Here is a 183,781-nt window from a genome sequence, read left to right on the forward strand (position 1 = left end):
TTTATCAACCCAGGCCACTTTACCGGTAGCATCGGTAACCAGTACCTGGTTGTTTGTACCAGCAGCGATCTTGGTAGTCGTTACATTGGCATCTTTTATTTTTAAAGTGGTAACCGCATCGTTCGCCAGTTTGGCTTCTACAATGCCCAGGTCTTTTACCTTGAAAGGATCGGCTGTGGTACCAGTACCTTCTATGGTAGTTAAATCAGCTACAGAAGCAGCAAGGGCAGTTTTATCAACCCAGGCCACTTTACCGGTAGCATCGGTAACCAGTACCTGGTTGTTTACACCAGCAGCGATCTTTGCTGTGGTTATAGCGTTATTTTTTATCGTTGCACTAACATCAGTAAGTGTAGCACCTGTTCCTCCGGTAATATCCAAATCACTAGAAGTAAGGTTCTTACCTGTTACAGCACCTGCAGGTAATGCCCCATAGCTAACCGCACCTGTGGCATCGGCCTGGGCAACACGACCCGCAGTACCCACACCAGCAGATAATTTCGAAGCGATTACACTACCGTCGGCTAGTTTTGCACTGGTAACAGCGTTATCGGCCAGTTTAGCGGTTACAATACCAAGATCTTTTACCTTGAAAGGATCAGCAGTTGTTCCAGACCCTTCCAATGTAGTTCCATCAATTACAGTGGCTGAAAGCGCTGTTTTATCTACCCACGCCACTTTGCCGGTAGGATCCGTTACCAGTACTTGGTTATTCGCTCCCGAGGCTAATTGCGTAGTATTTAATTTCCCTCCTAAATTGGACAGATCCAGTTTGCTCTCATCTACATCAATGGTCATCGCTTTTAGCGCTGCCCCGGCATTATTGGTCAGTTTGATTTTATTGCTCGCGGCCGAAACATCGGAACCAGTAATAGCACTCACAGGAACAGATAATGTTTGGCTTTTGCCAGTAGCATCTGTATAAGTAAATTGGTTGGTTGTTGCGTCATATTTTACAACTGAGGTTGCATTGCCGGCAACTTGTTGAAGTACATTTTTAACATTCGGATTATTAGCTATATCCTGAAAATTATTCTTTACATCGCCCACTACATCAATGTCTACTTTTGTACCTGCTTCATTGGTATAGGTGTAAACTGAAGTGGTTGGATTTTTTGTAAGCGTAGTTATGGTTTGCGCTCCTGTAACCTGACTTAAATCAATATTTTGCGTATTGCCCTGGGCGTCTTTATAAGTAAAAGTTTTATTGGTTGCATCGTAATTTACGTTGCCGCCACTTTGATTGATCAGTTGCGTAAATGCTGCCTTTACCGCATTATCTGCCAGAATATTTTGGATGTTGCTTTTTACACTTGCAGGCACATTAACAACGGTAACTGTTTTATCCTCACTGGTGTAAGTGTAGGTTCCGTCTCCATTATCTTTTAAAACCGTAACTGTTTCGGGGGCCGAACTACCTCCATTTCCGGCATACATGGCATAAGGAACACTTAACAATTGCGCTGTTCCTGCTAAATTAAAGTTAATCCCATTATTAGGATCTACCTCTACCTTTATATATTTAGAGCCATTTTGCCAGGTTACCCCGGCAATAGTCCCTGTAACGCTCGTAGCACCTGGGCTTCCAATAGCGATGTTATACAAACCGAGTGCATTAGTGATTACATTTCGAACTTCCGAATATTGTACCGTACCATCTGATGATCCGTTTAGGATACTAATTCTTAATGATATATTTTTGTTCGCTAACGGCGTTCCATTTGAATTCCTTGCCGCTCCCTGATAATTGAATTGTTGAGGAGCCTGACCATAGGATTTTAGCGTAAATCCAGTGATTAAAATGATAAATACCAAGAGTAGTTGTCTCTTTTTCATATCGATTTGGTAAGTTAGTTATGGTATAAAAGCGTATTATAAATGGTAATAGGTTTTCTATTCAAGTAAGCTGCTTATTTCTAAAACCTTATGATAACATCACAGGAAAGTCGATGAATTTCATAACACAGCGGTTGTTATTCCATTTCATTTTTAATCCAGTTTCTCTTCATTCACATCTGATATTTCTATTTAATAAATTCGCAATCACTATTTTAAAATGATTTAAGATGTATAAAATAATATCAGTTATTTATCGTTGATACATAGGGTAAGTCAAAACTAAAGAAAGTATCTTTCCACAGAAATGAAGAATAGCCGAATAGGCACAAACGCTCGGTGGGTAAGGCATTTTTGTCTATGAATAAAAAATGACCAAATATTTTATTCTTCTGATCCTGATGCGTTTTAAATATCTTTTGTAATTGTAAACAGTCAGGCAGCATTTGATTGGCCTATTAAGCATTACGCAAAATTGCGTTAATGGTTTGAACCGTTAAATTTCCTTCACCAAAATAAAAATCAGGATAATAAAACCATTATTGACAGACTGTAAAAAGTTGCCTGATGTTAATATCTGAAATCATTTTATAAGTGGAAATCGTTATTATCGTTTTGCTGATAAGGGCATAATGTGAGCGTTTGGATTATAAATTCAAACATTTTGATTTGTTGCTAACTAAACAAATACGCTCAATGTGGAACAAATTGGGATAGACCAAATAAAAAAAGGCCTTTAGCATAACTAAAGACCTTTAAATGTACCCCGGAAGGGACTCGAACCCCTGACCCTCGGTTTAGAAAACCGACGCTCTATCCAGCTGAGCTACCGAGGCTCATTTTTTAATGAGCTGCAAATATAGAAGTTCTATTTAATATGTAAAAATATATTTTAAACTATTTAGAGGCTGCTTTTGGCATTTCAAATAAGTATTTAAGAACGAAGCAATTAAAATTAGTTTTACGGAAAATAATTCATAAAAAAAATGATATTTCGACTCCCATTCTTCACTTTTAAGTATCAATTAGGCACAAAAAACGCATAAATTTAGCTTAAGCGTCTTCGCCGTTCCAGATATCATCATCGGCATGGCTGATTTCATCATGACTGGCAGTTGTACTTTTTAACTCATCATGGTGATAATTTCTTTCAGGATTTTCTGGCAATGCATTGTCATGTTCTAACGGTGCTTTCCTTAAATGTTCAGGCTTTTTAACCTCTGGTAAATCATCGTGTATAACAGAAGGCGTTAAGATCTTCTTTTGGGGATAATTGCTATTTTCCATAATTTCAAGAGGGCTCAAATTTTAAGCCATAAATCAAAGGTAGGTTAAAATTATGGCTTAAACGGTTTAAAATGGAATGTTGTAGTAGAATTTAAGTAGAGAAAAAACCTTCGACTACGCTTAGAACAACAAAATGAGGGAGGAATTGCAATTAGATTTCCCGTATTTCTGTGAATCTGTGGCTAAAAAATGTGCACAAGTAAACAGCTGTGTTTATCTGTGCGCATCTGTGGTAAATTTACGCTAGAAAGATCCTGAAACAAGTTCAGAATGACGACACTACGATCCTTCGACTACGCTCAGGATGACAATACGATTGGAGTTATGTAGCTTGGATTTAACTACAGAGATCACTAAGACAAGGCACAAAGAGAACCAGAGAAACTTAGACTTGTAATGAGACATGAGATAAATTCTCCGTGTTTCTGTGAATCCGTGGCAAAAAAAGATACGCACAAATAAACAATTGTGTTTATCTGTGCGCATCTGTGGTGTCCTTCGACTACGCTCAGGGTGACAAAACGAGTGGGGAAGGAACGCAAATATGTTCCTCCAGGAACTGTGTTTAGTAATTACCAGTTACTCCGATTTCTAAACCTCTTAATTCGGCTAAACCGCGTAACCTGCCAATGGCCGAATAACCCGGATTAGTTACTTTCGCCAAATCATCAAGCATCTGATGACCATGATCTGGACGGAATGGAATCGATTTATCGCGTAAAGCGTTCTCTTCAGTCAAGGCTTTCATGATTTCGTACATATTTACGTCGCCACCCAAATGATCAGCTTCGTAGAAACTGCCATCTTCATCTTTTTTTACATTACGTAAGTGTGCAAAATAAACGCGCTCTTTAACTGCATTAAAGATCTCTAAGGCATTATTGTCCATACCTGCACCAAGTGAACCCGTACAGAAACAAATGCCGTTAAAAGCCTGGTCTACTTCTTTAATAATGTAGTTGAAATCTTCCAGAGTACTTGCAATTCGGGGTAAACCCAAAATGGCATAAGGAGGATCATCAGGGTGGATGGTCATTTTAATGCCTTCTTCAGTACATACTTCAGCAATTGAAGACAGAAAATACTTTAAGTTTTCTTTCAGGCCCTGTGTACCAATGGCTTTGTATTCGTTAATACTGGCACGTAAGGTTTCCAGTTCGATTTCTTTTTCGTTCGGGATGCCCATCAGCACATTGATACGCAGATCAACCAGATCCTGCTCAGATAAAGTAGCATGTTTATCTTTTGCTCTTTGTAAAATCGATTCAGCATAATCAGCTTCTGCACCTTCCCTTTTAAGAATATAGATATCAAAAATGGCCAGATCAATCCAGTTAAAATAAAGGGCTTTTGATCCGTCTGTCATTTCGAGATCCAGTTGCGTACGTGTCCAGTCGAGTACCGGCATAAAATTATAGCATACAATCTTAATTCCACAGGCCGACAGGTTACGCAAAGAGGTTTTATAATTCTCGATATATTGATCAACATCTGCCCTACGTGTTTTAATTGCCTCGTGTACAGGCACACTCTCCACAACAGACCAGGTTAATCCTGATGCCTCAATAATGGCTTTTCTTTGTTTAATATCTTCCAAAGGCCAAACTTCGCCATGCGGAATATGGTGCAAAGCGGTTACAATACCTGTAGCACCGGCCTGTTTAACATCTTGTAGGCTCACCGGATCGTTTGGCCCATACCAACGCCAGGTTTGTTCTAACTTCTTCATAAATATGATTACACTGATTTATATGATTACACTGATTGAGTTGCACAAAGTAATTTCTGGTTATACCCCGGAAAATGCAGTAAATCCACCATCTACTTTAATATTTTCGCCGTTTACAAATTTAGAGGCATCGCTTAGCAAATATACCAATGCACCGATTAACTCTTCAGGAGCGCCGAAACGTTTAAATGGTGTTTTATAAATAATGGCCTGCCCTCTTGCGGTTAAGCTACCATCTGCATTGGTGAGCAAAGCCCTGTTTTGGTTGGTGATAAAAAAGCCTGGAACAATTGAGTTGATCCTGATTTTATCCTGATAGCGGTTTGCCAGCTCTACCGACATCCATTTGGTATAACAATCTATTGAAGTTTTAGCCAATGAATAACCCAATACGCGGGTAATGGCCTGGTTAGCCGAAACCGATGAAATATTCACGATACTTCCTCCATTTTTCGCGATTTCTTTACCAAAAATCTGCGTAGGCAAAATAGTTCCAAATAAATTGAGGTCAAATGCCTGTTTCAGGGCTGGAATATTAAGGTCAAAAATGTCACTTCCAGGCTGGATAACGGCTTCAGCCACATTTCCACCTGCTGCGTTCACCAGGGCATCTATACGGCCAAATTCTTTGATAATGGTTTCGTTGGCAGTAAGCAGATTCTGCTCATCCAATACATCAGCAATAATATAAATGGCTTTTCCGCCCGCATTGGTTACATCAGCAACCCTTTGCTTTGCAGCCTCTTCATTTCTTCCTATCACAACGATTACAGCACCAGCGGCACATAATCCATTTACAAAAGCCTCACCTAAAACACCTGTAGCACCGGTTACTACTACAACTTTATCTTTTAGCGAAAACAGGCCCTCTATTTCTTTTATCATTTTGTTTAGTTTCTTTTTGGGTTATTCTACTACTAATGTGGTTATAGAGTGTGGCAAACTGGTTGTTGTTGCAGCCTCACCCTTAATCCATAAACTATATTTTAATTTATCGTCTGATTGATTCATCACCACTACCACCAATTTGCCATCGGTATTTAAGAAGGCTGTTGATTGCAGTTTATCGCGACTAGATGCAGCACCAATCCTCTTTGCACCCGGACGGATGAATTTTGAGAAATGGCCCATGTAGTAATAAGCATTGGTATAAACCAGTTTATCGTTTTTGGTATCGGCATGTACCGGGGCAAAACAGAAATTGCCTACGTGGTTTGGTCCGCCTTTTTCATCTAAAAGAATGTTCCAATCAGTCCAGGCTGCTGTTCCGGCGTTAAAATCGTTGATCATTGAATCACCATAACGCTCGCCCAAAGTCCAGTCGTCTAATTTATTTACATCGTATTTTTCTTTACAACCTTCGGTAAAGATCAGGGCTTTATCCGGATAAGCTTCGTGTGTTTGTTTTACGTTACCAAACTGCATACCGCTACCGGTCCATGTTTCGTACCAGTGGAAACCAATACCCCAAACATATTTGGCTGCATCTTTATCATTTAAGATGGTGCTTGCCCTCTGGAAAATCTGATCGCGGTTATGATCCCAGGCAATCAGTTTTTTGGAGGCCAGGCCTGATTTCTGTAAAGTTGGGCCTAAGAAATTTTTGATAAAATCTCGCTCTTCTTCAGCAGTAAAAACGCAAGATTCCCATTTTTGCTTCGCCATAGGTTCGTTCTGCACGGTTAAACCCCAGATCGGAATACCCATGGCCTCGTAAGTTTTGATAAATTTCACATAGTGATTTGCCCAGCTCTGACGGAAGGCAGGCAATAAATGACCGCCCTGAACCAAGCTGTTATTATCTTTCATCCATGCCGGTGGCGACCAAGGGCTCACAAACAAAGGCAGTTTTCCACCTGAAGCGGCAATGGCCTGTTTGATCAAAGGAATTTTAAATTCCTGATCGTGCGCTACGCTAAATGTTTTAAGGTCTTTATCGTTATCCTGAACATAGGTGTAACTTCCGCTCGAGAAATCGCAGCTTGCAATATTGGTACGGGCTAAAGTGTAACCAATACCTTTATCGGGACTGTAGTAAGCAGTTAAAAGTTCCTGCTGGTTCTTTTTAGAAAGTTTTGCAAAGGTCTCGGCAGAAGCATCGGTTAAAGCACCACCTATACCCACCAAAGTTTGATATTTAATGGTCGGATCTACAAAAATACAAGGCTCTGTTTCAAAAGGTTGTTTATTCTCAACGAAATTTAAGGTTTCGGTTTTGCTGATGCGATAGTCTGATTTTTCTGCGGTAGTGTAAACCGTTACTTTTTTATTGGCAATGGTATAGGCTTGTACGGGTTTAGCCGCTTTTTTGTTCTGTGCAGCTGCAGTAAATGCAGTTGCCAGAACCAATAGGATACTCAGATTTTGTTTCATTACAATGTATTTATTTAATTTCGTCACCTAAGTGGCGTTTTGCTATTAACAGCGGCCCAATTTCCGAATAAATCAATCATTTGCGCCATAAAATTTCAAATTTAACAGATCAAATTTTACCTGTTTTTAGATCCTCCTGCATAACCTTTTATCAATTAAGGAAATACGGCGTTCGCGATCTGAAATTTTTATTTTTTGCTTCTCAACAAAGCTTCCAGGTAATAATAATCTGCATAATTGATTGGCACGTCAATCTCCGATTTAGCCGGACGGTGCCCAGTGCTATGCTCTAAGATAAAACCATAATTTGCACCTAATTTACTTGTGTATTTTGTACTTAAAGAATATAAAATTTTATCGGCAGCTGCTTTATATTTTTTACTGTTAGCGGTGCTGTATTTTGCCAATTCGTAAAGTGCAGAGGCAGTAATGGAAGCGGCAGAGGCATCACGGGAAACATCCGGAATTTTAGGATCGTTATAATCCCAATACGGAATACCATCAGCTGGGGTTATTTTACTGTTTAAAATAAAACCGGCAACACCATCAGCCTGAGCTAAATATGCTTTATTTTTGGTTTCGCGGTAACACATGGTATAACCATATAAGGCCCAGGCCTGTCCGCGTGCCCAGGCTGATTCGTTCGCATAACCCTGTGCAGTCACTTTCTGACGTACATTACCAGTCAAAGTATCATAATCGATCACATGATAAGAGCTAAAATCAGGTCTGAAATGGTTTTTCATGGTTGTATTGGCATGTTTTACCGCAATTTTATAAAAAGATGAATCACCGGTTAGTTTTGTGGCTTCAAATAACAATTCTAGGTTCATCATATTGTCGATAATTACCGGATATTTCCATTTATCACCGTTATGGTCCCACGATTTGATTACGCCTGCAGTTGCATTAAACCTGGTAGACAATGATTTTGCCGCCTGGATAATTACCGCTTTATAAGCCGGATCGTTGGTTAAACGGTACCCATTACCGAACGGGCAATAGATCATGAATCCCAGATCGTGTGTTCCTTTGTTAAATTGTTCCTTTTTGATGTCTTCTGTATATTTTTTCGCCAGCTCCAGCCATTTTTTATCTTTCGTATATTGATAGAAATACCAGAGTTCTGCCGGGAAGAATCCACTGGTCCAATCTTTGGAGATCACCATTTTAAACTGGCCGTTTTCCACCGTACGCGGAGAAACCAGATTTGGTTTAATTTTTCTGGCCGAATCTACATTTTTGATCAATACATCAGTTTGTTTGGCGGCCGATGCAAAGGCCTTTGCTACATTTACTTGCTGTGCTTTTACAACACTGAAAGACAACATGCTTAATGCCGTTATGGTTAGTTTTATGTTCATGTTATAACCAGATTAATGGGTTACGGATAGGTAAATTTCTAATAACTTCTTCTACTTGTGGTTTGTGGTCTAATTTTGCCCAGGTTTGGTACCAGTTTGCCTGCTGATATTCTACTGCACCAAACAATAAAAAAGGCTGTGCAACCGGCCAGTTGTCCCAGTACATTACATCGGGCTGTAAAGTCCATTTGCTTTTATCAGCAATAAACGGATACAAATAATTAATTCCTTTTTTGATTGATTTGCCATCTGCAGTTTCAAAGTTCCAAAGGTTATCTTTTGGGGTAGATAAAATCTGGCAGAGCATTGTCATCGCATCGAGGTTAAAGATCGAATAACCATAAGGTTTGGTTCTTGCCATTTCCAAAGGGAAACTGCCCTCAGCGCCCATTTGATTTGGTAGCAGGATGGTTTTATAAGTGGTACGCAGAGAATCGAGCATATTTTCGTCGCCACAAAGTTTGGCAAACGAAGCCACCTGCATGGCCCAGCATGTTGCATGGTTATTTTTAACGGTTTTCTCCTGAATACCTGGTTTACTGGTATTTAACCATAAAGTATAATCGGCGAACCATTTTTTAACGCCTTTTGCAGTATTAGGATCGAAAGCTTTGGCTTTTTGCATCACAAAAGCACCCTGGGCTACTTCCATCAGGTGAATCGTATCGATAATGCCATAGTTACGACCAGTAAACTTTCCTTTTACCGCCTGTGCAAAAAGCAGGTTGGGGTTCATCAGTGTTTCTGAATTGATAAACCAGGCTTGAAAATGTTTAACTGCTTCTTTAACATATTTTTCATCGCCGGTAATTTTATAGGCAGAAGCTAAAGCACCGATAATCTTACTGAAACGCACCATCGCTTTACGGTGATCTAAAAAGTTATCGGGATTGGTTAATCCATCTCTATTGATGTAAGGCCCGTCAGGGTTTTGCGGATCGGGCCAGAAGTAATCTGCTTCTGAGAAGAAATCGTGTTTTCCACCCGCGCTTCTTGGCGAAGATGAAGCGGTAACAGTGATCGGTTTTTGTTGCATGGCCCAGGCAGCTTCGGCCAAAATCTGTTTTTTTAGCAGCGCTTCCGCCTGCTTTTTTAAACCGGTTCCTTTCGGATCGGATTTGAGGGATGCAAAGGCTATCCCTGTAAAACAGAGCAGCACTAATAGTGCACAGGAGATGATTTTTTTCATTGGTTATATATTCGGTCTAGATGTTATAATGTTGTAAAAACTGTTTTCAAACCATCAGCACTCACTGATACTGCGCTTTGCCCCTTATTTAATTTTACTTTGATAATTGCTCTGCCATTGTAAGCCTGTACTTTTCGAGAACCAGATGAAGTTCCCTGATTATCAATCAATTTACCATCACCAGTTAAACCAAAAGTTATCCAGTTAATGGCATCTAAACATTGTATACCTTTATCATCAAAAAGCTTTACTTCAACGGTGGCCACATCATCCTGCTGATCAATTTTCTTCAGTTCCAATTTAGCAGGCCTGGTCCATTTTTCGGTCTGGTAAGTAAATTTAATTTCGTCGGTTACGGTTTCTTTTCCTTTTTTAGCGATTACTTTAACGGTGTTTTCGCCTTTTACAAAAGGAAGGTTCCAGCGCAGGCCAGCCGCAGGGTAATCCTGACTGTTGCGTTTTTTGGTACCGAAACTTTTACCGTTTAGGAAAATTTCTGCTTCTGTACAGTTCGAGTATACTTTAACCATTTTCTCTTCGCCTTCGTCGCCCCAACGTATTGGCCAGGTATGTCCGTAAATATGGGCCATCGGTTTTTCGGTCCAGTATGATTGGAAAACGTAATAAGCTTCCTTTTTGGTAAAATCGCGTTCTACCACGCCTTTCTGGTTCATGTAAGGCACCGGGTTATCAGGACGAACCGGGGTGGAAAAATCTTTAAAAGGCCAATATGCTGTTCCACTTAACCAGGGCATGGTTTCCTGTTCTTTTAAGTGCCAGTCGATTAAATTGGTGATGTATGACTCACTCCAGTCGCCATCTTTCGAAATTCTTGCGGCACCACCATACAATGAGGCATCACCTGCCCTTTCATCGGCACTGCCACCTGTTTTGATTTTACTTAAAGCTTTATCAGGGTTTTCGGAATGGCGTAGTGCATGACTGTCTCCTCCCCATTCCACATGTAAAAAGCGTTTAACCTTGGCAAACTCATCTTCTGACGCTTTTTTATAATCGGTGTAGGCACCACGATACCAACCCGCCCAGATGGAGGGCGAATACACATCTACAATATCGCTACAGAAATCGCAACGGCGGATGGCAGTGTAACGCGATTTATCGAGCTGGTGCGAAAGATCATTCAGTTCTTTCATGAAAGCCCTGATTTTTTCCTTATCAAATTCAGGGAAATCGCCGGGCCAATCGTTTTCGTTGCCCATGCCCCAAATGATAATAGCAGGATGGTTATAATGCTGCTCTACCATATTGGTTAGCATTCTTTTGGCCTGTTGTTTGTAAATATCACCACCTAAACCACCACGGCACCATGGAATTTCTTCCCATACCAAAATACCCAAACTATCGCAAAGGTTTAAAACAATACGAGATTGCTGATAATGGCCCAAACGGATAAAATTAACACCCATATCTTTCATCATCTGCATTTCCTGGCGGATCATACCTTCAGTCATAGCCGCTGCTACACCTGCATGGTCTTCGTGGCGATGTGTACCCCGTAGCAATAAACGTTTTCCGTTGAGGTTAAAAGGTCCTTTTTCTACAAATTCGATATTACGGAAACCAATTTTTTCTTCTCCTTTGTAATTTCCTGTCGAGGCAATTACTTCATACTGCAAAGTATATTGAACAGGCTTATCTGTTGACCATAATTTAGGTTTCTTTACTTCCAGCGACCATAAATCGATATCACCGGTTAAATTATTAAATCTTTTCTCTGTTTTAGCAACAGTTTTACCTGCAGCATCAACCAATTTTAACTGAATAACGGCTTCGTTAATGTTCGAAGGATTATATAAACGTGTTTTAACGCTTAATTTACCCATTTTACCCTGCGCATCTAATTCGGCTTTGGCAAATAGCTTATCAACTGAGAGCGAAGGTGTATAAACCAAATTGAGGTAACGGTAAATACCTCCGTAAATATTAAAATCTGAAAGATCGGAAGGGATCATTTCGAGATCTCTTGAGTTATCGGTCCTTACCGAAACCGGAACTTTACCTTTAAACTGTTTTTGATAGACATCCGTTTTTTTGAAAGCAGCTACGGCATCGGTAATATCAACCGTCCATTCATCGTAACCGCCTACATGTGTACCTACCTTGGTGGTGTATACGTAAACTTCAGTTTTTTGTCCGGCACCTTCGAAATGCAAAATGGTTCTTCCACCCTGGTAAGAATTTTCGATGCTAAGCTGCGTACGGTACCAGGCTGGCCCCTGATAATAGTTTATATCAGGATCAACGGCATCTTCTGCATTTACACAATGCGGCAAACTTACTTTCTGCCAAAGGGGTACCGCTTCCGGGTTGCCCACACCAACAGGGCGAACGGCTTCCCAGATTCCACCCAAATCCTGTTTTAAAAACTCCCAATTGTTATTTAAACGAACCGATTGCTGCGCAAACAATAAATGACTGGATAACAGCGAAATAAATAAAAAAAAGTACCTGAATAATTTTAACATGCATCTTGAAATTAAACTTTTAAACGCAATTTTTTCTTTTCTAAAAAGTGTACGATCCCGATGACCAAAAAGGCGATAAAAAAGGACCTGATGATGCCACCTATGCCTGAACTCAGGAAATGCGGAAAGCGAAAATGAACTAAATGAAAAAGAGAATATAATAAATAAGGAATGAGGTAACAGGTTAAAGTACTGGTTCCGGCAGGTTTTAGGAGTTTAAACCAATCTTTTTTCTGCTTTACATCAACAAGGTAAATCAATAATCCGAAAATGATAATGGTAATGCCCATGCATACGAATATCCAGGCCGGTGTGGCATAAATTTTAGAAATTCCACCTGCATAAGGCCTGATAAACATGCCAAAAGCAAAGGATAACAAACTATAGAAACTGATGAGTATCCAAAAATCGAGGTATTTTTTACTCCCGATTAGTTTTTTATACATCGAAGTGATCAACGCCCCGCCTAACATTAAGATAATGGAAGAAGCATCGCCAATGATCCATAGTCGGTGGTTAAAAACACCTGTATGTGTAGTAATGTTGATGGCAGCAAATGACACAAAGGCAAGCATGAGTACAAAAATATTTCCTTTGGAAAAAAGATACACAAAAGCAGAAATGAGATAAGCCCAGCCGATAATGCCCAAAATACCCCACCAATGTGGCTTCAAACCATCTGGATGCGCTACCGAACCACCTTTATAAAGCAGGGCCAATACCGCAATCAATATTATACCAAGGCCGATAAATCCATTCTTTTTTACTTTGGAAAGCGTTGAGGGATAATCTAACCATATCAGGAAAAAGCTAATGGTAATTAAAATAGTATAAACTGAATAGGACAATAAAGCAGAATGCCCATCGTAATTTTCTAAATTAACATGAAAAAAGCCCATTACAATCAAAGCCAATGCCCTTAAGGCAATGTAACCTGAAATAGAAAGCAGGCCTGCTCCCTTATTCTTTCTGCCTTGGATGGCATAAGGCAGTGAAAGCCCCACAATAAATAAAAATGCCGGAAAAATCAGGTCAGAAAAACCCATCCAATCCGCATCTGCAGGTGCATGTTCTATCCATTCTGGGATATGTTTTACACTGGCCACATCGTTTACAAAGATCATCAGAAACATGGTGATGGCTCTTAAAACGTCAATCGATAAAATACGGAGCGGCAGTTGATTCATTATTTTAAGGATTAATAAATTTTTCTAAGCTGAACGGCATTTAAAACAGGTTTACCCTGGATGGCATTAAAATCAATCGAAATCCCTTTCCCATTTTGTACAGTAACCCTGGTTGTTTTCTTTACGGCCGTGGTATAACCAAAATCCCCCGCTAAATTTAGTTTTGGTAAAAATGCTGTTCCGTTGATGGAAACATCGAAAATACGCTGCTCTTCTACCTCTTTTTTATGGTTGTTATCTAAGTTATAAGCCAAAGCTTCTTTAGTTTCACCACCAACCAGCTCGGCAAAATATAGGGCCAGCTCGTATTCACCATCGGGAACATCGAATTTAAATTGTTTGATGCCTACCTGCTGGGTCTGAAAAACCGGGTCATTATCGGTGCTTAGAATATTCTTGTCGCTGCCATAAGTAATGCGGTTATTGGTTCCTTTGTAAGGATCGCCACCTATCCAACCCCATGCACCGGCTTTATAAGGCTGATCGGGCATCCAAAGCTGATGCTCTTTTTCGTCGATATAAAATCGTTTGGAACCTAATAGGATATTGATGTTTTTAAATGGAATATTGGTATCGTTAAATTTGAATGGCTGTAATTGGAAATTGATATCGGCCTGATCATTCTGATCTCCGGACACCACGCGCAATTGATTTTTTCCATTAATAAAGGGTACCTGCCAATCAATAATATGATCAACGGCATCTTTTACACCCAAACTCTTACCATTCAAAAAAAGTTCAGCAGATTTTTGGTTTGTAGCCACCTGAAGAGGCTGCGTACTGGTTAAAGCACCAGAATCTGCCGTGCCTGTTCGATCTTTCCATTGTGCGGAAGTAATTTTAAGATAGGGTTTCTTCAATAAATAAGCCTGGTAAAGAAAATAAGTATCTTTTGGCTCGCGACCAATGGTTAATAAACCTTTATTATTGATGTGCGGCATGGTTTCCTCACGGGTTTCGGAGTTGAAATCGGCTAAATTCCAGGCTTCACCACCGGCTACAAAAGGCCTGCTTAACATGGCATTTAAATAAACCTGGTTAAATTTGATGCCATATTCTACACTTTTATCAAAACGGATAGGCGAAAAAGAACGGATCCTTGGATCGGCGTCGGCACCATACTCGGTAACCATGAAAGGTATATTGGGCAATTCTTTGTGGTGACGGTCTAAAAATTTAGCAAAATCTTCCGGAACACCTGAGTACCAGCCAGAGTATAAATTCCAGCCTACAATCATCGGGATTTTGGTTAACCCCACCTTGTTATAAATATCCCAGGCACCGTGGTTAACCAAAAGGGTATATCTGGATGGATCCAGTTTACGCGTTAAACTATCCAGTTTTTGGGCAAGTTCGCGCACATGATCAAAATAAACCTGCTGGCGGGGTTTATCGTTGGAGAATTTTAAACGCAATAAAATCTCGTTCATATAAGCCCAGATGATGATGCTTGGGTGATTGAAATTCTGTTTGATCATTTCCGTCTGCATGTTCAAACAGTTGTTGGTAAAGGCTTCCGTTTCGGTAATGGTGTTTACCACCGGAATTTCTACTGAGGCCAAAATGCCCAAACGGTCGCAGGCTTCTAAAATCTGCGGATCCTGCGGATAATGCGCTACCCTTAAAAAGTTGCCGCCAATGGCTTTAAGCAGTTCAATATCTCTGATCTGCAAGGCATCGGGTGTAGCATTACCCCTGTTTTCGTAATCCTGGTGACGGCTTGCACCAATTATTTTTACCGGTTTATCGTTTAAGAAAAATCCCTTCTCGGCATCAAATTTAAACCAGCGAAAACCCAAGGAATTGGAAACCTGATCGATAACAGCTTTGGTTTTGGCATCGATAATTTTGGTGACAACCCTATATAAGTAAGGATTTTCCGGCGACCATAATTCAGGTTTCTGAACCGATTTAATATCCTGAATCACCACCATATTGCTACCTTTATTGATGTTTATGGCAGTAGTTTGATTGGTAACCGTATTACCTTTGTCATCGAAAATAGTGGTTACAACTTGTACTTTTTGGTTAACTGCCGAAGCGTTATCAATCGAACTTTTAACCTGTACACTGGCCGTTGAAGCCGAAACTTGCGGTGTAGCAATGAAAACACCACTGCTTCCGTTTTCTTTTTGCGAAAAATGAACAGGATTGGTAATTAACAGAGTTACGTTTCTGTATAAACCGCCAAAAAAAGTAAAATCGGCTGTTAAAGGAGGAATATCTTCGTTGAAGCGGTTATTGGCCCTTACTTCAATTACATCATCTTTATAGTTTAAATAGGAAGAGATGGGTACAATAAAACGGGTGTAACTACCAATATGTTTGGCTGCAGATTTACCATTAACCAATACTTCAGCTTCCTGCGCCACACCGTTAAAAACCAAAAAGATATCTTTTCCTTTTGCAGTTTCATCAAGCTTTAATTTACGTTTATAAACGCCCAAACCACGGTAATAACCAGACGCATCATCTAAAACATCTTTATCATTCCAGGTATGTGGGATATTTACTTTTTCTACCGGTCCGTTTTCTTTGTTAAATTCCCATTGATCGTTCAGGCTGATGGTTCTTCGGCCTGGATCCTGGGCAAAGCTGGTTAAGCCTGTAGCAGCTGCAATAAGTAGTAATAAAAGTGATTTCGCTTTTAACATTCGTTTAGTTTTTTTCTCAGGTTATTTGGTTCGTGTTGCCACGGTATGCTTTTTGACCACAAAGGCACGAAGGCACTAAGTTTCCATGGTCTGTGTCCCCACAGACCGTTTACATTTTTTATATTCCATTTGGTTTTTTTATCACAAAGCTCCTCCGTGTTTCTGTGTCTCCGTGGCTAACCATTTTTTGCCACGGATGCGCGGAGGACACGGAAAATTATGCTATCCATCGCCATGGTTCGTGTTGCCACGCACCGTTTGTTTCTATAACTCCTCCTTGTTTCTGTTAAGAATAGTCGTCATGCTGTTCCGAATCTTCGGGATCAGCATCTTTCTTGCTATAAAGACCCTGATCCCGATGTTAAATCGGGACAGGGTGACGATCGCCTCAAGGCCTACTTTCTAATTCAACAACGTAAAATCCTTTTCCAGTTTAATGTTATTCGAGGCCGTTCCGATCATTAATTTAAAATCACCTGCTTCTGCACCCCATTTAAGCTGTTGGTTATAAAAAGAAAGTTTCTCTTTATCGATATTGAATGTGATGGTTTTGCTCTCCCCTGCTTTCAGCATTACTTTCTGAAAATCTTTCAGTTCTTTAACCGGACGTACTACCGATGCAAACTTATCCTGCAGGTATAATTGAACTACTTCTTCGCCAGCATACTTACCGGTATTTTTTAAAGTAAAACTTACCGTAATTTTTTCGTCCGGTTTGATCTGTGTTTTACTCACCGCTAAATCGGTATAATCGAAAGTGGTATAACTCAAACCATAACCAAATGCAAATTTCGGACTGTTCGGCATATCTATGTAAGCAGAACGGTAACGGGTGTCTTTATCATTTTTAGCCGGACGACCAGTGCTTAAATAATTGTAATACAAAGGAATTTGTCCTTCGTCACGAGGAAATGTCATAGGTAATTTACCAGATGGGTTATAATCGCCATAAAGTACATTGGCCATGGCATTGCCAGCCTCGCTGCCCAACCACCAGGTGTACATAATTGCAGGAATGTTATCGGCTGTCCAGTTAAATATTAAAGGACGGCCAGCCATTACCAACACCACAACGGGTTTGCCGGTAGCCTGAATGGCTTTGATTAAATCTTCCTGTACACCAGGGATATGGATATTTGCCCTGCTTTTTGCTTCACCGCTCATATCTAAAGTTTCGCCAACTGCCATGACCACCACATCAGCCTGTTTGGCTACTGCTACCGCTTCGGCAAAACCCGTTTTTGAAGAATCTGCTACTTCACAACCTTTAGCATATAGCAATTCGGTTTGGTTGCCTGCTTTATTTTTTAAACCCTGGTACAAGGAAACCAGGTTATCTTTATCCCACGAAATAGACCAGAAACCTTGCATATCTTTCTCTGATTTTCCCAAAGGACCAATCACAGCGATCTTTTTCAGGTTTTTGGATAGTGGTAAAATTTCTTTCTCGTTTTTCAACAACACAATACTTTTCTCGGCCATTTTCAAAGCAGCCTTTCTATTTTCAGGAGAATTCAATTCTTTTTCCTGACGACTTTCGTTGCTGAAACGGTATGGATCATCAAATAAACCCAGTTCGAATTTCTTGCGTAAAACCCTTCTTACGGCATCATCAATTAATGCCAAAGGCACTTTTTTATCGGCAACCAGTTTAGCAAGGCTTGGCAGATAACTTCTGCTTTCCATATCCATATCGCTACCTGCTTTTATGGCCAGTTCTGCAGCCTGCTCTTTATCTTTGGCATAACCATGGGCAATCATCTCGCCTATCGATCCCCAATCGCTCACCACAAAACCCTGGTATTTCCATTGTCCTTTTAAAATATCGCGTTGCAGGTAACTGTTGCCTGTTGCAGGGATGCCATTTAAAGTGTTAAAAGAATTCATAAAAGTGGCTGCACCGGCGTCAACTGCGGCTTTAAACGGCGGAAGGTAAGTTTCCCACAGAGTATGTTCGCTCATATCCACCGCATTATAATCTCTCCCTGCAATGGCAGCACCATAAGCGGCGAAGTGTTTTGCGCAGGCCATAATCGCATCGAGATTGCCTAAACCTTTACCCTGAAAACCTTTTACACGGGCAAAAGCAATTTTAGAACCTAAATAAGTATCTTCTCCGGCACCTTCCATTACCCTGCCCCAACGTGGATCGCGTGCAATATCAACCATGGGTGCAAATGTCCAGTGTACACCAGAAGCAGCGGTTTCCCTTGCAGCTACCCTGGCACCATTTTCTATTTCAGCTAAATCCCAGCTGGCCGCTTCGGCCAAAGGAATGGGAAAAGTAACGCGGTAACCATGAATCACATCCAAACCAAAAATCAAGGGAATTTTCATCCGCGATTGCATGGCTACTTCCTGCACTTCGCGGGTTTCTTTGGCGCCACGCACGTTAAGCATAGAACCCAATTTACCATCGCGGATATCTTTTAACTTATTCGGGTTATTGGTAATCGGTCCGGTTGCATCGCGATCGCCTGTATATTGGTTTAACTGGCCGATTTTTTCGTCTAAAGTCATCAGTTTTAAAACCGAATCGATTTTCTTTTCGATTTTTTTATCCTGCGCTGAAGTGGAAAGGGATATCCCTAAAATTAAGGCTAATGGTAAGTATCTTCTCATATTTGATTCATGCTATTTAACACCATCTAAAATCCCCTGATAAGCTGCTTTTCGCTGATACTGCGCATCAAATGGCAATGGCCAATCGGGACGGTTATAATTGGAAGGAATCCAGCTATCGGCATCGGTTACATTCCATTGGGTAATGCCATATTGCTGACTTTTTGGAATGGCATTATAGGCCTTTACAATGGTTTTATATTTTGCGGCCTGCTGCTCGCCCAGTGCGCTTGTATAAGTCATAGACTGTACATTATCAGGGTTAAGAGAGATATCAATTTCAGAAATATGGATTTTTAAACCTGTTGCCGCAGCAGTAGTAATGGCGGCAGTTAAATTAGCATCGGTTTGGGTTACGCGGGTATGCATCTGGATGCCGATTCCATCAATCGGAATACCTTTATTTTTTAAGCTCGTAACCAGGTTTAAAATGGCGGTTCGCTTGGTCGGGCCAAATTCGTGACCATAATCATTGTAAAAAAGCAAAGCATTCGGATCAGCTTCATGCGCGTACTGAAATGCCCTGCCAATATAATCGGCACCTAATTTTTGCAACCAGATGCTTGGTCGCATGGTGCCATCTTCGTTAACGGCTTCATTTACCACATCCCAGGAAGTTACTTTACCTTTAAAATGACCTACTACGGTTTGGATATGGGTTTTTAATAGATTTTCCCAATCTGCGGTAGTACCCTGAAAATTATTCACCCAATCGGGTAATGATTTATACCAGTTTAAGGTATGTCCGTGAACTCTTTTTCCATTGGCTACGGCAAAATCAACCAGGTAATCGGCATCGCTCCAGGTATAGGTATCCTTTGAAGGATGTACGGATGCAAATTTCATGGCATTTTCTGCCGTAACACTATTAAATTCTTTAATAACCAGATTGCGGTAGTTAGTATTGCTTTTTAAAAGACTTACATTAAGTGCAGCTCCCATAGGGAAAGGCATACTTTTTAATGTAATTTCTTCTGCCAACTGTGTTGGTGTTACCATTCCGGGATCGATACTGGTACTTTTGTACTTGGCACAGGAGATGGTTAACAGCGATATCGAAATCATGATTTTCGAAGCGAAACTAATTTTCTTTAATCTGTTCATAATTTATTTGTATTTGACCTGCATTTGGTCGTAAAAATCTTTCAGCACAAAAAAGGCCTTCTTTTTCTTGCCTGTTTCGCTGATCAGACCTTTACGGTTCCAGAAATTCTGATAAATAGGGTGTTGTCTGCGTGGTGACCTGAAATCGGTTAAGATCCAGGGCGTCATTCCGCGTAAAGCACCAATTTTACTTAATAAGGTTATCTGATTCTTGTATAGGGCTTCCTGATATTCTTCACTCCAACGGGTATTTTCATCGGCATGGAAACCACCCAGTGCATCGCCACCAAACTCGGTAATTACCACTGGTTTTTTATACTTGATATCGAAATTATATTTGGTGATTTCAGATGGATTACCGCCCCAATACCAACCCGCATACTCATTAAAACTTACCAGGTCTATTTTTTCGCCTAATGGATCATTTAAAATAATGTTATTTCCATCGCGGTGCACCTCTAAAGCCGCAGCCACCAAACGGGTATCATCCAAAGAACGGGCAGTTTCGGCAAGGTTACTCATGAAACTTAAACGGGCATCACTTAATGGTGTTTCGTTACCTATTGACCATACAATTACACTCGCCCTGTTTTTATCGCGTACAATTAAATCAGTGAGTTGTTGCTTGGCATTGGCGTAGGTTGCAGGATTTGTCCAGCTGATGGTCCAGTAAACCGGAACTTCTGCCCAAACCAATAATCCCATTTCGTCGGCCAGACGGATCATTTCTTCGTTATGCGGATAATGTGCCAGGCGAACATAATTACAGTTCATATCTTTCGCCCATTGCAGCATCATGCGCATATCGCCTTCTGAACGTAAACGGCCCGCTAGAAGCGGATTTTCATCGTGTAGTGATATTCCCCTTAAAAAAACAGATTTACCGTTTAATAAAATGCTATCTCCTTCTACCTGAATGGTGCGGAAACCAATTTTATCACTAATATTTTCTTTATCTGTTTTAATGTTTACAGCGTAAAGTTTTGGCGTTTCAGGCGACCATAAATTCAAATTGTTCCAGGTAAATTCGTCGGCAATTTTGCCTTCAGCATCTGTTTTATATTTCTTTTCCAGTTTCAGTTCAGGGATAGATAAAGTAATCTCCTGCCCTGCCGTGGCATCTGCAAGTTTTACTGAGAAACTTAACAGATTTTTATTTCCTTTAACCAACTGAATTTTATAATCGTTGATGAAATGTTCAGGAAATTCCGCTAAAAAAACATCACGGGTAATACCTCCATAATTCCACCAATCGGTATTTACTGTAGGGATTTCATCCTGTTTGCGGATATTATCAACTTTAAGTACGATTGAATTTTCGCCAGCCTTTAGGTTATTGGTTACATCGAACTGGAAAGGTGTAAAACCACCTTTGTGTACACCCAGCTTTTTGCCGTTAAGGTAAACATGTGCTTCGTAATTTACGGCACCGAAGTACACGAAATACCTTTTCCCTTTTTCGGGTTTTGCATCAAACTTTCTACGTAGCCAAACATTGCCTTCATAAAGTTCTAATTTTTCTGATTGTGAGTTCCAGTCGCCGGGAACATTCATTTGCGGAGAATGATCGAAATCGTACTCAATCAGTTCTGATTTATCTTTTTGAATCTTATCATCAAAATAACCACCTGTTCCGGTTTTCGATTGATCGAATGGATCGTGGCGGTAATCGTAATAGCCGTTTTCGTAAGGATCTATAATATAGTTCCACTTACCGTTCAGGCTCTGAATTTTGCGGGCCTGGATATTCTGTATAGCAGTAACCTGACCGTAACTGATTGAAGAAAGGAGCGAAAAGCAGATTAAAAATACGCTATAGGTTGTTTTCAGCATAACTTAAGTTTTAATATTAATTAATTGATCGTTTTCAAAACTAACAATTAATTAACGGACGGTGTTTCCACCGCCCGCCTAAATTTGAGCAAAATCTAGTTTTTTATTGATATCCGGGATTTTGTCCCAAACTTGGTGCTTTGTTTAATTCTGACTGTGAAATTGGATACAGGTAATTTCTTGCCGCAAATACCCTGTTTTCTACCGTAAACGGTGTATAAGTAAAAGTAGTTGCAGATAATGGGGTAATTTTCATACCTGTAACCGGTTTATTAAAAGTAATTTCTCCTTCTTTCCATCTGCGTACATCATAAAAGCGGTGCTCTTCGAAACACAACTCTACCCTACGCTCACTATGGATTCTTTTACGTAATTCGTCTTTTGTTGGAGCTACATAACCGTTACCAGCAGCACTGGTGGTTTGCAATGCGGGCATGGCTACACCTGTTCTGTTACGGATCATGTTTAAAACCCTTAAAACTTCTGTCTGCCCGGCTACACCCTGCACTTCGTTTACGGCTTCTGCATAATTTAAAAGTATTTCTGCATACCTGAACAAGATCCATGGGCGACGGATATTTGTTGCTGTACCTGTCCAAACGGCACTTTCACTCAAATATTTACGCATGTAATAACCCGTTTTAGTGGCATTAACATTAAGTCCTAAACCATCTTTACCACCCACAAAAGTTTCTACAGGTTTACCTTTAAAATTGTTGGCGGCAACAATAGGCTGTATCGAAGCAGTATTGAACATCACGGTAAAACCTAACCTTGGATCGCGGTTTGCATAAGGATTTGTTGCTACATAACCTGAACTGGCATCGGTGATTGGCCTTCCCGTTGTTTTCATTTCAAAAGCATCAACCATTTCCTGAGTTGGATTGGTACGGCCGGTAGCACCATCATAACTGATAGGCGCATTGGTGCTTTCGATAGAATTGGTATTAAGTGTTTGAGTAGCAAAAATAACTTCTGTGTTATAGGCTGCACCTGATACATTCCACAACCAAATGTTAGGATAAGAAGTGTAAATATTGTGCTTACCAGTATCCATTAGTCTTTTAGCTGCATCAAGGGCAGCCTGCCATTTGGTAACATCGTTGGTTGGGTTATATTGAGGACTGGCTGCATATAACAACATTCGCGATTTAAGTGCCATGGCCGAAGTTTGTGTAGCCCTACCGCGGTTGGTGGTATTCCACTCCGATGGCGAAAGCGGTAACCTGGTTATAGCTGCTTCACAATCTGCCGAAATCTGTGCCACACACTGATCGAAAGTATTTCTGGGTACATCAAGTTTGTCGTTAATGGTTAAGGTTTTGGTTACAATAGCAAAGCTACCATAACGTTTAAGCAGTTCGAATTCGAAAAATGCCCTTAAAAAATAAGCCTGACCTTTTAAACGCTCTATTTGCGAGGCATAAGTCTGATTTTCGGCTACGTTGGCGGGCAAAACTTCATCAATTGGAACAATTGCCGCGGCATCGATCTTTTCGAGAAACATATTGGCTTTTCTGATGCCTACATACATATCTACATAAACATCGTCAAAGGTTCTAACCGGACTCCAGGTACCATTGTTTAGTGTAGAAATTGATGCATTTACGTTCGAGTTTACCGCTTCGTCAGTTCCAGATGCCAGTAGTGCGCCATCGCCTAAATTATATCGGTCAGAAACCACAGAATATACGTTGTTCAGAAAATTCCTTGCATAATCAGGATTTGCCCATAACTGTGCTTCAGTAATATCGTTGGTCCCGCTAAAAGATCCATCCTGAAGAAAGTCATCTTTTTTACATCCAGCTACCTGTAAGGTTACAAAGGCAAGGATCAGATAAAATATATTTTTTTTCATCTTTTTTTTATTTATTTCAACGGTGATGAAGCTATCATGATTTTAAGCATATCTTAAAAGTTGTAAAATCATGATGGTTTCATTGTCTTATCTTTTAAAATTTCAAGTTCAACCCAAGTGAATAAATTTTCATATAAGGATATGAAGCATTGTATCCCGATTCGGGCAATTCCGGATCGATAGGTAAATCGCCAAGTTTATCAAACGTTAACAGGTTTAGTCCACCTACATAAAAACGCAGCTGTGAAATTTTTAACCTTTTGATAAATGCCGGAGAGAATGAGTAACCTAGTTCAACATTTTTTAGCCTGATGTAATCGCCGGAGCGGATCCAGAAATCAGAATTGGCTGTGTTGTTACCCCTATCGGTTAATAATAATCTTGGATAAGGAGCACTTGTATTAGTTGGTGTCCACCTGTCTACACTAAACTGGCTTAAATAACCGTTATTGGCATTACCTGAGTTAACCAGGTTCTGAATGGTAATAGAACGGCCGCTTGTACCCTGGAACAAGAAATTCAGGTCGAAATTTTTAACGGATACTGAAGCACCAAAACCAAAAAATGCTTTAGGTACAAAGTTGAAATCGGTTCTAACCCTATCCAGGTCGTTAATTAAACCATCACCATTCTGATCAACATATCTGATATCGCCAGGTTTTACCGATCCTGACAACATTTGTTTTGGCGCAGCATCGATCTCAGCCTGTGATTGGAAGATTCCGTTAGAAATTAACATGGTAGAAATATAACCAGCACCAGTAGTTGCAGTTGCTGCAGGCGAAATTACACTCGAAATTGGGTGCCCCAATTGTTTTTGATAAGATGGTAAACCAGCTCCTTCGTTTATGGCAAGGATTTTACTTACATTATAGGTAAAGTTCCCGAAAACGTTCAGGTTGACTTCACCTATTTTTTTGTTATAGTTGATACCTGTTTCAAAACCCCTGTATTCAGCTTCTCCTTCGTTCACATAAATTAAACTCTGACCGAGTAAACTTGGCAATAAAGAAGCCGTGGTTAAATCTTTCCTGTCTTCGTAAAAATAATCGGCACTGATTGATAATGATTGTTTAAACAATTTGGCATCGAAACCGAGACTGGTTTTATAGGCTTTTTCCCAGGTTAAGTCGGGATTTGCCAAAGCCAGCTGTCCGGTTCCGCTCACCCCTGTAAAAGCAGTCCCAAAATTATAACCGGTTGTACTTCTGCTGTAGAAATCGTTAAAGGCAAATCTTCTGGCCGAGCCAATGGCATCGTTACCCACTAAACCATAAGATCCCCTGATTTTTAACAGGTCTAAGAAATTGCCGGATCCTTTCATGAAATTCTCATCAGAGATAATCCACCCGGCAGATGCAGCAGGGAAAAAACCATATCTTTTGCCCGGTGCAAAATTCTCTGAGCCTGAATAATTAGCCGTTACGTCAACAAAATAACGTTGAATAAAATTGTACGACAGGCGGTTAGACCAACCTTCTCTTCGAACATCCAAACTTCCGAAAGAAGATAAATTTGCCCTCGAAACCCTTGTTGAGAATTTAATATCGTGTTTACCGAAAGTACGATTGTAATCAAGACCAGCCCAAAACTCACTTTTTTTAACGTTACCAGAAAAGGCATTTCCCTGATAGTTTACTTTGCTTGCTGTACCAAATGGCGAATAAGTACCATCTGCATTAAGCACTGCGGTTGCATAAGTTTCAGCAAAACCTGAGCGGTATAAACCTGCAATATCGTAAGCATAAAAAACCTCGCCAGATAACCCTTTTAAAATGCCGTCCATTTTTTGGCGGGCACTGATGGTTGCAATCATGTTCCGCATTAAATCGGTACTAGCACCTCTTGATTGCATCATCGCCAATGGATTGCTTTGCTGATAAACGGACGTTCCACCATACGATCCGTTAGGATTTAAGATAGGGAAAGCATTAGCAGGGGTAGAATATACCGCAGTTAAAAAAGCTCCTGTACCTGCATTTGGGAAAGTTAGCGTGGTAATCCTGCCGCCGATATCTAAAGCTACATCTAAATTTTTATTTACATGCAGATCTAAATTGGTACGGAGGTTATAACGGCTAAAATCGGTATTGGCATCATAAGTTTCACTATTGCCACCTTTATAAAAACCGCCTTGCTGGTAAGCACTTAATACGGTATAATACTTTATAAAAGCATTACCGCCTGTAACAGAAGCTACATAACGTTGTGTAGGCGCCACTTTTTTGGTAAAATCCCTTACAAAATTGTTGTTTGGGTATTTTATCGGGTCGGAACCAGTTTGATAAGCCTGTAAAGCTTCCGGGCCATACACTGCTGTACCACCACTGTTAACGGATGCTTCATTATAAAGTGTAGCATAAGAGTAAGCATCTAAAGGCGCTGTAATCTGCAAAGGAGCCTGTAAACCGGCCTGTGCATCGAAACTTACTTTGGTAGAAGTTGCACTGCCACGGCGTGTTTTTACATAAATTACACCATTACCACCATACATACCATACCAGGCTAGTGTTGCAGCATCTTTTAATACACTTACGCTTTCAATTTCATTTAAATCCATCGAGGTGAAGTCTCTTTCAATACCATCTACCAGCACCAATGGTTCCTGATTGCTGTTATAAGATGAGCGTCCCCTAACTAAAAAACTCGATGCATCGTAGCCAGGTTGTTGTGAGCCACTTGGATATACAGCCAAACCTGCAAGCCTACCTGTAAAAACATTGGTTAATGAAGATGATGGGATCTGAGGCAGATTTTCTGCCCTGATGGTACTAATGGTTGCGGTAACTTCTCTTCTTTTTCTAACTCCAAAAGGAATATATACCAAATCATCATCTCCGGCATCGACCAAAGATTTGATTAAAACCACATCAGCTTTACTTACCTCTGATGCTGGTTTTAATATGGTTCCATAGCCCACAAATTTAAATACAATTACGTCGCTACTTGTTGCATCTATTGAAAAGGAACCATCTGTGCCCGTAGAAACAGCTTTATTGGTTTTATCCTCCTGAATGGAAATGGCTACACCAGGTAGCGGTTTCTTGTCCTGATCTACAACTTTCCCGGTTATGGTCAATTTTTCATCAGGTTTTTGCCCATAAACATTCAGCATTCCTGCCATCATGAATAAGAGACATATAATATATTTTGATTTTATAAATTTCATTTTGAAAATCTTTTAGCGTTATATGATTAAATCAACTATTCCCAGCCCGGATTTTGGGTTAAAGCCCCTTTACTTTTGTAAATTTCGGCTCTGGGGATTGGGTAAAGATTTTGCGCCTCTGTCCAGCTTTTTTGAAAGGTTGGGCCAAGCACTATCGGGCTATAGGTAAAACTGCCATTGCTGTTTTTTACCACATCCATACCTTTCATCGGAACAGCGATGGTTTGTGCACCGATCTTCCAGCGCATAATATCGTACCAACGGTGATCTTCAAAAGCCAACTCTATAGCGCGTTCATGTCTGATCGCTATGCGCATTTCATCCTGTGTCATATTTGCTTTCAAACCAAAAAGACCCGTACCTTCCTGAATTCCAGCACGCTTACGCAGGTCAGTAAGAACTTTATAAACTGTAGCGTCTCCAACAGTGTAGTTTGCTTCATTCTGTGCTTCTGCATAATTCAGCAATATTTCGCCATAACGGAAATAGAGGTAGTTTAGTAAAGTTGTACTTCCGCCAACAGTCCTGTACACTTCTGGCCAGTATTTTTTGCAATAGTAACGCGTTGCAGTATAAGTAATGGTTGTACTGTAATCTTTACCATATAATGTTTTACCATTAGCATCTGTGGTGGTCCACATTTCGATTTTTCTACCCTGCCAGGCTAAATCGTTATAAATAATGTTATTATAAAAACGTGGCTCACGGTTTAAATAAGGCTTTTGCGGATCGTAACCAGAAGTAGGATCGGTTATGGCTTTACCGTTGGCCATTTCGTACATATCTACGTGGTTTTGAGTAGGATTCATTTGTCCCTGAGCACCACCGGAACCAGGCGACATCGAAAAATCCTGCATCATCTCTCCAGCTAAAGGTGTAGGGCCTTTAATCCGCATCATGATATATTCTGGTGAGTTTGGAAGATTTAACAAATCGCCATAAGTGGCTTGTAGCGAATACGCTTGTTTAGCCAAACCATCAACGCCTTTCATTACTTCGGCAGCAGCAGTAGCAGCAGCCTGCCATTTGGTTTTATCGTTATTTGGATTATTTAACGGACTTGCAGCATACAATAATACGCGTGCTTTTAATGCCAGCGTAGCACCAAGTGTTGGGCGGCCGTAATTAGAAGCACCATAATCCGTATCAGTGCCCAGTTTGGTAAGTGCAACTTCAATATCTTTTAGGATAAAATCAGTTACCTGGGCAAAAGAACTCCTTGGGATACTGTTCATATCATCAGTTACCGCATACACCTTATCTATAATGGGTACGCCACCAAACCTTTTGGTTAGCTCGAAATAAGATAATGCACGCAGGAAGCGCATTTCGCCTTCTACACGTTTGGCATCAAAAATTGGAACGGAAGCATTTGGAGATGGAGGTACCTCTCCTATCCTGGCCAGCATTTTATTTTCTACAGCAATGCCTGCGTACATCAATTTCCATACGCCATAAATATCGTTTAGCGATGGTCCGTTAGAATGATCATGGTATAAACCTCTGTTCAAAGAAGTTACCGAACCTTCCGAGTTTCCTGAAACGGCCTCATCAGAAGCCTGAGCGGTACAGCCCCGGTGATCGTTAAAACGCACATATTTGGTAATGACATAGTTGTAAGCATTATCGGCAAATCTTGCGGCCAATGCGGGATCTGCAAAAATATCATCCTCACTAATGGCAACTCCCGGCGTACGTTCTAAATAATCTTTTTTACAAGAAAAAGAGATGAGCGTTAATAAAAGAATTGCTGTAAATATTTTATAATTTTTCATTTGCTTATATTTTTTTTTAGCGGCGATGAAGCGATCATGAGCATATTAATTACTGTTTGAGAGCGGCATGCTCATGATGGTTTCATTTTTTCTTAGAATTGAACGTTTAAACCAAAATTGTAAACCTTTGATGTTGGATAAATCGATTGCAATGGAAAAGCAGTATTAATGGTGTTTACATTTTCAGGATCTGTATAAAATTTATACTTCGTCCAGGTGTAAAGATTCTGCCCCTGTACAAAAACCCTCACGTTGCTTAACTTTAATGCTGTGGCCCACTCTTTAGGTAAGTTCCACGCAAATTCTACGTTTCTGATTTTTAAATAAGAAGAATTTTGCAAAGTGAAATCGTTTAAAGCATAGTTTAAAGATGCTGTTCCTCTTGCATGTATCACCGGCCAGGTTGCGGTTGATGCAGTTGCAGGTGTCCACGAATCGAGCATAAAAGGATACATTTGCTGCCCATTGTTCTGTTCGTTCAAAATAACATTCGAGCTTACGTTTCCAACGCCCTGAAATAATACAGAAAACGAAAATCCTTTGTACAAAATACGTGGGCTAGCACTATACACATACTCAGGCGTATTGGTATGGCCAATAGCTTGCTGATCTAAACTGGTAATAATCCCATCGCCATCTAAATCTTTAAATTTTAAATCTCCGGGAATTGGTGAATAACCCTGTAATTTTGGAGAAGCGGCAATATCGGCTGCCGATTGGAAGAAACCATCTGTTACATATCCAAAAAACTGGCCAACACTGGTTCCCTTTCTTACCAATGATGGAGGTAAACCATCTGGTTCATCATTTTCTACAATCCTGTTTTTAGCATAACTTAACTGGGCGTTTAAACCAAGTGTTACACTTCCAACCTGTTTCTGGTAATCAAGTTCAACCTCGTAACCTTTGTTGTAAACAATACCTTTGTTGAAATTCGGATAGGTATGTCCATAAAGGGCAGAACCACTTAAAGATGGTGTTAAGATATCTCTTCTGGTTTCGTCGAATAAATCAACCGTTACTCTTAAGTTATCTTTAAATAAACGGGCTTCAAAACCAATGTTACGTTTAGTACCTGTCTCCCATGTTACTATCGGGTTTCCAAGATCGTTTCCGGTTGCACCAAAAAACTGTGGATCCCTGATCAGAATGGTTGGATAATTGGTAATGGAATTTGGATTTCCGAATGGCGCTACCTGACCACCCGCTGTAGTAGTGGTATAAGTAGAATAACTGGTTAAGAACAAGAAACGGCTATCCGAAATCCTGTCGTTACCTACTAAACCATAACTACCCCTGATTTTTAAATAAGATAGAATATCATTCTTTTTCCAAAAAGGCTCATTAGTTAAAGTCCAGCCCGCTGATATAGCCGGGAAGAAGCCATAACGCAAACCCTGGGCAAAATTTTCTGATCCGTTGTAAGAAGCATTAAACTCTGCGAAATAACGTTCGTTATAATTATAGGCCACACGGCTGGCAATACCTTGTGATGCTTTTGGAGGCGCGGTAAATGCCGTAGTACCAGTTGATTTGATTAATTGCCTTGTACCCAGTAATAAGGCACTAACATTGTGTTTTCCAAAATCGCGGTTATAATCAAAGCCCGCTTGTAGATTCATATTGGTACTGCCTTCAGTTACACCGCCATCTTGTACGGCACCTAAAGGCTCATCACGGTTACGCGTATCAGTTGATAAAGTTGCTTCGCCAGTAGCCGGATTATACACATAAGCAGCCCAGTTGGCATTTCTTCTTTCGGTATTGTTATAATAAGAATCGTAACCAAATACTGTTTTAAAGCCTAATCCTTTAGTAATGAAACCTAATTTATAATTCAGGTTAAATGTACTTTCAATGGTGTTATTATCATCGTTACGTGTTCCAAAACGTGTTAAAACCGCATAAGGATTCCAGATATTGGTACCCACATTCGGGTTGGCCGTTATCCTCCCGTCAGGTAAAGTAACCGGATAGGCATAAGCCGGAACCTGCAGAATACGCGAAATCATCCCTTCAATCGTATCGTAAGAAAATGCAGAAGAAGACCTTAAACCTGCAGGCTGATAACGATCAGCAAAACGCCCGCCTAGTTTAATCCCAACAGTAAAGTCTTTGTTAAGGGTTAAATCTACGTTCGAACGGAAATTATAACGGTTATAATTTGGTACGGTATTAATTCCGTAAGGTGAGTCGAACTTCTTGAAAATCCCGTCCTGAAAAGCATAACCAGCCGAAACAAAGTATTTGGCAATTTTAGTTCCGCCATTGATATTGATATTATGCTGTGTTTGTGAATAATATTTTTTGGTTAAATAATCAAACCATTGCACATCAGGATAACCAATCGGGTCTGATTTGTCCCTGAATTTCTGTATCTCCGCGTCAGTAAAAAATGCAGGTTTACCATCGTTTAGGTAAGATTGATTTAACAAAGTGGCACTTTCCAAAGCCGGAAGTCCAATGGCCAAACCAGTATAGGTTTGTAGTGCATAATTACCTGTGTAAGTTACTTTTGGCGCACCAATTTTTCCTTGTTTTGTGGTAATCACAATGATACCGTTAGCGCCGCGGATACCATAAATGGCCGTAGAAGCCGCATCTTTTAACACGGTAATGGTTTCAATTTCGCTGGCATCCACATCTGAGAAACTCGGACGTTCAACCCCATCAACCACTACAATTGCAGCGTTATTGGCACCATAGGTGGCCACTCCCCTAACTTTTAACTGGGCACCATCTGCCCCCGGCTGGCCACTCGTTTGAACAGCCAATAAACCCGGTAAACGACCTATTAAACTATTGGTTGGGTTTGGCGTGGGCGATTTCATGATCTCTTCAGAGTTGATCTGTGCAATGGCTCCTGTTAAGGTAGATTTTTTCTGTGCGCCATAACCAACCACTACAACTTCATCCAGCCCCTGAGAGTTATCTTCGAGCAGGATGGTTAAGCTGCTTTTGCTATTTACAGCAACCTCTTTGTTAATGTATCCAATATAAGTAAAGGTTAATGTTGCATTTTCTGCTGCCTTAATTGAAAATTTACCGTCATTATCGGTTACTGCGCCTGTTGTAGTACCTTTAACCCTTACACTTACACCCGGCAAGGTAATTCCTTTACTATCTTTTACCGTACCCGTTACTGTTCCCTGCGCAAAAGCAGTAAAGGAAGAACTGATCAGAAAAAGAAAAGTTAAGATATAAAGCATTTTATTCCATTGAATTTTCTCAAATCCAATGCAGGTAAAAGTCTTCTTCAAATTGTAAAGTCTATCCATAATTGTTATAAAAAATTAAGTCTATTCGGTTAAAATTTAATGTTTAGTTAATAGTCAGACAGGTAGATTTACGTGGGTAAATCCATTAAGTCTATTCAAAATGTGTATATCATATTGCCTTTCAGGAATCAGATCGGCGTGGTAGAGGAAGACAGCGGTTAATTTAAGCTAGGCATCCTGAGGATTGTAAGATTTTGTCTTAAAAGCGTAACATTTTGGAGGCAAAGCGAAATTCGTTCCTCCAGCTAATCCTGATACTCCGGTATAAGCCCTTTTTAAACTGAAGCAAGTGTGAGATGATTTCATCATGTTTATTTGGTTAGTTTGTGTTAGTGGTAACGAATTTAGAAAAGCTTAAAAGATAAAAGTGTTTTTAAATAGCCTAAAACGCTATAAAATCCACTGAAACTACATTTCAAACGTTTGAAATAATTAGATTTTTTTTCTTATCTATGCATAGAGATTGGAAAAGATGACGAACAATACCCCTGTTACACTAAAGTTCTTGGCTGAAAAGTTAAAGATGTCAGTATCAACAGTATCAAAAGCCCTTAATAACTACCCCACCATTAACGAGTACACTAAGAAACGTGTACAGGAAATGGCTAGCGATCTGCATTTTACACCAAATAAATCGGCCATTAACTTAAAAGAAAAAAAGTCGCGGATTATCGGTATTATCTTACCCAACCTTTTAGATCACTTCTTTACACGCAGCATTTATGGTGTAGAACAATTTGCTACACAGAATGGATATAATGTGATCATCAGTCAATCGCACGACGATTTAGAAAAAGAGATTCAATCGGCAAACATGTTGTTAAGGAGCCGTGTTGATGGTTTAATTGTAGCCATCTCAAAAAATACGCAGGATTTTGCCCACCTGGATCAGTTCGAAAATATGGGCATCCCGGTAGTTTATTATACCCGAAACCCGAGTTTCAATTTAAGTTGCCATAAAGTATTGGGCAATACTTTTCAGGGTTGCTATCAGGCTACCAAATTTTTGATTGACAGAGGTCATAAAAAGATCGCCTACCTTGGCGGACCGAAAATGATCAACTTTACGCACGACCGTTTCAATGGTTATATCAATGCATTAAAAGATAATCAGCTACCTTTTTCAGCCGAACTGGTAGCTTATACCGATTTTGATAAAGAAAACACAATTTCAGCAATCAAGAATCTTTTTGCCAATCCGGAAAATATGCCTACCGCCCTTGTGGCCTTTAAAGAGCCTATTTTATTTGATGCGATAAAATATCTGAGATCAATCAATCATCCTAAATTTAACGAAATCGAATGTATCGGTTTTGGCAATACTTCATTTATCAGCTATCTCGATTCGCCGCCTATAGCTTCGATAGAAGAAAATCCTGAATCAGTAGGCGAAAACGCAATAAAGCTATTGCTTCAGCTGATCAATAAAGAAATCGACATCCAGAACTACCAAAAAGTAATGGTAGATTGTAAGTTGATTGTGCACGGGTAAATGCGCGTAGCGTATAGCGGCTGGCGTGTAGCGTTTTAACCTACCTTATTAAAATCTGCGGAAAACCATTTGCACCAAACCTTAATCTTTCTTAACTCCTTAATGATAACAAAACCTTATTATAATTATTCAGCATTAAGAAGTTAAGGTAGTTAAGAAATTGTTGAGAAAACCTTAATCTTTCTTAACTCCTTAATGGTGACAAAAAACTTATTATAATTATTCAGCATTAAGAAGTTAAGGTAGTTAAGAAATTGTTGAGAAAACCTTAATCTTTCTTAACTCCTTAATGGTAACAAAACCTTAGTATAATTATTCAGCATTAAGAAGTTAAGGTAATTAAGAAATTGTTGAGAAAACCTTAATCTTTCTTAACTCCTTAATGATAACAAAACCTTAGTATAATTATCCAGCATTAAGAAGTTAAGGTAGTTAAGAAAATCAAAAAAGCATATCACCTAACTTCCTAATAAGGAAAATTTATTCTTCAATTGATTGCGATGATTTTCATTATAAACAAATGCTGCTACAATTAATAAACCGGCAACACCTTCAAAAGCCACAACCACTTGCGTGCCGAAAAGATGCGCCAGATACCCCATTAATAAACTTCCGATCGGCAATACCCCCTGATAAGCCATGATATAATAGCTTAAAGTCCTCCCCCTCATTACATCATCAGCGTGCGTTTGCAGATAAGTATTGATAGATGAAGTTTGCGCCATTAAACCCAAAGCCGCTAATCCGGTACAGATTAAAGCCAATATTAATGATGGAGATATCGCCAGCGCCACTACTGATATGGCCAATAAAATCCCCGACATCATCACGATTTTCTGTAAGTTTTGGCCAGCTTTTAAAGTGGCCATATAAATGGCTCCAAAAAATGCGCCAAATCCGGCCGCACTTTCGAACCAGCCAAAAGTAGTGGCATTTCCGTTAAATATATCTTTCGCAAATACAGGAAGCAAAGTGGTAAATGGAATGACCAATAAACTCGAAGCAGCCATCATCAACACCATAGAGGCCAGATCTGGAGATGATTTCAAATAATCATAACCCTTTTTAAGATCAATCCAGATATTTTCTTTAGATTTTTGATGTTCAGTCAGTTTTAATTTCATCATCACCATACAGCCCAGTACCGCGATAAAACTTATAAAGTTGATCAGAAAACAGATATCCTCGCCCAGGGTACTCAAAATTACCCCTGCCAGCGCGGGTCCAATCAACCTCGCCGCATTAAACATCGAAGAGTTAAGTGCAATGGCATTTGGTAAATCTTCTTTATCATCAATCAAATTTACCATTAGCGATTGTCGCGCCGTTACATCAAAAGCGTTTACCAGTCCCTGTACCAGCGAAAGCGCTGCAATCCAGAACATATCGTACACTTTAAACCAGATCATTAAAGCCAGGGCACCCGCCTGAAGCATCAGGATGATTTGGGTAATCACCAAAATTTTATACTTGTTATGCCTGTCAACATAGCTCCCCGCATAGGGAGCGAGCACCAATGAAGGGATTAAACTTAAAAATGTAATCAGCCCCAACAAAAATGCCGAACCTGTTAAACGATAAACCAACCAACTGATGGCCACGCGCTGCATCCATGTACCAATTAATGAAATGGCCTGACCTGTAAAAAATAACCTGTAATTATAATGCCTTAGCGAACGAAAAATACTCATGTTTAAAATAGTAAAGTAACTTTACAAAAATAGAAAAATTTATCATAACCTTAAAATCAAAAAAGCCTACTTTTATCAGTTTAAAATCATAAATTAAAGATTTTATAAAATCAAGATCAGTTATGATTAAAAATAAAAGCTTATATTTGTAAAGTTTATTTACCATTAATATGCCTACTCAAACACAAGAGATTGCAGCCAGATTAAGAAGCACGGTTACCCGGCTAACCCGACAGTTGCGCAGACAGAACGTAAGTTCGGAGTTTAGCAATGCCGAGTTGTTAACCATGTCGCTGCTCGAACAACACGGTAAAATGTTATCGACAGAGCTTGCTGATATGGAAAGGGTATCTAAACAGGCGATTTCGCAGATCATCAACCGTTTATTTGATGCAAAATGCGTGGAGCGCTTTCCGAGTGAAGAAGATAAACGGAAAATATTTATCGGTTTAACCAAACTGGGCGAAAAACACATCATTGCCAGCAGAAAAATCAAAGAAGAGTGGCTGGCACAAACATTGGAAAAAATATTTTCGTCAGAAGAGATTAACCTGATACAGGCTTTCCTCCCACTCCTATCGCGCCTGGTAGAGCACAACGGCACAAGAATATAGTTTTACTTTTTCATTCACCAAATAAGCCTTATCTTGCAGAAGAATATGGCATTATATTTTACATCAATAAATTCGGGGAGTAACGGCAACTGTTACTATGTGGGGAACGATAATGAGGCCGTTTTGGTTGATGTTGGCCTAACCTGCAAAGAAGTAGAAAAGCGCATGGAGCGCCTGGGCTTATCGGTAAACAAGCTTAAAGCAATTTTTATCTCTCACGAACACAGCGACCACATTAAAGGCTTAGCTGTTTTTGCAAAAAAACATAAACTTCCGGTTTACATCAGTACACCTACCTTAAAAAGCAGCCGGCTTTTACTCGATTCAAATAACACCTTTCCATTAAATCATTTACAAAATATCCAGATCGGAAATTTAAAAATCTCCGCATTTTCTAAATTTCATGATGCAGCTGATCCTTACAGTTTCACCATAGAATGTAATGATGTGAGGGTTGGGGTATTTACCGATATTGGCGCAGTGTGCGACCGCTTGATTATGCATTTTAAGAACTGCCACGCAGCTTTTTTAGAGGCAAACTACGATACTGAGATGTTACAGAATGGCCGTTATCCTTATTTCTTAAAACGAAGAATTATGGGCGGTCATGGTCACTTAAGCAATACACAGGCTTTGGAGCTTTTCATAAACCATAAACCTGAATACATGAGCCACTTGTTATTGAGCCATTTATCGAAAGACAATAACGATCCGGAGTTGGTTGAAAGTTTATTTAAAAGCGTTGCGGGTGATACTTTTGTAAAAGTAGCTTCCAGATATGAAGAAACCGAACTTTATTATGTGGGTGGCAATCAAAATACAACAGTTTCCTATACATTTGATCCAAGCCTTTATCAGCCTGAACAGCTTAACCTGTTTTAACATCGCAAAGTCAAAAATAAACTGCTTTTTTGTTACAAAACCCTATATTTTGAGTGTTTTATGCCTATTCAACCTAAAAGGCAAATAGTCTGATCTAAAAAATTAAAATAATTTCAATTTTCCGAAAACATTTTATTTATACAGCGGTTATATATACACTTCATAAATAGTTTGTTTGGTTTAATTGGGGCTTATGGATTTAAGCCCCTTTCTCTTGCCCAAAATTTTCCAATTCTTTAATATATAATGCATAAAAAAAGGCAAAATGGCTTAAACCACTTTACCTTTTAATTATTTGAAGAAGCGAAAGATTATTCCATCTTACATATTCCCTTTTACCTCACTCTAAAGGTTTTTAACAATCACTTCGTCTGTAGGTTTTGTTTTAGAACGGAAACGGTGTACCAACTCTCCTTTTTCGTTAATCAGGAATTTCTCGAAATTCCATTTAATATCACCCTGCTCTTCTGTATTGGTTTGCGAGGTAAGATATTTAAACAATGGACTGATGTCGTCTCCTTTAACACTACTTTTTTCTGCAAGCAAAAACGAAACATTGTATTTTCCTGTACAAAATTCTTTAATCTCTGCATTGGTGGAAAACTCTTGTCCGCCAAAGTTACCTGCCGGAAAACCGATCAACACTACCTTGTTGCCATATTGTTTCTGCAGTTTTTCTAAATCTTCGTATTGAGGTGTAAAACCGCATTTAGAAGCCGTGTTAACAATTAAGATTTTTTTGCCTTTAAATTTAGAAAGTTTGATTTCTTTACCATCAATGGTTTTAAAGCTGAAATCGTAAACATTTTTTGGTGGCGATACCAATAAGTTTAATAGGATTAGAATTGTGCTGATCATCGTTGTTTTTATTTTTATATACGAATATAGGTACAAATCGGTTGCTTTGATGTAATGTGGCTGTAAATTATGTGATGGATGATGTAAAAGGTAAGATGTAGTTAACCCAACCTTTGTTTCTAAACCTGATATAGCGGGAAGCCCACAGCGCAGCGAGGACTTAAAGCTGTAGCAGGACTGCTGGCCGCCACTAAACAGAACCTTTCATTTTCAAAAACAATATATTTAAGGAATACAAAATCTGATTCTGCTGAAAACCATTTAAAATATTCGGCTGGAGATTAAAACCTGATTAAAATCACCTTAGAAACCAATATATTTTACCAACATTTAATAAAAAATTTGTATTAAATTCTCTTCAGGTTTGGATTTATGCTTTAATTATAGCTTTATTTGCACAAAAACGTATTTCATGGCCAAAAATTTATTAATCGTCGAGTCACCCGCAAAAGCTAAAACTATAGAAGGATACCTGGGAAAAGATTTCCTGGTGAAATCTAGCTATGGCCATATCAGGGATTTAGTGAAAGGCGATATGGCGATTGATATTAAAAATAATTTTGCCCAAACCTACGAGGTACCCGCCGACAAGAAGAACGTGGTTGCCGAACTGAAAAAACTAGCTAAAGAAGCCGAGATGGTATGGCTAGCATCCGATGAGGACCGTGAGGGAGAAGCCATTTCGTGGCATTTATTCGAAACTTTAGGCCTGAAAGTAGAGAAAACAAAACGCATTGTATTTCATGAAATCACCAAACCTGCTATTTTAAAAGCAATCGATAGTCCACGTGGAATTGATTACAACCTGGTAAACGCGCAACAGGCACGCCGGGTATTGGATAGATTGGTGGGGTTCGAACTTTCTCCTGTTTTATGGAAAAAAGTAAAACCATCACTTTCTGCAGGACGTGTACAATCTGTTGCAGTACGTTTAATTGTAGATAGAGAAAGAGAAGTTTTAAACTTTAATGCAGCCGCTGCCTATAAAATTACCGCACAATTTTCAACAGGTAAAGGAAAAGAAATGGTTAAGGCAGAATTGCCGCAACGTTTTGAAAGCGAAGCGGATGCCGAAAAATATCTTCAGGATTGTATAAATGCCAAATTCGATATTACAAGCTTGGAAACGCGTCCTGCAAAACGTAATCCTGCTGCTCCTTTTACCACTTCTACCCTGCAACAGGAAGCTTCCAGAAAATTAGGTTTTTCGGTAGCCAGAACCATGCAGGTGGCACAAAGACTGTACGAAGCGGGTAAAATTACCTACATGAGAACAGACTCTGTAAACTTATCGGAAACGGCTTTAAATGCTGCTGCTGCAGAGATTAAATCTGCTTACGGAGATAAATACCACCAACACCGCGTTTATAAAACCAAATCAGCTGGTGCACAAGAGGCTCACGAAGCCATCCGCCCTACTTATTTCGACAGACATACTGTAGATGGGGACATTTCGGAGAAACGTTTGTACGATTTGATCTGGAAACGTGCTATCGCCTCGCAGATGAGCGAAGCTTTGTTTGAAAAAACTACGGCTCAGATTACTGCTTCAACCCGAAAAGAGCATTTGGTGGCTGAAGGTGAAGTATTAAAATTCGATGGTTTCTTAAAAGTTTATCTAGAATCGACTGACGATGAAGAAACTGAAGAAAAAGAAGGTGGTGCCATCTTGCCTCCTTTAGCCAAAGGACAAGAACTATTTTTAAAAGAAATGCAGGCGACTGAACGTTACTCACGTCCGCCGGCAAGATATACAGAGGCCAGTTTGGTTAAAAAACTAGAAGAACTAGGCATTGGCCGTCCATCTACTTATGCACCGACCATTTCTACGGTACAAAACCGTGGTTATGTGGTAAAAGAAGACAGAGATGGTAAGCAACGTAGATTTACTTCTATCGTTTTAGCCGACGGACAGGTAAAAAAAGAAATCAAATCGGAAATTACCGGGGCAGAAAAATCGAAACTCTTCCCTACCGATATTGGTGAGGTGGTAAACGATTTCTTAGTGGAACATTTTAAAGGTATCGTCGATTTTAACTTTACCGCTAAAGTGGAAAAGGAATTTGACGAAATTGCGCAAGGTTTGCAAGAGTGGACTAAAATGCTGCACTCTTTCTATAATCCCTTCCACAGCGAAGTAGAAACCACTTTAGAAACCGCTGAACGTGCCACAGGTGAGCGTTTATTAGGCTTAGACCCTGCAACGGGCAAAAATGTATACACCAAAGTGGGTAAATTTGGACCATTGGTACAGATTGGCGAGCTTGACGAAGAAGAAAAGCCACGTTATGCAAGTTTAATGCGCAACCAATCTGTAGCTACGATTACTTTAGATGATGCATTGGAATTATTTAAACTTCCTTTCCAATTACCTGATTTTGAAGGCAAAGAGGTGATGATCGGTGTAGGCCGTTTCGGACCTTATGTAAAATGGGGCGAAAGTTTTATCTCACTTCCTAAAAATGAGGAACCTTTATCGGTAACTTATGATAGAGCGGTTGAAATTATCAAACAGAAAATGGATGATGATGCGCCAATTGCACATTACGAAGGTTTAGGAGTAACAAAAGGCAAAGGTCGTTTCGGTCCTTTTATTAAATGGAATGATCTGTTCATCAATATACCTGCAAAAGGATATGATTTCGACAATTTATCACAGGAAGATATCAATACTTTAATCAGCAAGAAAGTAGAAAAAGAAGCCAACCGCTTTATTAAAACCTGGGATGCTGAAAAAATTTCCATCGAAAATGGCCGCTGGGGACCGTTTATCCGTTTTGGTAAATTAATGCTTAAATTGAGATACAACGAGGCTACCAAACAGAAATATACTCCAGAAGAACTGGTTGATATTGATTTGGAAATAGTAAAGAAAATGATTGTAGAACAGGTACCAAACGCTTTCGAAACGAAGAAAAAGGCTCCTGCAAAGAAAAAAGCAGCTCCCGCTAAAAAGGCAGTAGCGAAGAAGAAATAAATGAGTAGCGTCACTCTGAATTTATTTCAGAGTCTTTATCGAAAGATGCTAAAACAAGTTCAGCATGACGATAAATAGTGGATATGAAATCAGATTTACCAGAAAATACAGTTGAAGATATTGCAATGGCCGTGGTACTAATGGGCGAAACACCAGAAGTTACGAGCTGGACGGTTTACCTTGTTAATTTAAAAAATGAGCCAATCACCAACGTATTGATCAGCTCAAAAGGTTATGGTGAAAAAGATGGCAAGCCGGTAAAAACTTCTGTGTTAAGGCATTTTATTGGAGATATGGAGGGGAATTCTTTTTCAGGAGTAGAAGCTATTGATCCTGAAGTTTTTGGTTTAACCAACGAATACTGGCTCAGTTATTATATTGGCAGCACCATTTACGACAAAAAGTTTATTTTTCTGCCTGAAAGCATCATCGATTCTAATTTGATCAAAATTCCGTTGGTGAATAGACCGGGGGTGATGATTAAATAGTCTGCAGTCTTAAGTCCTAAGTCCAGAGTCTTAGACTACCGACTTAGGACTCAAGACTAGGGACTCAACTAAGGCACCTTAACCGCTTGTCTTCCAATTAATTTCCAGCCTGATTTTTCTTTACTCCAGATTAAAAGGATATAAAGTTTCACATTTCCTGGAACATTTTTATCATTCGTTTTGGCATTCAGAGTATGTCTAACCAAGGCCGTTTTATTTTGAATAATAACCGATTGATCAGTTAAATTAATATCGACGAAATCAGATTCACCAGAAAGTAAGGAGTGCAGAAATTCTTGTTTCGTTTGGATCTTTCCGCTCGAATGACCATAACTCAAATTATTCAGCACAATTTTATCTAACGCTGAACTATCAGGTGTAACCATAAGTTTGGTTAATTTGGTAACAGCAGCTTCTACTTCAGCTTTCTGCGCAAAACAAAAATTGCTAGAAATTAATAAACATGAAAAAATTAAGAGTTTCCTGATCATATCTGGTTGTATTGGGTTGATCTTGTAAACTTATCCAAATCCATGCAAATGAACAAACCATTTGGTTTAATTTTCAACATTATTTCTTTTAACGTCGATTTTAGTTAATTTTCAGAAAGAATATGGGTTTTTCGGATTAATCAGATCAATTACGGCATAGCAATTGCTCCAACCGCAACATTATATTCTCATTTATCTTAACGAATTCATCCTATGGAGCAACCATCTACCTACCAATCTTCCTCAAAAAAGAAATTTATTTTTATCGGATTGCTTGCTGTTTCTATAGCAGCAATTGTGTTTATCTTTTTTAACCGGAAGAAGAAAAATCATGAAGAAAACCAGGCTTACGCTAAATATATAGAAGCGTATACTTCCGGAACCATTTCGAAAAAGAGTTTTATCCGCGTCCACCTGGCCAATGCTGCTACCGGCATGCAGGATTTAGGCAAAGCAGATTCACGCGAACTTTTCGACTTCTCCCCTTCCATTTCAGGAAAAACCTATTGGATAGATCCGCAAACGGTAGAATTCAGGCCCGATGAAAACCTAAAACCTGGCAAAAATTACGAAGCTACTTTCAAATTATCAGAAGTTTCTGCAACCGAAAAAGGCCTGGAAGATTTCGACTTTGAATTTAAAGTGATTACCCCAGGCATCATGCTTTCGCAAAACGGATTGGTTTCGCAAAACAATACTTCCCTTGAATATATGAAACTTACGGGTGAAGTAGCTACCGCCGATGTTGAAGAAACTAGTAAAATTGAAAAAACGCTTTCACTGGATTTTGACCAGAAATTAAAAATCAAATGGCAGCACGATCCTGCTAAAAATAGTTCAAAATTCACCATCGATAGCATTAAAAAAACGGGGAACGACCAAAATCTAAAATTAGAGTGGGATGGTGATGCCATAGATGCCGATCAGAAAGGTGAAGTGGAAGTCCGCGTTCCTTCGATAAATAAATTCGAGATACTGGATATGAAAGCCATACAGGGAGAAGAAGATTATGCTTTGGTGCAATTTTCAGAACCGATTGGTGTGGGCCAGGATTTAACCGGTATGATCACCCTGGGTAACCTAAGTGATGTAAGATATACCATTGATGCCAGTCAGGTTAAAGTTTATGCCCCTGAAGAATTAAAAGGTAATTATACCTTAAGTGTAAATGCAGGGGTCGAAAATATCAATGCTAAAACGCTAACCACTGGTAAAGTAGCCAATCTTGTTTTTGAAGATAAATTACCGTCGGTTACCATTGCAGGCGCAGGGACCATTTTACCCAATTCAGGAAAACTGGTTTTACCTTTCGAAGCGATTAATTTAAAAGCGGTTGATGTAACGGTAATCAAAATTTATGAAAATAATATTCCTCAGTTCTTCCAGACCAACAGCTATAAAGATGGTAACGAACTGCGCAGGGTGGCAAAACCTATTTTACAGAAAACCGTTCGCTTAGATGAAGATAAAGCACTTAACCTCCATAAAAAGAACCGCTTTACACTCGATCTGGATAAAATGATCCGTACCGAACCTGGTGCGATGTACCGTGTTACCATTGCTTTCAGACAGGAATATAACGCGTACAATTGCAAAACCGGAGTGGAAAAAGGCGATGGCAACGATGAAGAAAGCGAATATGGGGACTATGAAGGCTATGGCGAAAAGATTGATGAAGACGACGATTTCTGGCAGCGATATAACAACTATTACCCATCAAATTACAGGTGGAATGATAAGGACAATCCTTGTACTCCTTCGTTCTACACCAACCAACGTTGGGCCAGCCGAAACTTAATTGCTTCGAATATTGGTTTAGTGGCCAAAAGAGGAAATGATAATTCCATGCTGATTATTGCAACGGATTTATTGACTGCCAAACCATTAAGCGGGGTAAATCTGGAGTTAATGGATTATCAGAAACAGATTATCTTCACGACCAAAACCGATGGTGATGGTTTTGCAAAATTTGATTTAAAACGTCAACCTTTCCTATTGATTGCTAAAAACGGTTCAGAAAGAGGATATTTAAAACTGGATGATGGAAGCTCTCTCCCTTTAAGTCGTTTTGATGTGGGTGGCGATGTAGTACAAAGTGGCCTGAAAGGTTTTATTTATGGCGAACGCGGTGTTTGGCGCCCTGGTGATAGTTTATTTGTTTCTTTCGTTCTGGAAGATAAACTTAAAAAGCTACCAGCCAATTATCCCGTAACCATGGAGTTTTACAATCCAAAAGGTCAGCTATATAAGCGATTAATCAATGGTAAACCTACCAATGGATTTTATACTTTCAAAACCGCTACTGAAAGTACTGCGCCTACCGGTAACTGGATGGCAAAAGTTAAAGCAGGCGGTGCAACATTTACGAAAACTTTAAAAATTGAAACGGTAATGCCTAACCGTTTAAAAATTGATTTCAACATTGGTAATAAGTCGTACTTGAGTTCAGGAACATCGGCCGCTACCCTATCGGCCAAATGGCTGTTTGGTGCGGTTGCTCAAAACTTAAAAGCAAAGGTTGATGTGAATTTAAACACCACCGAAACCAAGTTTAAAGGTTTTGAAGGTTTCAGTTTTGATAACCCGACCGTAAATTTCGAATCACAGGTTAAAACCATTTTTGAAGGTACCTTAAACCAGAATGGTACAGCGCAGATCAATACGAATTTGAATGAAAACAATACTGCTCCAGGTGTATTAAGGGCAAATTTCACGACAAAAGTTTTCGAACCGGGAGGCAGTTTCAGTATCGATAATTTCAGTATTCCGTATCATGTATATAGCAGCTATTTAGGCATACGTGCTGAAAAAGGTGATCGTTTAAGTGGTATGCTGGTTACCGGGAAAGAGCATAAAATTGAAATTGTTAATGTAAACACCGATGGAAAATTATTGAGCGGCACAAAAACCATTACAGTAGAATTATATAAAACCCAATGGCGTTGGTGGTGGGAACAGGATGATCAGTACACTTACGCCAATTTTACCCAAAATCAGTTCAATAAACTGGTAGAAAGCCATCAGGTAAACTTATTTAATGGCAAAGGAAGCTGGAATTTACGTGTTGATGAACCAGAATGGGGACGTTACCTGATTTTGGTGCGAGATGTAAACGGCGGCCATGTTACCGGAAAATCAGTTTATGTAGATTGGCCAGGATGGGCACAACGTGAGCAAGGCAGCAATCCAACCGAAGCTTCTATGCTTTCTTTCACAGCCAATAAAGAGAAGTTTACCGTTGGAGAAGACATTACCTTAACCATCCCAACGGGTAAAAATGGCAGGGCGTTAATCTCCATTGAAAATGGAAGTCGCGTATTAAAAACTTTCTGGGTAGATACCAAAGCCGGACAAACGCAATTTAAGTTTAAGGCGGAGAAAGATATGGCACCGAACGTTTTTGCCAATATCACCTTATTACAACCTCACGCACAAACGGTGAACGATTTACCGATCAGGATGTATGGTGCCATTCCACTTTCGGTAGAAGATCCGCAAACGATCCTTAAACCGACCATTAAAATGGCGGATAAAATTAAGCCAGAAACGGAAAACACAATAACCGTTGGCGAACAAAACGGCAAAGCGATGACTTATACCATTGCTTTGGTTGACGAAGGTTTATTGGATTTAACCCGTTATAAAACACCAGATCCACATGGCGCATTTTATGCCCGCGAAGGTTTGGGCGTTAAAACATGGGATTTATTTGATTATGTTTTAGGTGCCTGGGGTGGAAACCTTGAACGTATTTTAAGTATTGGTGGTGATGGCAGCATCAATAAAAACCTCAATCCGGCAAAAGCAAACCGCTTTCAGGCAGTAGTTAAATTTATGGGGCCATTTACCATTGGTAAAGGCGAAAGCAAAACACATAAGTTTAAATTGCCTCAATATATTGGTGCAGTGAGGGCTATGGTCGTTGCCGGACAGGATGCAGCTTATGGTTTTGCAGAAAAATCGGTTCAGGTTAAAAAACCGTTAATGGTGCTGGCTACCCTGCCAAGGGTTATTGGTCCGGGAGAAAGTTTTACATTACCTGTAACTGTTTTTGCCACAGAGAACAACCTTAAAAATGTATCCGTACAGCTTCAGGCCAGCAATTTAATTGTTCAGGGTACTAATAAACAGCAGCTTTACTATAAACAAACGGGCGAGCAGATGACTTCTTTTGAGGTTAAAGCACCAAATAACGTAGGTATTGCCAAAGTAAAAGTAATTGCGCAGAGTGGAGCTGAAAAAACAGTTTACGATGTAGAAATGGATATCCGAAATCCAAATCCTTATGTAACCAATGTGGTTTCGGCAACAGTACAGCCACATACCAAATGGGCAGTAAATTATTTGCCGATCGGAATGACAGGCACCAATTCCGGATCATTGGAAGTTTCTTCTATTCCGGCAATTAACCTGGGTAAACGATTGGCTTATCTGATCCAATATCCTCATGGTTGTATTGAACAGACTACCTCAGGCATTTTCCCTCAACTGTTCCTGGATAGATTGAGTCCGTTAAATGAACGGCAGAAGGCCGCAACGGAGAAAAACATCAAAGCAGGTATAAACAGGATCAAAGGTTTCCAAACTACCGAAGGGGGCTTATCTTACTGGCCTGGTGAAGGTACTGCTGATGAATGGGGAAGTAATTATGCCGGTCATTTCTTAGTGGAAGCTCAAAATGCTGGTTATACCCTACCAGTTGGCCTATTGGATGAATTATTACGTTATCAAAAATCAAAAGCAGCAAACTGGGCACCAAACAGCAATAATTTTTATGGTGGCGATTTATCACAAGCCTACCGTTTATACATGCTCGCATTGGCTAAAAAACCAGAAATGGCGGCAATGAACCGGTTAAAAGCTTTTGAATATTTATCTGTTGCCGCAAAATGGCGGTTGGCAGCAGCATACAAACTTGCAGGACAAAATGATGTGGCTCAAAACATGATCAGAGGATTGGATACTTCTATTCAGGCTTACAAACAACTGGGTGGCACTTACGGGTCTGAAGTTCGCGATCAAGCCATGATTTTAGAAACCCTTACCCTACTTGGTCAGAAAGCAAAAGCAGCCAGTTTATTGCAACCTTTAGCGGCTAAGCTAGGCGAAAATACATGGTACAGTACACAAACTACGGCTTACAGCTTGTTAGCTATTGCAAAATTCTGCGGTTCTAACCAGTCGGCCAATAAATTGCAGTACCAATATGTATTGGATGGAAAAACCGCTCCTGTAAGCTCGAACCAGTACATTAACAGTACACCAGTAACTTTTAAAGGCAGCACCGCTTCAGTTACCAATAATGGCAATAACGTATTATTTGTCCGTTTGGTTTTAGAAGGACAGCCTGTTGCAGGTCAGAACAACTTCTTACCTAACCGATCTGAGGTTTTGGATATGAATGTGGTTTACAAACGATTAAACGGTAAAGTTTTAGATCCAGGCACTTTGAAACAAGGCACTGATTTTTACGCAGAGGTAACGGTAAAAAATCCTGGCCGTATGGGTTATTATGAACAAATGGCACTAACGCAGATTTTTCCTTCTGGATGGGAAATCATCAATACCCGCGTTAACGATAACCAAAGTATTCTGGCCTCATCTCCATTTACTTATCAGGATATAAGAGACGACCGTGTTTTCACTTACTTTAACGTAAGAGAAGGCGAAAGTCTGGTTTATAAAGTGTTGCTTAATGCTTCTTATTTGGGTAAATATTATTTATCAGCTGTGCAATGCGAAGCGATGTATAATAATGATATTTCGGCAACAGAGGCTGGTAAGTGGGTGCAGGTGGTGAAGTAAGAGGATTGATATAAATTGCTTATGGTTCGTGGAGACACGAACCATGGCGCTAAAATAAAATATCGTCCGACTCAATAGCCTCGGTTCGTGTCTCCACGAACCGAAACTAAAAAAAACAGCGATAGTCAAAGCTTACATCTCAACTCACCGAAATCTAATAACAATGGATAAATTATTTGTAGGTAGAAGAAAGAGCTACATTGAAATCGGACAAATTTACTTTTGGACAGCAACCATAAACAAATGGCAAAAATTATTAGAGAAGGATGAATTTAAGAATATCATTTTGAACTCGTTTAAGCATCTAAGTAAATTAAACAAGCTTGATATTTTTGGTTTTGTCATTATGCCAAATCATATACATACGATTTGGCGGATTAACAAATTAAATGGCAAAGAAACTGTCCAAGGTTCATTTTTAAAATATACAGCACACGAATTCAAAAAATTATTAAGTCCAAATGAGCTTGTTAATTATTATACAAATTCCATTAATAAAAATTATGAATTTTGGCAGAGAGATTCGTTAGCGATACATTTATACACTCCAGAAGTTGCTTATCAAAAGTTAGATTACTTACACAACAATCCATGTACGGAACACTGGCAATTAGCGACGGATCCTGAAGATTATTTATATTCGTCAGCTTCCTTTTATGAAAAGAATGAAACTAATCATTCGTTTTTAAAGGATTTAAGATTAGAACTTTAAAGTAAAAATGGTTCGTGGAGACACGAACCATGGCGATAAGAACGAGGGTAAACTTAAATACTTTTTACCCTCATAAAAATTACGAGTGTAAATTTTACGCTCAAGCCTCGGTTCGTGTCTCCACGAACCGAAATTAGAGATCCTGAAGATTATTTATATTCGTCAGCATCTTTTTACGATAAGAATGAAACTGATTATTCGTTTTTAAAGGATTTAAGATTAGAATTAAAGTAAAAATGGTTCGTGGAGACACGAACCATGGCGATAAGGTAAATTATTTTAACATAGTTAAATTTCAATACTTCAATAAATAGCCTCGGTTCGTGTCTCCACGAACCGAAATCTGATAAAATAACAAAATAAATTTCTATCATAAAAATCTACATGAACAAAATCCCAAAAGCATTTCTCATTTCCGATCTTTTCTGTTTTGCCTTGCTTTTGGCATTTCTTTTCGCATTACCTGCAAAACTTTTCAAAACACCAACTTCATATGTTGTTGAAGCCAGCAATGGTAATTTACTGAGTGCTGCCATTGCCAGCGATGGACAATGGCGCTTCCCGGTGGCCGATAGTGTTCCTGTAAAATTTAAGGATTGTATTATCGCTTTCGAAGACAAACGGTTTTACAACCACTTCGGTGTAGATATTTTGGCCATGAGCAGGGCCATGCGTCAAAACTGGCGGGCTAAAAGCGTGGTAAGCGGTGGAAGTACCTTAACCATGCAGGTAATCCGCCTCTCCCGAAAGCAAGATCGAACCGTTTGGCAAAAGCTTCTGGAAGTAATTTTAGCCTTACGCTTAGAGCTCAAATATTCGAAAACAGAAATTTTAGGTTTATATGCCGCTAATGCTCCTTTTGGAAGCAATGTTGTTGGTTTAGAAGCAGCCAGCTGGCGCTATTATGGCCGCGATGCCAAAACACTTTCGTGGGGTGAAATGGCTACCCTCGCGGTTCTTCCCAATAGTCCATCTTTGGTTCACCCTGGTAAAAATTCGACCAGATTGATAAAAAAAAGAAATGATTTATTGGATAAACTTGCTCAGCTCAAATACATCGATCAGGCTACCGCAAATTTATCAAAACTAGAGCCTGTTCCGGGTAAACCCATGCCCCTACCTCAAAATGCGCCACATTTATTAAACCGTTTTAAAGCAGAAAGAGCAAGCCTAAATATCTCCTCAACAAGGATTACTTCTACACTGGACGAAAATATTCAGTTAAAAGTAAACACGATATTAAAGCGGTACAACAACCGCTATCGGGCCAACGACATCAATAACATTTCTGCGTTGGTGCTTGATGCCAGAACCGGCCATGTAGTAAGTTACGTAGGCAATATCTATCAACCAGAAAATGCTGACCTGCAGAGTCACGTGGATATGATTAAAGCACCACGTAGCCCGGGTAGTACCTTAAAACCCATCCTTTACGCCAGCATGATGAATGATGGTTTTATATTGCCACATACGTTAATCCCTGATATTCCAACTCAAATAGCTGGTTATTCGCCACAAAATTACGATCTGGGTTACGATGGTGCTATTGCCGCAGATAAAGCACTGAGCCGCTCGCTAAACATCCCAGCGGTAAAAATGTTGCAGCAATACAAGTATGAACGTTTTTACGATAAGCTTAAGAAATTAGGAATTGGTACTTTAAATCAGCCTGCAGATCATTATGGCTTGTCGTTAATTTTAGGTGGTAGCGAAGTAACCATGTGGGATTTGGCCAATACCTACATGGGCATGGTAAGAACGTTGAATCATTTTAATACTTATAAAGGTTTATACAATCCTGAAGATTATGAACCGGCTACCTATTTCAATACTGAAAGTAGGAATGATAAAGATTACCAACGCAATTCATTTTTAGATCACGGTTCTATCTGGGCAACTTTTAATGCCATGGAAGAGGTAATGCGACCTGGTGATGAAGGTTTATGGGAGCAGTTTTCGTCATCACAGAGAGTAGCCTGGAAAACTGGTACCAGTTTTGGTTTCCGCGATGCCTGGGCAGTGGGTTTAACACCAAATTATGTAGTATGTGTTTGGGTAGGCAATGCCGATGGTGAAGGGAGACCAGGTTTAGTAGGTATTGAGGCTGCCGCTCCGGTTTTATTTGATATTTTTAGGTTATTGCCCAACGGAAAATGGTTTGAAACGCCCACCACCAAACTCAAAAAACTTAAAATCTGCAAACAGAGCGGTTATAAAGCTGGAGAATATTGTACAAATGTAGTAGAAGAACTGGTTCCTGTTTCAGGAGAAAAAACGGTGGTTTGCCCCTATCATAAATTGGTTCATTTGGATAAAACAGGCATTTACAGGGTAACCGATCAATGCGAGAGTGTAACCAATATGCAACACAAAAGCTGGTTTATTTTGCCACCAGCAATGGAATATTATTACAAAATAAAAAACAGCGATTATAAAAACCTCCCTCCTTTTAAAGAAGGTTGTAATCCTTCAGGCGGTAACAGCGTAATGGAGGTAATTTATCCTAAAAATAATGCTATAGTCTACATTCCATTAGAATTAGATGGTACAAGAGGCAAAATTGTAATTAACGCGGCACACCGAAATTCAAGTTCAAAAATTTACTGGCATATCGATAATGAATATGTGGCCACAACCACGAATTTTCACCAATTGGCCATTAGTCCACCGCCGGGCAAACATACTTTAACACTCGTGGATGAAAATGGAGAACGGTTGGTACAGGTTTTTACAGTTTTGGATAAGGAAAAAAAGGCGGAAGGTGGAGGGTGATCAGGTTGAAGGTTCAGGTAATGATTTATATTTTTCTTTGCTCTACTGCCTTGTATTTCATAAACCTGATAAAGTGGAAATCCTTTTTAATTTGCAACGACCATAAATACACTGTCATGCTGAGGTACAGCCTGTCCCGACTTTCGGGAAAGCATCTGTAACCGACACGCTCCCTCCGTATTCAATGCACTGACTGTACCTGATTAAAAAGATTGGAACGATAGCAGGACTTCAGTAACCGATTAACACAGAACCCTGCTTTTCAAAAAAACAACAAACTATATTTCCGTCCTCGTAACTACCAACTTACGCTCAATAGTACCGTAAACAATCAAATACTGCGCAATCATGTAGCTAGCCATAATCAGCGCACCGCCCTGCGGAATAGGCTGAGCAAATTTATTCACAGCTAAAACACTGTCAGACAGCAAGAAAAACAAGGAACCATAAAGAATAAGTTTAAAGCTAAAAATATTCACTTTCCCGTAACGGTTAACAGCCATAAGTGCCATCACACAGATAATGATGGCATACATTAAAACCGGAAATTGCATGATCCCAAGATGCGGCTGTAAGTAGAAAAACAAACCTGAACAAAAAATAGCAAAAGCTCCTACTGCCCACAGAAAATATGGCGTTTTATGGCTTGGGTTGGATTTATGATCAAGCGTAAAGGCCCTAATATAAAAGATATGGCAAACTAGAAAAGCGACCAATCCGAAGATAAAAAAACTTGTCCTGCCGTTTTGCAACATCAGTAATATATCTCCTGCCCATGCAAAAATTAACCCTGTAAAAATCCTTTTATGGAAACGGCCTTTCAAGTTTGTACCCACATAAAGCCATACCAAAAGTACCATCACAATTAACGGCTTAGAAAAGGTACGCAAGCCGGTACTATTGGTATATTCAGCATAAAGTTGAATTACAAATACCAGAAAAAAAATAAATGAAAATAACTTAGTCTTCATTGGGATTAGGATTTGCCTTTTGCAAATTAAAGAACCAAATTACGGATATTAACTGGATAGCCACAAAAATTACTTGATATCCTACACTGAATTTAAAAATCAGCACCAGCAAAATACCAAATATTAACCTGAAATATTCGAACTTAATTTGCCATGCTTTCTGCTCTAATAAAGCACCACAGGTAATTAAAGTGAACATAATAAAAAAAGATCCTGATATTAATGGCATCGTTTCCATTTTATGATAAGAAAACAATATGGCAGAGCCTGCGGCCAATGCCACTAAAAATTGTATAAGCACATAACCGGTTAACTTAGCTTGATAGGCCGGATTGTATTTTTGATAAGTGATGGGATTGATCTCAGGTGCAGATTGAAATCCACCTAAATGTGAAGGAAACCAGCCCGGAGGTTTTAAGAAAACTTTAATTTTATCACTTATTTTGGGAGATTGTTTAGCCGTTTTAACCAGGTCGCCCCAATAATGCAGATTTGCCCAAACAGGGTTCCAGCTGGCCAAAGGTTTGGTAATACCATAATAAACTTCTTCTTCCTCTTTTTGAAAAGTCCCGAAAATACGGTCCCAGATAATTAAGGTGCCAGCATGGTTTTTATCAATATATTTAGGATTAGAGCCGTGGTGTACCCGGTGGTGCGATGGTGTATTTAATATATATTCCAAAAAACCCATGTTTTTAATTGCCCTGGTATGGATCCAGAACTGATACAGCGTATTAAAAGAACTCAGGGTTAAAAACATTATCGGATCGAAACCAACAAAAGCCAACGGCAGGTAAAATACCCAGCTAAACCAGCCCTGAAACCAGCTCTGTCGCAAAGCGACAGTTAAGTTATATTCTTCCGATTGGTGATGCACAATATGCGCTGCCCATAAAGCATTTACCTGATGACTCATCCGGTGGAACCAGTAGTAGAAAAAATCGACGCCGATAAATAGCAGCATCCAGATCCAGATGTTTTTTGGCAATTCAAAAAGGCGCCAATGCTCAAAAATATATTTATAACCAAAAAATAATGCCGTTTTCATAAAAATACCGGTAAGCTGCTGCCCTATTCCCTGACTTAAATTGGCAATACTATCGTTAAGCCGGTAGTAATTTAGTTTTTTATAAAAATTATAGACTAATTCTATCCCAATCAGGATAAAAAACACTGGCACAGATAACGCAATGTAATCCACTTTCATACGGGCATAAAATATTTGGCTAGTTATATTTATCTTACAATTTAGGGAATATCAATGTGAAGATAAAATCTTGTTCATGTAAAATTTATGCGTGTTTGGTATTTGTTATTGATTTCTGTCAAATTCACCTTAACTTTGGATTGCTAAAACGAGGTTGGAACTATTGACATTTTCGTTTTATTCATCCCAACAATATGAAAAAATTATCTCTCCTTTTGTTCTTATTGGCTACTGCATTTTGTGCAAAAAGCCAAACTTTGGTATTGGCCAAAGATGCAGCCCAATATGTAGGTAAAAATGTAACCATCTGCGATTCGGTTTACAGCACAAAGGGATTGGAAAAATTAACTTTGATTAATTTAGGTGGTGCTTATCCAAAAGAACTCATTACTGTAGTAATTAATAAAGAAGATGAAAGCAAATTTCCATCCGAGCCCTCTAGCATGTTTATGGGAAACAAGATCTGTGTAACTGGGATTGTAACCGAATTTAAAGGCAAAAGGCAGATTGTTGTTACTGATCCAAAACAGATTGTGGTAAAGTAATTAGCCATCATACCGATTTATTTTTGAGGATTTTACAACCTCTATATAAAGTAATAGCTCACTTCATACAACAAGTGCCTTTTCGTTTAATTATGGTGCGTTGTGGCATGATCGTTATATGGGCTTCTGCTCCATAAAAAAAAATGCGTTTGAAACCAAAAAAAGATTGGCAATCCATAGGAAAATTCAACCTAAGCTCCTCCTCTTTCAAAGGAGGTAGGCTTCGGCTGGAGCGTTAATACTAAGCTATTATTTATGGAATAAATGTAGAGTGGTGTGCTTCTTCAGTCGGCAGGAAATTAATCCTGCCAACCTCGTAAGCATAGATATCCTTATTATCTGGTTCGAATATTCAAAATCATTTTAACATATCATAACGGTTTATACATATAGGCTTATTTCCTTGATGAATCGTTTTATTTCCTTGATGAATTTTTCTCACCCCTGTGGTTTTTGTTATACACCAACTTCATTTCTTTACCAATTTAGGTTTATGCAGGTCGATCAATTCTTTAAAAAACTGAAAATTTTATTTCAATTGGCATAAAATCCATAGTTTTGGTTTTCTGATCTGCATATGTATACCCTTTTGAAACGAAATACCTTAATTTTTATACTCGCCATACTGATTGTATCCTTTGCGACTTTGAGTTTTTTTATTGCCCAGCACCCTATCCTTGATTTTGATATTAAAACTTCGCTGTTTATTCAGCAATTTCATGCCGACTGGTTAGATAAGGTAATGCTGGCCATTAGCTTTTTTGGCGAACTGCCTTATTCGCTACTTTCTGTTGTGGTAGTCGCAGCCATTTTTTACTGGCAGAAATATAAACGCGAGGGTATATTTATTTCAACCGTTTTGTTATCAGGACTGATTATTTTGGGTATAAAAAATGTAATTAACCGCCCGAGGCCTACTGCATTTTATGTTCGCCTGGTTGAAGTTAACCGTTTCCAGAGTTATCCCAGTGGGCATGTATTATCCTATACCCTATTTTTCGGTTTTTTGATTATCCTGATGAACAATCTGAAAGATATACCAAAACTGACTAAAAACATTGTTACTTACCTATCCGCATTTCTGATCATTACCATTGCCCCATCAAGAATCTATTTAGGAGCGCATTGGTTTACAGATACGGTTGGAGGATTTTTGCTCGGCCTGATCTGCCTTTTTCCGCTATGTTATTTCTATTTTAAAAAAAAGCAGGTTAATCCTTAAAGCCTGCATCAGGTTTTTCTTTTTTCCTGATTCTGCTTAAGGTTTCGATACGTATGCCAAGATAACTGGCTAAAAACTTTAATGGTACCCTGAATTTTATTTTTGGGTGGCCATTTTTAAATTGCCTGTAACGTGCTTCGGCAGAAGGAATCCTCGATAAAATAGAGCGCTCTTGCGACATGTGATAATGTATGGCTAAAAGTTTTCTGGCCAAAATATTGGTTTCAGGAAATTGCGCATACATCTCATCAATAAGGTGGTATGGAAGTATAAGCAGCTCCGAATCTTCTAACGCCTGGAACTGCTCCTGATAGGTAGGTTTAAGTGATCCAGGGTTCCGGATGCTACCTACCAGGTGATTTTCATCAATTAACCAGGAGGTAATATCTTTCCCTTCATCCGTAATGAACCCACGCACCAAACCCTTAATAATAAAAAATAAACAATCGCCATGCAATTCATTAAAACAAGGTAAAATATTGTTTTTACGCACTGAGATCCTGAATGTTTCGGCTTTTGCGCGCTCGACTATTTCTTCGCGCAGCGGCTGCAAGTCATTCAGATATTTAATAAGCGGTTCACTCTCATGCCTGGCAGCATCCATAACATTTATCGCGGTTTTTAAAACAATGCAAGCTATTACATGTATCGCGGATTTCCAAATACCCAAACGGTTGCAACAGACAAAAAATTACAATGGTAAGGATTTATTTATTAACATGTTTTTTATGTAAGATCAGTTAAGGGATAATTTAAATGTTAAATTTCGGATTGATGACCCTATTTTAACTTAATCATAAAAAAATCTGATAATTTTGCCGCCATGATAATCCCTAAACCCAAAGCTTTTCTCTTCGATCTAAATGGCACCATGATTAACGACATGGCTTTTCATAATCAGGCATGGCATAATATCCTGACACAGGATTTAGGTGCAAGCATCAGTTTCGATGCGGTTAAAAAACAAATGTACGGTAAAAATCAGGACCTTTTAGAACGTGTTTTTGGTGTAGGCCATTTTTCTCAGGAACAGATTGATCAGATTTCCATTGAAAAAGAACACCGGTACCAGGCCGCATATAAAAAGCATTTAACGCTCATTGCCGGATTAGGTGAATTTATGGAAAAGGCAAAACAATTGGGTATTCAAATGGCTATTGGGTCGGCAGCAATTCCATTCAATATAAATTTTGTGCTCGATAATTTAAATATCCGTTCATACTTTAAAACGATAGTAAGTGCCGAAGATGTGGTAAACAGCAAGCCTGATCCCGAAACTTTTACCAAAGGAGCTCAAATTTTAGGTGTTGATGCCAGCGAATGTATTGTTTTTGAAGATGCACCAAAAGGTGTTGAAGCGGCACAAAATGCCGGGATGAAATGTGTAGCGCTCACCACCATGCATACCAAAGAAGAGTTTTCGGCCTATAATAACATTATTGCTTTTATAGAAGATTATACCGATCCGGTTTTACAGAATCTTTTCTAAACAGATACGGCCTGTGTTTCCACAGACCGTATACTATGTTATCATGATTGAGATGTAGGGATTACCAAAACAATTATTTGGTAAATTTATAGATTGAACTTGTTTTATATACTTGTCCGGGTTTTAATACTGTTGAAGGAAATGCAGGTTGATTTGGAGAATCCGGAAAATGTTGGGTTTCCATTGCAATTGCTGTTCTGAAATCATCTTTCGCACCCGATTTAAAGGTATTTTTACTTTGCATAAAGTTACCGCTATAAAATTGCAAACCAGGCTCTTGCGTGTAGATATCCATTACAACTCCTGATTTATCTCCTTTAACGGTAGCCGCATGAAACATACCCATCGCTTTAGTCTTATTGAGAACGTAATTATGGTCGTAACCTTTCCCGAAGGTTAACTGCTCGTTTTTTTCGTTTATGCGTGCACCAATTGCTGTTGCTTTATTAAAATCGAAAGGCGTTCCTGCTACTTTTTCAATTTTTCCTGTTGGGATCAGAGTCGAATCAACCGGAGTATATCCATCAGCATAAATTTGCACCTCATGGTTTAAAATGGTTCCACTTCCATCTCCATTCAGGTTAAAAAATGCATGGTTGGTTAAGTTTACCACGGTAGTTTTATCTGTTTTGGCCTCATAATCCATTTTTAATTCATTATCATCGGTTAAAGTATAAGTTACCTTAACATCTAAATTGCCAGGAAAATTTTCATCTCCATCTTTTGATAAATAATGTAATACTAAAGTATTTTCGGCGGGTTGTGTGGCATCCCAAACCACATATTGATAACCTTTTTTGCCACCATGAAGTGTATTTTGCCCGTTATTGGTAAATAAAGAATAGGTTTTACCCTCAAGCGTAAATTTTCCTTTAGCAATGCGATTGCCATAACGCCCAATGGTTGCACCAAAGTATGGCTCTGTTGATTTTTCGTAATCGCTTACGCTTTTAAAACCTACCACCACATCAACCAGTTTTCCATCTTTGTTTGGCACCAATAAGCTCACTAAACGTCCACCGTAATTGGTAAAAACTGCTTCCGCATTATTCTTGTTTTTTAATGTGTACAAAGCAGTTTGTTTACCATCAATTTCTTTTTTAAAAGAATCGGGAACGAGTTTAACAACAGCTGCAGAGTCGCTTTTTAAACTATCTGTAGAGGAAGATTTTTTGGTTTCAGATTGGCAGGATGCGAATCCGATTGCAGCCAGAACGCCCAGGCCCGCTAATGATTTTAATTTCATAAAATGGAATACTTGGTTTAGATTTTTTTATTTTTTTAAATATAACGATATCACTTAATATTACAAATAAAACGATTTAGATGAATGTACAGACGGATAGTAAAGAATAATTTACTTTAAGAACTACCAATGATACGATTTGCAGAAATGGTGATAACAAAATGTAGAAATTTATAAAGAGAGAATTAGTCTGCTCAAAGGATGATGTCATTAACTTAAAGTGAAAAGATCTTCACATGCTAATATTAACAAATTCTCTTATAAATATCGTCCTCTCGACCGAAGCAATGCGAAGTGGAGAGATCTTTGGACTATCGGGTCAATTGGGGATCTTAAAGCCTATGCATTAAGATTCCCGCCTGCGCGGGAAAGACGATCGCCCTAATGTAATCTGTCAAGTGTATCCTGTCAAAAGACAAGTGATTTTTGTTTTCGACTATAAAATTCTTCCACTAATTGTCCAGACTCATTAGGGAAGCTCAGATGAACAAAATGCCGGTGCATTTTAAACAATGCTCGTAAAATAGCTAAACCAAAACTGGTCTATAATTTTATGGTAAAATTACTTAAAATCCGGTAAAACTGAGTATTATTGCGTGCAATCAAATCCCAAATATGAATCAAAATATTTCAGCAGAACGTTACGATAAAATGTTATACCGCCGTTGTGGCAAGAGCGGAATTAAATTGCCGGCTATTTCATTAGGTTTGTGGCATAATTTCGGGCATGTAAACGTTCTCGAGAACAGCAAAAACTTAATTTATACCGCATTTAATAACGGAATTACCCACTTCGATTTAGCCAACAACTATGGCCCCCCTCCGGGTTCTGCAGAGGAAGTTTTCGGTAAAATTCTTCATGAAAATTTTAAAAGCTACCGCGATGAAATGATTATTTCGAGCAAGGCCGGATATACCATGTGGGATGGCCCATACGGCGATTGGGGATCAAAAAAATACCTGGCATCGAGTTTGGATCAAAGTTTAAAACGTATGAAACTGGATTATGTTGATATTTTTTATCACCACCGTCCTGATCCCGAAACCCCGCTAGAAGAAACCATGGGCGCCTTAAGCTTATTGGTTCAGCAAGGAAAAGCTTTGTATGTAGGCATATCCAACTATCAGGCTGAAGATGCGGCAAAGGCCATTAAAATTTTAAAAGATAACGGTACGCCATGTTTAATCCACCAGCCCAAATATTCGATGTTTGAGCGTTGGGTAGAAGGTGGTTTACTTGATGTTTTAGAAAACAATGGTGTAGGCTGTATTCCTTTTTCTCCTCTGGCGCAAGGACTACTTACAGATAAATATTTACATGGTATCCCGGCCGACTCGCGGGTGGCTACCAGTGGTGTTTTCTTAAAAGAGAGCAATATTACTCCGGAGAAAATAGAAGTAATCGGCAAATTAAATGAGGTGGCAAAATCACGTGGGCAAAAATTGGCACATATGGCTTTATCATGGATTTTAAAGGATAATCGCATTACCACTGTATTGATAGGTGCCAGTAAACCAGAACAAATTACAGATTCAATTAAAGCTTTAGATAACATCACATTTAGTGAAGCTGAAATCAAATTGATTGATGAAATTTTAGGTTAAAATTCCCAAATAGTCGTCATCCCGACTGGAGCGTCGCGCAATGGAGAGATCTTTGAACTTTGTTAAAGATTTCTCCACTGCGTTGGAGATGACGATTTTATTCGTTTGTACTTTTCAAAACCAAATCAATTAAAAACCGTTTAAGAAATGAATCCTTTACGTTTCTTAATCTATGGCAAGAGCCAACAATTCTATTTACAGCGCATTAGCGGCCAATTTATTAATTGCAGTAACTAAATTTATTGCAGGGGCGTTTACCAATAGCTCATCAATGATTGCCGAAGGCATCCACTCTACTGTTGATACCAGCAACCAACTTTTATTACTTTATGGATTAAAAAGAAGTGTGAAACCGCCTGACAAATCACGGCCTTTTGGTTATGGTAAAGAGTTGTATTTCTGGTCGTTCATTGTATCCATCATGATTTTTGGTTTAGGTGGTGTAGTGTCTATTTCGCAAGGGATTGCACATATCCGTCACCCTGAAGTTTTGGGCGATCCAACATGGAATTACGTGGTATTGGGTTTATCTTTCCTATTCGAAGGTGCCTCCTTAATTATCGCGATGAAGGAGTTTAATAAAACCCGTAAAGGACTGCCCTGGTGGAAAGCCATTATCAAAAGCAAAGATCCATCTGGCTTTTTAGTGTTGTTTGAGGATGGCGCTGCTGTTTTAGGATTATTGATCGTTTTTATATTTATGGTGCTCAGCCATAACTTAAATCTTCCGTTTTTAGATGGGTTGGCTTCCGTTTTGGTGGGTACGCTTTTGATTTTTGTTTCATTTATACTGGCAAGAGAAAGCCGTAGCCTGTTAATGGGGGAAGGTTTAACTTCAGAAACACAACAGAAGATTAAGGAACTTGCAGAAAATGATCAGGATGTGATTACAGTAACGAGCATTTTATCTCAATATCAATCTCCAAAAGAAGTATTACTGGTGCTTATCCTAACATTTAAAGCAGAATTAAATACCACTGATTTAACCAATGCGATTGACAGGCTGAGGGATAAAATAAAATCTGAATATAATGTGATCAAGTTCGTGATTATCCAGCCACAATCTGCTGATATAGCGGAGAATGATTTCAGTAAGGATATTTACCTGGAATAATCTTGTTTTTACCGCACAGATAGACGCAAAGAGAACGCAGTTTATATTAAAAAAGTGATCCTTATTTTGAGGGAGATAAATAAGCATATAAATCTTCAAAAATTAGTGCTATTAACAACACATTATCTACAGATTTTAAAATCAACACTTTTACTACGAATAAGGGATCTTAAAGCTTATGGCATTAAGATCCCCAATAGAGTTGCGAATGACAATTATTCTATTTCTTAATAATCTTCGGACCTCTGACATCCGACTTTGGACATATTTCCCTAAATTACCTGTAATACAATCTTTCCTCTTGTATGCCCTTGCTCGCTTTCGGTTTGCGCTTGTTTTGCACTGGTAAAAGGTAAAACTTTTTCTATAACAGGTTTAACTTTACCTGAATCGATCAAAGTAGCAATTTCAGCAAGTTGACCGGGAATTGATTGTGCGGTAAAACCAATGAGATGAAGTTTTTTCGCCTTTGCTTCTGCTACAAATTCAGGCATTAAGGTAGTAATTACCCTGCCCCCTGCTTTTAATATATTTAACGATTTGAATTGTGTTTCTCCTCCAATGGTATCCAAAACCAAATCAACATCACTTAAAACGGTCTCAAAATCTTCCATTTTATAGTCAATTACTTCATCAGCGCCCAAGCGTTTCAAAAAATCAATATTAGCGCTTGATGCTGTACCGATTACATGGGCTCCTTTCCATTTTGCAAATTGTACGGCATAGGTTCCCACGCCACCTGCCGCTGCATGAATCAATACCTTTTGGCCGGTTTTTAACAAACCATGATCGAACAGAGCTTGCCATGCCGTTAAACCTGCCAGAGGTACAGCGGCAGCTTCGGTATGCCCAATGCTTGTGGGTTTAATGCTAATGATGTTGGCCTTTACCACAATATATTCTGCATAAGCACCGTTTTTTGTTGGATCGGGTCTACCATAAACTTCATCTCCCTTTCTAAAAGAGCTTACTTTTTCACCTAAATCTTCTATGTTACCAGAAACATCCCAACCCAGGGTTAATGGTAATTTTGCTGGAAATTTCTCTTTCCGTTGTCCTTCTCTAATTTTCCAGTCCACCGGATTTACACTGGTTGCATGCACTTTAATCAATACTTCATCTGGTGCTGGCTGGGGAACCGGAATTTCATCTATAGATAAAACTTCTGGTCCGCCAAACTCGTGGATTCTAACTGCTTTCATATCGGATATTGTTTATTTGATGTATACTGTTTTGATATTCACAAATTCGTGGATACCGAACATACCTAATTCCCGGCCATAGCCAGATTGATTGATACCGCCAAAAGGCAATGCGGGATCTGATTTAACCCCCTCATTTACAAAACAAGAGCCTGCTGCAAGTTTATTTCGGGCGATATCTTCAGCCAATGCCGCATTTTCGGTAAAAACGGCCGCACCCAATCCAAAATTGGTATCATTGGCAATGCGGATGGCATCGTTAGTATCTTTTGCTGTTATAATCGCAGCTACAGGCCCGAATATCTCCTCATCATAAGCCAATACGCCTTTTTTCACATCAGTTAATATAGTGGGTTGGTAATAAGCATGTTTACCTTCCATAGCTGGAATTTCGCCGCCCAGGATACATTTAGCACCTTGTTCGATACTCTTCAAAACCTGCTGATGCAATTCATCGCGAAGGTCTGCCCTTGCCATTGGTCCTAAATCGGTATCATCCTGCAAGGGATCACCAGTTTTTTTACTTTCCATTTCAGCCGTAAAAAGTCCGGTAAATTTATCTTCTACAGTTTTCACCACAATAAACCGTTTCGCGGCAATACAACTTTGTCCATTGTTGATTAACCTGGCCTCCGCACATATTTTTGCGGCCTTCTCTAAATCGGCATCTTCCAAAATCAAATAAGGATCGCTTCCGCCAAGTTCCAAAACTGTTTTTTTAATCAATTTACCTGCTTGTTCGGCTACTTTTTTACCTGCTTCAGTGCTTCCGGTAAGGGTTACGGCTTTGATATAAGAATTTTCGATTACTTTAGAAATGGCTTTACTGCTGCAGATCAGCGTTTTAAAAACATTAGCTGGAAAGCCAGCGTCTTCAATTACTTTTTCTATTTCGATGGCACAGCCTGTAACACCCGATGAATGTTTTAAAACGCCGCAATTACCCGCCATTAAAGCCGGAGCCAAAAAACGGAATACTTGCCAAAATGGAAAATTCCATGGCATGATGGCCAACACTACGCCAATAGGCTGAAAGCTCACATAACTCTTGGACGCACTTGTTTTTATGGTTTGATCAGCTAAAAATTCAGCACCGTTTTTAGCATAGTATTCGCAAACGGAAGCACATTTAAGGATTTCAGCAACTCCGGCTTTTAAGGGTTTACCCATTTCTAAAGCCATGAGTTCGGCCAGTTGATCTTTACGCTCGGTTAAAAGTTTCGAAACCTTCAGCAACAGCTTCGAGCGGCTTTGAAAATCAGTTTCCCTGTAACTTAACCATGCCTGATGTACCCGATCAATTTTCTGATTAATCAGTTCTTCAGTATCTTCCTGATAGTTTTTTATGATTGCCCCGTTTACAGGGTTTATAGATGAAATGCTCATTTAACATTAACAAATGAGCATTTAAGATTGTGTTTTTTATTTGAATATTAATCAAGCTAAGAAACAAGAGGAATATCAAAATAAAAAATAGAACCTACGCCATACTTGCTTTCTACCCATATTTTACCGTTATGGCGGTTAATAATTTCTGCACTAAGGTATAAACCGATGCCAAAGCCTGAAATGCTTTTGGTTTGTTGATTTTCTACCCGGTAAAAGCGATCAAAGAGCCTTTCTACATCATGTTGCTGAATGCCAATTCCGCTATCGGCTACACGTACATTTACTTTGTTTCCAACGATTTCAGATTCAACCCAAATGGTACTGCCCTGTGCCGAATATTTTATTGCATTACTGATCAAATTTGAAATAACCGACGACATTTTTTCTCTATCGGCATTCACCATTTTAGGTTCCCTCTCGATAAAATTAATATGATAAGATGAATCAATCAAACGGGCATCTTCCACAACATCACAGATGAGTTTATCCAGGTCAAAATCAGTCCTGAACAGTTGAATCTTTCCCGATTCAAGGCGTGATACATTTAAGAACGAACCGATCATGGTGGTCATCTTGCGGATCTGCTTTTGAACCTTATCAAGTGTGGTGATTAAAAAGCTATCTGTTAAAGGCTTATTTTGCATCAGTTGGACGTAAGCACTGATGGAGGTAAGTGGCGTTTTTAACTCATGACTTACCATACTAATGAAATCATGTTTCTGCTGGTCTTCTTTTATACTGATCATTAACTGCTCCTCATCCAGCGCCTCACGCTGCAATTCAGTTTCTTTAATGATTTTTCGGGCGAGAACCATATCGCTAACATCGCTTGCGGTGTGTAAGATACAATATGGCAAGCCCGATTCATCTTTTATGGCCTTATATTCGTAACTATAATAAGCAGTTTGTAGCTTCCCATCTTTCATAGTTTCGGCCGGAACAGCATCTCCCTTATCAGTAATTCCGGTTAACAGCACATTTTTAAGCATATTGATAAATGGCTGTCCTTTTAGTTCTGGCACTGCTTCTTCTAAAGGTTTTCCGATAATAGACCGGTCTTTGCCCCAAAAGGCTATCATGGCGTCGTTGGCCATTTCAATCACAATATCTTCCGAGGTATAAATGGCCGTTGCATCTTTTGATAAAGCAAGTACATTTAACAGTTGATCGCTACTTAAAACTCTGGAAGAATGACGGCCCATGTATATTTGAAAATTAAAATGCTTATCGTGATTACCCTTTGTAATATTTCAGGTATATAACATACAAGTAGCCGTCGTAAATGTTTGGGAGGTTTATTAAATGTTATCCGTCTTTTCCATTTTTTCGCGTATTTTTTGTTTCAGTACTCCGGCTGCCTGGGTGTAGCCTCCTTCTGCCCCGTCAACAAAATGAATGTGGTCATCTTCCAGATCCCTTACATAACACGACATAACCGATTGACCACTTACATATAGTGCATATAAAATTTCATGCTTGTACTCTAATGCATCCAATGCTTTTTGCAAAGCTAAACGCTGTTGCGCTGTTCCTGTAATTACGGTATTGATGCGGCCGTCTATCACCAGGGTATCAGACATGGCCACGAGCTGTTTAAGATAATTTTTTCCACTCTCCGTCCGGAAATAGATATATCCATAGATGTTAATGAACCAGGATTTGATGAGTTCAAAAAACTTAATCTTCCCTAAACGGTGTTTCATTTCTTTGCCAAGGCTGTTAAAACTTGTCCTGAAAATCAGTTTAGAAACCGAAATCGGCTGGCGTTTTTCGGGTGTGCCATAAATCTGATCGAGTTGACGGATCACCCTGCTGAACACTTCGGCCTGCTGTTGACAGTTTTGGGCAATTACAATCAGGGTTACAATTTCTTCGCTATTCTCTGGTGGTTCGATCTTATCCCAACGGCATTGCATGCCGCTTAAATCTATTTCGTCGTTAGTGGTATCGTGACCTGATAACAGGTAATCATCCCCTTTGATCATTTTTTCGGCATAAGCCAAACCATCGCCTAAAACAACCGGAATTGAAAATGTTTCAGAGCTGCTAAACCTGCTGATCCGCAGGCTATGGTTGTGGGCATAAATCTCCTCAACCGGTATAATGCCTACCCTCAAATCGAGATTGAAATTTTCGCGGGTATTAGCTTTGTATTTCAACAGCGATTTCATCACCTCATCTACAATACCCGGAGGAATGATAAACGTTGCTCCATCTCCTCCAAAGAAAAAGGGCACAGTTATATTGGCCTTAAATGCGATATTAAGCACAGCCACAATACTGCCAGTAGCAATAAGGTTAACGTTCTCGTGCAAACCAGCATTAACGGCAGCTGTAGAACTTTTAATGTCGGTGATAATCACATGCCAATCTGCGGGTATTTCTTTAAATAACTTATTTTTAACCAATAACTGATATAAAGGAATTTTATTTACAGGCAGGTTAGCATAGAAATGATCTTGGTTATCTGGCATAATTATACTTGGAACATCCTAATATACGTATTCGAAGATAATATGTATTTCAAAAGCGCTAATCGATTCATGGGGGGGGGTTGTATTTTACATGGTTGGTGCCTGTTCGTATATCGTCCATTGCTGCTCCCTGGTCTTTGTTTTCTTTGCCAGGATAATGGCTGAATTGGTTGTTCCTTTTTTATCTTCTGGTGTGATATAAAGATCGGTCCCTTTAAGTTTAATGAGGTATATATCTTTTCCAACAGGTTCAAATTCGTATTGCTGGTTGGTACTACCCAAAGTTAAAGGTTGTTCTTCTAAGGCTACATCAGCAGGTTTAGGCTGAAAAGTTTTTCCTGTAAAAAGATTTTTTAACTGATATGCACTTCCCTCAACAGCGATAAAATTCCAGGTCATACATTTCCAATTCTGCGGATCGTAAGCTACCAAAGGTGTTCCATTTTTACCACTGGCATCTTTAACACGCAATAGCATGCCTGTAAGCACATTTTTAATGGCATAATTTCCTTTTATGGCTTGAGCAAAAACAGCCTGATTAACGAACAATACAAAACCAAGTGCGATAAGATAGTTTCTCATCACACTAATATAACGAATTTGTTAACCAGGAAAAGAATTAAAGAATAATCAGTATGGTACCCGATTTGAGCAATTTAAAGTAATAATGACATTCGCCATAACGGTTCACTTTTTCAATTTCACAAACTTTACCTGATTTACCATATTCATCAGCTAATAAGTCGCCAATTTTAATGCTGTCTAAAAGATTCACATTAATAGACGCTCTTTTGATTAGTGTAGCGCTTTTTTCCATGAGATTGCGGTTTATTGTATCTACGCAATCAAAAACATTTTGGTTTTGTAGTATCATAAATTACTTATAATTAAGTAACAAATATACACAAATGTAGTTTTAATTAGCAATACATTAGTTCATAAACCCGTTTCATATATAAAGCTTCATCAATTTTTATAAAAAACTCGTACCATTCTTCTCTGGTAAATACCAAACTGATATCAGGAAATGGAGTAGATAAAATCACCACTTGTCTTCCATCCGGTCTGTTTTCCAGATAATCGTCAAAATCGAGTTTTTTGGTGGCCACATAAAAAGCATCAAATTGCTCAAAAGAAAAGTTCATCAGCACGCCTGAACGCCATATATTTAAAACTTTGCAATTATTACACTGAGCAATAGTGATGTTTGCATTTTGAGCAAGAACTGTTGTTTTACACATGAGACTGAATTTTATAATCAATTATAGTTTTAGCAAATATCATATTATTTAGAATAATTCCAAATAATAAAATCGATTATATAAAAGTCCATAAAAAAAATGCCCCCATTTTAATGGAGGCATTTAGTATTATTCTGCGTCATAAATAACAACTTTATCAAAATAGACCCTGAATTCGTCTAAGAAAGCTTTATGCAATGGGTGAACCTGATAAACATCATGTGCAGCCAGATCTTCAAAAAATAAAATCAGGCTAAAAGTATAAGTTGTATCTACTACAGCACGCTCAATCGGTGCCGGTACGCCAATATGAAAAGTTTTTACAACTTCGATGTTTTCTAATGTTTGTAAGCTATTGCGGAAAGCATTTTTTTGCTCTTCGGTGGTATCGGCTTTAAGCCAGAATAAAACGTGGTGTGCGATCATTTTTTAATTTTTTTCAAATATAATGAAAGCGGGAAAAGATCATTCATCTTTATCCAAAAACACTCTTGGCTTTATTGATGGCTTTTTTTAAGTCTATCCCCTTGCCCAATACCCCTTTAAACAGATCGCCTTCAACTTTTAAACGTTCTATAGCATTAAAAATATTAAAGTCTTTCATCTTTAAGCCGGGTTTTACTTCATCCCAATGCAAAGGCATGGAAACAGTCGCGCCTGTTTTCGGCCTTAAAGAGTAAGGTCCGGCGATGGTTGCACCTGGCCTGTTCTGTAAAAAATCGAGGTACATTTTCCCTTTTCTGGCGGCTACCATTCGTTCTAAAGATGTATAATCCGGGATCTGTTTGTGTACCAGGTTTACAATGATTTTAGCGAACATCTGGCTCTGATCGTAATCGTATTTAGCGTTTAAAGGAATATAAATATGCATACCTGTTGAGCCTGATGTTTTACAATAACTGGGCACATCAATGGCGTCCAATACCTTTTTGGTTTCAAGAGCCGCTTCAACTACCTGATCGAAAGAGTGTTTATCCGGATCGAGGTCGATTACACAATAATCAGGGTTATCGGGGTGCTGCACACGGCTAAACCATGGATTCATTTCTATACAGCCTAAGCTGGCCATCCACAATAAGGAAGCTTCATTGGTACCCACCAGGTATTCCTTTTTCTCGCCCTCGCCATTTTCATAAGGAAAAGTTTCAACCCATTCGGGTGCCTTTCCTTTCACATCTTTCTGGTAAAAACTTGGTCCGTGGATACCCCCCGGAAAACGGTTAAGCGATTGCGGCCGGTCTTTAAGATAAGGCAAAATATATTCAGCAACCTGGTAATAATAATTAAACATGTCCCTTTTGGTTACTTTATCTTCGGGCCAATACACTTTGCTCAAATTGGTAAATTTCAGTTCATGTCCTTTTATTTTTCTTACCTGCGTTTCATCTTTTGGGTTTAATAAAGTTTTGGGTTCTTTTCCTTTGGGTGGTTTTATGGCATGGGCATGCTCCTCTTTTTCTTTAACTTCATCCACAATTTTTTGAGTAGGTTTTTCCTCTTCGCGGACGACCGATTTCGCTTTTTTATCCTCCCGCATGCCCTGAAAGGATGGATGGCGAAAAACGCCATCTTCGGTTACCTCGGTAAAAGCTACTTCGCATACCAACTCTGGTTTTAACCAGGTAGCTTTTGCCTTTGGCGGATTTGGCCTGAAACGCGAAGGTTTATTTACATCAGGAATACTTTCGAAGGGGCTTTTATCTACAATAATCGGTTTAAATTGCTCCATCATTGTTTTTTGCAGTTTATCCGAAAACCCCGTACCAACCTTACCTACATATTGCAATTTTCCTTTTTCATATACCCCCAATAGGAGCGAACTGAATGATTTTGACGTGTCGGCATTTTTGGTAAAACCGGCTATCACCACTTCCTGACGTTTGTGTACTTTAATTTTCAACCATTCTTTCGATCTTCTGTCGGGAGCATAAGTACTATCTGTTTTCTTTGCTATAATACCTTCTAATCCCATTCTTTGGGCAGCATCAAAAAAATCGACACCACTGGCTTTGAAAACTTTTCCTAAACGAACACGATCATCGTCGTTTGGCAGTACATCATTTAAAATGGCCTGACGTTCATCAAGCGGAAGTTCCATCAGGTTTTTGCCTTCATACCAAAGGATATCGAAAACATAAAAAACAAGTTCACCATCTGCCTCGCTTCTCCAGTTTTGTAATGAGCCAAAATTAGATATCCCTTTATCATTCAAAACTAAAATCTCACCATCTAAAACAACATTGATTTTCCATTCGTTGAGCAAATCGTAAATGGGGTAAAACTTTTCGTTAAATGATTTATTGTTCCGCGAAAAGAGCTCTACTTTTCCTTTATTGATAAAAGCCAAAGCACGGTACCCATCCCATTTTACCTCGTATTGCCAGTTTGGATCATCAAAAGGCTCATCAACCAGGGTTGCGAGCATAGGCTTGATATTTTTAGGAATGGCCGATTTTGGTGCTTTTTTTAAGATGGCTTTTACATCTATCGTTTTGTTATCGCCTACAGGTTTTGTTTCTTTCTTAACCTTTGGTTCAGTATTTTTTTTTTCGGGCTTTATTTTTTGCTCTTTTCCTTCTTTCCAAACTTTATCGGGTATTTTTTCCATCTTTTCAATGGTTTTTCCAGAAAGCACGGATTTATCTTCCTTAGTAATATCTTTTGTTGAGGCGTAATCATCTTTATGTTTGATCAGCAACCAGCCATTTTCGCCCATACCATGTGTTTTAACAAGGGCAAATTCGCCATGCAGTTTTTCTCCGTTCAGTTTAATTTTTAAAGAACCTTCTTTTAGCTGATGCAACAGGTGTTTTTCCTGTGCCTTTTTACCTTTAATGACTTCAATCGGCTCATAAGTACCTTCATCCCACACAATTACCGTTCCGCCGCCATATTCTCCTTTAGGTATAATCCCTTCAAAATCCTTATAATCGTAGGGATGATCTTCTACCATCATGGCCAAACGTTTGGTTTTCGGATCGGTAGACGGGCCTTTAGGTACGGCCCAGCTTTTTAAAACACCTTCCATTTCAAGTCTGAAATCATAGTGCAGGCGTGACGCATCATGCTTTTGGATTACAAAATGTAACTTGTTCCGATCGCGGCTTTTACCTGATTTAGGTTCTGCCGTTTTTGAGAAATCGCGCTTGGCAACATATTTTTCCAGACTCATAATTGATATTTTACTTTTTTAAAAAATCTTCTACTTTGTGGGCCGATGTACCAACGGTTTGCACTGCAGCCTTTAGTTTATCTTTACTCACGCCAAATTTGTTAGACCAATAATCCAGCTCATAACCCTCGTTAATGTTGATCCTACCGCGATCAGCACTTCCGCTTTTTTGTTTATCGTCCATAATATTTTTGATTAGATTGCTATAAAACAGCCTGATAACAAAAAAGGTTTTAACATCCATTTTTATAAACGGACATCAAAACCTTAAAAAAATAAAAATTTAAACTTAATCTATTAGCGCAGTAACCATTTCTGGTTCTGTTTCTTCTGCATAGGCGAACCTACTTTTTGTAGCATTATAAATAATCCTTAGCCAAACCAGGAAATAGGGGAAACTGATGATCGCAAGCGATAGAGGATGCGATTTGGCAAAGGCCGGAAATAACAGTAAGGGAAAATTACATGTGATAAAAAGCAAAACAGGCAACAATACCCTTTTCATGGCTTTATTATTTTCTTTTACATACCATATCCCTACTCCTACAACAGAGATAATAAAAGTACAATCTTCGGCACCTGTGCTAAATAATACCGGAAACAACAGCACTGAAGATAAAATCATCAGCTGAAATTTTTGTTTCTCAAAGTTAACTAGACGCTTAAAAGGTAGCATAAATACTAGAGAGCCAAGCGCAAGAAAAAGAAAATTAGGTATTTCGGGCTCATCTAAAAGCTGCCTGAAAAAACCCATAATAGAAATATCAATCCCCTCGCCCAAAACGTTGAGCATATTTTTTCCAACAAGCGAGTTTTTCCAATCCACATAACTATGCGCAACAAAATCAGGTGAGGCAAACAACATGGGCAATAAAAATATAATTAGCGACCACATGATTAACCATAATATAAACTGAGGCTTTTTCTTTGCGAAAAAGAAAAATACAAGACCAACAATACCATAAAGTTTGATAAATGTGCCGAGTACAATACACAGCGCAGACCATATTCCTTTATCCTTATTAAGAAGCGTATAACTTAATATCATTAAGGCACCTGCTCCAGCATTAAACTGTTGGTTAAGCATCGATTCTATCAAACATGGAATGGCAATATATCCGATAACTACTTTTTTCTCTTCGCTTAAGGGCAGGGTTTGGATGGCTTTAAAAAGTAAAAAACAACTGAATAAATTCCATAATAGCAAGCCCACCCAATTGTGAAGCAGGGCAAATGGAGCGATTAATACACTAAAAACCGGCCCGTAATGATTGGTATCGTCATGGTAAGCTGGGTAATGGGTATACAACGACCTTTCGTGGAGGAGATTTCTAAACGTATTTTCAAAAATGAGGTAATTGTTGTACCGATGCGTTACCCACGAATCGATTACAAAAATCAGGGTAATCAACACCCAGAGGAATAATACAAAACGATTATCCTGATAAAACTTTCGGCGCGGGGATAGACTCGGAGCACCGGTTAGAGAATGATTTAGCATTGTAAAAAATATATTACATTACAATAATAAATAGGCTCTACCAGAAAAGCAAATGTTTTGTAAAGAAAATGTTACTCTTTTTAGAAATAAATAATCCGCTAAAAACAGACAGATCAAAATTTGATTTGACAGCTTTTTAGCCCTAAAAAACATAATTATTCGATGAGGTTTTAATCATCAGCAAATAATGTTCAATTATCTGAGAATTTACTGACAAAACTGCAAAACCAAAAAGGATTTATTGATGTTTCTTGAATATTACTAACCAAAAAATTCATAAAATGGAATATCAACTAAATTCGATGAATGCGAGGAAAGAATTTATCGAAATCGCAGACGAACAAGACCGTAATTACTGGGCTGCACGATTGGGCGTTACAGCTGAAAAACTGAAATCTGTTGTTAAAGCTATTCAAAGCATGGAATTTTCTATTCTGAAAGAATACTTAATGATGGAAAAAATTAAATCCGGAAGTACCTATCAACGGTTTGTGAATCAATAATCAGGAACATGGACTACAAAATTAATAAAAACGAAAAACCGGCAGCAGTTGATCAACCCATTACTGATTGTACACATTTAATTGATTTACCACCAGTTAAAAGTGTTTTTGACCAAAAGGTAAAAGGAAATAGTATAAATCATCCAAAAGCAGGTATTAGAACCCTAACTGCTTTCTTCCATAAGAATGGCCTGGCAAATTTGCTATAATTTTATTTAAAAAATGATTGGTATAAACTGTTGATTGCTGCCCGGCTAAAGTCGGGGAAACCATCAGTGTAAGTAGCATTTATGCCATTGGTAATGATCACAAATCCAAATTTTTCTTTCGGATTAAAGAACATGGTACTGTATAAACCATAGGCAGAACCAGTATGACCTTTTAGCTTAACGCCTGGGATAAAGTTATCGGCCGTTCTAATGGCAAAGCCATAACCTTCTTCATCGGTTAAAGCTGTTTGCATTTGTTTGGCACTCTTTTTACTGATAATCTTTACACCATTTGCGGTGCCATAATTCATGTGCATGATCATGTATTTAGCAAGATCAGTTGCGGAGATTTTCATCCCTCCTGTTGGTGAAAAAACCGGGGTGGTATAACCCATTACATAATTGGCTATCTCTGCCCTGCGTGGTGCATATGCCGTTGGTGAAGGTGTATAAGATTTTGTATCGGGATGATATTCGTATAGCTTTACAAAACGCGTGCTATCTAAAGAATCCACACAATAACCTGCATAAAGTCCTAGAGGTTTAAGCACATGGTTTTTCACATAATTATCAAAGCGCTCACCCGATTTTTTCTCTATTATGGTGCCGATCAGGTTAAAATTGAGGTTACAATAGTCAAATTTGCTTCCCGGTAAATAATCGTTGTAACATTTTGCCCAATCTGGGTTTTTATCCGGATTAATCACATCCAAATTTAAATAGCCTTGCGAATCGTTTAAACTGGAGGTATGAGATAAGGCCATTTTTAAGGTAATTTTCTGATCGGGAAATTTTGGATTCCTGATTTTAAAACCCACCAGGTCACCGAAATCATCATCGAGAGAAATTTTACCTGCTTCTACCAGTTGCATGATGGATGTTGCCGAAAAAGATTTCGAAATAGATGCGATCCTAAAAATGTCCTGATCGCTTAAAGCCTGTTTATTTTCAAGATCTTTCAATCCAAATGAATGGGTATAAATAATCTTGCCCTGCTTTACTACAGCTACCGAAGCACCAACAGCACTATATTTTTCCATTACAGTTTTAAAATCTGCTTCAGCCTTTACATTCTGGGCATTTGACTGTTGCGTTATTCCTACAAGTAAAAAGAGTGCAAAAAGATGCTTAAGGCAAGATATTTTCATGAGTTATAGGGCTAAGCACTAAAGATAGGTGATGAGGCCAAACAAAGTTAACACGTAGTAAAAAATTTACTTCGCGTCGTTTACTTCAAGCCAATGACCATCAGGATCTTTGAAATAAATCTGTTTTACGCCATCAACGCGGAGCGTAATGCCTTTTTCTTTGCCCGCCCAATCTTCAAAACTGATGTTTTTTGCATTGAGTTTTTTAACAAAATCGTCAACAGATGGAACACTAAAACATAAATGTCCGTTTTTATCAAAAGTTTCATTGCCTTTTGCTCCCTGAATCAAATGTAATTGTCCGGCAGCTCCTAAAGTAAACCAGGTGTGGCGATTATCTTTAAAAGGCTCTGGAATGATATTCAGGTTAAAAACACTTTCGTAAAAAGTAGTGGCTGTGTTTAAATCGGCTACATAAACAGCAATGTGGTTTAAAACAGCAGGTACATTTTCGGATTTATTCTGCGCCATGGCTTTTTGAAAAATGAAAGAAAATAAAATGATGGTAGTTAGGGAGACTTTTTTCATGCTTAAATATCATACAAAATTTTCAATAAATGATAAAATATAAGATTTAACTATGGCTATGAGAAGCTAAGTGAATTTCATCATTGCGTGGCACTTGCAGTGCCGATTTTCAAGGAAATAATCTTAACGGCCCCGCTTGTAGCGATCGTTGTAAGATTACTTCGTCGGCTAAAAAAGCCTTCTCGCAATGACGATTCCTCGCTGCCTATCAATCCGTTGCTCTCTCCTGTATAAAACAAAAGTCTTAGCGAGACGCTAAGACCAGGAAAGAGATCTAAACAGATTTCTCGACTGCGTTGCACTCCGATCGAAATAACGATCGCGGGGAATTTTCCGTGTTCTCCGTGCATCCGTGGCAAAAATTAATTGCAGTAAAAACAAAGGTCTTAGCGAGATGCTAAGACCAGGAAAGTTTAACTATGGCTATAAGAAGCTAAGTAAATTTCATCATTGCGTGGCACAGCAAGTGCCGATTTTCAAGGAAATAATCTTAACGGGCCCGCTTGTAGCGATCGTTGTAAGATTGCTTCGTCGGCTAAAAAAAGCCTTCTCGCAATGACGATTTCTCGCTGCCTGTCAATCCGTAGCTCTCTCCTGTATAAAACAAAAGTCTTAGCGAGACGCTAAGACCAGTAAAGGCGCTAAGTCTAAAAATCACAAGAAAGATCGTCATTGCGAGGAGGAACGACGAAGCAATCTTTGATGCATGAAGTTTTTACTATAAAGATTGCTTCGTCGGCTAAAAAAGCCTTCTCGCAATGACGATTTCTCGCGGTTTATCTTTCTGCTGAAAATGATGATCGCGGCGAATTTTCCATTCTTATCGCGCTAAACTTTCAAATTCTTCTTCAGTTAATTCGATTTCTGCCGCTTTTAAGTTTTCCTTTAAATGCTCTACAGATTTTGTGCCAGGGATTAAAAGGATATTCGATGATCTCTTTAACAACCAGGCCAAAGCAATCTGTGCGGTTGTAGCTTTATGTGTTTCGGCAATGGCTTTAATTTTATCTTCCAGTTTATGAGGACCAGAAGCCAAAGGAAACCAGGGGATAAAAGCCAGTCCCTGTTCTGCAGTAAAATCTAAAACACGCTCCCACTGTCTGTTGCTAAGGTTATATAAATTTTGAACAGAAACAACCGGCAAAATATCCTGCACCTGCTTAATCTGATCAATGGTCACTTCTGATAAGCCTACGTGTTTTATTTTACCTTCTTTTACTGCCTCTGCCACAGGCGCAAGGGTTTTGGCTACATCAACATTTGGATCAATGCGGTGAAGCTGCCATAAATCGATTGAATCTACTTTTAAACGCTGCAAACTTCCTTCAATATCCTGTCTGATTTTTTCAGGAGTGCCATTAGGTATCCAATTGTTTGGGCCTGGTCTGTCAAAACCGCCTTTAGTAGCGATAAAAAGATTCTTTTGAAAAGGCGATAAAGCATCTGCAATAAGTGTTTCGTTAAACTTTGGCCCGTAAGCCTCTGCAGTATCAATAAAATTAACGCCATTTGCAACTGCTTCCCTCAAAACGGTTATGGCATTTTCGCGATCTTCTACTTCGCCAAAAACGCCATTACCAGTTAATTGCATTGCGCCATAGCCTAAACGATTAACTTCTAATTCGCCAAATTTAAATGTTGTTTTTCCCATTTTTTTCAGATATGATGATAAATAATACGATAAAGATAACCGCAGGCAGATGGCATTGTTTTTAAAATGAATTTTATGATAAATAAATGAACAAGAAATAAAAAAGGCTGCCCCAAGTGGAGCAGCCTAATTGAATATAAGGATAATATGACTTAAAAGGTATTGTAATATTTAAAGGATTTGGATGTTTATTAATTCCATCCGCCACCAAGGGCGTGATAAATATCTACCACAGCATTTAACTGTTGCTTTTTGGTCTCGATAAGTTCTAACTTCGACTGTAATGCATCGCGTTGGGTCATCAATACCTCAAAATAATCAGCTCTTGCCGATTTAAACAAATCGTTCGAAATATCAATCGACTGTGTAAGTGCGGCAACTTGTTTCGCTTTCAGATCGTAACTTTTTTGCAGATTGCTGATTTTCGACATTTGATTGGCTACCTCAATGTAACCGTTTAAAATGGTCTTTTCGTAATCAAAAACGGCCTGCAACTGTTTGGCATTTGCCGTTAAATATTCTGCTTTTATAGCATTTCTATTGATCAGCGGTCCGGCTAAATCTCCTGCTAAAGAGTAAATCAAAGATTCCGGCGTTCTTAACAGATAAGAAGGATTAAATGCCTGGTAACCGATGGTTGCAGAAATGCCCAAAGATGGGTAAAACTGTGCTTTGGCCACTTTAACATCTAATTTAGCTGCTGCCAGTTCGAATTCGGCCTGTTTAATGTCCGGACGATTAGCCAATAATTGTGATGGCAATCCTGTTTGTACGGTTGGAGGTACCAGATCGGTAAAATTAGATTTATCTCTGATAATCGGCTGAGGATAACGGCCTAACAGGAAATTAATTTTATTCTCTGTTTCGGTAATGTTCTGCTGAATATCAAACTCTAAACTTTTTGAGCTTAATACCTCTGCCTCAAATTTGCGCACAGCAAGTTCATTAACCCTTGAAGCCTGTTTTTGGATTTTCATCAGCTCCAGGGCGTTGCTCTGCAGCTCGATGTTCTTTTTCACAGTCTCTAACTGATTATCGGCAGCTAATAATTCATAATATGAATTGGCCACTTCGGCAATTAAATTGGTAATGACAAAATTCTTACCCTCAACCGTTGATAGATAGTGGCTAATGGCTGCTTTTTTAGAGTTGCGCAGTTTATGCCAGATATCAGCTTCCCAATTGGCCTGTAAGCCAAAATGATAATCAGGTAATACTTCAGGCACTTCTTTACCAGGTGTAATTTCTGTTGAGGCATCGCCGGCACCCGAACTGGTGTAACGGCCCACTTTATCAAATCCAGCACCAACACCATAGGTTACGTTTGGTAAAAGTTCTCCTTTTCTGGCCTTGATTTCGTTTTTGGCAATTTCGATATCCTGAAGCGTGATATTTAACTCCTGGTTATTTTTAAGTGCAGTATCAATCAGGTTTACCAGGTTTGGATCGGTAAAAAAGTTACGCCACTTAATATTGGCTGTGTTTACCGTATCCTGCGAGCCGTTAAAGGCTGCAGGTACGTTTTTATTTTCGGAGCGTTGGGCCACTTCTGGCAATTTACAGGCGGTATATGCAGCGCATATTAACACCAATCCAATGCTTTTATAAATATTTTGCTTAAACATTGTTTTCAATTTCTTCAGTTAATGGATGTTCTTCTTCAATCTTAATCAGCTTGTGTTTTGCTGCAATTGTTCCGAATATATAATACAACCCTGGGATAACAATTACCCCGAAAATGGTACCGAAAAGCATACCGCCTGCAGCAGCCGATCCGATGGTACGGTTACCAATTTTACCTGGTCCACTTGCAATCATTAAAGGGATCAAACCTGCAATAAAGGCAAAAGAGGTCATTAAAATCGGACGGAAACGCACGCCAGCACCTTCCATGGCTGCCTTAAATACCGTTGCTCCTTGTGCATGCCGCTGCGTGGCAAACTCCACAATCAGTACGGCGTTTTTACCGAGTAAGCCGATAAGCATCACCATGGCTACCTGCGCATAAATGTTGTTTTCTAATCCTAATAATTTAAGGAACAGGAATGCTCCAAAAATACCCGCTGGTAAAGAAAGAATTACCGAAAGTGGTAAAATGAAACTTTCATACTGTGCTGCCAAAACCAGGTACACGAAACCTAAACAGATCAAAAAGATGTAAATCGCCTCGTTGCCTCTTGATACCTCATCTTTTGAGATACCTGCCCAATCGATACCAAATCCCCTCGGCAAGGTTTTCTTTGCCACTTCAGTAATGGCTTTAATGGCCTCACCTGAGCTATAACCAGGAGCCGATTGTCCGCTGATCTCCGAAGCATTGTACATATTGTGACGGGTAATCTCCGATAAACCATAAACTTTACGCATTTTGATAAAAGCCGAGAAAGGCACCATCTCATCGCGGTCGTTTTTAACTGATAGCTTTAAGATATCTTCAGGTAAAGCCCTGTACTGAGGCAATGCCTGTACGATAACTTTATACTGGCGATCGTATTTAATAAAACTGGTTTCGTAGTTACTACCCACAAAAGTTGACAGGGTATTCATCGCATTATCAATACTCACGCCTTTTTGTTGCGCAATGTCATTGTCAACATCCAGCATATATTGAGGAAAACTCGCACTGTAGAAAGTAAATACCGATGAAAGCTCTTTACGTTTGTTTAACTCGCGTACAAAATCGTTAGCAACAGTTTCCATTTTTTTGTAGTCACCGCTACCTGCTTTATCCAATAAACGAAGTTCGAAACCGCCCGCTGCACCATAACCCGGAACTGCTGGTGGCTGGAAAAACTCGATGGTTGCACCAGGGATAGATTTTGATTTTTCTTCAAGTTCTTCAATAATCTCAGCTGCCGAATGTTTACGCTCGCTCCAATCTTTCAGGTTAATTAAACAGGTACCCGAGTTAGATCCTGTACCTTCGGTTAGGATTTCATATCCTGCCAATGATGAAACTGACTTCACACCATCAATGTCTTCACACATTTTTTGCAGTTTCTCTGCAATCTGGTCAGTACGTTCTAAAGTAGATCCCGGAGGGGTTTGGATAATGGCATAAACCATTCCCTGGTCTTCGTTAGGAATAAAACCTGAAGGTACACTCCCACTTAATCCCCAAACACCCAAACAAAAAGCGATTAATACCCCAAAAGTTAATATTTTGCGGCTTACCACTTTGCTTAATACCAATTCATATTTACCAGAAAGTTTGTTAAAACCATTATTAAAACCATCTAAGAAACGGTCGATCATGGTTTTCTTTTTGGCTGAACCGTGATTGTTCTTCAACATAATGGCACACAACGCCGGCGTAAGTGTTAAAGCCACAATACCCGAAAGGATAATTGCTGTTGCCATGGTAATGGAGAACTGACGGTAGAAAATACCCACCGGACCCGACATAAATGCTACCGGAATAAATACCGATGCCATTAAAAAGGTAATGGCAATAATTGCTCCACCGATCTCTTTCATGGCCTGTTGTGTAGCCTTTAACACCGAAAGATGCCTGTCGTGCTCCATCTTGGCGTGCACCGCCTCAATTACCACAATCGCATCATCTACCACTACCCCAATGGCCAATACTAAAGCAAATAAAGTAATTAAGTTGAGTGTGATGCCGAAGAACTGCATAAACACAAAGGTTCCGATTAGGGATACTGGTACGGCAATGGCTGGAATAAGGGTTGAACGCCAGTCACCAAGAAACAAGAATACCACTAAACCCACCAGGATAAAAGCTTCTACTAAAGTGTGGATTACTTTTTCAATTGATGCATCCAGGAATTTAGAAACGTCGTAACTGATTTCGTAATCTAAACCTTTTGGGAATGATGCCGATTTAATCTCAGCCATCTTGGCTTTAACATCTTTAATTACCTGACTGGCGTTACTGCCGTAAGATTGTTTCAAAACAATCGCAGCAGATGCTTTTCCGTTTAAGGTAGAGTACAAGTTATAAGCAGAAGCACTAAAATCGACATCAGCGATATCTTTTAAGCGAAGCAATTCTCCATTGGGTGTTGCCCTAACCACGATATTTTCATATCCCTCTTTGGTATTAAAACGACCTGAATACTTTAACACATATTCAAAAGCCTGCGAACGTTTACCCGAGCTCTCTCCTGTTTTACCCGGAGAGGCTTCTAAACTTTGCTCATCAAGCGATTTCATTACTTCATCAACAGAGATTTTATACGCCTGCATACGATCCGGTTTAAGCCAGATACGCATGGCGTAATCCCTGTCTCCCAAAATATCTGCAAAACCTACCCCATCAACCCTCTTCAACTCTGAAAGTAAGTTGATATCAGCATAGTTGTACAGGAAGTTCTGGTTCATTTTAGGGTCTTTACTGTACAAGTTGATGTACATCAACATGTTAGATTCCTCGCGTGTGATTTTTACACCCTCACGAACCACTAAAGGAGGAAGTTTATTGGTAACTGCGGCTACGCGGTTCTGTACGTTAAGCGAAGCCTGATTGGGATCAGTACCCAGGTTAAATACCACCTGGATTGACGCCTCACCATCGTTACCGGCATCAGAAGCAATGTATTTCATTCCCGGTACACCGTTAAGTGCACGCTCAAGCGGAATAACCACCGATTTAATTAATAACTCGTTGTTCGCCCCAGGATACTCTGCCGTAATATTTACTTTAGGCGGAGAAATGGAAGGGAATTGTGTAACTGGCAGGTAGCTGATGGCCAGCACCCCAAGAAACACAATAATAAGCGATATTACGATAGAAAGGACGGGCCTTTGTATGAATTTACTAAACATAAAATAAGTATGGAGGGGTTTAGATTATTCTGTTTTCAATCTCAATTGTTTCATCACGTCCTGAGGCTGCTGGAATTTGAAGGCGATTTTATCATCGTCTTTAACCTTCTGCACGCCTTCAAGTAAGATCTTATCTTCTACGGTGATGCCGTCGCCGATAATGTATAAATCCGGCAGTTCGCCTGCAATGGTGATGGCCCTTGAGTGTACTTTATTGTTTTTATCGATTACGAAAACATAAGTTTTATCCTGAATATCGTAAGTTGCTTTCTGTGGAATAACAATGGCATTTTTCAATGGAACAACCATCTGGATTTTACCGGTTTCACCGTTTCTAAGCAAATTATCTGAGTTATTGAATCTTGCCCTGAAAGCAATGTTTCCGGTTTCGTTATCAAATTCACTTTCAATTACCTCCACTTTACCTTTCGATTTTAGCAGTTCGTTATTGGCCAGTAATAAACTAACTTCTTGTTGTCCTTTTGCTTTTGCAGCACTCTGATAGTTTAAATACTCTGGTTCTGATACATTGAAGTATGCAAAAACCTGACTGTTATCTGAAAGGCTGGTTAACAAAGCGCCTTCATCAACCAAACTACCCAATTTTAAAGGGATACGATCGATGGTGCCATCAAACGGTGCCCTGATTTCGGTATTGGATAAGTGGAACTTTGCCAGTGAGGTTTCAGCATTTGCAGATTGCAGTTTTGCTTTGGCCATCGCCAGCTCATTTTTAGAAACGATGTTTTTATCAGATAGTAATTTGGTGTTTTCCAGTTCAATTTGTGCCGATTTGGTTTCCGCCTCTGCTTTTAACAACTCAGACTGAGCTGCTTTTGGCATAATTTTAAACAAAAGCTGACCTGCTTTTACATGCTGGCCTTCATCTACATAAATATTTTGGAGATAGCCCTTTTCCTGGGCCCTGACTTCGATATTCCGAACAGATTTAATCTGCGAAACATATTCCTTGGTAAACGAAGTATCCATTCTTAGCGGCGTGGTTACCGCATAAGTAGCTACTTCTTCTTTTTCTTCTTTTTTCGAGGTACAACCCGTTACGTAAAGTAAAGTACACAAGCCTAAGCATATGAGAACTCTTTTCATTTTTTTTCGTTGAATGGTTTTAATCTGATTTATTTTTTTCTCTAACTAGTTTCGCTGAGGGGCCTTTTTTTTGATAAAAGCAATCTGCAACCGCAGTGCGGAGACGAATTGATTTCAATAAATGATGGTTACTCAACGATTTAATTCGATAGCGAAATAAATACAGATTTATGAAGTTTAAATGAAGTTGAAATTCATGTTTCCATTCTGAAAATCGTGGTTTAGCGCTTAAACGGGCGATTTATAAAGACAAACAGCGTATTTCGGGTACTTTTTTAACTTATGTAGCGATTAATGACCTCTTTTAGATGAAGAAATAGGAATTTTATCGCAAAAAATACTTGTTTTTACTGTATTTGAATATTTCCATAATAATGAATGAAAAAAGATTTATGACTATTCAACTACAGATTTAATTTATGATGAGTTTGTTTTGGGGTACGCGCTGGTTTGAAAACCATCGCTATGAAGTCAATTCTTCCGACTGGGATTATTAGAGATAAAGAGGATTAATAGTAAGTTTCGTCAGTCTGAGCATAGTCGAAGACCTTTGAAGCAAATATTTGCTTGTCGATAGATTAAATAATTCATCCTATACAACCGATAAAATTGTAGTTTTTCTTTGCGCTGGTTTGAAAACCAGCGCAAACGACGAGAACTTTATGGAATCCCGCCTATAAAACCATCGTATCATAAAACCTGATACCGATCCATGAAAAAAGTTTCTTCTGCTTTAATTTCCATGTTTATTGCCTTTTTGGCTTTGGGCTGCAACTCTACAGATAACACGAAACAATGGGATGATGCACACCTCGACCCGGGATTACCTAAAAAAGTCATTTACGGTGAGATGAACACGAGAGAGGAAATTTATTCTTTTTTCGAGAAACCAGATGGATCTAAACGGACCAGCGATGTAGCCTATTTCCGTTACGGCAAACACGAAAAGCAAGATGCTGCTTTTGCAAAACTGAACAACTGCCGCGCCTACTATTATTCAAAATCGGATACTTTGTCGATCAGGATTGGCATAAGCGATGGCTTTACAGGACAAGGATTAAATATCAGATACAAAAATAAAAAGTTTAATGCCGCTGCATATCAATTTACAGATGTAATTATTGAAGGAGAAACTAAACCATTGCAAAAAGTAATCCATCAGAAACTAATACTAAATAAATTAAATTATAAGGTTGGAGATAGTTTGTTTGGAAGAATTGAACTGAAATCTATTGAAATCAATGATCAGGGCGATACCGTTTTAAACGTGGCTAATGGAAATTTCAGGACCAAGGTAAAGAGAATGATTATTGAGGAATAATTTTTTAAAAGTTGTTTGATTAAGTATTTTAAAATTATGCGCCCGGAAATATTCCATTGATTATATTCGTTAAAGAAAATTACACATCATAAATGCCTTTTTTATCACAGATATTGTTACACCGGATAGCTGACGGAGGTTATACCTCTCAGATTCCCAGCCTGCGCGAAGGATTACAACTGAATTTAAAAAGCAACGTAACGTTTTTTGTGGGCGAAAATGGTTCAGGCAAATCCACTCTACTCGAAGGGATAGCAGAAAGGTGTGGTTTCAGCCTCAAAGGTGGTAACCGCAACCATAACCTCAATGTCGGTCATCGTTTCGAGGGTTACGAATCGCCATTAACCCAGCTCATACAACTATCATGGACACCAGGGAGGATAAACGACGGTTTCTTTATGCGGGCCGAAAACTTTTTCAACTTTGCCAGCTATATTGATGAACTGGCCCTGGAAGATAACCGCATTTTAGATGCCTACGGTGGTCGTTCGCTACACGAGCAATCGCACGGAGAATCTTTTCTATCGCTCTTTAATAACCAGTTCGAATCAGGAATTTACATCCTTGATGAGCCTGAAGCAGCCTTATCGCCAGCAAGAATTTTAGCTTTTATATCCGTAATTAATCAATTAGAACAAAGCGGCCGGGCACAGTTCATCATTGCCACCCACTCCCCCATACTCATCTGCTATCCGGGAGCCAGCATTTATCAGTTTGATGAATATGGTATCTCAGAAATTGATTACGAGGATACAGAGCACTTTACCCTCACCAAATCCTTTTTAGACAATCCGCAGCTTTATCTCCGGCATTTAACAAATGGTTAATAGGTTGATTGCAAATTAAATTTAAGAAAAATTAAAAAATAACAGACTGTAAATAAGTAGTTTAATAAAAAAAATAGTTTTTATTAACCGTATCATTGTACACCACTATCACCAAGCCTTACCTTTGCAAAAAAAACACCATAATGAACAGTACCCAATCAAAAGCGCTCGAACTTGTTGTAGGCATCATTAAAGATACCATTAGCGATATTAAAATTGAAAACACTTCTGCAAATACCGTTACATTAAAAGACGGTAATGCCTCAATGCAATTAACGCAACAGGCGGGTGAAAGCGAAGATAAGGAAACAGTTGTGATCTTAGATCCAAAAGACATTATTTACAGTGAAGACCTTCTTCCGGAACTAAATGACCTCACATCAGTTACGGTGATCATAAACGGCTTAGATATAGAAACACACCTGGTTTTTCAGGCGGTGAGAGATTGTTTTGACCAGATCAGCAACAGCTACGAATTTTTAAAAACCTTTGAAAAAGATGTGATCAGAATAAAGAGCGGATTTAAGTTTGGAAGCAGCGCTTTTGTACTGAATGTACTGAATGAAAAAGACGAAATTTTTGTAAGCGCAGAATTTGCTGCTTCGTTTGACGCAGCTGTTAGAAAAACAGTAGAAACTGACGTAATTAAAGTACAAAAAGCCATTAATAAAATGGTTAAAGAAGATGGAAATCTAGGTTAGTCTGGTGCACAAAATATTTAAATAACCTCATGAAAAAAGCATGGGGTTATTTAAATACTCTTTACGCTCCAACAATTTTAGGTTATCAAAACCTATAAAACCCTTTTTTATAAGAGAGACGAGATAAATATCTTGTGCACATAGGTGTTTGCGCGTAAAAATTATCCCGGTATCTTTTTCAATATGCAACCTTATCCTAGTTCTCAGCGTCACAACCTTATGAAAAAAGTCTTAGTTACCTTCTCAATCGTTTTATTATATATTTCTTTACTTAATGCTCAAACACCCACACAGACTATTGATAGTGCAAAGATTTTCCTCAACAAAAGCCTCGAAACCATCCAGTTAAATGCAATTAACCGTGACTCGGTAGATTGGCCAGACTTAAAGAAAAATGTATTTGAAAAAGCAGCTAAGGCAAAAACCTATAAGGAAGCTGCAAAGGTTTTTCCTTATATTTTTGAGCAAATTGGGGATCATCATGGTGCACTCAAATTAGGAAAAGATACTTATTACTGGAATACCAGCGAACCTTATCTGAATGAGACTGTAAAACAGGCAGTAAAAGTCCATACCAAAGTAAGTATGCAATTATTGAAAGGCAACATAGGCTACATTTTACTGCCTGGCAATAGTGATTTTTCAGGTCAGCAGATTGATACAGATGCAAAAGAAATTAGAGCAGCAATTAATGCACTTAATGAAAAAAAAATAAAAGGATGGATACTCGACCTCCGTGTGAACACCGGAGGCAGCATGTACCAAATGCTGGCCGGCCTTGCGCCTCTACTTGGTGATGGAAAAATTGGAAGTTTTATTAATCAGCATCAAAAAAATGATGGCAACTGGATTTTAAGAAAAGGAAATATTTACCTTGACAGTACGCAGGTTGCAAAACTGATTGATCAGTCCCCATCTTTTAACAGCAAACTGCCACTTGCGGTACTGATCAGCGGAATGACCGCGAGTTCGGGCGAGGTTACAGCCATCAGCACCATTGGCCGTAAAAAAACAATACTTATAGGAGAACATAGTGCAGGTTACACTACCGCAAATGAGGGTTTTAAAATAAACAGATATGCCGGCCTCAACCTCGCTGTTGATTATGACGCAGACCGTAACGGAAAAATTTATAAAAACTTCCTCACTCCCACGATTTCCATTCAGGGTGGTGACAATTTCAATGATATTTATCTGGATAAAAAAGTAATAAGTGCTGTAGACTGGATTAATAAGCAGCGTTAGTTAATACCCATTATAACCCTAACATTGGGAATGTTGGCATAAGGAATAGTTAATGGATAAGATTTTTTTATTTTTTTTAAAAAAATCGAAAACCCCTTTTAGGAATACTTCGTATATGCGGGATAAACCATCCTAAATTCTCATTACGAATGTCTCAATTTTCAGCATATAACAATATACTCCCCCTTATAAAATACTTTGAGCAGTTTCATCCATTATCTAAAGGGTTCATTGCCGACCACGTGTTGCATTGCAGACAATTACAGGTAAAAAAGAATAAATTTATCCTCTCTCCCATTGATCATAACGCTTCGCTTTATTTTGTAACAAGCGGTTTGGTAAGGGGATTTATTAAGGATAATGATAAAGATATTACCACGAGGTTCAGTTTTGAAAATGAAACCATTGGAGCCATTCATCATCCTGATCATACTTCCCATCACTCTGTTGAGTACCTCCAGGCGCTGGAAGACACAGAACTGATCTGTATTCCCTTCGCCCTTATTGATTCGGTTTACTCGCTCTATCCGGAAGCCAATGTGATTGGAAGAAAGATATTGGCCTTACAATATTATGCAGCATCCGAGCGGTCTATTTTGGCCAGAATCACTAATGCAGCCAGTCGTTACAAACGGTTTGCCAGTACTAAATCTATAGCGGTTGACAGAATTCCATTACGCCACCTGGCGAGTTACCTGGGTATGCGAAGCGAAACCCTAAGTAGAATAAGAACACTTGAAATAAAGCCGTTATCAAATAAATAGGTGGTTCTTATTTCAATCTTATATGCAAAGTAAAAAATCACCGTAAAAATCAGGAATTTCGCTTTTGCAAATAGCCTTTGCCACTTTTAAGATGGTGTAATCTGCTTTAATAACAGACCTTGTACAGCTCTTTTTCCAATAAGCAGACGCTGGCTGTAACTTTACATTTACTTAACTTTTGGTTATAGCGTTACCTACTGTAGGATTAAACATATCATGCTATTTTCTGTATGAATGAGTGTACGCAAACGTTTGTTTAATATCAGGCAGAAATATTCATTTTCACCTCCAAAACCCCGATAACCGTTGCTATAACACAATATAACAAGCAGTTACACAACATCATAACCTTTATGTTACCCAAATAAGCACTGAAATTATCTCCCTGTAAATATTCTCTTTACAATAGGGCCTGCCGTAACACCGATAATACTATTTTCTTAACCTACTTTAACTTTTTCTTAATGTCGGCTTTATCTGGCAAAATGAAATTTGCCACAACTAATTCATTAACAGATAAGACCAAACATGAAAAAAATCTTTACCATTTTGTCCTTATTGTTTGCTGTGATTTCCCTGCACGCGCAGGTCACAACGGGTAATTTATCCGGAACAATAAAAGATTCGAAAACCACTCTTCCCGGAGTGACGATTAAAGCCACACACTTACCTTCAGGTACCAGTTACGTGGTGAGCACCAATGATGAGGGGCGCTTTACTATCTCTAATATGCGCCCTGGTGGACCTTACAAAGTAGTGGTTACTTATGTGGGAATGGACCCGAAAACCATTGATAATATTACTCTTCCATTGGGCGATACTTACATCTTAAACCTGAATATGGCTTCAGGAGGAAAAGATCTGAGTGAAGTAAACATCAAAGGAGCTGCTAAAAATTCGGCTCTTAATGCGAGCAGAACCGGTACATCAACTAGCTTAGGCAAAAAAGAGATCAATGCGCTTCCAACTTTGAGCAGAAGTTTAAGCGACCTGACCAGAATGGCCCCACAAGCTAATGGTGCAGCCATTGGCGGAGGCAACTCACGCCAGAATAATGTTACGGTAGATGGTGCCGATTTTAACAACAACTTCGGCATCGGGAACAACCTTCCCGGAAATGGAAACCCGGTTTCTATTGATGCATTGGAAGAAATATCAGTAAACGTTACCCCTTATGATGTAAAACAAACGGGTTTTATTGGCGCCTCTATTAATGCGGTGACCCGTTCTGGTACAAACGAATTTTCGGGTTCAGCTTATACCTATTTCAGAAACCAGAACCAGATCGGTAAGAAAGTAAGCAACTACCCCGAACTGGCCGACCCAACAGACCAAACCTATAAAACTTTTGGCGCCAGAATTGGTGGACCGATCATTAAAAATAAATTGTTCTTCTTCTTAAACGCCGAAAGGGAAAATGAAGTAAGGCCTGGTCAAACACGTTTAGCTGCAACTCCCGAAGCACCTTATGGTTCAGGTATCCCTAACGTGGTACGCCCAACGGTTACCGAATTAGATGAGATCAGCAATTATTTAAAAACAACTTACGGATACGATCCGGGGATTTACCAGGGTTATCCTTCTGAAACAGAAAGAACAAATTTATTGGGAAGATTAGACTGGAACATTAACCAGAATAACCACTTCAACATTCGTGGTAGTTATGTTAAAACCAAATCACCATCGTTTGTAAGTACCTCCAGAAGTCCACTGGGTGCATTTCCGGGTGGAGGATCGAGAACGGGTAATACCGCATTGGCCTTTAAAAACTCAAACTACTACCAGGAAAGTAATTTATATTCGATTACTGCTGAGTTGAACAGTAAAGTATTTAACCGTTTTGCCAATACCTTACGTTTATCGTACACCAACCAGAACGATCCAAGAAGTTCAGATAGTCAGGTTTTTCCTTTAGTTGATATCTTAAAAGCAGATGGGAATTCGGCACCTACACCATTTACCACATTTGGTTATGAGCCTTTCACTTACGGAAACTTAAGAGATGTACAGGTATATTCGTTAAACGATTACGTTACCTGGGCGGTAGGCAAACATAATATTACTGCAGGTTTACAGGGCGATTATAGCATCACTAAAAATGGTTTCCAACGTTTCGGAACCAGTTATTATACTTTTAACTCCTGGGATGACTTTAAAAACGGCGCCAAGCCGATTGAGTTTGCCCAAACCTATTCACTGTCACCAAATTACGAACAGGCCTTCCCTACTTACAAATTCTGGCAGTTTTCGGGTTATGTGCAGGATGAAATTTCGGTTACAGAACGTTTAAGGGTTACTGGTGGTATCCGTGCGGAATTGGGAACCTATCCTAAAATCCTCAAAGAACACCCGTTGGTATCGGCATTGACCTTTCATGATGGTGAACGTTTAAATACAGGAAACCTGCCAAAATCAAGAATATCGCTTTCGCCACGTATTGGGTTTAACTGGGACGTTACAGGCGACCGATCGTTACAGGTAAGAGGTGGTGCAGGTTTATTTGTGGGCCGTATTCCGAATGTATGGATTGTTGCCCAGGCCGGAGATGCCGGAATGCTGCAAATCACTGAAACTTATTCAGGACAGAACAATACTCCTGGCCCGTTTAACCCCAATATTGGCGCCTACCGCCCAACAACGGTGCCAGTTGCTGGAACGGTATTGCCGAACCCGATTACGGTAATGGACAAAAACTTAAAAATGCCAGCTGCGTTTAAAACCAGCTTAGCTGTTGATGTGAAACTTCCGTATGGCATTGTTGGTTCTGTTGAAGGAATTTTTAACAGAGACATCAGAACCATTCTTTTCCGTAATGCAAACCTGGTTGATCCTAAACCATTAAATGTTGCCGGATATCCTGATAACAGGCTGATTTATCCAAATGCGGCAACTGATAAATTTATCAATCCGATTTTAAACGGACAAGCTGTTCCAAATGGTACAGTAATCTCTGGAAACGGTGCCAGACAGCCTGATGCATTTAACGTAATTGTGCTTGGAAATGCGAATAAAGGATATTATTATTCCCTTACAGGTACATTGAGTAAACGTTTTGATAATGGTTTTGGTGCTACAGTTTCGTACATCAGAAGTTCGGCAAAAAGTTTATACGAAGGTAGCGGCGATCAAACCCTTTCTGCATGGCAGGCCACAAGCAGTGTAAACGGCGCAAACAACCCAACTTTAGGTTATTCAGGTTTTGTATCTCCTGACCGTATTATTGCTTCTATCTATTACCGTAAAGAATTTATCAAACACCTGGGCACACAGTTCACCCTGGTTTATGACGGATCAAACGGACGTACCTCTTATACTTACTCTACTGATATTAACAGAGATGGTGTAAATGGCGACTTAATTTATGTACCAAAAGATGCTTCAGAAATTAACTTTGTGGCTTTAACTGTTGGAACGGGTGCTGACATGGTAACTTACACACCAAAACAGCAAAGCGATCTGTTTTTCCGTTACATTGATCAGGATAAATACCTGCGTGGCAGAAAAGGACAATATGCGGAGCGTAATGCGGTTATCACACCATTTAATGGTCAGTGGGATTTTAAATTCTTACAGGATATTTTCACCAATGTAGGTGGCAAACGTAATACCATTCAGTTCAGTATCGATATCAAGAACTTTGGAAACCTGTTGAACAAAAACTGGGGCATGCAGACCAATTTTGGCACAACCTCTATTCTTGTACCTACAAACGTAGCTGCCTTAACACCAGGTGGAACAACTAAACCAACCTTCAGAATCCAAACGGACAGGAATTTTCCTATCGTAAATGGCAACAAAGATGTAGTGGGTTATGCTTCTACTTACGAGATGCAGTTCGGTTTCCGTTACCTTTTTAATTAATTCTATTTTAAATCAAGGCTGTATCATAAGTTATTGCTATTCGAATCTGTCACATTGAGCCTGTCGAAATGCTTTAAATATGTTTAAGTAGGTCCTTCGACGGGCTCAGGATGACAAATTTATTTATGATACAGCCTATATTATTTTATGCGATGTTAAAAAAACTACTATTCCCAACTCTACTGGTAACCATCAGTTTTGCATTAATCTCCTGGGGTGTAATCGGTCACCGGGCCATTGGTAAGATTGCTGAAAACCACCTGAGCAAAAAAGCAAAAAAAGCAGTTCAGGATATTTTAGGCAGCGAGAGCCTTGCAATGGTGAGTACCTACCCTGATGAAGTGAGGTCTTATTCGCAATATGCCTATACCGCACCCTGGCACTACGTAAACCTGCCTGAAGGTTTAAATTATGACGATTTCAATGCTCAACTGAAATCAATGGAAAAACCAAATATTTATAAAGCGCTTTTGCAATGTATAAGTGACTTAAAAGATGCTTCAAAAACGAAAGAAGAACATATTTTTGCGCTAAAATTCCTGGTTCACCTGGTTGGCGACATCCACCAGCCCATGCATACCGGCCATTCAGAAGATTCGGGCGGTAATGGCATCAAGGTAAAACTAATGCGTAAAGAAAGTAATCTTCATGGCCTTTGGGACAGTGGATTGATTGATTATGCTGGTTTGAGCTACCGTGAACTGGCTGCAGATTGTGATGTAGCAGAAAAAAATGAAGCAAAAACATGGGAAAAAGATGATGTGGCAAAATGGGCTTTCGAATCGTACGAAATCAGCAAACAACTTTATGCAGAAGCAGCTAAAAACCCTGAATTTGATTATAGTTATTACCCTGCACATGCCGATATCGTTAAAAAACGCCTTGCACAGGCAGGTATCCGTTTAGCCGGGATCCTCAATGAAATTTATAAATAAATACAAAATGAAAAAAATCAATTATAGCTTCTGTTTTTTGGTTACCGCTTTATTTTTATGTGTAGAAAGTCAGGTAAACGCGCAAACAGATACCATTCAACATGTTGCACAGGGACGAAAAAACGATGCGGCTCAGATCAAAAAACCTTATGTCATTTTGATTTCAGCAGATGGTTTCCGTTACGATTATGCAGCGCGTTACAAAGCAAGTCACTTGCTCGAACTGAGCCAAAATGGTGTACAAGCCGCATCTATGATTCCAAGTTATCCTTCGGTTACCTTTCCTAATCACTATACTTTAGTAACCGGGATGTACCCTTCGCACCATGGCCTGGTAAATAATAGCTTTTTAGATGAGAAAGCAGGTGAAAGATACTCGATGGGTGCAAAAGCAAAAGTAAGAGATGGAAAATGGTATGGTGGCACTCCATTATGGGTACTTGCCGAACAGCAGCACATGATTGCTGCAAGTATGTTCTGGGTAGGATCTGAAGCCGAAATAAAAGGCCTGCGCCCCACTTATTATTACGATTATACCGAACAGATTACGGTTGATAAAAGAATCAGCATTGTTAAAAACTGGTTAAGTTTACCAGAAGAAAAAAGACCCCACCTGATTACTTTTTACCTATCGGAGCCTGATCATGCCGGACATAGCTTTGGTCCGGATGCCCCGGAGACAGAGAAAGCCGTTAAAATGGTCGATTCTGTGATTTACGAATTAACGAAAGCCATAGAACCGCTTCATCTTCCTGTAAACTATGTATTTGTTTCTGATCATGGAATGACTGCTGTAGACCGCGAGCATCCGATTGCTACACCAAAGGAGATTGATACTGCTAAATACATCATCGCCGCATCGGGCACATTGATGGATGTTCACGCTAAAAATAAAGCAGATATACAGCCACTATATGATCAATTAAAAAGCAATGAAAAAGATTATAAGGTGTACCTGAAAAGCAATATGCCCGAGCATTTCCATTACAGTGCAACAGACGATCGTATGAACCGGATTGGTGATATTTTGTTGGTGCCCGAATGGCCAAAAGTATTCTCTAGCCGCAAACCGGGTATTGGTCATCATGGTTTCGATCCTTCGGTAGTAAAAGATATGCATGCTACCTTTTTAGCCTGGGGACCTGCCTTTAAAAAACAGGTAAAAATTCCTTCTTTTGAAAATGTAAATGTATATCCATTGGTTGCAAATATTCTTGGCTTAAGTTATCAGGAGCCAATTGATGGAAAGTTAGAAGTATTAAAACCTATTTTAAAATAACGACGATGAAAAGATTATTATTAGCCTTTGTTGCCTTACTGAGTTTTAGTTCGGTATATAGTCAGCAATACGCACTAAAATTTAAAACCCTGGGGGAGTTTCAAAAATTTATGCAATGGACGCCGTCGCGTTATCCGCTCATTAGCTGTCACCGTGGCGGTCCGGTTGCCGGCTTTCCTGAAAATGCCATCGAAACCTTTGCCAACAGTGTAAAGTTTCACCCCACCATTATTGAATGTGATGCAGCCTTAACCAAAGATTCGGCATTGGTGATGATGCACGATGACCGTTTGGAGCGAACATCAAACGGTACAGGTCCAATTGGAGAGAAAACATTAGCCGAATTAAAAAATGTTCTTCTTAAAGATAATGCGGGTACAGTTACGGCTTTCCATATCCCAACCCTTGATGAGGTTTTAAAATGGGGAAAGGATAAGGTCATCTTTACTTTAGATGTAAAAAGAGGCGTTCCCTACAAAAAAATGATCGAAACGGTAAGACGGAATAAAGCTGAAGCTTATAGCATCATCATTACCTATAGTGCCACACAAGCGGCCGAAGTGTACCGCCTAGCCCCTGATCTGATGATATCTGCTTCAATCAGAACCATTGCAGACCTGGAAAGACTTAATCAAATGGGAATTCCCAACAACCGCATTGTAGCATTTGTGGGCACTTCTGCACCAGAAAAAACGGTGTACGATTACCTGCACAGTAAAGGCATCTGGTGTATATTGGGTACCATGGGCAACCTTGATAAAAGTGCTAAAGCTAATGGAGATAGCGTTTATTCGAATCTGGTTGAAAACGGTGCAGATATTTTATCGAGCGACAGGAGCATGGAAAGTGCCAATGAACTGCTTAAATATGCCAAAGAACAAGGGTTATCAACCAAATATCTTGCTCCGTTAAAAAAATAATTTTTTTTTTATAAAACAAAGTAGAAGTTAGCTGGTTTATACTGCACACCTACTTATTTAAAACATGATCTGCTGCTTTGGTTAGTTGCCAGGTCAAAAAAAGGTTATCATCCAAGATGGTAACCTTTCCTATTTTATTGAGAACTATGAGAATAAATATCCGGGCTATAAAAAAACGAATAAATACGTTTTTTTTATGCTAATGGATTTAAAAATGATAAAAGCCCTAAATTCGCCAAAAACTATCCTTAATGAAAACTTCTTTTTTTAACCGCCCCATAGCGGGATTTATCCTTTCGATAATTTTTACGATTGCTACTTCCGCCCTATCTTATTTTTCGGTAGAAAAGTTCTATAATAGTGAAAGATGGGTAGACCATACCAATACGGTACGTGGAAAACTCGAACTGATTATTTCATCAATGAAAGATGCAGAAACCGGTCAGCGTGGATACTTACTTACAGGAAACGAAAAATTTCTGGAACCTTACAACGGCGCAGAAAATGTGACCCGCGCAGCATTTGATACCGTTAAATACCTCACTAAAGATAACGGTGCACAGCAAAACGAGTTTAAAGGGTTAAAAGAAATGATAGACTCCAAATACGATCTTTTGGAGAACACCATCAGCCAGAAACGCTCAGGTGGAACCATTAGTCAGGACATACTTCTAATGGGAAAATCGTATATGGACAGAGCCAGAACTATTATTACCAGGATGGAAAGCCGGGAAGAAATATTACTTTCCACCCGATTATCAACCCTTAACCTGTATGGCACAATCTCATTGGTTTCGATCATCATTGCTTTTCTGGTTTCGCTGGCCAGCACCGTTTATTTTTACAGGCGCACCATAAGAGATTTTGAAGACAGGATCCGTTTAGAAGAACAGGTAAAACAGGAAACATTAACTATGGAGAAAAAAATTGCCACACTGAAAAATCTTTCAGAAAAAATAGGAAACGGAGAATATGGTATCCAGATTAATCCGGAAGACTTAAAACAAATATGATAACCTGTAGCATTAGTTGGTTTAATGTCGTTTTACTAATAAATTGAAACGCTTAAAACCATGAAAAAACTAATCGTACTTTTTTTAGCCATCAGTTTCTTTTCCTGCAAAAAAGAAGAAGTTTATGGTCCATTTAATCTTAAAAACGGACAGGAAGTGGAGCTTCTTGTCGATCACCGGTATGGTTCTGATAAAGACCTATTGCTAAAATTACCAGAAAAAGAACTCGCAGGAGCATCGATTACAGGTTTTGATCAAAGAGAGATCGGTTATACATACCACGTTAAGGCGAAGTTTCATCATGATGATAATCCGCCGCAGGATGCTTCCTCCTACTCTTTTATTTTCACCAAAATTGTGAGTAAGGAACAATATAAGGGAACCGAATCTTTTGATATTCAACTCATCACCTCCTATGTTCCAGGTGGCCCGGTGATCAGGCTGAGCAAAACCGGAAATGATTATTATTTTATTCCTGATAAGCTTCAGTTAACTTATGCAAACAGCACTGTTCAAAGTCAGCTCGAAGAAATTTATCAAAATGCTTTAGAAGTGCGGGCCAACTGGCAAAAAGGGCAGCTTCCGAAATGGAAGGCCATTAAAGCCACGGTAACACACGATCCACAGAAATTTGGCAAAGCTTACCTGTTACAACAGATACAGTTTATCCCATAAAACATAAGGTATTTCACCTATAAAAAAACTTTAGGACGAATAACGATTAAACCCTGTCAGGTAATTCAGGTCAATATGGCTATGATCAAAAAAAATAGTTCCACGGTATTTAAATTCTTTTTCCTACTCTTTATATTCATTTATATACCGGTTTTAACAGTACTCGCCCAGTCCCCGTCTGAAATTAAACGCATGCAATGGACTGTCGGAGACACACAACGGGAGGCCATGGCATATATTCCGGCCACCGCAAAAACAAAAGCAAGTCCGCTTATTTTTGTTTTTCATGGTCATGGAGGAACAATGGAAAATGCTTACCAAAGCCATCGTTTTGAAAAGCTATGGCCCGAAGCCATTATTGTATACCCGCAGGGATTAAATACACCCGGGCAGCTTACCGATCCACAGGGTAAATTACCCGGATGGCAAAAGGAAAACGGCGATATGAATAACCGTGACCTGAATTTCTTTGATCAAATGCTGAAAACATTTCAGGCAGATTATAAAATAGACGATAAACGCATTTATGCTACCGGGCATTCGAATGGAGGTGGATTTACCTACCTGCTTTGGGCTACCCGGGCTGATGTATTTGCAGCTTTTGCGCCTTCATCGGCAGTGAGCAGAAAAGCGGCTGGCCAGCTTAAACCAAAACCGGCCATGCACATTATGGGCGAACAAGACCCTTTAGTAAAACCTGAATGGCAAAAGCTGATGTACAATATGATATTGAAGTTAAACAGTTGCGATCCGCAAGGAAAACCATATGGGGAATATGCCACATATTATCCTTCAAAAAGTGGAAATCCTGTTGTTTTATACATTCATCCAGGTGGTCATGTTTACCCAACAGAAGCCGACGAGGTGGTGGTTAAGTTTTTTAAGGCTATCGAAAAGCGGTAATATGGTGTTATAAATTTATTTAACCGTTGTCCAGCCATCAGCATCTGGTTTAGGCTTTGGATTAGCTTTAGGCTTATTTGCCAACTGCTGGGCCCTGGCAACCTGCAAACTCGCTAATTCTGCTTCTTCATTTGTAATTCTGGCAGCATGCTTTATATACTCAGGATCAGTTTTATCCTTAAATGTAGCCTGTTCTGCTTTTCTGGAGGCAATAGAAGTTTGTAATTTGGCAATATCATCAAGAACTTCGCTATTGCTGTTTCTTGCAATTACATCAATCACCTCATTTCTAACCGCTTGCATACTTCCATCTACTTTATCTCCGTGTGCACTGCTTTTTATTCTTAAATTCCGTTGCACAATACCTTCAAATGAAGATTGATGAACTCCTGCAATATTTTTAGCTAACTGAACCGGGTGATTTTCAATTTGATGGGCTGTGCTCATTGCCTTCGCTCCCATTATATCGGCCTCATCTTCCAATCCCTTGTCATCATTTACATTTACGGTACCTTTTAGTTGTAAAGTAGGTTTTACCTTTCCCTGTTTTTGCTGTACTACGTGCCAGGCTTCGTGAGGTAAATGTTTTTCCTGCCCCGCCGCAATGTGAATATCCGTTCCCTGCGCATAAGCGTGGGCCTGTAGTTGTGCCGGCTGATTTGAATTGTAGTGTACATTTACATCGTCCATCGATAAACCGGAAAGATTTTCTATACCGTTTTTCAGGTTATCGGGCAATCCGGTACCCGTTCCTTTTTTCTGAACAGGATGCGCCTGCTGCTGAACATAGTCATCAGCTCCAATTTGCAATTTCCGTTGTGCAATTGCCTGAGGCCGTTTATCATCGAGCTTAAAAGCTACTTCCTTGCTGTTTTGTTTAGGTAGATTGCGGTCAACAGCTTCATTTGTACGTTCGTGAGCCTTATGCTTATAGGTATTCATCTTTGGGCTTAGTTAGTAATGAAGACGGTTTTGTTTTCTTTTTTAAATTCCCTTATAATCCCCGCCAGCAGCTCTTGCTGGTTTACCACGGTATCGTTTCTACTAATGGCCGATAAGGCACAATAGCGCAATACATTAATAATTGCTCCACCTGCCATTTGATATTCTTCAGCAATGGCTTCCAGGTTGATACTTTCCTCAAGCTTGCAAACACCTGAAAAAGCTTTCTGCCAAAGTTGGTAACGTTCATGAACAGACGGCATGGTAAAGTGAATAGCAGATTGGAACCTACGCGAAAAAGCCTCATCCATATTGGCCTTGAGGTTGGTGGCCAGGATTACCACACCAGGAAAATCTTCAATCCGTTGTAAAAGATAAGCCGTTTGCTGGTTGGCATGCCTGTCGTTAGCCGAATCGGCCTGGGTACGCTTTCCGAACAGGGCATCAGCTTCATCAAAAAACAGGATCCAATTCTGATGCTGCGCCACATCAAATATTTTCGATAGGTTCTTTTCAGTTTCTCCGATATATTTGGAAACGATCATGGACAGATCGATTTTATATACTTCACGCCCGGTTGTTTTACCGATTAAAGTAGCCATTAAGGTTTTACCAGTACCAGGAGGACCATAAAATAATGCCCTGTAACCTGGTTTCAGTTTTTTGGCTAATCCCCAATCCTCCATCAGGGTATGGCCATGTGCTAACCAGGCAGTAATTTCATTAATCTGTGTAAGCACCAAATGATCGAGTACTACATCTTCCCACTCCATTGCCGTACTGATTTTTTGAGCGGGAAACGAAGCACTGTTTTCAGCCATCAGTTTCTTTCCGGTGAGGAAATAATTAAACCAGCTTCTGCTTAAACTCAGCTGCCCGCTTAACCACGGCAAATGACTTTCTGTTTCGGCAAGGATGAGCACATCTTCCTTATAAAGAGTATTTTCTTTTCCGAGCAGCTCCATGAGCTGATAGCGCATTTCCGGATGCTTTACCGTAACTAAAAAACAAAGGGTTTCGCCAGTAGGTAAAAAACCATTATAATCTTTAGTGGTTAATCCTCCAAATTCGGTAAAACCCCGGTCGTGCATTTGATTTTTGGTAAAAAAAACATCCAGTATTTCGGGGCGCAGGTGTGGTGCCATGCTAAGTGCAATGGCTAATCTTGCGTAAATATCCAGGTTCCATTTTTCAACCATATCGGCATAAGGGCTATCACTATGTGAAAGATCGGGCAAAGGAATATCTGTCCAGTCTTTTTCGTGCCCCTCTTGCAAAAAATAAGTGGCCATACATTGGGCAATAACCGCTTCTAACCAATCAAGTTCTTGTCTAAGTACCGTTAAAGCAATGTTATTCTCCATATTGGTTAAATAATTTTTCTACATCATCGAGGTTTGCATCGGCCCATTTAAAATAAAGCAGTGCGGTATTCGGGTTCAGTTCGTTTGGAGCAAGGAGATCGAGTATATTACCCTGTGAATAGGCACCCTGATCATTAACATAGTGATGATCGTAATGAAAATCGTATTCGTAAAAGCCCAATGCCCATTCGTTGTATCCACGCCATTGGGCAATAAGATCTGAAACTAAAGTTTCGACCTTTTCTTCTCTTACTACCAGTTTTTTAGCTTTATAAAAAGAGGGTTTCCGTCTTTCTTCGCGGTGATAAAACTCAATATCTTTAGATTGAATGGTCTTTGAAGAATGATGACCAAAGAGATCAACCAAACCGAAATTTTCTTCGTCTGTTGCAATTTCGAGTTCGGCTAAATTCCCACCTGAAACAGCCAGTGTCCAATCGGTGGTTGTGGCAACTTCGGTAACCACATAAACTTCCCTGAACGAATAATAAGTTTGTGTGAGCCTGATAATTAAGGCTTGCTGGATATCATTCCAGTTGAGCATCCGGGTCGATTCAGGCTCATTGGCCTTGAAAATGAAACTGCCTTTTTCAGCAAAAGCAAGAATCTGTTTACTGAACTCAAATTCACCAGCTAAAGGGGCACGACCGCTCCCACGACCTGAGTAGGGTTTGGTTACGCCATCGCTAGAGCTCCAACCTGTAGGATTTAGCTTATTATTATAGCCAATTTCTATATCCTGGAGTTCGATAACCTTATTGCGAAAAATGTTTCCAAGTACGATCATTTGCCCATTTCTGATCTGGAAAAAATCGCCTGGTAAAACAGCCTGGCCCAATGGCGCTACAGGTATAAAGCCGCTGCTACGCCTATAAAAATTCTGGTAAAAATTCCTGTACACATTTTCCATATCGGATTAACGGATATATAATCCACCGTTTCAGTATAGAAGAAACGGTGGATCAGCATTTAAATTTAATAAATTAAGAAGCTAAAGCTGCCGCATTGGCTGCCGCCAAACCAGATTGAAGCGATTTAAGTTTAACCTGTGCCGTATTGAGGGTCGCTTTTGCCATATTTAATTGTTTAGCAGTGGTAAAATTAGCTTTTTCTGCTAAAGTATGATTCTTTTTGGCATCGGCATAAGCCTGATAAAAAAGTTGCTGAAGAGAAGCTGGCCCATCAGCGTTAGCATATCCGGTAAGCAGCCCGGTAAAGCCTACAGACTGCGTGTACTCTAACCCTATTGTTGTTTCGGCTTCCATTTCGGTAGCCTGCGCCACAAAGGCACTTTGTAAAGCCACCAGGGTTAAGGCCACTGCATTGTTGGCATCTGCGCCTGCAGTAGTAATCATGCTCACCAGTTCATCGGAAATTAATGGATTTAGCGCCTTTTTCCTTACAATCAGGTTCGCCAGTTTATTAATTACTTCTGCACTGTAAATCAGTTTTCCAATTACCGTATTTATTTTTGCTGTCAGAAATTTGGTCTGTACATTGGCCTCAATCATTTCGTTAAAAGCAATTTTAGAGTTGCTTTCGAGGTCGGCAGCACTTTGCACCAGCTGATCAATCAGGATTTTGTTGTTATAGGCCTGTGTTTTATTGTTGGTGGCAGTAGCTAAAAAGCCTTGTAAATCATTAGATTTTGTGGTTAATGCATTAACAATAGACTGATATTGTGCTACATTGCCCTGCGCATCTAATATCTGAATGTTTAAAGCATCGAGTTCGTTTTTTTTACGCTCGGTAACCCCGTATTTCCTATAGCGTTCGAGAATTGGGGCAGTTATATTTTTTGCTGATGTTGGCGTTTTCATGATGTTAATAATTTAATGATCCGTTAATACTTGAAATATTCTGTTTTATCCATTTCAGACAGGGCATTTACAAAATCGCTTTCATTTTCTGCCGCTGCTGTTGAATAAGAAAGCACTACAGGCAAGTATTGGTCGCCCTCAATTAACCTGTTACCAAAATTATCAGTGGCATCAGGGCCAATAAAAGTAATCCATGCCGCTGTATTAGCCGTTGTTTTATCCTTATCTTTTCTTGCTACGATATAACTGTCTGCATACACCTGTTCGGCTATAGGCAAGTTAAACAGGAAGCCCGGTTTGGCAACTGTTTCTTCCGCTATAGACTGTGTCATTTTATCTTTCTGTGCCGTTAGTGTATGGAATTGTTTCACATTGGCATCATGGCTTTTTTGCAGCTCCTTTAACTGCGCAGTAAGTGTTTTTTGGTTTGTAGCCAACAATTTTTGTTTTTCTGCATCCTCATCGCTAACAGGCGCATCTTTTTTAGCAGTAGCCGTAAATTGTTCATTCAGCTCGTTCAGTTCGGTTTCTAATAAGCCAATTTTAAGTTCGTTGGTATAATTCTCTTCTTCCAAACCGGCAATTACCGGATCGAGTGCAATGGTAATATCTTCCAGTAACGGAAGCTCACTTTTAACCAAAAAGTTAAGCGATTCGACGGTGAGCAGGCGATCGGAAGCATTTGCACTGGCCGGTAAAAACATACAACGGTATTCTACTTTCCGATTTGGGTTTTCATCCATTTCGAAAGTCATTACATGTGTAAAATCAACAGTAGCATGATCATCAGCATTACCAATTGAGTTTTTAAGCTGGTCGTTCTTAACCGCTAATGCAAGGCGACGTTCGTTATCGGTCAGTTTTTTATCGTCGTAAGCCACAACCTTAATCGTTTTGCCAGTTACAGGCTGTAGTGCGGTAGTTAGGGTAAATACCTGAGATGGTGCCGACAAATAATCGTCGTAACAATTGGTTTTTCTTTTGTAATCGTCCGTAAAAATAGCCATTACAAATACCACATAATTTTCGCCCAGCTCAATTGGCTTATTGTCTGAATCAGTTACAGGTGGTTTATCCCCGTCCTTAATGTTATAATATACATCAACCGTTTGGCTTACAGGTGAAGTGCTTACCGGATCTACAGTGATGATTTCGCTATTGCCCAATAACAGGATATTTTCTGCGTTGGAAATGGAAAAAGTTTGTTTTTGGGCATCTTTAACCACCATGATGTAATACTTTTCTACCGGGTACATCGGGTTTTCATCCGTCTTATCACTTGGAAACGGACTTTCAATCAGGTCAAAATTTACCGTAAAACTAAGCGGGTTATCAGTACTGGTTTCTACGTTCAGGTTCAGGTTTAATTCCTTGTTGGTAAGCGCGTAGGCAGATTTAGTAGCATTGTAAGAAATATTGATCATTTCTAATGCACCTTCATCCATTTTTTCGGTCGACCGTACAGCAGCCATTGCATTGCTATCTGTTACAATATTCTGGGTTGCTGTATTAAAATCGGCGGTTGTAATTTTCAGCACCGAGCTCATCAGGCCGTTAGTGGCTTTGGCCATATCGAGCACAGTCGATGCAGAAACTTCAGCAGTAAGTGTAGAAGCTTCCATGGCCGTTTGAGAAGTTACTTCTGCATCATAAGCCGTTTCATTTATTAACTTACTGGCCTCTTTTGCCAGCATATAAATACTGCTGTCAAAATCTGCGGCATTTAAAATGCTGTAGATACTGCCCATATCGCCAGCCAGGCGAACAATTGCATTGGTTGCAATCTGCACATTGGATGCAGACACCGCGATATTAGTTGTAGATTGTTTAACAAACTGATTGGCCTGTGTAGCCGTACCTAAAAGATTTACCAGAACGTTATTATCCTTAATGGCCTGGTTTTGTGTGGCCGTTTTAGATTTGTATGCACCTGTTGCTGCAGCGAGGTTCTGTTCTGCAGCAATGGTGGCACCCTCTGCATGGTAAAGGGTAAACATCGCAGCATTTACCTGCGAATTAAGGTCTTGTTCTTCAATATCCAGACTCTGCAAAGAGTTTACGATAGCTGAATGTAGGTTTTCATTGTAAGAATTCATAATTTCTATCTTAGTTCGTTAAATTGATTTAATGTTTAATGTAGGTTCAAAAGCATTAGCTACTATCCAGATGGTAAACCGGGTAATCTGCGTTTATTCTTTTCATATTAATAAGGCCAGTTTACTTGAAGAGGTTTGTCCATCCATGGATATTTGATAATTGAGAATGAAAACGGAGACCTGTGAATTAAAAGATCGTATGGCCGTTTATCTACCGTTAGCTCCCAGCGCTCCTCTCTGTCGGTAAGCAGTCCATCCCTTACCAACCAATTGCCTCTAAAACCATCTACTGAAGAGTTGCCAATGGCTGGCCAATAGCCAATTACAGCTTTTATTAGTCCTTCTATGAGTTGTTTGTTTTCTGCTGAAATGCTGATCCCCTCAATTACCGGTTGTGCCAACGGTATGCCGCACAAGATTTTATTGAGCGGCAAAAACGATTCTTCCGTATGTTCTTGTCCGGTTACGATGTATTGCAGGTAATGCGCAGCCTGTAGCTGGCTTTCTTCATTAATAAATTTACGGTCATGTGTAAGGCCTAGTCGCCCAAAAAGTATGGCGATGTAACTGTTAATGATCACCAACCCGGCATTTCTGACACTTATTCCTCCTTTTAAATTATCGGCTTTTTCTTTCATCATAATGGGTTTAACGAGTTTTACAGGTTTTATTTTAGTATTTTCAATATTGGGCTCAGTAGTAGAACAGTCCTGAGCAATCAGCGATTCAAGCGCCAATTGCAATAGTGGTAGTAGTGCGGGTTTATGCGCATCCATATGGCTTATAAATACTGCTTTGGGAATCGCTCTCTTACCGCACAACTCCCAGATCAGTTCGTTCCAGATGTTTTCAACAGCAATTAACTTCCAGTTGCCCGAAATCCAGGCTCTGGTTACTTTTTTGAACAGGATAAACTGCATTTCACTGCCAGTTATACCGCTAAATGAAATGGTGCCCAATACGCGGTAAAACCGACCTAAAACAACAAATATAGCTTGGCGGTTGGGGTGTAAACGGCCCATGATAACCAGTAATTCATCAAAACCAACTGCTTTTTGAAGCCAAAGCCACTGGTGATCGGTTATAATCTCCTTTTTTACAAATTCAAGTAATTTTTTAGGTTCCCGGTGCATTTCAGCCAACCAGATTTCGTTGGGTTCAGATTGATTCACCTGGGGCATTTCCTGCAAAGTAGTCCAGCTTACTCTTTGGGGTAGCCCGAATTCGGATAAGTTTTTACCACTTATTGATAACGGAAGCATCGGGATTAAACTTTCTGCATCAGGTGTTGCCATCAGGGCTTCTTTAAGGGCTTTTGGATAAAGCCTAGCATAATTATCAAGTATATTTTTTAAGGTTTCGAAGCTTTTCCGGTCTTTAATACCTGCCTTTACCTGTAAGTGGCATAGGGCGATAAGCTGTTCGAGATGTTTTTTAAATTGCAGCACCGGCATCCTCGAAATTTCTAACTTAAAAACAGCTGTTAATAGGTGGTAAAGCGAGGTGTGGCGCAATGTTTTTAACGTAGCGGGCACTTCTGCAACCAATAACTGATCTAACAGGACCATGGCAGACAGCTGTTTATTCTTTGCCAAAACCGCAATCAAAACCTGAAGAAAGGCCGTTTCCGTAAAGGATGCATTCTCCTGACGGAGGATAAACATTAAACCTTCATACCATAACTGGTTGCGTTCGGTTTGCTGCTTTGTGCTGCCCATTAACCGGTTTAAGAAAATGATGCTTTCCGTTAAAATTACTGGTTTACTATATTTGAAAGCCGTAAAAACGACTTTTAAGCTGTGACTGGATAAATCGTTGATTAAAGGCAACCAAAAATCACTTTTACGCCCGAAAGAACTGATGAGTGTTCTAAAACGCACAGCATCTTCTTTGGCTAAAGCGCTAACGAGATCATTAAATATTGCGGATTTTCCGGCAGTATGCCTAAAGTTTTGATCATGAAAAAGGGTCTCTAATAAGTACCAATGATTGGTATCTTCAATTACCTGTCTGGCCTTATTATTTTGCCTTGTCTTGTTTTCTTTCGACAGGAGTTGCAGGGTAAGGATAAAATCAGGTTGCAGGCTTAAACTCCTGGTTAGCTTTGCCACGGCCAATTCTATCAGTTCGAACAGCTGATCGTACTGCATGTTATAATGCGCAGCCATTTGCACAATGCTGCTTTTCATAAACTGGATCCGGTTAAATACCGTTCCGCGTTCGGTTAAGAGGTAATTAAGCACCCAAAACCATACATTTTTCTTAAAATCTGTAGTACTTGCAGCCTGAACCACGGTTTTTTTCTGCTGAATTTTAGTCAGTTCGTTCGAAAACAAAATGATTTGCCCACCAACATTGGGCTCTATAGCCTCGATGATTTTGATCATATTTGGTTCATTAAGCTGCCAGGCCATCCGCCGCCTTACCTGCTCCGAACTAAAGCCCGATTCTTTTAACATATCCACCAGTTCTTCCCTGTTCTGTTGCAGCTGCAGGGCCAAAATCTGGTTTACAGAACCATCGGCAGCCTGGTAGTTCCATGGCAGCGCACCATTCCATAAAAAATACCGGATTAGCTGTACATGTGATCTTTTTTCATCCAGAATTTCGATTTGCTTGCCCCGCTGATGTGCATAAAGAATCATTTCTACCAGTTTTTCATTCAGCTGCTGTCGAATTTTAACGGGAAGTTCGGTTTCTAACTGATCGAAATTGATTACGCCTAAATCAAGTTCGAGCGACTGGATTTTCCAGGTTTGTCCTGGCGGGCAAAATTTATCTAAAACAGCTGCCATTTCTTGCTGCAGGTGAAAACCGCTCCAATTGCTTAACCGCTCCTCGAGCACTACCCCCTGTGCTTTGTTATCAAACACGGTATCCCATGTAAGCCTCGAAATCAGGTTATGGCTATTCTGAGGCATCTGCTTGGGTATAAATTAAGTTAATTACTTTCATCAGGCTAGCGGCATTGGCAGCTATACTTTTATTTAAAGGATTTGCAGGATAAATCAGGCCATTGTGCCAATCGGCATAAGCGATAATCAATATTTCCAGTAAGCTAGTATTTAAAAGCAGGCAACGGTAAGAAACATGAACAGGCATTGTTTCCGCTAAAAACAGGCTTAAGCGCTCCTGAAATGCTTCGGAATTCATTTGTGGAATAAATGACGGAAAGATCAAAATTACCTGCTCCATGTCTGCGGGAACAGAAACATAGGGTGAAAGCAATCCGGTTTCGATTAGCAGCAAGCCTTTACGTTCCAAAATCATCCACATGGCCAGCTTTAATGCCATTGCTGATGCAGTTTCATAGAAATGATTTTCCATAAAACCGCAATAAAGCGGCTTTAAGCCAAAAAGAAGGCTTAATTTCAGCTCTATGGCAGAATAATGCACAAAATCGATGGTATCGAGTGCTTCCATCCGATCAGTCGCGGCAGAGTTAAAGATAAAATCATTCGTATAACCGTCCATCACCCGGATATTAAAATCTTTAGGAACATCAGTAAAATGATCAGCTACTTTTTTAGCGCTGGTGTAATTGTAGGCCTTTACCCTGAAATAAGTAAGTAATCCTAAGTTTTGCAGGTAGAGACTTTTAAAAATCACCTGATCTTTTAAACTTTCTCCGGCGTAATAAGAACCACTGATGATGGTATTGATCAACAGCGGTGATTCGCCATGTCGGGCCAGCAAATGATCCAACATGTTGTTCCTTCTTAGCAGATTAGTGGCGTCATCTTCCACCATATCCATTAAGCCTTTAATGTAAGGGTTGTAGGGATCTTTCTGATAGGCCAACCAGCTCGAGTATTCCATTTCCTGCTCACTTTCTGCAGCAATGCTAAAATTATAGAGCTCATTATCTTTTAGCAGTGGCCTGATGTGTGGCACCGAATAAAGCGACTGATAAAAATAAGTTGGCGAAAAAACAAGATAAGGCACCGGATATTCGGACGGAATTTCTTCCAAACGATTCTTTGTATTATAAAAAAATGCCTGATCGGAAGGTGTTCCGCTTTGGGCATTTTTAAAGGAAAACAGGGTACCTACATTGGCCAATTGCGAAAACTGGTTAGCCAAAACCTGATCGAAAAGTGTTAAGTAGCCCTTAAGCTGTCTCGATTGAGCTACCTGAAAATCAGTGGCATTATCAACCGTAGTATCTGCGCCTACGGCATAAATTTCGGGAAAAGTATTTTGAATCGAATAATAAGAATTGATATCCCTGAAACGTCCGCCAGGCAGCGTAATCGTCAGGTTTGGTATTGCTCCAAAAACCGGACCCGGACCGGGCGTTTGCGGGCTGCTACTAACAGCTAACATGAGCAAATTTGTTGCGCTAAATAATCTCCGGCCTTTACAATAAATCTCCAGGCCATTATCTAATGAGGTGGACCAGTTGATACCTAACAAATGATTACTTACGGTATGGATTTCCTGTGTTAAAGGTTGCTGATCGAAGTTTAAGCCACTCACAGCAATTATACCCGGCACATTCAGGATCAGTTGCTGCAATTCAATCAGTTGCAGCCGGTCTTTCTTTTCACCAAGTGCTGCAGCAGGAATCCAGCCGTGTTGCAACAGAGGTCCGTTAAAAATCTCATCGGTGGGTACGTCATCCGTTTCTTTCGAATCGTAACCCAGGGGTACCACTTTTGGAAATATGGCCTGCTGTACACGCTGCTGCAATTCAGCTAATATTTTTTTCAGTTGTGTTTCGTCAGCAATTTCTATTTTGCCTGCCACAGTATAAAAATCATCAATTAAACAAAGCGGTGGCAGAAACATTTCGCCTAAATTTCTCCATTTATTGAGGTAAATGAAGGCTGCATTGCATAACTCTTCCTTTTCAACTGCTGTATTTAACTGAAGATAAACCTGATAAGCATAGTTACTGCCAGAAACAGGAACAATTAAAGCGTTAGTTACCCCGCTTACGCCATCAATAAGGCATTTACGGTAATCGGTGATGGTAACTGGTGAAGTAGTTAAAATTTCTTCGGGCAGGTAAAACTGATCCTTTACTTCAAGCTTTCCATTGGAATCGGTTAAAATATCCGCAACCGGAAAATCGTTGCAATAACCCAGTTCGGTAAGGGCATAACATACCTGCTCGAGGATGGTTACCCCTGGATCAACATTGTTAAGGTTGGTCCATTCGTGCCCGCTGTGTAACTGGATGTAGGCAAGCCCCTCAGCCTTAAGCGCAGCATAATCCTGATTGAGTGGCAGGGGCTGATCGATGATAAAGTTCTGCTCGCTCATACCGCTAAAGATTTAAGGCTAATCTGATGAACCAGGTTAGAAATAACCAAGGCCGATTTTTCAATCGGGCCAACACTGGTTTGCAAACTCGCAGTTACTGGTGTTGCGTTAAGTTCGGGCTGGTACATCCAGGTTTTAAAAGCCACACTTTCTACCGCAGCCACACCACTCAAAGTTTTAATAAAGGCAGCCACCTGTACATCGGTAATCTCCTGATAAATTTCTACCTGCGCACTGGTACTTTTAATCCACGGGGAAAGGTAAATATTCAAAGCATGGGTTAAAGTTTGTTGGACAGCCGAAAACTCATATCCCTGCTGAACAGTAATTACCGCATAAACGGTTATAGCCTGAAAATCGGGATTAGATACTTTTACCACCGAAAAAGCTGATGTTTTTTGCTTTAAGTAGCGCTGCAATTTTTCTTCTTCACTCACACTTACCATTGGAAGAAACGCATGAGGTGTCATCCAGCTATCCACCGCCTGTACTACATAAATATTGGTACACTTTAACACCGGATCATAAATTACCGCGGCGTCATAAATGTCGTTAAATTCCTGTTTAATCAGCCGTATATAATCTGATGCGGATGTGGCCCTGTCTTTTGTTTTAATCCGGTTGCTCACCCTCCAGTTCATGGTTATGGCATTTTCGGCCACTTTACCGCCAAAAGAAGGAAATGGCTGCTGCACCGCACTGATTTTCGGCAGGGGACTTTTTGTTTTGCTAATCGTATTTGCCGCTATGGCAGGAACGTTAACCGCATCGTTTGGGGCAGTATCTAAACGCTGTACACTGATGCCATTTGTACTTAATAAAACGGTGGCGGCTACGTGACTAATATCGTTGGCTACAATAACAATCCAATAACATTTTGGAGGCATGAGCACACTTGTTAAAGTAATATTGGCCGGTATATTTAAGGTTACAATACCCGATGAAGTGAGGTTATCGGTTCCGTCGGTGAGTATTGTAAGTGGTGCCCAGCCTTCAGTACCGAGATAATAATAGCTAACCTCGGCTGCCACAGGATTATCCATCACATATTTCCGCGCCAATTCGAAATAAATGTTAAAACTACTAGCCGGGATTAAATGATCAACAGCGAGGTATAAATAACCATCGCAGTTGTATGAAGCATATAGGGGAATACCTGACTGATTGTTTGTGGCATCTCCTATGGTATATTTTTGAACTGGCGGTTGATTCAGGTTATCATACACCACATAACTGGCAAAAGGGGTATATAAAAAAGCCTGAAACGGGTAATCCTCAATCGTTGCGGCATCCTTGTTTTCACTGTTAAATACATACTCAACACCAGCAGTGTAGGTGGCGCTAAAGCTTTTTAATTTTGGTGTAAAAGGCAATTGTGCAGCAGCAACAAAGGCCACATTTTCATTATTGTACAGAATTTGTGAGTTATAAATTGCAACAGCCGACACTACATTGGGGTACACAGCCGGACCAAAGCCATAATCTGGCCCTTTAAGGTCCATTTTTATGAAACCGCCGGTACTGGTTTCTGTAAATTTCATGGGTTGGTTTTGCAGGTCAGGGTTGCAGGCGGAAAGTGGAATACTGGTAGAAGCATATTCACTCAAAGTATTCATTTCGCCATTATCCGTCACAAAAAGCAGGCTTGTAGCCTCTTCTGCAGCCGTCTGATCTGAAACAGTAGTTGAGGCCGCAACAGGTGTTACCGTATTATCAGTTGGTGTTTTAGCCGGAGGCAAAGTATTAAACGTCACCAATTTCCAATTCTTTTCTTCCAGCACCTGAAAACCCACTACAAAACATTTGTTATTATAAGGTTCGGTTAGTTCCGGAAATGGCACCGGATCAGCTTGTTTCTTTCCAAATATTTTTTCACATAACGAAGGCTTAGCTGTTGCAGCTATATTGAGCTTTTTACCGAGGTAAAGGTTATAAGCCTGATAATAATATGAAAAATCGGGTGGTAATGCAGACCAGTTTAAGGCTATTTTTAAGGAACCAACCGGCTTGCTAAAAATTTCATCACTCCCGATAATAAAATTACTGCCATAAGCCGGTGTTGGGCCAAACAACGGAAAAGCTACCTTGGAACTCAGCGCACCGTAATCGTTATAAAGCTGAAAGGTTTCCATGCCGGTTACGTTCACTTCTATTTTCAGGCTCTGCAATATGGGTGGTGCCACGGTTGCAGATGTAACCTGATTAAACACCAGCTTAAACATTGGCCAGGCACTTACCACACCATCCGGATTGATCAGAAAACGTTCGATAGCCGGATCGGTACTTTGCAGTACAATCGTAATGATAATGGGCTGTGCAGGGTCCGTTTCATCCAACTGAAAATCAGCACTTACCTCAAACCAATCTTTTAATGTACTGAGGTAACATTTTGCGCTACGCAGCATATTCAGATCTGGTGTTCCGGTGTAAGTTAGAGATAGTTTTAGCTGCCTTGTACCTTCTCTTAGCAATAAAATAGGCGAAGCAAATGCAATGCCCAGTGCCTGTTGTATGCCCGGATTGGGTTGATGATTGCCCAAAGTATCCCATGATAAAACTGCTCCTGCAGTATCCTTTTGCACCATACCGGGATTAGCTATTTTTTGTAACTGAAGATATGAAAGTTGGTTTGGCGCTGGTGCCCTTGATAAGGTATAAGCCAAAGGGATCGCTGCCGGATTTAAAATTACATCATCCGTACTGGCAAATACTATGGGATTTTTTTGTGCATCGGTACCGGCATCAAACAAGGTACCTTTTGGTAAATTAACAACAGCCGTTTCGATGGCCAAACTAGCCGTTAAATAAGACCGGTCTGTTGTTGCTTTACGTTCGGTTTGTTTTAAAATATCGCGATAATAAAACCTTAAGTGTTTATCGCTGATCTGGTTAAGCTGGGTTTGCTGTACCTTTAAAAGATGAATAAAGGTGCGCAGTAAAGTGGTATCAGGAAAACTGCCTTTTAACTTCGACAAACGATCGTACTCAATATTGGCCTGCTTAACAATTACCTGTAAAAAATTAAACAGCGCATCGCCAATATGGGTTACTGCCTTAAAAATGGCCGCTATCGCATTATCTTTTAGAAATGGTAATAAACCCATCAATTTCCAGTAAGGGCCTTTAAATACTCCTTCTCTCCAGATCCGGTATTCGTAAGTATCTAATTTCCAGATAACGGAGGGATTAGTCGGAATTAAGCCCACCAGCATGGCACTGCCAAATAATTCTTGCCGCAAATCAATAATGGCCTGTAGGGAATCGGCGAAGGTAGCCCTGATCTGTTCTGCTACATAAGTTTTAAGTGGATAATTGGCTGCCGACTGTTGCATGTAATGCATCCAGTTTTGAATCTTGATGAAGATAAAGGTTACCTGATCGAAAAGCTGGTTAAAAGTAGTAGCTAAATCATTTTGTTGTTCTAATTTATGGCAGGTATGCAGGTAAAGGTTGTATAATTTAGTAAAATTGGTGCCGGCGATAGTGGCCATTAAAAAAACAGGGTCTTTTAAAATAAAAGGTTCCCAGTTTCCGTGTACCGCATTGTCCTGATCGTAAAAATTAATCAGCGTAGCAAATTCAGACAGAAAGCGGAGCCAATCCTGTTCCGTCCGTCCATCAATTAATGAAGCGCCCGGTTGCAGGGCTTCAGTAACTGAATTTAATATGCTATTCGCGTTAACTAATTTCATTTTTTAAATTAAATTGGTTCCCTCGTTAATGTAAAACGGGAAAACATAATTGTGCCGGGTATTGGTCTGGTTGTACATGTAGGTAAGCAAAATCTCTACTACACCTCCCCTAACATCCCTGAATTGTACATCTACATCGGTTACCGTAATGCGGGGTTCGTTGTACATTAAGGCATAAGTAATGGCTTCCTTTATTTCCCCTTTCAGGGTTTCGTCCATTTTTTTAAAAAGAAACTGTTGCAGGCCACCGCCAAAGCCACCTTCCATACAGCGTTCGCCGTTTCGGGTTTGCAGGATGATATCAATCGATTCGTTGATGTTTTCTTCGTAAGCACTCAGGTTCAGCTGGTGGTTCCCGACCGAAAAAGTAACCGGAAAGGCCCATCCCGACCCCAGAAAATGATGGTCTGCTTTATTTGTCTCTTTCGTCATCTCATTAACCGCCTATCATTACGTTAAATGCGCCGAGCATAATTGTTCCGCCATGCGCGGTTGGATCGCCCATTCTGGCTGCCGGCATTCCGCCGATCATTACCGTTGCCGAACCTTTTATGATGCTATCAGGCGGACCTACACAAACCAGCATATCACCTACCCTGGCGGCTGGTAATTTGCCAATCAATACGGTAGGTTCGCCCGGCCCTGTAATCGGCCCGCCAACATGTGGTATAGGCACAGGTGCCGGAGTTACCATTGGACATTCGTGAAAATCTGTTAATCTGGCTGCTGGTGGCATATTTATCTGTTTTAAAATTAATTAATCATAATCATTGCACTTTTCAGGCTCAGTTCCATCCCGCTTTTAATTTCTGTGGTCATTGATCCTTCTGCCGAAAACTGGCTGTCGGCTACCTGTTTAATGTTCATGCCGCTTAACGCAACATCGCCTGTTGGTGCCTTTACAGTTACTCCCTGTGCACCAGCGATATTTACTTTCTGATTTGCTTGTATATTAATATCTGTAGCACTTTTGATAGTAATCCCGTCCGCTGACATGACAATGCTATTGTTATGTTCATCCTGAATGGTAATTTTTTTATCCTGATCGCTAAAAATCATCGTGTTTTTATCCGGCGTAGCAATGGTTAACACCTTATTTTCATCATCAAACTCGATATTGATGTTCGATTTGGAAACAATTGCCTTTATGGAGTTTTTCTCATTGGGAATAAGGTCTTTGTAAGGCTTATTTTTCGGACTGCTATACATGCTGCCCAATATCACGGGACTACGTGGATCTTCGTTTAGAAAGCCCAGTACCACTTCATCACCCACTTCGGGCAGAAAAAATGCACCTGCACCACTGGTTGAATAAAAATTGGCCAGTCTTGCCCAAATGCCCTGACCGCTTTGATCAAATAGAGGTACATCTACTAAAATGCGGTATTGCGAATCGGGATCGTCGTACATTTTTTTAACGGTTCCATTAAATAAACCCCTAACACCAGGCAACATGCCAGAGGCTGGAGGTGCCATTACATCAGGCTCTTCGATAAACCATTGAGGCGAAAGGCCTACTGAAACTTCGGTAACCCAGTTTCCTTCAGATAGGTCGTGGATAACACCAGAAATGAGATAATTGCCATTAAACCTGCCGCCCAGTCCATTTAAGGTCATAAATTTACCCGGATCAACCAGGTTAGTGCCCTGGAATTTAGCTTCTCCCTGGATTTTGGCATACTCACTTTTTAGCATCTGCGCTTTGGCCCAGTTGTTAAGCTCTTCTGTTTCCATCGGTGCGGTGGTTTGGAGGGCATATTCAGGCAGGCCAACTACTTCAGCTAATGTTTTAGAGGAGATATTTCCTGGTCCGGCATAATTGTTTGGTGCTTCAGCACTGGCTACCTGCTGTTGTTTATAGTCCCAGGTACTTGATTTTACACTTTCTAACTGGGTTACGGCATTCATATCTGCCCTGAATTCCATTAATCCGCTACCATAACCTATGGTTATTACCGGATTAGGATTTGCACCAGGTGCTTTAACGGCGACTGTACCGTTAAGTGTGGTGACAACCAGGCCATTCATTTCTGCCAGCGAAAGCATAAAATCCCAATCACTTACATAAAACTGTACCTGCTCGGGCCAAATGGTAGTGGTTCCGCTTACATCAGGCGTTAAGGAAGAATAACTGCTGATGATGGAACTGATTACATCACTATCCTTTTTTTGCGCAAAGGTGAGGCTCTTTCTGCCCACGGTCATTTTTATCGCTTCATCTCTGCATTCTACTTCGAGGGCTGAGCCGATAAGGTCATTAATCAGGATGGATTGACGGGTAATAATACCTTTAAAGATTACCGTGTTGGATGAATCGTAACCGGCTTCGATACTGATGACGTTACCGGGTACAAAAACAGAAGAAGAACTGGCCTCAAATGTTCCGGTATTTGCTTCACCATCCAAAATGGTGATTATTGCGGTAGAAACGCGGTTTATTCTTTTTTCTACCCGTACCGAAAGCACATTTACTTCTCCAGGAACGGTATTACCTGCAACTTTAACGGTATAGGTGGCTAAACTGCCACTAGGGATATTGGATGATGATGCCATTATATTTTTGGGATGATGGGCGGAAAAATCAGTTTTTCTACCCCTTTTAAGTTTCTAAATTTATTAAGGCCATTGTAGCGGGCTACCTGAATGTAATATTTTTCATTATTCCATACCTTTTCGCACAATTCGGGCAATGTTTCTCCTTCTATCACGGTAACCAGATGACTGATATCAGGCGATTCGTCCTGATCCTGTATTTTTACCGTTTGTGGAGCAATATATTGTCCAAAACCCAGTGAAATTTTGGCCCTCAAGGGGCTTCCATCGGGCCGGAACAAGGTATAAGAGATATCAAATGAATTTAATACCCCGTTAAAAACGAGGTCTTTACCCCATTGCACCTTAACAAAATTGGGGCGGTGAATGGTTCCATTATAGGTAAAAATAATGTTTTCTAAAGTGCTGATCTCTTTCGCCATATCAACCCGTTTAGGGTCAACAATTCCGGTACAATCAATCACCACATCAAAGTTCAGTTTATCGCTTGGCGTACTTTTGTAACGTTGCGATGGTGAACTGGAATCGGGTGCCTGTTGCTGGTTATATTCAATGCTCCGCTGCCATTTAATCGACTCGGGATTGAGCATCATCAGGTACGGCGGACCGGGAAAACGTTTGGTAAACTGTTCATCCGTATAACCGGTAATTTTCATTGGTTCCAGACTTCCCATAGCTAACGAGCATTATTACTTCTTTTGGTCCTTTCAGTGATCATTTTTTTGCATTCAGCCAGCAATTGTTTCTTCAATTGCTTAACATCTTCTGCACTGATTCCAGCATGCTGGTTTGCTTCGCTTGTTGATATCTGCGTTTTAATGATAAGTTCTCTTATTTCTACAGGCATAATGATTAATCAAATAGGTTTGAAGTGTAAGTCCCGTTATCCGTAATCTCGAAGTAGGTATAAGCCAGCTCGATAGACTCGATTACAAGGGCATTTTCCTGCGATTTTAAATCAGATACCGAATACTTTATCGGATAGGCTTTGTGGAAAGTCCACATTACCAGCATATCTCCGTTGGCATCCAACAGGCTAACCGAAATGTCGTTGGTTTGAATGGTAATGCCAAGCCCGCCATCCATGCTGCTCACACACCAATCAACAAGGCCCGACTCTTCCGGAACAAGCGCTCTTTTAAGCACCAGGTTTTGGCTCGATGAAGTAGTGGGGAGCCGGTATTTAAACCGGTTTTCCCCACCCGAAACCACTTCTTCTATACCTAACTCCTTAGAAATCCCTGATACCTCCTGAAAGGCTGCATTCTCCCCTTTTAAGGAAACCATGAAATAAAACCCTACCGGATAAGTATTACTTGCCATTCGTGATGGTTAACTGTTCGTGCGCAATTTCCAATGTGTCAATCGCTACTTCATTTCCTTCTGATTTTAAGTCGGTACTGCTGATTTTGGTTGGCCATGCATTATCTAATTGCCATTGCATGGTTACATTACCTGCTTCATCGAGCAGTTTAATCAGCACTGTACGCCTTTTAATCAGGTTCATTTTAATTTCCGCATGCCAATCCCAGAAAACGTTATCGTTAACAAAAATTCCACGTTTCATGGTTACGTTACCGTATTTTACCAAACCTGGCATTTTCTCTGTAGAAAAAAGCGGACTATTGCTTTTGCGGTATTCGATTACCTGATTTTCGACATCCATTCCGGATACTTCCTGAAATCCAACGCCCTTTAATTCGGTACCAAGATCTACCTCAAACCTAAATTTCGGTAAGGGCCATGTTGCGCCTTGTGCGCTTCCATCATCTGCCATAATATTATCTTTTTAAATTAAATGTATAAATCTGTTAACTAGAAACCGGCATTTCCTGTTGGAAAGTAAGTACAATAAACTCTGCAGGGCGTACCACGGCAACACGAACGGTTACGTTCATAAATCCGTTCAGGATATCATCAGCGGTCATGGTGGTACCTAAACCACAATCTACCGAAAAGGCATCTGCAGCGGTTGCACCCATCAGCCCACCTTCTTTCCAAATGGTGTTCAGGAAACTGCTGATCATTGCTTTAACCGCTTCCCAGGTATTTTTTACATTAGGTTGGAAAACGTAAGAATGTGCAGCCAGTTTACAGGATTGTTCGATCATAATCATGGTTCTTCTTACCGAAATGTACCTCCAGTCCTGACTGTTACCATCCAATGTTCTGGCGCCCCATACCAAAATACCGATGCCGTTAAAAAAGCGGATGGCATTGATGGATTTACCTGAAACAGGATCGATGTTAAGGCTGCCCTGCTGACTTTCTGATAAATTGATGGGTAAAGATACCGCGGTAGTAATGGAAGTATTGGCCGGAGCCTGCCATACACCTTCCTGGTTATCAATAGTGGTCATTACACCTGCCATGCCTGCGCTTGCCGGAAGAATATTGGCCAGTGCAAGTACATTTTTAATTATGGTGGCATATACCTTACTCGCATTGATTAATGCATTATTGTATTGTGTTACCGTTAGGGGTGTTCCCGGAGGATTTTCAATATTATGGAGGATGGTTGCTGCCGTTGGGTTGGGGTTTGATGGTGGATTTAACAGTGGTTCTAGCAGTTTAACATCGCCGCCAAAAAGATTGGTGTAGTTGATATCGGTGCTTTCCATAATGGTGGTACCAATAAAAGGATAATAAGCAGCGCCATAGCTTAAGCCCTGCTCACCTGTATGCTCCCTGAAAGTGTCAATATCGGCAGAATAAGTTACAGGATCGGGATTTCGGCCGCCAATGATGTCGAAAACAGATACCGCGGTTTGCATGTCCTGGCTTTGCGCCAGCATGCTTTCCATCAGGGTACCATTATCATCTACCGATAACAAAGTGGCCTCCGGACAGATGTACATGGTAGGTTCCTGCTCGTTAAGTAAAAGTTGAAGACCACTTTGAAGCTGTGATAAGGAAACATTCGGATTAATAATCTGCTGTCCTACACCCATCGGCTGCGCAGATGCAGGGCCATAAGTACCTACAGATACGATATACGCTTCGCCACCCCCATTTTGATAAAACAGTTCAATACTGTTATACATGTAATAAATGGTATTGGGATCAGGCAAAATGGAATAATATGCACCATTAATGATCATATAATCACGATCAGTAGGTTCGCTTTTTTGCTGCACCAAATAATATTCGGGACTATATTGTACCGCCGGACTTGCTGGTGGTGCCGGGTTAGGGTAGCAATAGATAGACTGAAACTCGGCAAATGACGTAATTTTATACGGCACATTGGTATACGATTTACCATTGTATTCGGCCTGGGGCGTGTAGCCTATAAATGCCGGAACCGCAGTAGCCACCGTGACTACGCTGTTGGGAAAGGCATTTTGCTCATTGATGTAAACACCGGGAGACTTAATGTTTGATGCAATCATAACTTATTTTTAGCGGTTATTGGTTTATAAATAAACATACATGGGTGAAGAAAGCTGTTGAGCGGCATTATCCGTTACCTTACCTATCCATTCAGGTATGGGTGTTGGCAGGCCCTTAATAATGATTTGTGGCTGCACAAGCTTATTATCGGTCGATGCCGGACAGTTGATCAGATCGAATTTGTGTATGGGTACCTCGCTTAATGGAATGAGTTTGCTGCCCGAAGAGAACAACAACGCATTTTGCCCCGTTTCCATTACTACATTTTCCGGCCCTTCAAAAACAACGGGCTCTTTTCCTGAAATGGCAAGATTATCCAGTGGCAACGCATTTCTATTGATGATAAAGTATTGCCATTGCGTTGCCCTTGCCATAAATTTAATTTCGAAACCGGCAGTCCCCATATCCTTATTAAATTCTAAAATATCAGCAAAACGAAGGGTTACTTTGCCTAAGCAGTTCGTACCCGGATTACCGGAGAGCTGCTGGTTGAGCTGTACATTTTGATCATCTACAGTCGTATTGCTGCTATCGTATAAAAGCTGGCCTACCCAATCAGGTGGCAGTTCGGTAAAAAAGTTAAAGTCGGGGTTATTGGTTCTGATTTCAAAACAAAAAGCATCCTGCCCGGTAACTTGTTTTATATAGGTTAACAGCTCTTGTAAAGGTTGGGTAGTATTTCCATACAAACCAATACCATTAACCTGCCTCTTGATAAGAAGACGGAACCTTTTCATCAATTGTTCGGTAGCACTATCGGCATTAAACTCCAGGCAGCGGCAAATGCTTTTCTGGAAATAACTGTGGTACACATCCAGCTGAAAGAGGCGTTGATATTTTTCGATCATTGTGTTACCTGATTATCCATTACCGAAACTGCCCCTACAAATCCATCTGCTTCGAATCCCTGAATGGTGATTAACCTCATCTTGTAAATAACAGAGGGCTGGTATTTTGCGCCCATGGCCGACCACAAATTATTCATTTCCTGATAATTGAGTTTCTCTATATCAAACTCCAGTTTACTTAATCCTTTTGGAATGGAAGAAGAAGTATTTACGGATAACGAAGTATTGACCTGAAAAAAGAGGATCACTGCATTCAGAAATTTAAGAGTTTCGCTATAATCATCAAAGTTGGCGCTTATCAAAACATCCAGGTTAAACCTTTCAGCAGGATTTACATTTACATAACTCCCGTTACTAAGCTGATGGTTGCGCACATTAAAGGCCTTAGTGGTTTCCTTTTCAACATTGATCAGCGAAACAACGATTTTATTCTGGTTTGCTGCAGGTACACTCCCGTTACTTTCGATCAGCGTATTCTTGATCACTTTTGATTCATCTAAAGCAAAGCGGTTCCTTAGAAATTGATCCAGGGTATCGCACGTAAATTGGAGCGCCTCGTTAATCATACTAGTATCTTTGATTAAATCAGTTTGTTTGTGATGGATGATTGTATCGGGATGATTATATAAAATTAGACATCCTGTATCAAATAACAGCAGAATACTAATATACTTTTCATATACATTTTATCTAATCTGAAAATAACGCGTAGACAAATCGTAGACGGGGAAATATAAGAGTATCGTCATTGCTGACGACGTATCTATTGGAATCGGTCAATGGTAGCAAAGGAATGACAAAAGGAGCTAATAAACTCAGGCCATACTCAACTTATGCTGATCTACTGCCCTTAGGTGTGCAGCAAGATCCTGGTCTCTCGCCAGCGACATTTTCTTTTTAAGCCTGTACTTGTGTGTGCGGACGCTTTCCTGATTAATACCCAGTAAGTTTCTGATATCATCATTACTCATATTCATTTTAAGGTAACAGCAATATTTAAGGTCGATTGATGTTAATGTGGGGTAAGCTTTGGTAAGTTGTAATAAAAACCCAGGATTAATTTCTTCGAAATACAGTTTAAAATCATCCCAGAGTTTATAATCGTTCGCAGATATTTTAATCGTGTTAACGATAGAAATCAGTTCTGTTCTGGTTCGGTCATCTACATTTGGATAAAGCTCGCCGATGCGCTCTTTTATTTTTAAAAGCACATCTACTTTCTGATCAAGTTCCATTACATAACGGCTGAGGTTCCGGTTATGATCGGCAGCAGCAATGGCTGTATCAGCAAAACCTAACGCTCTTGGGGGTGCTGGCTGCTCTTTTTTCATCAGCAAAATGGAATTAACCCTCGAACTCAGGTAAGAAGCCTGATGGAGGTACTCCAGCTGACAGCTAAATACAATGTGATTGACAGGCCAGTTTAAGGTTTCATTTTCACCTCTTCTCGTTACACATAATATAGGAATTAATGGCTGTACGGTTAATGCCCCGATTTCGTTGAGCACATATTGGTTATTGGAGAAGGATAAAATAAGCAGATCTGGTTTCATTGAGCCCAGTATACCTGCTAAACCCGTGGCCATGGTTGCTGAAACAATATGATAGGTAAAAGTTATGGATTGCTTTAATTTATCCAGCAAAATTAAAAAACTGGCTGTATCGTCGTATCCTACAACTATTACTTTCTCTTTTAACATGTTATTGTTTGGTTGATTATGAAACCAGCACACTTTCACCTTCACAACTTCTGGTTGTATCAAATATCAGCAAAAGAAATAAAGGATAGGGACGTATTTTCACCCTTTACAAAAAGGTGAAATACGCAGACGTCTGCTAAAATATGATAACCTATACAAAACCAAATCATAATTTTAGTTAATTTTGGTGTAATCAATCTACATCACTATCCCTGTACTATGAAAATTAAATTTATCTTTTGCCTCTTTCTTTTCCCGCTATTTGTACTTGCACAAAATGTACAGGAACCTACTGATACACCAAAAGAGTGGTCTGCCCCTTATGCCCCATTCCGCATTGTTGGTAACGTATATTATGTTGGCACTTACGATCTTGCCTGTTACCTCATTACCACTTCAAAAGGAAATATATTAATTAATACCGGACTGAGTTCATCAGCAGAACAGATCAAAAAAAATGTAAATCTTTTGGGCTTTAACTTCAAGGATATCAAAATCCTGCTTACCACACAGGCACATTACGATCACCTGGGTGCCATGGCAGAAATTAAAAAACTTACCGGAGCAAAAATGATGGTTGATGAAAAAGATGCAACAGTGATGAAAGATGGTGGAAAATCTGATTACGCACTGGGTAATGGAAAAACAACCTACGCACCTATTATACCGGATCGTTTGTTAAAAGATGGGGATCAGATCCAATTGGGAAATACCAATATTGTAATGTTTCACCATCCAGGGCACACTAAAGGTTCATGCAGTTTTATGCTTAAAACCAAAGATGAAAAACGATCATATTCGGTACTGATTGCGAATATGCCAAGTATAGTTACCGAGAAAAAGTTTTCCGAAATACCGGCCTATCCTGAAATTGAAAAGGATTATGCCTACACTTTAAATTCGCTTAAAAAATTATCATTCGATATCTGGCTATCTTCACATGCAAGTCAGTTTGGCCTGCATGAGAAACACAAGCCTGGCGACAAATATAATCCTGCCGCATTTTTCGATCGTAAAGGATATGACAAGGCATTAAACAGCCTTCAGCTTGAATTTGACAAGAAGATTGGTAAGAAGTAATTAGCTATTGCGCTACTTTTTAAATTGACTTTATGAAGTTTACAGAAATAAAGCCCTGTGCAGCATTAGCTCCCTTTATCCATGCTTATTGGGAACTGAAAGGAGATGAAAATGATGCGCAATGGGAACGGAACTTTCCTGATGGGTGCCCTGGACTGGTTATCAACCTGGGCGAAACCTGTAAAACAGACAATGGATCGATTTCTATGAACTATGGTAAAACCTATGCCGTTGGTGCGATGACTTCGTTTAACGACAGTTTTATTGAAAAAGGTACGCATTTAATGGGTGTATGCTTAAAACCAGCCGCTTTTTCAAGCTTTTACCATTATGCACCTCAAAACGAACTGATAAACAGCACCATTGAGTTTGATAAGCCTATTTCGTTTGAAACAGAAAAGATGATTGAAAATCCCATTGCTTATCTCAATCATTTTTACACCAACAGGATCGGGAATATGGATATGCAGTTCCAATCTGTTTTAACTGATATCCAACAATCAAATGGGCAAGCCAGTATTTATGAAGTTGCCAAGCGAAACTACACCACCATCAGGCAATTGGAACGTAAATTTAAAACATATATTGGCATTACGCCGAAAGAATATTCAAACATCATCCGTTTCCAGCATGCGCTGGCAATTATTCAAAATCCTGGCCAAGAGCGAAGTTTATTAGAAATTGCTTTTGAATGCGGCTTTTATGACCATTCGCACCTCAGCAACGAAATAAAAAGAAACACCGGACTTGCTCCATCTCAGCTTTGATTTTGTCGCATTTTTCCAAAGTACAGTCAAAAAACTGTCTGTAATTTTGCTCAAAAGAAAATCTATATGAAAAAAGTAATTTTAAACCTGGCCGTTACGCTCGATGGGTTTATCGAGGGGCCAAATGGGGAAATTGATTGGTGTATCATGGACGATGACATGAATTTTGATGCTTTTATCGAAAGCATAGATACCATGTTTTATGGAAGAGTAAGTTACGATGCCTGGGGAAATTTTCAGCCCGAAGAAAATACGCCAACTGCTGAAAAATCGATGTGGAAAGCAATCCACGCCAAAAATAAATTTATTTTTTCAAGTCAGGATAGGCAAAGTGAAAAGGCTGCTTTCATCACTTCCGATATAGCAGACAAAGTAGCAGCAATTAAAAAACAGGGCGGTAAAGATATCTGGCTCTACGGAGGTGCAAAACTCATTAAAACATTTATCGACCTGGGGCTTATCGATATTTACAAAATATCTGTCCATCCTACCGTTTTGGGAGAAGGGAAACCTTTATTTGAAGATTTAAAAGGACGTATTGGACTAAAGTTAACAGGAACCAGGGTTTTCAGATCTGGAGTAGTAGAGCTTACTTACGAAGCCGAAAAAACTAGTGTTCAATAGAAAAATCTGGCATAAGACTAACGAGCATATTTGCGTTTATTCAGGCGTTCATTGGCATAACATTAACGCCTGAATAAAACTAAAGTAATCAGTAATATACTCAACAGGATGATAAAAAGTACCATCTTACTTGGAAATCCATCTCCGCCGTCCTCATCTTCTTTTTTATCCTGGGCCATTAAAATTCTTTTCTCGGTTTTCATTAGTATCAAACCTGTATGACTAAGCCTGAAGGAAAAGGATTAAAAAAGACAGAATTAAATCTGTTGCAAAATATCAACTTAAATCTTCATCTATTCTATAATTACAAAATGATAAGGCAATTTTCAGGCAAATAACAAGTTATTGTTTAAGTCTTAGGCGCTTCCTATTAGAATTTTGATCTATTTCCCAAATTCAAGGATTCTAAATGTGCCAGAAACTCTTTTTGGGCGTTGAGCAGCAGCAGTACTTTTTTCGAATGTTGCTGTTGGAAGAAAAATATGATGGGTGAGCAGATCAAGCGCAATCGTTCTGGCGCCAGGTTCTGATTTAATGTTTTCCTGAACCACGAACTTATCAGCCGAAACTTCTTTAACCACTGTAATGGTTCCCTCGCCATTTGAGCTATAAGCCATTTTAATTACAGGATCGAAAACTACACCATCTGCTCCATCTCCTATCGGTAACGTAGTAATCTGCTTTCCTGTTTTCGCATCAAGAATAATCAGCACCTTATTTGCACATACTGTAAAGAGCCTTGAAGTATTACGATCAATAGCAAGGCCAGAGGGCTCTTCGCCACCTTTCAATTTGTACCTGGAAAGCACTTTACTGGTGCTGATATCGAAACACACAATTTCACCCGTATCTTCTATATTAACGTAAATCTTGCCGTTTCCGTCAGAAACACCCGCTTCGGGTTTTCCTCCCAGCGGAATTGTTGATACCACCTTATCTGTTGTTGGATCAATTATGCTGGCGTCATTACTTTTTCCATTAAAAACAATTACTTTTTTTGAAAAATCATCATAAAAAGCCGCATCAGGATTTTGGCCTACTTTTACAGTCGCTGTTATCTTAAAATTTTTCAAATCGAATACCGTACAGGTACCCAATTTGCCATTGGTGGTATAACCTTTGCCAAACGGAGTGGCTATTACAATTCCATGAACCCCAAGTGTATTGGGAATCACCCCTACCGAATCACCGTTTGTTTTATTCAGGATATTCACCTGGTTGCCATGTGATATATACAGGTTATTATTCGCCTGATCTATGGTGAGGTAATCCCAACCGCCATCGCTCTTGATTTTATGCGTGGCCAATAGATGCATACCTGGCTTTTGCTGTGCAGAAGCAGATATAATAATGCCCAATAGCAAGGCTGCACTTAAAAATTTCTTTTTCATTTTGTTTTTTGTTGAGCTGGTTATGATATAATTAAGGATCGCTTATCAAACATGCAATGATTTATCCCCTTCTTCTTTGCTGGTATAAAAGCTTCTGAGCAGACTTGGCAACGCAATTAGCAACAGCGGTAATGCTACAATAAACCCACCGATCACCGCAATGGCCAATGGTTGATGCAATTGCGCACCTGCCCCTATACCAAGGGCTAATGGCATTAAGGCGATGATTGCACCCAATGCCGTCATTAGTTTTGGTCTTAGCCTCGTTGAAATGGCAAAGGTGATTGCGTCGTCTACATTTTTTTCCTGCAGGGATTCTTTAAATTGTAAAAAGGTAAATACGGCGTTTTCTCCGATTATCCCCACAATCATGATCAGGCCCGTATAACTGCCCACATTTAAAGGCGTACCTGTTAACAGTAGAGCGAGGTAACTCCCTGAAATGCCCAATACTGAAATCAACAGGATTAAAAACGCCACCTTAAAATCTCTGAAAAGGAAAAGAATTACACTAAATACCAATAAACTTGAGGCAATTAAAATGGTAAGCAGTTCGGCAAAAGACTGCTGTTGTTCTTTGTAGGCCCCTCCATATTCGATATGGTAGCCCGATGGCAGGTTAACTTTTCGATTAACCACCGACCGGATATCCTTCATCACGCTTCCCAGATCCCGGTTGTCTAACCTTGCCGTAATAGCCCCAATGGTTTGTAAGTTCTCCCTATCTACTTCAGCATTACCCGATTGAAGATCCACTTTAGCCAGGTTCTGAATCGGAACCGCCATTCCGTTAGGTAGAAAAATTTTAAGCGCTGAGATATCTGATACACCAAAATTCTTGTTTCCGGGATAAACCATCCTGATGGGAGAAAGCTGCTGTTTATCGTAAAGATCACCGATTACATTGCCCTGCATGGCCGTTTGTACCTGCGACTGAAAGGAAAGCGGCGTAATTCCATATTGCGCGAGCATGGCAAAGTTGGGCTGAATATTTACTGTTGGTCCTGACAGGATAATGCCATCAAATACATCGGCTGTTCCACTTACCTTCGAAACCAGACCGGCAACTTGTTTAGACAATACCTGCAGTTTCTGCTGGTCGTTTCCAAAAATTTTCACCTCAATGGGCTGTGTTGAGCTCATCAGATCGCCCAGCATATCGCCAATTACCTGACCAAAATCGACAATCAATGCAGGCTGGGTATGTTCAATATGACTCCTGATTTCAGAAATCACCTCTTCGGTACTCTTTTTATGATTAGGCTTCAGCTGGATCAGGTAATCTCCGGTATTGGGTTCAGTGATAAAGAATCCCATCTGCGTACCTGTTCTCCTCGAATAAGCCTGTACATCCGGAATTTTAACAATTTCTTTCTCCACCTCTCTTAATATCCGATCGGTTTCCTCCAATGAGGTTCCCGGAGGAGATGCATAATCCAGTACAATACTGCCCTCGTCCATTTCGGGCAAAAACCCGGTTTGCAGCCTTGGGAATACCAAAACGATTGACGCAATGAGCACCAGGATAAAAACATAAGAAATGTATGGTCTTTTAATAAAAAAACGTACCCAGTTCTGCGATTTTATTTCATGAACGATTACCTGTTTTCCAGATGCATTGCCGTGCGCATTTTTCGTTAGTAACAGGTAAATTATTGGTAAACCGATCCACGTTACAAAAAACGAACATACCAATGTAATGATCATGGTATTGGTCATTACCTGAAAATAAGATCCTGCCACACCCGTCATCAGCACAAATGGAATAAAAATCACAATCGTACTGATGGATGAGCCCAGCATGGCTGGAAAAAGATAACTGATGGCCTTGCTGATTAAAGGAGCCGTTGGCTTGTCAGGATGCTCTTCGTGTGTACGGTGGATCTGTTCAACTACTACAATCGCATCGTCGATTATCAGTCCGATGGCAGCTGCAATGGCACCCAGTGTCATGATGTTTAGCGAATATCCAATAAAATAAAGCACAATAACGGTTAAACAGAGCGTAACCGGAATCGTAATCAGTATGGTTGCACTGGCCTTTAGCGATCGTAAAAAAATAATGGCAACAATGATGGCCAATGCAAGTCCGATCAATAAACTATCGCGTACGCTTTTAACCGATTCGTTAACGAAATCGGCCTGTACATAGTAGGGTTTAATGCTCACTCCTGCCGGAAGAATATGTTTCAGTTCAGTAACCTTTGCAGCTATTTCGGCAGAAAGATCAACCAGATTTGCATTTGGCTGTTTAATTACGGCAATCAGTATTCCATCTTTTCCGTTGGCATTAATGCGGGTATATTCTACACTCTGCTGGATATTCACCTTTGCCACATCAACTATCCGTACTGTCCGGTTCCCTTTTCTGGTGAGTACCAGTTCTTCCAGGTCGTTTTTGGTCTTTACTGTAGCATCAGTTACCGAGAGGTAAAGAAAATTGTTGTCGGACAGGTAACCGTTCGATTTTATAAAATTGGTCTGTGAAAGTGCAGCCGAAATCTGATCTGGGGAAATACCAAGCGACTGCATCTTCTGCACATCGAGTTCCAGCCAGTATTCTTTGGTTTTACCTCCAATTACGCGGATTTCCGAAACGCCATCAACCTGTGATAAAAAAGGTTTTACAGTATAAGTGGCTATTTTTTTAAGTTCGGCAGGAGAATAATTATGACTTTCCAGACTATATCCGCTAACAGGAAGTATAGAAGGATTCATTTTTTCTACCGAGATGTTTACCCCTGCAGGCAGCGAAGCCGAAATTTTGGCAATCTGCGATTCGATCCGCTGTTGACTCAGATCGATATCTGCTCCAGGATTCATATAAGCAGAAAGCTCGCAGCTACCGCGGCTGGTGGTACTTCTTACCAATTGCAGATCGGGCACCTGTTTTACCGCATTCTCCAGGGGGCGGGTAACGGTAACCACCATCTTATCAACCGGCTGAAGTTCTGCTTCGGCAATGATCTTGATCTTCGGAAAAGTAATCTCTGGAAAAAGACCCGTTTTAAGCTGGGTGAACGAGTATACACCGCCAATTAAGATGATGACCAGAACCGCTAAAATGGGATTTTTATGTGAAATAAAGAATCTATTCATGGCTATTGCTGTATTTTTACCCTGGCCGTATCGGCAATACCATAATTTCCGGTTTTGATGATGCGGTCGGTTGTTGAAAACCTGGGTTCGATTACTTCAACCAAAGAACTGCTTTCTATTCCCTTTTTCACCTTCACTTTGATAGCAGTCGAATCGTTGATCATTTTCATCACCCAAAATTCATCTTCCGTTTCATTTGATAAAACGGCCGATTTAGGCAGTACCTGCGCCTGCGCATGACTAAGCTTGGTTAGCCTCACCCTGGCGATAAGTCCCTGTGGAATATCTTTTCCTGTGGGTACCTTGATGATATAACGTTGGGTTTGGGCAAGCGAATCAACCGATGGCATAGTACCTGAAACCGATCCGGCCAGCCTGGTTCCATCGGGTAAAAGTATATCTAATGATTTGTTCTGCGCGATGATCTGATTTAGTTCGTAAGGGAGATCGAGCAGAAAAACCAGGCTGTTGCGGTTACTGATGGTGGCCAGGGCCTCCCCATCCTGAACATAATCACCATTCTGGTGGTTCACTTGTATAATGGTGCCCGCCTGACCTGAACGGATATTGGAAACACCTGAAAATTTAAAACCGGGATCAAGTTTATTTACCGTATTACCTATAGAACGGGCCTCTTTTGTAATCAGGGTAAAAAGCAATTGTCCGTTTCCTACCTGTTGACCGGTTTTTGCATTCACCCGCTCTACATAACCATTGATATTGGCCTTTACAAAGCTTTTTTCCAGATAGGCTGAAACGGCCGATAGTTCTACATATTCGGAAAGTGAACTGTCTTTTGGATTGGTTATCTGCACAGGGGTAACTGGTGAGGGCGTGTCTTCCACTGCTGTAGAATCTGCACTGCTGCATGCCGACAGGCAGGAAATTATGGCCATGGCACCGAAGGTTAACTTTAAATATTTTTGCATGGTTATCTGTTCCAGTAATTAAATTGGTTGATCAGTTTTAGTCGGTTGATATTGGTCTGCCTCAACAGGTTTTGCGCAGAGAGGTAATTGTTGATGGCAATAATAAAATCAGACACCCTTAAGTCGCCTGTATGAAGCAATTTGCTGTCTACATCGATAAGTCCTTTACTAAAGCGGATTTGCTCATTTATCTTACCAAAAAGCGCATCGGTCTGCGTAATCTGCTGGCGGATGAGGTTGATCTGCTGGGTTTGTTGGCGGATAAAAAAATCACGATAACCCGCAATTGTATTCGATGAAAGGCTCAGTTTATCGTATTGCATTTTTCGTTGGTGGCCATCGTATATCGGCACCGAAAAGGTAAAACCTATACTGGCACCAAAATTTTTATAAGGCTGAAGCACCAGCGATGAATTATAACCGCCATTGGCATAAATACCAAGTTTTGGTTTATAGTTAAGGTCGATGCTGTTTTTGAGGTTGGTGTTTTTTAAACTATCCAGTTCGAAACGTCTGGTAAAAAAACTTTTGTTGCCAGAAAACACCTCACTTTGCAGTTTGGGTTCGGCAAGGGTAGCCTGAGTAGTATCGGCTACACCAGCAAGATAATTGAGTGTTGCGTAGTCGTTTTTAAACTGAAGTTCTGCCTGTTTTAAATTGAGCTGCTGTTGCTGAAGGGTAACCAGAAAGGTCAGGTATTCTGATTGTTTATAGATATTGCTCCGTGTGAGGGTTTTTAACAGTTTTTCTTCTTTATCTAAAAGCGTAACCACTTCACGGTTAAAATCAACCTGTTGCTGACTGGCAAATGCAGTAATATATTGGTCAATAATCGATCTGTTAAGGTCAAAAAACGAAAGCTGGCCTGCATACTTTACCGAATCGCTCTGAATCTTGATGCCTTCAAGCTGGTTGTTGATTCTTTTTTTGTTCAACAGGTCGTAATTTACATTCAACATTGCATCCAGGGCCTGTCCGTTGGTAAGCACCTCGTCGTAACCATAGCTACGTATAACCGGTGCGTATAAACCTGTACTCGTCCCTGTTACCTGTGGTTTTGCGGTTGCCCTAACAATCAGACTATCAATTCCGGCCGTTCTGCGCTGGTTTTCAAAATCTTTAAGTACGGGACTTGATGATTTAGCCTGTCCCAAATAATAATCCAGGTTTTTTACCGGCGCTTGTGCCTTAACCATGGTACCCGAAACAATCAGTAAAACGGTAGCGAGCAGTTTATAGATCTTGTTCATCTTATTGTTTTAATCTTTTCAGATTTGAATTTCAATTATTACACAGGCTAAGTTAATATCGAATTATGAAGTAATTCTGTAGTTATCTTTTGTGAGATTGTATTTAAGGAAATAGCAGTAATATAAAATACGAATGCAATAAAATAAAGCCCAAAAGTTCATGTTGTCGTTTTAAAGCAACTAAAACCTCCCCGAAAGCATCAGTCCGGCACTTCCAGGCTGATGGAAAGGCATCAAAGTAAAATTACCTTCTTTTTTTGTCGTAAACAGGCTTTTCATATAGGGATAAATCAGGTAAGCGATTTTGGTAGAAGCAATTCCGAAACCTGCACCTGCTACCACGTCGCTAAACCAGTGTTTGTTATTGTACATCCTAAGTGTACCAGTAGCAGTGGCCACAAAATACCCTGCATAACCAATCCATGGATTTACATCCTTATATTCCTGATGGAGAAATTCTGCCGCCATAAAGGCTGAGGCTGTATGCCCTGAGGGAAAAGAATTGGTACCCGAATCATCAGGTCTCTCCCTGCCTACGCCCTGTTTTACAAAATGGGTAGAAACACCCATAATTGCGGCAGATGTTACATACAACATAGAGGCATCAAAAAGGTTGTGTTTTCCTTTAATACCGGAAAGATTGAGTGCATAAACAGCTGCTGCCGGAGCTAGCTGGAGATAATCGTCAACATGGGCTGCAAAAAGCGGATGGTCTTCCTGTAGTTCATCTTTGGTACTCACATCAAGCTGTTTGAGCGCCCCATGATCATAAACCGCGGCAAAACCATAACCCATTAGTACCACAGGTGCAATAAAGGTAAGTGGTCTGAATTTGGCCTTTGGCATAATATTTCCGGCGTACCATCTCGTAGTGGAATCTGCTGAAGCGACTAAAGTAGAATCAATAACCTGGGCGGAACAAAAAGATATGGTAGTGATAAAAAATATGGAGGATAAGAATAATCTACGCATGACCTTAAGTTTTAATTTGATTCAAAACTATCATGCAATTATGGAGGAATTCTGTAGTTATCTGCCTTAACCTAAATAAATTGAAAAAACATGGATGTTTTCGATATGGCTGTATTCAATACCGAATCCGTAGAGGTTACAGATCTGTTTGCTGATGGCCAGCCCCAGTCCCATTCCTTCTGATTCTGTAGATTTTGAAAAACGGTCGAACATCCGGTTTTGGATATTTAGATTTTTTCCGGTATTGGAAACGGCAAGTTTCTCTGCCGTTAATTCGATCATGATCTTTCCACCGCTTATATTGTGCCTCACCGCATTACTAACGAGGTTGTTCAAAAGGATATCAGCGAGGTAACGGCTCATGGTTACTTTTCGTTCCGATAGCTTTACCTCTACATTTAATCCATCGCGCTCAAAAAGTTCATGAAACTGACGGATTTTTGCTTCGATCAGTTCTTTTAAATCTACTTCCTGAGTATCCGAAATCAGGTTATTTTCGATCTTGGCCAACAGTAAAAGCGACTGGTGCAATCTCGAAAGCCTGCCCGTGGCCTGGTAAATATCTTCCAATAAAGCGCCCTGCTGCTCTGTAAAAGATTCGGTCTGCAGGAGTGAATCGAGTTTAGAATTGATTATGGCCAGCGGCGTCATCATTTCATGCGAAGCATTATCGGTAAAACTTTTAAGTTCTTTATAATCCTGTTTCACCTTTTCGGCCATTGCATTTACCGATATATTGAGTTCGTTAAATTCATCTATCCTGGTGGGTTCTTCCTTAATGTTATCCATCCGGGTTACCTCAAAAGCCTTCATCCTGTTAAGAACCACATAAAATGGTTTCCATAACCTGTTCAGTACAAATCGGTTGATTAATAATAACAAAACCAGAAGCAATACAGTTATACCTAAAGTTATCATTAAGATAATCCTGACCAGATCTTCCGATTCTACACGCGATTTTGTGATGGTAACAATTACAGTCTTACCATTGAGATCAACTGTAGTTACCAGGCTTCTTCCTGGTTCCTGTTCTTTCTCTTTGGGGTTTAAATATGTAGTATAGATAAATTCGCGTACATCAGTAATATCGCCCTTTGGCTCACGATAGGAAACCTGCTGATCGAGATAGGTTGCCGGCAACGGCAGTTTTTTGTAGGTTTGGGTATATTGCCTGATCTCGTTTTCTTCAACTGCAAGGTCTTTATCAAGCTTATTGGTCAGAATGAGGTGGATCACCAGGTAATAGATAATTCCAGTAATGATCAGCACGATGATGGAGGTGATGATATTTACCCTGTTATAACGGCTGGAGAGTTTCATTGGCTGCTAAATTTATAGCCAATACCGTAAACAGAACGCAGATAGTCTTTGGAACCGGCCTCGCTAAGCTTTTTCTTTAGGTTTTTAACGTGCGTATAAATAAAGTCAAAATCATCAGATAAGTCCATTTCATCGCCCCAAAGATGCTCAGCCATGGCGTTTTTGGTTACCACTTTATTTTTATTGGACAGGAAATAGATCAATAAGTCGAATTCTTTTTTAGTCAGTAAAACGGGCTGCTCGTTTACGGTGATTTTCATTGCGGCAACATCAACCTTGATCTCATTAAAGGTAATTACATTATTTCCATCAAAATTCTTTCTTCTCACAATTGCGCTTACCCTTGCTTTAAGTTCAGAAAGATGGAAAGGTTTTACCAGATAATCATCAGCACCAAGATCAAGTCCGGCCAAACGGTCATCCAGTGAATGCCTGGCCGAAATAATCAATACGCCGTCTTTTTTATTGGCACTTTTTAGCTGGGTCAACAATTCAAGACCTTCTCCATCCGGCAATCCAAGGTCTAGCAGAATGCAGTCGTAATGATACAGTGCTATTTTTTCGGATGCCGAGGCAAAATCACCTGCAAGTTCACAGATATTGCCCTCACCGGTAAAATAATCAAGAATACTATCAGAAAGTGCCTGTTCATCCTCAATGACCAAAATTTTCATGGTGTAAATTATTAAATTATGCGGGCTTTTTAAAGTAAAGTTTACAAGCGTTGGATGCGCAGATCCATATTTTTAAAAAATGTGTATTAGCCGATACGGTTAATCAGTTTTTCAATGTTCAGCATTTTCTTTTCCTGCAATGTTTTTTTACCATATGAAGTAAAGTACTCGTGCCGCCTGAGCATTTCCAGATTTAGTATATTCCAGGCCATATCGGTATAAACTAGTCCAAGGTTTTCTTCCCACTCGGCTTTTAGTCTATCAGCATAGTCCTGATAGTCGTTTAAAGAAAAGTGGTAAAAATCTGCATCACAAATCACCATTTCGAGTTCGTTTTTGGGATTTTGCGGAAAACGTGTAGCCATAATGCATCCGCGCACCAATTCGATCCTTTCCTGATTAAGACCGTTTGCTAAAAGGAAATCTGCCGCAATAGCTGCACTGGCTTCCTCATGCCCGATGTATTTTTCTGTATAGCCCAGATCATGCAAAAACGCAGCTAGCAGCACAACCAAACGGTCTGTCTCTGATAGACCAACCTGACGGCTGATCGATTCTGCACCATCTACCACCAGTAAGGTATGCTCAAGATTATGGAAATACATTTTTTGAGAAAGCCGGTTCTTCAGTCGCTCTTCAGCAAAATATTTTACCCTGGTTAATAAGTTTTCTACCGCCCCATCCATTTGGATCAAAGTTTATCTGGTACAATAATAAAGCTCAATTCTGGAGAGAATCTGTAGTGGTTGGGAAAACCAACCGTCAGGAACAAGATCTTTAGCGTTCAAAGATATTTCAAAAGGTAGATGAAATAAAACCTTATCAGTACTGAATTAGAAATTTACCGGATTAAAGTCAGGCTGCCATTGATCATTCCACAAGATGTGCCCAAATTGATCATGTAATAATAGGTTGCAGGTGGTAAAAGCTCCCCTCCAACTTTTCCATCAAACGGAGAGGTATAACCTTTTGACTCGAAAACTTTTTTTCCATAGCGGTTAAATACTGATATCAGGGCTTGTGGATAGTTTTCTATTCCTTTAATCACCCAAAAATCGTTTACGCCATCATCATTTGGTGTAAAGGAGTTAATAACATTTACTGCACTTAATCCAACACTGACCTTTATTTCCTTACGCTCACTTTCGCACTCTCCTCTCATTTGTGACACATAAAAACTCTTATTTCCACTCACCTCTACAAAAAACTGACCGTTTACCTTTTCCTGTATATGCGATCCTGAAAGTTCAGTATCATAAAGCCGAAATGATGTACCCTCCCCTTTAGCCTCAATCAAGGCTTTCCCGGGACCGCATAACCGGGTGTCTTTTGTTATGGGAGAAGCTAGAATAGAAACATCATTACCAACGGTATAAACCGAAGACATTGCTAAACAGCCATTCGCATCCTTTACCATGAGCTGGTATCGTCCAGAACGTACATCGGTCAATGATATGCCCTCACCTTTTACCTGCCCATCCTCATCCAACCATTTATATTCAAATGGAGCTATCCCACCTGTCCTATCCAGTCCTTTAATGCTTCCTTTCCCTAAACTACACTCATCATTAACAATCGTTCCATTGTCATACAGTTCAATCGATTTTACTCGTCCAATGGTGTAAGGCAAATAAAAACGCTCGCACCCAAGGTCATCTATAATATACAGGTTGTACGTACCTTCTGACAGATTTTCGATATTCTCAATATTTCCGATAGTTACCTTATCCGCATTTTCCCATCTATAGCCCAGTGGTTTTTGCGCAGTGAAGATCACTGAGATCTTGCCGTTGTTTAAGCCACAACTTGCATCTTTTAAGATTTTAGTGGATGCAAAATTGGCAGTTGATGATTGTAATGTGACCTTATGCACCGCACTCAGCTTACTGCAAAACATATTAGCAGCTTTTAAGTAGTAATCGCCCGGACCAACATTCACCAGATCCAATTCATTGGAAACAACATTACCATTCCCATCCAACCACTCAAAGCGGGTGGCCCCGGTTACTTTCATCCCACTAATTTTTCCATTGTTATTTTTGCATTGGCTTTCTGCAATGGATAATCCAATTTCATCGATGATAATACCATTCTCCTCTATAACTTCGATGGCATCAGAATATACAGGCCCGCAACCTCCTGCATCTGTTATTTGAAGTGTATATTTTCCGGCAACTACATTAGAAAGATCCTTTTGATTTCCAACAACCTCGTTTTTCTCATTTTTCCATTGATAAACGATATTCCCGGTTCCTGAAATTCCGATATTGGTTATACTTCCAGTAGCCTGATTGCATTTGCTTGGCAATTTAACTAAAGCTGTGACATCAATATTCGGAGATCCGGCAGACTTCAGGGTTACCGGTCCGTAGGTGGTACTACATTTTGGAGAACTCGCCTTCAGTGTATAACTTCCCGCTGGCAGGTCCCTCACATCACGTGTATTGCCAACTTCAACTCCATTACTATTCGTCCAGGAATAAGTTAAAATAGCACCGTCCTCTGTGCTGGCAAAAAAATTTGTCAAGCTTCCATCTGAGCGTCCGCAAGTTGGCTGCTTAATTACCGCATAGTTTGCAAATACTACCGGACTCAAGTTCCTGATTGTAAAATAATTGGACTCAGTAGGGCAAAACTCTCCAACGATTAATTTATATCTACCAGGAACAGCATTTTTAAGTTCGAGTTCTCTTGATACGACGTCGCCTTTTTCATTTATCCATTTAAATTTATCAGTATTACGAATCTCCACGCCTGAAATCTTTCCTGTATTTGAACAATCTACATCTGTGATCTTCAATGCAGCGGTATTGATCTGGGGCGTGGAAAAATCTGAAGACTGATTGCCTACATGTGCATTAACCAGTATATTTCGAGCATAAACCGTGGCAAAGTTAAATTGCCATTCTCCACTTGTTGTGGCATTAGTAGTCCCTAAATAAGTTTCCGGAGAACAACTGGTACAATCATCGCTAAGGTAAACATCCACAATTGCTGAGGGCGAACTCTTTCCCTTAATGTGCCCCGAAGTAGTTTCCATAACTTCTACGTAAGGGATCTTGGTTTGTCCATAGTTATATATTTTGCCAGACATACATCTAAACGAATTTCTGATAATCTTAATCTTTTCACTGGCATATCCATTAAAGATACCCCCACTATAACCTACAATATTGCCAAGGCCTGGATCTGTATCACCGAAAACAATTTCCGCATTAGTGCTCTCGGCAGAAAGTGCACATCCAATCTTATTTCCCAATTCAATCTTGCCACTGCGATCAATATTGAACCAGTTATGCCAAATTCTGATTGATCCATCTAAATTTTTAAACTCTAAAGCTCCACTACCTGAAGAATGGGAAAACAGATTATCTGACACTTTAAGGTTTATTTTGCTTTTCGATGATCCCTGATTATCGTAAGTTGATGCAATCCTGAAATAGGTTTCATTAAGCCACCACTCGGTGGTTAATCCATCTTTATAAACAGCTATGTTGTTACTATTGATATCAACATTAAAAAGTTTTGTCCTGTCAGTAAAGCGAAAGACAAATGTATCAAAGATCACATTACCCTTTTCCGGACCGCCTAGCTCAATGTTGTTTACATCCTCAAACACAACAGCTTCCGTAGAAACGAGTTTATTCTCATAGGGACTTACCCCAAAATAACTATCTGCGATTTTTAGACCATCACACTTAGTTATTGCTACAGCGCCCCAATATCCTCTATAACCGTTAAATACATTTCCTTTTCCCTTATCTCCTATGATGATATTCTTAGCATTAATAATATCGATTGCTCTCTTTACATCACCTGGATAGCTAAGATTCGGCTGGGTAGTATCTAAAAAATAGATGCCATACAATTCTATCTGCTCCACATCTTTAGCTGCAAACAATAAAATATCTGGCTTATCGAATGTTCTAAGCGTTTTAATAATGATGCGGGCATTGCTCATTCCTATCCGGTCACCGGGCTGGCTCGTTCCATCGATCACAATTTTCGAACTCAGCATTGGCAGACTCGAAGCGATCAATATTGTTCTATCTTCCTCAGTATTGCCTGGGAGGTTAAAATAAATATAATCAACTTCAGTGGCACCATTAGCATTAGCCTGAACAATAGCTTCCCTCAGTGTACCCATACCGCTATCCCCCTTATCTGTAACAAGAAAGACCGAGCCAAAAGCTGAAGAGCAAAAAAAAGATAAGGCAATGAATAAAAAAATCGAGCGCATAGAGGCCATAAAACTAACAAAAATCCATTATTAAAAGAATTGAGGATTAGCTTTTCACTATAATTTAATCTCCAAAAACAGCACATAAAAAAATACAATAAATAATCAATATCATATCGATTTCCTTATTGCTATCGCTCTATACACCTAATTTGTTTTGTACCTTCTTAATCACCCAGATCTTTTTGAGCCGATCAATCACTTTAAGTATTTGTGATGAGTATCAGCAGTTATTCTTGTACAAGGAACCAAACCCCAGGCATAAAGCCACCCAGTTAGCGGTTTTATGCTCAAAGGTAGTATATCAATCAGGAAGCATTAAAGGCTCTTGTACCCATTTAAATCCTTTTCCATCATTTTTTACATGCCCTAAACCCGGCCATGGAAGGTGATAAGAAAACACCTTTGATCTCGATGCTGCAAGTTCAGCCAGTACCTTAACCCTCGATTTGATGGCAAGGTCGAAATCGGTATCACCATCAAATCCCCATTCGGGATGTTCCACAACAAGTATTGCCGAATGCACCAGATCGGCGATATGAAAGAGTGTTTCCTGCCCGGAAAATACCTGCGTAACAAAATGGCCAGGTATATGGCCAGGTGTTAGCTTTATTTTAATACAGTCGAGGATTTCCTGGCCATCTTCCAAAAGATGGAGCTGAGACTTTAGGGCTTTAATATTTTTCTGTGCCACTAGTAGGAAAAAATGCCATTTTAATACCTTTTTAGGTACAGTTTTGCTGTGGATGAGGAATAAATAAGGATTCTTCTTCATCCCTAAAATCCATTTATTTATACTATTCATAATGCTGTACAGTGTTTACAGCCTGGTTAGCTTCCGTTAGTATATCAATATTATTCTACTCCAGATATATTGTTTCCTACAATTGTATCATCCTTAATTAGCTTTAAAAAGACAAATTAAGACCAAACATTATTTAAATTAATAAATACAATACATACTTACATGTATTACATTTTTAGTAATTTAACAAAAATGAATTACAGATGATGAGTTAGAGAATCGGGCCATTACAAAACCCGACACATGGCTAATCAAATTCATGAAGATCAATTATTAACTAAACTAAACATCATGAACAAGTACAGAAAAAATAAATCGCCCTAGATTTTAGCAATCACCTCTATAAAATCAGTTAATTTTTCTAACCAAATAATTAAATCAACTATGAACATTACTTTACCAAAAAGCAATTGGGCTGTTTTATCCAACAAACAGAAATTGCATTCTTTGCAAAAACTCATGATGATAAGTTGCTGCATGCTGCTGCTCAGCACATCAGCTTTTGCACAAAGCGTAGTTAAGGGCGTTGTACTCGACAATGAAAAGATACCAATGGCCGGTGTAACCATTCAGGTAAAACCAGGCACTACCAAAGCACAGACTGATGCTGAAGGCAAATATTCCATTACCGTTCCAACAGGTGGCACCCAGCTTGTTTTCAGCTTTGTTGGAATGGAAACACAAACTGTTAGCATCAATAACCAAGCTACAATCAATATCACCATGGCCTCCTTAAATAACCTGGACGCAGTGGTGGTTATCGGCTATGCTTCGGTAAGGAAAAGCGATTTAACCGGCGCCGCGACAACTGTTTCGGCGAAAGATTTTAACAAAGGGCCTTTAAATGCCCCTGATCAATTAATCCAGGGTAAAGTTGCCGGCGTACAGATGATCAACAACAGCGGTCAGCCGGGAGGCGCTTCTACAGTGCGCATAAGGGGTAACTCTGCCATAACAGGCACCGGACAGCCGCTTTATGTGGTGGATGGTGTTGCCCTGGATGGAAGATCGGCCAGGCCATCAACCAATGCTGGTGTTGGAGGCTTAACTGCCAGTGCGGGTACAGGTACCACACCTGATGGAAACCCTTTAAACTTTATCAACCCTGCCGATATTGAATCGATGGAAATCCTTAAAGATGCATCGGCAACAGCAATTTACGGTTCACGTGCAGCCTATGGCGTGGTTTTAATTACCACAAAAAGAGGAAAATCAGGTGAAACTAAAATTGATGTAAACGCATCAGCAGGTGTTGGCAGTATTGCCAGAAAAGTGGATGTGCTAACGGGTGATGAATATCGGGCAGCCCTCAAAAAATATAACCTCACCGCTGGTGATTTTGGCACCAGTGTTAATGCCCTGGATGAAGTACTTCGTACGGCTTACAACCAGAATTATTCGGTAGGGATTAGTGGAGGTAATAACGGTAATACTTTTAGAGCATCGCTTGCCTATCAAAACCAACAAGGAATTATTAAAGCATCCGACTTTAAAAAATACAGTGCAGGCTTTAATGGCAATTTTAAATTTTTAGAAAGCAAAAAACTGGGTTTAGATGTAAATATGATCAGCAACCAGTATTTAGAAAACATTGCCCCAATTACCACCGATGCTGGTTTTACAGGCAGTTTAATCAGTCAGGCATTATCCTGGAATCCTACCCAGTCTTTTTATAATCCCGATGGTAGTTTATTTATCGATTATGGTTCTACCACCATCAATCCATTGGCTGCTTTAGCTGCAAATAGCGATAAGGCAAAGGTTTCTACCATTTTAGGAAGTGTATCCCCATATTATAAAATTACGCCATGGCTGGAGTACAGGATGCTGGCCAGCGTGAATTACAGTACCGGTATCAGAAGGTCTTCTACCAGAAGTACCTTAAATCTTCAGGGCATTCAACCTGATGGGGCTTTTAAAGGTGGTTTTGCCAGTTATTCAAATACCGAACTGGTTACACAACAGTTTACCAATACCTTAAATTTCAATAAAGAAATTGCAAGTAAACTGAATTTAAATGCCGTTATCGGTTATGAATATTCTAACTTCATCAGTAAAGGTGCCATTAATACAGCAACCGGCTTTGGAGATATTGCGGTAGATTATACCGATGCATTTGAAGCCACCCTACCGGTTAACCGTACTTTTGTAACCAGTAACGACCCCACAACGGAGTTGCAGTCTTATTTTGCAAGGGCAATTTTTAATTACGATAGTAAATATATCTTAACAGCTACTTTCAGGGCCGATGGTTCAACTAAGTTTGGAGCCAATAATAAATATGGTTATTTCCCTTCTTTTGCTGCTGCCTGGGATGTTAAAAAGGAAAGTTTTTTAAGTGATGCGCAATGGCTTAACCAGTTAAAATTAAGATTGGGCTATGGCAAAACCGGCAACCAGGATTTCCCATCGGGATCTTCTCAACAGCGTTTTGTAATCAGAGGGGTTGATGGTTTAGTGGGCATCAATAACGCCAACCCAGATTTAAAATGGCAGGAAGATAAACAAACCAACATTGGTATTGATTTTGGTTTCTTAAACAATAAGCTAACAGGGTCTATTGATTACTTTAATAAAGTTACCTCAGATTTATTGTTTCCACAGAGTGCATTCTCACCTGCTGCGCCCAATGGTGTAATTACCTGGTATAATTTAGATGGAGAAGTGCAGAACAAAGGGCTGGAAATTAGCCTGAATGCCAATATTATAGATAATGACAAGCTATCCTGGTCTTTGGGTGGTAACGTTACTTTTATTAAAAATACGGTTAAAAACCTTACCGGATTAATCAGAACAGGATCATTAAGCGGCCAGGGACTAAGCGGGGTAAATTTAGAGGTGATCAAAAATGGCCTGCCATTATTCGCCATGGTAACCAGACAATACAATGGTTTAGATGCAAGCGGATTTTCTACCTATACAGATGATGGTTTCACCAAATATTACCTCGGAAATCCGAATCCTAAAGCAATTATGGGTTTAAGTACCAACCTGAGGTACAAAAAATTCTCATTAACAGCCAATTTCAATGGCTCATTCGGTCAGAGCATTTACAACAATACGGCAAATTCGGTTTTAGCCATTTCAAATCTGGGTACGAGGAATATTTCTTCAGCACTCGTTAATTCGGGTATCCAGGAATCATTGGCCAACCCCATTGCGGCATCATCAAGGTATATCGAGAAAGGAGATTACGTAAAATTGGCCAATGCCACCATTAATTACAACATTGGTAATGTCGGTAAAGCCGTCAAATCACTCAATATCTATGTTAATGGTCAGAATCTGTTCGTCATCACCAATTATACTGGTTTCGATCCGGAGGTAAATGTAAATAAAAGCATCAATGGCGTACCATCAGCAGGCATAGATTATACGGCCTATCCTACTGTCAGAACTTTCAATTTTGGTGTTAATTTTTCACTTTAATTTTCAAATATAATCACATGAAAAATAAATATATCATCAGCTTCGTAGCCGCCACCCTTGCGCTATCAGGCTGTACCAAACTAGATGAAAACTTAAATGGCCAGGTGAGTTCAGGTGCGCTGGGATCAAATGACGTTCCCGGACTAATTACAGCAAGTTATACCGCCATGAGGGGCCCTTACCAGGCGCCGTGGAACTGGTCTGCCCTGCAGGAAGTAACCTCTGATGAAGTAATTGTACCTACACGTGCCGGCGATTGGGATGATAACGGGGCCTGGCGTGCCCTTCATTTGCATAAATGGGCAGCAGATGATGCCAGGATTTCGGATGTATTCAGAGATTTAAACAGTATTAGCTACGTAAGCACAAATGTATTGGGTTTTAATCCTACGCCTGCTCAGGCCGCAACTGCACGTTTCATCAGGGCATTTTCAGAATTTTCGGTTTTGGATGGCTGGGGCCAGGTACCCTACCGCGACCCTGGAGAAGGTGTAACCAAACCATCGAGGGTTAGAAATGCAGCCGATGAAATTGCTTATTTAGTTAATGAGTTAACCGCCATTATTCCGCTGTTGCCAAATGGTCCGGCGAATGAAGCCAATAAAAATGCAGCCCGAACGCTGCTCATGAAGATTTACCTCAATAAAGGTGCGATTTTAAACCGTGCGGCACCAACTTTCGATCAGGCAGATATGGCTAAAGTAATTTCTCTTGCGGATGAAATTGCAACTGGCGGATACACGCTTACGGCTAATTATTTCGATAATTTCGCCCCTTCAAACAATACACTTTCTACAGAAAATATTTTCACCTCGCAAAACTCTGCTGGTGTAACAGGCAGCGATTTAGACGGAATGTGGAAGTGTACCCTTCATTATAACCAAAACCCCAATGGTTACAATGGTTTTTCTACATTATCTAACTTCTACAATAAATTTGAGGCCACTGATACCAGAAGAGGAGGAAATTATACAGGGCAAACCAACATCTCCGGAATCAGGGTAGGTTTTTTAATTGGTCAGCAGTTCGATCAGAAAGGGGTTGCACTGAAAGACAGAAAAGGAAACCCGTTAGCCTTTACCCCTGAAGTGAGCATCATCGAACGTGATCCTAACCACCTGGAAGTTGCGGGCATAAGGGTAGTTAAATATCCCATCGATTATGCCAATACCGGATCAAAAAAACCAGATAACGATTGGGTTTATTACCGCTATGCCGACGTATTGTTAATGAAAGCCGAAGCACTGTTAAGAACCTCTCAACCAGCGTCTGCATTAACTTTGGTTAACCAGATCAGAACAACAAGGGGTGCTTCAGCCTTTACCAGCTTAACTTTAGACAATCTGCTTGATGAACGGGGAAGAGAACTTTACTGGGAAAGCTTTAGGAGACAGGATTTGATCCGCTTTGGGAAATTTCTTGCGGCCTGGCAGGAAAAACCCGCCAGTGAGGCAAAATACCTGGTATTCCCGATTCCTGATAACCAGCTTGGAAATCCGAACCTTGTTCAGAACCCAGGTTATTAAAATTTATTTTTTCATTACAAGATTATCATCAAAATAGATTTGTCATCATGAGCCTGTCGAAGGACTGTTTAAAATATATTAAAACGCTTCGACAGGCTCAATGTACCCATTCTAATCAAAATTAACATTATGATAAAATCTCGGTGTGCCCCACCACACCATCAAAAAGATTATCTTTAATAAAAAATCATTATTTCTTCCCCTGAATAATTGGTTTTTAGATTCTTGAAAGCATTCATCCTTTAGATATAGCGATTGTAAGATTTAACAAAATTTAAAGTTAAAAAAACAAACAATTTGCACACTTTTACGTATAGGTTAGGATATTAAGCTATTGCACATCGGGTTAACTCAAAAGCAAGAAAAAATAGCCTATAAAACATTGATCAAATAGATGAAAACAGGAACCCAAAAACAATGGCAACAGAGAAAGATTTAAATGCCAATCAAAACGAACTGAAGCCAGTTGGGCGTTTTGCAGCCTGGTTTATTACCCTTTATGATGTTTTTAAATTCATGGGCAGGTTTTTTAAAGAAGCCTTCCTCCCACCTTACGAACTTAAAGAACTGGTGCGGCAATGTTACGAAATTGGTTATCGGTCTGCCCTATTAATTTCCACAACAGGTTTTATTACTGGCCTGGTATTTACAAAACAGTCGAGACCATCGCTTTCTGAGTTCGGTGCAACATCCTGGCTTCCCTCACTGGTGGGAATAGCCTTGTTGCGAACTTTGGCTCCCTTACTTACCGGTCTCATTGCCGCCGGAAAAGTGGGTTCGAGTATAGGCGCAGAACTGGGTTCAATGAAAGTTAGTGAGCAGATTGATGCAATGGAAGTTTCGGCCACCAACCCTTTCAAATTTCTGGTGAGTACCCGGGTACTGGCGGCTACGATCACCATGCCTATTCTTACTTTTTACACCGCTATGGTTGGCATGCTGGGCGCATTGCTCAATGTTTCGGTAAACGAGGGAACAAGTGCCACTACCTTTTTTCAAAGTTCGCTGGAAAGCATTACTTATCTGGATATTATTGCTTCTACCGTAAAGGCCATACTTTTTGGCTTCACCATTGCTATTGTAGGCTGTTATCAGGGCTACAATTCATCTAAGGGCACCGAAGGTGTAGGTAAAGCCGCTAACTCTTCAGTGGTAATTGCCATGTTCCTCATTTTTGTGGAAGAAGTAGTATGTGTACAGATATTTAGTTTGTTTAATACCTAAGCCGTCGGTTATGAGAGAAAAACAATTTACAGACGAAAGTGTCGAAAAAGTGATTGAGATTAAAGGGCTTAACAAGGCTTTTGGAAATTACACCGTTCTTGAAAATGCTTCCCTTGACTTATATAAAGGAGAAAACCTGGTGGTTTTAGGCAAATCCGGAACGGGTAAATCGGTACTGATCAAAATTATTATTGGCTTGCTCAAACCAGATTCGGGGCTGGTGCGTGTACTCAATCAGGTTGTAGATGAAATTTCATATGAAGCACTTCTTGCACTCCGGTTAAGGGTTGGATTTTCGTTCCAGAACAGTGCGCTGTATGATAGTATGACAGTGAGGGAGAACTTGGAATTTCCTTTGGTGCGTAACCGGAAAGATTTAACCAAGCAGGAAGTAAAGTCATCAGTTGAAGAAATGCTGGATGCTGTTGGTCTTTCTCAAACCATTAATCAAATGCCTTCAGAACTTTCGGGCGGACAGCGGAAACGGATAGGCATAGCCAGAACTTTAATTTTAAGGCCCGAAATTATGCTTTATGATGAGCCAACTGCCGGACTTGACCCAATTACCTCACGTGAAATCAATAAACTCATTAACGATGTACAGGAACGTTACCATACCAGTGCAATTATCATCACCCACGATCTTACCTGCGCCAAAGAAGTAGGTAACAGGGTTGCCATGCTGATTGAACGGAATTTTGATAGAAAAGGCACCTTCGAGCAGGTTTTTAATTCGGGTGATAAGCAGGCACAACCATTTTTCGATTACAATTTTATACAATAACCATGAATGAAAACAGAAAAAAAATAACAGTAGGTATTTTCATTGCCATAGGTATCCTGATTTTCGTATTGGGCATATTTACACTGGGCAGCCAAAAGAAAACATTTGTTAAAAGTTTTACACTAAGCGTGGTATTTAACGATATCCAGGGTTTAAAAAAGGGCAATAATGTATGGTTTTCTGGTGTAAAAATTGGTACCATCAAGAAAATTGATTTTTTTGGCACTTCACAGGTAAAAGTATTGCTCAGTATAGAGGAAGATGTGCATAAATACATCCATAAAGATGCAGGCGCAAGCATTGGTGCTGATGGATTGATTGGAAATAAGATTGTGGTAATTACCGGCGGCAATCCGAAATTTCCTTTCGTGGAAGATGGAGACATGCTAAAAGTGAATACTTCACTTTCTACCGACGACATTATGAAAACTTTGCAGGTAAATAATAAAAACCTGGTTGATGTTACCGGTGACTTTAAGATACTGGCCAGAAACCTGATTGACGGAAAAGGTGCTGCTGGTGCTTTATTATCCGATCAGGAGCTTGCTATCAACTTTAAATCGATGGTGGCAAACTTAAACCGTACATCCATTTCTACAGCACAAAGTGCCGAGCTACTCGGCCGTTTTGGAAAAACACTGAATACTAAAAACGGATTGATGGATAAAATGCTTACCGATACAGCTGTATTTAAGAAGCTGGAGCGATCTGCTGCTACCTTACAAAAATCTGTAGAGTCGGCTTCGAGCCTGGCCGCTAACCTGGATGCTGCATCGGCAAAATTGAAAACTTCAGACAATGCTGCCGGACTGCTATTAAACGACCAGAAAACAGCAGAACAGGTGAGAGCAATTATGTTAAATCTGGAAAAAAGCAGCAAAAAACTAGACGAAGACCTAGAAGCTGTACAAAGCAATTTCCTATTGCGTGGTTTTTTCAAAAAGCGGGCAAAAGATTCATTGGCATTAAAAAAACAACAATAGTTTGTTTTAACTTAAAGGCCTGCTTAGCTCATGAAACAAAGCGCTAAGCAGGGCTTCAAAACATAATATTAAAACAGATTAAGCCGTTATCAGTTATAATGAATATACCAATGGGGTATTTATTTCACGCGTTCACTATCAATCATTTCAACCTGTTTACCCATCTTTTTTTCTATTACCCCAAAATGGTGTAATTCATCCGGACTAACCAGAGAGATGGCCTCTCCTACGCTTCCGGCACGTCCGGTTCTACCAATGCGATGAATATAATCTTTCGGCGATCTTGGTAATTCATAATTAATTACAAATGGAAGTTGATTAATATCAATTCCTCTCCCCATTAAATCTGTGGCAACCAATATCCTGAGTTTTCCTGATTTAAAAAGATACAAAGCTTCGTTCCTCGCACCCTGACTTTTTTTGCTGTGGATAGCTTTTGCATCGAAGTTATTTTTACGCAGTTTGTTTACAATAGCATCGGCAGTATGAACCGACGAGGCAAATATCAATACTTGCTGCATTTCATGATGATTGATCAGATAACGTAAAAAAGGCCCCTTTTTTTCATCCGAAACGATATAAGCCACCTGATTAATCTGTTCAATAGAATCCTCCTGAGTCTCAATTTTGATCACCAGTGGATCATGCAGCAAAACCTGATGAATCGCCTGAAGATCTGCATTCAAAGTAGCTGATAATAATATGTTCTGACGTTTTTCAGGTAAAAGGGAAATGATTTTATCCACTTCTTCTTTAAACCCCAGGTTAAGCATCTTGTCGGCCTCATCAAGCACTAAAGTCTCAATAAGAGATAAATACACTGCATTTGAATCTACCAGCTCTAATAGCCTGCCCGGAGTGGCAATAAGTACATTTACCCCTTGCAGGGCCGTCATTTGTGGATTAATGGAAACACCACCATATACCGCTAATGTTTTAACAGGTATAGAAAGCCCGAGGCTAAAAGTCCGGAAAACATCTTTAACCTGCTCTGCAAGTTCGCGGGTAGGTACCAAAACCAATACATTAACATGCCGGTTTTTAAGCTTAGGTGCTTTTTGCACGTTCATTAACAAAGGCAAAACATAGCTGGCTGTTTTTCCAGAGCCTGTTTTAGCAATGCCCAAAATATCTTTATTATTTAATATCGCCGGTATGGCCGTTTGTTGAATTGGTGTAGGTTCAGTAAAATTCTGATCTGATAATACTTTTAATAAATCCGGTGATAAACCCAGGGCGGTGAATGACATATTATATTTTTTGCTAAAAATAAACAAAAATCATCACTAACTGGATTCTACCTGGTATGCTATTCGCATGGAACAATATAAAATGCAATTAAATTACAACTTAAATAAAATTGTTAAATATGCTTATTACCAGCAGTTAACGGATTTTAAACCAAAAACTGCAAACTAATCGCTTTCGGCAACTGTTATAATTATTTATGCTTTAATCTATTTTATTATGAACAACCACCAGATCATTTACAGTAATCTTCAAGAATTATCCATTAGTAATTATACACTCACCGCAGGTGAGGCAGATATCACCGGCTGGCCGGTAAAGAGCGGCGAAAACCGCATTGGCAAAGTGCATGACTTACTTTTCGATCCAGAAGCAAATACGGTACGTTACGCAATCGTTGCCCTGGATGAAGGCACCACAACGGTAGAAGATAAAAAAATACTTATCCCTATCGGTCTTGTTGATCTTGACACCAGCGAAAAAGAAATCCTGACTTCTGATTTTCACCAGGAGCAGCTGGAGGCAATGCCCAGATACATTATCGGCGAGGTAACTCCAGAAATGGAAGACCACATCAGGATGGTTATTGGCAGTCCTGCCGCATTGAAACTAGAAGAAGAAACAGTAGAAATAGACAGGCAAAACTTCTACCATCACCACCATTTCGATAAGAACATTTTTCCGCAGGGCCGCAATGATAGCTAATGCATCATTCGTTTCTCCATAACTAAAAATCAGGTAAAAAATGGACCGAAATGTCATGCGATGAAAACAAAAAAAAACCTCTAATCATTTGATTTAGAGGTTTTTTTGTTTATAAATTTCAAATTTAACCTCAAGCTACCGCTCAGGAAGAATAGAAAATCAACTATTGGCACAAACCTTCACTCCTTCCAGCCAGGTTTCCAGTACATTGATATTACGCATCTTCATGCTATAATCTTGCCTGCTACAACTGTTTTTTCGGCTCTTCCTCAAGAAGTGTGTGATCTACCGAAACGGCATATGATGCGATCCAGGCGAGGATCTGTTCCATGATCCTGATGATCAGCTCCAGCTTGGTAACAGCCGTGACCCCGGGAACCAGGATTTTGCCGGTTTTAAACACCGGTGGTGGCAATGGTTGTGGCAAAATAAGCCCCTGAACTGCCGGGTTGCCCTGTTGCGCAGGTATTCCGGAATACAGGCTTACATGTTGAAGGAACAACTGAGTAATGTAATCTTTCATTGTCTTGGGCGGAGTATTGATCAAACCCGATGATTCATCCCAATGTTGAAGGCTGCCTGGCAAGGATCCATTCTGTATCCTGGTATAGGTTGCCTCTGATGTGGCCCCTCTTTTGACCACGAGGCCTTGAAGGGTATTAAGTGTGCCCCTTGTTAGGATATTAGGCGATCGCCCATAAATCTCCGCGATCTGTTGCAGGTCTGATTGGTGCCAGGCATGTGGCACAACATCCAGTACATTCCAATGCATTGTATTCCAGCTCTGGTAATCACCTGTTTGCGCAGTCCAGCCTTCCGGTAGTGGCGGAAAAGTACTATTGAATAGGCTCGCAAACGTACTTTCCCCTGGGGTGGGGCCTGCTGTAGGGTAAACAAGGGATACACCAAAGGCATCGAGTTGTTTTTTCTGTTTTAAATAAAGGGCAAGTGTAGGTGAGAGAGCACCAGCAAGGCTATGTCCACAAAACACGATCGCCGTATCCGCCGCGGGTTGCAGCCCTGCAATAAACTGTTCGAGGCTGGTATTGGGCGAAGCTGCAGTACCAGAACTGATGAGTCCGAGCAATATGCTTATACCGGTCGCTGTTCCGTTGGAGATGTAGGGATCAGTTCCATTATAAGCCGATGGTGAGAAAAAAGCTGGATCATAATTTGTCCAGTTTACCACTTCGGCCACCGAAAAATCTTCGGTCTCCCAGTCATAGAGTGAGGCCGGGTTGGTCGCTGCCACCGCCACAACGTAAGTCGGCAATGTGGGACCGCCAGGAAAGGCTACTGCATCGCACTGCGCAACAAACAATGCATTGTCGGCAACACCTGTTGGCTTTCCTTTCTGATCGGTTTCTTCAATCAGTGCAGGGCCCCATACCAGCTGCCAGTTGCCTAGTATTGGGGTTACCGATGGATCTGCCACCGAAGGACCTGTTTGCCCCATCACTGTAACAGGTGGAACATTATTTAAATAAAAAGAAAGGTCGTACTGCAGCTGCTGTTGCAATTCACTGCCAGTGCCGTTGTAGCCACCGGCACGGTTAGCCATGCAGGCCAGGCCAAATACCTGCTGATAAGCGTCAAAAGATGGATTTGCCATAAGTTTAATGGATTAATAGGGTTGAAAAATAGGTTGATTTTATCACAGTACGCCATAAGCGCAAGCTTATCTCCTGTTGAATGATATGATGGACGGCCGTCTGCCATATTGATTTTGATCGGAGCATAAACTGATGCGTTGAGAGCGTAATAATTAAGATAAATTTACAAATTATAGGAATATTTAAAAATACTTAATACTACAAAATTTAAAATACTTAAAATTCAGTATCGTCATTATACTACTACAAATCTTATGTAACGGTTACCCATCCGATTGTATATCCAAAAGGTTGGATTCAAGGCTCTCTATCAACTTGTTTCTTCGTTGGGAGGCAACATTCTCATCATCAATTACCATGGTGGATATTTCGGCAAAAGTTTCGTTGAAATACGCAGATAAGGAAAATAACAGCATACTATTGGTTTGGAACGGATTTGGCATCAATGAGGACGGCAATCTGTATACAGGGCTGATCAGACCGGTTACTCCAGGCATGATTGGTACCCCGCTGGATTACAATATCTCCCACCTTTAATTTCGTCTCTTCATCATCCAATACCAGGTAAATTTCTCCCGATGCAATGATGATATAGTCCAGGGTATCCGTTTGATGCATTAACGGGTGCGGAGTTCCCGGCTGAGCGACTATGCCCAACTGATCATCTGGCGGAATGCTGACGTACCTGAAATAAGTTCCACGAGTAGGCGTAATGGGAAATGCTGTATTTTCAATATCAAGTTCTTTATCAAGAGCGGCCGGCGAAGAATCTGTAGCCCATATATCAGAAATGATAAGTCCTGGAAAATGCTCTGATACGTTTTTTGCTTCAGCATCAGAGCTGATTACTGATCTTCCCTCTTTTTCTCCGGTAACTACCCTTCTCGGAATGGTATTGAATGTATTCATGGCTTTATAATTATTTTCTGAGCAAATCTCGCAAACACATTTTTTATATTTGCCCACACTAACTCCAAGGTTAGTGCACCTAAACCATCCTCAACCATGGAAAAAACAAGGAACACCCAATGCATTAAGGAGCTGATGAACCTTAGAGATAGTTTTGATGCGCTAAACGGCAAATGGAAGCTACCAGTGCTACAATATCTTTTTAACAGGCAAGATGAGCTTAACGGCTTTAGGAAGATCGCACAGGGCATTGAGGGGATTTCGGATAAGATGCTTGCCAAGGAGCTTCGGGAACTCGAAGAAAACAACCTGATCCAGAAACTTTGCTGTGAAGTTTCTCACTCAAGTATACGTTATCAAATTTCCGAACACGGAAAAACGACCATCCCGCTCATACGCACATTGGTAGAATGGGGAAGAATGCACCGGGAAGTAGCAACAAATATCATCAAGAAACCCAGTTGAATTCTCCTTCTAAGATTAGATTTCATATTTATACGAGTGTCTGCGCTTTCAATTTAACCTGGTGTTTCAGCTGGAATTTCAGAAGATATCTGCTAAAAAGTGAACTTCAATAACAGTGGCAGATTTATGGAAAAATAAATAACCTGGCATCACTTAAGAAATATCCCATACCGATAAACATCTTGTCAAGAACAATATGAATAAACGAACACTACTTTTAATATCAATCTTTTTCACCCAATGTACGACCAGGCATGCTGAACAATGGCAAAAAATCACTATTGATCCTAAACTTCCCAGATACGCAGCCTTTTCTTCGATGAAGAAACAGATAGAAGCATTCTTTAATCCACTTCCAGATACTATTCCAAAGGCCAGTAATGATGTAACATTTTTTGCAGGCAACTACCAAAACAAAAAGGACACCGCTGGCACCAAAAATAACCATTGTGAAGCCTATTACAAAGATTCAGATACGCTATTTATCCGCATCGGAAAAGACGGTATTTTAGGTGGAAATGGCTTCACCATCAGCTGTAAAAACGAAAATTTCAATACCAAGGGATACCTCTATTCAGACATGGTCTATATGGGTAAGGTTAATCAGCCACAACACTGGGTAATCTACCAAAAGCTAACCTTAGATAAAAAGAGTTACAGAGTTGGTGACAGCTTGTACGGAAAAATTGATTTTAAGGCCATGGAAAGAAACGAAATTGGCGATACAATCCTCTATAAAGGAAATGGAAATTTCAGAGTAAAAGTTGAAAAACTTATCATGGTAGAACCACTTAATATGTAAATATCATTTAAACAGAGAGAATTGGCAAATGAAAAAAAAATCATTTTTGAATGGTTAAAAATTTAAACATTCGATGAGAAACCAATGGTCGAAAAAGATTGTGCGTGCGCAATAGGACTGCAATTTCTCGATATCATCTAATAGGATGTCAGATATGCCTTAAAATGACAAAACCCCTTAAATAATTAATTTAAGGGGTTTGTAATGGATTTTTAATCCTTGTTTCGTCGGGATGGCAGGATTCGAACCTACGACCTCCTGCTCCCAAAGCAGGCGCGATACCGGGCTACGCTACATCCCGAACTTGGTATCGATCTTTTTTTTATCCTGTTTTAAAAGTGGATAAACTTTTGTCGGGATGGCAGGATTCGAACCTACGACCTCCTGCTCCCAAAGCAGGCGCGATACCGGGCTACGCTACATCCCGAACTTGGTATCTCCTTTTTATTCCCTATTTCTAGGGGCTGCAAAGTAACGGTTTTAAAATGACATTTTCATTTTTTTTATTACTTTTTTTTTCTGGGCGGAGAGGGCGGGATTCGAACCCGCGGTACCGTTACCAGTACGACAGTTTAGCAAACTGTTCCTTTCGGCCACTCAGGCACCTCTCCTTTTCAACCTCTATTTTCCGTCCTACCGACGTTGTTTTGAGGTCTGCAAATATAGTAAAACAAGTTATTCTGCAAAAAAAAATTATGATAATTGTTGATAATCTATGCGAACATGATAGATACTCATCAGCATCGTCTTGAATATCAATTTGATAGTTTCAATATCTTTTAACGTTAAATCGCAATCATCAAGCTGATTTTGTTCCAATTTGTAGTTAATTATACGTTCAACCAGGTCATTTATGTTCTGCGCATCGGGATTTTTCAGACTTCTTGAGGCAGCTTCTACCGAATCTGCCAACATTAACACACCAGTTTCTTTGCTAAAAGGTATCGGTCCGGGGTAGCGGAAAATGTTTTCGTCGACAAATTTTTCCGGAGAATTTTTCAAAAAAGACTGATAAAAATAATCCACCCTGGTATTTCCATGGTGCGTTCTGATAAAATCGATAATGGCCTCGGGAATCTGGTTTTTTCTTAAAATCTCAATTCCCTTATGCACATGCTGAATAATAATCTGTGCACTTTGCTCATAAGGCAATTTATCGTGCGGACTTACAGCCGTATTCTGATTTTCGATAAAATATTGCGGATTATCAACCTTACCGATATCATGATACAATGCCCCTGCCCTAACCAATACCGAATTACCGCCTATTTTAAAAATAGCAGCCTCGGCAAGGTTAGCTACCTGTAGCGAGTGCTGAAACGTTCCAGGCGCTTTAAAAGCAAGCTCCCTTAACAATTTATTATTGGTATTGGTGAGCTCAATTAGCGCCACATCTGAAGTGATGCCAAAAATACGCTCGAACAGGTAAATTAACGGATAGGCCAAAAGTGACAATAAGACGCTAAAAATAAAAGGAATAAAATTGATCCATTCAATTTCGCGGAAAGATCCTTCACGCAGCAAAGCAATCCCCACAAAAGAAACAAAGTAGGCCAACAATATAAATAAGGCCGAAACCAGAAACCTTTCGCGCTTAACAAAGTTTTTGATGCTGAATATGGCTACCATACCTGCAGTAACCTGATAAAACACAAATTCAAAACTATTGGCCACAAAGAAGCCGGCAATCAAAATCACCAGCATATGGAGATAAAGCGCCAAACGCGTATCGAATAAAATCCTGATGATAATGGGTACCACACAAAACGGAATGTAATACAAACTTGGGATTTCCATTTTAATGGCCCAGGTTAAGGCCAGCAACATCCCGGTGGTTACAATCAGGATTAAAGAAAGCTGGCGGTTATCAGCAAAAATATCTTTCCTGAAAAGAAAAAGGAACGACATTAATATGGTGAGAATAAAACCCACCAGTACCACCTGCCCTAAATAAACTAATGCCCTGCTGCCAATGGTTTTGGTCTGCGCATCGTAGGTGGCCTTATACGATTCGAGTTTTTGATAAATTTCTTCATCAATCACATCATTTTTGGCCACAATCAGCTCCCCCTTTTGCACCATCCCCTTAGTGGTCGAAATATTATTAATGGTATTATCCTGTATCGTTTGCGTTAATCGTTCATCGAATACAATATTTGGCGTAATATGATCAATAGCCAGATTGGCTACCAAATCGCCCATTACCGGGTTGGGAGCCTTAAAATTATCTTTAAAAAAGTTTAGTGCTGTTTCGGCCGTAAAAACATCCTGTGTATTTTTTTCCTGCGCCACATTATTTTCGAGCAGAGAAAAATCGTAATTTTTTCCGCCTGCCTGATGCTTTACATTTAATCCGATAATTCCTTTCTGATAAATACTCTGAAGTAAACGGTAAGCAGCAGCCTTATAAGCTTCCTTTTCCTTTTCATCAAGCTGCTTCGATTTCCACTTGATATCAAATTCGTTACCAAATTCATCCAATGCTGTAGCGGTAATCCCCCGGTCAAACTGGTAAACCGGCAAAATATCTTTTAATGCATTCTTTTTATCAGCACTTACCTGCGGGTTTGTTTTTAAAATAGCAAAACTAAAAGGAGAAATCAGATCCTTATTTTTCCAAACGGCATTTTTTTCAAATTCATACCTAAATCTGGGTTGTTTCGGCAGGAATAGCGTAATAATGAAAACGGTAAATATCATCATTACATACTTCAGGTTTGATGAATATTTCCGGTAAAGGATTTTATGGGAATTTCTCTTGATTTTGGCCAAAACGATATAATTATTGTATTGTCAAAAATAACATTTTTATCTAATATACATTTCAGGGATTTTGTTTGCAATTACCAGATTTTATATTTTACTTTATGATATCAAATTAATATCAATTATGTATCAGGAAAAAATCATCAGCCCACCATCTGGGTATTTAACATTCGCCATAAGCATTGCATTGCTGGCTGCATCTATTTTCTGTTTTGTTACAGAAATCTTTCTCTGGGGAGGAATTTTATTGGCTGTGGATATATTTTTAATCTTCCCGGGTTTTTTAATCATCAACCCCAACCAATCGATGGTGCTAACTTTATTCGGAAAATATATCGGTACAGTAAAAGCTGATGGTTTTTTCTGGGTAAACCCATTAACCGCTAAAAGAAGGTTATCCTTAAAAGCAAATAACCTAAACGGACAACAGTTAAAGGTTAACGATAAATTAGGGAACCCGATTGAGATTGCCGCTGTTGTGGTTTGGAAAGTAAACGAAACCGCCAAGGCTGTTTTCTCGGTCGAAAATTACATGCAATATGTAAATATCCAGAGCGAAGCCGCTGTAAGGCATTTAGCCAATATTTTTCCATACGACCATGCTGAGGGCGAAGAAACCAGCATTACTTTAAAGGATGGAGCAGATAAAGTAAGCGAATTATTGGAAAACGAACTGAACGAGCGTTTATCGAGAGCGGGGATTGAAGTTTTAGAAGCCCGGATTTCGCATTTGGCTTATGCGCCCGAAATTGCCAGTGCCATGTTACAGCGCCAGCAGGCCACAGCCGTAATTGCCGCCCGTAAATTAATTGTTGAAGGTGCAGTTGGCATGGTAGAAATGGCTTTAGAGAAATTATCGCAAAAAGGAATTGTTGAGCTGGATGAAGAACGCAAGGCAGCCATGGTAAGCAATTTATTGGTAGTGCTTTGTGGCGATCGCCATGTACAACCTGTGGTAAATACGGGTACTTTATATAATTAAGATATGGAGTTTGAGGAGAAACAGGGCTTAAAAATATGGTGGTTATACCTCGTAACCGGGGTAAGCATATTCCCAACATTGGCTATACTGATCTTCGATAAAGGCGGATTAAGTTTAGCGGAGTTGCAAAAAATGTACTTTACACCTTTATTGGCTGTATTTCTACCTTTTTTAATCATTTTTGTAGTACAGCAGAATAAGTTAACACTAAAAATAAATGCCGAAGGCTTATCTTATCGGTATTTCCCCTTCCATTTTAAGCCAAGTTATTTTCATTGGATGAGCATAGAAAAAGCTTACATCAGAAAATTCGATGCATTTTCTGAATATGGTGGTTATGGCGTTAAAACCCGGTTATGGTTTAAACATAAAGATAAAGCCTACATTTTAAACGATAAAAACAGGGGATTACAACCGAGTTTAAAAATGGCAAAAAACTTCTGTTCAGTTCAAATAAAATAGAAGACCTGGAAATGTTCCTCATTAATTTAAAAACGAGGTATAATATACAAGCAATACAATAAGAATGGCGGAGAAAGATAAAAAAGCTTTTGTATTAAGAATTAGTCCTGCTTTATTAAAAGAAGTGGAAATTTGGGCTGCAGATGAGTTTCGGAGTACCAACGGGCAGATTGAGTTTTTGCTTACCCAGGCCATAAAATCGAGAAAAAAAGGTAAAGCGAAGGAGGAATAAAACTGCAATTGTGAATTGCAAACTGAAAATAATATGGGCGTTCCCCAAGGGGCGGGCTTTGCAGGGCTGCGCTTCGCTCCGGTACCGATGAAGAATCGGTACTGAACCCTTACAATCCCTAACGCAAAACCCACAGGTGTAGATTAACCTTTTTAAACCTATAAGGTTTTTGAAACCTTATAGGTTTGTGCAATTATTTTTATTCCCGAAGGCTACAGGCTTTAATCCACAAACCTGATAGAACGGATGCCGATTTTTTCTATCGGCAGAAGGGATAGCAGGGCTAACCTTCAGCCATTAACACGGAACCATTCATTTTCAAAAAAATATTGACCACCTAAGCCACCTTAGCACATCTAAGTTGTATGCACAGCCAAAAACCATTCAAAACTTATTATGATCAAACATGCTAAAATCGTTTTTTATACGTTATTTTTAAATCTCACAGGTTTTGGAAACCTACAAGGTTTAACTAACTTAGCGGCCTAACCAAAAATTCATAAAAATTTTGCACATGAAAGAAGTTGTAATTGTATCAGCTGTAAGAACCCCTATTGGAAGTTTTGGAGGCTCATTAGCCCAATTTTCTGCTACTCAGCTTGGTGGTTTCGCCATTAAGGCCGCCATCGAAAAAGCCGGTTTAAAACCAGAACAGATCCAGGAAGTGTATATGGGCAATGTTTTATCGGCCAATTTAGGTCAGGCACCTGCAACACAAGCTGCAAAAGCCGCTGGCTTACCTGATTTACCTGCAACCACCATTAATAAAGTATGTGCATCGGGTACAAAAGCCATTATGCTTGCTGCTCAAAGTATTGCCAATGGCGATAACGATATTATTGTGGCCGGAGGTATGGAAAGTATGAGCAATGTACCTTATTACCTTGATAAAGCAAGAAACGGTTACCGTTTAGGACACGGACAACTAACCGACGGACTTGTAAAAGATGGCCTTTGGGATGTATATAACGACTACCACATGGGCTCTGCAGCCGAACTTTGCGCTACCGAATGTAACATCAGTCGCGAGGCACAGGATAATTTCGCTATTGAATCTTATAAAAGGGCACAGGCTGCACAAACATCGGGCAAATTTGCCAGCGAAATCATAGCAGTAGAAGTGAAAGACCGTAAAGGTGAAATTACCCTGGTTGATACCGACGATGAACCAACTGCGGTTAAATTTGATAAAATACCCTCGTTAAAACCCGTTTTCAAAAAAGATGGAACGGTAACCGCGGCAAATGCTTCTACTTTAAATGATGGCGCAGCAGCTTTGGTTTTAATGAGCGCCGATAAAGCAAAAGAATTGGGTTTAAAACCACTAGCCAAAATTTTAGGCTATGCTGATGCGCAACAAGCACCCGAATGGTTTACTACCGCACCATCTAAAGCAATCCCGCTGGCTTTACATAAAGCCAATATCGATATTAAACAAGTTGATTTTTTCGAAATCAACGAAGCGTTTTCTGTAGTTTCATTAGCCAATAACCAATTATTAGATTTGAATGAGCAGCAGGTAAACGTTAATGGTGGGGCAGTTTCTTTAGGTCACCCGCTTGGTGCATCAGGTGCGAGAATTGTAGTTACCTTGCTTTCCGTATTGGCGCAAAACGACGGAAAAATCGGCGTTGCGGGCATCTGTAATGGTGGTGGTGGTGCGAGTGCATTAGTGATCGAAAAATTATAATCTTTTGGTGCTACAGCGTATTTGATCAGACATGAAATACATCAGATTCCATATTTTTTTAATGCTGGGCCTCTGCAACTTTAACCTAAAAGCGCAGCAGGTTTCCAATAAATTAGCTATTTTTCAGGATACGCTGATCAAAATATCGGCAAACGCTGTTGCTGCGCAAAACGATGCTAAAAAAATGGAGGCCAATAGCAAATTTGTAAAAACCCTGGTAGAGGCGCTAAAAACGCCAAATTCCTTTTCATTCCCTTTCGATTCGCTAAAAAACATATCGGTAATTAAATCGCCAGATCAGGCATTCAGGATTTTGAGCTGGTATATTCAGCAGGAAGATGGCACTTACCGTTATTATGGTGCCATCCAGATGAATACCAAAAGTGGTCCGTTAAAGCTGTTTCCCTTAATCGATCAAACCGAAAACCTGAACGATCCTAATGTGATCACCAATAACCAGAAATGGTTTGGTGCAAGGTACTATGAGATTCTTCCGGTAACAAGTGGCAACCGACTGCCCTACTACGTGCTTTTAGGCTGGAAAGGCAATACGCAGGTAACCACTAAAAAGGTGATCGAAATCCTTTCGTTTGATAAAGAAAACCTCGTTTTTGGTGCGCCCGTTTTTGATGGAAAAGAACTAAAAGGAAAGAACAGGGTAATATTCGAATATGCTAAATCTAATGCAATGACATTGAAAACGGATGTGAAGGCGGGTATGATTGTATTCGATCACCTGGCATCTTTTGATCCTGAAATAAAAGACAGGTTTGAATATTATGGATCGGACGGTACTTTTGACGGATTTAAAATCATTGGCGGGAAATTGAAACTTCAGGAAGAGGTAACACTCAATAACGATCCGAACGCGAGCGATGAGCTTTATGCCGATCCAAAGAAAAATGTAAAACCCATCAGAAAGTTCTGATTTAACAGACCTTAACAAATCATTTACCTGCTACATGGCCTAAAAATTTGCCAGAATGGCCTTCACTCGCTATATTGCGCCCTAAAAACTTTACCTAAATGCCCATAATAAACCAAACTAAACATCCTAAAGGCTTAAAATTCCTTTTTTTATCAGAAATGTGGGAACGTTTTGGTTACTATTTAATGATCGGCATCTTTACGCTTTATTTAAAGGATGTAAAAGCAGGTTTTGCCATGACTGAAGCAGAATCGGCCGATTTATACGGAACATTTATCGCTTTAGTATTTTTAACACCTTTTTTAGGCGGATTATTAGCGGACAGATACCTTGGTTACGCCAAATCGATCATTATTGGCGGACTGATGATGGGCGTAGGCTATTGTTTAATGGGCGTACACAATTTACCGATGCTTTACCTGGCCATGACCCTTGTTATTTTGGGAAATGGTTTCTTTAAACCCAATATTTCTACTTTATTGGGTAATATTTATTCAACACCTGAGTACCAGGCGAAAAAAGACGACGGTTATAATATTTTCTATATGGGCATTAATGTGGGTGCCTTTATCTGCAATTTTTTTGGTGCTGCCCTATATATTATGCTAGGCTGGGAATATGCATTTCTTGCCGCTGGTGTGGGCATGTTTATAGGCGTAGTAGTATTTATTACCGGGCTTAAACATTACCGGGCTTTCGATATTAAAAAAGGAATGGTTGATGGTGATATGTCTTTCCTTAAAATCTGTTTGCTTATCCTCCTACCCTCTATTATTGCAGGTGTTATTGGTTGGGTATTGCCAACCAAATTAATCGGTCACCCTTTGGTAGGCTCTACCAGTACCGACGCCTTTATATTTGCCTGTTTTCCCGTTATTTATTTCTATAGCACCTTATTTTTTAAAGCCAGTAAAGAAGAAAAACGGCCTATTGCAGCATTGTTAACCATTTTTGTGGTCGTAATATTATTTTGGGCCGTATTTAAACAAAATGGCACCGCTTTAACTACCTGGGCCGATCGCTATACCGACCGTAGCCTCACCAATACCACTGCAAAAAACACCTTCTCAAACTTAAGTCTATCACAAAATTTAATCTACAAAAAAGACAGCGTGGCACTTTACGATCATGCTTTTCGTTTGCAAAAAGTAGATGGTGTGGTTCAGAAAGAATACAATTATCCTGTTTATTTTAAAAATGTACCCGCTGCCGAACTGCCTGCAGCAGGTGGCGGTGTTGAGTTATGGGCCACAAATTTAAGCCAGTCCATTAATCCGGCATGGGTTATTCTTTTAACTCCGCTGGTTGTTGCCTTTTTTACCTGGCTGCGCAGCAGAGGCAAAGAACCAAGTACGGCCAGTAAAATCATATTCGGCATATTCATATCCGCCATTTCTGTTCTGGTGATGATCACAGCAGTCTACATCGGTAAAAATGGATCTGAAAAAGTTTCGGTGCTCTGGCTAATGGGTACTTATGGCATCATCACCATTGGCGAACTGTTTTTAAGTCCGATGGGTTTATCACTGGTATCAAAACTTAGCCCGGTAAGGATAACCTCTTTAATGATGGGCGGCTGGTTTGTTTCTACCTCCATCGGCAATAAACTTTCGGGTGTACTGGCTACCCTTTGGGATACTTACGAAGACAAATCCAATTTCTTTTGGGTAAACTTCTCACTTTTAATGGCTTCGGCTATAATTGGCCTTGTGTTATTAAAGTGGTTAAATAACATCATGAAAGCATACGGCATTAAATAAAATTTATCACATTCAACAACAAACAAACTAAAATACTGAATATGACATCAATACCAAATCAATCTAAAGGTCATCCGAAGGGGTTATACGTGTTATTTGCCACAGAAATGTGGGAGCGTTTTAATTACTACGGCATGCGGGCAATCCTTGTCTTGTTTATGACAAAAGCCTTGTTATTTGATAAAGCCTTCGCCTCCAACCTTTATGGCAGTTATACCGGCTTGGTTTACTTAACACCTTTAATTGGTGGTTATATTGCCGATCGTTACTGGGGAAATAAAAAATCGATTATTACCGGTGGATTGATGATGGCCCTTGGTGAGTTTGTACTTTTCTTCTGCGCCGCTTTCCACAATACCAATGCACAGCTTTCTACTTTTCTGTTTTTTACGGGATTAGGCTTAATGATTGCAGGAAATGGTTTTTTTAAGCCAAATATTTCTTCACTGGTGGGTCAGTTATATCCAAAAGGCGACAAAAGAAGTGATGCTGCTTATACCATTTTTTATATGGGTATAAATGTAGGCGGAGCATTAGGACCGATTGTTTGTGGTTTTTTAGGTGAAAATGTAGATTTTAAATGGGCATTTTTTGCTGGCGGTGTGGCCATGCTTCTAGGTGTTTTGGTACAAATTCTTTTTCAGAAAAAGTATGTAGTAGCACCTGATGGTAAAGAATTGGGACTCGTGCCAGCGGGTACGCCAAAGGCAGCTTTAAATCCATTGGTTATTGGCGTAGGTTTAGCCGCTTTTTCGGCATTAATGATTGGTTTATTTTATATCGATGCTAAAGTATTCAGCTTTTTAACTTACCTGTTGGTGGCATCGGTATTATTCATAGCATTTGTTATTTTCTCTGATAAATCATTGGGTAACATTGAAAAACAGCGTATTGGTGTTATTTTTATTGTTGCCTTTTTCGTGATCTTTTTCTGGAGTGCTTTTGAACAGGCCGGTGCTTCCTTAACTTTCTTCGCAGCAGAACAAACGCAAAGAGATTTAGGCTTCATCACTGTACCGGCAAGTGTTTTCGCCTCGTTAAACTCTATTTTTGTTGTATCATTCGCACCGATATTTGCCTGGTTATGGATTAAACTTGGTAAAAATGAGCCTGCATCTCCTACTAAAATGGCATTGGGTTTATTTTTACTTGCATTAGGTTATTTGTGGATTGCTTTTGGTGTTAAAGATGTATCATCATCAGTTAAAGTAAGTATGATGTGGTTAATCGGTATGTATGCCCTTCATACCTGCGGCGAACTTTGCCTATCTCCTATCGGTTTATCTTTGGTAAATAAACTGGCGCCTTTAAAATTTGGTTCGCTGTTAATGGCCGTTTGGTTTTTAGCAAATGCCGCAGCCAATAAATTCGCCGGAATTTTAAGTAGTTTATATCCTCCGGGAACGGCAGAAATTAAGCAGGCAGCTGATGCTGGAATTAATTTGCAGCCAATTTTATCAAAAACAGTTGTTCCAAATGCTCAGGAACTAGCTAAGTTAAAAGATTTAAAAATTCCTTTCGAATATCAATCAATATTGGGCTTTCAGATTAATTCGTTATACGAGTTTTTCATGATGTTTGTGGTAATGGCCGGTATTGCATCTTTAATATTATTTGCAATTACCAAAAAACTACAAAAAATGATGCACCAGGATATTTTAGATTAATTTAAAACACAATAACATAGAAAGCCCGGCTCCGATCGGGCTTTTAATTTTTAAACCTATTTTAATGGAAAAAACAGTTTCAATAGAAGAGATCCAGAATTTTGAGGGAAAATATCCTAAACAACTCTGGCATCTGTCGTTGGTAGAAATGTGGGAACGTTTCTGTTTTTATGGCATGCGTGGTGTATTGGCCTTTTTTATGGTAGAACAGCTGGGTTTGAGTGACCAGAAATCGAACCTGCAATATGGTGCAATACAGGCTTTTGTGTACGCATTTACCTTTATTGGCGGTATTTTTGCCGATAAGATTCTTGGGTTTAGGAAATCGCTATTTTGGGGTGGTTCGTTAATGATTATCGGCAATCTTGTTTTGGCATTTTCACCTCACGATCTCTTTTATATAGGTATAACCTTATCCATTATCGGTACGGGTTTTTTCAAACCCAACGTATCCTCAATGGTTGGCGAACTTTACCATGAAAAAGATAACAGAAGGGATGCAGGATACGGCCTTTTTTACGCCGGTATTAATGTAGGTGGCTTATTGGGCGGTGCCATGTGTATTTATTTAGGTAAATATTATAACTGGCATTTATGTTTCTTATCGGCAGCCCTGGTAATGATGTTTGGTTTGGGCACCTTTATTTTTACTAAAAAACACTTAGGCCCCATCGGAAATTCGCCATTGCTGCATCTTAAAAAATCAAAACAGCAACTATCAGAAATAGCTGTTTATGCAGGTTCTATAGTATGTATTCCATTGATTTATATTATGGTAAAAAACACTGCATTTACCGATTATTTCATGTACACCATCGGTATTATTGCCATGGTTTATTTCCTTTACGAAACGTTTAGCATAAAAGATAAAACAGCACAATATAAATTGTTGGCGGCCTTTGTATTTATCTTCTGTTATTTCATATTTATGGCTATATCCGAGCAGAGTGGTGGTTCACTGTCGCTGTTTGCAAAAGATAACCTCGATCACAAAATCCTATTCTTTAATATGGATCCCAATGTGGTTAATAATAGCGCGAATTCTTTCTTTGTGATTGTTTTTAGTCCAATTGTAGGTATTTTATGGTTAGGCCTTTACAAACGTAAAATTGAACCAAATACAGTAGTAAAATTCGGAATCGGTTTCCTTTTACTGGCAATAAGTTTTTATGTTTTTTATGCCACCAGGTTTTTTGCCAATGCGCAGGGCATTAGTTCGCTAAATGTATTTACGTTTGCTTATTTGTTGTTAACGCTTGGCGAGCTTTGCTTAGGTCCGATAGGGATGTCGATTATTACGAAACTATCGCCAAAGAAAATGTTCGGTATGATGATGGGACTTTGGTTTTTATCAAGTGCTTTCGGGCAGCTGGCTGCCGGTAAACTAGGTGCAGAAATGTCGAGCATTGATCATGCCTCTTTAACCACCAAATTAATGGCCTACACCGAAGGTTATAAAGCCCTGGCCTTATACTCTTTAATTGCAGGTTTGGCATTGATTATTTTTTCGCAGCTGGTAAGGCGTTTGATGCAGGAGGTGAGGTAAAAGTTAAATTAAGCAAAAGTTGTCATCCTGAGCTTGTCGAGGGAAACAAGCAAAAGTCTTCGACAGGCTCCAGACTGACAAATATTCGAATAAACAACATATTCAATATCATTTGAAAACGAAAGGACAGTGGTTCTTGGCATCTTTAGTCCCGCCATTCGCTATAGTTCCGATGAAAAATCGGAAGCTGCCGCTGCTGTCGGGTTTAGGTACAATGGTCAAGTACATTAAAGCCTAATTTTGCGCAGATCTAAATGTTATTCGGGATTTGCAATCCCGTCTTAGGAAAATCAGATTATAAATCTAGAGAACAAAAGGTCCGGATTACAAATTCGGACCAACAAAAGAAAATTCATGATGATTTCATATTAAATCTTTACTTTCGCCTTTTGAAAGCAAATTGCAACTTATAAATACAAAAGCAACAGCTTACCTTATTAAAAAAACCACAACAAACGTGTCAGATAGTTTAGTCATCATTCCCACCTACAACGAGAAGGAAAATATCGAAAAGATCATTAGAAAGGTTTTTTCTTTAACCCAGCCTTTTCATGTTTTAATTATTGATGATGGTTCTCCGGACGGAACTGCCGAAATTGTAAAATCTTTACAGGCTGAATACGATGGTCATTTATTTATAGAAGAGCGCGCTGGCAAACAAGGATTAGGTACAGCATATATTTATGGCTTTAAATGGGCCTTACAAAGAGAATATGCTTATATTTTTGAAATGGATGCCGATTTCTCTCATAACCCTGATGATTTAACCCGTTTACGCGAAGCTTGTGTAAATGGTGCAGATGTGGCCATAGGTTCGCGCTATGTAAAAGGTGTAAATGTGGTAAACTGGCCAATGGGCAGGGTTTTAATGTCGTACTTTGCTTCAATGTATGTCCGCTTTATTACAAGGATAAATATTCAGGATGCTACTGCTGGTTTTAAATGTTACCGCAGAATTGTCTTAGAAACCATTCCGCTTAACAAAATTAAATTTGTAGGCTACGCCTTTCAGATCGAAATGAAATTTACCGCCATTAAATTCGGGTTTAAAGTAGTTGAGGTTCCAATCATCTTTACAGACAGAACTGAAGGAACTTCTAAAATGAGTACCAAAATTTTTAGAGAAGCCTTTTTAGGGGTTATTCAAATGAAAATGAATAGCTGGTTTAGGAGTTATAAAAGAGAATCTGGAGTCGGAAGTCCGAAGTCGTAGTTTTCAGTCCGGAGTCTTCAGTAGTGTGTCCTAAGTCCATGGCTTATAGCTAACGATTAATAGTTTGATTCTATAGATTTCTTATCGGCAAATAATATTAGCCTATAGGTTAAGCAATTGGGCTATGAAACATTAAATACCTCACCATCAACCAAGACTCAAGACTTGCCCTGCGATTCCCTTATCATTGCCCCAAAATCCTGTCCCTTATCCATTGCTTTTACGGTCATCACAATTCTTTTGGTACGGGTGGGTTCTGTTTTCGCCTGGTTAATCCAGTTGATATAATAGTTTTGATGCGATTTAGGTTGTTTTAAAAAGTTCCGGATCAAATGTTCCTCTTCTGAAAGGCAGATTTCGAGGTCCTCAGGCATTTCTATCTTAAAATCTTTATCTTCTTCCAAAGATAGTTCTACAGTTGATCCGGCTTCTTTTTTTAGTTTTTTACGGAGTTCGCCCTTTAAGGCAATAATAAAATCGCCCTCTCCCATTGGGATGGTTGCCAATCCGCTTACTTCAAGCTGGTCTATTTTTCCTTTTACCCTGAAACTCTTTTTACAACCGGGTTTAACTTCATTGGCCAAAGCGGCGGGGATAAATACATAACTCCATCCGGTTTTTTCGCCCATGGTTTCGAAACGCTCTATTTCTGCCTTAAAGTGGATCATGGTTTAAATATAAAAATTATGTTTTAACTCGTAAACGATAAAATTGTTAGGCTATTGATTCTTTTTATAGAGCAGTTGTACATCTCGACTGAAACAACGCGAAACGATGAGATCTATAAATAGACAGAATCTATAGTGCGGCCGTCATTCCCGCGCAGGCGGGAATCTTAAAGCGCATGTTTATAGTTACCGTTGTAAGATTGCTTCGTCGGCTGAAAAAGCCTTCTCAGCAATGACGATGAAATGATTTAAATCGCTACCGGGTTCATCTGGATATCCAACTTGGCAAACTTTAACACCTCAATACTCTGGAAGCCGAAATCTTCTACTACTTTTCCTAAAATGAGGTAACATCCTTTTCCTTTAAAAGGATACATCGGTGTGGTGTTGGGAAAATGGGTGGTATCAAAGAAATCGCCATTCGCATCTAAAAAAGTACCGAACCACATTTTGGTATTTTTAATGGTATGTACCGTTTTTTCGCACACATAATTGCCCACCATCCTCACCGTTTTGCCTAAATGTTTGTGCAGATCGGCTGTCATGACATCGCCGCGATAAGGTGTTTTTAAAAAATCGAACATTTTATAATTAAGCGGATACCCCAGTAATTCCAGTTCAGTATAGGCATTTTCCAGTTCCGAATCCATCAATGCAGGCAGTTCATAGGTTTTGTAACTCAGCTTAAAGAGCTCAGCATGATTTACTTTTTTTTGCTTAAAGCCGAGGTAATTGTGCACATCCCAAAGCAGGGTTTTCCGATCTTTTCCGGTAAAGCGCAATGCCCCCAAGCGGATTAAGAGAATGGCCTGTTCGAGGGAAATGCAGGTGCGCTTCACAAAATCTTCGAGATCGAGATATGGGCCGTTCGCTTTACGTTCATGAGGAATAGTTTTAATGTTTTTTTCTTCCAAACCCTGAATACCGATAAAACCCAGGTGGGCATCTTCGCCTGTTATGGTTACCACCTCATCACTTTTGTTAATACAGGGCAAGTGCACCCTCGCTCCTGTTTTTTGCAGTTCGTGCACATATACCCAACGACTATAAAAACCACCATAATTATTGAGCACGGCGACCATAAACTCCATGGGGTAATACGTTTTGAGATACAAACTTTGGTAACTTTCTACTGCGAAGGAAGCGGAGTGTGCTTTAGAGAAACTATAACCTGCAAAGGATGAAATCTGCCGCCACACCTCATTTATCAATTCCTCTGAGTGACCTTCATTCCTGGCCGAAACTTTAAACTTATTTACCAGTTCATCAAAGGCGAGTTTAGACCGGTATTTACCACTCATGGCTTTACGGAGAATATCGGCATCAGCCAGGTCTAAGCCTGCAAAATAATGACAAACCTTAATCACATCTTCCTGATAAACCATTACGCCATAGGTTTCGCTAAGCCGCTCTTTCATCACTTCACAGAGGTACACCACTTTTTCGGGCGCGTGGTAACGTTCGATGTAGGATTTCATCATACCCGAACTGGCCACACCCGGGCGGATAATGGAACTGGCGGCCACAAGGGTAAGATAATTATCACATTTTAGCTTTTTAAGCAATTGCCGCATGGCAGGCGATTCGATATAAAAACATCCAATAGGCTGTCCTTGTTTAAGGATATCATTTAGCTTATGATCTTTTTTAAAGGCTGGAAAATCATGAATATCAATATCCTTTCCTTTATTTTTTTTGATCAATTGCACGGCCTCACGAATGTGTCCAATACCGCGCTGACTTAATATATCGAATTTTTCGTAACCTATGGCTTCGGCTTCGTACATGTCCCATTGTACCGTTGGAAAACCTTTTGGCGGCATATCCAATGCGGTATAATAGGTAATTGGCTCTTGTGAAATCAAAATCCCTCCGGCATGGATGGAACGCTGGTTGGGCATCCCCTTCATATATTGGTACACGGCCAATAGTTTTTGATAGGTGGTATTAAGCAAGTTTTCGCGCTCTTTGGTGGGATCGGTAAAACTATCTATTTCTTCTTTAGGCAAACCCATTACCTTACCGATTTCCCTGATGATGGCACGATCTTTAAAAGTACTCATGGTACCCAAAAAAGCAACATGCCATTTGGGATAACGTTCAAAAATATAACGCTGTATCACTTCTCTTTCATCCCATGAAAAATCGATGTCAAAATCTGGCGGACTGGTTCTTTTTTCATGCAGAAAACGTTCGAAATAGAGATCGAGATCGATCGGATCTACATCGGTAATGCGCAAACAATAAGCCACAATGCTGTTCGCACCCGAACCACGGCCCACGTGATAAAATCCACGTTTATTCATCGCATAATCTACAATATCATAGGTAATGAGGAAATAAGCACAGAAATTTTTAAGCTCAATAATCCGCAGTTCTTTCTCCAAACGTTCGATGGCAATAGTATTATTTTCGCCATAACGGTCCTTAAGCCCTTTTTCGGCCAGCCCGCGGAGCATTTTTCTATCACCCTCGAAATCATTGGTGTAAAAAAACTTATTTTTTGAAGAAGGTACAGGCGCATCTTCGAAATAAACACTTAAATCGCAGCTATTGATCAGTTTTTGCGTGTTCTGAACAATAAAGGGATACTGTTCAAACTGCTGCGTAAGTTCAGCTTCGGGGATCAGAAATTCATCCGGATCGCATTTTTGCTCCTCAGGTACTTTACTTAAAAGGGTATTGAGCTCAATGGCTCTGAAATACTCGTGCAGCCGGTAAGTAATTTTATCGCCCACGGTAACGGGATGCCACACCAGCAGTTTTTCTTTCTGTTTTAAAACCGGGTGTTTATACAAAAAATTGAGCTGTTTGCCACGGATGCCTACATATTCGTTTGCTTTTAATGTTCGGTTAAAAGTTTTATGAAAGGGATAAATGATGTACACATTTTCCATTTGGGGCGGAACTTCTGGCAATGGAATGTTGTAAATGTTGTGGTGACTTAAAAATTCATTTAGTTCGCGCATGCCTTCTTTATTTCTGGCAATCCCCACATACAACAATTTATTATCGATGCGAAATTCGATCCCGGCAACAGGTTTAATCTGGTAAGGAATATTACCCCTGTGTATTTCGTCGGCTTCTTTGGCAATGCCTTGTTTGTAGCATTCGCGGATAAATTCTACCGCCCCGGTTGAGTTGTTGATATCGGTAAGCACCATTTGGTGGATCCCTAAATGCCGCGCAGTAGCAATCAGCTGATCAATGCTCTGTGTAGCATATTTCAGGCTGTAAGAAGAATGAATATTCAAAAACATAACTATTCGTAAGATTTTGTGCCTGTTACTCCTTTTTCGCTCATAAAACTTCTGATTTTCGAACGTTTTTTTACTTCCGGCTCTTCTTCTTCGGTATTTTCGATCAATACTTTCTTTTTGCGTGGATTATACTTGATTATTTTACCCATTTCATCGCGGGGTGGCTGGGTAACAATACAGGCTTTTACCACTGCTTCGGTGCCAAAATTATTGCGTACTTTATCCATGGCCTGGTAAAGGCTATATTCTTCTTCGGCAATATTATATAAACCGATTTGTTCGTAACCACTTACCAGGTGCGAAAGTTTTACGCCTACGAGGCGCAGCAACATCCGCTTTGAATATACTTTCTCGAACAGGTTATGTGCTTTGCTGATCAAAAAGGAATCGAGCGAGGTATAAGGAATCCGCTCTTGCTGGGTAACGGTTTCGAAATTGGTATAACGTACAGTTACAGTGATGCAGGCGGTCAGTTTTTTTTGGTTGCGGAGCTGAAAGGTTAAACCGGTAACCATGCCAGTAATGATGGCCTTTAATTTGGCCATATCCATGGTATCGCTTTCGAAAGTAGCTTGTGTACCGATCGATTTTCTTTCGCGGTAAGGCACTACGGGTGCCAGGTCGATTCCGTTTGCTTTTTGCCATAGGCTCAATCCATGCTGCCCCAGTATTTTAAACATGAGTTGTTGGGGAATCTGCGTGAGGGTAAGGATTTCGCGGACGCCCATTTCGCTCAGTTTTTTATAGGTAGCATGACCAATACCCGGAATTTTATGAATGGCAAGCGGATCGAGAAAAGGCCGCAGCTCGGGATAGGTAACCTGTAACTCACCGCCCGGCTTGGATTCGTTGGTGGCAATTTTGGCAACTGTTTTGTTAATGGAAAGACCAAAAGAAATGGGCAGTCCCATCTCTCTGATAATGGTTTGCCGGAGTTCTGAAGCAAATTTCATGCAGCCAAAAAAACGATCCATACCAGTCATATCGATATAATGTTCGTCGATGCTGGCTTTTTCGAACAATGGCACTTTATCGGCAATGATTTCGGTAATCTCGTGTGATGCCTTGGAATACTCTTCCATGTCGCCCTTCAAAAATATCGCCTGTGGGCAGAGCAGTTTTGCGGTGCGGCCGGGCATTGCCGAATGTATGCCATATTTACGGGCTTCGTAACTGCAGGAGGCTACCACGCCACGATCGCCGCCACCACCGATGATCACGGGTTTACCTGTTAATCTGGGATTTTTTCTAATTTCTACCGACACAAAAAATGCATCTTGATCCATGTGAATAATCTGCCTTTCTTTTTCCATTTCTGTACAATTGGGATGATTGAAAACAAAAATACTAATATTTTTAGTTTTAAAATATAAATAAAGATAGCTTTTTCTAACAAAATACTAACAATTTTAGTTTTTAATTTGTATTATGATTAAGTGAAAAACCTCATTTCTGACCATTAAGAAGTTAAGGACATTAAGCAGAGCCGTCATTCCCGCGCAGGAGGGAATCTTAAAGCTTATTGCATTAAGATTCCCAATCAGGTTGGGAATGACGAAACGCGGTGTATATGTGGCAAAACAATATAAGTCAGTGGGTTAACGAACATGGAGTGGAGGCATTGAAAATAGCGTAGTGGTGCTTGTGGACACGAACCACGGAAATTAGGATAGTTTAACCATATAAGGCATTTAAGGACATGTAAGTTTATTTTATCTACTGAATTATTATTCCATCATCCATTTTACATTTCCCATCATTTCTGACCATTAAGAAGTTAAGGACATTAAGCAGAGCCGTCATTCCCGCGCAAGCGGGAATCTTAAAGCTTATTGCATTAAGATTCCCAATCAGGTTGGGAATGACGAAACGCGGTGTATATGTGGCAAAACAATATAAGTCAGCGGGTTAACGAACATGGAGTGGAGGCATTGAAAATAACGTAGTGGTGCGTGAGGACACGAACCACGAAAAGATAGTTTAACCATATAAGGCATTTAAGGACATGTAAGTTTTTTTATCTACTGAATTATTATTCCATCATCCATTTTACATTTCCCATCATTTCTGACCATTAAGAAGTTAAGGACATTAAGTAGAATCGCCTTTCTCGCAAAGTCGGGAATCTTAAAGCTTATTGCATTAAGATTCCCAATCAGGTTGGGAATGACGAAACGCGGTGTATATGTGGCAAAACAATATAAGTCAGTGGGTTAACGAACATGGAGTGGAGGCATTGAAAATAGCGTAGTGGTGCGTGAGGACACGAACCAAGGAATTGTGATTATTGAATACGGTCTTCGACTACGCTCAGACTGACAACTCATGGTAATCTATGCTATTTCTCTGTGATTTATCTTTGTGGCCTCTGTGGTTAAACCTTTTTGAGTATGGAAGGGCAATCATGGAAAGTAAGATATTCCGTGTTTCTGTGCATCCGTGGCAAAAGAATATAAATCGTTGGATTACAACTATGGTGTAGAAGTATTGAAAATAACGCTGTGGTGCGTGGGGACACGAACCACGGATGAAACAAAAAATGCCTCCAATTTTCATCGAAGGCATGTACTAAAAAATTAAATATATTATTTCCTTATCTGTATTTATTGTTTTACGATTTTAAACTCGGTACGTCTGTTCAGCTGGTGTTCTTCGTCGGTACACTCCACTCCATTGGCACATTTGTTTAACAACTGTGTTTCTCCGTAACCTTTAGCGGTAATTCGGTTTTTATCGATCCCTCTGGAGATGATGTACTGCACGGCAGATTCGGCCCTTTTTTGCGATAAGTTTAAGTTGTAATTATCCTTACCCCTGCTATCGGTATGCGAACCTAATTCGATCCAGATGGTTGGGTTATCTTTCATGATTTTAACCAGCTTATCCAGTTCAACCGCAGCATCCGGACGGATATTCCACTTATCGAAATCGTAGTAAATGTTTTCTAACCTGATGGCTTTATCAATCACCACACCTTCCAGATACAGGTTTTGGGTAAGTACACTTGAAGTGGTTAAACCAATAGTTGCCAGGTTTTCTACGTCAGACCTATAGTCTGTTTTTTCTGCTGAAACATTATATTCAGTTTCTTTGGCCAAATTAAACTTATAGCCACCGTTATCGTCGGTTTCAGTTTTTAAGATCGATCCGTTTACCTTTGCTAAAGTTACCAATGCACCTGCAATCGGTTGATTGCTGTTTTTATCAAAAACCCGACCTTCTAATTTAAAGGCCAGGATCATTTTCTGATCGATGGTGTAAATATCATCGCTACCTAAACCACCATCACGGTTGGACGAAAGGTAAACGATCCCGCCTTTTTCGTTCAGGCTAAAACCGAAATCATCCTGTGGAGAGTTAAAAGGATAACCCATATTTTCGACCTTACCAATGCCACCGCCTTCTCTTAAAGCCTGATAAACATCTAGTCCGCCCATACCTACCCTGCCATCGCTGGAGAAATAGAAGTTATCTTTTTCATCAAAAACCGGACTACGGTCGTTACCTTCTGTATTTACTTCTTTCAGGTTAATCGGTTTGCCCCATTCGCCTGCATCGGTTTTTAAACATACATAAATATCGGTACCGCCCAATCCGCCGGGCATGTTCGAAGCGAAGTAAAGGCTGTTTCCATCTTTGGTAATAAAAGGATCACCAACGGAATAGTCGTTTACATTATTATAGGCGAATGAAACCGGCTCGCTCCATTTACCATCAGCATCTTTGGAGCTGCTGTAAATTTCTACATTTACAGTACTCGGCTTGTTTTTTATTTTTTCTAACTCGTTAGAAATACGGGTTAACGTAAAATACATGGTTTTACCATCGCCGGTGAAGCTTGCCGAACCTACGTGATACCTTGTTCCTGCTTTGATTGGAAACAATTGAAGGCTATCTTTTGGTGAAGCTTTAATATATAGTTTTAAATACCCGTTACCTGTCCACCCGTACACTTGCTTATCAGGTTCTTTCGATCCGTCGAAGCGTAGGAAAGGCCTGCTTTCTTCTGATTCCAACCCTTTGGCCGATCTATCGGAAGTAAATACTACCCCGCCCTGATAATTAACGGCACCCCAATCAGACTGGGCACTATTTAAGGCAACCTGGTTGATCAGTTCGATTTTCTTCGGATTTTTGATCCATTTTAAGGCCGAATCGCAGGAAGCAATCCAAACAGCCTGTTGCTTTTCGGATACATCTTTCTTTTTATCGATGTAATTTAAATACTGAAGTTTGGCTTCACTGTATTTCGAATTGTTCTGCAGGGCTTTGGCATAACCCAAAATGTTTTCGGGTTTGCTATCGGGCATTTTAGCGGCAATGCCATACCAGCTTTCTGCCTGTTTGTAGTTGTAAACAAGCGCATACGAACTGGCTAAACGCTCTGCTACGTGTAAAGATTTTTTCTTTTTATAGGCCTGTTCGTATAAATCAATTGCTTTGCTATAATTAAACAGCTCATACTGCTTATCGGCATCTTTAAGTACATATTGCGCTTTTGCCGAAAAATTGAAGGCAAATAAACAATATGCAGAAATGCAGGTACCTATTAAAATTTTCTTCATTATGTTGTTTGGATAATTTAGTCAAAAATACTTAAATACTTGGTTAAAACACCCTTGGAGTTGCCAACCTGATGTTTGGTTTAATAAATGAATAAGATAGAGAAATCTCATGCGTTCCGCCGCTGTAACCCTGCAAAGGACCAACGGAAAAATCATAACCATAACCGATCCTGATTTTCTCTGAAGGAAAAATCTGTATGGCGGCAACGGCTGAGTTGCGGGGAGTAAGGTCTTTTTGAAGATAACTTTTGTCATACAGTTTTACGCCTGTACGATATGAACCGCCCACCCAAAGAAAATCTTTGATCAATAAGAATGCATTTACATCTAAACTGGTCGGGCCGCCACGGTCGTCTTTTAACAGAAATGAAGGTTTGATCTGAAAATCTTCATTAAGCGGAAACAATGCACCAGCAGTTAAATAATAGTGCGGTTTTGGCTGTGGGATAAAGGCATAACGGTCGATATTGATGTAAGTGGCAATCAGGTTATCTACCGAGAAACCAGCATAATATTTATCGTTGGCGAAGTACACTCCTGCCCTGGCATCGGGCACAATGGTACTCTGTACACCTACAGGCTGGTTGGGCTCCGGGTTGTTTGGGTTCAGCATCGATCCGTCGATCCCCAACTGCACCATTCCTACTCCAAGGCCTAAAGCTAACCTCGAGCTACCATCATCATTCATCCTGATGCGGTAAGCATAATTGCCATAAACGCTCAAGTTGGTCTGTGCACCCAGTTTATCACTGGCCACCTGAAGCGCAAGTCCAACGTTACCGCTGTTTGCAATGGCATCGATGGCAAGCGACATGCTTCTCGGTGCTCCGGTAATGCCCGTCCACTGGCTACGGTAAAAGCTATGCACATTTAGCACTTCTTTATAACCCGCATAGGCCGGATTAATGTAGATCCCGTTAAACATGTACTGACTGTACTGGGCATCCTGTTGTGCAGATACCGGTCGCGAAAGCAACAAAAACGAACCTGCTATTAACCATATTAATTTCTTCATTATCTTAACATCTTAAAGTTCAGCCTGATTTTAAAAACCGGGCTGAACTAAGTCTTATTCTATTTTTTAAACGCTCTGATCAAAGTGATGTAACCTTTATATACTTCGAACTCATCGCTGTTTGCTTTTTTAACACGTAACAAGTAGTAGTAAGTACCTTCGTTCAATCCCTCGCCTGTCCAGTTGTTTTGATAACCTTTGGCGTGGAACACTTCATTACCCCATCTGTTTACGATCTGCAGTTCGTTGGCCTGGTATTGGTTAAGGCCAATGATCTCGAAGGCATCGTTAATACCATCGCCGTTCGGCGTAAACAGGTTAGGAATGGTGATGCCTGTGAAGCTAGCGGTTAAAGTTACAGCCGCTACATTGGTGTAATATCCGTAAGCATCTTTTACGCGGTAGCTAAACACATCTTCACCTACATAACCCGGATCTGGTGTGTAAGTTACCGTGCCATCAGCATTTACTTTTACAGTACCATGTGCAGGCTGTTTGATAATCTCAACCGTTAATTTATCGAAGGTTGAGTTACCCGGATCATCATTTGCCAGTATATTAATTACTACTGGTGCATTGGCTACAGTTTGTCCTTTATCATCAACAGCAATTGGCGATTTAGGGAAAGTAGTAACCGTTGGCGTATTGTTTGTTTCTGCTGTTCCTGAAACATCCGTTACGTTTGCACCACCCAATGTTTTCGCATTTACGGTTGCGGTATTGGTTACCGTACCTAAATCCTTATCGGCCTGGGTTAAGGTATACACTTCAACATCGGTTGTGGTTGCACCCGGAGCAAGTCCGCCCGCAACTGTAATCACTTTGTTGTTTAAGCCCAGTTTGGCATCAGTTAAGGTAATGGTGTTTAAAGTAACAGTTCCTGTATTCTTAATGGTGAACGTATAGGTTACTTTATTGCCATTAAATACTGATGTTTTAACCAATGCTATCGATCCGGCGTTAGGCACCAATGTTACTGTTGGTGTATTGTTATTCTCAGCTGTACCAGAGATATCGCTAACCGAAACATTGGCTGGTGTTTGACCAGTAATTGTTGCACTATTGGTTACACTGCCTGCATCTTTATCGGCCTGGGTTAATTGATAAACATAACTATCGGTTACCGTTGCACCCGGAGCCAATGTGCCTGGAATTACCCTGTTCAGGTTAAGTTTGGCATCAACCAGGGTAATGATGTGCAAGGTTACGTTACCTGTGTTTTTAACACTAAAGTTATACGTAATGCTATTTCCATCAGCACTTAATGTACCTGTTTTAACCAGGGTAATGGTAGATGCCGGAGCGATTACCGTTATGGTTGCATCATCAACAGCAGGAGTAGTCGGATCGTCCGATTTCGGTTTGATTAATGTTGCACCACCTGGTGTTTGTGCAGTTGCGGAAGCCTGGTTAGTAAACGAACCTGCATTCACCTCAGTTAAAGTAACCGTGTGTTTAGCCGTTACGGTTACACTTGCACCTGGCAACAAGCTTACTATGCCTGCCGGAGTGATTGACCCTGCATCTGCACCAGCATCAGTTACCGCAACATTTGTTAAGGTTACGTTACCTGTGTTGGTTACTATAATGTTGTAATTGATCACATCTCCAACTTTGCTTACGCTGTTGGTGGCTACTTTGGTTAAGCTCATTGATGCATTTGCAGCGATTGATGTAACTGTTGCATCATTAGGAGCGGTAGTGTTCGGATCGTCAGAAACTTTAGTCACATCGTTTCCTTGCGGATCTTTCGCGGTTGCACTGGCCTGATTGGTTACACTACCATTGTTAACATCTGCCTGGCTAAGTACATGTGTTGCGGTTAATGTTACCGCTGCACCTGGTGCAAGTGTTGCAATTGGCGAACCACTTACGGTTGCATTGGCATCGGTTACCACAATGTTGGTTAAAGTTACATTCCCAGTATTGGTTACCGTTAAGTTGTAATTTAAAGTACCGCCAACAGCTGTTGGAATTGTACCAGAAGCTACTTTAGCAAAGGTAAATGATGGCGATGGTGTTAATGAAGTAACCGTTGCATCATTTGGTGCCGTTGTTGCAGGGTTATCAGAAACTTTGGTCACGTTGTTACCACTTGGATCTTTAGCCGTTGCACTGGCCTGATTGGTTACACTGCCTGCATTAACATCAGCCTGGGTTAAGGTATGCGTAGCGGTAACTGTTACAGATGCGCCCGGAGCAAGTGTTGCTATTGGCGATCCGCTTACCGTTGCATTTGCATCTGTTACCACAATATTGGTTAAGGTTACATTACCCGTGTTGGTTACAATTAAATTGTAATTTAATACCCCACCAGCTGTTGTTGGTACTGTGCCTGTAACCACCTTGGTAAACGTAAATGATGGCGATGGTGCCAATGGCGTTATCGTTGCATCATTTGGTGTTGTTGTTGCAGGGTTATCAGAAACTTTGGTCACATTGTTACCGCTTGGATCTTTAGCCGTTGCATTGGCCTGGTTAGTTACACTGCCTGCATTAACATCTGCCTGGGTTAAGGTATGCGTAGCGGTAACTGTTACAGATGTGCCAGGAGCAAGTGTTGCTATTGGCGATCCGCTTACCGTTGCATTTGCATCTGTTACCACAATGTTTGTTAAGGTTACATTACCGGTATTGGTTACAATCAAATTGTAATTTAATACACCACCAGCTGTTGTTGGTACTGTGCCTGTAACCACTTTGGTAAACGTAAATGCCGGCGATGGTGTTAACGAAGTAACCGTTGGGGTATCGTTTGTTTTATCAGTACCTGAAACATCGCTTATTGTATTTCCTGTATTTGTTTTAGCACTTAATGTAGCAGAGTTGGTTACCGAACCAGCATCTTTATCTGCCTGGGTTAAGGTATATACTTCTGTATCGGTTAAGCTCTGACCAACTGCCAATGGTCCGGCTATTGTTTTATTTAAGCCTAGTTTAGCATCGGTTAATACAATGGTATTTAAATCAGTAGTGCCGGTATTGAATATGGTAAACGTATAGGTAATGCTGTTTCCATCAGTAGAAATTGCCCCTGTTTTCACTAAGGCTATTCCACCTTTTAACACCGGTGTACTCACGGTTGCCGAATTGTTTGCCTGATCAGGATCGTTGGTACCAGTTGCCGAAGCTATAGTTACCTGATTAGTTAACGTTCCGGTAAAAGTTGCATTTACGTTTCCATTTACCACAAGTGTTACCGATTGACCTGCAGTTAAGTTTGCAGCTAAAGTAAATGTACCTGCGGTTGCATTATATGTACCACCAGTTGCTGTATAAGTTACATTTTCCAATCCTGCCGGAAGGTTTTCCGTTACACCAATTGCTTTTCCAGCCAGAACCGTTGCTGGTCCGTTGTTGGTAATCGTAATGGTATAGCTGATGGTTCCGTTATTTTCTACCGAAGTTTTATTGGCAACTTTAGTTACCGACAGATCAGTAATCCAGTTAGGAATAACCACGGTTACGATAGCCGTTGATGATTGTGCCGGATCTAACTTATCAGTAATTTTATACTGTAAAGTGTAGGTTCCGGGCAATGTACCCGCAGCTACATTAACACTTCCATCTGCCGGATTAATATTAATGTTTGCATTACTGGTTGATAGCTGCGTAATGGTTACACCAGCAACCGCTGCCGCAGTACCGTTATTATAGGTATCGTTGGTTAAAATATTAGCCACAGCTACCCCACCTGTAAATCCATTTGCAGTTCCGCTGTCGTCATTTGCCAAAATGATACCAGAAGTTACCGTAATGGTTACGCTGGTGGTTTTGGTTTGACCAGGGTTCAACTTATCTTCAATCTGATAAGTAACTGTATAGGTTCCTACCGGGGTGTTTGGCGCTACGATCACTTTTCCTGTAGTTACATCAAGTGTAACATTCGGATTAGAGGTAGATACTTGTGTTAAGTTAACATTGGCCAATGTAGCCGGGTTACCATTATAGGTATCGTTAGCCAATACGTTTTCTACCGCTGCACCACCTGTAACTGCGTTTGCAGTACCAGAATCGCTGGTTGCAATTAGCTCAGGTGCTGTTACAATAATGGTTACTGTTGCATCTACAAACTCACCAGGGTTTAATTTATCCTCAATTCTGTAAACCAGGGTATAAGTACCGGCAGGAGTATTTGGAGCCACTTTAACAGTACCTGTAGTTACTTCTAAAGTAACATTGGTATTTGAAGTTGATACCTGCGTTAAGGTTACCTGTGCAAGTGTTGCCGGTGCCCCGTTGTAAGTATCGTTGGCTAATACGTTGCCTACTGCAGTACCACCTGTTAAACCGTTAATTGTACCGGTGTTTGCATTGGCAACAATTGCCGGTGCAGTTACCTCAATGGTTACAGTTGCCTGTTTAGTTTGACCAGGATTTAATTTATCCTCAATCTGATAAACCACAGTATAGGTTCCTGCAGGAGTATTCGGTGCAACGTTAACCTTCCCTGTTGCCGGATCTAAGGTTACATTCGCATTCGTGGTTGATACCTGTGTTAAGCTGACGTTAGCTAAAGTAGCTGAACCGCCGTTGTAAGTATCGTTGGCCAGTACATTGTTTACGGCCGTGCCACCACTGTAACCATTTGCCGTTCCAGAATCAGCATTAGCAGCCAATGCTGGTGCAGCAACCGTTACGGTTATACTTGCAGTTACGGTTTTACCAGGGTTCAATTTATCCTCAATCTGGTAAACCACGGTATATGTTCCGGCTGGTGTGTTCAGAAGTACATTTACAGCTCCGGTTGCCGGATCTAAAGTAACGTTTCCATTTGTAGTTGATACCTGTGTTAAGGTAACATCGGCTAAAGTAGCCGGATTACCATTATAGGTATCGTTAGCCAATACATTGGTTACCACTACTCCACCGGTAACGCCATTTACGGTTCCGTTATCGGCATTTGCAACCATCACTGGTGCCGTTACAATTACCACTGCATTTGCAGTTTTAGTTAAACCGGGATTTAAGATATCCTCAATCTGATAAACCACTGTATAAGTTCCGGCTGGTGTATTTGGCGCCACATTTACAGCACCCGTTGCCGGATCTAGTGTTACATTGGCATTATCTGTTGAAACCTGCGTTAATTTAACATTCGCAGCGGTTGCAGCATTACCATTAAACGTATCGTTCGCCAATACATTTGTTATGGCTGTACCCCCTGTTAAACCGTTTGCCGATCCATTGTCGCCATTTGCAACCATTGCCGGTGCGGTTACGGTAACCGTAGCTACTGCAGTTTTGGTTGATCCCGGATTTAACAGGTCTTCGATGGTATAGGTTACCGTATAGGTTCCGGCTTTTGTACCTGAAGCTACATTTACGGTACCCGTTGTAACATCTAAGGTAACATTCGGATTATCGGTTGATACTTGCGCCAGCTTAACATTTGTTAAGGTTGCAGCAGCACCATTGTAAGTATCGTTTGCCAATACATTAGCGATGGCAGCTCCACCTGTAAAACCATTTGCTGAGCCAATATCGTTATTGGCCACCATCACAGGGGCACTAACCGTAACAGTTACCGTTCCGGTTTGGAACGAACCTGGGTTCAGTTTATCCTCGATTCGATACTCAACAGTATAAGTACCTGCTTTTGTATTTGGAGCTACATTTATTGCTCCGGTTGCTGGATCTAAAGTAACATTCGGATCAGTAGTTGATAACTGACTTAGGTTTACATTAGCCAGGGTTGCTGGCGAACCATTGTATGAATCGTTTGCCAATACATTTGGAACAGCCGTACCTCCGGTAAATCCGTTTGCCGAACCTGCATCACTGTTGGCCACCATTACAGGGGCATCTACCACAACGGTAGCAGTAGCCTGTTTGGTTAAACCCGGGTTAAGTTTATCTTCAATCTCGTAAACCACATGATAAGTTCCTGCTTTGGCACCAGCCAAAACATTTACCAGACCAGTAGCCGGATCTAAGTTTATAAAGGCAGCGTAATCAGATGAAATCTGTTTCAGGTTAACCGTGTTTAAAGTTGCAGTTGCGCCATTGTAGCTATCGTTAGCCAGCACGTTTGCAATTGCATTTCCTCCTGTTACACCATTTACCTGCCCGTTATCTGCATTTGCAATTATTGCCGGTGCGGTTACTGTAATGGTAGCAATCGCAGTTTTGACTGACCCAGGGTTTAAGCGGTCTTCAATGGTATAGGTTACCGTGTAAGTTCCGGCTTTAGTACCTGGGGCTACATTTACGGTACCGGTTGTAACATCTAAGGTAACATTTGGATTATCAGTTGATACTTGCGCTAATTTAACATTTGTCAAGGTTGCAACAGCACCATTGTAAGTATCGTTTGCCAATACATTAGCGATGGCAGCTCCACCTGTAAAACCATTTGCTGAGCCAATATCGTTATTGGCCACCAGTGCAGGGGCACTAACCGTAACAGTTACCGTTCCGGTTTGGAATGCGCCTGGATTCAGTTTATCCTCGATTCGATACTCAACAGTATAAGTACCCGCTTTTGTATTTGGAGCTACATTTATTGCTCCGGTTGCTGGATCTAAGGTTACATTCGGATCAGTAGTTGATAACTGACTTAGGTTTACATTAGCCAGGATTGCTGGCGAACCATTGTACGAATCGTTTGCCAGTACATTTGGAACAGCCAAGCCTCCGGTAAATCCGTTTGCCGAACCTGCATCACTGTTGGCCACCATTACAGGGGCATCTACCACAACGGTAGCAGTAGCTTGTTTGGTTAAACCTGGGTTAAGCTTATCTTCAATCTCGTAAACCACATGATAAGTTCCTGCTTTGGTACCTGCCAAAACATTTACCTGACCAGTAGCCGGATCTAAGTTTACAAAAGCAGCATAATCAGATGAAATCTGTTTCAGGTTAACCGTAGTTAAAGTCGCAGTTGCGCCATTGTAGCTATCGTTAGCCAGAACGTTTGCAATTGCATTACCTCCTGTTACACCATTTACCTGCCCGTTATCTGCATTTGCAATTATTGCCGGTGCGGTTACTGTAACAGTAACTGTTGCCTGTTTTACTTCTATAGTATTAACACGATCGGTAATGGTATAAACCACTTTGTAAACGCCTGCCGGAGTACCTGGCTGAACATAAACCTGACCGTTACCTACATTTAATTTCACATTTTGATTATCTGTAGATATTTCAGTTAAATATACACCAGCCAATGTAGCAGGTGCGTTATTGAATAAATCGTTTGTTAATACATTTGAAACGGCTACACCACCTTCAAAACCATTTTCGGTGCCATTATCATCAACCGCCAGCATTGGTGCAGCAGTTACCGTGATGGTTACAGTAGCCTGAGCAGTTTTGCCAGGATTTAATTTGTCTTCGATCTGGTAAACCAAAGTATAGGTAGCTTCTGGCGTTCCAGCGGCTACGTTCACTTTTCCTGTAGCAACATCTAAGGTTACGCCTGGGTTCGATGTAGAAACCTGAGTTAAAGTAACATTTGCCAATGTTGCGGTATTGCCATCATAGGTATCGTTCGCCAATACATCAGCAACTGCTGTTCCGCCTGATATTCCATTAATCGCTGCTGCATCATTTGTGGCAACAATTGCCGGTGCACCAACCGTAATGGTTACCGAACCTTGTTTGGTTTGACCAGGATTTAACTTGTCCTCGATCTGGTAAACCAAAGTATAAGTTCCTGCAGGCGTATTCGGAGCAACGTTAACTGCACCGGTAGTCACATCTAGTGATATACCTGGATTAGTAGTCGAAACCTGGGTTAAAGTTACATTGGTTAAAGTTGCAGGGCTTACACCGTTATAGGTATCGTTTGTCAATACATTTGGTACAGCAACACCTCCGGTAAAACCATTGGCTGTTCCGGTATCGCCATTTGCAGTCATTACAGGCGCATTAACCGTAACAGTCACACTTGCCTGTTTGGTTTGACCAGGATTTAATTTGTCCTCAATCTGGTAAACTACAGTATAAGTTCCTGCCAGTGTATTTGGTGCTACGTTAACTTTTCCGGTTGTCGGGTCTAAAGTAACGTTTGCATTTGTTGTAGAAATCTGTGTTAAAGTAATATTGCTTAATGTTGCCTGACTACCATTGTACATATCGTTAGCCAATACGTTGTTTACAGCAGTTCCACCTGTGAAACCGTTGGCCGTTCCGGCATCAGCATTTGCAACCAATGCAATCGGATCAACAGTTACAGTAACGTTAGCCGTAGTTTTCAAACCAGGATTCAATTTATCCTCAATCTGGTAAACCACAGTATAAGTTCCTGCCGGTGTATTGGCAGCAACATTTACCACTCCGGTAGCCGGATCTAACATTACATTCGTATTTGTGGTAGAAACCTGTGTTAAAGTAACATTAGTTAAAGTTGCCGGAGCACCGTTATAAGTATCGTTCGATAATACATTCGATACGGCTACTCCACCTGTGTAACCATTGGCCGAACCAGCATCATTTGTGGCAACAATTGCCGGTGCACCAACCGTAATGGTTACCGAACCTTGTTTGGTTTGACCAGGATTTAATTTATCCTCGATCTGGTAAACCAAAGTATAAGTTCCTGCAGGCGTATTCGGAGCAACATTAACTGCACCAGTAGTCACATCTAGTGATACACCTGGGTTAGTAGTCGAAACCTGGGTTAAAGTTACATTGGTTAAAGTTGCAGGGCTTACGCCGTTATAAGTATCATTTGTCAGCACATTGGGTACAGCAACACCTCCGGTAAAACCATTGGCTGTTCCGGTATCACCATTTGCGGTCATTACAGGCGCATTAACCGTAATGGTAACACTTGCCTGTTTGGTTTGACCAGGATTTAATTTGTCCTCAATCTGATAAACTACAGTGTAGGTACCGGCAGGAGTATTTGGCGCTACATTAACTTTTCCGGTAATTGGATCTAAAGTAACGTTTGCGTTTGTTGTAGAAATCTGTGTTAAAGTAACATTGTTTAATGTTGCCTGACCACCATTATACATATCGTTAGCCAATACGTTGTTTACAGCAGTTCCACCAGTGAAACCGTTGGCCGTTCCGGCATCAGCATTTGCAACCAGTGCAATCGGATCAACAGTTACAGTAACGTTAGCCGTAGTTTTCAAACCAGGGTTTAATTTATCCTCAATCTGGTAAACCACGGTATAAGTTCCAGCCGGTGTATTGGCAGCAACATTTACTGCTCCGTTTGCCGGATCTAAAGTTACATTCACATTCGTGGTAGAAACCTGTGTTAAAATAACATTGGTTAAAGTTGCCTGAGCACCGTTATAAGTATCGTTCGATAATACATTCGATACGGCTAACCCACCAGTATAACCATTGGCCGAGCCAGCATCATTTGTGGCAACAATTGCCGGCGCAGCAACCGTAATGGTTACCGAAGCCTGTTTAGTTTGACCAGGATTTAATTTATCCTCAATCTGATAAACTACCATATAAGTACCTGCAGGTGTATTTGGAGCAACATTAACTGCACCACTAGTTACATCCAGGGTAACATTTGCATTGGTAGTAGAAACCTGAGTTAAGGTTACATTGGTCAGGGTTGCCGGGTCACCGTTATAACTATCATTTGATAGTACATTCGGTACAGCAACACCTCCGGTAAAGCCATTGGCCGAACCTGTATCGTTATTTGCTGTTAATACAGGTGCATTAACCGTCACAATTACATTGGCCGTTGTTTTCTGACCAGGGTTTAATTTATCTTCAATCTGATAATTAAGGGTATAAGTACCCGCTGGGGTATTGGCTGCTACATTAACTTTTCCGGTTGTTGGATCTAAAGTAACGTTTGCATTCGTTGTTGAAACCTGCGTTAAGGTAACATTGGTTAAGGTGGCCGGAGCACCATTGTAGGTATCATTTACCAATACATTCGGTACAGCCACACCACCAACATAACCATTTACAGAACCATTATCTGCATTTGCTACAATTGCCGGGGCTGTAACAGTAACCGATACCGTTGCATCTGAAGTTAAGGTTGGATTTACTTTATCAGTAATGCGATACACTAAAGTATAAGTTCCTGCCGCTGTATTTGCTGCAACATTAACCGCACCAGTAGCCGTATTTAAGGTTACTTTAGCATCTGAAGTAGAAATAAGTGAAAGATTAACCTCATTAAGTGTTGCAGTTGTTCCATTGTAAGTATCGTTTACCAGCACATTGTTAACGGCTGTTCCACCTACAAAACCATTAATTGAGCCCGAATCGTTTACAGCCAGAATACCAGGTGCGTTCACAGTAACTGTTACGTTAGCTGTTTTGGTTTGACCAGGATTTAATTTATCCTCGATCTGGTAAACTACCGTGTAAGTACCAGCTGGTGTATTCGGTGCCACATTAACTTCACCCGTAGCTACATTTAAGGTAACTTTTGGATCAGTAGTAGAAACCTGTGTTAAATTTACATTTGTAAGGGTAGTCGGGTTTCCATTATAGGTATCATTCGCTAAAACATTAGGGACGGCTACCCCGCCTGTGAAGCCATTGGCCGAGCCGTTATCGGCTGTGGCCACAAGCGCAGGTGCACCAACTGTGATGGTTACTGTTGCCGTTGTTTTTTGGCCGGGATTTAATTTATCTTCAATCTGGTATACCAATGTATAAGTGCCCTCAGGGGTATTGGCCGCAACGTTTACCTGCCCGGTAGCCGGATTTAAGGTAACATTGGCATTTGTTGTTGAAACCTGGGTTAAGGTTATATTGGTTAAAGTTACCGGAGCACCATTATAGGTATCGTTCGCTAAAACATTAGGAACGGCTACACCACCTGTAAAACCATTTGCAGTACCAAGATCGGCATTTGCAGTCATTTGGGGCGCCGTAACAGTAACCACCGCATTTGCGGTTTTAACCTGAGCCGGATTTACTTTATCCAGTATCTGATAAACTACGGTATAAGTTCCTGCAGCTGTGTTTGCAGCAACATTTACTTTTCCGGTAGCAGGATCTAAAGTTACATTCGCATTTGTGGTTGAAACCTGCGATAAGGTAACCTGGGCTAAAGTAGCCGGATTACCATTATAAGTATCGTTGGCCAATACATCTGCAATTGCCAAACCACCAGTAAAACCATTTGCCGTACCTGCATCATCATTAGCTACCAGTGCCGGCGCATCTACCGTGATGGTAACTGTTGCCGTTTTGGTAGAACCTGGATTCAGTTTATCAGCAATCTGATAAGTTAAGGTATAAGTACCGCTCGGCGTATTCGGATCAACATTTACTTTTCCGGTGG

128 protein-coding genes, 4 tRNA genes and 1 pseudogene are annotated in these 183,781 nt (G+C 40.0%); 47 read left to right on the plus strand and 86 right to left on the minus strand.

The window, feature by feature from the left end; genetic code table 11:
- The 19 genes and pseudogenes from U859_RS31420 to U859_RS32120 all read right to left on the minus strand — a co-directional run.
- A pseudogene (locus tag U859_RS31420) lies at window positions 1–1,836 on the minus strand (hypothetical protein); the annotation flags it as partial.
- 762 nt (window positions 1,837–2,598) lie between these two features.
- Window positions 2,599–2,672 (minus strand) — tRNA-Arg (locus tag U859_RS0128540).
- Window positions 2,673–2,889: 217 nt separating this feature from the next.
- Window positions 2,890–3,123 carry a hypothetical protein gene (locus U859_RS0128545; RefSeq protein WP_025146625.1) on the minus strand — a complete coding sequence of 78 codons (234 nt, stop codon included), beginning with the start codon at window positions 3,121–3,123 and terminating at the stop codon, window positions 2,890–2,892.
- A gap of 565 nt (window positions 3,124–3,688) precedes the next feature.
- On the minus strand, window positions 3,689–4,852 hold the full coding sequence (gene uxuA / locus U859_RS0128550) for a mannonate dehydratase (RefSeq protein WP_025146626.1): 1,164 nt from the start codon (window positions 4,850–4,852) through the stop codon (window positions 3,689–3,691).
- A 60-nt stretch (window positions 4,853–4,912) separates the two neighbouring features.
- On the minus strand, window positions 4,913–5,737 hold the full coding sequence (locus tag U859_RS0128555; RefSeq protein WP_029986263.1) for an SDR family oxidoreductase: 825 nt from the start codon (window positions 5,735–5,737) through the stop codon (window positions 4,913–4,915).
- A gap of 21 nt (window positions 5,738–5,758) precedes the next feature.
- On the minus strand, window positions 5,759–7,225 hold the full coding sequence (locus U859_RS0128560) for a glycoside hydrolase family 30 protein (RefSeq protein ID WP_025146628.1): 1,467 nt from the start codon (window positions 7,223–7,225) through the stop codon (window positions 5,759–5,761).
- 188 nt (window positions 7,226–7,413) lie between these two features.
- Window positions 7,414–8,589, minus strand: coding sequence for a glycoside hydrolase family 88 protein (locus tag U859_RS0128565; protein WP_025146629.1), 1,176 nt, complete (start codon window positions 8,587–8,589; stop codon window positions 7,414–7,416).
- Window position 8,590: 1 nt separating this feature from the next.
- A complete protein-coding gene (locus U859_RS0128570) occupies window positions 8,591–9,778 on the minus strand; it encodes an alginate lyase family protein (protein WP_025146630.1) in 1,188 nt (395 codons plus the stop codon).
- A gap of 23 nt (window positions 9,779–9,801) precedes the next feature.
- Entirely contained in the window at window positions 9,802–12,264 is a 2,463-nt protein-coding gene (locus U859_RS0128575) for a glycoside hydrolase family 2 TIM barrel-domain containing protein (RefSeq protein WP_025146631.1), read from the minus strand.
- An 11-nt stretch (window positions 12,265–12,275) separates the two neighbouring features.
- Window positions 12,276–13,451 (minus strand): heparan-alpha-glucosaminide N-acetyltransferase domain-containing protein, encoded by a 1,176-nt coding sequence (locus U859_RS0128580; RefSeq protein WP_025146632.1) that lies wholly within the window; start codon window positions 13,449–13,451, stop codon window positions 12,276–12,278.
- A gap of 11 nt (window positions 13,452–13,462) precedes the next feature.
- On the minus strand, window positions 13,463–16,105 hold the full coding sequence (locus U859_RS0128585) for a glycoside hydrolase family 2 TIM barrel-domain containing protein (RefSeq protein WP_025146633.1): 2,643 nt from the start codon (window positions 16,103–16,105) through the stop codon (window positions 13,463–13,465).
- Window positions 16,106–16,507: 402 nt separating this feature from the next.
- On the minus strand, window positions 16,508–18,727 hold the full coding sequence (gene bglX, locus U859_RS0128590; RefSeq protein ID WP_025146634.1) for a beta-glucosidase BglX: 2,220 nt from the start codon (window positions 18,725–18,727) through the stop codon (window positions 16,508–16,510).
- Between the two features lie 12 nt (window positions 18,728–18,739).
- On the minus strand, window positions 18,740–19,831 hold the full coding sequence (locus tag U859_RS0128595) for an endo-1,4-beta-xylanase (RefSeq protein ID WP_025146635.1): 1,092 nt from the start codon (window positions 19,829–19,831) through the stop codon (window positions 18,740–18,742).
- Window positions 19,832–19,834: 3 nt separating this feature from the next.
- Window positions 19,835–21,664 carry a glycoside hydrolase family 2 protein gene (locus U859_RS0128600; RefSeq protein WP_025146636.1) on the minus strand — a complete coding sequence of 610 codons (1,830 nt, stop codon included), beginning with the start codon at window positions 21,662–21,664 and terminating at the stop codon, window positions 19,835–19,837.
- A gap of 103 nt (window positions 21,665–21,767) precedes the next feature.
- Window positions 21,768–23,522: a RagB/SusD family nutrient uptake outer membrane protein gene (locus U859_RS0128605; protein ID WP_025146637.1), complete on the minus strand. Its 1,755-nt coding sequence runs from the start codon at window positions 23,520–23,522 to the stop codon at window positions 21,768–21,770.
- Between the two features lie 94 nt (window positions 23,523–23,616).
- The gene (locus tag U859_RS0128610; protein WP_084153179.1) at window positions 23,617–26,691 is read right to left on the minus strand and encodes a SusC/RagA family TonB-linked outer membrane protein; all 3,075 of its coding nucleotides are present in this window, start codon (window positions 26,689–26,691) and stop codon (window positions 23,617–23,619) included.
- Between the two features lie 35 nt (window positions 26,692–26,726).
- Window positions 26,727–28,466, minus strand: coding sequence for a RagB/SusD family nutrient uptake outer membrane protein (locus tag U859_RS0128615; RefSeq protein ID WP_025146639.1), 1,740 nt, complete (start codon window positions 28,464–28,466; stop codon window positions 26,727–26,729).
- 92 nt (window positions 28,467–28,558) lie between these two features.
- A complete protein-coding gene (locus U859_RS0128620) occupies window positions 28,559–31,744 on the minus strand; it encodes a SusC/RagA family TonB-linked outer membrane protein (protein ID WP_029986267.1) in 3,186 nt (1,061 codons plus the stop codon).
- Between the two features lie 168 nt (window positions 31,745–31,912).
- On the minus strand, window positions 31,913–32,053 hold the full coding sequence (locus tag U859_RS32120; protein WP_162800080.1) for a hypothetical protein: 141 nt from the start codon (window positions 32,051–32,053) through the stop codon (window positions 31,913–31,915).
- Between the two features lie 163 nt (window positions 32,054–32,216).
- Between U859_RS32120 and U859_RS0128625 the strand changes: the two genes are divergently transcribed.
- Entirely contained in the window at window positions 32,217–33,236 is a 1,020-nt protein-coding gene (locus tag U859_RS0128625) for a LacI family DNA-binding transcriptional regulator (RefSeq protein WP_025146641.1), read from the plus strand.
- Between the two features lie 458 nt (window positions 33,237–33,694).
- On the opposite strand, the gene U859_RS0128630 is transcribed toward U859_RS0128625, so the two are convergent.
- On the minus strand, window positions 33,695–34,927 hold the full coding sequence (locus tag U859_RS0128630; protein WP_025146642.1) for an MFS transporter: 1,233 nt from the start codon (window positions 34,925–34,927) through the stop codon (window positions 33,695–33,697).
- Window positions 34,928–35,097: 170 nt separating this feature from the next.
- On the opposite strand from U859_RS0128630, the gene U859_RS0128640 reads away from it, so the two are divergent.
- Both U859_RS0128640 and U859_RS0128645 read left to right on the plus strand, forming a co-directional pair.
- A complete protein-coding gene (locus U859_RS0128640) occupies window positions 35,098–35,541 on the plus strand; it encodes a MarR family winged helix-turn-helix transcriptional regulator (protein WP_025146644.1) in 444 nt (147 codons plus the stop codon).
- Between the two features lie 45 nt (window positions 35,542–35,586).
- Window positions 35,587–36,423, plus strand: a complete 837-nt coding sequence (locus U859_RS0128645; RefSeq protein WP_025146645.1) for an MBL fold metallo-hydrolase — start codon at window positions 35,587–35,589, stop codon at window positions 36,421–36,423.
- Between the two features lie 345 nt (window positions 36,424–36,768).
- Here the strand turns inward: U859_RS0128645 and U859_RS0128650 are convergent, their stop codons facing one another.
- Window positions 36,769–37,281: a glutathione peroxidase gene (locus U859_RS0128650; protein WP_025146646.1), complete on the minus strand. Its 513-nt coding sequence runs from the start codon at window positions 37,279–37,281 to the stop codon at window positions 36,769–36,771.
- A gap of 412 nt (window positions 37,282–37,693) precedes the next feature.
- On the opposite strand from U859_RS0128650, the gene topA reads away from it, so the two are divergent.
- Both topA and U859_RS0128660 read left to right on the plus strand, forming a co-directional pair.
- Complete coding sequence (gene topA / locus U859_RS0128655) at window positions 37,694–40,258, plus strand: type I DNA topoisomerase (RefSeq protein WP_025146647.1); 2,565 nt, start codon at window positions 37,694–37,696, stop codon at window positions 40,256–40,258.
- Between the two features lie 83 nt (window positions 40,259–40,341).
- The gene (locus U859_RS0128660) at window positions 40,342–40,746 is read left to right on the plus strand and encodes a hypothetical protein (protein ID WP_025146648.1); all 405 of its coding nucleotides are present in this window, start codon (window positions 40,342–40,344) and stop codon (window positions 40,744–40,746) included.
- 68 nt (window positions 40,747–40,814) lie between these two features.
- Here U859_RS0128660 and U859_RS0128665 read toward each other — a convergent pair whose 3' ends face one another.
- On the minus strand, window positions 40,815–41,237 hold the full coding sequence (locus tag U859_RS0128665) for a nuclear transport factor 2 family protein (protein WP_025146649.1): 423 nt from the start codon (window positions 41,235–41,237) through the stop codon (window positions 40,815–40,817).
- Between the two features lie 213 nt (window positions 41,238–41,450).
- Here U859_RS0128665 and U859_RS0128670 point away from each other — a divergent pair, with 213 nt between their 5' ends.
- From U859_RS0128670 to pbpC, 3 genes are all read left to right on the plus strand, one after another.
- The gene (locus tag U859_RS0128670; protein WP_025146650.1) at window positions 41,451–47,042 is read left to right on the plus strand and encodes an alpha-2-macroglobulin family protein; all 5,592 of its coding nucleotides are present in this window, start codon (window positions 41,451–41,453) and stop codon (window positions 47,040–47,042) included.
- Window positions 47,043–47,205: 163 nt separating this feature from the next.
- A complete protein-coding gene (locus tag U859_RS0128675) occupies window positions 47,206–47,754 on the plus strand; it encodes a transposase (protein WP_205314451.1) in 549 nt (182 codons plus the stop codon).
- A gap of 384 nt (window positions 47,755–48,138) precedes the next feature.
- Window positions 48,139–50,526, plus strand: coding sequence for a penicillin-binding protein 1C (pbpC, locus tag U859_RS0128680; protein WP_025146652.1), 2,388 nt, complete (start codon window positions 48,139–48,141; stop codon window positions 50,524–50,526).
- Between the two features lie 278 nt (window positions 50,527–50,804).
- On the opposite strand, the gene U859_RS0128685 is transcribed toward pbpC, so the two are convergent.
- The gene (locus U859_RS0128685; protein WP_240183116.1) at window positions 50,805–51,416 is read right to left on the minus strand and encodes a lysoplasmalogenase; all 612 of its coding nucleotides are present in this window, start codon (window positions 51,414–51,416) and stop codon (window positions 50,805–50,807) included.
- A gap of 70 nt (window positions 51,417–51,486) precedes the next feature.
- Window positions 51,487–52,704: a sterol desaturase family protein gene (locus tag U859_RS0128690; protein WP_025146654.1), complete on the minus strand. Its 1,218-nt coding sequence runs from the start codon at window positions 52,702–52,704 to the stop codon at window positions 51,487–51,489.
- 194 nt (window positions 52,705–52,898) lie between these two features.
- On the opposite strand from U859_RS0128690, the gene U859_RS0128695 reads away from it, so the two are divergent.
- Window positions 52,899–53,249, plus strand: coding sequence for a hypothetical protein (locus U859_RS0128695; RefSeq protein ID WP_025146655.1), 351 nt, complete (start codon window positions 52,899–52,901; stop codon window positions 53,247–53,249).
- A gap of 589 nt (window positions 53,250–53,838) precedes the next feature.
- Window positions 53,839–54,471 carry a phosphatase PAP2 family protein gene (locus tag U859_RS0128700; RefSeq protein ID WP_162800081.1) on the plus strand — a complete coding sequence of 211 codons (633 nt, stop codon included), beginning with the start codon at window positions 53,839–53,841 and terminating at the stop codon, window positions 54,469–54,471.
- Here U859_RS0128700 and U859_RS0128705 read toward each other — a convergent pair.
- Window positions 54,461–55,075: a Crp/Fnr family transcriptional regulator gene (locus tag U859_RS0128705; protein WP_025146657.1), complete on the minus strand. Its 615-nt coding sequence runs from the start codon at window positions 55,073–55,075 to the stop codon at window positions 54,461–54,463. The genes U859_RS0128700 and U859_RS0128705 overlap by 11 nt on opposite strands.
- Before the next feature lie 219 nt (window positions 55,076–55,294).
- Here U859_RS0128705 and U859_RS0128710 point away from each other — a divergent pair, with 219 nt between their 5' ends.
- The gene (locus U859_RS0128710; RefSeq protein WP_029986269.1) at window positions 55,295–55,960 is read left to right on the plus strand and encodes an HAD family hydrolase; all 666 of its coding nucleotides are present in this window, start codon (window positions 55,295–55,297) and stop codon (window positions 55,958–55,960) included.
- Window positions 55,961–56,033: 73 nt separating this feature from the next.
- Here the strand turns inward: U859_RS0128710 and U859_RS0128715 are convergent, their stop codons facing one another.
- Entirely contained in the window at window positions 56,034–57,206 is a 1,173-nt protein-coding gene (locus U859_RS0128715) for an aldose epimerase family protein (RefSeq protein WP_025146659.1), read from the minus strand.
- A gap of 615 nt (window positions 57,207–57,821) precedes the next feature.
- On the opposite strand from U859_RS0128715, the gene mgrA reads away from it, so the two are divergent.
- Window positions 57,822–58,811, plus strand: coding sequence for an L-glyceraldehyde 3-phosphate reductase (mgrA, locus tag U859_RS0128720; protein WP_025146660.1), 990 nt, complete (start codon window positions 57,822–57,824; stop codon window positions 58,809–58,811).
- Window positions 58,812–58,983: 172 nt separating this feature from the next.
- On the plus strand, window positions 58,984–59,925 hold the full coding sequence (locus U859_RS0128725; protein WP_025146661.1) for a cation diffusion facilitator family transporter: 942 nt from the start codon (window positions 58,984–58,986) through the stop codon (window positions 59,923–59,925).
- 272 nt (window positions 59,926–60,197) lie between these two features.
- Here U859_RS0128725 and U859_RS0128730 read toward each other — a convergent pair whose 3' ends face one another.
- From U859_RS0128730 to U859_RS0128780, 11 genes are all read right to left on the minus strand, one after another.
- A complete protein-coding gene (locus tag U859_RS0128730) occupies window positions 60,198–61,127 on the minus strand; it encodes an NADP-dependent oxidoreductase (protein WP_025146662.1) in 930 nt (309 codons plus the stop codon).
- A 12-nt stretch (window positions 61,128–61,139) separates the two neighbouring features.
- Window positions 61,140–62,513, minus strand: a complete 1,374-nt coding sequence (locus U859_RS0128735) for an NAD-dependent succinate-semialdehyde dehydrogenase (protein ID WP_025146663.1) — start codon at window positions 62,511–62,513, stop codon at window positions 61,140–61,142.
- 56 nt (window positions 62,514–62,569) lie between these two features.
- Entirely contained in the window at window positions 62,570–63,718 is a 1,149-nt protein-coding gene (locus tag U859_RS31425; protein ID WP_025146664.1) for a sensor histidine kinase, read from the minus strand.
- Window positions 63,719–63,814: 96 nt separating this feature from the next.
- The gene (locus U859_RS0128745) at window positions 63,815–64,990 is read right to left on the minus strand and encodes a DUF3095 domain-containing protein (protein ID WP_025146665.1); all 1,176 of its coding nucleotides are present in this window, start codon (window positions 64,988–64,990) and stop codon (window positions 63,815–63,817) included.
- An 87-nt stretch (window positions 64,991–65,077) separates the two neighbouring features.
- Window positions 65,078–65,572 (minus strand): RICIN domain-containing protein, encoded by a 495-nt coding sequence (locus U859_RS0128750; RefSeq protein ID WP_025146666.1) that lies wholly within the window; start codon window positions 65,570–65,572, stop codon window positions 65,078–65,080.
- A gap of 37 nt (window positions 65,573–65,609) precedes the next feature.
- The gene (locus U859_RS0128755; protein WP_162800082.1) at window positions 65,610–65,807 is read right to left on the minus strand and encodes a hypothetical protein; all 198 of its coding nucleotides are present in this window, start codon (window positions 65,805–65,807) and stop codon (window positions 65,610–65,612) included.
- A 103-nt stretch (window positions 65,808–65,910) separates the two neighbouring features.
- Window positions 65,911–66,231 carry a hypothetical protein gene (locus U859_RS0128760; protein WP_025146668.1) on the minus strand — a complete coding sequence of 107 codons (321 nt, stop codon included), beginning with the start codon at window positions 66,229–66,231 and terminating at the stop codon, window positions 65,911–65,913.
- Window positions 66,232–66,360: 129 nt separating this feature from the next.
- Window positions 66,361–66,657, minus strand: a complete 297-nt coding sequence (locus U859_RS0128765; RefSeq protein WP_025146669.1) for a Dabb family protein — start codon at window positions 66,655–66,657, stop codon at window positions 66,361–66,363.
- 49 nt (window positions 66,658–66,706) lie between these two features.
- A complete protein-coding gene (gene ligD / locus U859_RS0128770) occupies window positions 66,707–69,403 on the minus strand; it encodes a DNA ligase D (protein ID WP_025146670.1) in 2,697 nt (898 codons plus the stop codon).
- Between the two features lie 10 nt (window positions 69,404–69,413).
- Window positions 69,414–69,587, minus strand: a complete 174-nt coding sequence (locus U859_RS30750) for a DUF3606 domain-containing protein (protein WP_205314452.1) — start codon at window positions 69,585–69,587, stop codon at window positions 69,414–69,416.
- 105 nt (window positions 69,588–69,692) lie between these two features.
- Entirely contained in the window at window positions 69,693–70,904 is a 1,212-nt protein-coding gene (locus U859_RS0128780; protein ID WP_025146671.1) for a glycosyltransferase family 87 protein, read from the minus strand.
- 281 nt (window positions 70,905–71,185) lie between these two features.
- Between U859_RS0128780 and U859_RS0128785 the strand changes: the two genes are divergently transcribed.
- Both U859_RS0128785 and U859_RS0128790 read left to right on the plus strand, forming a co-directional pair.
- Complete coding sequence (locus tag U859_RS0128785; RefSeq protein ID WP_025146672.1) at window positions 71,186–71,407, plus strand: DUF3606 domain-containing protein; 222 nt, start codon at window positions 71,186–71,188, stop codon at window positions 71,405–71,407.
- 8 nt (window positions 71,408–71,415) lie between these two features.
- The gene (locus U859_RS0128790; protein WP_025146673.1) at window positions 71,416–71,616 is read left to right on the plus strand and encodes a hypothetical protein; all 201 of its coding nucleotides are present in this window, start codon (window positions 71,416–71,418) and stop codon (window positions 71,614–71,616) included.
- Between the two features lie 2 nt (window positions 71,617–71,618).
- Here the strand turns inward: U859_RS0128790 and U859_RS0128795 are convergent, their stop codons facing one another.
- From U859_RS0128795 to U859_RS0128830, 6 genes are all read right to left on the minus strand, one after another.
- Window positions 71,619–72,764 carry a serine hydrolase domain-containing protein gene (locus tag U859_RS0128795; protein WP_029986273.1) on the minus strand — a complete coding sequence of 382 codons (1,146 nt, stop codon included), beginning with the start codon at window positions 72,762–72,764 and terminating at the stop codon, window positions 71,619–71,621.
- A 66-nt stretch (window positions 72,765–72,830) separates the two neighbouring features.
- Window positions 72,831–73,292 (minus strand): VOC family protein, encoded by a 462-nt coding sequence (locus U859_RS0128800; RefSeq protein ID WP_025146675.1) that lies wholly within the window; start codon window positions 73,290–73,292, stop codon window positions 72,831–72,833.
- A gap of 820 nt (window positions 73,293–74,112) precedes the next feature.
- Complete coding sequence (locus U859_RS0128815) at window positions 74,113–74,943, minus strand: aldo/keto reductase (RefSeq protein ID WP_025146677.1); 831 nt, start codon at window positions 74,941–74,943, stop codon at window positions 74,113–74,115.
- Window positions 74,944–75,134: 191 nt separating this feature from the next.
- The gene (locus U859_RS0128820; RefSeq protein ID WP_025146678.1) at window positions 75,135–76,568 is read right to left on the minus strand and encodes a TolC family protein; all 1,434 of its coding nucleotides are present in this window, start codon (window positions 76,566–76,568) and stop codon (window positions 75,135–75,137) included.
- On the minus strand, window positions 76,561–79,731 hold the full coding sequence (locus tag U859_RS0128825; protein ID WP_025146679.1) for an efflux RND transporter permease subunit: 3,171 nt from the start codon (window positions 79,729–79,731) through the stop codon (window positions 76,561–76,563). The genes U859_RS0128820 and U859_RS0128825 overlap by 8 nt, the downstream gene beginning before the upstream one ends.
- Window positions 79,732–79,755: 24 nt before the next feature.
- Window positions 79,756–80,838 (minus strand): efflux RND transporter periplasmic adaptor subunit, encoded by a 1,083-nt coding sequence (locus U859_RS0128830; protein ID WP_025146680.1) that lies wholly within the window; start codon window positions 80,836–80,838, stop codon window positions 79,756–79,758.
- Between the two features lie 712 nt (window positions 80,839–81,550).
- Here U859_RS0128830 and U859_RS0128835 point away from each other — a divergent pair.
- From U859_RS0128835 to U859_RS0128895, 12 genes are all read left to right on the plus strand, one after another.
- Entirely contained in the window at window positions 81,551–82,159 is a 609-nt protein-coding gene (locus U859_RS0128835; RefSeq protein WP_029986275.1) for a hypothetical protein, read from the plus strand.
- A 92-nt stretch (window positions 82,160–82,251) separates the two neighbouring features.
- Window positions 82,252–82,986: an AAA family ATPase gene (locus tag U859_RS0128840; RefSeq protein ID WP_025146682.1), complete on the plus strand. Its 735-nt coding sequence runs from the start codon at window positions 82,252–82,254 to the stop codon at window positions 82,984–82,986.
- Window positions 82,987–83,129: 143 nt separating this feature from the next.
- A complete protein-coding gene (locus tag U859_RS0128845; RefSeq protein WP_025146683.1) occupies window positions 83,130–83,687 on the plus strand; it encodes a hypothetical protein in 558 nt (185 codons plus the stop codon).
- Between the two features lie 219 nt (window positions 83,688–83,906).
- Entirely contained in the window at window positions 83,907–84,932 is a 1,026-nt protein-coding gene (locus tag U859_RS31430; protein ID WP_162800083.1) for a S41 family peptidase, read from the plus strand.
- Between the two features lie 149 nt (window positions 84,933–85,081).
- Window positions 85,082–85,696: a Crp/Fnr family transcriptional regulator gene (locus U859_RS0128855; protein ID WP_025146685.1), complete on the plus strand. Its 615-nt coding sequence runs from the start codon at window positions 85,082–85,084 to the stop codon at window positions 85,694–85,696.
- A gap of 528 nt (window positions 85,697–86,224) precedes the next feature.
- Window positions 86,225–89,557, plus strand: a complete 3,333-nt coding sequence (locus U859_RS0128860) for a TonB-dependent receptor (protein ID WP_025146686.1) — start codon at window positions 86,225–86,227, stop codon at window positions 89,555–89,557.
- Between the two features lie 125 nt (window positions 89,558–89,682).
- Complete coding sequence (locus U859_RS0128865; protein WP_162800084.1) at window positions 89,683–90,492, plus strand: S1/P1 nuclease; 810 nt, start codon at window positions 89,683–89,685, stop codon at window positions 90,490–90,492.
- 7 nt (window positions 90,493–90,499) lie between these two features.
- Window positions 90,500–91,771, plus strand: a complete 1,272-nt coding sequence (locus U859_RS0128870; RefSeq protein WP_025146688.1) for an ectonucleotide pyrophosphatase/phosphodiesterase — start codon at window positions 90,500–90,502, stop codon at window positions 91,769–91,771.
- Between the two features lie 5 nt (window positions 91,772–91,776).
- The gene (locus U859_RS0128875; RefSeq protein WP_025146689.1) at window positions 91,777–92,691 is read left to right on the plus strand and encodes a glycerophosphodiester phosphodiesterase family protein; all 915 of its coding nucleotides are present in this window, start codon (window positions 91,777–91,779) and stop codon (window positions 92,689–92,691) included.
- A 251-nt stretch (window positions 92,692–92,942) separates the two neighbouring features.
- The gene (locus U859_RS0128885; RefSeq protein ID WP_025146691.1) at window positions 92,943–93,704 is read left to right on the plus strand and encodes a CHASE3 domain-containing protein; all 762 of its coding nucleotides are present in this window, start codon (window positions 92,943–92,945) and stop codon (window positions 93,702–93,704) included.
- A 60-nt stretch (window positions 93,705–93,764) separates the two neighbouring features.
- On the plus strand, window positions 93,765–94,379 hold the full coding sequence (locus U859_RS0128890) for a hypothetical protein (RefSeq protein ID WP_025146692.1): 615 nt from the start codon (window positions 93,765–93,767) through the stop codon (window positions 94,377–94,379).
- Between the two features lie 192 nt (window positions 94,380–94,571).
- On the plus strand, window positions 94,572–95,282 hold the full coding sequence (locus U859_RS0128895; RefSeq protein WP_025146693.1) for an alpha/beta hydrolase family esterase: 711 nt from the start codon (window positions 94,572–94,574) through the stop codon (window positions 95,280–95,282).
- Window positions 95,283–95,297: 15 nt separating this feature from the next.
- Here the strand turns inward: U859_RS0128895 and U859_RS31765 are convergent, their stop codons facing one another.
- The 19 genes from U859_RS31765 to U859_RS0128990 form a co-directional block, all read right to left on the minus strand.
- A complete protein-coding gene (locus U859_RS31765; protein ID WP_025146694.1) occupies window positions 95,298–96,224 on the minus strand; it encodes a DUF4157 domain-containing protein in 927 nt (308 codons plus the stop codon).
- An 8-nt stretch (window positions 96,225–96,232) separates the two neighbouring features.
- Window positions 96,233–97,588, minus strand: a complete 1,356-nt coding sequence (locus tag U859_RS0128905; RefSeq protein WP_025146695.1) for an ATP-binding protein — start codon at window positions 97,586–97,588, stop codon at window positions 96,233–96,235.
- On the minus strand, window positions 97,578–98,498 hold the full coding sequence (locus U859_RS0128910; protein WP_025146696.1) for a hypothetical protein: 921 nt from the start codon (window positions 98,496–98,498) through the stop codon (window positions 97,578–97,580). The genes U859_RS0128905 and U859_RS0128910 overlap by 11 nt, the downstream gene beginning before the upstream one ends.
- A 73-nt stretch (window positions 98,499–98,571) precedes the next feature.
- The gene (locus U859_RS0128915) at window positions 98,572–99,408 is read right to left on the minus strand and encodes a hypothetical protein (RefSeq protein WP_025146697.1); all 837 of its coding nucleotides are present in this window, start codon (window positions 99,406–99,408) and stop codon (window positions 98,572–98,574) included.
- Between the two features lie 23 nt (window positions 99,409–99,431).
- Window positions 99,432–101,504, minus strand: coding sequence for a hypothetical protein (locus U859_RS0128920; protein ID WP_025146698.1), 2,073 nt, complete (start codon window positions 101,502–101,504; stop codon window positions 99,432–99,434).
- A 107-nt stretch (window positions 101,505–101,611) separates the two neighbouring features.
- A complete protein-coding gene (locus tag U859_RS0128925) occupies window positions 101,612–104,425 on the minus strand; it encodes a contractile injection system tape measure protein (protein ID WP_025146699.1) in 2,814 nt (937 codons plus the stop codon).
- Window positions 104,412–106,772, minus strand: coding sequence for a hypothetical protein (locus U859_RS0128930; RefSeq protein ID WP_025146700.1), 2,361 nt, complete (start codon window positions 106,770–106,772; stop codon window positions 104,412–104,414). The genes U859_RS0128925 and U859_RS0128930 overlap by 14 nt, the downstream gene beginning before the upstream one ends.
- Window positions 106,769–110,464, minus strand: coding sequence for a hypothetical protein (locus U859_RS0128935; RefSeq protein ID WP_025146701.1), 3,696 nt, complete (start codon window positions 110,462–110,464; stop codon window positions 106,769–106,771). Before U859_RS0128935 ends, U859_RS0128930 begins: the two co-directional genes overlap by 4 nt.
- A 3-nt stretch (window positions 110,465–110,467) precedes the next feature.
- Window positions 110,468–110,896: a GPW/gp25 family protein gene (locus U859_RS0128940; RefSeq protein WP_025146702.1), complete on the minus strand. Its 429-nt coding sequence runs from the start codon at window positions 110,894–110,896 to the stop codon at window positions 110,468–110,470.
- A gap of 4 nt (window positions 110,897–110,900) precedes the next feature.
- Window positions 110,901–111,200, minus strand: a complete 300-nt coding sequence (locus tag U859_RS0128945; protein ID WP_025146703.1) for a PAAR domain-containing protein — start codon at window positions 111,198–111,200, stop codon at window positions 110,901–110,903.
- A 17-nt stretch (window positions 111,201–111,217) separates the two neighbouring features.
- A complete protein-coding gene (gene vgrG / locus U859_RS0128950) occupies window positions 111,218–113,017 on the minus strand; it encodes a type VI secretion system tip protein VgrG (RefSeq protein ID WP_025146704.1) in 1,800 nt (599 codons plus the stop codon).
- Window positions 113,017–113,691: a hypothetical protein gene (locus U859_RS0128955; RefSeq protein ID WP_025146705.1), complete on the minus strand. Its 675-nt coding sequence runs from the start codon at window positions 113,689–113,691 to the stop codon at window positions 113,017–113,019. The genes vgrG and U859_RS0128955 overlap by 1 nt, the downstream gene beginning before the upstream one ends.
- Before the next feature lie 2 nt (window positions 113,692–113,693).
- A complete protein-coding gene (locus U859_RS32125) occupies window positions 113,694–113,864 on the minus strand; it encodes a DUF5908 family protein (protein ID WP_162800085.1) in 171 nt (56 codons plus the stop codon).
- Between the two features lie 5 nt (window positions 113,865–113,869).
- Window positions 113,870–114,340 carry a phage tail protein gene (locus U859_RS0128965; protein ID WP_025146706.1) on the minus strand — a complete coding sequence of 157 codons (471 nt, stop codon included), beginning with the start codon at window positions 114,338–114,340 and terminating at the stop codon, window positions 113,870–113,872.
- Entirely contained in the window at window positions 114,330–114,794 is a 465-nt protein-coding gene (locus tag U859_RS0128970) for a phage tail protein (RefSeq protein WP_025146707.1), read from the minus strand. Before U859_RS0128970 ends, U859_RS0128965 begins: the two co-directional genes overlap by 11 nt.
- 34 nt (window positions 114,795–114,828) lie before the next feature.
- The gene (locus U859_RS0128975) at window positions 114,829–116,409 is read right to left on the minus strand and encodes a phage tail sheath family protein (protein ID WP_205314453.1); all 1,581 of its coding nucleotides are present in this window, start codon (window positions 116,407–116,409) and stop codon (window positions 114,829–114,831) included.
- A gap of 24 nt (window positions 116,410–116,433) precedes the next feature.
- Window positions 116,434–117,258 carry a hypothetical protein gene (locus tag U859_RS0128980; protein WP_025146709.1) on the minus strand — a complete coding sequence of 275 codons (825 nt, stop codon included), beginning with the start codon at window positions 117,256–117,258 and terminating at the stop codon, window positions 116,434–116,436.
- Window positions 117,255–117,824, minus strand: a complete 570-nt coding sequence (locus U859_RS0128985) for a DUF4255 domain-containing protein (RefSeq protein ID WP_025146710.1) — start codon at window positions 117,822–117,824, stop codon at window positions 117,255–117,257. The genes U859_RS0128980 and U859_RS0128985 overlap by 4 nt, the downstream gene beginning before the upstream one ends.
- Window positions 117,825–118,073: 249 nt before the next feature.
- A complete protein-coding gene (locus U859_RS0128990; RefSeq protein ID WP_025146711.1) occupies window positions 118,074–118,958 on the minus strand; it encodes a helix-turn-helix transcriptional regulator in 885 nt (294 codons plus the stop codon).
- 219 nt (window positions 118,959–119,177) lie between these two features.
- Between U859_RS0128990 and blaB3PEDO the strand changes: the two genes are divergently transcribed.
- From blaB3PEDO to U859_RS0129005, 3 genes are all read left to right on the plus strand, one after another.
- Window positions 119,178–120,038, plus strand: coding sequence for a PEDO-1 family subclass B3 metallo-beta-lactamase (gene blaB3PEDO, locus U859_RS0128995; RefSeq protein WP_025146712.1), 861 nt, complete (start codon window positions 119,178–119,180; stop codon window positions 120,036–120,038).
- A gap of 32 nt (window positions 120,039–120,070) precedes the next feature.
- Entirely contained in the window at window positions 120,071–120,805 is a 735-nt protein-coding gene (locus U859_RS0129000) for a helix-turn-helix domain-containing protein (protein ID WP_025146713.1), read from the plus strand.
- 66 nt (window positions 120,806–120,871) lie between these two features.
- A complete protein-coding gene (locus U859_RS0129005) occupies window positions 120,872–121,429 on the plus strand; it encodes a dihydrofolate reductase family protein (RefSeq protein WP_025146714.1) in 558 nt (185 codons plus the stop codon).
- A gap of 62 nt (window positions 121,430–121,491) precedes the next feature.
- On the opposite strand, the gene U859_RS32130 is transcribed toward U859_RS0129005, so the two are convergent.
- The 11 genes from U859_RS32130 to U859_RS0129060 all read right to left on the minus strand — a co-directional run bounded on the left by U859_RS32130 (window position 121,492) and on the right by U859_RS0129060 (window position 136,109).
- Window positions 121,492–121,632, minus strand: coding sequence for a hypothetical protein (locus U859_RS32130; RefSeq protein WP_162800086.1), 141 nt, complete (start codon window positions 121,630–121,632; stop codon window positions 121,492–121,494).
- Window positions 121,633–121,812: 180 nt separating this feature from the next.
- Window positions 121,813–122,820 carry a YncE family protein gene (locus U859_RS0129015; protein WP_025146715.1) on the minus strand — a complete coding sequence of 336 codons (1,008 nt, stop codon included), beginning with the start codon at window positions 122,818–122,820 and terminating at the stop codon, window positions 121,813–121,815.
- 45 nt (window positions 122,821–122,865) lie between these two features.
- Window positions 122,866–125,919, minus strand: a complete 3,054-nt coding sequence (locus U859_RS0129020; protein WP_025146716.1) for an efflux RND transporter permease subunit — start codon at window positions 125,917–125,919, stop codon at window positions 122,866–122,868.
- Window positions 125,920–125,921: 2 nt separating this feature from the next.
- Window positions 125,922–126,848: an efflux RND transporter periplasmic adaptor subunit gene (locus tag U859_RS0129025; protein ID WP_025146717.1), complete on the minus strand. Its 927-nt coding sequence runs from the start codon at window positions 126,846–126,848 to the stop codon at window positions 125,922–125,924.
- Between the two features lie 2 nt (window positions 126,849–126,850).
- Window positions 126,851–128,098 carry a TolC family protein gene (locus U859_RS0129030; RefSeq protein WP_025146718.1) on the minus strand — a complete coding sequence of 416 codons (1,248 nt, stop codon included), beginning with the start codon at window positions 128,096–128,098 and terminating at the stop codon, window positions 126,851–126,853.
- A gap of 180 nt (window positions 128,099–128,278) precedes the next feature.
- Complete coding sequence (locus tag U859_RS0129035; RefSeq protein ID WP_051584806.1) at window positions 128,279–129,070, minus strand: phosphatase PAP2 family protein; 792 nt, start codon at window positions 129,068–129,070, stop codon at window positions 128,279–128,281.
- Between the two features lie 66 nt (window positions 129,071–129,136).
- Window positions 129,137–130,390, minus strand: coding sequence for a sensor histidine kinase (locus tag U859_RS0129040; protein WP_025146720.1), 1,254 nt, complete (start codon window positions 130,388–130,390; stop codon window positions 129,137–129,139).
- Window positions 130,387–131,064 carry a response regulator transcription factor gene (locus U859_RS0129045; RefSeq protein ID WP_025146721.1) on the minus strand — a complete coding sequence of 226 codons (678 nt, stop codon included), beginning with the start codon at window positions 131,062–131,064 and terminating at the stop codon, window positions 130,387–130,389. The genes U859_RS0129040 and U859_RS0129045 overlap by 4 nt, the downstream gene beginning before the upstream one ends.
- An 86-nt stretch (window positions 131,065–131,150) precedes the next feature.
- The gene (locus U859_RS0129050) at window positions 131,151–131,750 is read right to left on the minus strand and encodes an HD domain-containing protein (RefSeq protein ID WP_025146722.1); all 600 of its coding nucleotides are present in this window, start codon (window positions 131,748–131,750) and stop codon (window positions 131,151–131,153) included.
- A gap of 155 nt (window positions 131,751–131,905) precedes the next feature.
- Complete coding sequence (locus U859_RS0129055; RefSeq protein WP_162800087.1) at window positions 131,906–135,211, minus strand: gliding motility-associated C-terminal domain-containing protein; 3,306 nt, start codon at window positions 135,209–135,211, stop codon at window positions 131,906–131,908.
- Window positions 135,212–135,608: 397 nt separating this feature from the next.
- Entirely contained in the window at window positions 135,609–136,109 is a 501-nt protein-coding gene (locus tag U859_RS0129060) for a hypothetical protein (RefSeq protein WP_162800088.1), read from the minus strand.
- Window positions 136,110–136,568: 459 nt separating this feature from the next.
- On the opposite strand from U859_RS0129060, the gene U859_RS0129065 reads away from it, so the two are divergent.
- From U859_RS0129065 to U859_RS0129085, 5 genes are all read left to right on the plus strand, one after another.
- Entirely contained in the window at window positions 136,569–139,538 is a 2,970-nt protein-coding gene (locus U859_RS0129065; RefSeq protein ID WP_029986286.1) for a SusC/RagA family TonB-linked outer membrane protein, read from the plus strand.
- A gap of 17 nt (window positions 139,539–139,555) precedes the next feature.
- On the plus strand, window positions 139,556–141,064 hold the full coding sequence (locus tag U859_RS0129070) for a RagB/SusD family nutrient uptake outer membrane protein (protein ID WP_025146726.1): 1,509 nt from the start codon (window positions 139,556–139,558) through the stop codon (window positions 141,062–141,064).
- Window positions 141,065–141,580: 516 nt separating this feature from the next.
- Complete coding sequence (locus tag U859_RS0129075) at window positions 141,581–142,288, plus strand: MlaE family ABC transporter permease (RefSeq protein WP_410477236.1); 708 nt, start codon at window positions 141,581–141,583, stop codon at window positions 142,286–142,288.
- 10 nt (window positions 142,289–142,298) lie between these two features.
- A complete protein-coding gene (locus U859_RS0129080; RefSeq protein ID WP_025146728.1) occupies window positions 142,299–143,072 on the plus strand; it encodes an ABC transporter ATP-binding protein in 774 nt (257 codons plus the stop codon).
- 2 nt (window positions 143,073–143,074) lie between these two features.
- The gene (locus tag U859_RS0129085; protein WP_051584807.1) at window positions 143,075–144,055 is read left to right on the plus strand and encodes an MlaD family protein; all 981 of its coding nucleotides are present in this window, start codon (window positions 143,075–143,077) and stop codon (window positions 144,053–144,055) included.
- Between the two features lie 119 nt (window positions 144,056–144,174).
- Here U859_RS0129085 and U859_RS0129090 read toward each other — a convergent pair whose 3' ends face one another.
- Window positions 144,175–145,305 (minus strand): DEAD/DEAH box helicase, encoded by a 1,131-nt coding sequence (locus U859_RS0129090; protein WP_025146730.1) that lies wholly within the window; start codon window positions 145,303–145,305, stop codon window positions 144,175–144,177.
- 217 nt (window positions 145,306–145,522) lie between these two features.
- On the opposite strand from U859_RS0129090, the gene U859_RS0129100 reads away from it, so the two are divergent.
- Entirely contained in the window at window positions 145,523–146,008 is a 486-nt protein-coding gene (locus U859_RS0129100) for a PRC-barrel domain-containing protein (RefSeq protein ID WP_025146731.1), read from the plus strand.
- A gap of 244 nt (window positions 146,009–146,252) precedes the next feature.
- On the opposite strand, the gene U859_RS30760 is transcribed toward U859_RS0129100, so the two are convergent.
- Complete coding sequence (locus U859_RS30760) at window positions 146,253–147,620, minus strand: lipase family protein (RefSeq protein WP_025146732.1); 1,368 nt, start codon at window positions 147,618–147,620, stop codon at window positions 146,253–146,255.
- Between the two features lie 418 nt (window positions 147,621–148,038).
- Window positions 148,039–148,530, minus strand: a complete 492-nt coding sequence (locus U859_RS0129110; protein ID WP_025146733.1) for a cupin domain-containing protein — start codon at window positions 148,528–148,530, stop codon at window positions 148,039–148,041.
- 96 nt (window positions 148,531–148,626) lie between these two features.
- On the opposite strand from U859_RS0129110, the gene U859_RS0129120 reads away from it, so the two are divergent.
- Both U859_RS0129120 and U859_RS31435 read left to right on the plus strand, forming a co-directional pair.
- On the plus strand, window positions 148,627–148,995 hold the full coding sequence (locus U859_RS0129120) for a winged helix-turn-helix transcriptional regulator (protein ID WP_025146734.1): 369 nt from the start codon (window positions 148,627–148,629) through the stop codon (window positions 148,993–148,995).
- A gap of 196 nt (window positions 148,996–149,191) precedes the next feature.
- Window positions 149,192–149,797 carry a hypothetical protein gene (locus U859_RS31435; protein WP_162800089.1) on the plus strand — a complete coding sequence of 202 codons (606 nt, stop codon included), beginning with the start codon at window positions 149,192–149,194 and terminating at the stop codon, window positions 149,795–149,797.
- A gap of 227 nt (window positions 149,798–150,024) precedes the next feature.
- Here U859_RS31435 and U859_RS0129130 read toward each other — a convergent pair.
- From U859_RS0129130 to U859_RS0129145, 4 genes are all read right to left on the minus strand, one after another.
- Window positions 150,025–150,098 (minus strand) — tRNA-Pro (locus U859_RS0129130).
- A 52-nt stretch (window positions 150,099–150,150) separates the two neighbouring features.
- A tRNA-Pro gene (locus U859_RS0129135) sits at window positions 150,151–150,224 on the minus strand.
- Window positions 150,225–150,321: 97 nt separating this feature from the next.
- Window positions 150,322–150,408, minus strand: a tRNA-Ser gene (locus U859_RS0129140).
- An 82-nt stretch (window positions 150,409–150,490) separates the two neighbouring features.
- Window positions 150,491–152,497: an HD family phosphohydrolase gene (locus U859_RS0129145; protein WP_115684193.1), complete on the minus strand. Its 2,007-nt coding sequence runs from the start codon at window positions 152,495–152,497 to the stop codon at window positions 150,491–150,493.
- Window positions 152,498–152,687: 190 nt separating this feature from the next.
- Between U859_RS0129145 and U859_RS0129150 the strand changes: the two genes are divergently transcribed.
- From U859_RS0129150 to U859_RS0129190, 9 genes are all read left to right on the plus strand, one after another.
- A complete protein-coding gene (locus tag U859_RS0129150) occupies window positions 152,688–153,545 on the plus strand; it encodes an SPFH domain-containing protein (RefSeq protein WP_025146737.1) in 858 nt (285 codons plus the stop codon).
- A 3-nt stretch (window positions 153,546–153,548) separates the two neighbouring features.
- Window positions 153,549–154,007 (plus strand): hypothetical protein, encoded by a 459-nt coding sequence (locus U859_RS0129155; RefSeq protein ID WP_025146738.1) that lies wholly within the window; start codon window positions 153,549–153,551, stop codon window positions 154,005–154,007.
- Between the two features lie 64 nt (window positions 154,008–154,071).
- Window positions 154,072–154,239 (plus strand): Arc family DNA binding domain-containing protein, encoded by a 168-nt coding sequence (locus U859_RS31515; RefSeq protein ID WP_064774750.1) that lies wholly within the window; start codon window positions 154,072–154,074, stop codon window positions 154,237–154,239.
- Between the two features lie 514 nt (window positions 154,240–154,753).
- Complete coding sequence (locus tag U859_RS0129165) at window positions 154,754–155,929, plus strand: acetyl-CoA C-acyltransferase (RefSeq protein ID WP_025146739.1); 1,176 nt, start codon at window positions 154,754–154,756, stop codon at window positions 155,927–155,929.
- Window positions 155,930–155,960: 31 nt separating this feature from the next.
- The gene (locus U859_RS0129170) at window positions 155,961–156,857 is read left to right on the plus strand and encodes a hypothetical protein (protein ID WP_025146740.1); all 897 of its coding nucleotides are present in this window, start codon (window positions 155,961–155,963) and stop codon (window positions 156,855–156,857) included.
- 98 nt (window positions 156,858–156,955) lie between these two features.
- Window positions 156,956–158,617, plus strand: a complete 1,662-nt coding sequence (locus U859_RS0129175; RefSeq protein WP_025146741.1) for a peptide MFS transporter — start codon at window positions 156,956–156,958, stop codon at window positions 158,615–158,617.
- Between the two features lie 41 nt (window positions 158,618–158,658).
- Window positions 158,659–160,284: a peptide MFS transporter gene (locus tag U859_RS0129180; protein WP_029986289.1), complete on the plus strand. Its 1,626-nt coding sequence runs from the start codon at window positions 158,659–158,661 to the stop codon at window positions 160,282–160,284.
- A gap of 64 nt (window positions 160,285–160,348) precedes the next feature.
- Window positions 160,349–161,830, plus strand: coding sequence for a peptide MFS transporter (locus tag U859_RS0129185; RefSeq protein ID WP_025146743.1), 1,482 nt, complete (start codon window positions 160,349–160,351; stop codon window positions 161,828–161,830).
- 457 nt (window positions 161,831–162,287) lie between these two features.
- Window positions 162,288–163,043: a polyprenol monophosphomannose synthase gene (locus tag U859_RS0129190; RefSeq protein WP_025146744.1), complete on the plus strand. Its 756-nt coding sequence runs from the start codon at window positions 162,288–162,290 to the stop codon at window positions 163,041–163,043.
- A 158-nt stretch (window positions 163,044–163,201) separates the two neighbouring features.
- Here U859_RS0129190 and U859_RS0129195 read toward each other — a convergent pair whose 3' ends face one another.
- From U859_RS0129195 to U859_RS0129220, 6 genes are all read right to left on the minus strand, one after another.
- Entirely contained in the window at window positions 163,202–163,711 is a 510-nt protein-coding gene (locus U859_RS0129195) for a YdeI/OmpD-associated family protein (RefSeq protein WP_025146745.1), read from the minus strand.
- A gap of 248 nt (window positions 163,712–163,959) precedes the next feature.
- The gene (gene dnaE / locus U859_RS0129200; RefSeq protein ID WP_025146746.1) at window positions 163,960–166,971 is read right to left on the minus strand and encodes a DNA polymerase III subunit alpha; all 3,012 of its coding nucleotides are present in this window, start codon (window positions 166,969–166,971) and stop codon (window positions 163,960–163,962) included.
- Window positions 166,972–166,973: 2 nt separating this feature from the next.
- Window positions 166,974–168,284, minus strand: coding sequence for a DNA polymerase IV (gene dinB / locus U859_RS0129205; RefSeq protein ID WP_025146747.1), 1,311 nt, complete (start codon window positions 168,282–168,284; stop codon window positions 166,974–166,976).
- Between the two features lie 1,290 nt (window positions 168,285–169,574).
- Complete coding sequence (locus tag U859_RS0129210) at window positions 169,575–171,536, minus strand: OmpA family protein (protein ID WP_025146748.1); 1,962 nt, start codon at window positions 171,534–171,536, stop codon at window positions 169,575–169,577.
- 43 nt (window positions 171,537–171,579) lie between these two features.
- The gene (locus U859_RS0129215) at window positions 171,580–172,551 is read right to left on the minus strand and encodes a type IX secretion system membrane protein PorP/SprF (RefSeq protein ID WP_025146749.1); all 972 of its coding nucleotides are present in this window, start codon (window positions 172,549–172,551) and stop codon (window positions 171,580–171,582) included.
- Window positions 172,552–172,610: 59 nt separating this feature from the next.
- The coding region (locus U859_RS0129220; protein WP_025146750.1) for a T9SS C-terminal target domain-containing protein at window positions 172,611–183,781 on the minus strand (11,171 nt) is incomplete at its 5' end.

Origin of the sequence: Pedobacter jeongneungensis, assembly GCF_000633455.1 — a bacterium.
Taxonomy (GTDB): Bacteria; Bacteroidota; Bacteroidia; order Sphingobacteriales; family Sphingobacteriaceae; genus Pedobacter; species Pedobacter jeongneungensis_A.

Bases quoted from the DNA above. Each gene is read 5' to 3' on its own strand.
- U859_RS0128545 (WP_025146625.1), bottom strand. From the start codon at position 3,123: ATGGAAAATAGCAATTATCCCCAAAAGAAGATCTTAACGCCTTCTGTT.
- uxuA (WP_025146626.1), bottom strand. From the start codon at position 4,852: ATGAAGAAGTTAGAACAAACCTGGCGTTGGTATGGGCCAAACGATCCG.
- U859_RS0128555 (WP_029986263.1), bottom strand. From the start codon at position 5,737: ATGATAAAAGAAATAGAGGGCCTGTTTTCGCTAAAAGATAAAGTTGTA.
- U859_RS0128560 (WP_025146628.1), bottom strand. From the start codon at position 7,225: ATGAAACAAAATCTGAGTATCCTATTGGTTCTGGCAACTGCATTTACT.
- U859_RS0128565 (WP_025146629.1), bottom strand. From the start codon at position 8,589: ATGAACATAAAACTAACCATAACGGCATTAAGCATGTTGTCTTTCAGT.
- U859_RS0128570 (WP_025146630.1), bottom strand. From the start codon at position 9,778: ATGAAAAAAATCATCTCCTGTGCACTATTAGTGCTGCTCTGTTTTACA.
- U859_RS0128575 (WP_025146631.1), bottom strand. From the start codon at position 12,264: ATGTTAAAATTATTCAGGTACTTTTTTTTATTTATTTCGCTGTTATCC.
- U859_RS0128580 (WP_025146632.1), bottom strand. From the start codon at position 13,451: ATGAATCAACTGCCGCTCCGTATTTTATCGATTGACGTTTTAAGAGCC.
- U859_RS0128585 (WP_025146633.1), bottom strand. From the start codon at position 16,105: ATGTTAAAAGCGAAATCACTTTTATTACTACTTATTGCAGCTGCTACA.
- bglX (WP_025146634.1), bottom strand. From the start codon at position 18,727: ATGAGAAGATACTTACCATTAGCCTTAATTTTAGGGATATCCCTTTCC.
- U859_RS0128595 (WP_025146635.1), bottom strand. From the start codon at position 19,831: ATGAACAGATTAAAGAAAATTAGTTTCGCTTCGAAAATCATGATTTCG.
- U859_RS0128600 (WP_025146636.1), bottom strand. From the start codon at position 21,664: ATGCTGAAAACAACCTATAGCGTATTTTTAATCTGCTTTTCGCTCCTT.
- U859_RS0128605 (WP_025146637.1), bottom strand. From the start codon at position 23,522: ATGAAAAAAAATATATTTTATCTGATCCTTGCCTTTGTAACCTTACAG.
- U859_RS0128610 (WP_084153179.1), bottom strand. From the start codon at position 26,691: ATGAAATTTATAAAATCAAAATATATTATATGTCTCTTATTCATGATG.
- U859_RS0128615 (WP_025146639.1), bottom strand. From the start codon at position 28,466: ATGAAAAATTATAAAATATTTACAGCAATTCTTTTATTAACGCTCATC.
- U859_RS0128620 (WP_029986267.1), bottom strand. From the start codon at position 31,744: ATGGATAGACTTTACAATTTGAAGAAGACTTTTACCTGCATTGGATTT.
- U859_RS32120 (WP_162800080.1), bottom strand. From the start codon at position 32,053: ATGATGAAATCATCTCACACTTGCTTCAGTTTAAAAAGGGCTTATACC.
- U859_RS0128625 (WP_025146641.1), top strand. From the start codon at position 32,217: ATGACGAACAATACCCCTGTTACACTAAAGTTCTTGGCTGAAAAGTTA.
- U859_RS0128630 (WP_025146642.1), bottom strand. From the start codon at position 34,927: ATGAGTATTTTTCGTTCGCTAAGGCATTATAATTACAGGTTATTTTTT.
- U859_RS0128640 (WP_025146644.1), top strand. From the start codon at position 35,098: ATGCCTACTCAAACACAAGAGATTGCAGCCAGATTAAGAAGCACGGTT.
- U859_RS0128645 (WP_025146645.1), top strand. From the start codon at position 35,587: ATGGCATTATATTTTACATCAATAAATTCGGGGAGTAACGGCAACTGT.
- U859_RS0128650 (WP_025146646.1), bottom strand. From the start codon at position 37,281: ATGATCAGCACAATTCTAATCCTATTAAACTTATTGGTATCGCCACCA.
- topA (WP_025146647.1), top strand. From the start codon at position 37,694: ATGGCCAAAAATTTATTAATCGTCGAGTCACCCGCAAAAGCTAAAACT.
- U859_RS0128660 (WP_025146648.1), top strand. From the start codon at position 40,342: ATGAAATCAGATTTACCAGAAAATACAGTTGAAGATATTGCAATGGCC.
- U859_RS0128665 (WP_025146649.1), bottom strand. From the start codon at position 41,237: ATGATCAGGAAACTCTTAATTTTTTCATGTTTATTAATTTCTAGCAAT.
- U859_RS0128670 (WP_025146650.1), top strand. From the start codon at position 41,451: ATGGAGCAACCATCTACCTACCAATCTTCCTCAAAAAAGAAATTTATT.
- U859_RS0128675 (WP_205314451.1), top strand. From the start codon at position 47,206: ATGGATAAATTATTTGTAGGTAGAAGAAAGAGCTACATTGAAATCGGA.
- pbpC (WP_025146652.1), top strand. From the start codon at position 48,139: ATGAACAAAATCCCAAAAGCATTTCTCATTTCCGATCTTTTCTGTTTT.
- U859_RS0128690 (WP_025146654.1), bottom strand. From the start codon at position 52,704: ATGAAAGTGGATTACATTGCGTTATCTGTGCCAGTGTTTTTTATCCTG.
- U859_RS0128695 (WP_025146655.1), top strand. From the start codon at position 52,899: ATGAAAAAATTATCTCTCCTTTTGTTCTTATTGGCTACTGCATTTTGT.
- U859_RS0128705 (WP_025146657.1), bottom strand. From the start codon at position 55,075: ATGGATGCTGCCAGGCATGAGAGTGAACCGCTTATTAAATATCTGAAT.
- U859_RS0128710 (WP_029986269.1), top strand. From the start codon at position 55,295: ATGATAATCCCTAAACCCAAAGCTTTTCTCTTCGATCTAAATGGCACC.
- U859_RS0128715 (WP_025146659.1), bottom strand. From the start codon at position 57,206: ATGAAATTAAAATCATTAGCGGGCCTGGGCGTTCTGGCTGCAATCGGA.
- mgrA (WP_025146660.1), top strand. From the start codon at position 57,822: ATGAATCAAAATATTTCAGCAGAACGTTACGATAAAATGTTATACCGC.
- U859_RS0128725 (WP_025146661.1), top strand. From the start codon at position 58,984: ATGGCAAGAGCCAACAATTCTATTTACAGCGCATTAGCGGCCAATTTA.
- U859_RS0128730 (WP_025146662.1), bottom strand. From the start codon at position 61,127: ATGAAAGCAGTTAGAATCCACGAGTTTGGCGGACCAGAAGTTTTATCT.
- U859_RS0128735 (WP_025146663.1), bottom strand. From the start codon at position 62,513: ATGAGCATTTCATCTATAAACCCTGTAAACGGGGCAATCATAAAAAAC.
- U859_RS31425 (WP_025146664.1), bottom strand. From the start codon at position 63,718: ATGGGCCGTCATTCTTCCAGAGTTTTAAGTAGCGATCAACTGTTAAAT.
- U859_RS0128745 (WP_025146665.1), bottom strand. From the start codon at position 64,990: ATGCCAGATAACCAAGATCATTTCTATGCTAACCTGCCTGTAAATAAA.
- U859_RS0128750 (WP_025146666.1), bottom strand. From the start codon at position 65,572: ATGAGAAACTATCTTATCGCACTTGGTTTTGTATTGTTCGTTAATCAG.
- U859_RS0128755 (WP_162800082.1), bottom strand. From the start codon at position 65,807: ATGGAAAAAAGCGCTACACTAATCAAAAGAGCGTCTATTAATGTGAAT.
- U859_RS0128760 (WP_025146668.1), bottom strand. From the start codon at position 66,231: ATGTGTAAAACAACAGTTCTTGCTCAAAATGCAAACATCACTATTGCT.
- U859_RS0128765 (WP_025146669.1), bottom strand. From the start codon at position 66,657: ATGATCGCACACCACGTTTTATTCTGGCTTAAAGCCGATACCACCGAA.
- ligD (WP_025146670.1), bottom strand. From the start codon at position 69,403: ATGAGTCTGGAAAAATATGTTGCCAAGCGCGATTTCTCAAAAACGGCA.
- U859_RS30750 (WP_205314452.1), bottom strand. From the start codon at position 69,587: ATGGACGATAAACAAAAAAGCGGAAGTGCTGATCGCGGTAGGATCAAC.
- U859_RS0128780 (WP_025146671.1), bottom strand. From the start codon at position 70,904: ATGCTAAATCATTCTCTAACCGGTGCTCCGAGTCTATCCCCGCGCCGA.
- U859_RS0128785 (WP_025146672.1), top strand. From the start codon at position 71,186: ATGGAATATCAACTAAATTCGATGAATGCGAGGAAAGAATTTATCGAA.
- U859_RS0128790 (WP_025146673.1), top strand. From the start codon at position 71,416: ATGGACTACAAAATTAATAAAAACGAAAAACCGGCAGCAGTTGATCAA.
- U859_RS0128795 (WP_029986273.1), bottom strand. From the start codon at position 72,764: ATGAAAATATCTTGCCTTAAGCATCTTTTTGCACTCTTTTTACTTGTA.
- U859_RS0128800 (WP_025146675.1), bottom strand. From the start codon at position 73,292: ATGAAAAAAGTCTCCCTAACTACCATCATTTTATTTTCTTTCATTTTT.
- U859_RS0128815 (WP_025146677.1), bottom strand. From the start codon at position 74,943: ATGGGAAAAACAACATTTAAATTTGGCGAATTAGAAGTTAATCGTTTA.
- U859_RS0128820 (WP_025146678.1), bottom strand. From the start codon at position 76,568: ATGTTTAAGCAAAATATTTATAAAAGCATTGGATTGGTGTTAATATGC.
- U859_RS0128825 (WP_025146679.1), bottom strand. From the start codon at position 79,731: ATGTTTAGTAAATTCATACAAAGGCCCGTCCTTTCTATCGTAATATCG.
- U859_RS0128830 (WP_025146680.1), bottom strand. From the start codon at position 80,838: ATGAAAAGAGTTCTCATATGCTTAGGCTTGTGTACTTTACTTTACGTA.
- U859_RS0128835 (WP_029986275.1), top strand. From the start codon at position 81,551: ATGAAAAAAGTTTCTTCTGCTTTAATTTCCATGTTTATTGCCTTTTTG.
- U859_RS0128840 (WP_025146682.1), top strand. From the start codon at position 82,252: ATGCCTTTTTTATCACAGATATTGTTACACCGGATAGCTGACGGAGGT.
- U859_RS0128845 (WP_025146683.1), top strand. From the start codon at position 83,130: ATGAACAGTACCCAATCAAAAGCGCTCGAACTTGTTGTAGGCATCATT.
- U859_RS31430 (WP_162800083.1), top strand. From the start codon at position 83,907: ATGAAAAAAGTCTTAGTTACCTTCTCAATCGTTTTATTATATATTTCT.
- U859_RS0128855 (WP_025146685.1), top strand. From the start codon at position 85,082: ATGTCTCAATTTTCAGCATATAACAATATACTCCCCCTTATAAAATAC.
- U859_RS0128860 (WP_025146686.1), top strand. From the start codon at position 86,225: ATGAAAAAAATCTTTACCATTTTGTCCTTATTGTTTGCTGTGATTTCC.
- U859_RS0128865 (WP_162800084.1), top strand. From the start codon at position 89,683: ATGATACAGCCTATATTATTTTATGCGATGTTAAAAAAACTACTATTC.
- U859_RS0128870 (WP_025146688.1), top strand. From the start codon at position 90,500: ATGAAAAAAATCAATTATAGCTTCTGTTTTTTGGTTACCGCTTTATTT.
- U859_RS0128875 (WP_025146689.1), top strand. From the start codon at position 91,777: ATGAAAAGATTATTATTAGCCTTTGTTGCCTTACTGAGTTTTAGTTCG.
- U859_RS0128885 (WP_025146691.1), top strand. From the start codon at position 92,943: ATGAAAACTTCTTTTTTTAACCGCCCCATAGCGGGATTTATCCTTTCG.
- U859_RS0128890 (WP_025146692.1), top strand. From the start codon at position 93,765: ATGAAAAAACTAATCGTACTTTTTTTAGCCATCAGTTTCTTTTCCTGC.
- U859_RS0128895 (WP_025146693.1), top strand. From the start codon at position 94,572: ATGCAATGGACTGTCGGAGACACACAACGGGAGGCCATGGCATATATT.
- U859_RS31765 (WP_025146694.1), bottom strand. From the start codon at position 96,224: ATGAATACCTATAAGCATAAGGCTCACGAACGTACAAATGAAGCTGTT.
- U859_RS0128905 (WP_025146695.1), bottom strand. From the start codon at position 97,588: ATGGAGAATAACATTGCTTTAACGGTACTTAGACAAGAACTTGATTGG.
- U859_RS0128910 (WP_025146696.1), bottom strand. From the start codon at position 98,498: ATGGAAAATGTGTACAGGAATTTTTACCAGAATTTTTATAGGCGTAGC.
- U859_RS0128915 (WP_025146697.1), bottom strand. From the start codon at position 99,408: ATGAAAACGCCAACATCAGCAAAAAATATAACTGCCCCAATTCTCGAA.
- U859_RS0128920 (WP_025146698.1), bottom strand. From the start codon at position 101,504: ATGAATTCTTACAATGAAAACCTACATTCAGCTATCGTAAACTCTTTG.
- U859_RS0128925 (WP_025146699.1), bottom strand. From the start codon at position 104,425: ATGCCTCAGAATAGCCATAACCTGATTTCGAGGCTTACATGGGATACC.
- U859_RS0128930 (WP_025146700.1), bottom strand. From the start codon at position 106,772: ATGAGCGAGCAGAACTTTATCATCGATCAGCCCCTGCCACTCAATCAG.
- U859_RS0128935 (WP_025146701.1), bottom strand. From the start codon at position 110,464: ATGAAATTAGTTAACGCGAATAGCATATTAAATTCAGTTACTGAAGCC.
- U859_RS0128940 (WP_025146702.1), bottom strand. From the start codon at position 110,896: ATGACGAAAGAGACAAATAAAGCAGACCATCATTTTCTGGGGTCGGGA.
- U859_RS0128945 (WP_025146703.1), bottom strand. From the start codon at position 111,200: ATGCCACCAGCAGCCAGATTAACAGATTTTCACGAATGTCCAATGGTA.
- vgrG (WP_025146704.1), bottom strand. From the start codon at position 113,017: ATGGCATCATCATCCAATATCCCTAGTGGCAGTTTAGCCACCTATACC.
- U859_RS0128955 (WP_025146705.1), bottom strand. From the start codon at position 113,691: ATGGGAAGTCTGGAACCAATGAAAATTACCGGTTATACGGATGAACAG.
- U859_RS32125 (WP_162800085.1), bottom strand. From the start codon at position 113,864: ATGCCTGTAGAAATAAGAGAACTTATCATTAAAACGCAGATATCAACA.
- U859_RS0128965 (WP_025146706.1), bottom strand. From the start codon at position 114,340: ATGGCAAGTAATACTTATCCGGTAGGGTTTTATTTCATGGTTTCCTTA.
- U859_RS0128970 (WP_025146707.1), bottom strand. From the start codon at position 114,794: ATGGCAGATGATGGAAGCGCACAAGGCGCAACATGGCCCTTACCGAAA.
- U859_RS0128975 (WP_205314453.1), bottom strand. From the start codon at position 116,409: ATGATTGCATCAAACATTAAGTCTCCCGGTGTTTACATCAATGAGCAA.
- U859_RS0128980 (WP_025146709.1), bottom strand. From the start codon at position 117,258: ATGATCGAAAAATATCAACGCCTCTTTCAGCTGGATGTGTACCACAGT.
- U859_RS0128985 (WP_025146710.1), bottom strand. From the start codon at position 117,824: ATGATTAACGAGGCGCTCCAATTTACGTGCGATACCCTGGATCAATTT.
- U859_RS0128990 (WP_025146711.1), bottom strand. From the start codon at position 118,958: ATGTTAAAAGAGAAAGTAATAGTTGTAGGATACGACGATACAGCCAGT.
- blaB3PEDO (WP_025146712.1), top strand. From the start codon at position 119,178: ATGAAAATTAAATTTATCTTTTGCCTCTTTCTTTTCCCGCTATTTGTA.
- U859_RS0129000 (WP_025146713.1), top strand. From the start codon at position 120,071: ATGAAGTTTACAGAAATAAAGCCCTGTGCAGCATTAGCTCCCTTTATC.
- U859_RS0129005 (WP_025146714.1), top strand. From the start codon at position 120,872: ATGAAAAAAGTAATTTTAAACCTGGCCGTTACGCTCGATGGGTTTATC.
- U859_RS32130 (WP_162800086.1), bottom strand. From the start codon at position 121,632: ATGAAAACCGAGAAAAGAATTTTAATGGCCCAGGATAAAAAAGAAGAT.
- U859_RS0129015 (WP_025146715.1), bottom strand. From the start codon at position 122,820: ATGAAAAAGAAATTTTTAAGTGCAGCCTTGCTATTGGGCATTATTATA.
- U859_RS0129020 (WP_025146716.1), bottom strand. From the start codon at position 125,919: ATGAATAGATTCTTTATTTCACATAAAAATCCCATTTTAGCGGTTCTG.
- U859_RS0129025 (WP_025146717.1), bottom strand. From the start codon at position 126,848: ATGCAAAAATATTTAAAGTTAACCTTCGGTGCCATGGCCATAATTTCC.
- U859_RS0129030 (WP_025146718.1), bottom strand. From the start codon at position 128,098: ATGAACAAGATCTATAAACTGCTCGCTACCGTTTTACTGATTGTTTCG.
- U859_RS0129035 (WP_051584806.1), bottom strand. From the start codon at position 129,070: ATGCGTAGATTATTCTTATCCTCCATATTTTTTATCACTACCATATCT.
- U859_RS0129040 (WP_025146720.1), bottom strand. From the start codon at position 130,390: ATGAAACTCTCCAGCCGTTATAACAGGGTAAATATCATCACCTCCATC.
- U859_RS0129045 (WP_025146721.1), bottom strand. From the start codon at position 131,064: ATGAAAATTTTGGTCATTGAGGATGAACAGGCACTTTCTGATAGTATT.
- U859_RS0129050 (WP_025146722.1), bottom strand. From the start codon at position 131,750: ATGGATGGGGCGGTAGAAAACTTATTAACCAGGGTAAAATATTTTGCT.
- U859_RS0129055 (WP_162800087.1), bottom strand. From the start codon at position 135,211: ATGGGTACACTGAGGGAAGCTATTGTTCAGGCTAATGCTAATGGTGCC.
- U859_RS0129060 (WP_162800088.1), bottom strand. From the start codon at position 136,109: ATGAATAGTATAAATAAATGGATTTTAGGGATGAAGAAGAATCCTTAT.
- U859_RS0129065 (WP_029986286.1), top strand. From the start codon at position 136,569: ATGATGATAAGTTGCTGCATGCTGCTGCTCAGCACATCAGCTTTTGCA.
- U859_RS0129070 (WP_025146726.1), top strand. From the start codon at position 139,556: ATGAAAAATAAATATATCATCAGCTTCGTAGCCGCCACCCTTGCGCTA.
- U859_RS0129075 (WP_410477236.1), top strand. From the start codon at position 141,581: ATGGGCAGGTTTTTTAAAGAAGCCTTCCTCCCACCTTACGAACTTAAA.
- U859_RS0129080 (WP_025146728.1), top strand. From the start codon at position 142,299: ATGAGAGAAAAACAATTTACAGACGAAAGTGTCGAAAAAGTGATTGAG.
- U859_RS0129085 (WP_051584807.1), top strand. From the start codon at position 143,075: ATGAATGAAAACAGAAAAAAAATAACAGTAGGTATTTTCATTGCCATA.
- U859_RS0129090 (WP_025146730.1), bottom strand. From the start codon at position 145,305: ATGTCATTCACCGCCCTGGGTTTATCACCGGATTTATTAAAAGTATTA.
- U859_RS0129100 (WP_025146731.1), top strand. From the start codon at position 145,523: ATGAACAACCACCAGATCATTTACAGTAATCTTCAAGAATTATCCATT.
- U859_RS30760 (WP_025146732.1), bottom strand. From the start codon at position 147,620: ATGGCAAATCCATCTTTTGACGCTTATCAGCAGGTATTTGGCCTGGCC.
- U859_RS0129110 (WP_025146733.1), bottom strand. From the start codon at position 148,530: ATGAATACATTCAATACCATTCCGAGAAGGGTAGTTACCGGAGAAAAA.
- U859_RS0129120 (WP_025146734.1), top strand. From the start codon at position 148,627: ATGGAAAAAACAAGGAACACCCAATGCATTAAGGAGCTGATGAACCTT.
- U859_RS31435 (WP_162800089.1), top strand. From the start codon at position 149,192: ATGAATAAACGAACACTACTTTTAATATCAATCTTTTTCACCCAATGT.
- U859_RS0129145 (WP_115684193.1), bottom strand. From the start codon at position 152,497: ATGATATTTACCGTTTTCATTATTACGCTATTCCTGCCGAAACAACCC.
- U859_RS0129150 (WP_025146737.1), top strand. From the start codon at position 152,688: ATGTATCAGGAAAAAATCATCAGCCCACCATCTGGGTATTTAACATTC.
- U859_RS0129155 (WP_025146738.1), top strand. From the start codon at position 153,549: ATGGAGTTTGAGGAGAAACAGGGCTTAAAAATATGGTGGTTATACCTC.
- U859_RS31515 (WP_064774750.1), top strand. From the start codon at position 154,072: ATGGCGGAGAAAGATAAAAAAGCTTTTGTATTAAGAATTAGTCCTGCT.
- U859_RS0129165 (WP_025146739.1), top strand. From the start codon at position 154,754: ATGAAAGAAGTTGTAATTGTATCAGCTGTAAGAACCCCTATTGGAAGT.
- U859_RS0129170 (WP_025146740.1), top strand. From the start codon at position 155,961: ATGAAATACATCAGATTCCATATTTTTTTAATGCTGGGCCTCTGCAAC.
- U859_RS0129175 (WP_025146741.1), top strand. From the start codon at position 156,956: ATGCCCATAATAAACCAAACTAAACATCCTAAAGGCTTAAAATTCCTT.
- U859_RS0129180 (WP_029986289.1), top strand. From the start codon at position 158,659: ATGACATCAATACCAAATCAATCTAAAGGTCATCCGAAGGGGTTATAC.
- U859_RS0129185 (WP_025146743.1), top strand. From the start codon at position 160,349: ATGGAAAAAACAGTTTCAATAGAAGAGATCCAGAATTTTGAGGGAAAA.
- U859_RS0129195 (WP_025146745.1), bottom strand. From the start codon at position 163,711: ATGATCCACTTTAAGGCAGAAATAGAGCGTTTCGAAACCATGGGCGAA.
- dnaE (WP_025146746.1), bottom strand. From the start codon at position 166,971: ATGTTTTTGAATATTCATTCTTCTTACAGCCTGAAATATGCTACACAG.
- dinB (WP_025146747.1), bottom strand. From the start codon at position 168,284: ATGGAAAAAGAAAGGCAGATTATTCACATGGATCAAGATGCATTTTTT.
- U859_RS0129210 (WP_025146748.1), bottom strand. From the start codon at position 171,536: ATGAAGAAAATTTTAATAGGTACCTGCATTTCTGCATATTGTTTATTT.
- U859_RS0129215 (WP_025146749.1), bottom strand. From the start codon at position 172,551: ATGAAGAAATTAATATGGTTAATAGCAGGTTCGTTTTTGTTGCTTTCG.